Consider the following 230,686-nt stretch of genomic DNA (forward strand, 5'->3'; position numbering starts at 1 on the left):
ATGCCACGCGGGACGGGCGTGAACTGCTTGGTGAGCGCGAGCGGGTCGCGCTTGCCCTGGGGCTTGGTCCACTCGGCGGTGTCGGGGGTGCGGACCTGCTCCACGTACGCGTACGCCACCGCCTCCAGGCCGCGGTCCTGCGCGTGGGGGCCGCCTGCCTGGAAGGCCATCATGAAGGCCTGGCCGCTGGTGTGCATGACCGCGTGCGCGAACTCGTGGGTGCGGTCGCTGATCCGCTTGAGGATCTCCAGACAGACGACGGCGCGCGTCTCCGCGCCCGCGTCGCGCCAGGCCCGCTGCCCGGCCTTCATGGCGGGCAGCAGCACGTCGAGGTCCGCGTGCGGGTACGTGACGCCCACATCGATCCCATACGGCGACACCTCGCCGCCGACCCAGTCGTCCGTGCCGGGCTGGCCGAGGTCGAGGCGGGTGCCGAGGAGGGCGTCGAAGGCGGCCTTGCCCTCGGCCATGCCCAGGCTGCCGTTCTCTCCGTAGGCCTTGGGGTGCTCGGGGTGCGGGGACCAGTACGCGCGCGTGCGGATCGCTTCCAGCGCCTGGTCGAGGGTGGGCCGGTGCTGGGCGATCAGCTGGTGGGCGGTGAGTTCGGCGGCCATCGGGGACCAACTCCTCGTCTCAAGAGCTCTTCTTTGAGCTCGCGAGCTGGGCAGGAACGGGCAGTCAGAGTTAGAGTAACCGAACGATCGGTCGGGACAAGGGGGTCCGCCGCATCTGTGGAAAACCCCGTGCGGGAGGATCGCGCACATGAGAGCACTCGACCTCAGCAGCCCCGTGGCCGTCGTCGGCACCGGCACCATGGGCCAGGGCATCGCCCAGGTCGCGCTGGTAGCGGGCCACCCGGTGCGGCTCTACGACGCGGTCGCCGGGCGTGCCGACGCGGCGGCCGAAGCGATCGGTGCCCGTCTCGACCGGCTCGTCGAGAAGGGCCGGCTCACCGGCGCCGACCGGGACGCCGCGCGCGCCCGGCTCCTGCCCGCCGGGAGCCTCACCGACCTCGCGGATTGCGGGCTCGTCATCGAGGCGGTGCTCGAACAGCTCGACGCGAAACAGCGTCTGTTCCGCGATCTCGAGGACATCGTCGAGGACGACTGCCTGCTCGCCACCAACACCTCCTCGCTGTCCGTCACGGCCATCGGCGGCGCCCTGCGCAACCCCGGCCGGCTGGTCGGACTGCACTTCTTCAACCCCGCGCCGCTGCTGCCCCTGGTGGAGGTCGTCTCCGGGCACGCGAGCGACTTCTCGTCGGCCACGCGCGCGTACGAGACGGCACGCGCCTGGGGGAAGACCCCGGTCGCCTGTGCCGACACCCCCGGCTTCATCGTCAACCGCATCGCCCGGCCCTTCTACGCCGAGGCCTTCGCGGTGTACGAGTCGCAGGCCGCCGACCCGGCCACCATCGACGCGATCCTGCGTGAGTCCGGCGGCTTCAGGATGGGCGCGTTCGAGCTGACCGACCTGATCGGCCAGGACGTCAACGAATCCGTCACGCACTCCGTGTGGCGGTCCTTCTTCCAGGACGTGCGCTTCACGCCCTCGCTCGCCCAGCGACGTCTCGTCGAGTCCGGCCGGCTCGGCCGCAAGGCGGGACACGGCTGGTACGACTACGCGGACGACGCCGAGCGTTCCGAGCCGCACACCGCGGAGAAGTCGCAGCCGCCGGCGTACGTCGTCGTCGAGGGCGATCTGGGCCCGGCCTCCGAACTGCTCGCCCTGATCCGCGAGGCCGGCATCCAGGTCCGTGAGGACGAGGAGGACCACGGCACCCGCCTGGTGCTGCCCAGCGGCGGGCAGCTGGCCCTCGCGGACGGCCAGACCTCGGTCGAGTTCCGCGACGTCGTCTACTTCGACCTGGCGCTCGACTACCGCAGGGCGACCCGTATCGCGCTGTCCGCCTCGCAGGACACCGCGCCCCAGACCGTCGCCGAGGCCATCGGGCTCTTCCAGGCGCTCGGCAAGGACGTCAGCGTCATCGGGGACGCCCCCGGCATGATCGTCGCCCGGACGGTGGCCCGGATCGTCGACCTGGCGCACGACGCCGTGGCGAAGGGAGTGGCCACCGAGGAGGACATCGACACGGCGATGCGGCTCGGCGTCAACTACCCCCTGGGCCCCTTCGAATGGTGTCGCAGGCTCGGCAAGATCTGGGCGCACGACCTTCTGGAGGAGCTGCATCTGCGCGAGCCCTCCGGCCGGTACGCGCCCTCCCTGGCGCTGTACCGCCACGGGCACGCCGCCGACAAGCGGGAGGGCACCTCATGACCACGGCCAAGCGCGACACCTACACCCCGGAGACCCTGCTCTCCGTCGCCGTCCAGGTCTTCAACGAGCGCGGCTACGACGGCACCTCCATGGAGCACCTCTCCAAGGCGGCCGGCATCTCCAAGTCGTCGATATACCACCACGTCGCGGGCAAGGAGGAGCTCCTGCACCGCGCGGTCAGCCGGGCCCTCGACGGTCTCTTCGAGATCCTCGACGAGGAGCACGCGCGCGTGGGGCGTGCCGAGGAGCGCCTGGAGTACGTCGTACGACGCATGGTCGAGGTGCTCACCGCCGAGCTGCCGTACGTGACGCTGCTGCTGCGCGTGCGGGGCAACACCGACACCGAGCGCTGGGCCCTGGAGCGCCGCCGCGACTTCGACCACCAGGTCGCCGAGCTCCTGAAGGCCGCGGCCGCCGACGGGGACGTACGCGGCGATGTGGAGGTCCGGCTCGCGACCCGGCTGGTCTTCGGGATGATCAACTCGATCGTGGAGTGGTACCGGCCGGACGGGCGGGGCATGGGCGCGCGCGAAGTGGCCGACGCGGTGGTGCAGCTGGTGTTCTCGGGGCTGCGCAGCGAGCACTGAGGCTAGGGGGCTCGGCGGGCTCAGGGGGTTGAGGGGGCTGAGGGCCTCTAGCCCTCCGGCTCCAGGTCCTCCTCCTCGAACACCAGCAGCGTCCGGGTGCTGAGCACCTCAGGGATGGCCTGGAGGCGGGTGAGCACCAGCTCGCGCAGCGCCTTGTTGTCCGGCGTGTGCACCAGGAGCAGTACGTCGAAGTCGCCGCCCACCAGGGCGATGTGGGAGGCGCCGGGGAGCACCCTCAGCTGCTCACGCACCGTGCGCCAGGAGTTCTGCACGATCTTGAGGGTGATGTACGCCGAGGTGCCCTGTCCGGCGCGCTCGTGGTCGACGCGCGCCCCGAAGCCGCGGATCACGCCGTCCTCGATGAGGCGGTTGATCCGCGCGTAGGCGTTGGCCCGTGACACATGGACCCGTTCGGCGACGGACCGTATCGAGGCGCGGCCGTCCGCCTGGAGCATCTGCAGGATGTCCTGATCGATGGCGTCGAGCGGGCGGGCGGGCGGCTGCACCCGGCCGGCCTCCGGCGGCTCGGCCATTTGTTCAGGTGCCATGTCCCCCCGCCTCCCTACCATGGACGTACTGCGTCCATCTCAGGCTGTGCAGAACCGTTTGTCCACAGCTTGGAGGGGTCTGTAGCCAAAATGTGCCGACGACCGAACAATCGGTAGGTGAGGCGCCTCACACCCGTGACGCGTCCAAAGCCGTCTCCCACGAGGAGGTGCCGTCATGACGGTCATGGAGCAGCGAGGCGCTTACCGGCCCACGCCGCCGCCCGCCTGGCAGCCACGTACCGACCCCGCGCCGCTGCTGCCGGACGCGCTGCCGTACCGCGTCCTCGGCACCGAGGCGGCCGCGCAGGTCGACCCGGGTCTGCTGCGCCGTCTGTACGCGGAACTGGTGAGAGGCCGCCGCTACAACACGCAGGCCACCGCCCTCACCAAGCAGGGCCGCCTCGCCGTGTACCCCTCCAGCACCGGCCAGGAGGCCTGCGAGGTCGCCGCCGCGCTGGTCCTGGAAGACCGTGACTGGCTCTTCCCCAGCTACCGAGACACCCTCGCGGCCGTCGCCCGGGGCCTCGACCCCGTCCAGGCGCTCACGCTCCTGCGCGGTGACTGGCACACCGGGTACGACCCCCGCGAGCACCGCATCGCGCCCCTGTGCACTCCCCTCGCCACCCAGCTCCCGCACGCCGTGGGCCTCGCGCACGCCGCCCGCCTCAAGGGCGACGACGTGGTCGCGCTCGCCCTGGTCGGCGACGGCGGCACCAGCGAGGGCGACTTCCACGAGGCGCTGAACTTCGCCGCCGTCTGGCAGGCGCCCGTCGTCTTCCTCGTCCAGAACAACGGCTTCGCCATCTCCGTCCCGCTCGACAAGCAGACCGCCGCCCCGTCGCTGGCCCACAAGGCCGTCGGCTACGGGATGCCGGGCCGTCTGGTGGACGGCAACGACGCGGCCGCCGTGCACCAGGTCCTGAGCGAAGCCATCGCCCACGCGCGCGCGGGAGGCGGTCCGACGCTCGTCGAAGCCGTCACGTACCGCATCGAGGCCCACACCAACGCCGACGACGCCACCCGCTACCGCGGCGACGCCGAGGTCGAGACCTGGCGCGGGCACGACCCGATCGCGCTCCTGGAGCACGAGTTGACCGAACGCGGCCTGCTCGACGACGAGACCATACGGACCGCGCGCGAGGACGCCGAGACGATGGCCGCCGATCTGCGCGAGCGCATGAACCAGGACCCGGTGCTCGACCCCATGGATCTGTTCGCCCATGTGTATGCCCAGCCCACTACTCAACTGCTGGAGCAAGAAACTCAGTTGAGAGCGGAACTGGACGCCGAATCCGACGGGCACGCGGGTCACCACGGGCCGGAAGGAGCCGGGCGATGACCACCGTTGCCCTCAAGCCGGCCACCATGGCGCAGGCTCTCGGGTGCGCGATGCGCGACGCCATGGCAGCCGACCCGGGCGTCCACGTCATGGGCGAGGACGTCGGCACCCTCGGCGGCGTCTTCCGCGTCACCGACGGACTCGCCAAGGAGTTCGGCGAGGACCGCTGCACGGACACGCCGCTCGCCGAGGCGGGCATCCTCGGGACGGCCGTCGGCATGGCCATGTACGGCCTCAGGCCGGTCGTGGAGATGCAGTTCGACGCGTTCGCGTACCCCGCGTTCGAGCAGCTGATCAGCCATGTCGCCAAGATGCGCAACCGCACGCGCGGCGCCATGCCGCTCCCCATCACCATCCGTGTCCCCTACGGCGGCGGAATCGGCGGCGTCGAGCACCACAGCGACTCCTCCGAGGCGTACTACATGGCGACTCCGGGGCTCCATGTCGTCACGCCCGCGACGGTCGCCGACGCCTACGGGCTGCTGCGCGCCTCCATCGCCTCCGACGACCCGGTCGTCTTCCTGGAGCCCAAGCGGCTGTACTGGTCGAAGGATTCCTGGAACCCGGACGAGCCGCCGGCCGTTGAACCGATAGGCCGCGCGGTGGTGCGGCGCTCGGGCAGGAGCGCCACACTCATCACGTACGGGCCGTCCGTGCCCGTCTGCCTCGAAGCCGCCGAGGCGGCGCGGGCCGAGGGCTGGGACCTCGAAGTCGTCGATCTGCGCTCACTGGTGCCGTTCGACGACGAGACGGTGTCGGCGTCGGTGCGGCGGACCGGGCGGGCGGTCGTCGTGCACGAGTCGGGCTCCTTCGGCGGCCCGGGCGGGGAGATCGCGGCCCGCGTCACCGAGCGCTGCTTCCACCACCTGGAGGCGCCGGTGCTGCGCGTCGCCGGGTTCGACATCCCGTATCCGCCGCCGATGCTGGAGCGGCACCATCTGCCCGGTGTCGACCGGATTCTGGACGCCGTGGGGCGTCTGCAGTGGGAGGCGGACAGCTGATGGCCCAGGTGTTGGAGTTCAAGCTCCCCGACCTCGGGGAGGGCCTCACCGAGGCGGAGATCGTCCGCTGGCTGGTGGAGGTCGGTGACGTCGTCGCCGTCGACCAGCTCGTCGTCGAGGTAGAGACCGCCAAGGCGATGGTCGAGGTCCCCTGCCCCTACGGGGGCGTGGTCACCGCCCGCTTCGGCGAGGAGGGCACGGAACTGCCCGTGGGGGCACCGCTGCTGACCGTCGCCGTGGGCGCACCGGCGTCCTCCATCGAGGGTGCCGCGGACGACGAGGGATCCGGCAATGTGCTGGTGGGGTACGGCACGGGGGCGCCTCCGGCGCGGCGCAGAAGGGTGCGGCCGCCCACCGGTACGGCTCCGGTACGGCGGCCGGCGGGTCCGCCCGCGGGCGAGGACCGCAACGTGGCCAACGTGCCCGCCGGGACCGGGACCGGGCGCGGCGGTGTCGAGAGCGGCGGCCGGAGCTTCGGCGCACGGTCGTATGCCGACGGTCCCGTGCCCGTCATCTCCCCGCTCGTGCGCAGGCTCGCCCGGGAGAACGGAGTGGATCTGCGGGAGTTGGAGGGCTCCGGGCCCGAGGGTCTGATCCTGCGGGCGGATGTCGAGTACGCGTTGCGTGCGGCGGCCGGGCAGTCGCGCCCGCCCGTGCCCGCGCCCGCTCCCGTGCCGACGGCGGCGCTGTCGCCCGCGCACGGCCTCCGTGTCCCCCTGCGCGGCGTCCGTGGTGCGGTCGCCGACAAGCTCTCCCGCAGCCGTCGCGAGATACCCGACGCGACCTGCTGGGTGGACGCCGACGCGACGGAGCTCATGCGGGCGCGCGCGGCGATGAACGCGGCGGGCGGCCCGAAGATCTCCCTGCTCGCGCTGCTCGCCCGGATCTGCACCGCGGCGCTCGCGCGCTTCCCCGAGCTCAACTCGACCGTCGACATGGACGCCCGCGAGGTCGTACAGCTCGACCAGGTGCACCTGGGCTTCGCGGCGCAGACCGAGCGGGGACTCGTCGTACCGGTCGTACGGGACGCGCACGCGCGGGACGCGGAGGGACTGAGCGCGGAGTTCGCCCGGCTGACCGAGGCGGCGCGGACCGGAAGGCTGACGCCCGCGGAACTCACCGGCGGCACCTTCACGTTGAACAACTACGGGGTGTTCGGCGTCGACGGCTCCACGCCGATCATCAACCACCCCGAGGCGGCCATGCTCGGCGTCGGCCGGATCATCCCCAAGCCCTGGGTGCACGAGGGCGAGCTCGCGGTGCGCCAGGTCGTGCAGCTCTCGCTCACCTTCGACCACCGGGTGTGCGACGGCGGCACGGCGGGCGGCTTCCTGCGCTATGTGGCGGACTGCGTGGAACATCCGGCGGTACTGCTGCGGACGCTGTAGTGCGGGCAGGGGCACCTCCGCGAGCCCCGGCAGCGTCATCCCCGTCCACATGCTGTGCACGGGGGTGGCAATGATCCTTCGGGCGCCCATACTCGGGGGATGACCGCGTACGAGCCACCGGGTGCGCCGGAGTCATCGGGTGCGCCCGAGTCGCCGGGCAGCCCCGGCGCCGATGTCCCGTACGACGCCGTCGTGCTCGCGGGCGGGGCCGCACGGCGGCTGGGCGGCGCGGACAAGCCCGGCGTACGCGTGGGCGGCAAGGCCCTGCTCGACCGGGTGCTGACCGCGTGCGCCGACGCGGGCACCACGGTGGTCGTGGCCGAGCCCAGGGCGACCGCACGCCCCGTGCGGTGGGCCCGCGAGGACCCGCCCGGCGGAGGACCGCTCGCCGCGCTCGACGCCGGGCTGCGGCACACCTCCGCGGAGTACGTCGTCGTGCTCTCGGCCGACCTGCCGTTCCTGGACGAGGGGACGGTGCGGCGCCTGCTGACCCCCCTCCGGCCCCGGCGGAGCGGGCCCCCGGGGGAGCCGGCGACACCCGACGGCGTGCTGCTCACCGATCCCGACGGCCGCGATCAGCCCCTTGTGGCCGCGTACCGTGCAAAAGCCCTGCGCCGGGAGCTGGCCGTGCTCACCGCCGCGCACGGCGCACTCACCGGGCTGCCGCTGCGACGGCTCACCGCCGCGCTCGGCCTCACCCGCATCTCCGACCCCGTCGCGTCCTTCGACTGCGACACCTGGGACGACATCGCCGCCGCCAGAGCACGTATCAGGGAGCATGGGCACGTGTTGGATGAATGGATTTCCGCAGTCAAGGACGAGCTGGGCATCGACCTGGACGTCGACACCGGCATCCTGCTCGACCTGGCCCGCGACGCCGCGCACGGGGTGGCTCGGCCCGCCGCGCCGCTGACCACGTTCCTCGTGGGGTACGCGGCCGCGCGGGCGGGCGGCGGCCCGGAAGCCGTGGCCGAGGCCTCCCGCAAGGCCACGGAGCTGGCGCTCCGCTGGGCCGACGAGGACGCCCCCGACGCCAAGCCGGACGCCTGATGACCGCCGCCCGCGGTACCCGGGACAGCCAGGACGCCGAGGACTTCGACGTCGAGGAGGCCCTCGCCTTGGTGAAGGAAGACGGCGCGCCCGCCCCCGAGGGCCGTTCCGTGCCCGCGCCGGCTCCCGGAGCCGAGCAGCAGGGCCGCCGGGCCGCCCACGCCCATCACCGGGCCACTCCCTGGCCCGAGGCCCGGGTTGTCGCCGGGCGGGCCGCCCGTTCCGTGTCACGCCGGGCCCCTGTCTCCGTACCCCTCGACGCCTCCCTTGGCCTCGTCCTCGCCGCCCCCCTCGCCGCGCTCACGGACCTCCCCTCCTTCGACACGTCCGCGATGGACGGCTGGGCGGTCGCGGGACCCGGACCCTGGGAGGTACGGGAGGAAGGGGTGCTCGCCGGGCACGCGGAGCCGCCGGCGCTCACCGACGGCGAGGCGGTGCGGATCGCCACCGGGGCGCGTATCCCGCAGGACGTCACCGCCGTACTGCGCAGCGAGCACGGACTGATCGACGACAAGGGGCGGCTGCACGCCATCCGGGAGGTCGTGCACGGGCAGGACATCCGCCCGCGCGGCCAGGAATGCCGCAGCGGCGACCAGTTGCTGCCGGCCGGCGCGCTGATCACCCCCGCCGTGCTGGGCCTCGCCGCGGCCGCCGGATACGACACGCTCGCCGTCGTCCCCCGCCCGCGCGCCGAAGTCCTCGTCCTCGGCGACGAGTTGCTCACCGAGGGCCTTCCCCAGGACGGGCTCATCCGGGACGCGCTCGGCCCGATGCTGCCGCCGTGGCTGCGCGCGCTCGGCGCCGAGGTCGTCGCGGTGCGCAGGCTCGGCGACGACGCCAAGGCGCTGCACAAGGCGATCACCGGCTCCGACGCCGACCTGATCGTCACCACCGGCGGCACCGCGGCGGGCCCCGTCGACCATGTGCACCCCACCCTGCGCCGCATCGGCGCCGAACTCCTCGTGGACGGCGTCAAGGTGCGCCCGGGGCACCCGATGCTGCTGGCCCGCACCAAGGAGAACCAGCACCTCGTCGGCCTGCCCGGCAACCCCCTGGCCGCCGTCTCCGGCCTGCTCACGCTCGCCGAGCCGCTGCTGCGCGTCCTCGCCGGACGCCCGGCCCCGGAGCCGTACACGCTGCCCCTCAACGAGGCCGTGCACGGGCACCCGTACGACACCCGGCTCATCCCCGTCACGCTGCGCGCCGACCGGGCGGTGCCGCTGCACTACAACGGCCCGGCGATGCTGCGCGGCATCGCGGCGTCCGACGCGCTCGCGGTCGTACCGCCGGGCGGTGCGCGGGCGGGGCAGGAGCTGGAACTCCTCGACCTGCCCTGGGCCACCGCCGGGATCGACGTCTGCTTCACATGATCTTGAACGGGGTGCGCGTCGGATGAAGGTGCGGGTCGGATGAATCCGAACGGGGTGTGTTTCACGTGAAACTTCCGGGCCATGACGCGATCGCCCGCCAAGCGGACGAACATCTCGTGACCCATCGGGTGAACCTCCCGAAGAGAGTCGTGGAACGCCCGATCCTTCAGGTCGGCAAGCGGCTGGCGATCGCGCTGCTGGTACTCGTCGTCACCGCGCTCATCGTCTGGGTCGACCACGACGGCTACAACGACAACTCGGACGGCTCCGTCGACCTGCTCGACGCCCTGTACTACGCGACCGTCACCCTCTCCACCACCGGATACGGCGACATCACCCCGGTCAGCGACGCCGCCCGGATCACCAACATCTTCGTCATCACGCCACTGCGCGTGCTGTTCCTGATCATCCTGGTCGGCACCACGCTCGAAGTCCTCACGGAACGCACCCGGGAGGAATGGCGGCTGAACCGCTGGAGGGCGGCCTTGAGGGATCACACCGTCGTTGTCGGCTTCGGGACCAAGGGGCGGTCGGCCATCCAGACCGTCTGCGCGACCGGGCTGAAGAAGGAACAGGTCGTGATCGTCGACCCCAGCTCCAAGGTGGTCGAGGCGGCAGCGGCCGAAGGGTATGCGGGCGTCGTCGGGGACGCGACGCGCAGCGATGTGCTGATGCGGGCCGAGGTGCGCAAGGCGCGGCAGATCATCATCGCCACCCAGCGCGACGACACCGCTGTGCTGGTCACGCTGACCGCCCGGCAGCTCAACCGTGCGGCGAAGATCGTCGCCGCCGTGCGGGAGGAGGAGAACGCGCCGCTGCTCAAGCAGTCCGGCGCCGACGCCGTCATCACCAGCGCCAGCGCCGCCGGGCGGCTGCTCGGGCTCTCCGTGCTCAGCCCCGCCGCGGGCATGGTCATGGAAGACCTCATCCAGCAGGGCAGCGGGCTCGACATCGTCGAACGGCCGGTCATAAAGGCCGAGGTCGGCAAGGGCGTACGCGAGACGGACGACCTGGTGGTGAGTGTCGTACGAGGGCATCGGGTGCTCGGCTACGACGATCCGGCCGTCGGGACGATCCAGCTGACGGACCGGCTCATCACGATCGTGCGCGTCACCCCCGGCACACAGGTGGCCCCGGACATCCGGCCACTGCCCCAGGACTAGTGAGGGAAAGCCGCAGAAGCAGCCCCTCCCACAGGACGGGGCCGCACCCCTCAGGAGTAGCGTCCCCCTCATGTACGCGATCACGATTCCTGAACCTGGTGGGCCCGAGGCGCTGGTGTGGGACGAGGTCCCGGACCCCGTGCCCGGCGAGGGCGAAGTGCTCGTCGAGGTGGTGGCCAGCGCCGTCAACCGCGCCGATCTGCTGCAACGGCAGGGCCTCTACAACCCGCCGCCCGGCGCGTCGCCGTACCCCGGTCTCGAATGCTCGGGGCGGATCGTCGAGACCGGGCCCGGTGTGTCGGGGTGGGCGGTCGGTGACGAGGTGTGCGCGCTGCTCGCGGGCGGTGGGTACGCCGAGAAGGTCGCCGTTCCGGCCGGGCAGCTGCTGCCCGTGCCCGCGGGCCTGGACGTCAGGCAGGCGGCCGCGCTGCCCGAGGTGACCTGCACCGTCTGGTCGAACGTCTTCATGGTGTCGCATCTGCGTCCCGCCGAGACCCTGCTCGTGCACGGCGGCTCCAGCGGCATCGGCACCATGGCGATCCAGCTGGCGAAGGCCGTCGGTGCGAAGGTCGCGGTCACCGCGGGCACCAAGGAGAAGCTCGACTTCTGCGCCGAGCTGGGCGCCGACATCCTGATCAACTACCGCGAGCAGGACTTCGTCGAGGAGATCAAGCAGGCCACGGACGGCGCCGGCGCCGACGTCATCCTGGACAACATGGGCGCCAAGTACCTGGACCGGAACGTCCAGGCCCTCGCCGTCAACGGACGGCTCGCGATCATCGGCATGCAGGGCGGCATCAAGGGCGAACTGAACATCGCCACCCTCCTCAACAAGCGTGCGGCCATCAGCGCGACCTCGTTGCGCGCCCGCCCGCTCGACGAGAAGGCGACGATCGTCGCGGCCGTACGCGAGCATGTGTGGCCGCTGATCGACTCCGGCCACGTACGCCCGGTCGTCGACCGCGAGCTGCCGATGAGCGACGCGGCGGCGGGCCACCGGGTGCTGGAGGAGAGCGGCCACATCGGAAAGGTGCTGCTCGTCGTTCCATAGCTCCCCTCCGTGGGCGGCGCCGTGTCTCTCAGCGGCGCCGTACCCGCAGGGCGACGAAGGCCAGCCCCAGGCCCAGGCCGATCAGGATCAGCCCGCTTCCGAGGGGCAGGATCTGGAGGACCGGTTCAGGGGTGGGCGCCGGCCCGATCACGTTCTGCTGGACGGGGACCACGTCCCCCGACGGCTCGGCGGCGGCGCTCGCCTCAGAGCGGTCCGGGGCGGCAGGGTCGGGGGCGGTTTCTGTCGCGTCCGCATCCCCCTCGCCCCCCTCGTCAACGGCGTCCGGGGTGTCCGGCGCCGTGGGCTCGGCGCGTCCGGGCCGCGCGCGTCCCTCCCCAGGGAGGCTTCCCGCGCGGGAGGCATCGGTGGACGGGGCGGTGGACGGGGCGGACGGGGCGGCGTACGGGGCGCGCGCGGCGGCGTACGCCGGAGGGCCGGCTCCGGTCATCAGGACCAGCAGCAGTCCCGCCGTACGCAACGTGCTGAGTGATGGAGTCACGCCGGTGACCCCCTCCCGGTGAGGAGTCCCGTGATCAATGGGGCAAGCCTCACATATGCCGTTTGTCCCGGCATCCCGGCCGCCGCCGGAAGGGACGTACAGGGTGGATCACCCTGTACGGGGGGCACCACCGTGGTGTGGTGTACGGGTGCGAGAGAATGGCGGCATGGAGATGCCGAGGAACGAAAGGTCGCCGGAGAACCCTCAGATCCTGGTCGTTGGCCAGGACGGTATGGCTCTCGGCGGCACCGGAGACGAGGACTCCCGCGAGGTCCCGGTGACTGAGATGGTGGAACAGCCCGCCAAGGTGATGCGCATCGGCAGCATGATCAAGCAGCTGCTGGAGGAGGTGCGCGCCGCACCTCTGGACGAGGCCAGCCGCGTCCGGCTCAAGGAGATCCACGCGAGCTCCGTGAAGGAGCTGGAGGACGGCCTGGCACCCGAACTCGTCGAGGAACTGGAGCGGCTCTCCCTGCCCTTCACGGACGAAGTGATCCCCAGCGACGCCGAACTGCGGATCGCGCAGGCCCAGTTGGTGGGCTGGCTGGAGGGACTCTTCCACGGGATCCAGACGACCCTGTTCGCCCAGCAGATGGCGGCCAGGGCCCAGCTGGAGTCGATGCGCCGCGCCCTCCCGCCGGGCGTCGGCGCCGACGGCGACGAGGACCCCCGTGCGGGCGGCCGTGCGGGCGGACCGTACCTGTAGCCCGCGGACACCTCACAGACGAGACGGGCCCGGCACTCAGGTGCCGGGCCCGTCTCATGTGTCAGCCGCTCAGGACGGGTTGCCCGACGAGACCTTCAGCTCGATCTCGGGCATGTCCTTCGGGTCGACGTCCGTGCCTTCGGAGGGGAACTGCTCCATGACCGTGTCCTCGCCGTAGACGTTCTCGTCGACGCGGGTGACCTTCATCTGCCAGCCGGCGGCCTGGAAGCAGGACTTCACCGACTTGAGGTTCTTGTAGCTGAAGTCCGGCATCTGGATCTTGTCCGGGTCGTCGTACGACTCCACCGGGTCCGTGCACTTCTCCGTCTCGATCACCTTCGACGTGTCCGGCCCCCGGTGACCCGCCACCGCGGTCGCGGTCGGTGACTTGCTGGTGTCGGTGCCGCCCTTGTTGTCGTCGCTGCCGCCGTTCAGGGTGAGAGCGGTGATCAGGCCGCCGATCGCGACGAGCGCGACGACGATCGACCCGATGACGACTCCCTTGTTGCTCTTGCGGCCACCGGTGCCGCCCGAGGCGGGCGTCGTGGGCTGGGGCGTCAGGTTGTACGGCGGCGGGGTCGACGTGCCCTGCTGCGGGGAGTACGCGGCGGTCTGCTGCGGCGTCTGGTAGCCGCCCTGCTGCGGGTAGCCGTAGGCCGGGGCCGGAGTCTGGGAGGGCACCGGGGTCGGCGCGCCGTACGGACCCGGCTGGTACGGCGTCTGTACGGGGCCCGGGGCCGGAGTGCCCTGCTCGACGGGCGGGAAGACGGCGGAGCCGACGCCCGCGCCGCTCGACGTCTGGGCGCCGGCCACGATGCTCGGCGCGGCGGCCTGGAACGACTGGGCCACGCGCAGGCACTCGTCGCGCATGATCTCGGCGCTCGGGAAACGCTCGTTCGGGTTCTTCTTCAGCGCGCGGGCGACCAGCGCGTCCACCGCCGGCGGCAGCGAACGGTTGATCGAGGAGGGCGCGACCGGCTCCTCCTGGACATGCGCGTACGCGATGGCCAGCGGCGAGTCCGCCTCGAACGGCAGGCGCCCGGTGACCAGCTGGAACAGCATGATGCCGACGGAGTACAGGTCGGACCTGGCGTCCACGCCGCGGCCGAGCGCCTGCTCCGGGGAGAGGTACTGCGGGGTGCCGACGACCATGCCGGTCTGCGTCATCGAGGTGACACCGGACTGCATGGCGCGGGCGATGCCGAAGTCCATCACCTTGACGACGCCCCGCTTCGTCATCATCACGTTGCCCGGCTTGATGTCCCGGTGGACCAGGCCCATCTCGTGGCTGATCTCCAGGGCCGCCAGCACATCCGCGGTGATCTTCAGCGCCTTGTCGGCGGGCATGGCGCCGTACTGCGCGATGTCCTGGTCGAGCACGGAGCCGAGCGGGCGGCCCTCGACGTACTCCATGACGATGTAGGGCGTCGTCATGCCGTCGAGGTCGTCCTCGCCGGTGTCGAAGACCGAGACGATGTTCGTGTGGGTGAGCTTCGCCACCGACTGGGCCTCGCGGCGGAAGCGCTCGCGGAAGGCCTGCTCGCGGCCGAGCTCGGTGTGCAGCGTTTTGATCGCGACCTGGCGGTCGAGCACCGAGTCGTACGCGAGATGCACCGAGGCCATGCCGCCCTCGCCGAGCAGATCACGCAGCTGGTAGCGGCCGCCGGCCACCGCACGCCCCGCGTACCGGCCCTGTGCGCCGTCCTGGCTCATCTTCTGCGTCCCCCGCGGCCTGTGTGATCGATGTGGCTATTCCCGGCCAAGTCTGCCCGAGGGCACTGACACGTCAAGCTCGGTGCCCGTTCCGTGACCGTCTGCGAAAGAAGCGTCGCGGAAGCGTTACAGGTGCCGTACGGGCGGTCCACAGAATTTGCACGTGGGCCCCCGTGGCGGGTTTGATGGCCGGTCCATCTCACGTCCATCTCGGACCGGCGCCTCGCGCCGAGCCTGTAGCGTGGCCCGACGGAGACCGTAACAACCACCGCGCAGACCGCGGGCAGAAACGACGGCGAGGACTGATGGCACAGCAGCAGCGCGCTCAGGGCCCGTCCGACCCCGAGGCGACTGGCGGCGGTATGTCAGATGCGCCGGAGATGTGGGGTAACGGCGGACTTGTGGGGGACGGCCGGTACCGGCTGACCCACCGACTCGGCCGGGGCGGCATGGCCGAGGTGTTCGCGGCCGAGGACGTACGCCTCGGGCGCACCGTCGCGGTCAAGCTGCTCCGTTCCGACCTGGCCGAGGACCCGGTCTCCAAGGCCCGCTTCACGCGCGAGGCCCAGTCGGTCGCCGGGCTCAACCACCACGCCGTCGTCGCCGTGTACGACTCGGGCGAGGACGTGGTCGGCCACGGCGTCGTCCCGTACATCGTGATGGAGCTCGTCGAGGGCCGCACGATCCGCGATCTGCTGCTCAACGCCGAGGCCCCGGGCCCCGAGCAGGCGCTGATCATCGTCTCCGGAGTGCTCGAAGCGCTCGCCTACTCGCACCAGCACGGCATCGTGCACCGTGACATCAAGCCGGCGAACGTGATCATCACGCACACCGGTGCCGTGAAGGTGATGGACTTCGGCATCGCGCGCGCCCTGCACGGCGCGCAGTCGACGATGACCCAGACCGGCATGGTCATGGGAACGCCGCAGTACCTCTCCCCGGAGCAGGCCCTCGGCAAGGCCGTCGACCACCGCTCCGACCTGTACGCGACCGGCTGCCTGCTCTACGAACTCCTCGCGCTGCGGCCCCCGTTCACCGGCGAGACGCCGCTGTCGGTGGTCTACCAGCACGTCCAGGACATCCCGATGCCCCCGTCCCAGGTCTCCGGCTCGGTGCCGCCGGAGCTCGACGGGCTCGTCATGCGCTCGCTCGCGAAGGAGCCGGACGACCGGTTCCAGACCGCCGAGGAGATGCGCGGGCTCGTCCAGTACGGGCTGCAGATGCTGTACGACCAGGGCGGGCACACCGGCACCTGGAACACCGGCCCGGTCACCGTGCACGAGGGTCTGCACACCCCGGCGGGCGGCTTCGCGGGCACCACCGCGCTGCCGCACCCCCATGACTCCGGCACGTCGCAGATCCCGGCGCCGATACTCCCTCCGTACGGCGGCGGGGACGACGGCGGCTTCGAGGGGCACGGCAACAAGGGCAGCGGCAGCGGCAAGCTGTGGATACTGGCGGTCCTCGCGGTGATCGCGATCGCGGCGGGTGTCGCGCTCGCGCTCCACAACACCGGCAACAGCGGCGGTGGTGGAACCAGTACGACGCAGTCGCCGACCACCTCGCAGACCACCGACGACAACCAGGGCAGCGAGACGCCCAGCGACGAGGCGACCGACCAGTCCACGGACACCTCCACGGACGACTCGACCAGCACCAGTGGCACCGGGGAGTACACGCCGTCGTACACGCCGTCGCCGACCACTCAGGAGCCGACGGACGACCCGACGGACGAGCCGACCGACACGACGCCGACCACCCCGGAGCCGACGGACGACCCGACGACACCGACGGCGGACCCGACGACGGCGGACCCGACCGATCCCGGCACGGGTGGCACCGTCGCCGGCGGGGGCGAGGGTCCCTGACCGCGGCCACCAGCGTCTGATCAGACGTGATCAGACAGCTGATCGCGTCTGATCACGTCTGATCCAAAACACCCTCCACGCACGCGTGGAGGGTGTTTTCGTTTCGGCCGGGCATGCCGCGCATGCCTCTCAGCCGGCGAACGCCTCGCACACCGACTCGTACTCCCGCGTCCACCACACCGCCAGCGCCGAGGCCGCCGGGAACTGCCGATCGGCGCGGGTGTCCCCGCGCTCGTAGTGCCAGCGCAGTATCCAGAAGTCGTTCAGCCGCTCCCACCACACGCGGTGCACGGCGGCCGCGAGTTCGGAGGGGGTGGCGCCCGCGGTACGCCGGTACGCGCGCGCGTAGGCCCGTACTTTCGTCAGGTCGAGCGTGCCGAGGGGTCGTACGAAGAAGATCACCGCGGCGCGTACGGCCTCCTCCGCGCGCGGGTGGATGCCCAGCCGGTCCCAGTCGACGATCGCGGCCGGCTCGCCGTCGCGGTAGAGCAGGTTGAACGGGTGGAAGTCGCCGTGCACCCAGCCCACCGAGCCGCCCTGCGGGGGCCGGCGGTCGGCATGCCGCTCCAGGAGGGCGCGCCGTTCCAGGAGCCGGTGTCTGGCCAGCTCGTCGAAGGCGTCGGAGGGGCGGTGGCGGCGCACCTGGGCGAGCAGGCGGTCGATGAGCGCGAAGGTGTCGGCGGGGTCGGCGCCCCGGGCGGGATCGGCACCTTCCGTCGGCGCGGTGCCCTGCCCGCGCTCGGCGCCGTCGGCCGGTTTCGCCGCCGTTCGTCCCTCCGCCGGCATCACCCGCTCCAGGCTCGCGTGGACGACGCCCAGGAGCGCCCCCAGGCGCGCGCACTGCTCCGTGCTGAGCTGGCCGCCGTGCCGGTGCCGTCCGTCGATCCACGGGTGCAGCGCGTACGCGTGGCCCCCGACGACGGCGACGGTGCGGCCGTCGGTGCCGGTCAGCGGCGGGGCGACCGGGACGCCGAGGTCGGCCAGGCGCTGGGTCGCCCGGTGCTGGCGGGTGATCGCGGCGGGGTCGGCGGTCTCCGGGTCGAAGTGGTGCTTGAGGAAGTACCGGCCGCGCGTGGTGCGCAGGCGATAGCCGCGGTTGAGCAGCCCCTGCTCGACGGGTTCGCAGGTCAGCGCGGACCCGGCGGCGTACTGGCGGAGGAGGGCACCCAGAGGGGGCGCGTGAGGCATAGGGGGTGGTACAGATGAGCGCGGCACGCGCCAGATGCTAGGGCACGAGCCGGGCCTCTGACCTCGTGTTTGTCACAGAAAGTCGTCTTCGATCACTGGATGGTCACAGGACGTGCTGGAACTGCCCTTCCAGGCCACCGTCCGTGGAGTGCACGGTGGAGAACTGCGGATCGATGCCCAGATAGACCGGCTCGAAGGGCTCGCCGTCCACGACGCGCGGCGCGGGACCGAAGAGTTCCAGTTCGGCCGCGGTCGGCTCGACGCTCTCGCACTGGCCCACGATCTGCACGGACCACAGGCTCTCGCCAGGCCGCGCGGAGCTCAGGTTGTCGGTGCCGTACGCGACGACGCTGCCGGCGCAGGCGCGGTGGTATCCGCAGCTGCGGGGCATCCGCAGCAGCACGCGGCCGTCGACCACGATGTGGCGGGCGAACGCGAGGAAGGGCAACGCGCGCATGCTGGTGGCCACCCGGCCGTAATCGGTGCGGCCGATCAGTTCCACGGCGAGCTGTTCGTCGGCGGACCGCTTGTCCGCGGTTCGTTCGTCCGCGGTCCGTTCGTCGGTGGGCATGCCACCCAATCTCCGGTACCCGGGGGCCGCGGAAAAAGAGGCACCCGCCCCTCGAAGAGGGGCCATAAGTCCCGAATAGGGCACCGCGCGGAATGTTGCCGCTTCTTGCTGCCGTTCAGCGGTTCTGCTGTTGGGCCTGCATCCGCGCCACATATGCCGCCGCCTGGGAACGCCGTTCCATTCCCAGCTTGGACAGCAGGCTCGACACGTAATTCTTGATCGTTTTCTCGGCGAGGTGCAGCCGCTCCCCGATCACGCGATTGGTGAGCCCCTCACCGATCAGGTCCAGGATCTTGCGCTCCTGCTCGGTGAGGTGCGCCAGCTTGTCGTCGCTCTTGGCGCCGCCGCCGTCGCGCAGCCGCTCCAGGACGCGGGCGGTGGCCACCGGGTCGAGCAGGGACTTTCCGGCGGCGACGTCCCGTACGGCCGAGAGCAGTTCATTGCCGCGGATGGCCTTGAGGACATAGCCCGAGGCGCCCGCCATGATCGCGTCGAAGAGGGCCTCGTCGTCGGCGTACGAGGTCAGCATCAGGCACTTGATGGACTCGTCCTGGGAGCGGATCTCGCGGCAGACCTCCACGCCGCTGCCGTCCGGGAGCCGTACGTCGAGGACGGCGACGTCCGGGCGGGTGGCCGGAATCCGCACCAGGGCGTCGGCCGCCGTGCCGGCCTCGCCGACCACCTCGATGTCGTCCTCCACCGAGAGCAGCTCATGGACTCCGCGACGGACCACCTCGTGATCGTCCAGGAGAAATACGGTGATTTTCCCGTTTTGATGCACGGTGTCAGTGTCACACACGATCATGGGCACTGCTCCAGGTGAACTCTTCCCGAGTCCGGGGTGGCCGGGATAACGTGCCGGTGTTCCGGCCCCCTGCAAGGCTGTTACCAGTGCTGTGACCAGCGGTAGTTCCCGACCGACTTGATTTAGTAGGAAATCCAAGTTTGAAAGTACTTGGACTTCCCATCAAAATCGCAGGTCAGGAGGGGTTTCACAGAATTGTGAAGCACTGGGTAACGTGGCTGTTGCAGGGCGCTCGCCGGGGCACCTGTCACGCCTGTTCCCGGCCGAGTGGCACCCACCCCGTGCACGGGTACCGGGAATAGGCGAGCCGCACTGGTTACCCGGCAACCCCGGGGGCCGGACCGACGGAGGAGCACACGTGACCGTGGAGAGCACTGCCGCGCGCAAGCCGCGACGCAGCGCCGGTACGAAGAGCGCCGCGAGCGCTGGTGCCAAGCGCACCAGCCCGGCCGCCAAGAAGTCGCCGGGTACGACGGGCGCCGAGCCCGAGCTCGTTCAGCTGCTGACCCCGGAAGGCGAGCGGGTCAAGGACGCCACGTACGACCCGTACGTCGCCGACATCACCCCCGACGAGCTGCGCGGTCTGTACCGGGACATGGTGCTGAGCCGTCGCTTCGACGCCGAGGCCACCTCCCTGCAGCGCCAGGGCGAGCTGGGCCTGTGGGCCTCGATGCTGGGCCAGGAGGCCGCTCAGATCGGTTCGGGCCGGGCCACCCGCGACGACGACTACGTCTTCCCGACCTACCGCGAGCACGGCGTCGCGTGGTGCCGCGGGGTCGACCCGACCAACCTGCTCGGCATGTTCCGCGGTGTGAACAACGGCGGCTGGGACCCGAACACCAACAACTTCCACCTGTACACGATCGTCATCGGCTCGCAGACGCTGCACGCCACCGGCTATGCCATGGGCATCACCAAGGACGGCGCCGACTCGGCCGTGATCGCGTACTTCGGAGACGGCGCCTCCAGCCAGGGTGACGTCGCCGAATCGTTCACCTTCTCCGCGGTCTACAACGCCCCCGTCGTGTTCTTCTGCCAGAACAACCAGTGGGCCATCTCCGAGCCGACCGAGAAGCAGACCCGCGTCCCGCTCTACCAGCGCGCGCAGGGCTTCGGCTTCCCGGGCGTCCGCGTCGACGGCAACGACGTCCTCGCCTGCCTCGCCGTCACCAAGTGGGCCCTTGAGCGGGCCCGCCGCGGCGAGGGCCCCACCCTCGTGGAGGCGTACACCTACCGCATGGGCGCGCACACCACCTCCGACGACCCGACCAAGTACCGGGCCGACGAGGAGCGCGAATCCTGGGAGGCGAAGGACCCGATCCTGCGCCTGCGCACCTATCTCGAAGCCTCAAACCACGCGGACGAGGGATTCTTCGCGGAACTCGAGGCCGAGAGCGAGGCGTTGGGCAAACGAGTACGCGAAGTCGTCCGTGCCATGCCGGACCCGGACCACTTCGCCATCTTCGAGAACGTGTACGCGGACGGGCACGCGCTCGTCGACGAGGAGCGGGCCCAGTTCGCCGCCTACCAGGCGTCGTTCGCGGATGAAGGGGAGGGCAAGTAGCGATGGCGGCAGAAAAGATGGCGCTGGCCAAGGCGATCAACGAGTCGCTGCGCACGGCCCTCGACACCGACCCCAAGGTCCTCATCATGGGCGAGGACGTCGGCAAGCTCGGCGGTGTCTTCCGGGTCACCGACGGACTCCAGAAGGACTTCGGCGAGGACCGGGTCATCGACACCCCGCTCGCCGAGTCGGGCATCGTCGGCACCGCGATCGGCCTCGCCCTGCGCGGCTACCGCCCGGTGGTGGAGATCCAGTTCGACGGTTTCGTCTTCCCGGCGTACGACCAGATCGTCACGCAGCTCGCGAAGATGCACGCGCGGGCGCTCGGCAAGATCAAGCTCCCCGTCGTCATCCGCATTCCGTACGGCGGCGGCATCGGCGCGGTCGAGCACCACTCCGAGTCCCCCGAGGCGCTGTTCGCGCACGTGGCGGGCCTCAAGGTGGTCTCCCCCTCGAACGCCTCCGACGCCTACTGGATGATGCAGCAGGCCATCCAGAGCGACGACCCGATCATCTTCTTCGAGCCGAAGCGGCGCTACTGGGACAAGTCCGAGGTCAACAAGGACGCGATCCCCTCCCCCCTGCACAAGGCGCGCGTGGCGCGCGAGGGCGCCGACCTGACCCTCGTCGCGTACGGGCCGATGGTGAAGGTCTGCCTGGAGGCCGCCGCGGCTGCCCAGGAGGAGGGCAAGTCGATCGAGGTCCTCGACCTGCGCTCGATGTCCCCCCTCGACTTCGACTCCATCCAGGCCTCGGTCGAGAAGACCCGCCGCCTGGTCGTGGTGCACGAGGCCCCGGTGTTCCTCGGTACGGGCGCGGAGATCGCCGCCCGCATCACCGAGCGGTGCTTCTACCACCTGGAGGCACCCGTCCTGCGGGTCGGCGGCTATCACGCCCCGTATCCGCCGGCGCGCCTGGAGGACGAGTACCTTCCGGGCCTGGACCGGGTGCTCGACGCCGTCGACCGCTCGCTGGCGTACTGAGGAGAGGGTCGTGACGACGATGACTGAGAACGCGTCGGGGCTCCGCGAGTTCAAGATGCCCGACGTGGGCGAGGGACTCACCGAGGCGGAGATCCTCAAGTGGTACGTCCAGGTCGGTGACACCGTCACCGACGGCCAGGTCGTCTGCGAGGTCGAGACGGCCAAGGCCGCGGTCGAGCTGCCCATCCCCTACGACGGTGTGGTGAGCGAACTCCGCTTCCCCGAGGGGACGACGGTGGACGTCGGCGAGGTGATCATCGCGGTGGACGTGGCCGGTGGTGCCGGTGCCCCGGCTCCGCAGGCATCCGCAGCACCTGAGCAGATCCCGGCGGCGCCCGCGCCGGCCCCCGCCGAGGAGCCCAAGCCCGAGGGCCGCAAGCCGGTCCTCGTCGGGTACGGCGTCGCCGAGTCCTCCACGAAGCGCCGCCCCCGCAAGGGTGCCGAGGTGGTCCCCGCGCAGCAGCCCGAGCCGTTCCTCGCGGCCACCGCGATCCAGGGCGAGCTCAACGGACACGGCCACGCCAAGCAGCGCCCCCTCGCCAAGCCCCCCGTCCGCAAGCTCGCCAAGGACCTCGGGGTCGACCTGACGACGATCACCCCTTCGGGCCCGGACGGCATCATCACGCGCGAGGACGTGCACGCGGCGGTGGTACCCGCCCCCGCCCCGGCCCCGGTCGTGGAGGTGACCCCGGCCGCCCCGGTGCAGGCTCCCGCCCGAGTCCCGGCCCCGGCACCGGTCGTCGCGTACGACACGGCACGTGAGACCCGTATCCCGGTCAAGGGTGTCCGCAAGGCCACGGCCGCCGCGATGGTCGGCTCGGCGTTCACCGCGCCGCATGTCACCGAGTTCGTGACGCTCGACGTGACGCGCACGATGAAGCTCGTGGAGGAGCTCAAGCAGGACAAGGAACTGCAGGGCCTGCGCGTGAATCCGCTCCTCCTCATCGCCAAGGCCCTGCTGGTGGCGATCAAGCGCAACCCCGAGGTCAACGCGTCCTGGGACGAGGCCAACCAGGAGATCGTCCAGAAGCACTATGTGAACCTGGGCATCGCGGCGGCGACCCCGCGTGGTCTGATCGTGCCGAACATCAAGGACGCCCACGCGAAGACGCTGCCGCAACTGGCCCAGTCGCTGGGCGAGTTGGTCGCGACGGCCCGCGAGGGGAAGACGAGCCCGGGCGCGATGCAGGGCGGCACGGTGACGATCACCAACGTCGGCGTCTTCGGCGTCGACACGGGCACGCCGATCCTCAACCCCGGCGAGTCCGCGATCCTCGCGGTCGGTGCGATCAAGCTCCAGCCGTGGGTCCACAAGGGCAAGGTCAAGCCCCGCCAGGTCACCACGCTGGCGCTGTCCTTCGACCACCGCCTGGTCGACGGCGAGTTGGGCTCCAAGGTCCTCGCCGATGTGGCGGCGATCCTGGAGCAGCCGAAGCGGTTGATCACCTGGGCGTAAGCCCACGCTTTTCCCCGGGGCGCCTCTTCTCATTCGAGAAGGGGCGCCTTTGGCGTAATGCAGCCAAGCTGCGAACCGGCCTGTTTTTCGGGATCTTTGCCTGCCTATGATCACGACTGCCGAGCGATTCGACCAGCCGTTCGGTATCTGGCGGCGCCCACCTTTTCGGACGTGAGCGTTTCTCGAAAGGACGACCCTTGACGGTTGGAAAGTCTCTCGCCACATTCGCTCTTGTGGGCGGCGCGCTCGCCGGGGGGATCGCATTCGCTTCTCCGGCGGCTGCGGTGAGCTCGTGTTCGGACGACTTCGCGCACCAGTTCAACATCATTTTCCCGGGCCAGAAGCCCGAGACGACGTACTACATTCCGAACTGCGCCGACGTCACCTCGGGCAAGGTGACCGCGTCGAGCACGGTCAGATGGCAGATCGTCGACGACCAGGTGATCGACAACAGCAAGCGATTCACCTCGTTCAAGATCACGACGCGTGTCGAGTCGCATGCGGACTCGGGCGGCAGCGACACGATCGTCACCACGAAGACGTGTGACCTGACGGCCCTGCTCAACGCCGACTACTCGGGCCCGGCCGAGGACGGCCCGGCGAACCGCTGCGTCGCGCCGACGGCGACGTACGACAAGAACCTGTGGTGGTCCTCGGACGCGACGCTCGTGTACGACATCGAGGGTGACGGGAAGGGCGCGATCACCAAGGAGCTGTACGGCTCGCCGCTTCTCCACGGCTGATTTCCTGTACAGGAAAAGGGGTCCTGCCGCGCGCCATGCGCGGCAGGACCCCTTTTCTTGTACGTGCTATCCGTCTGTGCTTTTCCTACTGTGCGCCTTACTTGGCGAAGGCGTAGTTCATCAGCTTCTTGGCGTCAGCCGTGCGGGCGTCGATGGACGTCGAGGCGAGCACCGTGCCGATGACCGTCTTGCCGTTGCGGGTCGCGGCGAAGACGAGGCAGTACTTGGCCTCGGGGCCGGAGCCGGTCTTGATGCCGATCGTGCCGGTGTAGCCGCTGAGCAGGGGCTTGTTGGTGTTGTCCCACGTGTAGTAGCGGTAGCCGCCGCTCTTGGTGGTGACCTTCTGCTTCGTGCTCTGCGTCTTCACGACCGTCTTGAACGTGGAGTTCTTCATCGCGCTGCTGGCGATCTTCGTCAGGTCGCGCGGCGTCGAGTAGTTGGAGCCGTTGCCGATGCCGTCGAACGAGTCGAAGTGCGTGTTCGTCAGGCCGAGGTTCTTCGCGGCGGTGTTCATCTTGCCGATGAACGACTTCACGCGGGCCGCACGGGTCGAGCCCGAGCCGTACTTGTCGGCGAGCGCGTACGCGGCGTCGCAGCCGGACGGCAGCATCAGCCCGTACAGCAGCTGGCGGACGGTGACCTTGTCACCGACGATCAGGTGGGCCTGGGAGGCGTTGTTGGCGACCACGTAGTCGCTGTACGCCTTCTGGATGGTGACCTTGGCGTCCAGGTTGAGGTTCGACTGGGCCAGCACCACCTTGGCCGTCATGATCTTCGTGGTGGAGCCGGTGGAAAGCCGGGTGTCCGCGGCCTTCTTGTAGAGGGTCGTGGCCGTGCCGTTGTTCATCACGTAGCCGCCCTTGGCGGCGATCGTGGGCGTGGCCACGGCGCCCGCGGGCGCGGCGCCGAAGGCGCCGGCGGCCAGCACGGCGCCGGTCGTGATGGTCACAGCGGCGGCCCTGCGGAAACGCGTGCCCTTAATGCCGGTAATCAAAATGAACGCTCCGAATGCGCGAAATGCCCCTGGGAGAACGGCACATGGCAGTGCCGTCTCACGTACGGACTCGTGAGGAGCTTAAAGGGATGTACGGAGGACGGATGCGGTTCATGTGATGTGAGTTACATGAGAAACCCCCTGGGATCCGCTGTGGGTCCGCATCCTGGACCGGCCGCGAGCATGCGTACGTGTTGTATCTATGATGTGCGCATGCCCTCAGCCCCAGCCGCCCCCACCTCGGCGCCCGACGAACCGGGCGTGAAGCAACCGACGGTGAAGCAATTGACCCTGAAGCAACCGCCCGCCGCCGACCGCGTCTACGCGCACGTCAAGCAGGGTGTCCTGGAACGCCGTTACGAGGGCGGGACGCTGCTCACCGAGGGCGAGCTCGCCGAGGCGGTCGGAGTCTCGCGGACCCCCGTGCGCGAGGCACTGCTCCGGCTGGAGGTCGAAGGGCTGATCAAGCTCTACCCGAAGAAGGGCGCACTCGTCCTGCCCGTCTCCGCACAGGAGATCGCGGACGTCGTCGAGACCCGCCAGCTCGTCGAGGAGCACGCGGCCCGCAAGGCCCTCCCCGCCTCACCGCGACTCATCGCGCGCCTGGAGGAGTTGCTGGCCCAGCAGAAGGAGCAGGCCGCCGCCGGAGATCTGGCGGCCGCCGCCGTCACCGACCGCTGCTTCCACGCCGAGATCGTCCGCAGCGGCGGCAACGAGATCCTCTCCCGGCTCTACGACCAGCTCCGCGACCGGCAGTTGAGGATGGGAGTCGCCGTGATGCACGCCCACCCCGACCGGATCACCAAGACGCTCACCGAGCACGAGGAGATCCTCGAAGCGCTGCGCTCCGGTGACGCGGAGGCGGTCGTCGGCATCATCCATCGGCACGTCAGCTGGTTCTCCAACCTGGCGAGGGGCGAGGTCCGATGAGCTCGGGTTCGGCCGTGTCGCTTCCCGGAGATCCGCCCGGCGGACGGCGCGCGATCGCCGTCTGGGGCATCGGTGTCTCCGTCTACTTCGTCGCGGTCATCTTCCGTACGTCGCTGGGGGTGGCCGGACTGGACGCGGCGGACCGCTTCCACGTGGGAGCCTCCGCCCTCTCCACCTTCTCGATCCTTCAACTCCTCGTCTACGCGGGCATGCAGATACCTGTCGGCCTGCTGGTGGACCGGCTCGGCACGAAGCGTGTCCTGACGATCGGCGTCCTGCTCTTCACGGCGGGGCAGCTGGGCTTCGCGTTCTCCTCCTCGTACGCCATGGCGCTCGCCTCGCGCGGACTGCTGGGCTGCGGCGACGCGATGACGTTCATCAGCGTGCTGCGGCTGGGCACGCGGTGGTTCCCGGCGCGGCGCGGGCCGCTGGTGGCGCAGCTCGCGGGTCTCGCGGGCATGGCGGGCAACCTGGTCTCGACCCTGGTCATCGCGCGGTTGCTGCACGGGGTGGGCTGGACGGCGGCGTTCGCCGGCAGTGCGGCCGCCGGTGTCGTGGTCCTCGTACTCCTCCTCCTGTTCCTGAAGGACCACCCCGAGGGGCATGAGCCGGAGCCGTTCCCGCACCAGGGGGTCGCTTACGTGCGCCGGCAGATCGCCGCGTCGTGGCGGGAGCCCGGCACGCGGCTCGGGATGTGGGTGCACTTCACGACGCAGTTCCCGGCGATGGTGTTTCTGCTGCTGTGGGGGCTGCCGTTTCTGGTCGAGGCGCAGGGGTTGTCGCGGGCGACGGCCGGTGAGCTGCTGACGCTCGTCGTTCTCTCCAACATGGTGGTCGGACTGGTGTACGGGCAGATCGTTGCCCGGCATCACGCTGCGCGGCTTCCGCTGGCGCTCGGCACGGTGTTCGCTACGGCGGGCGTCTGGGCGTTCGCGTTGGTGTATCCCGGGGAGCATGCGCCGATGTGGGTGCTGGTGGTGCTGTGCACCGTGCTGGGGGCCTGTGGCCCGGCTTCGATGATCGGGTTCGACTTCGCGCGGCCCGCGAATCCGCCGGAGCGGCAGGGCACCGCCTCCGGTATCACCAACATGGGTGGTTTTGTCGCCTCCATGACGACGCTGCTGGCTGTTGGTGTGCTGCTTGATGCGACCGGGGACAACTATCGGGTTGCCTTCGCGGCGGTGTTCGTTCTTCAGGCGGTTGGGCTGAGTCAGATCTTTCGGCTGCGGGGGGAGGCGGCTCGGAGGGAGCGGGAGCGGTTGGTGGCTTCGAGGGTGGAGACGGTGCACGTTCCTGCGTAGCCCCCACCACGGTTTTCGCCCCCGCCGCCCCTACCCGTCCCATCCCCAGGGGCTCCGCCCCTTCGACCCCGCCCGGGGGCTCCGCCCCCAGGACCCCCGGCGGGGGCTCCGCCCCCTGCACCCGGGTGGGTTTCTTCGCTGCGGGCCGGTGGGGGCTGGTCGCGCAGTTCCCCGCGCCCCTGACGGGGCGGGGTTCGGTCCGCTTCCGCGATCCGTCCGCCGCTGACGGGGCGGGGTTTCGGACCGCTCCTGCGATTCGTTCGCTCCTGGCGGGGCGGGGTTTCGGACCGCCCCTGCGATTCGTCCCCTAGCCCGCTGCTTCCCGCCCATCTCGGCTCAGGCCCGCCCAGCCTGCTGCTTCCCGTCCACCCCAACTGGACCACATGTCCCCACCTGCACCCGTCACCCAGGCCCGCATCCTCAGCCCGTCCGGCGTTTGAGGACGAGGCCGTTCAGGCCGATGTGGGGGGCTGGGGGCGGAGCCCCCGGGTGGGGATGGGACGGGTAGGGGCGGCGGGGGCGAGGAAAAGTTGGTGCGTGAGGAGCCGCGTGCCTACGGCGTGACCGCGAAATTGCGGAGGATCGCTGCCGTCAGTTCCGGGTCGCCCTCTGCCTTGATGCGGTCGGACACAGCGTCAGCGTGCACGCGGCCGCAGGCGAGGCGGACGAACGTCTCCCAGTCGAGAGCGAGGGTGGCGGCCGGGCCCAGGGAAGGGGCGCCGTCTATCGAGCCATGGCCGTCGGCGTCGACGCGGACCGTGCGGAGGAACTCGACGGGGCCGTGGATGTCGAAGACCACCGCCGAGTTGGGCGGAGCGCCGGCATCCTTGGCCACGACCTTCGGGAGGGCGGAGAGAAGGACGTCGCGGGTGATGAGCGCGCCCGGCGAGTCGAGGTTGCCCGGCCGGCCGAGGGCGGCGCGCAGGTCCTGCTCATGCACCCACACATCGAACGCACGGTTCCGCATGGCGTGTTCGAGAGTGACCTCGGTGCCGAGGGGGGCACGCACCTTGGCGTCGGGCTGCCGGTTCTCGTTCCGCAGCTGACGGTTGCGGCGGATGATCGTGTACTCCAGCTCGGAGGTCATCTCCGGCGCCGTGTGGTGGCGGCGTACATCGACCTGCATCTCCATGTACCGCTGGTGCTCGTTCGTCACGTGGTACAGGTCGCGGGGGAGGGTGTGGATCGGCCGCGGGTCGCCCAGCATCTCGCAGTCGAGCCCGATCACATGCGAGACGAGGTCGCGGACCGACCAGCCGGGGCACGGCGTCCGCCGGTTCCACTCGCCCTCCACAAGCGGCTGCACCAGCTCGGTTATCGCGTCGATCGAGTGGGTCCAGGCGTCGGCGTAGGACTGAAGGCTGGGATGCAGACTCACGGAACGGGACCCCTCGGGCGGTTGGACGCGGGCAGTGCACAGGCAGCGGGTGTCTTGGGACGCTAAGTTACGCTGCTGTGAGGCACCCCGGCAGTGCTTTCGTGTGACGATCGTAGGCCCGTATGGACGGCTCGAATGCCAGGACGGTGGTAGTGTGCGCGCCTCTCTCCTCCAGATCGACGTAAACGACAGCGAATCGGTCGTATCGCGTCGGCAGCGTGTGGCGGCCCTCGTACGAGAACAAGCCGGTGTCGATCTCGTGGTCCTGCCCGAGCTCTGGACGACCGGCGCGTTCGCCTACGAGGGCTTCGAGGTGGAGGCCGAGCCGCTGGAGGGGCCCACGTACGAGCTGATGGCCAAGGCGGCGAGCGACGCGGGTGTGTGGCTGCACGCGGGCTCGATCCCCGAGCGGGACCCAGAGGGCGCCCTGTACAACACCTCGCTCGTCTTCTCCCCCTCCGGTGAACTCGCCGCCTCCTACCGCAAGATCCACCGCTTCGGCTTCGACAAGGGCGAGGCCGTGCTGATGGGCGCCGGGGCCGAGCTGGTGACGGTCCGTCTGCCGGAGACGGTCATCGGCGTCGCCACCTGCTACGACCTGCGCTTCCCCGAGCTCTTCCGAGGGCTCGTCGACGCGGGCGCCGAGACCTTCGTCCTCCCGGCCGGCTGGCCCGAGCGGCGCCGCTCCCACTGGACGCTGCTCGCGCAGGCCCGGGCCGTCGAGAACCAGGCGTACGTACTTGCCTGCGGAACGGCCGGTACGCACGCGGGAGTTCCCCAGGCCGGTCACTCGATCGTGGTCGACCCGTGGGGAGAGGTCCTCGCGGAGGCGGGGGCCGGCGAGGAGATCCTCACGGTCGAGTTCGACCCGGCGAAGGTCGCGACCACGCGGGAACAGTTCCCGGCGCTCAAGGACCGCCTGCTGGGCCTCGACACGCCCCGGCGTTAGGCCGTTAGGCCCTTAGGCCTTTAGGCCTTTAGGCCCTTGGTCCCTGGATCCGCCCATCCGAGGGCTAGTCCCTGGGCCCGCCCACCCGAGCGTGAGTCCCTGATCCCCGGCGTCAGTCCTCCCCCCGTTCCCTCTCCGCCAGATGGATCACGCACACCGCCACCGCGATCAGCAGCGCCGGATCCGCGTCCTCCCGTACGACATCGACGCCGTACGTCTCCCGGACGTGCAGCCAGCGGCGGGAGATCTGGGCGAGGAGTTCGTTGTCGTAGTCGACGGCGAACTCGCGGTCGAGGATCTTGCCGCTGACGTCGAGTTCGGTGCCGTCGACCAGGGAGACGCGGTAGTGGTTGCGGAGCAGGGAGAGGCGTTTGCGCTTGATGGTCGCCAGCGGGTCGCCGTCCCGCTCGATGATCATCGTGTCGCGCAGGGCGAACATCTTCTTGTGGATGTCGATCAGGACCCGCCCGTGCGTGTCCTTCAGCTCGAAGGTGTCGCGCAGCCGCATGGCCTTGCCGTCGACGAGGAAGACCTTGTTGCCGCGGTCGTCCTCGATCCAGTAGTCGTCGCCGAAGCCGAGGAGCCGGTCGCGTACGAGGTATCTCATGCCATCACCGCTTCCCCGGAGGGCGGTCCGAAACGCCGCCGGTAGGCCGACGGGCTGAGTCCGGTCGCGTGGCGCAACCGCGCCCGGAGGTTCGCGGCGGTGCCGAGGCCGCTGCGGTCCGCGACCACGTCGAGTCGTTCCTCGCCGCGTTCGATGAGCCGGCAGGCCAGCGCCACCCGCTCGCCGGTCAGCCACGCCAGCGGGGTCGTGCCGAGCTGGGCCCGGAAGCGCCGGTGAAGTGTCGCCGGGCTGACCGCCGCGCGCGCCGCCAGATCGGGGACCGTCAGCGGTTCGCCGAGCCGCTCCTGCGCCCAGGCGAGCAGGGGGGCGAGGGATTCATCGGGTACGTCGGGCAGCGGCCGTTCCACGAACTGGCGCTGGCCGCCGTCGCGGTGCGCCGCGAAGACCAGTCGGCGGGACACCGCGTTGGCGATCTCCGCGCCGTGGTCGCGGCGCACGATGTGCAGCCCGAGGTCGAGCGCGGAGGCGCTGCCGGACGCGGTGAGGATGTCCCCGTCGTCCACGAAGAGGACGTCCGGTTCGAGGAGGACCCGCGGAAACCGCGCCCGGAAGGACTCCGCCCACATCCAGTGGCAGGCCGCCCGCCGCCCGTCCAGCAGCCCGGCCTCCGCGATCGTGAACGCGCCCGAGCAGAAGCCGATGAGCCGGGCGCCGCGCGCGTGGGCCCGCCGTACGGCGTCCAGGACCTCCCGGGAGCGCGGGGCATCGGTGTCGGGCCGGTTCGGCACGATCAGCGTGTCCGCGTCCTCGGCCGCCTCCAGCCCCGCGACATCGGTGAGCGTGAAGAAACCGTCCCGCATCCGGGTCCGCGGCCCGGCGGCGCACAGCCGGAAGTCGTACAGCTCGCGGCCGAGTTCGGGCCGCCGCAGCCCGAAGACCTCGATGGCGCAGCTCATCTCGAAGGGGTTCGAGTTCTCGTCGACGACGAGAACTACGCGGTGTGACCGGTCCGGCTGCGAGGATCCTTGCGGCATGTGCGATTTCTAGCACTGGTACGGGTTCGGAGCCACGGCCGAGGATGAGCCCATGACCAGTGAACCCACCCCGCGCGGCGAGCCCGTCTCCCTCTCCACCGCCCTCGCCTCCTTCACCGACCTGTGGAGCCCCCGCATCGTCACCGCCGTCAACGACTACGACGTACGCATCGCGAAGGTCGAAGGCGAGCACCTCTGGCACGTGCACGACCACACCGACGAGTTCTTCCTGGTGGTCGAGGGGGAACTGCACATCGGCCTGCGCGAGAGGGACGGGGAGCGCACGGTGACCCTCCCCAAGGGCTCGGTCTTCACCGTCCCGCGCGGCACCGAGCACAAGCCGTACGCCCCGGCCGGCGCCGCCATCCTGATGTTCGAACCCACGGGCACCCTCACCGTCGGCGACCGCCACGACGAGGTACCGGACCACGTGGACGCCACCACGGGCCATGCGCTGGCCTGACTGTCAGTGACGGGTGGCACCCTTGATCCATGAACGACTCCGCCCCCACGACCCGTCGCGCCCGTGTCCGCGCCCCCGAGCTGATCGGCAAGGGCGGCTGGCTGAACACGGGAGATGAGCAGTACACCCTCGCTGACCTGCGAGGACGTATCGTCATCCTCGATTTCTGGACGTTCTGCTGCATCAACTGTCTGCACGTCCTGGACGAGCTGCGCGAGCTGGAGGAGAAGCACCGGGACACGGTGGTGATCATCGGCGTGCACTCGCCGAAGTTCGCGCACGAGGCCGAGCACCAGGCGGTCGTGGACGCCGTCGAGAGATATGGCGTCGAGCACCCGGTCCTCGACGACCCCGAGCTCGCGACCTGGAAGCAGTACGCCGTGCGTGCCTGGCCGACGCTCGTCGTGATCGATCCCGAGGGCTACGTCGTCGCGCAGCACGCCGGTGAGGGGCATGCGCACGCCATCGCCCGGCTGGTGGCGGAGCTGGAGACCGAGCACGCGGCGAAGGGAACCCTGCGGCGCGGCGACGGGCCGTACGTGGCGCCGGAGCCCGAGCCCACGGTACTCCGCTTCCCCGGCAAGGCCCTCGCCCTGCCGAACGGGAACCTGCTGGTCAGCGACACGACCCGGCATCAGCTGGTGGAGCTGGAGGGCGACGGGGAGACCGTCGTGCGGCGGATCGGCTCCGGCGTGCGGGGGTTCGCCGACGGGGCAGCCGAGATGGCAGGGTTCAGTGAGCCGCAGGGGCTGGCGCTCCTGGAGGACGGGTCCGTGGTCGTCGCCGACGCCGTGAATCACGCGCTGCGGCGGCTCGATCTCGCGACCGGTGAGGTCACGACCCTGGCGGGGACGGGCCGCCAGTGGTGGCAGGGCTCGCCGACGTCCGGCCCGGCACGCGAGGTCGACCTCTCCTCGCCGTGGGATGTGGCTCTGTTCGGCGGCAAGGTGTGGATCGCCATGGCCGGCGTGCACCAGCTGTGGGCGTACGACCCGCAGGACGGGACCGTCGGGGTCGCCGCCGGTACGACGAACGAGGGGCTCGTCGACGGGCCGGCCGCCGAGGCCTGGTTCGCGCAGCCGTCGGGGCTCGCCGCCACCGAGGACCGGCTGTGGCTCGCCGACTCCGAGACGAGCGCGCTGCGCTGGGTCGACCTCGACGGAGCCGTGCACACCGCCGTCGGCACCGGGCTCTTCGACTTCGGGCACCGCGACGGGGCGGCCGAACAGGCCCTGCTCCAGCACCCGTTGGGAGTTACGGCCCTCCCCGACGGCTCGGTCGCGGTGAGCGACACATACAACCACGCGCTGCGCCGCTACGACCCGGCGACGGGTGAAGTGACCACGCTGGCCACGGACTTGAGGGAGCCGAGCGACGCCGTGCTCGTCGGCGACGACATCGTGGTCGTCGAGTCCGCCCGTCACCGGCTGACCCGGCTGCGGCTCCCCGAGGAAGCCGTACGGGTCGAGTCGGTCGCCCACCGCACCCAGCGCGCCGCCACCGAAGTCGCCCCGGGCAAGCTCCAGTTGGACGTCATCTTCCAGGCCCCGGCCGGGCAGAAGCTGGACACGCGGTACGGCCCCTCCACCCGGCTCCTCGTCTCCTCGACCCCGCCCGGGCTGCTGCTCGCCGGCGAGGGCGCGGGAACCGATCTCTCCCGCGCCCTGAAGCTGAACCCGGCCGTCACGGAAGGCGTGCTGCACGTCTCCGCAATGGCCGCGTCCTGCGACGACGATCCGTCCAACGAATACCCGGCCTGCCATGTCCACCAGCAGGACTGGGGCGTTCCGGTGCGGCTCGGCGAGGGCGGCGCGGACCGGCTGCCGCTGGTCCTCGCGGGCATGGACGACTGAGCAGCCTCCTCACAGACCCAGGTCGGACAGCTCGTCGTTCCAGTAGGACTCCTCGGCGGCGCTCAGGTCGACGTCCAGGCTGCCGTCCCTCCCTCGTCACCGCGCGACGGCCGCGTGCGCCGGTGGAGGGCTATCCCTCCAGAAACGCGACCAGCGCGTTGGCCAGCAGGAACGGGTCGTCGGCGCCGCAGAGTTCGCGCGCGCTGTGCATGGAGAGGATGGCCACGCCGATGTCGACGGTCTTGATGCCGTGGCGGGCCGCCGTGATGGGTCCGATGGTGGTGCCGCAGGGCATCGAGTTGTTGGAGACGAAGGACTGGAAGGGCACGCCGGCCTTCTCGCAGGCGGCGGCGAAGAGGGCGCGGCCCGAACCGTCCGTGGCGTAGCGGTTGTTGACGTTCACCTTGAGGATGGGGCCGCCGTTGGCGCGCGGGTGGTGCGTCGGGTCGTGCCGCTCGGCGTAGTTGGGGTGGACGGCGTGGCCGGTGTCGGAGGACAGACAGACGGTGCCCGCGAAGGCGCGCGCCCGGTCCTCGTACGAGCCGCCGCGCGCGAACACCGAACGCTCCAGCACGCTGCCGAGCAGCGGCCCGTCGGCGCCGGTGTCGCTCTGCGAGCCGTTCTCCTCGTGGTCGAAGGCGGCGAGCACGGGGATGTACGGGAGGCCGGAGTCGCCGGCGGCGACCGCGACCAGCGCCGCCGTACCCGCGTGCAGGGAGAGCAGGTTGTCCATGCGCGGGCCCGCCATCAGCTCCTTGTCGCGGCCCAGGTACGAGGGCCGCTCGATGGAGTGGGTCATCAGGTCCCACCCGGTGACCTCGCCCGCGGCCAGCCCCAGCTCCTCCTCCAGGAAGGCGATCAGATCGCCCTCGCGGGCGTCGCCGAGCCCCCAGATGGGCTGCAGATGCCGCTGCTTGTCGAGCTTGAGCCCCTCGGCGCTGACGGAACGGTCCAGGTGGATGGCGAGCTGGGGCACGCGCAGCAGGGCGCGGTCGATGTTCACCAGGCGTGTGGAGCCGTCCCGCAGCGAGAGGCGTCCCGCGAGGCCCAGGTCCCGGTCCAGCCAGGAGTTCAGCAGCGGCCCGCCGTAGATCTCCACGGCCACCTGCCGCCAGCCGTGCGCGCCGGTGTCCGGCAGCGGCTTCACCCGCAGGTTGGGGGAGTCGGTGTGCGCGCCCACGATCCGGAACGGGGTGTGCGCCCCGGCGCCCTCCGGCACGTACCAGGCGACGATCGCACCTCCGCGCAGCACATACTTTCCGCCACTCGTCCCCTCCCACGCGTCGGTCTCGGCGACCTGACGGAATCCGGCCTTTTCCAGCCGCTCGGCGGCATTGGCCACCGCGTGGTACGGCGTCGGGCTCGCCGCCAGGAAGGACATGAGGTCGTCGGTGTGGCCGCGGTCGAAGCGTGAGGGTGTGCTCATGGTGTTCACCTTAACGACGCGTGAGGGCCCGCTCCCGGGGATGGGAGCGGGCCCTCGTAACGGGGTTGTGAAGGGCGGACACGTGACCGGAAGGACAGGTTCCGGTTCGGTGTCCGCCCCGCTCGGGGGGACCCGGAAGGTGCCTGGAAGGTGTCTGGAAGGTGCCTAGAACGCCGCTTCGTCCAGCTCCATCACGTCCAGGTCCACGCTCTCGGCGAGCTTGCGGGCGCCGGTGACGCCGGGCAGGACGTTGGCGGCGAAGAACTTCGCGGCCGCGATCTTGCCGGTGTAGAAGGGCTTGTCCTTCGCCGAGGCCGTCTCCAGCTTCTCGGCGGCCACGGCGGCACCGCGCAGCAGCAGGTAGCCGACGACGACGTCGCCGGAGGCCAGCAGCAGGCGGGTGGTGTTCAGGCCCACCTTGTAGATGTTCTTGACGTCCTGCTCGGTCGCCGCGAGGTCGGTGAGCATCAGGCCGACGATGGCCTCCAGCTCGACGGCCGCCTTGGCGAGCTGCTCACGGGCGGTGGACAGCTCCTCGCCGCCGGTGCCGAGCGCCAGGAACTTCTTGATGTCCTCGGCGAGGGAGTTCAGCGCCGCGCCCTGGTTGCGGACGATCTTCCGGAAGAAGAAGTCCTGGCCCTGGATCGCGGTCGTGCCCTCGTACAGGGTGTCGATCTTGGCGTCGCGGATGTACTGCTCGATCGGGTACTCCTGGAGGAACCCGGAGCCGCCGAAGGTCTGGAGCGACTGCGCGAGCTGCTCGTAGCCCTTCTCGGAGCCGTAGCCCTTCACGATCGGCAGGAGCAGGTCGTTCATGGCCTCAAGGGCGGCGGTGTCCTCGCCCGCGGCCTCCTTGACCTGGATGTCGTCCTGGACGGCCGCGGTGTGCAGCACCAGGGCGCGCATGCCCTCCGCGTACGCCTTCTGCGTCATCAGCGAGCGGCGGACGTCCGGGTGGTGCGTGATGGTGACCTTGGGCGCGGCCTTGTCCATGAAGTTCGCGAGGTCGGTGCCCTGGACGCGCTCCTTGGCGTACTCAAGAGCGTTCAGGTAGCCCGTCGACAGCGTCGAGATCGCCTTCGTGCCGACCATCATGCGGGCGAACTCGATGATGCGGAACATCTGGCGGATGCCGTCGTGCTTGTCGCCGATCAGCCAGCCCTTGGCGGGGTGACGGTCGCCGAAGGTCATCTCGCAGGTGTTGGAGGCCTTGAGGCCCATCTTGTGCTCGACGTTGGTGGCGTAGGCGCCGTTGCGCTCGCCCAGCTCGCCGGTCTCGAAGTCGAAGAGGTACTTCGGGACGAGGAAGAGGGAGAGACCCTTGGTGCCGGGGCCGTGGCCCTCGGGGCGGGCGAGCACGTAGTGAAGGATGTTCTCCTCCATGTCGTGCTCACCGGAGGTGATGAAGCGCTTCACGCCCTCGATGTGCCAGGAGCCGTCCTCCTGCTGGACCGCCTTGGTGCGCCCGGCGCCGACGTCCGAGCCCGCGTCGGGCTCGGTGAGGACCATGGTCGAACCCCAGGTCTTCTCGACCGCGATCTGGGCGATCTTCTTCTGGACGTCGTTGCCCTCGTCGTAGAGGATGCCGGCGAAGGCGGGGCCCGAGGCGTACATCCACACCGCCGGGTTCGCACCGAGCAGCAGCTCCGCGTACGCCCAGATCAGGGAGCGCGGCGAGGTCGTGCCGCCGATCTCCTCGGGCAGGCCGAGCCGCCAGTACTCGGAGTCCATGAAGGCCTTGTAGCTCTTCTTGAAGGACGCCGGTACGGGCGCGGTGTTGGTCTCCGGGTCGAAGACCGGCGGGTTGCGGTCGGCGTCCGCGAACGACTCGGCCAGCTCGTTCTCCGAAAGCCGCGTCAGCTCCTCGAGGATGCTCTTGGCGGTGTCCGTGTCCATCTCCGCGAACGGGCCGGTGCCGTACAGCTTGTCGCGCCCGAGCACCTCGAAGAGGTTGAACTCGATGTCGCGGAGATTCGACTTGTAGTGCCCCATGGCGACGGCTCCGTTAAGGGATCGGCGAGGCACTGACTCCTCGCACCTAGTTCACGTACCAACAAGTAGCTACGATGATGCTACCCGTCAGTAATAAGAAGCAACCCCGCATAGTCCATATGTGGCCCATTACTCTTTGGGCCATGTACGGCTACGACCAGAACGCGGGCGCACAGCAGGGGTACGCCCAGCCCCAGCAGCAGATGCCCGGGCAGATGCCTGGTGGGCAGATGCCTGGTGGGCAGATGCCCGGCGGTTACGGCCAGCAGCCGCCGCTGTACCCGGAGCCGTCCCCGCCGTCCCTGGCGGACGCGGTCCGCGCGTTCACCACGGGATCGATGTCCGCCGAGGACTTCCAGCAGGTCTTCGCGACGTCGAAGGTGTACTGCCCGCGGGGCGACAACCCCGGGTTCCTCGCGCTCCACAACACCCAGCAGCCGGTGATCCCCATGTTCACCTCGCTCAAGGAGCTGCGCCGGTACGCCGGCAAGGAGTCCAAGTACTTCGTGATCACCGGCGCCGAGGTGATCGACCTGCTGCCGACCGGCTACGGCTTCGTCCTCGACATGGAGGGCGAGCACCGGATGGTCTTCGATGCGAAGGCCGTGGAGCAGATGGTGGACTTCGCGATGCGCCGTATGTACGGCTAGCGAGCGATGTGCGGCTAGCAGGCGCTCTCGTGCTGCGCCATCTACTGCGACATCCCGGACGCCCGGAGGGAATGCCCTCCGGGCGTTCGTCGTTACGGGTAGCAGAAAGTTCAATGCTCAACTAAACTCGAACCACAAGGAGGTCCCGACATGCCTGCAGTGACCGTTGAGAACCCGCTGGCCCTGCCCCGTGTGGCCGCGCCGACCGACGCCGTGGCCCGTCCCGTTCTGGCCGTGACGACCGCGCCGAGTGGCTTCGAGGGTGAGGGTTTCCCGGTTCGCCGTGCGTTCGCCGGGATCAATTACAAGTACCTCGACCCGTTCATCATGATGGATCAGATGGGCGAGGTGGAGTACGCGCCGGGCGAGCCGAAGGGCACCCCCTGGCACCCTCACCGCGGCTTCGAGACCGTGACCTACATCATCGACGGCATCTTCGACCACCAGGACTCCAACGGTGGCGGCGGCACCATCACCAACGGTGACACCCAGTGGATGACCGCGGGCTCGGGCCTCCTGCACATCGAGGCTCCGCCGGAGTCGCTCGTCATGTCCGGCGGCCTCTTCCACGGCCTCCAGCTGTGGGTGAACCTCCCGGCCAAGGACAAGATGATGGCCCCGAGGTACCAGGACATCCGTGGCGGCACGGTGCAGCTGCTCAGCACCCCCGACGGCGGCGCGCTGCTCCGCGTCATCGCCGGTGAGCTGGACGGCCACCAGGGCCCCGGCATCACGCACACGCCGATCACCATGGTCCACGCGACCCTGGCGCCCGGCGCCGAGCTGACCCTCCCGTGGCGCGAGGACTTCAACGGCCTCGCGTACGTCCTCGCCGGCCGCGGCAGCGTCGGCACGGACCGCCGCCCGGTCCACACCGGCCAGACCGCCGTCTTCGGCGCGGGCGGCTCGCTGACCGTCCGCGCGGACGAGCAGCAGGACTCCAACAGCCCGGACCTCGAGGTCGTCCTGCTCGGCGGCCAGCCGATCCGTGAGCCGATGGCCCACTACGGCCCCTTCGTGATGAACACCCGCGAGGAGCTCCAGCAGGCCTTCGAGGACTTCCAGAAGGGTCGCCTGGGAACCATCCCGGCGGTGCACGGGATGTCGGAGGGCGGGCTGTAAGCCTCCGTCGGGTGAGTCACGGGAAAGCCCCGTCCGGTGGGCGAATTCCAGGGGTCGTTGCAACACGTGGTGAGTTGATCAAGCCGCGAGGAGCTTAGCGAGGCGCTCGGCTGGGGTTTCCCAGCCGAGCGTTTTGCGTGGGCGGCTGTTGAGTTCGGCGGCGACGGCGTCGAGGTGCTCGCGACTGTGGCGGGACAGGTCGGTGCCCTTGGGGAGGTACTGCCGAAGCAGGCCGTTGGTGTTCTCGTTCGAGCCGCGCTGCCAGGGACTGCCGGGGTCGCAGAAGTAGACCGGGATGTCCGTGGCAACGGTGAACGCCTTGTGCGAGGCCATCTCCGAGCCCTGGTCCCAGGTCAGAGACCGCTTGAGTTGCGGCGGCAGCGACTTGACCGCCTCGACCAGGGCGTCCCGTGTGCTGCCCGCGCTGTGGTCGCCGGGCAGCGGCGCGAGCAGCACGTAGCGGGTGCTGCGTTCGACGAGGGTGGCGATCGCGGACTTGCCTTCCTTGCCGATGATGAGGTCGCCTTCCCAGTGGCCGGGGACGGCCCGGTCGGCGGCTTCGGCCGGGCGCTCGCTGATCATCACCATGTCCTTGATCGCGCGGGGCTGGCGCTTGTTGGACTGCCGGTGCGGCCGGCGCATGGCCCGTCCGGTCCGCAGGGCCCGGGTCAGCTCACGGCGTAGCTCACCGCGGCCCTGGACGTAGAGCGCCTGGTAGATGGTCTCGTGGACCACGTGCGTCTCCGGCCGCCCGGGAAAGGCAGTCCGCAGAGCCTGGCAGATCTGCTCCGGGCTCCAGCGCAGGGCGAGGTGGTGCTGGATGAAGTTCCGCAACTCGGGGTTCTGGCCGATCTTGCCGGGCTTGGGGCGCGGGCGGCGCTGCTCGGCTCGGCGCTGGGCGGCGTGCGGCCGGTAGGCCCAGCAGGAGGCGCCCCCGCGCGACGGCATGCCGTTGCGGCGTATCTCCCGGCTGATTGTGGACGGGCTGCGGCCCAGCTCGGCGGCTATCTGCCGGACCGAGGCGTTTTCCCGCAGCCGGTCGGCGATATGGATGCGGTCGGTCTCGCGGAGGTACCGCGAGGGGCCGGAAGCCGGAGCCTCCACAGTGATGGGAGGCTTCGGCTTCCCCGTCGGCGGCGAGTGCCAGCCGTTGCGCCACCGCTTGCCGGTCCGCACGTTGATGCCGACGATCCGGCATGCCTCTGTGCTGCTGTAACCCTGCTGCATGAGCTGGAGATATACCTCCCGCTCACGCAGCAGACGGCCACCGCCCCCCGGACCCCGGTTCTCCCGGATCTCAAAGTCCATCGCACCCCTTGAGCTGGGGTGTTGCGACGACCACTAGAACTCAAGGTGCAACGGACGGGGCTTTCCCGTGCGCGCGGTCTTCGGCATGCCCGCGCGAGGCTCGGCGGGTAGCTTGTCCGGCAGACGTGTCGGCGGGGGCACCGAGTCCCGGCTCTGCTTCCGGGCCACCGCAACTCACCTGCTAGGAGCGCCTCATGCTCACCTCGACGAACGTTCCGGGCGGGCCGAACTGGCTCGACCTGGGGACACCGGACATCGACGCGGCCGTCGCCTTCTACGAGGGAACGTTCGGATGGCAGTTCCAGTCCGCGGGACCGGAGGCCGGGGGCTACGGCTTCCTGAAGAAGGACGGCAAGACCCTGGCCGCCGTCGGCCCGCTGACCGAGGAGGGGGCGTCGTCCGCCTGGACGGTCTACTTCCGCACCCTGGACGCCGACGCCACCGCGAAAGCGGTCGAACAGGCCGGCGGCTCGGTCCGCTTCCCGCCCACGGACGTCTTCACCGAGGGGCGGATGGCCGGCTTCACCGACCCGGCGGGCGCCGAGTTCGCCGTGTGGGAAGCCCGGGACATGGATGGCCTGGAGGTCGTCAACGAGCCGCGCACCCTCAGCTGGATCGAGCTCTACACCACGGACGCCGCGGTGGCGAAGGACTTCTACCGCACGGTCCTGTCGTGGGACCTGCGCGACATGCCCATGGGCCCGGACGTCGTCTACACCATCGCCGGGCCCGCGGGCGGCGGCGAGACGACCATGCACGGCGGCATCATGCAGCTCCCGGCGGAGCACATGCAGCGCGGCTCGTCCTCCGAATGGCACCCGTACTTCGAGGTCGAGGACTGCGACGCCGTGGTGGCCAGGGCCCAGGAACTGGGCGCGACGGTCATCATCCCCGCCGTCGACGCCGAGGGTGTCGGACGCCTTGCCATGTTCCTCGACCCGTTCGGGGCGCCCTTCGCCGTCATCACGAGCGCCACGTCCTGAACCGAGCCGCGTATCGCCGGTCGCTGACGCTACGTCACCCGGGCGGGCCCTCCCCACAGGACGGCTCGCCCGGCGCGTGATCGGGTGGCAGCGTGCAGCTACTCCCCGATGCCGCCCGCCGTCTCGCCGCCTGGTGCGCCGTGATCCTGCTCGCCGCCGGTGTCGGGTGGGTGGGGGTCGTGCTGTGCGGGGAGTTCCGTACGGCGGTGGTGCCGGTGCTGCTCGCGCTGCTGGGGACCGCGCTGCTCGGGCCGCTGTACCGGCGGCTGGTGAGGGTGAAGGTCAACCGGTCGCTGGCCGCCGGGCTCACGTGTGTCGCGGTGGTCGTGGTGGTGGGTGGCGCCGTCTACATCGTCGTCGCCGCGCTCATCGACACCGGCGACCAGATCGTCGCCTCGCTCAAGCAGGCCGCGACGTCCCTCGCCGAGCACTTCGGCGCGGCGGGCACGTCCCTCGACGACCTCGCGACCAACTCGAAGGACCTGCTGACCAAGTTCGGCGGCACGGCCGCGTCCAATGTCATCAGTGGTGTGAGCATCGTGGGCGAGAGCATCGCCATGGCCGTACTGGCGCTGTTGCTCGTCTTCTTCTTCCTGCGGGACTCGCACCGGGTGTCCGGGATGGTGCGGTCGCTGGCGCCCCGGGGGACCGCCGATGTCGTCGAGGCCATGGCCCGCCGGGCCTTCGAGGGCGTCGAGGGGTTCATGCGCGGGACGACGTTCATCGCGTTCATCGACGCCCTCTGCATCACCGTCGGGCTGCTGATCCTGAGTGTCCCGGGCGCGGTGGGCCTCGGCGCGCTGGTCTTCGTGGGGGCGTACATCCCGTATCTCGGCGCGTTCATCTCCGGCGCGGTGGCGGTGCTGGTCGCGCTCGCGGACCGGGGGTTCGTGATCGCGCTGTGGGTGCTGGGGGTCGTCGTCGCCGTGCAGGTCCTGGAGGGGCATGTGCTCCAGCCGATGATCCAGAGCCGGACCGTGCAGATGCATCCGGCGGTGGTGATGCTGACGATCACGGCGGGTGCGTCCGTCGCGGGGATCCTGGGCATGCTGCTCGCCGTCCCGCTGACGGCCGCCGCGTTCGGGGTGCTGCACGAACTCCGTACGCGTTACGCCTCGGAAGCGCCAGGAGAACCAGGAGCGTCTTTGGCGTCGGACTCGGACTCGGACTCGTAGAACTCGAACCAGATGCTCTTCCCCTCCCCCCGCGGGTCCACGCCCCACGCGTCCGCGAGCAGTTCCATGAACACCAGCCCCCGTCCGGAGGACGCCAGCTCGCCGGGGTGACGCCGGTGTGGCAGGTCGTCGCTGGCGTCGGTGACCTCCACCTTCATCCGCCGCTCGCCCGGCTCGCCGGTCACCTCGGCGACGAGCAGCGCGTCGGCGTCGGTGTGCACGAGGACGTTGGTGACCATCTCGGAGACGAGGAGGACGGCGGAGTCGAGCTGGTCCTCGGAAGCCCAGTCGTGCAGCAGCTCGCGCAGTTGCTGACGGGCGTCCGCGATCCGCTCGGGCTCGGCCTGCGCCACGCTCAGCAGGGTGCGGCGCACGGTCGGCGCGACGGTCGTGACGGTGTCGCCGCAGCCGCACCCCGGGCCCACCCGGCACAGCAGCAGTACGGCTATGTCGTCCTCGCGCCGGTCGGCCAGCGGCCCGGTGGTGTGGTGCGAGGAGGGCCCGTGCACGGCCTGGACCAGGGCGTCGGCGAGGGACTCCATGTCGCCGTCGTGGGATTCGAGGGTCCGGCGGATGCGGCGCCAGCCGGTGTCGAGGTCGTGGCCCCCGGTCTCGATGAGCCCGTCGGTGCAGATCAGCATGGTTTCGCCGGGCTCCAGGACGAGCCGGGTCGTCGGGTAGTCGGCGTCCGGGTCGATGCCGAGCGGCAGCCCGCCCGCGGTCGGCCGCATCAGTACGGTTCCGTCCGCCATGCGTATCGCGGGGTCGGGGTGCCCGGCGCGGGCGATGTCGAGCGTCCCGGTCGCCGGGTCGACCTCGACGTACAGGCAGGTCGCGAAGCGGAGATCGCCGCCGTCTCCGTTGCCCGTGCCGCTGCTCGACCCGTACGTCACCGAGTCCGTGACCCCGTACAGGAAGCGCGAGGCCCGCGACAGCACCGCGTCCGGGCGGTGGCCCTCGGCGGCGTAGGCGCGCAGGGCGATGCGGAGCTGGCCCATCAGGCCGGCGGCGCGCACGTCGTGGCCCTGGACGTCGCCGATGACCAGGGCGAAGCGGCCGGTGGGGAGCGGGATCATGTCGTACCAGTCGCCGCCGACCTGGAGGCCGCCGCCGGTGGGCACGTAGCGTGCGGCGACGCTCATGCCCGGCATCTGGGGGCCCAGCGTGGGCATCATCGAGCGCTGGAGGCCGTCGGTCAGCTCACGCTCGGTCTCGGCGGCGACGGCGCGCGAGAGGGCCTGCGCGAGCATGCGGGCGACGGTCGTCAGGACCGAGCGCTCGTCGGGTGTGAAGGTGACGGGGTACGTGAACGCCGCCATCCAGGCGCCCATGGTGCGGCCCGCGACGGTGAGCGGCAGGAACGCCCAGGACTGCCGGCCGAAGTGCTGCGCGAGCGGCCAGGAGGTCGGGTAGCGCTCCTTGTACTCCTCCGGGGAGGACAGGTAGACGGCGCGGCCCGTGCGGACGACGTCCGCGGCTGGATAGTCCGTGGCCAGGGACATGTGCGAGAAGGGGCTCTCGTCGCCCGGCTGGTGCCCGTGGTGGCCGATGACCGTCAGCCGGTCGGCCTCCGCGCCGAAGACGGCGAGTCCGTCCGGTGAGAACCCGGGCATCGACAGGCCCGCCGCGACCCGCAGCACCTCCGCCGTGGACCGCGCCTCGGCGAGTGCCCGCCCCGCGTCCAGCAGGAACGCCTCGCGGGAGCGGCGCCAGTCGCCGGTGACGGGGGTGCGGGCGGCGGCGCCCGGCGGCTGCTCGCTGATCTCCTGGAGGGTGCCGATCAGCTCGTACTCGCCGCTCTTCGGGTCGACGATCGGCTTGGAGCGGCTGCGGACCGTACGGATCACCCGGCCGTGCCCGTCCATGATCCGCATCCGGGCCTCGGCGAGGGTGCCCTCGGCGACGGCGAGCTGTACGACTCCGTAGATCTCGTTCCAGTCGACGGGGTGGAAATGGGAGCGTGCCCCCGCCTCGGTGAGCGTCGTCGCCTCCGCGGGCAGACCGATCAGCCGGGCGGCCTCGGCGTCGAACGTGACGAGGCCCGCGGCGTTGTCCCAGCGCCACAGGCCGGTCGCGAGGGCGGCCAGGACGTCCCCCACGCCGGGCAGGGGCTCACCAGTGCGCATTGACCCACTGTAAGAAGAGGTGATCGGTACCTGCCACCGAGAGTATTGGGGTGGGCGATCTTGGGGCGGCCGGTACCCTTGGGGGATCCGGGCCCCGGCCCGGACGTTTCACGTGAAACAGACTTCGATCTTCATGTGAAAAAAGACCCTGCCAAAGACCCCGATCCGCGAAGACTGGATGAACGACGATGCATCGGTACAGGTCCCACACCTGCGGCGAGCTCCGCGCCTCTGACGTCGAAAGCGACGTCCGGCTGAGCGGCTGGCTGCACAATCGCCGAGACCTGGGCGGCATCCTCTTCATCGATCTGCGCGATCACTACGGCATCACGCAGCTCGTCGCCCGCCCCGGCACGCCCGCCTACGAGGCCCTCGACAAGGTCTCCAAGGAGTCGACCGTCCGCGTCGACGGCAAGGTCGTCTCGCGCGGCACGGAGAACGTGAACCCGGACCTGCCCACCGGCGAGATCGAGGTCGAGGTGAGCGAGGTCGAGCTGCTCGGCGCGGCCGCCCCGCTCCCGTTCACGATCAACGCGGAGGACGGGGTCAACGAGGAGCGGCGCCTGGAGTACCGCTTCCTCGACCTGCGCCGCGAGCGCATGCACCGCAACATCCTGCTGCGTACGGCCGTGATCTCCGCGATCCGTCACAAGATGACGGCGCTGGGCTTCAACGAGATGGCGACCCCGATCCTCAGCGCCACCTCCCCGGAGGGCGCCCGCGACTTCGTGGTCCCCTCCCGTCTGAACCCGGGCAAGTTCTACGCGCTTCCGCAGGCCCCGCAGCAGTTCAAGCAGCTGCTGATGATCTCCGGCTTCGACCGCTACTTCCAGATCGCGCCCTGCTTCCGCGACGAGGACGCGCGCGCGGACCGCTCGCCGGGCGAGTTCTACCAGCTCGACGTCGAGATGAGCTTCGTAGAGCAGGAAGACGTCTTCCAGCCCATCGAGAAGCTCATGACGGAACTCTTCGAGGAGTTCGGGAAGGGACGTCACGTGACGTCCCCCTTCCCGCGCATCCCGTTCCGCGAGGCGATGCTGAAGTACGGCTCCGACAAGCCGGACCTGCGGGCCCAGCTGGAGCTCACCGACATCACCGACATCTTCGAGGGCTCGGAGTTCAAGGCCTTCGCGGGCAAGCACGTACGTGCCCTGCCGGTGCCGGACGTCTCCGCGCAGCCCCGGAAGTTCTTCGACCAGCTCGGTGACTTCGCGGTCACGCTCGGCGCGAAGGGCCTGGCCTGGGTCCGTGTCGCCGAGGACGGCTCGCTGACGGGCCCGATCGCGAAGTTCCTGACAGAGGAGAACGTCGCCGAGCTGACGAAGAGGCTGTCTCTCGCCGCCGGCCACGCGGTGTTCTTCGGCGCGGGCGAGTTCGACGAGGTCTCGAAGATCATGGGCGCGGTGCGGGTCGAGGCCGCCAAGCGCGCGGGTCACTTCGAGGAGAACGTCTTCCGTTTCTGCTGGATCGTCGACTTCCCGATGTACGAGAAGGACGAGGACACCGGCAAGATCGACTTCTCGCACAACCCCTTCTCGATGCCGCAGGGCGGTCTGGAGGCCCTGGAGACCCAGGACCCGCTGGACATCCTCGGCTGGCAGTACGACATCGTCTGCAACGGCGTCGAGCTGTCCTCCGGCGCGATCCGGAACCACGAGCCCGACATCATGCTCAAGGCCTTCGAGATCGCGGGCTACGACCGTGAGACCGTCGAGGAACAGTTCGCCGGCATGCTCCGCGCCTTCCGCTTCGGCGCCCCGCCGCACGGCGGGATCGCCCCGGGCGTCGACCGCATCGTCATGCTGCTCGCGGACGAGCCGAACATCCGCGAGACGATCGCGTTCCCGCTCAACGGCAACGCGCAGGACCTGATGATGGGCGCGCCGACGGAGCTGGATGAGACGCGTCTGCGGGAGCTGCACCTCTCGGTGCGGAAGCCGCAGCCGAAGTAGGGCTTCAGGGGGCCTCGCGGGTCCTCACGTGAGTGGCTCGGAATCGACATCGATTCCGAGCCATTCTCATGTGCCCCTCAGGAATCACCGTGAATCACAGTTCTTTGACAGGTTCACTTCATAATCTCCTCAGCCATGACTGACACCCCCCAGCAGGCAACGACAGAACGGGAATTGACGCGCCGTAAGGTCGTCGTGGCCGGCGGCGCGACGGTCGCGGCCGCGGGTCTGGCCGTCGGCCTGGGCGCGAACGCCTTCGCGGGCGACAAGGGCCCGGGCGCACCCAAGGGCGCGCCCACCGGCACGCCCACCGAAGCGTGCTACGTCCTGACCACGGAGACCACCGAGGGCCCGTACTACATCGACGCGGACAAGATCCGCCAGGACATCACCGAGGACGAGGAGGGCATCCCTCTCACCCTCAAGCTCAAGGTGATCGACGCGGCGACCTGTAGACCGGTACGGAACGCCGCCGTCGACATCTGGCACTGCTCGGCGCTGGGCGTCTACTCGGGCTACGAAGGCATGGGCAACGGCGGTGGCGGCGCCCCGCCCTCCGGCGACCCCTCGGCCACACCCACGGACGTGCCCACCGGCCCGCCCCCGTCGGGCGGTCCCGGCGGCGGAGGCGGCGGCCACCAGGAGCCGACCGACGACGAGCGCTATCTGCGCGGCACGTGGCGGACGGACAGGCACGGTCATGTCACCTTCAGGACGGTCTTCCCGGGCTGGTACCGGGGCCGCTGCGTGCACATCCACGTGAAGGTCCATGTGGACGGCACCTGGACGGACGCGGGGTACGAGGGCGGCCACGCCTGCCACACGGGCCAGCTGTTCTTCGACGAGGAGTCGGTGCTGGCCTCCGCCGAGGTGGAGCCGTACTCGACGAACACCGCCACCCGGACGACCCTCGACGAGGACACGATCTACCCGGACAACGGCGCCGTGGGCGGCCTGCTCCACCTCAGGTACGACAAGAGGCACATCGCCCGGGGTGTCCACGCCCACCTGACGATGGGCGTCGCACCGGACGAGACCCACGACACCACGGACACTCAGCCGAGCGCGTCGGCGTCGGCTTCCGCTTCGGCGTCGTAGCCCTCTCTTCCGTCTTCCGTGCTGTCGCGGTCGAGGGCGGCTTGCGACAGCACGGAATGAGATAAGGAAAGCCTTACCTAATCCCCTTATCGCAACTGGCTCGAAAGCGCCGTACATTTCGGTCCTCTTTTGCTGATTCGCAGAAATGCACAGCCCTTTCTCACGCTCCTGACAGCCCATTTCCCTAGCGTCCGGCACATGACTGAGACCCAAGGACCGGCGCACAAACGGAACATGACGCGACGCAAGGTCGTCATCGCAGGTGGAGCGGCCGTAGCGGTCGCGGGCGTGGGCGGCGGCATAGCCGTGAACGCGTTCGCGGGCGAAACGACCACGGACTCCACTTCGTCGAGCGCCGAGACGTGTTACAAGCTCACCACGGAGACCACCGAGGGCCCGTACTACATCGACGCGGACAAGCTCCGTCAGGACATCACCGAGGACCAGGAGGGCATTCCGATGACCCTCAAGCTCAAGGTGATCGACGCGGAGACCTGCAAGCCCGTCAAGAACGCGGCCGTCGACATCTGGCACTGCACGGCGCTCGGCGTGTACTCCGGCTACGAGGCGATGGGCAGCGGCGGAGCCGGCGGCGGCAGCGCCCCGACCGACGCGCCGTCCGGCACCCCCACGGACGCCCCCACCGGCGAGCCCCCGTCGGGTGCGCCCTCCGGTGGCACCGGCGGCGGTGGCGGCCACTCCGAGCCCACCGATGACGAGCGTTACCTGCGCGGCACCTGGAAGACCGACAAGCACGGCTACGTCACCTTCAAGACGATCTTCCCGGGCTGGTACCAGGGCCGCTGCGTCCACATCCACGTGAAGGTCCACGTGGACGGCACCTGGACCGACGCGGGCTACGAGGGCGGCCACACCTGCCACACCGGCCAGCTCTTCTTCTCCGAGAAGTCGGTCCTGGCGTCGGCGGAGGTGTCCCCGTACTCCACGAACACCACCACCCGCACCACCCTCACCGAGGACACGATCTACCCCCAGAACGGCCACGAGGGCGGGCTGCTCTACATCAAGTACGACAAGAAGCACATGGCCAAGGGCGTCCACGCCCACCTGACGATGGGCGTCGCACCGGACGAGACGCACGACAGCACGGATACGCAGGCGAGCGCTTCGGCGTCGGCGAGCTGATCCTCGTACGGACATGACACAAGGGGCCCGGAACCAGCACGGTTCCGGGCCCTTCCTCATGCCCTCCTGGTTGTCCTGCGGCTCAGATCACATTGAGCAGGCCGTTGCCGCCCAGCAGGACCAGGGTGCTCTGGGTAAGGCCGACCGAGGAGGGCAGGATCATCCTGCTGCCCGTGGTCGTGGGGCGTGTGGAGGCGCCGGGCAGGACCCAGACCGCGCCGAGTGAGAGGTTCTCCCCGGATGCGCTGATGAAGAGCTCCGGCTCGCCGTCCCGGTTGATGTCGGCGGCCGAAACCGTGGTCCCGAAGAAGTCGTCGGTCTCGGAACTGCCCGGCATGCCGGAGGTGTCCTGCGTGTAGGAGTGCGACCCGGTGCCGAGCGCGCCCGACGCCCGGCCGGGGATCACGGTCACCATTCCGGCACGCTTCGCACCGCCGAGGCTTTCGTACGGGGTCCCGACGACGATGTCGGCAAGATCGTCGTGGTTGAGGTCGACCACCGCCACGGACCCGCCGAAGGCGTCGTACTTTTCGCTCGTCCCGGGTACGCCTGCGGTGTCCTGCGAGATGCGCACGGGCTGCGCGTCGGTCGCGATGCCATCCGCCGACCCGTACCAGACCGAGACATTCCCGCCCGACGCGCCGTCCACGCCCGCGACTTCGGGCTCATCCGGGTCGCCGACCACCAGGTCGTCGTACCCGTCGCCGTTCAGGTCGCCGTAGGCTGCGACCAGACCGTTGCCCCTCTTCAGGGAGGTCGGCTGGCCGGCCCCGGACTCGGGGTTCAGATAGATCTCGCCGCCGGTCAGCCCGCTCATGCGTGAGGTGATCACTGCCTCGTCCGGCGACAGGTCCTCGTTGACGTCGCCGAGCGCGACGGTCTCGACGGATGCGGTGTTCTGGTTCAGGGAGACGGATCCGAAGGTGCCGGTACGGCGGAATGGTCCTCGGAATCGGACGGATCCGCCGTACCCGCTGACCAGGACCTCGGTGTCCGAGCCCGGCCCGCTGCTGAGTGCGGCGACGTCGAGACCGAAGTACCCAGGGTCGTTGGAGGGGGTTGGCAGGTTGGTGCCGTTGGTCAGCCCGCCGCTGCCGCCCCACAGAACGGTGACCAACCCGGAGTCGGCGCCTTGGGAGGTGTCCTCGTAGGGCGTCGAGACCACAAGGTCGGCATAGCCGTCCCGGTTCAGGTCGGCCGTGGCGGTGGCGGTTCCGAAGCCGTCGTACGCCTCGCTGGTGCCCGGCACTCCGGAGGTGTCCTGCGTGATGGTCTTCCGCCGGGTCGTCGAGAGCCCGGACGCGGATCCGTACAGCACGACGACCGCACCGGCGCCTTCCTTGCCGGACACGTTCGCGCCGGGAGCGGGCAGGACGGCGTCGCGATACCCGTCACCGTTGAAGTCGCGGGGCACAGGCCCGTGCACGGCGGCGGCGGGAGCGGCGGGCAGCAGCGCGCCCCCGACCACCCCGGCCAGCACGATCGCCGCGGCTCTCCACCGGCCTCTGGTTCTGGTCATGCGAGTGCTTGTCATGTGAGCCCCTCCGCCCCAGGCGCATCATCCGTGCGCCGACATCACGCGGGGATTGTAAAGCGCCCAGGGCCGTGTGCTCCGGGCGCTCCACTCATTGCTCAACCTGGCGGTCAGACAAGGGACTTGTAGCCATAGCACTGACGGTCAAGGCAAGGGTTCTTGAAGGTGTCCGGGCTCCGCCGCGAACAGGTCCTCGGCACGGGTGACGGTGAAGGCCAGGTTCAGCCACCGGGTGAGCGTGGCCAAGTCTGAGCAGTCTGTGACGCGTTCCCAGGTGTTGCCGGTGATGTGGACGTTCCTGGCCTGCAGGACCCTGAGCACCGCCGTGGCACGCCCCTCGGCGAATCCGTCGGCCCATCCCTCTGCGTATTCCTCGGCCCAGCCTCCTGCCTTGGAACGCAGATAACTGACCTCGTGCAGCGCGAGGGACTCGCGTCGGCTGATTTCGTTCAGGTGGGCGTTGTGGTCGGCGATCGCCTGGTCTCTGGGCAGGCCGATGGCCATGCAGAACGTCGTGACCATCATGCGACCCGTCAGCTTCTCCTGAAGTTCCGGGCTCAGCCGGTCGAACTGGAGGTCTGGTTTCATGGGGTGGCGTCCTCCGAGATGTCGCCGTCCCCGGTGAACAGGTCCTCCGCGTGAGCGACTGTTCCGGCCCGGTCGAGCCAGTCGTTCAGACGATCGAGGTCGGTGCATGCGGTGATGCGTTCGCGGACGACGTCGGAGATGGGGAGGCTGCGCACCTCCAGGACGCGCAGGATGCCCTTGGCCTCTCCCCTCGCCTCACCTTCGAGGAAGGTCTTCTCAAGCAGTGTGCCCCGGCCGGGGAAGTAGTTGACGAACGTCACGATGTTCCTCCATTTGTCTCCGGCGGGGGATGCCCCCAGGGCACTGTCCAGGAACTGGTAGAAGTAGCTGGCGGCGTCCGGGTCCATGCCCGCAAGGGCGCGGCCCAGTGAGTCCAGTATGCCGTCGACGTCGGGGCTGTTGGCGTGTGCCAGGGCGGAGAACGCGGCCATCGCGGGCTTCTCGGCCGCGGTTCTCTCGTCGGCGATCACCGGGAGGTTGTCCGGCCCGACGACCAGCGGGTACGTCCGCTGCGCGGTCCAACCGCGGGCTCCGCAGTCGAATGGACCGGCTGCCCATTTGGTGGTGGCTCGGTCCCGGCAGACGACGAGAAGCAGTACGGGCAGGCCGTATTTCGCTTGGAGATAGGCGACGTAATAAGGCCAGCTCGACTCCTTCTTGCGGTCTCGTCGTTCCTGCGCCTCGACGGCGAGCAGGAAGTCGTCCCCGTCGGAGGGCCCGACACGCAGCACGGTGTCGATGTGCCGGGCCATGGGCTTGGCCTCCGTGGCGTCGGTGGCTACCGCGTAGACGGCCGCCTTCTCGGGTAACTCGATGCCCAGCACCCCGAACACGGGAGTCAGGATCTCGGGCCGCTCCTGGAAGATCCGGTGCATGCCCTCGTGAGCTGATGTGACCATGTGCGCAACCTAGGTGGATCAAGGACCGGGGTGATCGGCCGATGGGCATGCGTTCACTCTTTCGGGGGCGGCAAAAACGTTCACGCCGCCGCCGTCAGCTCACACCAGATGAACTTGCCTGTGCCGCCCGGTACTTGGGCTCTTCCCAGGGGGTACCAGCCCCAGCCGTCGGCGCATCCCTGTACGAGGGCCAGGCCTCGGCCGGATTCGTTGAGGGCGGATGTCGGGGCGAGGGTTGGCGGAGTGGGGTCCGCGTCCCAGACGCCGATGCGGAGCACTCCGTGGGTCCAGCGGAGGCGTATGGCCGCCGGCCCCTTGGTGTGCTGTACGGCGTTGGTGACCAGCTCGGTTGCGACCAGTTCGGCCACCTCTGCGAGGTGGGGCAGGCCGTGGAGGGTGAGGATCAGGCGGAGGGTGCGGCGGCAGATCGTGACGGCTCGGGGGTCGTTGGGGATGGAGAGGGTGTAGTCCCAGGGGTGGTCGTCGGTCGATTCTCCGTTTTCGGGCATGCGGGACTCCTGGTCAGGGAGGGGAGCGGGGAGGGGGCTGAGGTTGTCGGGAGGTGGCATGTCGCGGCCGTCGTGGCGTGACGGGGCGGTGCACTTCCGGGGGTCCCGGCATTTCCGCAGCGTGTGCGTCGCGTCACTGACGGTAGAGGAGAAATTTCTCCTAACGCAAGCCGTTCGCGTAACCTGGCACCTGAACGAGGTCCCAACTGGGCCCCTGAGCAGGGGTGCTGAGGAGATGAGCCGCATGGCGCCGAGAAGTCAGCCCACCGCGCGCCAGGTGCGGCTGGGAACCGAGTTGCGCAAACTGCGGGACGCGGCGGGGATGTCGGCCCGTGAGGCGGTGGGGCTCCTGTCGTCTACCTCGGCGCAGATGAGCCAGGTCGAGTCCGGACTGTCCGGGGTCAGCGAGGAACGCGTACGAAGGCTCGCGGCCCTCTACGCCTGCGCGGACGCGGAGTTGATCGAGGCCCTGGTGGCGATGGCGACGGATCGTACGCGTGGCTGGTGGGAGGAGTTCCGTGGTGTGCTGCCGCCCGGTTTCCTGGACCTGTCCGAGCTTGAGCATCACGCGCGCCATCTGAAAGTGATCTCCACCGCGCACGTGCCGGGCGTGCTCCAGACCGAGGAGTACGCGCGAGCCGTATTCGCCTACATGGTCCCGGAGTTGCCCGCGAGCGAGCTGGAGCCGCGGGTGGCACACCGCATGCGCAGGCGGGTCGTCGTCGAGCGGGATGATGCGGTCTCGTACGAGGCTGTCGTGCACGAGTCCGTGCTCCGCACCCGCGTTGCCGACCGGCTCACGGCTCGCGCCCAACTGGAGGAGATCCTGCGGCAGTCGGAGCGACCGAACGTCACGGTCCGTGTCATCCCGTTCGACATCGACGGCTTCGCCGGTGCCAACAGCTCGATGCTGTACGCGGATGGTCCCGTGCCCCAGTTGGACACCGCGAAACGTGACGCGCCGCAGGGCGGCCCGTTTCTGGACGCACAGTCTCAGCTCGCCCGCTTCCGAACGCTCTTTCGTAAGGTGGGGTCGGCATCGCTCGATCCGGCGAAGTCGCGGGACTTTGTGCACCGTATGGCGAAGGAGCTGTAGGACGTGATCCAGTGGCAGAAGTCCTCCTTTTCCGGAGGCGGCGACGGTGACGAGTGCGTCGAGGTCGGCCTCGCCGAGGGCGTCATACATGTGCGCGAGAGCGACGAGCCCGACCGAATACTCCCCGTCACCCGGGACAGCCTGACTGCCCTCCTCGGCCGCCTCCGGACGGCGAACCGCCCGTGACCGACGACGAGTTCGCCCGCGCTCTCGAAACCGTTCTGCGTGACCTCCGCGCCCAGTGCTCCGTACAGCCGGATGTGCGTGAGCCCGAGGACGACTATCAAGGGGTCATCCTCTGGGCCCCCGACGGCAGTGGGCAGGGCGTCGGTCTCGGCCCCGGGGACAGCCCCGCGGAGCGGCTCGCCGGGCTTGCCGATCAGGTGCAGGACTGGGCTGTTGAGGCGTTGTGGACAGAGGGAGAGTCCGCGGTGTGGCCGTACTGTCCGTGGCATCCGGACAGCCACCCGCTGACGGCGACGGTTGTGGAGGGAGCGGCGGTGTGGGTCTGCCCGAAGGGCGGCCAACAGGTGGCGCCCATCGGTGAGTTGCCGCCGCGCTGAGTCGAGGGAGAACGCGCGGCAACCTTTCCCCGCTCCGCGACCACTGATGAGTCAGAAGCCCCGTTCGACGGGGCTTCACACGCAACGCACGTGTTCCACAACCACGTAAGGACTCATCCGTGGCATCCCCCTCCCACCGCCGGTCCCTCCGCACCCGCCGCACCGTCCTGGTCTGCGCCGCCGCCGTCGCGGCCACCGGGCTCGGCGCTGTCGCCTTTGTGATGAACGCGAACGCCGGTTCCGTCGATCTGGCCCACCAGGCGCTACCCGCCAAGGACGGCTGGGCGGCCTCCGGCTCCGGGACGACCGGCGGCTCGCAGGCCGACTCGGCGCATGTGTTCACCGTCAGCACCCGGGCGCAGCTGGTGAAGGCGTTGGGCTCCAGCAGCAACACGGCCGCGAAGATCATTCAGATCAAGGGCACGATCGACGCCAACACGGACGACTCGGGGAAGAAGCTGAGCTGCGCCGACTACTCCTCGGGGACCGGGTACTCGCTCGCCGCCTACCTGAAGGCGTACGACCCGTCGAGGTACGGCACCTCGAAGCTGCCCTCGGGTACGCAGGAGACTGCCCGTGCCGCCGCGCAGGCCAAGCAGGCGAAGAGCGTGGTCTTCAAGGTGCCGGCCAACACCACGATCGTGGGCGTGCCGGGCACCAAGGCCGGGATCACCGGCGGCAGCCTCCAGGTGAAGGACGTGGACAACGTCATCATCCGCAACCTCACCTTCGCCGCCACCGAGGACTGCTTCCCGCAGTGGGACCCGACCGACGGTGACACCGGCAACTGGAACTCCGCGTACGACGCCGTCACGCTGCGCACGGCCACCCATGTGTGGGCCGACCACAACACGTTCACCGACGCGCCGCACCTCGACAGCGCCAACCCGAAGTACTACGGCCGCGAGTACCAGATCCACGACGGTGACCTCGACATCACCAAGGGCTCGGACCTGGTGACCGTCGAGCGGAACCAGTTCACCAACCACGACAAGACCATGCTGATCGGCAGCAGCGACACCGACAGCACCGGCAAGCTGCATGTGTCCATCCACCACAACGTGTGGAAGGGGATCGTGCAGCGCGCTCCGCTGGCCCGTATCGGCCAGGTCCACATCTACAACAACTACTTCGACACCACGACCGTCAACGGCTACGCGCCTCTCTACACGATCAACTCGCGCGCCAAGGCCCAGGTCGTCGCCGAGGACAACTACTGGAACGTGCCCGCCGGCGGGAAGATCGCCAAGCTGCTGAGTGGTGACGGCACCGGCTCGGTCGCCGGCAGCGGCAACCTCGTCAACGGGACCGCGACCGATCTCGTCGCCGCGTACAACGCCGCGAGCTCGAAGAAGCTGAAGACCACGGTCAACTGGACACCGAGCCTCACGGCCGGGCTCCAGACCTCCGCGAAGAACCTTCCGACGGAGCTGGCGAGCACGACTGGCGCCGGGGTCCTGAAGTAAGCAAGCCGGGCCATGGCTGTCAGCCGCGCTGGGCCTCGGCCAGGCGGCCGACCTCCTTCCTGATGAGGGCCATCGGGAAGTGGTCGCTGTGGTTCATGTCCAGCATCGAGTAGTACGCGGTGACGTGGCCGACTCTCACGAAGATGTGCTGCTCGTTCCGCACGGCGACGCGTCGGCCGTTGCGCATACTGGCTGGTTCCTTGATCGGGACCGTGATCCGGAGGGCGATCGACTCGTCCCCGACGCGGGCGATCTTCTCCGTCGCGACGTGGGCGCTGTACTTCCCCGCGTAGCCGACTCCGGTGAAGTCGGTGCACGTCTTGAGCGCGGTACGGAGGCGGGCGAAGGTGTCCTCCGCCTCCGTACCGGCGTACGAGGCGAGGACGGAGCCGCCCGGGTAGATGCCGCCCTTCCAGTTGAAGATCTGGTCGACGGCAGCCGACGCGGTCCCGGCGTCGAGGGCATCGAGCATCGTCTGGCAGGAGGTGTCCGAGACCGGAGGAAAGGTGTTGCCCTCGGCGGCGGACGGATCACGCTCGTCCGCCGAGATGCCCCGATTCCCGGGCACCTCCTCACTCGTGATCGCGAGGGACTTCAACTCCTCGGCGGACAGGGGTGTTTGAGCCGACGCGGAGGGAGACGGAGAGGCAGAGGCAGAAGGCCCGGCCGCGGTGCCGCTCCGCTGTGTGTCCCCGCAGGCCGTGGTGGCGTACCCCAGTAGCACCGTGCCCACCAGCAGCCACCCATGTCTTCGTGCGCGCATCCGTGCCCCCCAGCCCCTCGCGTCTCAGTGGGCCAAGGCTAGCTCCATATGTTCAACTGGACGGTCAGGAAAGGGACTTGTAGCTCCCCCAGCCCGACGCGATCTGCGTACGGCTGCTGAAGGAACCGGTGCCGGTGCCGTTGTTGCGCCACACGTTGCCCGAGCTGTCGCGCGAGACCAGGTCCGCCTTGCCGTCGCCGGTCAGGTCGCCCACGCCGACGACCGTGTTGTACGAGCCGCCCCAGTTGCTGAAGAGCTTCACGCGGGACTTGAAGGTGCCGGAGCCCGTGCCGGTGTAGCGGTACAGGTTGTTGGACTTGTCCTGGGCGAGCAGGTCGCCGATGCCGTCGCCGTTCAGGTCGCCGACGCCGACGATCTTCTTGTAGCCGGACCAGTCGGAGTACAGCTTCACGCGCGCCGAGAGCGTGCCGGAGCTGGTGCCCTTGTAGAGGTAGACGGCACCCGTGGAGGAGTTCCGCGCGATCAGGTCCGGGCGGCCGTCGCCCGTCACGTCGCCGGGCGAGGTGAGGACGTTGTACGCCGACCAGCCCGTACCCAGGTTCGTGTACGACGTCGAGGGGGTCAGCGGCTTCCCGCATGCCGGCTTGTAGCCGCGCAGCGAACCGTCCGTCATCCGTACGAGCACGTCGTTGCAGCGGTCGCCGTTCAGGTCGCCGAAGGGCACCGCCTTCACGGTCGGTTCCCAGCCGGCGCCGCTGGTCTTCCCCAGGTAGGTGCCCGTCGCGGGCTTGCCGAGCTGGTAGGTCAACGTGCCGGTGGAGTTCATCGTCAGCAGGTCGCCGTTGCCGTCGGGGGTCCCGTCGCTGCCGGCGAAGTCGCGGGCGACGGCCGCACCGCCGGTGACGGTGAGCGTGCCGGAGTCGAGCTGGACGGCGGTGCCGCCCTCCTCGGCGGTGGCGGAGAGCTTCCACTTCAGCGAGCCGTTCGGGGCGTAACTCCCCGTTGCCGTACGGCCGTTCCAGATGGGCGCGACCGTGCGGCCGTCCGGGGTCCCGGTCAGCGTACGGACGGTCCTGCCTGCCGCGTCCTTGAGCGTCAGGCTCCAGGAGACGGACGGGCGGTTGAGCTTCCAGGTGGGGGCCCAGGCGGTGCTGGAGGAGGTGGTGCCCTTCAGGGCGGCCGTGGTGGGGATGGTCGCGCTGGTGAGGCCCAGGGCGGGCCAGGCGGTGAGGCCGCCGTATGTCTTCCAGCGGTCGGCCGTGCCGTCGTTGTCCGTGTCGGTGAATGCGGACCACACGGCGGTGGCCGTGTCGTCGGCTCCGGCGGCGACCTGGGCGTACACGTCGCCCTTGGTGGTGGTGTCGAGCGGCTCGGCCGTGCTCCAGGTGTCGTCGACGCGGGTGGCGGTGTACGGCTTGCCGCTCTCGCTCCACACGGCGCGCACGGTGCCGTCCGGGGCGATCGAGGCGTCGGCGGGCAGGTCGGACACCGACCCCGTCGTGCCCGACAGGGTCTGTCTGGCCGACCAGGTGCCGTCGGTGCGGGTGGCGGTGAACGTGCCGGGCGAGTACATCGACCGCCAGGCGGTCCATACGAGGGTGACGTCGCCGTCCGGTTCGACGAGCGGCTCCGGGGTGGCCTCGCCGCCCTCGGCGACGCCGGCCAGCTCGGGGGTGCTCCACTCGGAGGTGCCGCCGGGGTGCTCGGCGTAGTACAGCTTGGTGCCGCCCTTGTTGTACGCGAGCTTGAGCGAACCGTCGTCGGCCGCGGCGAGCTGGGCCGCGTCGCCGTCGGCGAAGTCGGTGGACGCGGTCCACTCCGTGCCGCCGGGAGCCCTGGTGTACGTACGGACCGAGGCGCCGGCCTTGTACTGGGAGAAGGCGACGGTGGTGACGCCGGCCGTGTCGACCGCGACGGACGGCGCGTAGACGGCCTCGGCCGCGTCCGCCGAGCGGGTGCTGACCTGGGACGGGGCGGACCAGGTGCCGTCGGCCGCGCGGACGGCCGCGCTGATCTCCACGTCGTCCGCGCTGCCCCCCGAACGCCCGGTCCACACCGCGGTGACCGAACCGTCCGGGCCCTCGGCCAGGTCGATCTCGTGCAGGTAGGCGGCCTGGTCGGCGGCCGAGACGACCTCGACCGGCTCCCGCCACGAGCCCTGGTCGGCGTCGTAGACGGCGCTGACGAGCCGGTTCGCCGCCGTCGAGGTGTCGTCCACGGCCTCGGTCCACAGCGCGGTGACGTTGCCGTCCGCGGTGGCCAGCAGGTTGGCCTCGGCGACCTTGGTGGGCGTGGCCGCAAGTTCGTGCGGCTCGCCGAAGGTGACGCCACTGCCGGGCTTGCGTACGGCGGCGTACAGCTTCCGCGTCGTCGTGTTCTGGAGGTCCCCCTGGTTCCAGATCGTGACCGCGGTGCCGTCACCGGCGATGGCGACGTCCTGCGTCTTCGTGTCGTCGGTGGTGCTGGTGACTTCGTTCCCGCCCTGCCAGGGCTTGAGATCGGATACGGATGCGGCTGCCGTCCCCGCCGCGATCAGCGGCAGGGCACCTCCCCCGGTGACGGCGAGCGCTACGACGGCGACGGCCGTGGTCAGCCGGCCACGGCCCAGGGCGTTACGGCCCACGTGAGTTCCCCTCCCCATGGGGGGAGTTGCTCCCCCCCGAACAAGCGAGCGGATGTTATCAGTGGGTTTTGGCCGCGATGTTTCGGCCGCTCAGGTGTCGTACGTGCCGTCCCACGGCTCGCCGAAGCCGAGCCGGTCCGGGTACAGCTCCGCCCAGGCCTCGCCCTCGTCCTCCCCGGTCAGCAGCCCGAACAGCACGCCGTCGACCGTGAGTTGGAAGGGGCGGATCGCGATGTCCGTGTAGGAGCGGCGGGGCAGGCTGCGCAGCAGCTTCGCCAGGTGGACGCGGGCCCGGGAGAGCACCGAGTCGTCGCCGTGCGGGTCGCGCTGCTGTTCCGCCCAGGTGCCCGCACACCAGACCTCCGAGTCGCGGTAGCGGCCCTCGGCGTCGAAGGTGTGGAGCACGGTGTAGAGGCGTTTGTGCTCTTCCCAGCCGTCGTCGGGACGGAAGCCTTCGGGGAAGGCGTACGTGATCGACGCCAGGAACTGACCGTCCGCGTACCGGCCGATGGTCTCGGTGCGGTGCCTCGGCTCGTAGGCGATCGGAATGACGTGAGGGACTGCCATGGCGGAAACCATACGGGTGAGTGGGGACATGCCAGAAGTGGGGGCCACCCCCGAACCGGCTGCCGGGTGGGCCCGGGATCTGTTCGTGCCGGCGTCGGCTTCGGCGTCGTGGTTGCCGCTCGACGACGAGGGCGCCCGGGACGTGAAGACCCGGGCGCCCTACGGCATGTGAGGTCCCTCAGGAGAGAGACTTGTATCCGCCCCACCCGGTCGCGATCGTCGTACGCGAACCGAACGATCCCTTGCCGTCCCCGCTGTTGCGGTACAGGTGTCCGCTGGTGTCGCGGGAGACCAGGTCGGCCTTGCCGTCCGTCGTTGCAGCGGTCGCCGCTCAGGTCGCCGAAGGGGATCGCCGTGGTGGTGGTGGTGGGCCAGCCGGTGCCGGTGTACTTCGAGTTGAACTTGCCCGTGCCGGTGCCGCTCTGGAAGGTGAGGCCGCCGGAGGAGTTCAGGGTCAGCATGTCGCCGCGGCCGTCCGGGCCGTCGGGGCTGGTGAAGTCGTGGCGTACGGCGGCCCCCCGGGTGAGGAAGCCGTCGCCGGTGGCCACCGTGGTCGCGGTGCACGACCGGGACCACAATGCCGCGAAGAACGTGAAAACGGCCGCCGGACTGGCGGTTACAGCCTGTGGAGCGCGGTGAAGACCAGGACTCGTCCTGGCACAGCGCGACGAAACAGGAAGCCACGGATTCTCCACCGAACCCCGTGCCGCGTAGCGGCACAGGGTTCGGCAGGGAAGGCCGGAATCCCCGGGCTCAGCCCGAGGAGCAAGTCACTTCGCCACGAACTGCGTGAGGATCGCCTGGACTTCGTAGATGTCGACGCCCTTGGTGAAGGTCTTCTCGACGGGGGCCGCGGTGCCGGAGATCCAGATTTTGAGCTCGGCGTCGAGGTCGAAGGTGCCGGCGGTCTCCACCGCGAAGTGGGTGATGCTGCGGTACGGGATGGAGTGGTACTCCACCTTCTTGCCCGTGATGCCCTGCTTGTCGACGAGGATGAGGCGGCGGTCGGTGAGCAGGATGGAGTCGCGTATCAGCAGGTACGCGGCGTGGACCTGCTCGTTCTGACCCAGCAGGCGCGCGTAGTCCTTCTGCGCCGCGGCCGGGTCGATGGTGCTCGCGTTTCCGAAAAGTGCCATGGATGAACCCCCCACTCAGTGGACTCATGTGTCCACTTATGTCCCAGTAAGCCAATGGCTTCACATGATCTTCGCAATTTATACAGCCTGGTAGGGGGCGTGCACAGAGGAGAAGGGGATTCCACAGGTTCCGCTGTTGCCGCCATCGTGCGTCCGGACAGGGGTGTTCCGGGGTTCTGACGCCGAGGGCCCGGGAACTGTTCGTTCCCGGGCCCTCGGTTGCGTGACTGCCGCTACTCCGGAGCGCCGCCGAAGCGCTCCTTGTACGCCTCCAGGTCCTCGTCCGTGATCTTGGCGAAGAGGACCGGGGGGACCGTGAACGGGGTGCCCGCGGGGACGGAGGACAGGGCCTTCGCCTCGTCCGCCGAGACCCACGCCGCCGTGTCGTCGCTCAGGGCGAACGCCTCGCGCATGGCACGGGAGGAGGCCGGGATGAAGGGCTCCGAGACCACCGAGTAGAGGTGGATCAGGTTCATCGCCGTACGCAGGGTCAGCGCCGCGCCCTCGGGGTTGGTCTTGATCTCCAGCCAGGGGGCCTTCTCCTCCAGGTAGGAGTTGCCCGCCGACCACAGGGCGCGCAGCGCGGCCGCGGCCTTGCGGAACTGGAGGGCCTCCATCTGGGTCTCGTACTCGGCGAGCAGGCCCGCGATCTCCTCGCCCAGCTTCGCCTCGGCCTCGCCGGCCTCGGCGCCCGCCGGGACCTCCTCGCCGAAGCGCTTCTTGGAGAAGGACAGGACACGGTTGACGAAGTTGCCGAGGGTGTCGGCGAGGTCCTTGTTCACCGTGGCCGTGAAGTGCTCCCAGGTGAAGGACGAGTCGTCCGACTCGGGAGCGTTGGCGATCAGGAAGTAGCGCCAGTAGTCGGCGGGCAGGATGTCCAGCGCGTGGTCGGTGAAGACACCGCGCTTCTGGGACGTGGAGAACTTTCCGCCGTAGTACGTCAGCCAGTTGAAGGCCTTGACGTAGTCGACCTTCTTCCAGGGCTCCCGTACGCCGATCTCGGTGGCCGGGAACATCACCGTGTGGAACGGGACGTTGTCCTTCGCCATGAACTCCGTGTAGCGGACCGGGTTCTCGCCGGAGTCCGCGTCGTACCACCAGGACTTCCAGTCGCGGTTCTCCGGGTCGAGGTCCGACCACTCCTTCGTCGCGCCGATGTACTCGATCGGGGCGTCGAACCAGACGTAGAAGACCTTGCCCTCGGCGGCCAGCTCCGGCCAGGTGTCGGCCGGGACCGGGACGCCCCAGTCGAGGTCACGGGTGATGGCGCGGTCGTGCAGGCCCTCGGTCAGCCACTTGCGGGCGATGGACGAGGCCAGCTGCGGCCACTCGTGCTCGTGGCGCGCCACCCACTCCGAGACCTCGCTCTGGAGCTTCGACTGGAGCAGGAAGAGGTGCTTCGTCTCGCGGACCTCCAGGTCCGTCGAGCCGGAGATCGCCGAACGCGGGTTGATCAGGTCGGTCGGGTCCAGGACGCGCGTGCAGTTCTCGCACTGGTCGCCGCGCGCCTTGTCGTAGCCGCAGTGCGGGCAGGTGCCCTCGACATAGCGGTCCGGGAGGAAGCGGCCGTCCGTCGGCGAGTACACCTGGCGGATCGCGCGCTCCTCGATGAAGCCGTTCTCGTTCAGGCGGCGCGCGAAGTGCTGGGTGATCTCGCGGTTCTGCGGGCTGGAGCTGCGGCCGAAGTAGTCGAAGGACAGCTCGAAGCCGTCGTAGACCGCCTTCTGCGCGTCGTGCGCCTGCGCGCAGAACTCGTCGACGGGGAGACCCTGCTCCTTCGCCGCCAGCTCGGCCGGGGTGCCGTGCTCGTCCGTCGCGCAGATGTACAGGACGTCGTGGCCGCGCTGGCGGAGGTACCGGGAGTACACGTCCGCCGGGAGCATGGACCCCACCATGTTGCCCAGGTGCTTGATCCCGTTGATGTACGGAAGGGCGCTGGTGATGAGGTGTCGAGCCATCGCGGGCTGCTCCCAAGTCGCTACGTGGGGTGACGATCGTCGGAATTCGGGTCGGCGGGTCGTCGTCTGTGAACCTTGAAATCGTAGCCGACATGGGCAGGCCGCCCGCTTCCCGTTCTAAGGGGTGGGAAGGGGGCGGCCTGCGGTGGTTCCTACGGGGTTTACGGGCGCCAGTTCTCCAGTACGCCCTCGTAGACCTCGGCGTCCGTCAGCTCGCGCGGGGTCGGGCCCGCGTGGAAGAAGGCCGTGTTCCCGGTCTTCAGCTTGCGGAGGTAGTCGAAGGCCTTGTTGTCCTGCTCGCCGAAGGCGACGAAGGAGAAGAAGACGGTGGGGTGGTCCTTCGCCGCGTCCGTGAGGGACTGGGTGGCGGGGGTCTTGGCGTCGGGGGCGCCGTCCGTCTGGAAGATCACCAGCGCCGGGTCCGTGGTGCCGGACTTCTGGTGGTGGGTGAGGACTTCTTCGACCGCCACGTGGTAGCTCGTACGGCCCATGCGGCCGAGGGAGGCGTGCAGCTCGTCGATCTTGTTCTCGTGCTCGGGGAGGGTGAGCTCGCCGGTGCCGTCCAGTTCGGTGGAGAAGAAGACGACCTGGACCGTGGCCTCGGGGTCGAGGTGGGCGGCGAGGGCGAGGGCCTGCTCGCCGAGGGCCTGGGCGGAGCCGTCCTTGTAGTACGGGCGCATCGAGGCGGAGCGGTCCAGGACGAGGTAGACCTTGGCACGGGTGCCGGTGAGGTCCCTGTTCTTGAGGGCCGTTCCCGCTTCCTTGTACGCGGTGACCAGGCTCGGGGCGCGGGTCTTGAGGCGCGTGAGGGGGACGGCGGGCTTGCCGGGCGCCTCGGCCTCGGCTTCGCCTTCGGCCCCTTCTTCTTCCCCGCCCGCACCGCCCGTGCTGCTTTCGTCGTCGACTGCGGGTGGCCCCTGTGGGGCCTGATCGCCGTCGGCGGCCACCGGCTCGTCCGCCTGTGCCGCGACCGGGGTGGGCTCCTCGGCTACGACGGGCTCGGGCTCGGGCTCGGGCTCGGCGACCGGGTCAACCTCGACCACGGGCTCGGGCTCCACCACGGGCTCGACCTCGGCGACCGGCTCGGGCTCCGGCTCGACCTCGGCGACCGGCTCGACCTCGACCACGGGCTCGGGTTCCGGCTCGGGCTCCACCACGGGTTCGGCCACGGCGACCGGCTCGGGCTCGACCACAGGCTCGGGCTCCACCTCAGCCACAGGTTCCGGCTCCGGCTCCGGCTCCACCTCAGCCACAGCTACAGGCTCCGGTTCCGGCGTCACGGTCTCCGCCGGAGGCGTCGGCGTCGGCTTCGGTACCGTCACGTTGTCGAACGCCGCCGACACCAGCTCGTCCACGACGGACGGCTTGGGCTCGGGCTCGGTCGACGGGGCCGGAATCTTCGGCTCGGCCACGGCCGCGGCCTCCGGTGCGGGGGCCGGCTCCGGCTCCGTCGAAGGGGACGGAACGGTCGGAACCGTCGGAGTCGAAGCCTCCCGCGAGGTCTCCCCGTCGGTGTCACGACCCTTGCGTGAGCGGCCGAACGCATTCCGCAAGACGGTGAGAATGCCCATGTGCGCAACCCTTCGCGTGAGTTGATCCCGTCAATCCCTGGCCAGGACGGACACGTAAGGTTAACGGCCGCAGCCGGCGATCTTGGGCAGGGGCGGATACCGAAAAGGCGACGGTGTCAACACCCCGACAGCTCCAGCAGGTTCACCCTTCGGTGGCGCCGTCTCGCACGTAGACGGCATGACCGCCGACGAGGTCTTCCTCGTAACAACCCTCCTCAGTGCGGTGAGGCGATCGCCCGTGCCGTCGCGACCTCCTGCCGCAGAGGTTCGAGCACGGAGCCCGAGGGCCCGGTGAGATCCGTACGGACGGTGAAGAGCACGTCGGTCTCGCGCAGGCCCTCGGACAGTTCCCGGAGCTGGCGGACGACATGGGCGACCTCGGCGGTGGACGGCTTGGGCGAGCCCTGTTTGACGCGGACGCCGGCCGCGGTCGTGGCGTCGACGATCCGCTCGACGGCGACGACGAGCGGCCACCAGGCGGCGGCGCGGCGGCCGATGGGCGGCGGTTCGGTCAGGGCCCGCTGGAACTCCGTACGGATCTGGGAGAGGTCGCGGTAGAGACGGCGCCGTCTGCGGGCACGGGCGGCGGGATCGGCGCCGCTGCGGAACGCGTACTCGACATAGCCGGCCGTGTCGGCGACGGCGTCCGCGAGCCGGTCGCCGACACGGGTGTGCCAGCTCTCCCGCCACAGCAGGTACCCGGCGACGAGCGCGATCGCGCACCCCATGAGGGAGTCGACGAGGCGGGGCACGAGGAGCCCGGTGCCCTGGTGGTTGAGGAGGTCGGAGAGGAGGAGGATCACCGGGGTGATGGCGGCGGTCTGGTAGCCGTAGCCGCGCGGGGTCAGCACCGGGATGAGCGGGGCCAGGACGAACAGGGCGAGCACGTCCCACCAGCCGTTCGGTACGAAGGTGAGCACCGCGGCCGCGACGACGAGCCCGGCGACCGTGCCCAGCGCGCGCATCAGCGCCCGGGAGAAGACGGACCCGAAGTCGGGCTTCATCACGAAGGTGATGGTGAGGGCGACCCAGTAGGAGCGCGGCACCGAGACGATCGAGACCAGCGCCTGGGCGAGGCCGATGCACAGGGCGAGGCGTAGGCCGTAGCGCCAGGAGCCGGCGGACAGCAGGACGTTGCGGGCGGCGCGCGAGGCGCGGATCCGGAGGGCGGCCGGGCGGCCGAGGCGGTCTTCGAGGGCGTGCGGGTCCGGAGCCCGGTCCGTCACGACGGCGGCGGCGTGCCGCAGCGCGTGGTCGACGGCGCGCGCGGTCTCGTTGACGGGGGTGGGCAGCTGGAGCCCTATGGGTCCGGTGTAGCCGGTCTCCACGGCGTCGGCGAGATGGCGTACGGCGGCGGGCACCTCGGCGGGCAGCGGCTTGCCGTACTGGTGGGCGGCGGGGGCGGCCTCGACGACGGGTGTGACGGCGTTCAGCTGGGCGAGCAGCCGGACGAGGTCGGGGCTGCGGCCGTGGTGGAAGGCGCGCCGGGCGAGGACGACGTCGTACGACTGGTTGAGGGACTGGGTGACGGCGACGCGCAGGTCGACGTACGCGTCGGTCCCGGCGGCGGCGAGCAGGTCCGCGGCCGTCCGGTAGGTGCTCGCGACGGTGGCGCGCTCCGGCACCCCCGACCGCAGCGGCCAGGCGAGCAGTGCGAGGGCCAGGACGAGGAGCCCGCCGCCGGACATCAGCAGGGGCGCCAGCCACCACTGCCCCGGCAGCGGAATTCCGGCGCCGATCACACAGTTGAGGAGCAGCAGCAGTCCGGATACGGAGGCCACGGCGCCGATCGTCGAGATCATCCCGGAGACCAGCGCGACCCCGGTGACGGCGGCGACGGCGACCCAGCCGTGCCCGAACACGAGCGAGCCGATGGTGACGCCGATCGCGCCGAAGAGCTGGGGCACCGCGATGTTGAGGATCCGCAGGCGATAGGCGTCCGCGGTGTCGCCGATGACCCCGGACAGGGCGCCCATGGAGGCGAGGGCGCCGTAGGCCGGCTGTCCGGCGGCGAGGCCGATGGCGAGCGGAAGGGCCATGGCGACGGCGGCGCGGGCGGCGGCGGCCCAGTTGACGGACGCCTGTTCCGGCCGGAGGTTCCTGACCAGCCAGTCGGGAGGGGTGAGGCCGATGGGGAACTCGCGGGACATGCCCCAAGTATGGCCGTTCCGCGCGGCCACCCCAGGATCATCCCCCGGCTCATCCCCGGCTGATCCCCCGGCTCATTCGTGCTGGTGAAGCGTGAGATCGACGCTCACTCGTGCTGGTGGAGCGTGAGATCGACGACGAGGGCGCGGTGGTCGGTGCCGGTGATGCGGAGGAACGTGGCCTTGTTCGCCGAGAAGTCCTCGGAGACCAGGACGTGGTCGATCTGCGCGCCGAGCGTCGGCGTGGTCCGTGCGGGCCAGCTCGGGGTGCGCGCGTCCCCGGCGAGACGGGCGCTGTCGCGCAGTCCGGTGTCGAGGATGTGGCGGAACGCGGCGTGGTCCTGGGAGGCGTTGAAGTCTCCGGCGAGGATGGTGGGGCTCGCGCTCGCCGCCGCGTAGTCGCGCAGTTCCCCGAGCTCGCGCCGCCAGACGCCGAGCTGGCCGGGGAGCGGGGGCATGGGGTGCGCGAGCTGGAGCCGTACGTCGTGCCCGTCCACGTCGGCGACGGCTCCGGGCATGCCCATGGTGCCGCGCACACCGTCGGCTCCCGTCAGCGGGAACCGGCTCATGATGACGGACCCGTCGGACCCGGCCCCTTCGACGGCCTCGCGGTACGGATAGACACCACGGCTTCCGCCGAAGGCGTCCTCCAGCGCCCGCGAACACCCGTACTCGCACTCCTCCACGAACAGGATGTCGGGCTTCTGCCGCCGGACGGCCGGGATCAGCGCGTCGGTACCGCGCCCGAACTCCACGTTGGAGGTCATGACCCGCAGTTCGGCGAGCGGAGTGCCGCCGGGCTCGCTGGTCCTGCCGTAGGGCTCGATGAACCAGGCGACGCACCCCAGCAGCAGCACCCCCCACACCATCCCGACCCGCCATCGCGCGAGCAGCGCCAGCAGCAGCCCGAGCCCGGTGGGCGCGAGCAGCCACGGCAGGAACGCCAACAACTGCGGCACGGGCGTGATCCCGTCGCTGTCGGCCGCCCGGCATCCGACGACCACACTCACCCCGGCGAACAGCAGCCCCGCCGCCCAGGCCCCGACCGTCCGTCCGGCCCCCCGCCGTGCACCGGTCGGTTCCCCGGCACTCGTCCACTCAGCCGCCGCAGTGTCCAAGTCCCGGCCTTCCGCTCGTCCGCGTGGGGGTGCCCGAATCCTCCCTCAAAGACGGGGTGCGGCGGTGGAGGGTTGCCCTTTGCGGTGTGCTGCGGGGGCCTACCGTGTCGCGTGCGAGTGGTCCGCGGTCGCCAGCGCCCACATCACGAAGACCGCGAGGGCGATGGAGACGACGGACCAGACGGGGGCGTAGGGCAGGAACATGAAGTTCTCGATCAGGTAGAGGGCCGCCAGACCGATGCCGAAGCCGCGGGCCACGTCGAAGCCCTTCAGGATGCCCCAGCCGGTGACCGCGACGAGCACGCCGATGATGAGGTGGATCCAGCCCCAGGTGGTGAGGTCGAACTCGTACACGTAGGTGCCGATGCGCTGGTAGACGTCGTCGGTCGCGATGTTCGAGATGCCGTTGAGCACGCCCACGACACCGCTGACCATCATCAGGACACCGGCGAAGACGGTGCCGCCCGAGGCCCAGGACGAGGAGGCGGAGGGCTCGGGGTCGGGCGGTGCGGTGTTCTGGGCCATGGGGTCTCCTCGGGGCCGGAGTGTCACCCGCAGGTTCGCTCCGGGGGACGCGCGGTCGCATTCCCGGTGGGCCGAACGGGGGACGCTTTCCGATCCCCCTCCCGCGGTCGCGGCCGGGCTCAGTCGCCGAGCCGCGCCAGGAACCCCGCGAGCACCCCGTTGAACTCCTCCGCCCGCTCCAGGTTCGGCATGTGGGCCGCCGACCCGATCACGTGCAGCGTGGAGTCGGGGAGCGCCGCGTGCATCGCCTGCGCGTCGGAGACCGGGGTGTACTCGTCGTCGGCGCCCACGACGACCAGGGCCGGGACGGTGACCCGGGTCAGCAGCTCGCGGTAGTCGGGGCGTTCGGCCCGGCCCCGCAGGGCGGCCGCCGCGCCCTCGGGCGGGGTCGAGGTCATCATGCGGTGCACATGTGCCGTGACCTCCGCGTCCGCGTACGGCGCGACCATCTTGTGCAGCACCTCGTCGGCGTACCCGCGCATCCCCTCACGCAGCAGCCGGTCCGCCATGTCGTTGCGGGCCTTCTTGCCCTCCGGTGTCTCGGCGGCCGGGAAGGTGTCCGCGAGCACCAGGCCCCGGATCCGCTCCGGGAACTGCCAGTAGCACTCCATGACGATCTGGCCGCCCATGGAGAGCCCGGCCAGGACGAACTCCGCCACTCCCAGCTCGTCCAGCAGCGCCGCGATGTCCTCGGCGAACGTCGAGAGGGGAGTGACCCCGGGGACCACCGGGGAGGCGCCGTAGCCGCGCAGGTCCGGGGCGATCACGCGGCGCTCCGGCGCGAACGTGGCGGTCTGGGGAGCCCACATGGTGTGGTCGAAAGGGTGGCCGTGGATCAGGACAAGGGGCAGCGCCGACGAACCGGCGCCCCCTTCGTCCTCGTATGCGAGGAAGGGTGCCATGGCCATGACCCTAGGCTCGCCCAACTCCTCGGTGCAATAAGATCTTTGCTCTCGGTGCAATCCTGTTCCGGGTGCCGGACAGGGGGATCGACATGGTGGAGGACTACCGGCGGATAGCCGACCGGATCGCCGAGGACATCGCCGCCGGGCGGCTTCGGCCCGGTGAACGGCTGCCCCCGCAGCGGGTGTTCGCGCGGCGGCGCGGCATCGCGGGGTCGACGGCCGGGCGGGTGTACGGCGAACTGGTGCGGCGCGGACTGGTCGTCGGCGAGGTCGGGCGTGGCACCTTCGTGCGGGCCGCGCCGCTTCCCTCGGGCCGAGCGCTCGCCGAACCGGCGACCACCGCACCGGTCAACCTGGAGCTCAACTACCCGTCCGCGCCCGGCCAGTCGGAGCTCCTCGCCCACGCCCTGGCCCCGCTGCTGCGCCCCGACGTCCTCGCGGAGTCCCTGCGCACCGCGCCCGCCACCGGCACGGCCGCCGCCCGCGAGGCCGCCGCCGGGCTTCTCGCCACCCCGGGCTGGCGCCCCGCCCCGTCCCGGCTGACCTTCGCGGGCAACGCCCGTCAGGCCATCGCCGCCGCGCTCGCCTCCCTCGTACGGCCCGGGGGCCGCGTCGGCATCGAGTCCCTGACGTATCCCCTGGTCAAGGAGATCGCGAACCGTCTTGGCGTCACGCTGGTCCCGCTGCCCATGGACGCGGAGGGGCTCCGCCCGGAGACGGTCACGGCCGCACACCGTTCGACACCGCTGTCCGCCGTGTACGTCCAGCCGACCCTGCACAACCCGACGTCGGTGACGATGGGGGATGCGCGGCGGCGTCAACTGGCGGCCACCGCAAGGGAGTTGGATCTCCCTCTCGTCGAGGACCGCATCTGGTCCTTCCTCCATGAGGGCCCCCTCGATCCCCTCGCCGCGTACGCGCCCGAGCGCACGTATGTCGTCGACGGTCTCTCCAAGCGTGTCGCCCCGGGCCTCACGGTCGGTTTCCTCGTCGCGCCGGAGGGACGGGTCGAGCAGGTGGCGGCGGCTCTCCGCTCGGGCGCGTGGACCGCGAGCCGGTTCGCCCTGGAGGCGGCGGTGCGCTGGATCGCCGACGGCACGGTGGAGCACCTGGTCCGCGCCAAGCGTGCGGACGCGGCGCACCGCCAGCGCCTGGTCGCCGAGCATCTGCGCGGGTACACCGTGCACTCCGATCCGCACGGGTATTACGCCTGGTGGGAGCTGCCGTACCCGTGGCGCGCCGACACCTTCGCGGCGGCCGCGGCAAAGCGGGGGATGGCGATCACCCCGGGGTCCGCCTTCACCGTCCCGGTCCTCGGCACGCGCGCCGAGGACTGCGTCAGGCTCGGACTTGCGTCGACTGCTCCGCCGGAGCTTGCGCAAGCTTTGCGGACGCTCGCCGGTATCGCGCGTACGCGCCCGTGAGCACGGCGGTCAGGGCCACCCCGAGGCCCAGGGCCAGCAGCAGCCAGGAGACGAACCGGAGGGTTTCGGTGAGGGCGTCGTACACCGCGCCCGCGGCCGTCCGGGACACGTCGGGCGGCAGATCGGCGAGGGTGAGCCGGCGCCCCACGGCGACCGCGACGCCGAGGAACGCGGCGCCCAGCGCGGTGCCGAGCCCGGTCGCCAGGACCGCCCGGCGGCGGCACACCGCGACCAGGATGCCCGCGAGGGCGAAGACGACCGCGCCGACCGGCAGCCAGAAACCGGCGACTTCGAGCACGTGGAACCCCTTCCGGAGCTGGGCCAGATCCTCGGCCGCGAGCACCGTGATCTCGGTGTGCTCGACGGGGATCCGGTTCGCCAACGGCATGTGATCGTCGGCGAGTTGACGCTTGACCCGTTCGGTGACGCGCGCGAGGTCGACGGTCACCGCACCCTCGCGGTCCTCGCGCAGCGCCCGCATCACGGCGTCGTGCGCGGCCATGTTCGCGGCCTGCCACGCCGTGCGGTACGCCTCGGTCTCGGTGAAGGAGCGCACCGCGTCCCGCACGAAGTGGTTCACCGGCCCCTGCAACCGCGGCCGTACGTGGACCTCGCGCAGGATGCCGTCCGTGACGCCCGCCGCGATCGCGTCCCGTACGTCGGTGTCGGAGGCGAGCGGCGCCATCGTGGCCTCGTACCGCCCGGAGTCACCGAGCCCGTACATCGCCCAGGTCGACAGCGCGCCGAGCGGCGCCAGCAGGCAGGCGAACACGATCAGCACGGCCGACACAGCGCTCCGGACACCTTGGGACACCCCACCAGGCAAAGCCCCCCGGCCCTCCCGTGCGAGCGGTTTGACTGCATATGGGCGCATACGACAAGCCGAACGGGGACCGCCCAAACCCCAGTAACCACAGGGGCCCCACGCTCTCCGGTGGAGCGCTCACCCGAACGGGTGTTACCTGGATCTGGGGAGAAGGAGGCCGATATGCGCAAAACCCCGGCCCTGCGGACCCTGGCCGCGGCCCTGTTCACCGGCGGCGTTCTCACCGCGGCGGCGGTGGGCACCCCGGCGGCTGCGGCTCCGTCGGCGCACACCTCCGGTGGCGACGGCTCGAACAGTCCGGTATGGGGCACTGTCGTCTCCCGCGGCGACCTGAACCTGCGGTTGCAGCCCACCTCGAACTCGCCGGTCGTCGGCAGGCTCTCACCGGGCACCGAGGACCGCGTCGAGTGCGCGGTGACGGGACAGAGCGTCTTCGGCAACTCGGACTGGTACTGGCTCGTGGGCGCGCACGCCTGGGCGAGCGCCGCCTTCGTGGACACCGGCCGGCAGTGGGTGCCGAGCTGCTCGGACCCGTGCCCGGACTCGAACGACGGGTACTGGAACAACTCGAACGGGAACGACGCCAACGGGTACGGCGGCTCCGGCGGGAGCAACAACTCCAATGGGAACGACAACAACTCCAGCTGGAACAACGACAACTCGTCCTGGAACTCCGACCCCTGCAACGACCCCGGCTGGAGTTCCTCCGGCTCGGGCACCTGGAGCTTCAGCGTCTCCGGCTCGTGGAGCTGGAGCCTGACCGGCTCCTCTTCCAGCTCCTGGGACTGGGTCCCAGGTGGCAGGTGAGTAGGTGAGTGAGGGAGACGCACGAGGCCCCGGCATCATGCCGGGACCTCGTGCGCCGTTTGTCTCCACCGGGCGGGTCTGTCTCCACCGGGCGTCAGCGCGGATCGGGGTGCCCCGCCGCGTCCTCGTGCGTGTAGTAGCGGTAGAAGGCCACCGCGAACACGCCCGCCGCGACCCCCAGCGCCATGAGCGTGGACCGCAGGACGGAGGCGCCGGTCTGGGCGTACAGGAATCCGAACGTGATGCCCGCGAACGCCATCCACAGCACCGCGTGCAGCTCGCGGTGCATCAGCGGCGCCAGCATGCGTACGCCGACGTAGAGCAGCGCGACCGCGATGGCGCACACGAAGCCGAACAGGACGTTCCAGCCCGTGATCGGGCCGCCGTCGCGGTTGATCGCCGCGGCCCAGTAGCCGTAGATGAGCCCGCCGACGATGGGTATCGCCCACTTCGCGAAGGTGTGGACCTCTGGCCCGAAGACGTCCGGCGTGACATAGGCGGGTGATGTCGTACGTGATGTGGGTGCCGCGTGAGCCATGGGAGGCTCCTCTCTCCTCGCCCCGCCTTCCAGAGCACACCTCGCCGGGGCGCCTGGCAAGTCGGGATGCGGCGGCCTTGACCCCGTGTTTCGCTGAGCCTCATGAAGCTCGTACTCTTCGGCGCCACCGGCATGGTCGGCAGCCGTATCGCCACGGAGGCGTCGGCGCGCGGACACCAGGTCGTGGCCGTGAGCCGGTCCGGGCAGTCCCCGATCCCCGGGGTCACCGCGACGGCGGCGGACGCCTCGGACCCGGCGAAGGTGGCGGAGCTGGCGGCGGGCGCGGACGCGGTGGCCTCGGCCTGCGTGCCGCCCAGGGACGGCTCCGACCCGCGCGAACCCTTCCTCGCGATCAACAGGGCGCTGGTGGAGGGCGTACGGCAGGCCGGCGTGCGGCGGCTCCTGGTCGTCGGCGGCGCGGGCAGCCTGGAGATCGCACCCGGACAGGCGGTGGCCGACCAGCCCGGGTTCCCCGAGGCCTACCTCCCGGAGGCCCTCGCCCACCGCGACGCCCTCGCCTACTACCGCACCGTCGAGGACGGTCTCGACTGGACCTACGTCTCGCCCGCCGCCGAGATCGCCCCCGGCGAACGTACGGGCACCTTCCGTATCGGCGGCGACCGGATGCTCACCGACGACCACGGCAACAGCCGGATCAGCGCCGAGGACTACGCGATCGCCTTCGTCGACGAACTGGAGAAGGACGCCCACCCGCGCGCCCGGATGTCGGTCGCGTACTGACGAGCCGATGACGAGGCCGAGGCCGGGGCGGTACGGCGCGACGGGCCTCGCGGGCGGCCGGAGATCCCTGCTCGGCTTCCGGCCGCCCACCGCACGGCCGGACGCCGCCCAGCGGCAGAAGCTGCTGCGGGTGCGCGGCCACAGCGTCGCGTGGCTGCCGCCGCTGCTGCTGCTCGTCGCCATCGCGGTGCTCGACTGGAACACCGCCGGCGAGTTCCGGATCGTCTCCTGGATCGTGCTGGTGCCCGGTATCGCGGCGGCGATCTGCGGGGTCTCGGGCACGGCCGTGCTCGCGGTGCTCTCGCTGATCGCCTATGTCCTCGTGGACACGTCCTGGCCGAACCAGTATCAGACGGGCCTGCCCGACTTCATCCTCGTCGCCGTCGGCGGCATCCTCGCGATCCTCGCCTGCGCGGTCCGGGTCCGCAGCGAGCAGCGCATGCTGCACATGCGGGACGTCGCCGAGACCACCCGGCGCACCCTGCTGCGCCCGCTGGCCCCGGGCTGGGGCGACCTGGACCACGCGGCCGTGTACCTCGCCGCCGACAGCGAGGCCCGCGTCGGCGGCGACTTCTACGACATCCAGCCGGGCCTGCACGGCACCCGCGTCCTGCTCGGCGACGTCCAGGGCAAGGGGCTCGGGGCGGTGGAGGCGGCGGCCGCGCTGCTCGGCACGTTCCGTGAGTCGGCGTACCACGAACCCCGGCTCCACACGGTCGCCGACCGCCTGGAGGTCCGGATGCTGCGGCACGTCCGCTACCGCGCCGCCCTCGGCCGCGACGACGGAGACCGCTTCGCCACGGGCATCCTGGTCGGTTTCCCCGAAACCGCCGCCACGGACACCGTCGAGGTCATCAACTTCGGTCACGAACCCCCGCTCGTGGTCACCCCCGACGGCGTTCGGTCGCTGCCGTCCGGCGACGGACTCCCGCTCGGGCTCAGCGAGTTGGCGTTCGACCCGCCGCCCCTGCTCCGCGTCCCGCTGGCCCCCGGCGAGACCCTGCTCCTGGTCACCGACGGCGTGACCGAGGCCCGCGACACGGCGGGCGTCTTCTTCCCCCTCCGCGACCGGGTAGCCCAGGCCCTGGCCGAGGACCCGCGCACCGCCGAACCGCACCACCTGGTCCAGTTCGTCCGCGACGGCACTCTGCTGCACGCCGGCGGTCATCTGGTCGACGACACGACGATCTTCGCCGTACGACGCCCGCAGCGCACCGAGCCATAGGGGGCGTTTGCGATCCTCCCGTCCCCCCTTTGCAGCCGCAGCGGCTACGGTGCTGACGTACGTGATCGATGGGGGAGGGAACCTATGCCCGGAACCGTGCTGCTCCTCGCGGCCTCACCGGTGGGCAAGGGGTGTCTGGTGGACGCGGCGTCCGTGCTCCCCGTACTGGCGGCGGTGTCGCCCGCGGTGCTGTCGGGCACCGACACCGCGAACGTCGTGGAACTGGCCGACCCGCTGGAGCCGCAGGCGGTCCTCACCCGGCTGCGCGCGGCGGCGACCGCTCCCGGCCCGCTCACGGTGTTCATGACAGGCCAGCTCCAACTGGACCGCCGCCAGCGCCTGCCCCACCTCGCCCTCGCCCGCACCACCCCGGCGACGGTCCGCTACACCGCCTTCCCCTGGCACTGGATCACCGAGGAACTCCGGCTGCGCCCACCGGGCACGACCACCCTCTTCGTCGACCTGCACGCCGACGCGGAGACATGGGACCACCTCATCGCCCACCCCCTGACGGCGGGCCCGTCCGCCGCCCTGTACGGCAGGATCGCCCCGCCCCCGCCCCGCCGCACGGTGGCGGCACCGGCCTACATGAGAGCCGTCGCCACCATCCTCCGCAGCGGCTGGCGCCCCCCGCTCCCGCAGCTCCATCAGCAGGCGCTGACACGGGTGATGGGCGACGACGGCCGTACGGACCTGGTGCTGACGCCGGGCACACCCGCGGTGCCCCCGCAGCCGCGTACGCCCACGCCGACGGCACCCCCGCCGCTCCCGGCCCGGCCACCCGTGGCTCCGGCCGACGCCCACGAGTCCATCTCCGCCGCCGTCCAGGCCGGCCGGCACGGGGAGGCCGCCGGCCTGGCAGGACAACAGGAGCAGGCGGCGCTACGGGCGCACGGCCCCGCCTCCGAACAGGTGCTGCACTGGATGGAGGTCCGGGCGGACCTGGCGATGTTCGCGGGGGACGCGGTGCTCAGCTGCCGCACCTGGCTGACGATCGCGACCACACGGATCAACGCCGGCCAGGCCCCCGACTCCCCGGCCGTGGAGTCGGCCGTGGACCGGGCCCACCACCAGTGGGGCCGCATCGACGACGCGGCGCGGGCCCGTGAACTGGGGCCCGCGCTGGCCGACTTGAGACTGAGCGTGCCGGGGCGCCGGGAGGGCGCGCTGGATCACGTTCAGCAGCAGCTGCGTCAGCTCCAGACGCAGGCCTGAGAAGCCGGTTCACCCGGCATCAGACTTGCCCGGTGACGACCCCAGGCGAGGGACGGTCGCAAGGAACCCCACACGAAACCGGCCCTGCCTCATACCCTGGCAGTGACGAAGCTGCTGGGAGGGGCAAGGCCGTGACGTTTCAAGACGCTACCCCGGATCCGTACGCCGACCCGTTGGTGTTCGGCCAACGCCTACAGATCTTGCGCACCCGCAAGGGCATGACCCGAGATCAGCTCGCCGGACTGATCGGCAAGTCCGGTTCGTGGGTCAAGGGCGTCGAGACCGGCCGCCTGCGAACGCCCAAGCTCGAAGTGATCCTGCGCATCGCTGAGGTGCTGCGCGTGCGGGACCTGTCGGATCTCACCGGTAGCCAGTCCATGCACGTCGACCTCTTCACCGGCCCGGGGCATCCACGGCTCGCAGCGGTCAAAGCCGCGGTTGATGTCTATCCGCTGACGACTCAGCGCGAGGCGTCTCCAGCCGCTCATCTCCAAGCGCGGCTCTTCAGGGCCTGGAAGGCGAGGCACTCGGCACCGAACCACCGCGAGGTGCTCGGTGCGTTGCTGCCGGAACTGATCCAAGATGCGCAGCTCGCCGTTCGGCAATCCGACACCGTCCTTGACCGCAGAGCAGCGCAAGCCATACTCGCCGAGGTCTACTCGTTGACCCAGTTCTTCGTGGCCTACCAGCCGGACGCCCCTTTGCTGTGGCGCGTGGCTGAGCGAGGGCTGATCGCCGCGCAGGAGTCCGAGGACCCACACGCCATCGGCGTCGCCGCCTGGCTCGCAGCCCAGGCACACCGCGACTCGGGTCCGGCGCACTTCGACGCCGCCGACGCGGTGAACCTCGAAACTCTCAACTACCTCGAACCGCTCCTGCCGAGCGCCTCGGACGATGTCCTCGCCATCGCCGGCGCGCTTACCTTCGAGGCCGGATATACCGCGGCGCGGCGGGGCGAGACGGGTACGGCGTGGCGGTACTGGGACAAGGCGCGCGAGATGGCGGCACGGCTCCCGGAGGACTACTACCACCCGGTGACGTCGTTCTCGCGGGCCATCATGGGTGCTCACGCCGTTACCGTGGCCGTGGAGCTGCACCAGGGAGGCGAGTCCGTACGCCAGGCTGCTGCGGCGGATGCGGTCGCGATCCCGTCGAGGCCGCGCCGTGCTCGGCACCGGATCGAGGAAGCCCGCGGCTACCAGCTCGATGGACAGCCTGACGCAGCGCTCGCCACGTTGAACCAGGCGCACGAGGCTGCTCCCGAGACGATCAAGTACAACGGCTTCGCCAAGTGCATCGTCCTCGAAGAAGCCGAGTCGAAGAGTCCGGCCCGGCGCCGCCGCGCATCCGAACTGGCGGTCAAGCTCGGGCTCTTGGCTGCGTGACGGTAGGGGCACAATCTGTGCCCCTGCTCTCCTCTCGTCGCTCCTACGGTCGAAGACCACAGGACCCCGGCGGCCGCGCGAACGGCCCCGGGGCGTGGCCGATCTAACGAGGAGATCGACGTGCACCTTGTATCACAAACACTCGAATGGGTGAGGAAACGCCTGTTCATCCCGGGTACAACCCGTTCCGCTGTCGGCATCGAGATGCCGGTGACGGTGGGACCGGAACCCGTCGTATGTCGCCCGTTACCTGTGCTGCTTGACGCCGCGCTCGCCAGCGCTCGTCGCCGCCGAGCCCCTCACCTGTGGTCCAACGCCCACCAGCTGGCTTCCGTGAATGATCCCGGTCCCGGCGACTTGGTGCGCGCCTATGTCCTGGCGCCGGAAGAGCGTGCCCGGGTGCTGGCTTCGCCTGCTGGGGAGGCACGGTGACCATGACGCTGCACGAACCGAAGCTCGGCGACACCGTCGAGGACACCGTAACCAGGAAGATCGGCGAGGTCATGGGCTTCGAAGGCCCGTACGTGCAGCTGCGTCCGCTCGGGGGTGGCAGGGAGTGGGACGCCAAGCAGGAGAGCCTCCGGCCCGTCAGCGCTGTCGAGGCGCTCAGCGCGCGGGTGGCCGTGGCCAACGCCAGGTCCCGGGGTGAGTGCCCGTGACCGCAAAGACTGCTCTGCCGATTACGCCCCAGGCGATGCGCGCCCTCACAGCCCAGGTACTCGACGAGGACGCCGAACTGCCCACGGCCGAGGTGCTGGACGACCTGACCCTCCTCTACCGGGGGCACCTCATGCTGCTGATCCCCAAGGTGGAGAAGGCTGCCGGCGGGCGACCTGAGAGCGATGTGGCGAAGACCGGCGCACTCGCCGGGGTCAGAGAGGCCCGCACTCGACTGAACCTCGTGCCTGACAGGCCGTTGCCTCGCCAGGTGGCCCACGCGCAACGACTGGCCCGCTCCGTCGACTGCCTGCTCGATCACCTGGTCAACCTGAGTGGCGAGCGGCCATGAAGGTGATACTCGGCCTCGTCGCGTACGTGACTGCCGTAGCTGCTCCCGTTCTCGCCCTGGTGCTGGCGCGGACGCCGAACTGAAGCACTCCTATGGCGGCCGTTTCAGGTCAGGGCCGCATCCAGAACCCGCTGCACCGCGACCGTCGGAAGCCGTGGTGCAGCGGTTCGGAGTTCGCCCGGCTGTCGGCGTACGGCAGCACCAGCCCACGTGGGAAACCGGGAGAGTCCGCCCCAGGCAACGTCTGTCTCCTGTCCTGCGACGGCTCAACGATCACCGTACGCTTCCCACGGTCGCGGAGATTCTAGGGAACGCCAGGGCCTGATTTCCTACTCGCCGACGAGCGGGCCAGCAGTCGTGGCCACCCACCGAAGATACGCATCCGACCCGGCGACGATGGGCACCGCGGAAACCTCGGGGTTCTTCCACGGGTGGTGCGCCAGCAGGTGAGCTTCCAGTTCCGCATACCGGTCGGCGCGCGTCTTCATCAGTAGCTGCCACTCCTCCCCAGTCCCGAACTCCCCCTCATGCCAGAACACGGAGACCAGAGGACCGACGACCTGAGCCCCGGCAGCCAGCCGCCCGACGACTACAGAACGAGCCAGCTCCACCGCCTGTTCGCGGGTCTCTGTCGCTGTGGACACCTGCAAGAAGTCAGTCACGCGGGCGAGCCTAGCCACGCATGGTCGGGCCGACATCAGTGGACCCGTGGCGAGGACGGGTCATCTCAAGTCCTTCTACGACCTGTTGGGCCGCGCGCCCTATGCGAACGTCTAAGGGAACTGCTCACAGTGTGAGGCAGGCTGCCCCTCAGCGGATCGCTTCATCCATGAGCAGGTACAGCAGACCGACGAGGGATCCACTGCTCACGATTTCCCGACGGTCGATCATCCCGCGCACCTCGCTGAGGGGGATCCACTCGATGCGATCGGACTCGTTCTTCTCCGTGGGCGGCCCGGCGTAGGTCGCGCTGTCTGCGCGGAAGACGTGGTGTTGCGAGTCGGTGATCCCGTTGGCCGGCTCGGCGTAGATCAGGGGCTTGATGGGGCCCGGACGCCAGCCGGTCTCTTCCAGGACCTCGCGGGCTGCCGCTTCCTCTGGGGACTCGCCCTCCTCCACCAGTCCCATGGGCAACTCCCAAGCCCACGAGTCCGTGATGAAGCGGTGCCGCCACATCATCAAGACCTCTTGACGCTCGTTGACTACGGCAGCCACGGCCAGGTTCCGAAGCCGAACGACGTGGTACTCCCACCTGCGCCCATCCGGCTGCTGGACGTCGACCAGACACAGATTCACCCACTTATTGGTGTAGATCTGTCGCTCACCGTGGGTCGTCCACTCCATACCTGCGGCCCTCTCGATCGGGCTCCAGGATCTCAGACCGATGCAGCGACGGGGTCATGCCCGTCGGGTGGTGTAGCGATTCGCTCCAGGCTCGTCCGAAGTCCCTCCGGGTGGTGCGGGGTGATTGGCAGATCTGTTCCGCTGGGGAAGCGGAAGTGGCAGGTGGACGGGGCTGGGCGTGGAACAAGTCTGCCAATCACTGGGCTTGTGTTGCTTGTTGGAGCCCGGGGCCTCTGGCGTCTCAAGGGCATAGCGCAGCGGAGTGCGGTCGTTGGTGTGGGCTCTCGAGGGAACGCCGTGCCGCCCTGCTGCTACGCGCAAAGCAACAGGGCGGCATGGGCATACGGCCAGCAGGACAAAGAGTCGTCCGATCCCCCGGCAGCCGGTGAGACCGAGCTCGTGAAGCTGGCCTCAGCTGGTGAAGATGAAGTACTTCCAGGCGCCGTGCGTCGTGGAGTTGACGGTGTCGCCCGACGAGCTGTTGATGTACGAGTCGCGGACCCGGAAGCGGTAGCCGGTCGGCGGGGTGCCGGTCACGGTGACCGCCGACTTGCCGGAGGAGCTGAGCTCGAAGTACTCGGTGCCCGTGGTCTGCCAGGAGCCCTGGGTGTACACCTGCATCTGGAGGCGCTGCTTGCGGCCCGGGTACGCCGTCATGGTGGTGGTGAAGACGGGGTCCTTGGACTGGTGGAAGTAGTAGTACGTGTGGCTCCAGGCCGACTTGGTCTTGTAGTGACCGCTGACCGCCGTGGAGACCTTCACGTGGGCGCCGACCGTGCTGGTGGCCGTCTTCGGCTTGTAGCGCGCGTCGCCCGCGAACTTCGCCGTGATCTTCGCGTCACGGGTCAGGTCGAGGGTCACCGACAGATTGCCGGACGAGTTGACCGTGCCCGACTTCACCAGCTTGTTGGGCTTGTCGGAACCGTACGGGTCGGACCAGATCTCGACCTTGCGGTTCTTGTACGTCGTCCCCAGGTGCGCCGTGAACTTCACGTCGGCGCCGTACGCGTACACCTTGCCGTTGTTGTTGAGCGACAGGGTGGCCGAGGCGCGCGAGACCTCCACCGAGTCGGAGCCGGAGCCCGCCGAGTGGTCCGCGTCGCCCGCGTACTTCAGCGTGTACTTGACCTTGCCGCCGGCGGGCGGGGTGTCGGTGAAGGAGTACGTGCCGTCGGCCTTGACCGTCACCGAGGCGAGCGCCTTGCCGGCGGTCGACTCCAGGTCGGTGCGGGTGACCGTGAGCTTGGCGCCCGCCGGGAGCGCGAGCTTGGAGGTGACCTTGCCCTTGACGGTGAGCTGCTTGGCGCGGGTGGCGGTGGCCGGGGCGTCCACGGTGATGGCGGTGGCGGCCTTGGTCGGGTCGGTCAGGACGCGCAGCGAGTAGACGCCCTCGCTGTTGGACGTCACCGCGAACAGCCGGCTGTCGTCCGGCGCCCAGGCCAGGCCCGAGGTGGCCAGCAGGTCGGAGCCCGAGGTCTGGCCCGTGTTCGGGAAGTCGTAGGTGCGGACCGAGGTGGTGGTGCCCGGCCGGTACACGTACACGTCCGGCTCGTACGAGCCGTCGATGCCCGCCGCGACCGCGCCGTCCGGGGCGATGGCCACGGAGTTGGGGTACGCGTCGCTGGCGTACTGGCCGTCCGCGGTGAGGTCGGAGGTCTTGAACACCTGGTGGTAGTACGGCGATCCGCTGGCCACGACGACGTGCTGGGCGTCCGGGGTGACCTGGAGCTCCCCGAAGCTGCCGCTGCCGTTGCCCGTCGCGGTGCGGGTGGCGGTGCCCGACGAGACGTCGTACACGCCGAGACGGTCGCTCTCGCCGCCGACCAGGAGGTTCGAGCCGGGCGCGGCGTCGAGCATCGGCGCGTTGTACCAGAAGACGTTCGGGTCCTGGTCGAGCGTGACCACGGGCTGCTCGCCGGAGAGGTCGAGCGAGCCGATGTTGCCGGCCCCGGAGGCGCCGTAGCCGAACCAGAGCTTGCCGCCGGCCAGGGCGACGCTCTGCGGGTAGTGGCCGTCGCCGGTCGCGTAGCGGGCGGACTCCGTCTGCGTGGTGGTGTCGATGGCGACCACCGCGTCGGCGTCGCGCACCGCCGCGTACAGCGTGTTCGAGTCGGCCGACAGCTCCATGCCGATGACACCCGGCAGGGAGGTGATCTGCTTGACGACGGTCCCGGCGTAGTCGGTGACCACGATCTTGCCGTTGGACGGGTCGCTGACGAAGACGTGCTGGTGGACGCCGTCCACCACGATGTCGGCGGACGACTTGACCGGCAGGCTCTTGCTGGAGTCGGCGGCGGCGGTGCCGGCCGTGCCGATGGCCAGGGCGGCGGAGCTGAAGACGACCGCGAACGCCGTGGCGATGGGAAGAGTGCGCATACGCACGCTGATTCGAACCCCCCGGAACGAAAAAGACGAAGGAGATGTGGACGCCGGGCAGGAGGCGGCCGTGCGGGACCATGCCGGACCGTGCGGGACCATGCGTGGCCGTGCGGGGCCTGTGTGCCTCGTGTGGCGAGTGAGCGAAGACTAGGTCACGCCACCGACAACGACGCCAGCGCCCCCGACACCAGCGTCCGCACACCCGGCGCGACCGTGCTCAGGTCGGGGGCGAAGAGCGGGCTGTGGTTGCTGGGCACGGCCGCGATCTTCCGCAGGACGTCGTCGCCGCCGGGGGCCGCGTTCCAGACGTCGGCCGGGGTGCTCGTCACGAACCAGTAGGAGTACGGCAGGCCGCCCTCCGCCAGCCGGGAGAAGTCCTCGCTGCCCATCGCCGGACCCGGGTCGAGGATCGTCCCGGCGCCGAAGACCTCACCGTGCACGGCGGCGATACGACGGTCGGTGTCGGGGTCGTTGACGGTCACCGGGAAGCTGCTGCCGACGGTCACCTCGGGCTCGCGCGGGCAGCCGGCCGCCAGGCACTCGCCCGCCGCGATACGCCGGATCGCGGCGATCATCCGCTCCCGCACCTCCTCCGACTGCGTACGGAGGTTGAGGGCGATGCGGGCCTCGGACGGGATGATGTTGTGCCGGGTGCCCGCCTCGATCCGCCCCACGGTCAGGACGGCGGAGTCGCGCGCGGCGACCTCCCGGCTGACGACGGTCTGCAGCCGGGTGACGATGTACGCCGCCGTCACCACGGGGTCGACTGTCGCCTCCGGCCGCGAACCGTGCCCGCCGCGCCCGTGCACGACGATGTCGATGTCGGTGGCGGCGGACATGATCAGCCCCGGGGAGTGCGCGTACAGCCCGGCGGGGCCGGGCGCCGCGTGCTGGGCGAGCAGTACATCGGGCCGCGGAAACCGCTCGTACAGCCCGTCGGCGACCATCCGCGCCGCGCCCTCGCCCGTCTCCTCGGCGGGCTGCCCGAGCACGACCAGCGTGCCGGACCAGGTGTCGCGTCCCGCCGCGAGCGCGTCGGCGGCGCCCGTCAGCCAGGTGACGTGCAGGTCGTGACCGCAGGCGTGCATGACTCCGGCGGTCTCGGAGGCGTACGGCAGCCCGGTCTCCTCGGTGACGGGCAGCGCGTCCATGTCGGCGCGCAGGAGCACGGTGGGCCCGTCGCCGTTCCGCAGCACGCCCACGACTCCCGTGCCGCCCACGCCCTCGGCGGTCTCGTACCCGGCCTTCCGCAGCCGCTCCGCGAGGAGGGCCGCCGTCCGGTGTTCTTCCAGCGACAGCTCGGGATGGCGGTGCAGGTCCCGGTAGAAGTCCTCCAGGGCGGGGACCGGGAGGTCGGCGGTGATGTCCAGCGCGGTGCGGGCGGCGGAAGAGGTCACGGAGTCAGGGTAGGAGAAGTGCCGCCGAAAGACGCGGGGACCTGCGTGGCGGAGTGCGGCTCCGCCGCCCGGGCCGGGCCCGCGTTCGCCGCGGTGACCAGTGCCGCGACCGCGATGACGGCCGCACCGAACCCTCTGGAGTAGCGCGCGAAAATACGTCGGAGCACGGCGACCTCGCAACAACAGCGCAGTATTAAGCGGGCTTAATCCGTCGCTTAACGTAGGGGCTCCCGGCGCCAAAGGGCAAGAGGGCCCAGGGGAGTTGGACAATAGTCAGGAGTTGACCGAACGTAAGTCGACTTAATGGCATGCTTAATACATGGCGGAGCGTGACGGCCCGGAGATCATCGGGCGCAGGGTGCAACAGCTGCGTACGGAACGCGGGTTGACGCAGAAGCAGCTGGCGGAACCCGCGTACACGCCCGCGTACATCTCCACCCTGGAGGCCGGCCGGGTGCGGGCCTCCGAGCTCGCGCTGCGGCACATCGCCGACCGGCTCGGGATCGCCTACGAGGAGCTCGCCACCGGCCGCCCCGCCCACCTCGCCACCGACCTCCGGCTGCGCCTGACCGACGCGCAGCGCACGCTCGCCACCGGTGAGGCCGAGGTCGCCGCCGAGCAGTACACCGGGCTCCTCGCGGAGGCCGACGCGCACGGGCTGGTCGCCGAGCAGGCCGCCGCGCTGCTGGGGCTCGGTGAATGCGCCCTGGAGACGGGCGACCTGGCCACGGCACGTGAGCGGTTCGAGGAATCGGAGCGCAGGACCGGCGACGCACCGCTCCCGCAGCGCGTGCCCGCCGTGCGCGGACGGGCGGTCTCCCACTATCTCGCCGGTGAACTCCGTTACGCCTGCTACCTGTTCGAGTCCACGCTCGATGAGCTCAACCGGACAGGGCTGCACGATCCGGACGCCCTCCTGCTCCTCTACACGGGTGTCATAGCGCCCTACATGGACATGGGCGCGCACGCCCGGGCGGCCCAGGCGGCCGAGTTCGCGCTGGCCCTGGCCCCCCAGGTCGGGGACCCGGCGCTGGTCGCCCGCATGCACCGCTCGGTGGCGCGGACGATGATCGCCGAGGGGCGGATGGCCGAGGCCGATGCGTCCCTCGCCAAGGCCGCCGAGCTCTACCGCCAGCTCCAGATCCGTACCGAGCTCGCCAACTGTCACTGGATGCGCGGGTATCTGTACGCCCAGAACGGCGAACTGGAGCGGGCGGAGAGCGAGTTGCGCGAGGCCCAGGCCATGCTCTCCGCCAAGCGGGCCGCCCTCTACACCAGCCAGGTCGCCGTGGAACTGGCCGACGTGCTCCACCGGCGGGGGAAGTCCGACGAGGCCGCGGGGCTGCTGCACGAGGTGCTGGGCGACCTCAGCCCCGAGCGGGGGGCCATCCACTCGGCCGGGGCGCACCGGCTCCTCGGCATCATCGCGGAGGACGCGCGGGACACGGAGACGGCGGAGGAGCACTACGTACGGGCGATGAGTCTGCTGGAGCGGGCCGGGGCCGCGGGGGACCTCGCGGATCTGTGCCGCCTCCTCGGCGACCTGCTCCGTCGCACCGGCCGCATCGAGGCGGCCCTCGACGCCTACCGCACCGGCCTCGGCCACCGCACGGCCCCCGGCACCACCACCCTGGGCCCGGCCCCGGCCCAGCCTCCGCTCTGATTTCGCCCCCGCCGCCCCTACCCGTCCCATCCCCAGGGGCTCTGCCCCTTCGACCCCGGGATGCGTTGTGTGTCGTCTGCGGGTGGGTGGGGGCTGGTCCAAAAGATTGCGCAGTTCCCCGCGCCCCTAAAAAGGGGCGCGGGGAACTGCGCAATCTTTTAGGGGGGTCTGGGGGCGCAGCCCCCAGGGATGGGACGGGTAGGGGCGGCGGGGGCGAAAACCTAGCCGGTCGAGGCGCCCGCGCCCGCACCCGAACCGGCGGTAGCCGTAGGGACGGGTGAGGGTGCCGTTCCCTCGATGTCGATCAGGGAGCCGAGTTGCAGCTGCGCGTACAGCCACTTCGCGTCGGCCGTACGCAGGCCGATCCAACCGGTGGTGCGGTCGTAGTTGCCGGGAGCCTTCTCGTCGTAGGTGAGGCCGGCGATGTAGTTCGCCGTCCCGTCGGAGGTGCTGAACTCGATGACCCAGGGCACCTTGAGGTCGTACGCGACCTTGAAGCCGGCTTCGGTAGCGGGGAGCACCTTGGCGGGCTCCTTGGCGATGACCATCATCCGGCCCGTCCCCGTGGGCGCCCACTCGGAGCCGGAGGAGAGCGGCAGCTCGCGCCCCGCGACCGAGATGACACGCCGGGAGAGATCGACCGTGGCATCGGGCGTCGCCGGAAGACTCGGCGTACCGGTCGGGCTGGCGGCCGGCGACGGCCGCCGCTCCGTGTGACCGCCGCCGAGGTTCACCGCGACGACCAGGGCGAGCGCCACGGCGGCGGAGGCACCCGCCACGGCCACGCTCGTACGACGGCGCCGCCGACGACGTACCGCCCGGCCGCGGATCTCCGCACCGGACAGCACCGGGAGCGTTTCACCTTCGGCGGCCAACTCCCTGAGGCCCGAGGTGAGTTCATCGGACACGGCCGCCCTCCCTCTCCCCCTCGTCCGCGGAGTCCGTCGAGTCCACCGAGAGCACCCGCGCCAGCGCCGCCCGGCCACGGGACAGCCGGGCCTTGACCGTGCCGACGGGGGCACCGGTTTCGGAGGCTACCTGCTCGACACTCAGGTCGCACAGATGGTGCAGAACCAGGGCCATCCGCTGCGCCTCGGGCAGCGTGCGCAGCGCGGCCACCAGGGCGGTGCGCTCGGGGTCGGGGCCAGGCGTGTGCTCGGGCGGCGGAGTGCGCCGGACCAGCTCCAGCCAGCGGCGCGCACGACGCCAGCGGCTCACCGCGAGCCGCATCGCCACGGTCCGTATCCACGCCTCGGGCGCCCCGTCGGCGAGGAACTCCCGCCGCCGGTCCCAGGCGCGTACGAACGCCTCCTGGACGACGTCCTGCGCCTCGCCGTGGTCCCCGGTGAACGCGAAGAGCTGGCCGGTCAGCCGGGGGAACGCGGTCGCGTAGAACGCGTCGAACTCTTCCTCGGTCATGCCCCCCGCCGGAGTTTCCGGAATTTCCGCGGCCCGATGCAACCCGGCCGTCCGTGCCGTGCGTACAGGTCCCGTACGTCGCACATCGAAACACACCACAGGGGGATCGCGATGACCACGGGGACCGCGGGGAGCACAGGGAGTACGAGGAGTACGAGGCCAACAGAAGCCAGGCGGCGGCGGATCGGTCGCGCCTGGGGCGCGGCGGCCCTGTGCGCGCTCGCGCTGGCGGGCTGCTCGGCGCGGGCCGTGGCCGACGGGAGCGGGGGCACGAGCGCGGGGACCGGGGCGGACGCGGACGCGAAGCCGGCCGGCACCGTCACCCTCAACCCCTCACCGAAGCCCACGCCCAGCGCCACCCCCACCCCAACCCCCCTCAAGTCCCTGCGGGGCGCGCGCGTCAACATCGCCGAAGGGCAGACCGTGGGCGTCGGGATGCCCATATCCGTGACCTTCGACCACGTGATACCGGCCGCCGAACGGGTCGATGTGGAGCGGCAGTTGAAGGTCACCGCAGCTGATGTCGAGGGCTCATGGAGCTGGGTCGAGGACCGCAATCTCGGCGACGGGCAGCGCGTCGACTTCCGCCCGCGCGCGTACTGGAAGCCCGGCACGGCGGTCACCGTCCGGGCCGGTGCCGGAATCACTCGCCACTTCACGGTGGGCCGCTCCCTCGTCGCCACGGTCGATGTCCGTACACACACCATGACGGTTGAGAAGGCCGGTTCGACGCGCCGCGTGCCGATCACCGCGGGCGCCCCGGGCATGGACACCTGGAACGGCACGATGGTCGTCTCCGACAAGTCGGCCAAGGTCTTCATGGACTCGCGGACCGTCGGCTACGGCGACTCCTACGCGGGCTATTACTACTACGCCGTCCACCTCACCACCTCCGGCACCTACCTCCACCAGAACCCGAAGGCCAACACGTACGCCGGGCACCAGAACGTCACCCACGGCTGCGTCGGGCTCGCCACCGACGGCACGGCGAAGAGGTTCTACGACGAGGTCATCCCCGGCGACGTCGTCACGGTCGTCGGCTCCAAGGACACGGTGGCGGCCGGCAACGGGTACGGCGACTGGAACGTGAGCTGGGAGCAGTGGCAGGCGGGGAGCGCGCTGACATGACACCCGCGAGGAATTCCCGGCGAAGAATTTTCGGCCTCCGTGTCATCCGGGGTGCGAGCGCCGGGAGTTTGAAGGGGTGGAGAGGCGCCCTCCAGCCAGTTTCGGATGTCGTACAACGCGAGGAGTTGTCCGTTCAATGATCCGTTCCACGATCCGTTCCATGTCACGGAAGCGGAAGTACCTGGCCGCCACCGCGGTCGCCGTAGCACTGGTGGGGGCGCCCACGGTGTCGTACGCCGCCTCACCGGGGAAGGCGGCGCACGGCACCGACCGACAGGTCGTCCAGACCACGAAGTCAGCCGCCAAGTCAGTCGCCAAGTCGGCTGCCAAGAAGTCACCTTCGGCCCGAGTCGTCGCGCCCGGCGAGCATGTGAAGGTCCCGGGCGGCGCGGAGATCTGGCTCACGGAGGAGGGCAAGTACTGGACGACGCCCGAGTCTCCCGAGCCGCAGTTCCGCAGCGTGGTCGACGGGAACATCGACCTCACCCAGCCCGGTGTGTCGATGCAGACGGAAGGCGTGGACGGCCACTACTTCCTCTCCGGCCTCTACTACGGCGGCAAGGGCACCGCGTCCCGCGTCGAGGTGGAGACCAAGGCCGGGACCGTGCACGGCAAGCTCCTGGAGCTGGCGGGCAAGCCCGGCTGGGGCGTCTGGTACGCCACCGCCGAGGTGCCGGCCGGCGATGACAAGGGAGGCCTCGACTACTTCGACGCCGTCACCGTCTACACCACCCACGGCAAGGTCTACGCCCAGCTGAAGCTGAACTGACCGTGCGGGCGGGGGAGTCGGGTTGTTCAGGTCTCGACTCCCCCGCACCGCCCACCCCCACCCCCCACGTACCCGACCCCGAGGGACCGCCGGCCGTGCCGCACTACCCCACCGACGCCTCCCAAGTTCCCGCCGATCTCTCCGAAATCTCCGAAGTTCCTGTCGGCGCCTCCCAAGTCCCGGCCGACAACGGCGACTTCGCCGCGTACGCCACCGCGGCCTGGCCCCGCCTCGTGCGCACCGCGCACATGCTCACCGGTGACTTCCACGAGGCCGAGGATCTCGTCCAGACCACGCTGGCCAAGGTCTACGCACGCTGGCGGCGCATCCCGCGCGACGACGTCGACTTCTACGTACGCCGCTCGCTGGTCAACAACAACCTCAGCCGGGTGCGCAAGAGACGGGTCGCGCAGCTGCTGACGCCGTTCCTGCCCGAGCGGGTGCACCAGCGCGAGCCCGGGCACGCGGAGGCCGTCGAGCAGCGGGCGGCCCTGGACCAGGCGCTGGCCGCGCTGTCGGCGCGGCAGCGTGCCGTGATGGTGCTGCGCTACTGGGAGGACCTGAGCGAGGCCGAGATAGCGCAGTTGCTCGGCTGCTCGGTCGGCACGGTCAAGACGCATGCCCGGCGCGGCCTCGCGGCCCTGCGCGCCCACCCCTTGTTCGCCGGCCGACCCCCCGTTTCCGGAGCCCGCCCATGAACCACCTGTTCCGTTCCCCGCGCCCGCCGGCCGCTGAGGCCGAGCGGCTGCGCGAGGTGTTCACCGAGGCCGCGTACGACGTCACGCCCTCCGCGGTACCGCTGGCCGCCATCGAGCGCGACGGCCGCCGGCGGGGGCGGCGCCGCAGGACCGCCGTGCTGGGCGCCGCCTGCGGGGCGCTGCTGGTGCCGCTGGCGGTGGTGGTGGTGCTCCGCGACGGTACGGCCTCCGGGCCCGGCGAGCACGTGCGGCCGCCCGCCGCGAGCGCCGGCAGCACGAGCCCCTCGCCCTCGGCTTCCGCGCCCGCGGGGAAGGTGCGGGTCGTGACACCCGGCGAGCGGGTGCGGGTCGCGCCCGGCACCAAGATCTGGCTGACCGAGGACGGCAAGCACTGGCTGGAGCCGGGGGCGCCCGGCGCCCAGTTCCGCAGCGTCACGGACGGGAACCTCGACATGAGCAGCTCCGGCGTCAGCCTCCAGCAGTCGGGGGACGGGAAGAGCTACTTCCTCTCCGGCATCTTCCACGGCAAGGGCGAACCGGCGCGCGTCGAGGTCAAGACCGCCGCCGGCGACCGCGACGGCACCGCGCTCACGCTCGCGGGCAAGCCCGGCTGGGGTGTCTGGTACCTGGTGATGAAGGTGCCGGACTCCGTGACGTCCGCGGACAGCGTGCTCGGCATCACGAGGAGAGTCACGGTGTACGACTCGGCGGGCGGGGTGATCGCGAGCGAGGAGTTCGGGCAGTGAGGGCCGGGAGGAAGGACGGGAAGAAGGCGGCCGCGCAAGCCCCCGTGGGCACCCGACGTGCCCTCCACCGACGCGCCCTCGCCCGCCTGGCCCGCCACCTCCGCGCCCGCCGTGTCCGGGCCCGCCGCACCCGTGGCCGCCGGCTGCGGCGCGTGCTGGTCGCGCTGCTCGTCGTCCTGCTGACGCTCGTCGGCGCGGCCGTGGTGGCGTACAAGATGACGATCATCCCCGAGCCGCATCCGGAGACGGCGATGCAGAGCACCGTGTTCGTCGACGCGCACGGCGATTATCTGGGGCGGCGCGGGCCGGTCGACCGTCAGGAGGTGCCGCTCTCGCAGGTGCCGCGGCATGTGCAGGAGGCGGTGATTGCCGCGGAGAACCGTTCCTTCCGTACGGACAGCGGGATCTCGCCGAGCGCGATCGCCCGGGCGGCGTGGTCGACGGTGAGCGGGGGCGGCCGGCAGGGCGGTTCCACGATCACGCAGCAGTACGTGAAGAACGCGCTGCTCAGCCCGCAGCAGTCGTTGTCCCGCAAGGCGCGGGAGGCCCTGATCGCGATCAAGCTGGACCGGACGAGGTCGAAGGACGAGATCCTGGAGGGCTACCTCAACACGGTGTACTTCGGCCGGGGCGCGGCGGGCATCCAGGCGGCGGCACGCAACTACTTCGGCGTGGACGCGAAGGACCTGACCGTCAGCCAGGGAGCCGCTCTGGCCGCCATCGTCAACATCCCCTCGTACTACGAGAAGGCGGGCTCGGACGCGAAGGTGACGGCGAAGCTGACGGACCGGTGGGAGTGGGTGCTGGACGCGATGGCCGACAGCGGAGCCATCACAACGGCCCAGCGCACCGCGGCCCGCTTCCCGGCGTTCCGCTTCTATCCGCCCGGTGACACCGACGGCCAGCGCCAGTACCTGATCGACGTGGCCGCCGCGGAGGCCGCCGACCGGCTGGGCATCACCCAGGACGAGCTGGCCCGCGGCGGCTACACCGTGCGCACCACCTTCGACCTGACGGCCCAGGACGCGACGGCGGAGCTGGTGGCCGACCAGCCGGCCGAGAAGGACACCCAGCTCCACACGGCGGTGGTCGCGCTGGTCCCCGGAGACGGTGCGGTCCGGGTCCTGTACGGCGGCGCGGACTACGCCCGCCAGCCCTTCAACGACGCGCTGCACGGAGCGGTGGAGGCGGGCACGGCGCTCCTGCCGTTCACGGTGACGAAGCTCGGCGAGCCACTGACCACCCTGGGGAAGTCCGCCGCGCCCACCCCGCTCCGGCTGGCCTCGGCGTACGCCACGGCGGCGGCGAACGGCACCTACGCCCAGCCCTACACCGTCCGGAAGATCACCCGCGGGGGCCGCACCGTCTACACGGCCCACCCGGACACCCGCACCGCGATGGACCGGCGCGCCGTGGACGTGGCCGACAAGCTCGTGTACTCCGAGGGCGGCCCGCTGCCCACGTTCACCGGCAGTGCCGGCACGCGCACGCTCTGGCACACCACGTATGACGAACGACTCGCCGTCACGGTCGCCCTCTTTGCCCAGCACCCCGCCCACGGCAAGCACCCGGCCCGAACGGCCCAGCTCCCCGCCACCGTCTCCGATCTCGCCTCCCGCGTCACGGCGGACGTACGCGACAGACTGGCGCCGTCGTCCTGGGGGAAGTCCGGGGAGAACGTCCCGGTACCCGCGCCGACAGCCACAAAGCTGTCCGGCGGCTGAGAGCCATGAACCCCGAGTCGGAGCGGGATCGAGACCATCAGGCCCTACCGCCCGCCGGAATAGGGCCCATACTGGCTACACGATGTCGAAATCCTCCGCGCCCCGGCGCCACCTGCCCACCAGCCCCTTCGCTGCCCCGGTCATCCCCGTGGCCAAGGAGTTCAGCCTCGGAGACCGTGTCTCCCACGACCAGTACGGCCTGGGCACGATCGTCGGCGTCGAAGAGGGCATCGCGATGCTCGTCGACTTCGGCGCCCGCCAGGTCCGCGTCCTCAGCCCCTACACCCGGATGGACCGGCTCTGACCCACCCCTCGAACGGCTCACACCGCTAGCCGTCCCCCAGCCCGCCGCACAGGCTGGCCGTATGACTGCCCCGGCGCGTGATGACCTTCCCTTCGACGATCTCGCGGACTTCGAGAACGCCGATCGGGGGTTCATCGCGGCGTTGGTGCCGGGTGTCGTCAGGGACGAGGAGGGGCGGGTCGTCTACGACGGGGACGGGTACGCGTTTTTGGACGGTGAGTGTCCACAGACCGCGCATCCGAGTCTGTGGCGGCAGGCGCGGTTGTGTGCGCGGCAGGGGTTGTACGAGGTCACCGAGGGCGTCTATCAGGTTCGGGGGCTCGATCTCTCGAACATGACCGTCGTCGAGGGCAAGCACGGCGTGGTCGTCGTCGACCCGCTGATCTCCGCCGAGTGCGCGGCGGCCGCCCTCGCGCTGTACCGGGAGCACCGGGGACCGCGGCCCGTGACCGGGCTGATCTACACCCACTCGCACGTCGACCACTTCGGCGGGGCCCGCGGGGTGCTGCCGCACGGCAGTGAGGGCGGGCTGCCCGTGCTCGCCCCGGAGGGGTTCCTGGAGCACGCGGTCAGCGAGAACGTCCACGCGGGCAACGCCATGCTGCGGCGGGCCGCGTTCATGTACGGGCAGCACCTGCCGAAGGCGCCGGACGGGCAGATCGGCACCGGGCTCGGCACCATCACCTCCACCGGGAGCGTCGGCCTGATCGCGCCGACCGTGGACATCACCCGTACCGGGCAGGAGGAGACCGTCGACGGGGTGCGGTTCGTCTTCCAGCTGACGCCCGGCACCGAGGCACCCGCCGAGATGAACTTCCTGCTGCGCGACCAGCGCGCCCTGTGCGTCGCCGAGAACGCCAGCCACACCCTGCACAACCTGCTCACCCTGCGCGGCGCCCTGGTCCGCGACGCCCGCGTCTGGGCCCGCTACCTCGACGAGACGATCGACATCTTCGGCGATGCGTACGACGTCGCGTTCGCCTCCCACCACTGGCCCACCTGGGGGCGCGAGAACGTCGTCCGGTTCCTCGGCGAACAGCGGGACCTGTACGCCTACCTGCACGACCAGACCCTCCGCCTCCTCAACAACGGTCTCACCGGCCCCGAGATCGCCGAGGAGCTGCGCCTGCCGCCCGACCTGGAGAACTCCTGGCACGCGCGCGGCTACTACGGATCCGTGAGCCACAACGTCAAGGCCGTCTATCAGCGGTACATGGGGTGGTACGACGGCAATCCCGCCCACCTCTGGGAGCATCCGCCCGTCGAGCTCGCCCGGCGCTACGTCGAGCTGGCGGGCGGCACGGAGCAGGCGCTGGCGAAGGCCCGTACGTACGTCGACGGCGGCGATCTCCGTTTCGCCGCCACGCTCCTCAATCACGTCGTCTTCGCCGACCCGTCGAGCACCGCCGCCAAGGAAGCCCTCGCCGGCGTCTACGACCGGCTCGGGCACGGCGCCGAGAACGGCACCTGGCGCAACTTCTATCTGACGGCCGCCCTGGAACTGCGCGAGGGCCCGGCCGCCAGCGACATCGACACCGCCGGCTCCGAGATGGCGTCCGCGCTGACCGTGAGCATGCTCCTCGACTCGCTCGCCGTCCGCATCGACGGCCCGCGCGCCTGGAACGAGCACCTCACCCTCGACTTCATCGTCATCGACGAACAGCGCCGCCACCGCGTCAACCTCCACCACGGGGCACTCACCCATCGCAGCATGCCGGTCCACCACACACCGAAGCCGCACGCGGGACTGACGCTGATCCTCACCCGGCCCGAACTGCGCGGTCTGCTCGCCGGCCAGGGCCTCGCCGGCATCGAGACCGACGGCGACACGGAACTCCTGGCCCGCCTGCTGTCGTACGCCTCCGAGCCGGACAAGGCCTTCCCGGTCGTCACGCCGTAGCCACGGGGCGGGGCTAAGCGGGCGTGGGGGCGTGCCTGAATTTCCCCGGGGTCGCTCAGCGGCGCTCGTACGGGTTGTCGGGCTGCTTCACCGTCTTCACCGACGCGGCGTCCAGCACCGGCGGCCACGCCTCCTCCGAGCCCAGCTTCCCCTTGGGGTGCCAGGTGCCGGTGACGGTGACCCAGGTGTCGTTCACGGGGGCGTCGGCGCCCTTGATCCGGATCTTGTACGTGCTCGCGTCGGCCGCGCAGCACGTGATGAGCAGCCGGGCCAGGTACCAGGTGCCGTTGTCGCCCCGGGTGACGAAGCCGGTCATCCGGACGGTACGGCCCGAGAGTGACCTGCCGCTGTCGTAGATCGCGCGGGAGGTGAACTGGCCGAGGGTCAGCTCCACGGGGTTCCCGGAGGGAAGCGCCGGGAAGGTGCCCACGCCCTGGGCCGCGCGCTGGGCGGCTTCACGTTCGGCGCTGTACGAGCCGAGGGCCGGGGGCGGGAAGAGGAGCAGGGCGGCGGCGGGGACGGCGAGCAGCCAGGCGATGCGGGGGGTTCGGGTGTGGTCGTGGCCCTGGTCGCCCTGGTCGTCCTCGGGGGTGTGTTCATGGGCGTACGTCCTAGTCGTCGCGCGTACGGCGGCCAGGACGCCGAGCACGACCAGTACCACCCCGGACACGACCAGGTACATCCGTAGCCCCGCCTGCACATACCGCAGATACAGGTCGCTGAAGAGGGAGATCCGCAGCACCGCCGCCCCGCTCAGCAGGAGCAGCAGCGCGGCTCCGTACCGCCTCACAGGAGCCACCACCCGACCAGCGAACTGCTCACCAGAGCCACCACCCAGGTCACGGAGGAGAAGCGAGCCGCGAAGGCCTTGCCGAAGGTGCCGGCCTGGAGCGCGATCAGTTTGAGGTCGACCATCGGGCCGACGACCATGAACGCCAGCCGTGCTGTCGGTGAGAAGCCCGTCAGGGACGCGGCCACGAAGGCGTCGGCCTCGCTGCACACGCACAGCACGACGGCGAGGACGGCGAGCAGCAGCACCGACAGCCAGGCCGAGCCGGTGAAGACGTCGAGGACCGACCTGGGCACGACGATGTTGAACGTCGCCGCCGCCGCGGCCCCGAGCACCAGGAAACCGCCCGCGTGCAGGAAGTCGTGCTGGAGTCCGGCGCGGAAGCCGTCCCAGCGGGAGCCGGTGGACGGTGCGGAGCGGGCCGACGGGGGCCGGAGCCATTCGTCGCGCCCGAAGCGGACCCACAGCCAGCCCATCACGACGGCCGTCGCGAGGGAGGCGACGAGCCGGGCCAGCACCATCATCGGCTGCCCCGGGAAGGCGATCGACGTGGCGACCAGCACGACCGGGTTGATCGCGGGCGCGGAGAGAAGGAAGGCGAGGGCGGCGGCCGGGGCGACCCCGCGGCGCATCAGGCTCCCCGCGACGGGGACGGAGGCGCACTCGCAGCCGGGGAGTACGACTCCGGCCGCGCCCGCCACGGGGACCGCGAGTGCCGGGTTGCGGGGGAGGAGTCTGGTGAAGACGTGTTCGGGGACGAAGGCGCCGATCGCTGCGGAGACGAGGGTGCCGAGGAGGAGGAAGGGGATGCCCTGGACGGCGACGGCCGTGAAGACCGTCCACCAGGCCGCCATCGCGGGGGTGGCGATGTCGAGGGCGAAGGTGGGGCCGAGGACGGAGAGGGTGGTGGCGATCGCGATCAGTGCGAGGCCGCCGAGCAGGATGTGGACGAGGGCGCGGGCGGCGACGCGGATGCCGTCCGCCAGGCCGCGCCGGGGTGCCGGGTACTCCTGGTTCTCCACGCGCGCTCGTTCCCGCCCTTGTGCCATGGCTGTACGCGTCTGGAGGCTAGCCAGTGGGGCTGTGCGGGGGCCTGGAAACGTCGAAGAGGGGGCTGTGGGGGGTGCGTTTCCTCGCCCCGCCGCCCCTACCCGTCCCATCCCCAGGGGCTCTGCCCCTTCGACCCCGGGGGTTGTGTGTCGGCTGCGGGTGGGTGGGGGCGCGCCTAAAAGATTGCGCAGTTCCCCGCGCCCCTAAAAGAACCGGTGGCGGGCCGGGGGCGACGGGGCGCAGCCCCGAGCCGTCAGGGGCGCGGGGAACTGCGCGAGCAACCCCCACCGCCCCGCAGACGACGAACCACCCCCGTCTTTCAGGGGCGCGGGGAACTGCGCAATCTTTTGGGGGTCTGGGGGCGGAGCCCCCAGGGATGGGACGGGTAGGGGCGGCGGGGGCGAGGAAACGCCCGGTCTCAGCTCGGGGTCGGGGCCTGGGGCGGGGTCTTGCCTGACATGACGTCCTGGAGGCGTTGGGTGCCGGCCTCGACGGCCTGGACGGTGGAGTTGCCGTCGGAGCCGTTGAGGCCGCCGTTGGTGACGTAGATGGCGTTGTCGCCGACTCGTACGGCACCGATGTCCAGGGTCAGCGTCGAGGGGTTGCCGTCGAGTTCCCCGGTCATGGTCATCTGCAGCCCCACCCGGGCGTCACCCACGTCGGGCGGCGACGCCGAGACGACCTGGACGGTCTGCTTCCCGCCCTTGTTGTCGATGGCCGTGAACTGGTCGCACTTCGTCGGCAGCGTCTGCATCCACGCCAGCTTCGAGTCCAGCCCGGCCCGGTCGTACGCGGCGACCTGGTAACGCATCTGCCCTTCGTTGTCGCTGTCGTCGAAGCCGGTGACGGCCTGGGCCCCCTTCGGCGTACCCAGCAGATCCTCCGCGTACAGACCGTCGAGAAGCTGCTGGCAGTCGGCGGCGTCCCCCTTGTTCTCGACGAAGGCCGACGCGTCGACCTTGCTCTTGAGCAGCGCGTCCCGCCAGGTCGCCGCGCCCTCCGTCTCGGTCCACTGCGACCCCAGGTCGGCGTTGGTGATCAGCGCGCTCCGGGCCTGTGCCTCGGTGAGCGAGGGCGTGGCGGACGCGCTGGGTGACTTGGTGGGGGCCTCCTTGGCCAGGGCGGAGGCGGAGACCTCCGTATGGCCGGAACCGCTGTCCCCGCCCCCGCTCGAGCACGCGGCCGTCGACAGCAGCATGCCCGCGGTCAGGGCGGACGCGAGGAGACAGGACGACGAACGGTTCATGACGGAGGCCTCCCGAGGACGCGGTGTGTCCTCCCACGCCACCACCGGGCACGGTCGCCCACCAGCGCACGGAGCCGTCCGGGTGAGCGGGCCCGGCGCGCCGGGCCGTGTCCCGCGGCGGACGCCCGCCGCGGATCTGTTCGTGGATCTGTCAGAGTGGAGGTGATGCACCTGCCCCAGGGATCTTCAGCGAGTCCCAGCGACCGTTTCGAAGACGACGACTACCCCGCGTACACGATGGGCCGCGCCGCCGAGATGATCGGCGCCACCCCCGCGTTCCTGCGCGCCGTCGGCGAGGCGGGTCTGATCACCCCGCTGCGGTCCGAGGGCGGCCACCGCCGTTACTCCCGCCGCCAGCTGCGTGTCGCGGCCCGCGCCCGCGAACTGGTCGACCAGGGCACGCCGGTCGAGGCGGCCTGCCGCATCGTCACCCTGGAGGACCGCCTCGACGAGGCCCTGCGGCTCAACGCGGAACTGCGCGGGTCGGCGACGCAGGACGCCTGACTGCCCGCTCTGCGGGGGTGTCTGGCGGGCGTGGATATCTGTTGTGGCCAGTGCAGAATTTGGCTCGTGGCGCCGTCAGGTTTTTCTATTCCCCGGCGCGGGGTGAGATAGTGCGCCTCCTCCCGGGCTCGCATCGTGCTAGTGTCGTTATCAGTTGCAGTTGTGGTTCCCAAAGTTTTTCCGGTGCATTTTCCGGACGGGGCAATCATTGCGGCGACGTGAGTCCACACAGTGTGGGCTCTCGAGCTTTGCCCCGAAGGAGATTTGATTATGGCTACTGGCACCGTGAAGTGGTTCAACGCGGAAAAGGGCTTCGGCTTCATCGAGCAGGACGGCGGCGGCGCCGACGTCTTCGCTCACTACTCGAACATCGCCACCCAGGGCTTCCGTGAGCTCCAGGAAGGCCAGAAGGTGACGTTCGACGTCACGCAGGGCCAGAAGGGCCCGCAGGCGGAGAACATCGTCCCCGCCTAGTCCGGGACCGCTGACGCCTGACTTCTGAGTCGGTTGATGCATACAGGTGGCCGGGGCCAGCACCGCGAGGTGCGGCCCCGGCCATCTGCTTTTCCCAACGGTTCCGGCTTCTCCGACGGCTGCTCCGTCTGTTCCGAATGAATTCCCGGGAAATTTCTCGGACGCGCGCCGAGCGCGCGGTTCTACCCGCGTTCCAGTCCCGCGAAACTCAAGACCTCACCCGGTGAACGGGCGGTCACACCGCCAGCACCGCACGGACCGTCTTGCCGCCGAAGCCCGTGCTGACGACCTCCAGGCTGTGGGCGAGTTCCTGGACCATCGCGAGCCCGCGCCCGCTCTCCGAGTCCGTGTCCAGCGGGCCGACACGCGGGCGCCCCGGGCTGTCGTCGTGGACCTCGACGGTCACCTGCCCGTGCCCCAGCTGCAGCCGCAGCCGACAACCGGTGCGGCCGTGCCGTACGGCGTTGGCGACCAGTTCTGAGGCGATCAGCGTGGCGTCGTCGACCTGGTCGGCGGTCGGTGCTGCCATCCGTGGCCGCGGCCGGGTGAGAAACGCCGACGTCAACCTGCGGGCCCTGCCCGCCGAGACGGCCGCGCGCGGCAGTGTGTACTCCACGCGGGCGGTCGGCCGGACGGCGCGCTGGTGCGCACGCATGACGGACACCTCTCTTCCCCTCCCAGGACAACCAGCACCCGACGGCTCCATCCCCGCCGGCCGGGACCCGCACGACACGCTGCGCGGCCGGTCCTGCCTTCGGGTGATGCCCGCCTCTGCTGATCCGCAACCAGGGCCGTACGTCACAAAGCCGCTAAGGGGTACGGGGGTGGGGGTGGTGATGCGGGTGAGTGCTTTGGCCGCGGGCTGGTGGGGGCTGGTCGCGCAGTTCCCCGCGCCCCTGAAGGCGCGGGGCTTCGCCCCGCGATACCCCGCCCGCCCTGGTTCGTCGGCTGCGGGCCGGTGGGGGTTGCTCGCGCCCACGCGGCGGAGCCGCATATCGACACAGCCCCGCGCCCCTTTAGGGGCGCGGGGAACTGCGCAATCTTTTAGGGGGGTCTGGGGGCGCAGCCCCCAGGAACGGGATGGGACGGGTAGGGGCGGCGGGGGCGAGGAAACCTCTACGGACGACCCTCCAGGCGGAAGTCCTCGTAGTCGAAGCCGGGTGCCACGACGCAGCTGACCAGTACCTCCTGGTCCGTTGCAGGGCGGGCGGCCTGCCAGACTCCGCCGGGTACGAGGGCCTGGGGGCGCTCGCCGTCCTCGACGGCGGGGCCGAGGCGGACGACCGTCGGTTCGGGGTCGGGCCTGTCGCCGTCGCCGCCGAGGACGAGTTCCAGGGGGCCGCCGCGGTGCCAGAGCCAGAGTTCTTCGGAGCGCACCGTGTGCCACGCGGACGTGTCTCCGGGGGCGAGCAGGAAGTAGATGCCGGTCGCGGCGGCACGGGGGCCGGGGTAGCCGTCGGGCCGGAAGGTCTGCTCCGCGCGCCATGTCTCGACGAACCAGCCGCCTTCGGGGTGCGGCCGCATGCCGAGAGCGGTGGCTGTCGCCGGTATGCCGGACGTCTCGGAGGAGGGAGAGGTCATCACATGCCCTTGCTGGGAGTGGGGTGGGAGTGGGAGCCGTCGGAGTCGGAGTCGGTGTTCGGCTCACTCCTCTTAGGGCAATCTCTGGCCCCGGGTCAACGCCCCGTAGCCGTACGGGACGATCCCTCGGCGGCTCCCGCCCCTCCCCGCAAGGCTTTCTCCAACTCCTGGTGGACTCCGCGGAATGTCTGAAAGGGTGCGCAGATGCCGACCCTTCACAGAAAACTGCTAGGTCTGCTTCCCCGGATCGGGGTGCGGGTGCTGGAACTCGGTTCGGGCGCGGCGGTGGTCTACCGGCGGGGTGAGCGCACCCGCGTTCCGGTGGGGCCGCGGGCCGATCTGGTGCTGCGCGGCACGGCGGGGGCCTGGAAGGACGTGGCGCTCGGGGCCTCGGGTGCGCGGCTGATTCTCGACGAGAAGGCGGCGGCGGCCGACGAACGCCGGTTCCAGGTGGCGGCCGCCGCGTATCTGTGCGGTCAGCACGTCGCCGCGCTGCTGGAGCGCTGCGAGGTGAACTGCGTCTTCGACGTGGGCGCCAACTCCGGCCAGTACGGACGGCAGTTGCGCCGCCTCGGCTACCGGGGCCGGATCGTCTCCTTCGAACCCACGGCGGAGGCGTTCGGCAAGCTCCAGAAGGCCGCCGAGGGCGATGCGGAGTGGTGGGTGCACCGGATCGGGCTGGGGCGCGAGGACGCCACCCAGTCCATCAACGTGGGCTGGAACACCATGAACTCCCTTCTCCAGCCCAGCGATTACGGCAAGGACCGCTACAAGCGGTTCGCGAAGTCCCGTACCGAGGACATCGAGATCCGCCGACTGGACGGCATGATGGACAAGGCGCTCGCCGGGATCACCGACCCCCGGCCCTATCTGAAGATGGACACCCAGGGGTACGACCTGGAGGTCTTCGCGGGTGCCGGGGAACGCGTCGCCGCGTTCGTCGGAATGCAGTCCGAGGTCGCCACGCTGCGGCTGTACGAGGGCAGTCCGCGGATGGCCGAGTCGATCGCCGTGTACGAGGGCAGCGGATTCGAGATCACCGGCATGTACCCCGTGTCGCGGGAACCGGCCACCGGGCGGGTGGTCGAGTTCGACTGCGTGATGGTGCGCGCGGACGCGGTGCCGCCGAGCGGCTGATTACGCCGGGTACGCGTGCGTCTGTGTCGCCTTCACCGTCGCCCACACCGGGGCGCCCGGATGCAGGTCGAGTTCCGCCACGGCGACCGTCGTCAGGTCGGCGGCCAGGGGGAGTTCGCCGGTCAGGTCCACGCGGATCTGGTCGCCGTGTGTTTCCAGGCCGCCGACCCGGCACTGCCACAGGTTGCGGGCGCTGGAGCCGGTGGGGCGGTCGCGGTAGAGGGTGACGGCGCCGGGCGGGAAGGCCACGAACACCGGGCCGGTCAGGTCCTCGGTGGTGGTGATCGTGGTCGTCGCCGTGCCCGTGCCGGTGTCTGTGCCTGCGTCCAGCCGGACCTCGTGGCCCTCGGCCTGCCCCTGGTAGAGGTTGAGCCCGACCAGCTGGGCGATGTAGTCGGTGCGCGGATGGCGGGCGATGTCGGAGGGGGTGCCCTCCTGGACGACCCGGCCGTGTTCGACGACCACCAGCCGGTCGGCCAGCACCATGGCGTCCAGCGGGTCGTGCGTCACGAGTACGGCGACGGCCTCGAAGCCGGCCAGATGGCGCCGGAGTTGGGCCCGGACGTCGAGGCGGGTGCGGGCGTCCAGCGCGGCCAGCGGTTCGTCGAGCAGGAGCAGCCGGGGGTGCGTGGCCAGTGCGCGGGCGAGGGCGACGCGTTGTGCCTGGCCGCCGGAGAGACGGCGTGGCTTGGCTCCGCCGTGGTCGGCCAGGCCCATGCGCTCCAGCCATGCCGCCGCCTGCGCCCGGGCCTCCGCCTTGGGCACGCCCTGGCAGCGCGGCCCGAAGGCGACGTTGTCGAGCGCGGTCAGGTGCGGGAACAGCAGATAGTCCTGGAAGACGACGCCCACCGTGCGGGACTCGGGCGGCGTACGGTCCAGGGCCGCGCCGTCCAGCCGCAGGTGGCCGCCGTCCGACAGCGGGGCGAGTCCGGCCAGGGCGCGGAGCGCGGTGGACTTTCCGGCGCCGTTGGGGCCGAGCAGTGCGACGACGTCACCGGGCGCGGCCGACAGCGACACATCGAGGTGGAAGGAGCCGCGGTGGACGACCAGGCGGGCGTCCAGGCCCTTGTCCGAGACTGCTCCTGCGTCTACGTCACTCAAGTGCTTCATGACGCCGCCGTCATCCAACGGTCCCGCAACCCCGCAAGGACGGCGATCGACACCATCAGCAGCACCAGGCTCAGCGCGATCGCGGCGGCCGGGTCGCTCTGCAGGGCCAAGTAGACCGCCAGCGGCATCGTCTGCGTACGGCCGGGGAAGTTGCCCGCGAAGGTGATCGTCGCGCCGAACTCACCGAGTGCGCGGGCCCACGCCAGTACGGAACCGGCCGCGATGCCGGGCGCGATCAGCGGCAGGGTGACCCGGCGGAACGCGGTGAAGCGGGAGGCGCCGAGGGTCGCGGCGGCCTCCTCGTAACGTGGGTCGGCGGACCGCAGGGTGCCCTCCACGCTGATGACGAGGAACGGCATCGCGACGAACGCCTCGGCCACGACCACCCCGGCCGTGGTGAACGGCAGGGTGATCCCGAACCACGAGTCCAGCCACTGCCCGACGACGCCGTTGCGGCCGAGGGCGAGGAGCAATGCGACACCGCCCACCACCGGGGGCAGGACGAGCGGCAGGGTGACCAGGGCCCGTACGAAGCCGCGCCCCGGGAAGTCGGTCCGGGCGAGGAGCCAGGCGAGCGGCACGCCGAGGACCAGGCTCACCGCGGTGGCCGCCGTCGCGGTGACCAGGGACAGCTGGAGGGCCTGCCAGACCTCCGGACTGGTCAGCTGCTCCGGCAGGCTGCGCCAGGGGGCCCGGACGAGCAGGGCGATCAGGGGGAGGAGCAGGAAGGCCAGGCCGGCGAGGGCGGGCAGCAGCAGGGGAAGCGGAGCCCCACGGCGCGTGCCCGCCCTGACGCGCCGACGCCGCGGCCCACCCGTGAGGGTGTCGGCCGCGGCGTCCGGCTTGCCCAGCTGCGTGGTCACGGCTTGAGGAACCCTGCCGCCGTCAGCACCTTCTGGCCCTCGGCGGACGTCACGAGCTCGATGAACGCCTTGGCCGCGGCCGCGTTGGGCGCGTCCTTGAGCAGGGTGATCGGGTAGTCGTTGATGGCCTTGGCCGACTCGGGGAACTCCACGCCCTCCACCTTGTCACCCGCCGCCTTCACATCGGTCTTGTAGACGACGGCGGCGTCGGCCTCCTTCAGCTCCACCTTCGTCAGGGCGCTCTTGACGTCCTGCTCGTACGAGACCGGGGTGAGCTTGAGGCTGCTGGCGTCCAGCGCCTTCTGCGCGGCGGCGCCGCACGGCACCGTCTTGTCGCAGAGTACGACCTTGAGGCCGGACTTGGTGAGGTCCTTCAGTGAGGCGACCTTGTCGGGGTTGCCGGGCAGGGTCGCGATCTCCAGCTGGTTGCGGACGAAGGTGGCCGGGGTGCCGACCCCGTCCTTCGCGTCCGTCACGATCGCCATCGTCTTGGGGCTCGCGGCGGCGAAGACATCGGCCGGAGCTCCCCCGGTGATGCTCGCGGCGAGCGTGTCGCTGCCGCCGAAGCTGAAGGTCACCTTCGTACCGGGGTGGGCCTTCTCGAACTCCTTGCCCAGCGTCGTGAAGCTCTCCTTGAGGGAGGCGGCGGCGAAGACGGTCACCGTGCCCGACAGCTTCGGCGACGAGGACGACGAGGCCGACGGGTCCGACTTGGCCGACGAGTCGTCGGAGGAGGAGCAGGCGCTCAGGGCCAGCAGCGCGGCGGCACCGGCACCGGCCACCTGCAAGGTCCGGCGGGTCCGGCGGGCGTAACGGGTCATCACGGGTCTACTCCCTCTGAAGCTCTGATGCTCTGAGCTGTGCGGCTCTCACAAGCTTTAGCCGTGCATACGCAGATCATACTTCCGCAGATGCAAGCCGTAAGTCTCCTGTCGCATCGCATGAGCTGCGTGATTGACCTTGGGATGTATGCATGTGCGTTTGTACGGGACGGTCTGCTGGGTACGGTCTTTCGGGAGGTGCTGCCCAGTGAGCCAGTCCCTGACCCCGTCCGTGCACCAGCCGCCCGCTCCCACCCTCGCGGAGCTGGACCTGACCGGAGACCTCGCCCGGCCCGCCCGGCTGACCGTGCCCGACCTGCTGGCCTGGCCCCAGCGCCGGGTCGAGGTCAGCTTCGAGTGCGCCACCAGCGGCGTACAGCACCACCGGTTCGAGGGGCCGCTGCTGCATGACGTCCTGCGGGACGCCGGGCCCGGTTTCGACCCGGCCCGCCGCAAGGACCGGCTGCGCTTCCTCATCGCGGTGACCGGGGCGGACGGCCACCACGCCCTGCTGACCTGGGCCGAGATCGACCCGGACTTCGCCGACGCCCCGGTCCTGCTCGCGGTCGGCATCGACGACACCCCGCTCGACCGGGCCGGCCCCCAGCTGGTCCTGCCGCAGGACCGCTGCGGGGCCCGGCACATCAGCGGGATCAACGCGATACGGGTGGACGGACGCTACCCGTCCTGGTCCCCCGAGCCGGCCGACGACCCCGGCTGATCCCCGGCGTTCGCGTCGCCCTTCTCCTCGTTCTTCGCCCGGCCCGCCGCGTCGAGGGCCAGCCACACCCGGTCGCGGGTCAGCGGCAGTTCCGTGAAGCGCAGGCCGGTGGCGTCGCGCACGGCGTTGGCGAAGGCCGGGGCGACCGGGTTGAAGGGGCTCTCGCTCATCGACTTGGCGCCGAGCGGGCCGATGGTGTCGGCGGTCTCCATGAAGTGGACCTCTGTGCGCGGGATGTCGGTGTCGGCGTACTGGGGGAGCCGTTGACTTGCTCCTCGGGCTGAAGCCCGAGGATTCTGGCCTTCTCGTCCGTTGCTGTGCCGCTATGCGGCACGGGGTTCGGTGGAGAGTCCGTGGCTTCCTGTTTCGTCGCGCTGTGCCAGGACGAGTCCTGGTCTTACCTGCGCTCCACAGGCTGCAACCGCCAGTCCGGCGGTCGTTTTCACGTTCTTCGCGGCGTTGTGGTCCCGGTCATGGACCGCGCCGCAGACGGCACAGGTCCAGGTCCGTACGTGTAGGGGCTTGGGGCCGTCCTTGGCCCCGCACTCCGAGCAGGTCTGGCTGGTCGGCTCGAACCGGCCGATCTTCACCAGAGTCCGCCCATACCTAACCGCTTTGTACTCCAGCATGTGCACGAACTGCGCCCAACCCGCATCGTGAACACTCTTCGCCAGCCTGGTGCGCGCCAGCCCTTTGACCGCCAGGTCTTCCACACCGATCGCTTGGTTGTCGCGGATCAGCTGAGTGGAAAGCTGGTGGTGGAACTCCCGGCGGGCGTCAGTCACTTGTGCGTGGGCGCGGGCGACCTTGAGGCGGGCCTTCTCCCGGTTCTTGGATCCCTTCTGTTTCCGGGACAGCTCCCGCTGGGCCTTCTTGAGCTTCTTCTCCGCGCGGCGCAGAAACCTGGGGGAGTCGATTTTCGTGCCGTCGGAGAGGACGGCGAAGTGGGTCAGGCCCAGGTCGATGCCGATGCTCTGATCGGTCTCGGGCATGCGGGCGGCGTCGGCGTGCGGGTCGGTGTCGATGACGAAGGAGGCGAAGTACCGTCCGGCCGCGTCCTGGATGACGGTGACCGAGGAGGGCTGTGAGGGCAGCGGGCGTGACCACTTCACTGTGACCGCGCCGACCTTGGGAAGGTTCAGCCGCCCGGAATCAGTGATCGACCAGCGGGCATTGGCGGTAAAGCGGATCGACTGCCGCTTGTCCTTACGGGACTTGAACCGGGGCGCACCGGTCTTCGTGCCTTTGCGTTCACCCTTGAGGGAGGCGAAGAAGTTCTTGTAGGCGGCCTCTACATCGCGCAGGGACTGCTGGAGCACCACCGAGGAGACCTCGCCCAGCCAGGTCCGTGAAGCGGTCCGCTTCGCCACGGTGATCAGCTTCCTGGACAGCTCGCCGGCCGTGGGGAAGGCCCTGCCCGCTGTGCGGGCGTCCTCGCGGGCGCGCACCGCGTCGTTGAACACGACGCGGGCGCACCCGAACGCCTTGGCCAGCGCGATGCGCTGCGCGGTGTCCGGGTACAACCTGAAGGCGTACCGGAGCTGCATGGCAGCGACGCTACATACTTGGGTTATGGGTGAGATACAGAAGATCAGAACTGGTCGTCACTGTGTTTTCGTGATGCACGTGCACTTGGTCTTCGTGACCAAGTTTCGGCACAAGGTGTTCACTGATGCCCATCTGACGCGGATGGAGGAGATCATGCGGTCGGTGTGCGCGGACTTCGAGTGCGAGCTGATGGAGTTCAACGGCGAGGACAACCACGTCCACCTCCTGGTGAACTTCCCGCCCAAGGTCGCCGTGACCAAACTCGTCAACTCCCTCAAGGGTGTTTCCTCCCGCCGCCTGCGCCAGGAGTTTCCCGACCTGGTACGGCACTACTGGCGGGCCAACAAGCTCTGGTCGGGGTCCTACTTCGCCGGCACCGTCGGCGGCGCCCCGCTCTCCGTGGTCAAGCAGTACATCGAACAGCAGAACCGGCCCGTTTGAAGCACCGCCCGGCTCCGCCGCGACCAGCTATCGCGACGCTCCGCGCCACGGGTGGCGAACACACACGTTCCGGCTCAGCCAGACAAGAACCCGCGACGCTCCGCGTCGCAACCAGCCGAGGCCTCCGCCGTACGGGGCGCGTTGCGGGCGTGCGGGCTCGACGGTGCGGGGGCGTTCCGGGTGATCGTCGCGGATGCGTACGGGGGTGGGGGCGCGGGCGCGCACGCGGACGCGGTCGGCGCCGGGCTCGCGGAGGGGGCGCTGGCGGAGGCGGTGGCGCATGTGCGGCCGGAGGGTGTGGCGGTCGGGCGGCTGCCGGACGGGGCCGCCTTCGCGGTCGTAACCGAGGAGGAGGACGGCTCGGCCGATGCCGCCCCCGGTGCCGGTACCGCCCTCGCCGATGTCTGGCCCCTCCTCACCGGCTGCGAACCGGCCGTCCGGCTGCACGGCGGGATCGGGGCGGCCGGGGTCGGGCCCGAGGGGCTGAACGGGGCGCTGGAGCAGGCCCGCTACGCGCTGGCGTCGGCCCGTACCACCGGCCCGGACGCCTCGGTACTCACCGACGCGGCGCCGCTCACCGGCCTGGACACGTTGCTCACCGGCATACCGGCGGAGGTGCGCGGCGCGTTCAGCCGGACCGTGCTGGGCGGGCTGCTCGACCCCCGGAGCGCGTCCGCCGCCGTTCTCCTTGAGACCCTGGAGACCTTCCTGCGCTGCGACGGCTCCTGGGCGCGCACGGCCGAGGCGCTGCACCTGCACGTCAACACCGTCCACTACCGCATCGGGCGCATCGAGCACTTCACCGGCCGCGACCTTTCCCGCCTCCACGACCGCCTCGACCTGCGGGCTGCCCTGCTGTGCCGGGAGCGGCCCGGGCGGTGACCCGGGCAGTGGCAGAAAGGCTTGCGGTCTGCGAACGTGAGCCGCCGAGGTGACGTGATCGGCCTACGGGAACGGGAGGTGTGACCCATGCTGCTGCGTCAGCTGGAGTACCTGGTCGCGCTCGCCCGGGAGCGGCACTTCGCCCGCGCGGCTGCCGCCTGTTTCGTGTCCCAGCCGTCGCTGTCCGCCGCGATTCGCCGCCTGGAGCACGAGCTGGATGTGCCGATCGTGCGCCGGGCGAGGCGGTACGAGGGGCTCACCCCGGAGGGCGAGGTCGTCCTCGCCTGGGCGCACCGCATCCTCGCCGAGCGCGACGCCCTGCACCAGGAGCTGTCGGCGTTGCGTGGCGGCCTGGCCGGCACCCTGCGCCTTGGGATCGTGCCGACCGCGCTGCCCGCGGCCTCCCTGCTCACCACCCCGTTCTGCGAGCGGCATCCGGGGGCCCGGGTCAGCCTGGAGTCGCTGTCGTCCGCCGAGATCACCCACGGTCTCGCCGAGTTCGAGCTGGACGCGGCGATGACGTATCTCGACGATGACGAGCTCCGTCACGTACGCCGCTTCCCGCTGTACGAGGAGCGGTACGTGCTCCTCACCCCGGTGGACGGCCCGCTCGCCACCGCGTCCACCGCGCGCTGGGCCGACGTGGCCGCCGTGCCGCTGTGCCTGCTCAGCCCCCGCATGCGCAACCGGCGGATCATCGACGAGTGCTTCGCCGCCGACGGCGCGACGGCCGCCCCGGCGATCGAGTCGGACAGTGTCGCCGGGCTGTACGCGCATCTGCCCGGCGGCCGCTGGTCCAGCGTGATCTCGCACGCCTGGCTGCACATGTTCGGGGTGCCGGAGGGGATGCGGGTGGTGCCGCTGGTGGGGCCGGCGCACGGGCCGCGGGTGGGGCTCGTCGTGGCCCGGAGCGAGCCTCAGTCCGTGCTGGCCGAGGCGCTGTTGAAGGTGGCGCGGGAGGTCGGGGTACGGGACGCGCTGGACGCGCTGCTGAAGACGTATCTGGGCGCGGGGAGTTGAGCGGGTCCCGCGAGCACGGGCCGCGGGAGTTCATAGGAGCGCGCTATCCCGGCATAGCAACGTTCGCTTTGACCAGGGCATTCGCCTCCGAGGATCGTGAAAGCACCTTCCGATCAACGGAGTTGAGGAGAGTCGCGACATGGCCAAGGTGCTCTGTGTGCTGTACGACGACCCGACCGACGGATACCCCACGACGTACGCCCGTGACGACCTCCCCGTCATCGACCACTACCCGGGCGGCCAGACCGCGCCCACCCCGAAGGCCACCGACTTCACCCCCGGCCATCTGCTCGGCAGCGTGACCGGCGAACTCGGTCTGCGCCGCTTCCTGGAGGAGCGCGGGCACACGCTGGTCGTCACCTCCGACAAGGACGCCAGGGACGGCGCAGGGTCGGTCTTCGACCGTGAGCTGCCCGACGCGGACGTCGTCATCTCGCAGCCGTTCTGGCCGGCGTATCTCACCCCCGAGCGCATCGCCGCCGCCAAGAACCTGAAGCTGGCGGTCACGGCCGGTATCGGCTCCGACCATGTCGACCTCGACGCGGCCATCGCGCACGGCGTGACGGTCGCCGAAGTGACGTACTGCAACAGCATCAGCGTCGCCGAACACGTGGTGATGATGACGCTGTCGCTGGTTCGCAACTACCTCCCCTCCCACCAGGTGGTCCTCGACGGCGGCTGGAACATCGCCGACTGCGTGGCCCGCTCGTACGACCTGGAGGGTATGCACGTCGGTACGGTCGCCGCCTGGGGGTCCCCCCAGGCCCTTCAGGCACTGGGGGGGTATCGGCCTCGCGGTGCTGCGCCGCCTCGCCCCCTTCGACGTCAAGCTGCACTACACGGACCGGCACCGGCTGCCCGAGGAGGTCGAGCGGGAGCTGGGCCTGACGTTCCACGCGACCGCCGCCGACATGGCCCCGCACTGCGATGTCGTCACCATCAACGCGCCGCTGCACCCGGAGACGGAGGGCCTGTTCGGCGACGAGCTGCTGTCGAAGATGCGCCAGGGGGCGTATCTGATCAACACGGCGCGGGCGCGGATCGTCGACCGGGATGCGATCGAACGGGCCCTGCGCAGTGGGCAGTTGGCGGGCTACGCGGGTGACGTCTGGTATCCGCAGCCGGCCCCGCCCGACCACCCCTGGCGGTCGATGCCGCACCACGGCATGACCCCGCACATCTCCGGCTCCTCGCTCTCCGCGCAGGCCCGTTACGCGGCGGGGACGAGGGAGATCCTGGAGTCCTGGCTGGACGGCACCCCGATCCGCGACGAGTACCTGATCGTCGATGGTGGAGCGCTGGCGGGTACGGGGGCGCACTCGTACTCGACGACGACACCCGCCCGCTGAACCCAGGGGTCCCCGCTTGAACCCGGGGGCCCGGCTCAGGCGCGGTCGATGTGCACGTTGGTGGACTTCACCCGCGCCGTGGCCTCCATGCCGACCTCCAGGCCCAGCTCCTCCACGGCCTCCCGGGTCAGCAGGGAGACCAGCCGGTGCGGGCCCGCCTGGATTTCGACCTGGGCCGCGACATCGCCGAGCTTGACGGCGGTGACGATGCCGGGGAACGCGTTGCGCACGGAGGTGTAGGAGGCGTCTTCCTCACCACCGGTCTTCGCGAGCTCCACCGAGAACGCGGCGAGATCCCGCCCGTCGATGAGCCGCCGCCCGCCCTCGTCCCGATGCGTGGCCACCCGCCCGGCGTCCGCCCACCGCCGGGCGGTGTCGGGGCTCACGCCGAGGAGCCGGGCGGCCTGGCCGATGGTGTAGGACTGCATGCGCGTGACGATAGGTCGGAAATCCACGCACCTGCAAGCCAGGCCCGGCGGAACGGTCAGGACAGGAAGAGGGCCGCCCCGTCGCGGCGGCTGCGGCGGGCTCGCCAGGTCAGTACCGTGAGGGCCGCCGCGAGCCAGCAGGCCCCGATCAGTGTTTCCCAGGCCGCCAGCCCGGCGGTGTGGGTGCCCGCTCTCCCGGCCAGTACCTCGCGGACCGCGAGGAGGCCGTGGGTCAGCGGCAGGACGTCGCCGATCCGGCCGAGCACCGGGCCGACGGCGCTCGCCGGGACCTCCGGGCCGCAGACGATCATCATCACGGTGAACGCGGCGTTGGAGACCACATTGCGCAGGTCCGCGGCGGTCAGCACCAGGGAGCCCAGGAACAGGCCGAGGCAGTAGCTCGTCATCGCGACGAGGACGAGCAGCGCGGCGAGCAGGGCCACCCTGGCCACGGTCAGCCGCAGGTCCGCCACGGGGGCCAGGATGAGCACCGCCCCCAGGCCGCACGCCACGCCGTCCGGGAGCCAGAACAGGCTCCGCCCCAGCAGCACCAGCGAGGGACTGCTGGGCGAGGCGACCAGCAGGGGCAGCGTGCCGTTCTGCAGTTCCCAGGTGGTCGACGCGGTCGCGAAGATGCCGTGCAGCGCCACCAGCGCCACCGCGTTGCCGATCAGCAGATAGCGGGCCTGGCCGGGGCCGAGCAGATCGCCGATGGTGGTGAAGAACAGCACCTGGGCGAGCATCCGCACGAACCAGCCGAGCAGCCAGGTCTTCCAGGTGAAGACCGTGCCGTAGTCGGCGGCTCCGGCGCGTGCCGCCCAGCCCAGCACCTGGAGACGGCGGCCGAGGCCACTGGACGCGTCCGGCGTGTCATCGGCTTGCGCAGCGGCCGTCGCGTCCGGAGCGGTGGCCATTTCATCCGTGCCGCCGCTCATGTCAGCCCCACCGTCCCGGTCTCCCGCACCAGCCGTACGACCCTGCCGAGCAGCAGCCGGCCGCCGAGCCCGGTGAGGAGCCCGAGGCCGAGGACGGCGCCGGTCCGCCAGGCCACCGAGGTGACGGGGGCCGGGCCCAGCGCGTCGCGCAGCAGGTCGGAACTCCAGGAGAGGTAGATGAGCCGGCCGATCGGATGGGTCCACTCCGGCAGCCGGTCGAGAGGGGTGAACACCCCGCCGAGCAGCAGCACCGGATAGCTCAGCGAGTTCTGGAAGGTGCGGGCGGTGCGCGTTGCCACGAACAGGGCGGCCATCAGGGTGGCGGACCCGGCGGTGGCGACCGCGGTGGCGAGCAGGCCCACGAGGAAGACGAACGGGTGCGGTACGTCGGGGACGATGCCGAAGCCGAGGATCGCGACGGCGGCGACCTCCACCACCGTCAGCAGACTGATCGCCGTGGTCACCCAGACCCGGCTGAGCACCACCCGGGCGAAGCCGGCCGGCGCCGCGATCTGGAGTTCCAGGGTGCCGAGCCAGCGGTCGTTGTCGACGACCTCCCCGGAGATCAGCATCGCCATGCTCCACACACCCATCAGCACCGGTGCGAGCAGCCCGTACGCGAGGAGGTCCGGCCGGTCGTTGTGCCGGATCAGCAGCAGGAACACGGCGGCGAGCAGCGGCGTGCGCACCAGGTCGATGAGGTAGTCGCGGTGGGTCAGCACCAGCCGGCCCTGGAAGCGCCCGGCCGCGGCGAGCAGACTCACCGGTTCACCACGCTGCGCTTCTCGTTGCGGTGGACGAGCCGGAGGTAGACCTCTTCGAGGCTGGGCAGCTCCGTGCGTACATCGGTGACGCCCTCGGCGACCACGAAGGCCAGCACGGTGCCGACGGCCTCCTGGCTGTCGACGGAGACGACCGCCGTGCCGTCGTCGGCCGGGTCCACGCCGAGGACACCGGCGAGCGCGCGCACCCGGTCGAGCAGCCCGGCATCGGCGCGGATGCGGACGCGTTCCTGCCGCGACACCAGCCGTGCCAGGGTCTTCGGCGCCTCCGCCGCGATCACCCGGCCGTGGTTGATCATCGTGACGCGGTCGCAGAGCACTTCCGCCTCGGCCAGGTCGTGCGTGGCGATGAGGATGGTGCGGCCCTCCCCGGCGAGCCGCTGGATCAGCTCGCGCAACTGGCGGGCGGCCAGCGGGTCCAGGCCGTTGGTGGGCTCGTCGAGCAGCAGGACGCGCGGGTCCCCGATGATCCCCCGGGCCAGGTGCAGCCGCTGGCGCATGCCGACCGAGAAGGTCTCCACGCGGTCGTCGGCCCGTTCGGCCAGGCCGAGTTCGTCGAGCAGCGCGTCGGTCCTGGCGAGGCCCTTCTTGGTGGACATGCCGTACAACGCGGCCCAGTAGCGCAGATTCTGGCGGGCCGTCAGCCGGGGATAGAGCCCGCGTTCGCCGCCGAAGACGATGCCGAGCAGCGGCCGGATCCGCCGGTGCTCGGTCACCAGGTCGTGGCCGAGCACATACGCGCTTCCGGAGGTCGGCAGCAGCACCGTCGAGAGGATCTTCATCAGAGTGCTCTTGCCGGCCCCGTTCGGGCCGAGCAGTCCGTGCACCTCGCCCTGCTCCACCTCGATCGAGACGTCGTCCAGGGCGGTGACCGCCGGGCCGCGCCGCACGCGGTACTCCCGCCTCAGCCGGCGGGTGTCGACGGCCAGATGCGCACCGCCCGGCCGATTGCCGCTGTCGCGCATCACGCTCCCGTTCGCACGGACGAAGAGTGTTTGGTGTCGGGTGGTTCGGATGTGTCGGATGTGCTGGAGGGGGCGGATGCCGGGCCGCCCGCCTCGTCGAGCCATTCCTGCCGGGCGGCACCCGACACCAGCAGGAAGGAACCCAGCGGGGTCCGCGCGACCAGATGGCGGCCGACGTCGTCGAGCCGCAGCCGCTCGACCGGCTCGGCGTCCCGGGATTCGTCCAGCGGCACCCCGAACAGCGGCACCCCCGCCGCGAGCAGCCGCCGCGCGCCCGGCCGCCGGTGTACGAGGTCGGAGGCGAGGGCGGCGAGGCGTCCGCCCCGGCCCTCGATGCCGGACTGCGCGGCGAAGGCCGCCGCGCGCACCGGGCTGCTCCAGCGCAGCGCGGTGCGCGCCGACCGCAGCAGCCGTGCGCGTACGGCCGCCGCCCGGGTGTGCGGCAGCACCACCGCGGGCCGCCATCCGAGGCGGGCGATCCCGCGCATGGCCTCCCGCCATTCCGGCCACAGGCCGGCCTTGCCGAGGTCGTCGCGCACCTGCCGTAGGCCCTGCTCGTCCAGGGCCCGCAGCAGCAGGACCAGGTCGAGCAGGTCACGGGAGCGGAAGGGCCGTTCCCACCGTTCCGCGACCAGGGCGACCGTGCTCGCGGCCAGCGGGGAACGCGGCGGGCGGGCGAGCTGCCGGGCCGGTCCGTGGACGTCCGTCACGATCTCGGCGGTGAACAGGCCGACGGCGTAGGGGTCCTGGGACGGGTAGGGCGCCGGTTTGCGGAACTCCGCGCCCAGGTGCGGGGAGACGGTGTCGCCGGGCCGGGCGGGCCCCACGGTGAAGGCCTCCAACTCCCAGCCGGTGGCGGCCAGATGGCGGGCGCAGGCCCACAGATCGGCATGGCGGGGGCAGATGACGTCGAGGTCGCCGGCCGAGCGGAGTATTCCCGGCGGATAGAGGGCGGCGATCGTCATCCCCTTGAGGAGGAAGGCGTCGGGCGCGTGTTCCTGGAGCCGTTCCCAGACCTGTTGGTAACGCTCGACGCGTTCCTGGGCCAGCCGCAGCTCGGCCGTCTGGTCGTCCGTGAGCTTCTCGCCGCCCGCGGCCCACAGGCTCAGCAGGGTGGCGGCGAGCTTGTGCCGGCCGTCGCGGGCCGTACGCAGCGCGGTGTCGCGGGCGGACCGGGGCCCGGCCTCCAGCAGGGCGAGAACCGTGTCGGTCGTGACCGCGGTTCCGGTCGTTACTTCAGTCAACGCCGACTCCGCCCCCGTGAGCGAGCTTTTGTTGTGGTCGAAGGGGTGACGCGAAGGAAAAAGGAGACCGCAAAGGGGTCGCGAAGGCTAGCGACGGAAGACGCGATCAGGATCTCCGGAAAACCGGACACACCGATCCCGATCGCATCGACACCGGTCGCTTACTTGCCCGGCTTCGGGCGGACCGTAACCTTCTTGAAGGCGACGCTCATGGGACCCTCCTTGATGTGTTCGGTCTTGGAAGTTAGCCTCAGCGTATTGCCTCGATTGGTGCATGACAACGGTGCAACTCGCTTTGCATACAGCCCAGTTGGCGTGAATCGCCGTGAAAGTCCAAGGGCCGCGACCGAGCGGAGAGTCGGAGGATCATGGCCGTCCAGGAGTGGTTGCGGGCTCCCTTCACACACGATCCCGTACGGCGCCGAACCTATCCGGATGACGTCTACTTCCGCGAGATGGCGGCTTTGCTGGACGGGCGGGACGCGGACGAGACCGAGCGGACACTCGGCCGTACCACCTTCGTCATGTTCAAGCCCGACGCCGTCGTCGGACGCCGTATCGAGCCCGCCCTCGACCTGCTGGCCGGCCACGGCTTCGTGCCGCTCGGCGCGCTGGAGGTCCGGGTCGACGCGCGGGTCTGCCGTGAGCTGTGGCGCTACCAGATCAACGCCGCGCCGCTGGCCGTCATCCGGGCCGTGGACATGATCCTGGAGTCGGGGCCGCCCTGCCTCTTCGTCGCGCTGCGGGACACCCGCGGTCCGGAGCGGACGGGGATGACGGCGGCCGAACGGCTCAGCGAGCTGAAGGGATCGTCCAAGAACCGGGACACGGGCGGCGCTTCACTGCGGGGCGCGCTCGGCTGCGAGCTGATGTGCCTCAACTTCCTGCACGCGCCCGACGATCCCGCCGATCTGATCCGTGAGGTGGGCGTCCTGCTGTCAGGGCGGCGGCGGGACGAGGCGCTGGCGATGCTGGCGGGCGAGCCGTCCTCCGGGCGGACCGCCGGGGTGGTGGCCGCCGCACGCCGGCTCTGCGCCGCCCACCCGGCCCACTCCCTGGCCCCGGCGCCCGGCTCGGAACTGCCGCCGCTGCCGCCGGTGGCCGACCCCGCCGGGCTCCTCGCCAGGGTGGACGAGCTGGCCGGCGACGACGGCGGGCTCCCGCTGTGGGACCGCATAGTGATCGCCGCGCATCTGGTCGAGGGCCTCCCGGCCGAGGGAAAAGCGCTGATCGGACCGCCTCCGGGTACGCGCCTCAACCACCCCCGGACCCCCGGGCCCGCGAAGGCCGTGACGGCCGCGACAGCGTGACGGCCGCAACGGCGTGACCCGCCTTCCAGCCCATCCCTCGCCCATCTTTCGCCCAGGACTCCGCCCGAAAGGCCCGACCCCCGAGAGGCCCGATCCCCGATGGACGACTCCCCTATGGACGATTCCCTCACGGACGACGTCACGCTGCACGGCCCGGCGAGCTGGGAAGGGCCGGTGCGCCGGTACGGGCCGGTGGCCCGGGTCGCCGTGCTCTCCGACATCCACGCGAACATCCCCGCCTTCGACGCCGTGCTCGCCGAACCGGACGTCGCCGCGGCCGACCTCGTCGTCCTCAACGGCGACCTGACGTGGGGCCCGCAGCCGCAGGAGACGTACGAGCGGATCGTCGCGCTGGGCGAGCGCGCCCTGTGTGTGCGGGGCAACGCCGACCGGTACGCCGCCGAGATCGGCACCGCCGCGCGGGTGGCCGACACACCCCGCCAGTCGTGGATCGCGGACCGGCACTCGCCCGAGGCCATCGAGTTCCTCACCCGGGTGCCCTTCTCAGTCGTGGTCGAGATCGAAGGGCTCGGCCCGGCGCACTTCTGCCACGGCTCCCCGCGCAGCGACCACGAACTGGTCACGCCGGGAACGCCGGAGGAGCGGTTCGCTCGGCTGTCGGCGGCCCTCGACGCACGGGTCCTGGTCACCGGGCACTCGCACCTCCAGTTCGACCGCGTGGTGGCGGGCATGCGCAGCGTCAACCCGGGAAGCGTCGGGCTGCCGTACCACTCGGGTGAGCCGGGCACCGCGTACTGGGCTCTGCTGGGCCCCGACGTCCGTCTGAGGACCACGCGGTACGACGTCTCGGACGCCGTTGCCCGCGCCCACCGGGCGGCGGACCCGGACGCCGAGCGCTATGCCGGCACCCTGATGAGCCCGCCCGTCCCGGAGAAGATCGTCGAGGAAGCGGAATCCCTCGTTTTCGTCAATTGACAGCCGTTGCCGCTTCCGCCGCGCGCGGCATTCATTGTTTCCATTCCATCAACTCACCGAAACACAAGGAGAGTTGGGGTGGAAATGCCGGACCGTCCGGTGTTGACAGGCCAACTCGCCGTGTGTTGACCTGTTCACGCAAAACTGAAGGTTGTTTGGCACTTTTCTCTCGCACCTTTCCGGCAAGCAGGAGGAATCCATGCAGACAGCTCCACTCGCCACCCCGAAGACGACCACCACGACGACACCCGCGCCGGTGATGCTGCTGCCGCGCCTGGTCGAGCGGATGATCACGGACCGTCAGGCCGTGCACATCGCCAAGTTCCGCACCACCTGCACCGACTGCGTGCCGAACTTCTGAGCACGGCGTCACGTGTCGGCGGACGTACGACAGCGTCCGCCGACCTGCGCGTGGTGCCCGAAGTCGTCGAACGGTGTCTGAGCACCGCGCCCCGCGGACTGTGCGTCCTGGCGGTCGACGGCCTGTCGTACGGCGTCGCGGAAGCGGCCCTCGCCCACGCCCGGACGCGCCCGCTGCGCTCCACGTTCCCCAGCACCTCGACCACCGCCTGGCTGACCGCCGTCACCGGCACCGATCCCTCCCTGCACGGTGCCCTCGGCATGGTCTACCGGGCGCCGGACGCCGACTGCGTCACCCACCTCATCACCGGGGAGACGTACGCCTTCGGCCCCTGCCCGCCGCCCAAGAACCCCTTGCTGCACGGTGGTCCGACCCTCTTCGACCGCGCCGTCGCGGCGGGCGGGGCCGCCTTCGTGGTCGGCGCCGAACTGGAGCGGCTGACCGGGGAGTGGGCCGCGGCGCTGCTGCACGGCGCCCGGGTCGTCCCGTCGTCGGCGGCCGAGCTCGACCCCGATCCCGTCGCGGTCGTCGAGCGGACGGTGCGCGAGGTCGAGGCCGTCCTCGCGGATCCCCACGACGTGCCACCCCTGGTGTGGGCCTACGTGAACCTCGACGACCACATCCACCTGGCCGGTTACGACGACCGCCTGCACGCGTCCCTGCGGCTCCTGGACACGGCGGCGAGCCGCTGGGCCGACGCCGGATGGAGCGTCCTCGCACACGCCGACCACGGCCAGGTCCCGGTCGCGCCGAAGGCCGAACTCCTCGACGCCTGGGCCCGGTTGGACTCCCCCGCGCACTGCCGGATGCCCGGCGGCGGCGCGGGCCGCGTCCGGTGGATGTATCCGCTGCCGGGTCACGAACAGGAGCTCGCGGCCGCCCTGAGCGACGCACTCGGTGACCACGCGCTCGTGCTGACCCCGGACGACCTGGCCGAGCGGGGACTGCTCGCCGCGACACCCGTCGTCCGCGAACGCATCGGCGCGGTGGTCGCCCTCGCCACCTCCGCGGCCTTCCCCGTGCCCGACCCCACCGTCGCCTGGGAGCACGGATCCCTCAGCGACGACGAGATGCTCGTACCCCTCGCCGCCTGGAACGCACCGCTGGCCCAGGACTCGTAGTACCAGCACCCCCAGACGAAGACGCGTAGTACCCAGCACCCCCGGACGAATAGGAGAAACGGTGAGCACGGTCGTGTTCCGCAACAAGACCGGTGGTTCGGAGACCCTGTACGCGGCACCGGGCCAGAACCTCCTCGATGTGCTGCGCCTGCACGGCATCCCGGCCAACGCGGTGCTCGCGTACCGGAACGGGGCGGTGATCCCCGAATCGGCGGTCGTCGTCGAACCCGACGACGTCATCGAGGTCCGTCAGGTACGGCACTACGACCTCGACGTGCTGCGCAAGCCCAAGGAGCACGTCTACGCCGCGCCGGACCCCGTGTACTCCAAGTCCGTCCTGTTCGACCACGGCGGCACCCTGGAGCGCCGCACCGAGCAGCTCACCGCCGAGACCTTCGTGCAGTACGTCGAGGAGACCTTCGTCCAGAGCATCACCTCCGGCGGCACGATGCGCGCCGGGGACCGCGCCGTCATCGGACTGTCGGGCGGCCGGGACAGCGTCGCCTACCTCAAGCTGCTCGAACGCACCCGGGGCCGCTGGCCCGAGATCGACATGACCGCCGTCACCATCACCGGGCTGCCCGACTGGGACGAGCCGGCGACCTTCCAGATCGCGCTGGACTCCTGCGCGGGTCTCGGCCTGGAGCACACGATCGTGACCGCCGACGACGTGGCCGACGTGTTCAAGCTGCGCGAGCCGTTCGTCGACGTGATGAACAAGGTCGTCGCCGGCGAGCACCGCAACATGAACATGGTCATCGGCCACCAGGTGCTGCGCCGCATGCTGGAGCGGGAGGCCGGGCGCGCCGACGCCTCGGTCGTGGCGTTCGGCTTCAACGCCGACGACCTGGTGGCCAGCATGGTCACCTGGTTCACCACCGGATACCGGATGGGCGGCATCCCCGTCCGGGAACTGGGCGATCTGCGGTACGTGTTCCCGCTCTACCGCATCACCAAGAAGGAACTGACCCTCTACCTCGAACTCGTCGCGCCGGAGCTCAGCCGGCAGGGCGCCCCGGGCCGGTTCACCACCGGCTCCGACGAACGCTCCATGGCCTACGCGATGGCCGACCACCTGTACGACCTCTGGCCGGGCATCGACTACTACCTGTTCAACGCCTTCGAGAACGTGCAGCGCAGTCTGCTGCCGGTGGTCGACGACCTGTGCCGGGTCTGCGAGGGCCGGTATCTCCTGATGGAGGGCGTGCCCAACCCGGCCGGACTGTGTGACGTGTGCGGCTTCCTCCACCGGCAGGAGGCGCTGCGGGCGGACGCCGTATGACCGATGACGACGATGTGAGGGGCGGCGGTGCGGGCCGCCCCTGGTACCAGGACTTCTTCGGCGAGGAGTTCTGGGCCGTGGCGGCCCACGAGTACACCGCCGAGCGCACCGCGTCCGAAGCCGACTACCTGGCCGCCGTCCTCGACGCCTCGGCCCCGGGCCGCCGCGTCCTCGACCTGGGCTGCGGCACGGGGCGGCACGCGGTAGCGCTCGCCGGGCGCGGGTTCCGCATCACCGGCGCCGACGCCGGCGCGTGGGCCCTGCGGCAGGCCGCGGCGACGGCCGCCGCGGCCGGCGTGGAGGTGGAGTGGCTGCACCTCGACCTCTTGCGCGAACTCCCCTGGCCGGTGGGCGAGTGCGACGCGATCGTCTGCGTGCAGTCCTTCGGCTGGGGCAGTGACGCCCAGCAGCTGCGGCTGCTCAGGGAGGCCCGCCGGGCACTCGTCCCCGGCGGGCTGCTGATCCTCGACCACTCCAACGTCCTGACGATCGCGGGCCATTACGTGCCCGAGGCCACCTTCGAGACCGAGGGGCTGCGGGCCGTCTTCCGCCGCAACTACCAGGTGGCGTCGGGCCGCAGCGCCGGTTCGATCGAGGTTCGGCGCGGCGGCGCGGAGCCGGTGGTCATCCATGACGACGTACGGCTCTACCAGCCCGCCGAGGTACGGGACCTTCTGATCCGCGCCGGGTTCCAGGTCGAGCGCGCCGACGCCGACTTCACGGCCGGCCGGGAGGCCGCGCTCACGACCAGATACGTGCAGTTCGTGGCCCGCAACCCGGAGGGCGCGGACACCACCGCGATCACGGCGTGGGAACGGCCCGCCGGGGGGCTTGTCGGATCTGCCGGATCTGCCGGACCGGGGGATGCGGTCGGCCCCGGGGATGCCGTGGACCTGCGCTGGTCGCCCGACGAGATCGACTTCGTACGGTCCTCGGTCGACCGTGCCTTCCAGGGGGTCACCGCCGACGCGGCGCGCGCCTACCACGTGACCGACCCCTACGCCGCCGCACAGGCCGCGCCGGTGCTGTCCGAGCACTTCGGCCTCGACCTCCCCCCGGACACGGTGACGGCCGGCACCGGAGCCACCGGTCTGCTGCACGCCTGCGCGGCACTGGCGCAGCCTGGCCCGGTGCTGCACCTGCGCGGCGGTCACCCCGACCTGCCGCGCTGGGCCGCTCGCCTGGGCACCGAGGCCGTCGCGACCCGGATCGAGGACCTGGCCGCCGACCTCGACCGGCACACCCCCTCGGTCCTCGTGCTCGACCGCCCGACGATCACCGGGGACCTGTACGGCAGGGCGGCGCTGGACGAGATCGCCCGGGCCGCCCGCGCACACGGCACGACCGTGGTCCTCGACGAGGCGTACGCCGTGTACGCGGGGCCGGACGCCAGCTGCGTACCGGCGGTCGCCGAGCACGACAACCTGATCGTCGTGCGCAGCATGTCCAAGGGCTACTGCTGCGGCGGACTCCGGGTCGGCTTCGCGGTCGCCGCCCCCGCGCTGACCAGGCGGCTGCGGGAGGCCGCGCCACCGCTGGGCGCGAACGGCTACGGCCTGGCCGTCTCCCTCAACCTGCTGGCGCAGGGCGACGTCTTCGCCGCGCTGCGGGCCAGGATCGCCGAGGTGAAGCCGGAGATGTCGGCGCTGCTGCGGGGGGCGGGGCTCGCGGTGACGCAGGGGGCCGCCTGTCTGCCCTGGGTGACCGCGCCGGCGGACGACACGGGCGGGGCCTTGGTCGAGAAGCTCGGGCTGAGGGTCAAAGAGGTGGAGGGGCAGGGGTTTTGGGGCACGGGTGCGGAGTCGGGGACCAATGGGGATGGGCTGTCGGGTACGGGGGCTGCCGGTCGCGGGCCGTCCGGACCGGAGAGCGGCGGCAGGCTCTTCAAGATCGCTGTCCCGCTGTCGGACGCCCGGCTCACGGCGTTCCGCGCGGCCTTCGCCCAGGGCGGGTAGTAGCTTGAGCGGCCTCAGTGGTCCAAGTGGCCTCAGTGGTCTGGTCGGTGACATCCACCAGGCCATCGACGCCGACGAAGCGATGCGCTGGGTCGCCCGGCTGGCCGAATGGGACCGGTACCAGGGTTCGGCGGGGATCGCCGAGGCGGCCGACTTCGTCGCGGGTGAGGCCGAACGCGTGGGGCTGGCCGGCGTCGAGGTGCTGAGCTTCCCCGCGGACGGCACGACCGCGTGGTGGACGTACACGGCACCCTCCTCCTGGACACCGCGCGCCGCGCACCTGTCGCTCAACGGCCGCCCCCCGCCGGTCGGTTACCCCGCACAGCCCTACGCCCTCGCGGCGAACTCGGCGGCCACGGACGGCGAGGTGCCGCTCGCGCTGCCCCAGGAACCTGTCTGGCCGCCGGGCGCGCTGGTCCTCGTCGGGTCGGCGGCCGGCCTCGGCCCCGGCCTGTTCGCCCGGATGCGGGCCGAGAAGGCGAGCGGGTTCTGTGTGACGACCCATCCCGACCGGCCCGAGCAGGCGGGGCGGGTCGAACTGCCCGGCGACAGCGCCCTGTTCGGCTTCAGCGTGTACCCGGCCCAGCTGGACGAGCTGCTCCGTGCGCACCGGCGGGGCGAGCGGGTCCGGGTGGTCGTCGACGTCGACACCGGCCCCCGGCGGATGCCGGTCGTGGTCGCCCGTACCCCGTCGGGCTCGGCGGCGGAGGGCGACGCGTGTCTGCTCGGCGCCCACCTGTGCCATCCGGCTCCCGGGGCCAACGACAACGCCTCGGGTGTCGCGGCGGCACTGGCGGCCGGACGCGTGCTCGCGGGGCGGTCGCTGCGCCGTCCCGTCCGGTTCGTCTGGGCACCCGAGTTCGTGGGCCTGGCCGCCTACGTCCACCGGGCGGTCGAGGAGGGCACCCGGCCGCTCCCCGCGATGGCGGTCAACCTCGACATGGTGGGCGAGGACCAGCACCGCTGCGGGGGCCCGCTGATCGTCGAGTACGGCCCGGAGTACCTCCCGCACTACGCCAACGCCCTGGTCGAAGCCTGCGTACGGGCCCTGCCACCCGCCGCGCGCTCCTACAGCGGTGCCGTCGGCTGCGACACCTGGGCCTGGCGTACGACACCGTTCGTCGGCGCCTCCGACCACGCGATCCTCGCCGACCGGGCGATCGGCGTCCCCGCCGTACAACTGGGGCACTGGCCCGACCGGTTCAACCACTCCGGTGCCGACACGCTCGACAAGGTCGATCCGCGGGAGCTGCGCAGGTCCGCCGCGATCGCGGCGTCCGCGGCAGCCGTCGCGGCGACGGCCGGCGGACGGGACGCCGACCGCCTCGCCCAGCTCCTGACCCGCTGGACGGCCCGCCGGATGACCGCCTGCCTGCCGTCCGCCGACGGGCCGTCCTCTGACGGGCTGGGCGGAGACGGGTTGGGCGGGGACGGGTTGGGTGGGGATGCGTCGGGCGCGGACCAGTCGGCCGTCGCCCGGCTGACGCGGCGCTGGCACTACGGCCGGGACGCCCTGCGCACCTTGCGTCCGCTCGGGGCGAGCCCGCGCGTGCTCGACCGGCAGGCGGAGCTCCTCGCCGGGCTGCACCGCACGCTGTCGGCCGCCTGGGACGACGGTCTCGCGGAGCACCGGCCGCCGGCGCCGCGCGGTCCGGGCCTGCGCAGGGCCTGGCCCGGACCCTTCAACCTCCGGGCGCTGATGGGAGCCATGGCGGAGAAGGACCGCCAGTGGTTCCTGGAGGAGCTGACCGTGGACCGGGGCCGCTGCTACGCCGCCGCGATGGCCCTCGCGCAGAGCATCGACGGCACCGCCGACGCGGCGGCCGTCATCCGCACCGCCGAGCTGGACTCCGGCATCCGGCCGGCCGCACCGGACTTCGGCGAGCGTTTCCTGGCGGCGATGACCAGGGCGGGCTGGGCCGACGAGGTCGCGCCGGACGAGGCCGCGCCGGACGGGCCGCCGGTCACCGGACCGCACGAAGAAAGACCGGTCATCGGGCCGCACGAAGAAAGAGGGGTCACGGCATGAGCACGAGCGGGCCGCGGGTCACCGTCGCCGAATCCATCGACGACCTCGACACCGCCCAGTGGCAGCGGGTGGCCGCCTCGGCCGCCGCCCCCGTCCACTACACCCCGGAGTATCTGCGGGCCTACCAGGACAACCCGCTCCGCCCGTACGCCGCCGTCCGCTATCTGACGGCCGTCGACGCCGGGCGGACCGTCGCCGTGCTGCCGTGCTATCTCGACAAGCAGGGCGACCCGTACGGCTTCCTGAGCGCCGTCGGCATCCCGGAGGCGGACGGCCCGGCGCTCCTCGGGCACAACTGGTACTGCTACGACACCCGTGTCCCCGTGCTCGCGACGGACGAGGAGCACCGCGACCGGGTGCTCGCGGCGATGCTGGACGCCCTGGTGGAGCTGGGGGCCCGCGACGGCGCGCGGGCCACGGGTCTCGTCAGCGTCGCGGAGGGCGATCCGCTGCTCGCCGTGGCCCGCGGCAAGGGGTGGCGGGTGGCCCCGATCGTCACCCGCTTCCAACTCCCGCTCCAGGGCGTGACGACGTACGACGACTATCTCGCGAGCCTGGGCGCGAGGACGCGTCGCAACATCCGCCAGTACCTGCGCCGCGCGGCCGACGCCGGTGTCACGACGTCCGTCGAGGCCCCCCGGCCGGACTTCCTGCGCACGGTCTGCGACCTCACCCGCCGCACGGCCGCCAAGTACGGCAGCGCGGACATGTATCCCGAGAGCGCCTTCATCGACTTCGTCATGGCCCTCGGCGACCGCGCCCGGGTCGTGCGCGTCGACCTGGGCGAGCGGACGCCGGCGGCCGCGGTGGTCCTGCTGGACGACCAGCGCCTGCACATGTGGGTGGGCGGCACCACTGACGCCACCGTCCAGGGCTTCAGCCCCAACTACCTCATGTGGGCCACGGAGATCCGCGCCGCCATCGAGGCGGGCAAGCAGTGGGTGGAGGGCGGCCGGAGCAACCGCCCGATGAAGGAACGCCACGGCATGAGACCGCTGCCGCTGTACGCGTGTGTCGCCCCCGGCTGACGAACGAGCCCTTTGACCAGGGGCACAGTCCGCACAGGATCCGCGCATGGCCCGCGCCACAGTGTCCGTAACCCGCGCCGACTATGGTGTCGATGCGCGCGATGCGAATCGAACGCGCAGGGGAGCACCGAGCAGGGGCACCAAGAACGTCGGCAAGGGGCGCGCAGTGTCGGACGAGGGGCGGCTGATCGCCGGCCGCTACCGGTTGATCGACCGGATCGGCCGCGGTGGCATGGGCACCGTGTGGCGCGCCGAGGACGAGGTCCTGAGCCGTCAGATCGCCCTGAAGCGGCTGCACGTCCAGCCGCACCTCACCGATGACGAGCTCGCCACCCTCTACGAACGCACCCGCCGCGAGGCGCGCAGCGCCGCCCGTATCGCCCACCCGAACGTGGTCGTCGTGCACGACGTCGTGGACGACGGGGGGCTGCCCTGCATCGTCATGGAGTACGTCCCCTCGACCACCCTCGGCGCGCTGCTCAAGGGCGGTGAGGTGCTGGCGCCCAGCGAGGCCGCGCGCGTCGGCCTCGGCATGATCGCCGCGCTGCGCGCCGCGCACGCCGCCGGGGTGCTGCACCGCGACGTCAAGCCCGGCAACGTACTGCTGGGCGCCGACGGCCGTGTCGTGCTCACCGACTTCGGCATCGCGATGACGAGCGGCACCTCCACGCTGACGAAGACCGGCGAGATCGTCGGGTCGATCGACTACATCTCGCCCGAGCGGATGAAGGGCCGCAACTCCGGCCCCGCCGCGGACCTCTGGGCGCTCGGCGCGACCCTGTACCAGTCGGTCGAGGGACGGCCCCCGTTCCGCAAGGACACGGCGGTGGAGACGGCGTACGCCATCGTCGTCGACCCGCTCGCCCCCATGAAGGAGGCCGGTTCCCTCGAACCCCTCATCGAGATGCTGCTGGCCAAGGACCCGGCGGAGCGGCCGTCGATGGAGGAGGCGGAGCGGGCGCTGCGGGTCGTGGCGTCGGAGGCTCCGACGCAGTCCCACGCCCAGTCCCCGTCGCAGCCGGACCGACAGCCGGACCGACAGCCGAAGCGGCAGCCGAAGCCTCAGCCCGCGCCGACACGGTCCCTGCCCGCGCAGCCGTCCCCTCCCGCCCCCTCCGACAACGTTGGCGGCGGCCGTCGCAAGCGGCGAGCCCTCGTGCCGAGCCTGATCGCCGTGACGGTGGCGGGCGCGGCCGTGGCGGGCGGTCTGTACGTGGTGTCGCACCGGGACAGCGGCCAGGGCACGCACGCCGCCTCGGCGTCGTCGACACCCACGTCCGCGCCCGTCCCCGAGGGCTTCCACCTGGTCACGGAGAAGACGCTCGGCGTCTCCTATCCCGTCCCGGACGGCTGGAAGCGCGGCAAGGCGACCTCCGAAGCGGTCACCTACACCGACAAGACCGGCCTGGCGGAACTCACGATCGGCACGGTGGACCCCGCGGGCCCGAACCCCGAGTCGCACTTCAAGAACATGGAGGCGAACACCAAGATCAACTACCCCGGCGGGCGGTACCGGAAGATCCGTATGGAGCGGACGACGTTCCAGGACAAGGCCGCGGCGGTGTGGGAGTTCACCTTCCAGGGGCGGGCGCGCGTGTTCCGCGCCATCGACCTGGGCTTCGGGCAGGAGGGCGCCAAGGAGTACGACATCTACGTGTCGGCGCCGGACGCCCAATGGGACACGTACCGCCCCGTCTTCGACAAGGTCAAGGCGGGCTTCACCATCGGCTGACGTCCGCGTACGTACGTCTTGTGCACGTGCGCCTTGTGTACGTACGTCCTGTGTCCGTACGTCTTCCCGCCGAGGCCGTCAGCCGCCCGACGCCGCCGACGCCGGCCCCACGTGCCGCACCCTGATGTGCTTCGTGCCGAAGGCCTTGGCGATGACGGGCCTGGCCTTCGCGGGGTTGTCGACGCCCACGAACACGAAGCCCCGGACGTCCGGGCCGACTTCGCGCAGCTCGAAGGTGCCGTCCCAGCGGTTCATGTCCGCGCTGATCCGGTCGGACAGGGCGGTGAGGTCCTTCTCGCTGATGTCGGTGTCGTGCAGGCGCACGGTCACCCCCTTCTCGGCGGCGCCGCAGACGTCCGCGTCGAACGCCTCGGAGGGGATGCGGTACACGTCCGTCGCCTGGTGGGCCTGGTCGACCGACAGGCCGGTGTAGACGGTCCGGTAGTGCTTCTCGGCCCGCTTCTCCACGTACGCCATCACCCGGTACAGCGGGGTGCCGTCCGGGTCCCCGTGCTTCGGCCCGGGCAGGCTGCCCACCGGCTGCTTCCCGACGCACACGGTCGGGTCCTTGGGCTTGGCCGGGTGTGCGGGCTTGCTCGATCGCGTGTGGACGTCCGCGACGTTCTGGCCGCCGGTCTCGGTGCCGCACCCCTGAAGTGCGACGAGCGCGACGGCGCCCGCGATGGTGACGCCCGTGGCTGCCTTGCTTCGTCCGCGCATGGTGTCCCTCCCCGTTGGACCGATCGGTACATCGGTACTGGGACGCGGATAGGGGCACATGCGTTCATGCCGACGGGTAGGCAACCCCGAAGAGGCCGCGCCCCTCTTACCCACCAGCCGAATACACACCGGTTACACACCGGCCGACTACGCACCAGCCGAACGAACCCGGGTACGACGCACCGAAAGGACTGTCTGTTGGCCCGTCCGCTGTCCCGCCGCAGGTTCATGGTCTACACGCTGGCGGCGTCCACCCTGACCGTCGCGGCGCCGCTCGGCTGCGACGGATCGTCGGCGGAGGGCGTCGAGCCCACCGCGGCGGGCGTCCCCACCCCGTCCGACGTCCTGGTGACCGGCGCCGACGAGGAGATGCTGGTCCTGGAGGTCACCGCGGCCAACAAGGTGGTCGTACGGCTGCCCCGCGTCGAGGTCGGCCAGGGCATCACGACCGCCGTCGCCATGATGATCGCCGAGGAGCTGGACGCCCGGCTCGCCGACGTCGACATCCCGCTCGCCGAGGCCCGGACCAAGGGCAACCAGTACACCGGCGGCTCGAACTCGGTCAGTTCGCTGTACGGGCCCGCCCGCGAGCTGGCCGCCACCGCGCGCGCCAAGCTGGTGACGGCGGCCTCCCGGCGGTGGCACCTCCCGCCCCGCCTGCTGCGCACCCGGGACACGATGGTGGTGGCCCCCGACGGGCGTACGGCCACCTTCGGGTCGCTGACCGAGGCCGCCGCGCGGATCCGCCACCCGGCCATTTCCGCCAAGCCCAAGCCGGCCTCCAAGCACCGGGTGATCGGGCAGCCGACGACCCGGATCGACGCGCGGGACATCGTCACGGGCCGGGCGAAGTACGCCGGGGACGTGTCGGCGGCCGGGGCGAAGCCGACCGTGGTGGCGCGGCCACCGACACTCGGCGGGAAGATCGTCACGGTCGACGACCGGGCGGCCCGTGCGCTGCCGGGCGTCCACGCGGTCGTCAGGATCGCCGGCGGTGTCGCCGTGGTGGCGGAAACCTTCCACCACGCCTTCAAGGCCAGGGACGCCTTGCACATCACCTGGGCCCCGGGCCCGCTCGCCGCCCTGTCGGACACCGCCATCCGGTCCCGGCTGCGGGCCGCCGTCCCGCCCCTCGGGACCCCGCTGCTCGGTACGACACAGGTGACGGGCGAGTTCGAGTTCGCCTTCGTCAGCCACGCCCCGATGGAGGTGCTGACCGCGGTGGCCGACGTACGCGCCGACCGCGCCGAGATCTGGTTCTCCTCCCAGACGCCGATGGACGCGCGCGACAGCATCGCCTCGGAGGTCGGCCTCGACGCGTCGAAGGTCCGGGTCCATGTCATGCGCGGCGGCGGCTCGTTCGGACGGCGGCTCAATTACGAGGCCGCGATCGAGGCGGCCCAGATCTCCAAGGCCGCCCACCGGCCGGTGAAGCTGATGTGGAGCCGCAACGACGACATCCGGCACGGCAGGATGCGCCCGGCCAGCCACCACCGGATCCGGGCCAGCCACGCCGGCGGCAGGGTGGTGGCCTTCACCCACATGACGGCTTCGGTGAACGAGGCCTACGACGACTCCGGTGCCACCGTTCAGGGAGCGGTGGCGGGCGGACCGCTCCCCAGCGACAGCGGCCTGTACAACTTCGGGCGCGTCACCGGGGACTCGGGCGGGGTGGAGCTGGCGATGCCGCTGGGCGCCTGGCGTTCGGTGGACTCCGGGACGACGCGGACGGCGGAGGAGATCGTCGTCGACGACATCGCGCGGAGCCTGGGCAAGGACCCGGTCGCGTTCCGCCGTACGACCCTGATGAGCAAGACCGTCAAGGCCGTACTCGACAAGGTCGCGACCGCCGGGAACTGGGGCCGGACCATGCCGGACGGCCATGCCCAGGGCGTGGCCGTCCACGAGGAGTACGGCTCCTGCGTGGCCGCTCTGGCCGAGATCGACGCCTCCGACCCGAAGAACCCCCGGGTGACCAAGGTGGTGATGGCGGCCGACGTCGGAACGGCCGTCAACCCGCGCGGCCTGGAGGCCCAGTTGATGGGCACCGCCGTCGACGGCATCTCCACCGTGCTCCGGGCCGGCCTCCACATCGACCGGGGCGCCGTCCGCGAGGGCAGCTTCGCCGACTTCCACTGGGCCCGCCAGCGGCACGCCCCGCTGCACTTCGAGGCGCACATCCTGCCGTCGCGGCGGGACCCCGGCGGGGCGGGCGAACTCGGCGTCCCGGCCGCGGCCGGCGCCGTGGCCAACGCCTACGCCCGCGCGACGGGCACCCGCCCCCGCCGCTTCCCCCTCAACTTCTGAGACGGATCTGGACTGCCGATGCCCTCCTACTCCTTCGTCGTCAACGGGAAGCCGGTCACCGTCGAAGCACCGGCCGACATGCCGCTGCTGTGGGTCCTGCGCGACCTGCTCGACGTCACGGGACCCAAGTACGGCTGCGGTGTCGGCGTCTGCCGTGCCTGCACCAGCCATCTCGACGGCGCGGAGATCCAGCCCTGCGTCGTGCCGGTCGCGGACTGCGCGGGCCGCAAGGTGACCACCATCGAAGGCCTGGCCGACGGCGACACGCTCCACCCGGTCCAGCAGGCCTGGCTGGACTGCGACGTCTCCCAGTGCGGCTTCTGCCAGCCCGGGCAGATCATGGCCGCGGCGGCCCTCCTCAAGAAGACGTCCAGCCCGACGGACGCCGACATCGACCGCATCGAGAACGTCTGCCGCTGCGGGACCTACTCCCGGATCCGCGAGGCGATCAAGAAGGCCGCCGCCCAGGACTGACGGGTTGCTGTCCGGCACCGCTCGGCGAGGCGTGCGGGTCCTCGGCCTTGTCGAGGAGGACCAGCGCGGCGTACTCGGGGGTGCCGGGTTCGGCGTAGTACGCGACCAGGCGGTGGCCGGACGTGCCGTCGAGCTGCATGCTCTGGTAGCCGAGGGTGAGGTCGCCCACCGCGGGGTGGTGGAAGGTCTTGTGGCCGTGGGAGTGCCCTTGGACGTCGTAGCGCTCCCACGGGCGGGCGAAGTCCGGGCTCTTGAGGAGGAGCTCGTCGACGAGGTGGGCGAGGTCGGGGGCGTCCGGATCGGTGCCGGCCAGGGCGCGCAGCCGGGCGACGCAGCCGCGGATCTGGTTCTCCCAGTCGTCGAACAGCTCGCGGGCCGCGGGGTGCAGGAAGACGTACCGCACGATGTTGCGTTGCCGCACCGGCCAGTCCGCCAGGCCGGCCATCAGATGCAGCCCGCCGGGGTTGGTGGCGACCAGCTCCAGGGTGCGGCTGACCACGTGTGCGGGGTAGGGCCGCATGCCCTCCAGCAGCAGCCCGACGCCGGAATGCACGGAGCTGCTCGGGGCGGACGGCGCCCCGGACGTGCCGCGCGCGGCGCACGCAACCAGGTCCCGCAGATGATCGCGCTCGCCGTCCTCCAGCAGCAGGGCGGCGGCGAGGGCGTCGACGACGGACGGGCTGGGGTGGGTCTCCTTGCCGCGTTCCAGGCGTGTGTAGTAGTCGATGCTGACCCCGGCGAGCGTGGCCAGCTCCTCCCGGCGCAGCCCCGGCGTGCGGCGCAGCCCGACGCCCTCCGGAAGACCGACGTCGGCGGGCGTCACCCGGGACCGGCGGGCGCGCAGAAACCGCCCCAGCTCGGTGCCACCGCCGCCACCGCCGCGCTGCTCACGTGCCATGCGATCCAGTGTGGCAGCCCTGTGACCTGCGGGACAGCAACGTGGGGGGCCCTGTCACACCCCCGGACACGACTCCTTGGGTACGGGGCGGAGCGTGCGGGGAACCCCGGCGCTTGGTGAGCGCCAAGTCGCCGGTACGAGCTGCGAGTTCGCAGGACTCCGCCTGCCCGCCGTGCAGAGTACGGTGGGGAGCAACCGGGGCCGTGGTCCCAGACAGGAGCGCCTTCATGGCCGCCGTCCGTCAGATCCCGCCCTTCCCGCCCGTGGCCCGTGTGCGGCTGGCGCCGCACAGCGTCTCGCCGCGGCGCATCGACGGGGCATGGTGGCCCCGCACACGCGATCTGCTCTCCGAACTCCCGTCGCTCATCGGCGCGTTGCCCAGCGGCTGGGGGCAGATCACCGGTGTCACCGTGCACACGGCGATGTGGGCGGCGTCGCCGGGGCGGATGCTGGTCGCCAACCACGTCGTACGACTGCGCAGGGAATCGGGATCCCGCGACCGCCACACCATCTGTCTGGTCAGCCCGGGCCACGGCCGGTGGGACCTGCTGGTCGTGCCCCCGGAGGTGGCCGCGGCCGACGCCGAGCCCTTGATGGAGGCCGCGGCGGCCACCGCCACCCACTGACGGGGGCGGTGGTGGCCGCCGCCGGCGACCGCCACACCCGTAGGCAGGCGACCGCTCGGGTTCATCGTGCGGGCGGCACCGAGATGGTCGGCGATCCCGCTGTGGTGGCCAACGGGTCAGCTGGAGAAGTACAGGTACTTCCAGGGCCCGTACGTCGTCGTGTTCACGGTGTCGCCGGACGAGCTGTTGACGTACGTCGACCGGATGCGCGCCTTGATGCCGGACTGCCCCGGCGCGTCCAGGGACACGGCCGACTTCCCGTCGGTGCCGAGCGCGAAGTACTGCGGGTCGTCGGAGTGCCAGCTGCCGCCCGAGTAGACCTGGAGGTCGAAGCGCTGCTTGCGGCCCTTGTAGTAGGTCATCGTGGTGGTGAGCAGCGGGGCGGTGCTCTTTTGACATCCTCCCCCTCTTAAAAGAGGGGGATTCCAACCCAGTTGGGTTGAGGTTCACGGGCGCTCGAACGGCTGTTGGCCGTTGTCACCCCTCCGGCACCGGCTGAGCGCCGGGGGCGGGGAATCCCGCCCTGTCCTGCCGCGACGTTGACTGCTGCGTTGCTGTCCGCGTTGCAGGTGAAACCACAGAAGGAACAGACGAACTCGGCTTGGCTCTTGCGCGAGTTCTTGTCGATCCATCCGCAGGTACTGCATCGCAGGCTGGTGTAGGCGGCGGGCACGTCCTCGACCCGCCCGGGAGCCTTGTGCTCGGTGCGCTGCCGGAGCAGGCCCCAGCCCTGGGCGAGGATCGCCCGGTTCAGACCGGCCTTCTGCCGCACCCGCTTGCCCGGCTCCTCCCCGGTGCCCTTCGCCGAGCGGGTCATGTTCTTGATGTTCAGCTTCTCGAACCGCACCAGGTCACAGGTACGGGCGAGCATGGTCGAGGTCTTCTCGCACCAGTCCCTACGCCGGCCTGCCTCGCGGGCCCTGAGCCTGGCGACCTTGGTGTACTCGGCGGTCTTCCGCTCGCTGCCCTTAGGGGCGCGGGCGGCGCGCCGCTGGTGCTTGCGGATCTGTGCCCGCTCCTTGACTGTGAGCTGCGGGCAGTTCAGCTTTCGCCCGTCCGACAGGGCGGCGGTGATCGTCACACCACGGTCGATACCGATGACCTCACCGGTGCCCGGGGCGTCGATGGGGTCGGGGATGACCGCGAAGGCGATGTGCCACTGGCCGTGGTGGTAGGTGACCCGGAACGTCTTCGCATCGGGCAGGTGGGGGCGGGTGAGGCGGAAGCGGACCCAGCCGCAACCGGGCACCTTGACCTGCGCCCAGCGGCGGTTGAGTTTCCGCACGACGACGGACCGGCCCATGACCTGCTTGCCGGTCTTCGGGTTGACCTTGGCCGTGGCGTCGTCGTTGAACTCCGCAACCCGGTCGGTGCCGATGACACGGAAGCCCTCATGCCGGAACTTCTTCCGCCAGGTCGCCTCACCGAAGCCCGAGTTGAACCGGGCGTTCTTGGCCTTGGCGAAGTCCTTGAGCGCCTGCTGCTGTACGTCGGCGTTTCCTTCGCGCAGCCACTCGTTCTCGCGGCGGGCTTCGGTGAGCTGACGGCACTGCTCAGCGAACCCCGGCGCCGACTTTCGTCCGGGCTGCCAGTGCGAATGCTGCTCGACAGCCAGGTTCCACACGTACCGGGCGTGCGCACAGTGCAGGAGCATCGTCCCCTCCTGCTGCGGCGTCGGGTACATGCGGAACCTTGCCATGGGACCATTCTAGCTCAAGAATGGTCCCATGAAGCATGTGAACCTAAGACTCCCCGACGATCTGCACGAACAGGCCCGAGCCGCCGCCGACGCCGACGACCGCTCCCTGAACTCCTGGTTGGTCACCGTCGTGCGACGCGCCGTCACCCTGGACGAGACGCCGAATCGCCCTGAAGGCGATTCGGCCACCCCTGCCCCGCTACGCGGTAGCGGGCATTCACCCCGGCCCTGAAGGACCGGGCACCCCGCCCGAAAACGAGGTGAAAGGTGTTTCCCATGGGTCTCCCATGAGCTCCCCAAGGCGTGCGTGCGGGCTCACCAGCCGGTGAACAGCAGGTGATTGAGGGTCAACGCGAGGATGGCCTGCGCCGCGAGCCACGCGCGCGGCCGGGGCAGGAACGCGCACGCCGCAAGCAGCCACATCGCGAACGGCAGCCAGATCCGTTCCGTCTCCGCCTTGCTCATGCCGGAGAGGTCGGCGGCGAGGAGGGCGAGCAGGGCGGCGAACACCAGGAGCGACAGGCGGGGTTCGGCCGCGAGGGTACCGGGGGTACGGAGGCCACCGCGGACGCCCGTGCGTACGGGGGCCGCGCCCGCCCGGCGCAGGCCCGCCACCGTCGCCGGGCCCACGATCAGGACCGTACAGGCGAGGTTGGCCCACACCCAGTAGCCGTACGGCCGGACACCGCCCGCCCCTTCGTAGTAGCGGGTGACCAGCAGCCGGTACGCCTCCCACCAGTCGAAGCCGAGCAGTGTGAACACCAGCGGTACGACGGCGAGTCCGGCGAGGACGTACGGAAGCGGGCGCAGCCGCCGGGAGCCGAGCAGCACAGCGGCCGCGGCGACCACCGCGAACAGGGTCAGCCCGTACGAGAGATACGCGGTGAGGCCGAAGAGCAGCCCTGAGGCGAGGCCGGCCGCCCGGGGCCGGTGTCCCGTGACCGCGAGGGCGAGGAACGCGACGGCCCAGGCGGCGACCGCGGCGAAGTAGCCGTCCGCGGAGGTGCCCATCCACACGGCGGCCGGGGCGATGACGAGGAAGGGGGCGGCGCGGCGGGCGAGAGCGTCACCGGACAGCGTCCGTACGGTGACGAGGACCGCGACCGCCGCCGTCGCCCCGACGGTGATGCACCAGACGCCCGCCCATGCTCCGCCGCCCAGCCCGATCCGGTCGAGGAGGACGAAGGTGAGGGTGGCTGCGGGCGGATGCCCGGCGACGTGCGCGGGCCAGTGGCCGGGGGAGTGGATCAGGATGTGGTGGGTGAAGTCCCGCAGGGCGGCGGGGATGTCGTGGAAGCGGTTCACGGGCTCGATGACCTGGAGATACTCGTACTCGGTCGTCAGCCGCCGGGCGATCCCGCGCTGCCAGCCGTCCACCAGCGCGAGCGAGAACGTCCACGCCATGGCGGTGCCCCAGACGGCGCACAGCAGCGCGCGCCACGGCAGCCTGGCGGCGAGGAGCGGCCCGTACGCGACGACGGCGACGGCCACCACGAGCGCGGCCGGGGTGCCGGGACCGACATGCGGATCCCAGTGGGCGTACAGCGGCGGCCAGCCGACGTGCAGCGTGCCGTCACGGTGCTCGATCGCGGTGCCTGTCAGGACGGCGGCCGTGACGAGCAGGGCGGCGGCCAGCACGGCGGCCAGATCGCGGAGAAGATCGCGGTTCACACCGGCACGCTAGGCCGCGGGCAGCCCGTCGCAGCCGCCGACGGTGTGGACGTCAGGGTTTCGTCATGGTTCACGGACCCGTTCGGGGGGTGTCCCCGTCCTACGGTCGGGTCATGCCACGGTCTCCTTCCTCCCCCGCGTTCTGGCGCAGCCCGTTGCGCGGCCCCTGGTTCACCTCCGTGCTCGGCATCGTGCTGCTCGGCGGGATCACGGTGCTGTTCCTGACGGGTCTCGTGTCGTACGCCGCCTACAACCCGAACCTGTCGCCGGTGAACGACATGACCCCGGACAAGGGCCTGCTCGGCTTCTACCTCTTCTCCTGGCCGACCGACCCGCCCTGGCTGTACCGCCTCACGCAGGGCATCCACGTCACGCTCGGCATCACACTGATCCCCGTCCTGCTGGCCAAGCTGTGGTCGGTCGTGCCGAAGCTGTTCACGCTGCCGCCCGCCCGGTCGCTCGCGCACGCGCTGGAGCGGATCTCGCTGCTCCTGCTGGTCGGCGGCGCGCTGTTCGAGTTCGTCACGGGCGTACTGAACGTCCAGCTCGACTACATCTTCCCCGGCTCCTTCTACCCGCTGCACTTCTACGGCGCGTGGGTGTTCATCGCCGCGTTCGTGGCGCACGCGGTGCTGCGCGTGCCGATGGCCGTACGCAATCTTCGCCATCTGAGGGACGAGGATCTGACGGACGGGGAACGGGAGTTGGTGTCACCGGACCCCGCCCCGCCCACCGTCTCGCGGCGCGGTGCCCTCGGCTTCGTCGGCGGCGGCTCGCTGCTCCTGTTCGCCACGACGGCGGGCCACAGCTTCGACGCGCCGATCCGGGAGACGGCCGTGCTCGCGCCGCACGGCGGCCCCGAACCGGGCAGCGGACCGGGCGGCTTCCAGATCAACAAGACGGCCGCGTCACGCGGGATCAACGCCACGGAGACGAGCGCCGAGGCATGGCGGCTGGTGGTGGAGGGAGGCGGTCGGACGGTCCGCCTGAGCCGCGCGGATCTTCTGCAACTCACCCTGTACAGCGCCGCGTTGCCCATCGCCTGCGTGGAGGGCTGGTCGACCTCCGACCAGTGGTGGCGGGGCGTACGGCTGCGGGACCTGGCGGCACTCGTCGGGTACGAGGGGGACGAAGAGGACACAGCGCCCGACGTGCTGGTGGAGTCGCTCCAGCGGCACGGCGCGTTCCGCCGGGCCGCCCTGCGCTACAACCAGGTGCGCGACCCACGCTCCCTGCTCGCCCTGTTCGTCAACGGCGAGGACCTGACCCCCGACCACGGCTACCCGGCGCGGATCATCGTTCCTGCGGCACCCGGCGTGCTCAACACCAAGTGGGTGGCCCGGATGACGTTCGGAGACCTGTGATGCGACGGATGCGACTGACACGACCGATGGGACGACCATTCGGAAAGCCCGCCCTGGGCAGTCCGTTCCAGATCCTTCTTCTCGCCTGCTCGTTCGCACTCGCCGGCTACGCGGGGGTGCGGCTGCTCGCGGACGACTGGTTCGGGGTGGCGCTGTGGTTCGTGGGCCTGGCGGTGCTGCACGACCTGGTGCTGGTGCCGTTGTACGCGGGAGCGGACCGGGCCGTCACGCGGGGGCTGGGCGCGGCCGGCCACCGGGAGTGGACGGTCTACGTCCGGGTCCCGGCGGCGCTCGCCGCTCTCCTGCTGCTGATCTGGTTCCCGCTGATCAGCGGGCAGATGGCGGACCACTACCGGTCCGCCACCGGCCTCTCCGGCGACGGCTTCCTGGCCCGCTGGCTGCTGATCACGGCAGTCCTGTTCGGCGGTTCGGCGGCGCTGCTCCTGCTGCGGTTGCGCCGGTTGCGCAGGGCGACGAAGGAGCGGCCGCCGGCCGTCCACTGACCGTCCGGGCGCCAGCCCGCGCGCTCCGCGTACCGCAGCAGGGCCGGGCTGCCGAGGCGGGCCCACGGGAAGGCCGGCCCGACGGCGCTCCGGGGATCGGCGGCCCGGACGATCCGCACGCTGACGCGTTCGTCGACGTCCATGTCCGGGAGAGTCTCGGCGATCAACAGCCCGCTGGTCGCGAGGAGTTGGGATATCCGCCGCAGGAGGGCGGCCGGGTCGCCCCCGATACCGACGTTGCCGTCGAGGAGGAGGGCGGTACCCCATCGCCCTTCCCCGGGAAGCGGCTCGAAGACGGAGCGCCGCAGCGCCTGCCCGCCGAACCGCACGGTGTGCGCGACAGCGGCTTCACTGACATCGATCCCGAGCGCGGTCCGCCCCCGTCCCGCCAACTCGGCGACAAGCCGCCCCGGCCCGCACCCCACATCGAGCACGGCACCCTCACAGCGCCCCAGCACCGCCAGATCCACCGCGTCGGCCCGCGCACACCAGCGCTCCACCTCCAGGGGCAGCAGCCAGCCGTCGTTCCGCCGGAGGAAGAGCGGGCCCTGGCCGGTGACCAGGGCGTCGGAGTACGGGTCTGCGGACCATGGGGTGCCGACCAGCCTGTCCGGTGCGCCGACCAGCTTTTCGGGCGTGCCCACCAGCCCGTCCGGCGCGCCCACCGGCCTGCCCGGCGCGCCTACCAGCCTGTCTGGCGCACCAACCAGCCCGTCCGGCGTTTGAGGACGAGGCCGTTCAGGCCGACCGGGGGTCCAGGGGGCGGAGCCCCCTGGCGGGGTCGAAGGGGCGGAGCCCCTGGGGATGGGACGGGTAGGGGCGGCGGGGGCGCTGAATCCATCAGCGGCTCCGCCGAGGGCCCGCTCGGCAGCGCTACGGGGAGCGCCAGGTGCCGTACTCACGGATGGCTCACCGCCCGCACACGGGCGAGCTCGGCGGCGAACCGGCTGCCGGCCGGCGCGATCGCGGCGACGGCCTCCGCGTCGGCGGCAGTGTCGACGTCCCGGAGGCAGGGAAGATCGCGCACGCGCAACCCCGCGGCGACGAGCCGCTCCCGCTGAACGGCCCCCGTCGTAGGCGTCGACATCGGCACGCCCCGCAACAGCGCGGGATCGGGATCGGCGAGCCCCAGCGCCCAGAAGCCGCCGTCCTCGGCCGGCCCGAAGTACGCCTCGCAGTCGGCGAAGTCCACGGTGAGGAGCCGAGGCGTCACCTGCGGTGTGTCCATGCCGATCAGCAGCGCGGGCCCGTCGCAGCCCGCGAAGGCGTCGGCCAGCCGCTCGTCGAGCCCTCCCGCACACTGCGGTACGACGTCGAAGCCGGGCGGCAGCCAGGGTCCCACCGCTCCGTCGAGCACGAGGACGCGGCGCCGCGCGGGCGTCGCCGCCACCGTGCGCAGGGTGTCCACGAGGGCCGCCTCGGCGAGCAGTGCCGCTTCCCGGGGCGTGAACGGCGGGGTGAGCCGGGTCTTCACCCGCCCCGGCAGCGGTTCCTTGGCGATGACGAGGAGAGTCGTCACTGGGCGGTTCCTCCCTGGGAAGGGGTGTGGGACGGCGGATGGGGAGGGCCGAGGGTGCCGGGGTCGGGGGAGCGGGCGGGCGGTTCGGCGAGCACGCGGCGCATGTCCCGTACCGCCTGCCAGGTGCCGCGCCACGTGCCGGTGACCTTGGAGGCGCCGGTGCGCGGCAGATACGGCACGTCGTGCTCGGTCACGCGCCAGCCGGCGTCGGCGGCGCGGACGACCATCTGGAGCGGGTAGCCGCTGCGGCGGTCGGTGAGCCCGAGGCCGAGCAGCGGCTCGCGGCGGGCGGCCCGCAGCGGGCCGAGGTCGTGCAGGCGCAGGCCGGTGCGGCGCCGCAGCATCCGGGCCAGCGCGAGGTTGCCGGCCCGGGCGTGCGCGGGCCAGGCGCCCCGGCCCTGCGGGCGCCGCCGCCCGAGCACGAGGTCGGCCGCACCACCCCGCACCTCACGCACGAAGGGCACGAGCCGGGACGGGTCCAGTGAGGCGTCGCAGTCGCAGAAGCACACGATGTCCGCGGTGGCGGCCAGCAGCCCGGCGTGGCAGGCGGCGCCGAACCCGCGCCGCGGCTCACTGACGACGGTCGCGCCGAGCCCGCGGGCCACGTCCGCCGAGCCGTCCGTGGAGCCGTTGTCCACGACCAGCGCGCGCCAGCCGGGCGGGATACGGGCGAGCACCCAGGGCAGGGCCTCGGCCTCGTTCAGACAGGGAAGGACCACGTCGACTTCCGGAACTTCCAGGACTTCCGGGACTTCCGGGGGTGGTGCGGGGAAGGTCGTCACGGCTTTCACCCTACGAACGCGAAAGGGAGATATCGGACTTCAGGTCCTTACGAAACACGGACGTCGAGCCGGGAGTACGCCACGCAGCGGAGGCCGGTGGGAGGCTGGATTCATGCAGCAGCCGTACGAATCCGCAGGTGCCGGACCCCACGCAGCCCCACGTGCCGGGCCCGCCCCGGCCCCGAGCGGGAACGGGCAGGCGACGCGCGGGCACGGGGAGACGGCGCGCGTCCTCGTCGTGGACGACGACCCCACCGTCGCCGAGGTCGTCTCCGGCTACCTCGACCGCGCCGGGTACGTCGTGGACCGCGCCGCGGACGGCCCCGCCGCGCTCGCCCGGGCCGCCGCGCACTGGCCGGACCTGGTGGTGCTGGACCTGATGCTGCCCGGGATGGACGGCCTTGAGGTGTGCCGCAGGCTGCGCGGCCGGGGGCCCGTGCCGGTCATCATGCTCACCGCGCGCGGCGACGAGGACGACCGGATCCTGGGCCTGGAGGTGGGCGCCGACGACTACGTCACGAAGCCGTTCAGCCCCCGCGAACTGGTGCTGCGCGTGGAGTCCGTACTGCGCCGGACCCGCCCCGTCACCGTCGCGCACCCCCTGCACACGGCTGGCCTCACCCTCGACCCGGCGGCCCGCCGCGCGACCAAGAACGGTACGGAACTCGCCCTCACCGTCCGCGAGTTCGACCTCCTCGCCTTCTTCCTCCGCCATCCCGGACGGGCGTACGGCCGCGAGGACCTGATGCGCGAGGTGTGGGGCTGGGACTTCGGCGACCTGTCGACGGTCACCGTCCATGTACGCCGACTGCGGGGCAAGATCGAGGACGACCCCGCGCGCCCCCGCCTGATCCAGACGGTGTGGGGGGTGGGCTACCGCTTCGACGCCACGGCGGGATCCCGGGACGAATCCCGGGACGAATCCCGGGACGAATCGCTGGAGGGACCGCTGGACGGATCCCTGGACGCAGCCTCCGACGGATCCCTGGACGTCGCCCCCGACGGATCCCCGGACGCCACCCCCGACGGAGAGACCCGGTCACGGCCATGAACGACGTACTCCTCATGGCCCTGTTCGCCTTCCTCGGCGCCGCCGCGGCGGGGCTGCTCGGCGCGGGCGTGCTGCGGCTGATCCGGCGGCGCTCGCTGACCGCCTCGCTCGCCGTGGTCGCCGCCGTGGCCGTCACCGCGATGCTCGCGGGGACGCTGGCCGTGGCGTGGGCGATGTTCCTGTCCTCGCACGACCTGACCGTCGTCACGACCGTCGTCGCCATGGCGGCCGTCGTCTCCCTGGCCACGGCGCTGCTCCTCGGCCGTTGGGTGGTGGCCCGCAGCCGGGCGCTCACCCTCGCCGCCCGCTCCTTCGGCGACGGCGGCGACTTCGCGGCCCCCGACGGTCCGGCCACCGCCGAACTCGCCGCGCTGAGCCGGGAGTTGCAGGCCACCAGCGCGAAGCTCGCCGAGTCCCGCGACCGCGAACGCGCCCTGGAGACCTCGCGCCGTGAACTCGTCGCCTGGATCTCGCACGACCTGCGGACCCCGCTCGCCGGGCTGCGCGCGATGTCGGAAGCGCTGGAGGACGGTGTGGCCGCCGACCCGGACCGCTACCTCCGCCAGATCCGCACCGAGGTCGAGCGGCTCAACGACATGGTCGGCGACCTCTTCGAACTCTCCCGCATTCACGCCGGAACACTCGCCCTGTCCCCCTCCCGCATCTCCGTCTACGACCTCGTCGGCGACGCCCTCGCGGGCGCGGACCCGCTCGCCCGCGAACACGGCGTACGGCTGGTCGGCGACCGCGTCGAACAGGTGCCGGTCGAGGTGGACGGCAAGGAGATGAGCCGCGTCCTGGGCAACCTCCTCGTCAACGCCATCCGCCGGACACCGGCCGACGGTACGGTCGCGGTCGCCGCCGAGCGGTCGGACGCGGGCGTCGTCCTGTCCGTCACCGACGGCTGCGGCGGCATCCCGGAAGAGGACCTCCCGCGCGTCTTCGACACCGGCTGGCGTGGCACCCACGCCCGCACCCCACCCGCCGGAGCGGGCCTCGGCCTCGCCATCGTCCGCGGCATCGTCGAGGCCCACCAGGGCCACGCCGCCGTCCACAACGTCCCTGGCGGCTGCCGCTTCGAGGTCACCCTGCCCATGGCGGAGGCGTAGCGCCCCTGGCGACCTGGGGTGTCTTTCGCCCCCGCCGCCCCTACCCGTCCCATCCCCAGGGGCTCTGCCCCTTCGACCCCGGGGCAGTTCTTCGTCTGCGGGTGGGTGGGGGCTGGTCGCGCAGTTCCCCGCGCCCCTAACGGCGCGGGGCTGCGCCCCGCGATCCCCCGCCCGCCCCAGGGTCTTTTAGGGGCGGGGGGAACTTCGCAATCTTTTGGACCAGCCCCCACCCACCCGCAGCCAAAACACAACCCACGGGGTCTGGGGCGGAGCCCCAGAAGGATGGGACGGGTAGGGGCGGCGGGGGCGAAAAACTCACCCGTCGCGCAGCCGCGCCGCCGCGAACTCCCGCATCCCCTCCCCGAACCCGACCTCGGCCTTCCACCCCAACTCGGCCCGCAACCGAGACGAGTCGGCAGTGATGTGCCGTACGTCCCCCAGCCGGTACTCCCCGGTCACGACGGGCTCGGGCCCGCCACACGCGGCGGCCAGCGCCCGCGCCATCTCGCCGACGGTGTGCGGCTCCCCGCTCCCGGTGTTGTAGGCGGTGAGAGCCCCGCCACGCGAACCCGCCTCCAGGGCGGTGACATTGGCCGCCGCCACATCCCGTACGTGCACGAAGTCCCGTCGCTGCCCGCCGTCCTCGAAGACACGCGGGGCCTCGCCCCGGGCGAGCGCGGACCGGAAGAAGGACGCGACCCCCGCGTACGGGGTATCGCGCGGCATCCCCGGCCCGTACACGTTGTGGTAGCGCAGCGACACCGCCGAGCCGCCCGTCGACCGGGCCCACGCCGCCGCCAGATGCTCCTGGGCCAGTTTGGTCGTCGCGTACACGTTCCGGGGATCGACCGGAGCGTCCTCGCCCACCAGGCCAGGGGTCAACTCCGCACCGCACAGCGGACACCGGGGCTCGAACCGCCCCGCGTCCAGATCGGCGACGGTCCGGGGCCCGGGCCGTACCGCACCGTGCCGCTCGCACGCGTAGGCGCCCTCGCCGTACACGACCATCGACCCGGCGAGCACCAGCCGCCGCACCCCCGCGTCCGCCATCGTGGAGAGCAGCACCGCCGTACCGAGGTCGTTGCGCGAGACGTACTCGACCGCGTCGCCGAACCCCGTCCCCAGCCCCACCATCGCCGCCTGATGACACACGGCGTCCACGCCCGGGAGCGCGCCCGCGACCGCCTCGGCATCCCGTACGTCCAGACCGTCGCGCAGGTCGAACACGACCGCCTCGTGCCCCCGCGCGGTCAGCGCCCGGACGATCTGGGACCCGATGAACCCGGCACCGCCGGTGACCAGTACTCGCATGAGCCGAACGCTAGGACCGCGCCCCCACAGCCCGACAGCACCGCGCCCGTCACGTCATGAGTCCGTAAGACGTAAGACCGGGCGCCCCCTGTCACGCCGCAGCCGGTTCCGCGTACGCCCGTCCCCAAGCCGCCGACGCCCTCCCGGCGGCGGCCCACGTCTCCTGAACCCGCGCCGGGCTCAGCGCCGGGCTCAGCGCCGGGCTCGGCGCGGGGCTCAGCTCCGGCACCGAGGTCCGGCTCCGGCCGCCGGCGAAGACGATCAGGCGCAGCAGCAGGAACCGTCCGATTCCGGCGAGCCCGGAGGCGCTGAGGTAGACGATCTGCTCCGCGAGCATCCCGGGCGACGACTGCACCATGTGCAGGATGAGCACCGCGGCGGACGTCACGGCGTACGCGGCCACGGCCGATCCCGCGGACTGCCAGTGCTGGCGCCATCCCGCGCGCCGCCCGGTCCCGAAGGTGAAGCGGGCGTGCAGCTCCGTGCACAGGATGGTGGACGCGGCGGTGATCAGGGCGTTCGCCAGCACCCAGGGCATCACCCCGCCGAGCAGCGCCACGGCACCGCTGGAGAGGACACCCACACCGCCACCGCACACCACGAACCGGGCGAAGGAGGCGAGCGGCTTCATGGGGGTTCCTCTCGGACGGGGGCGGCGAAATCTGGGATCAGCCGGGGGCAACGGCAACGCGCATTTGCTTAACTCACTCAACTATAAACAGGTTGCTTGACTTAGGCAAGCTTAATGTTGTGGCGGCCGGTCCCCGGAGATCACGCAGAGCTGGGGCAGCCCGCTGACCTGGAGCTTCGCCCAGCAGGTCTACGGCACTTCAGCCCCCGGAGGCGTCAGCGGGAAGCGGGCGACGATGCGGGCGCCCCGCGGGTGGGGCTCGGCGGTGAGGGTGCCGTGGTGGTGGGTCGCGATGTCGCGGGCGATGGCCAGGCCGAGGCCGGCTCCGCCGAGGTCGCGGCTGCGGGCGTCGTCGAGGCGGGTGAAGCGTTCGAAGACGCGGTCGCGGTCGGCGTCGGGGATGCCGGGGCCGTCGTCGGTCACCTCCAGTACGGCTGTGCCGGTGGCCGCGTCGGCGTGCAGCGCCAGCTCTATGTGCTCGTCCGCGTGCCGTTGAGCGTTGTCGAGCAGGTTGGTGAGGAGTCGGGTGAGACGGCCCCGGTTGCCCTCGACCGTGATGCCGGGCTCCAGCCTCAAGCCGACCGGGATCCCGTCGCCGTGGCGTGCGGCGACGGTCGTACGGCACAGGTCGGCCAGCTCCAGCGGACCGCTCTCGACAGGCTCGGCCGCGTCGAGGCGGGCCAGGAGCAGCAGGTCGGCGGCGAGGTCCTGGAGCCGCACGGTGTCCTCCAGTACCTCGCTGACCAGGTCCGGCCACAGTGCCGGGTCCGGGTGGGCGAGGGCGACCTCCAGCTGCGTACGCAGGACGGTGATCGGGCTGCGCAGTTCGTGCGAGGCGTCGGCGATGAACCGGCGCTGGCGGACGACCGCGTCCTCCAGGCGGTCCAGGGTGGCGTTCATGGTGCGGGCGAGGCGGGCGACCTCGTCCTGGGCGTCCGGGACCGGGACCCGGCGGTGCAGCGCGTGCCCGGTGATCTCGGCGACCTCGGACCGGATGGCCTCCACCGGACGCAGCGCCCGGCCCGTCACCCACCAGGTGACCAGCGCGACCGTGGCCAGCAGCAGCGGTGCGCCGATGCCCAGCGCGACCGCGGTGATCTCGTCCGCCTGGTCCGCGTCCCGCAGCGAGGTACCCGCGTACACGGTGACCTTGCCGGTGGGGGTCTGCGCGGTGACGGCGACGATCCGCTGGCGGTGCTCGTCGTGGAACGGTTCGCCGGACCAGGTGGCGCGCAACTCGCCGCGGTGCGGGCGGACGTGGCCGACGGGCGGGCGCCCGCTGAGGTTCTGGCTGGCGGCCACCACCCGCCCTTCGGCGTCGACGACCTGGATGAAGTCGGCGCCGTGGGCGAGGGGCAGCAGGTCCGGGAGCTTGCCCTGAGCGGCCAGCCGGCCCACGGTGTCCGCCTGCTGGGTGGCGGCGTCGTTGGCGCTGCGCTGGAGGTTGGAGTGCAGAATGCCGAGCAGCGCGAAGGAGGCCGCGGCCAGCGCGACGGCGACGACCGCGGTCGCGCCGAGCGTCGCCCGGGCCCGGACCGACCCCGGCCACAGGCGTCGCGCGAGTCGTACGGCGGTGGCGCGGGGGCTCCGGATCGCGGCCAGGATCTCGCCGGGGCGCGGGAGGAAACCGGGGCGCGGAAGGAATCGGTATCGGCCTCGGTCTCCGTCTGGTCCTCGGTCTCGGTCTCCGTCTCCGTCTGAGCCTCGATCTCGGTCCCGGTCTCCGTTTACGCCTCGGTATCGCCTAGCCACCGTCGGCCGCCAGTCGGTATCCGGCGCCTCGGACGGTCTCCAGGGCCGAGCGGCCGAACAGGGTGTCGATCTTGCGGCGTACGGCGCTGACGTGGACCTCGACGAGATTGAGGTCCGCCTCGAAGGCGGAGTCCCAGACGTGCTGGAGGATCTCGCGCTTCGGCACCACCTCGCCGGCGCGCCGGGCGAGATACTCCAGGATGGCGAACTCCCGTGTGGTGAGGCGTATTTCGCTGCCACCGCGGGTGCACGTACGGCGGGCCGGGTCGATCACGAGATCGCCCAGTTCGAGTGTCGGAGGAAGCCGGTGGCCGGTACGGCGGTGGAGCGCGCGGAGCCGGGCGACCAGGACGACGTACGAGAACGGCTTGGACAGGAAGTCGTCGGCACCGGTGTCCAGCGCCTCGGCCTCGTCGTACTCGCCGTCCTTGGCGGTGAGCATCAGGATCGGCGTCTCGCTGCCGGCCGCGCGCAGCCTGGCGCAGACCCGGTAGCCGTTGAGGCCGGGCAGCATGATGTCGAGCACGATCACGTCGTAGCTGTGCTCCAGCGCGAGCCACAGCCCCTGGTTCCCGTCGTGGGCGACATCGACGGAGAAGCCCTCGGCCGTCAGGCCCCGCTGGAGGGCAGCGGCCAGCCGCTTCTCGTCCTCGACCACCAGTACTCGCACGCCGTACAGCCTCGCACGCCGCCCGGCGGCTCCCTGAAGACAGCTTCAGCCGCCTTCAGCCTGGCTTCAGCAACGGCACTCCAAGCTGACCGCAGCCGCCGGCACCGGGCCGGCCTCGCGATCAGGAGCCCGCGCATGTCCCAGCCCGTCCCGCCGGATCAGCCCGAGCCCAAGCCGGCCGCCAAGCCGTTCCGCCAGCGCCTTCCGCGCCTGCCGCAACTGAGGCGAAGCCGCAAGGTGGCGCTCGGCGTCGCGGTCGTCCTGCTGGGCGGAGCCGCGGTCGGCGCCGTCGCGATCGCCGACCACGACCACGGCGACAAGAACGACCGCGGCCGCATCGCGGCGGACCGCGACCAGAGGGGCGGCGGCAACGGCGGGCACCGCGGTCGCGGCGAGGGCCGAGGCGAGGACGCGGGCAAGAACGACGGGTCCAAGGCGAACCGGAACAACAAGAACAGCGACAACGGCCAGAGCAGCGACAACAGTCAGAGCAACGGCGAGAACAGCGACAACAGCCAGAACAGCCAGAACGGTCAGAGCACTCTCGCGCCCGCGCCCTTGCCGGCGGTGTCGGCGGCCAAGGCGATCGAGGCGGCCGGCAAGGCGGTCCCCGGCGGCAAGCCGGACGCGCTGCGTGTGGTGACGCAGCAGGGCGGCGGAAGCGCCTGGGAGGTCGAGGTGCTGGGCACCGACGGCGTTCGACACCTGGTGACCCTCGACGGTGCGACCGGCGCGGTGACCGGCAACACCGTCGCGTCCACCACCCCGGCCGCCTGACGCCGAAGGCCGTACGCAGGGTGGGCCGGTCAGGGCTGCAGGGGCATGCTCCAGCAGTTGGAGCCGGCCTTCTTGCCGGACAGCCGGTCGGTCAGCCAGTTGATGGCGTCGCCCTGGTCGGTCAGCAGCGGGGCGAAGTGGTTGAGGAGGGCGCTGCCGACACTGGGCAGCACAACGGCCTTGTACGTGATGTCGGCGCCCTTCGCGCACCAGTCGACGGCGAGCTTGCGGGCCTGGGCGTGCGGGACGAGGTTGTCGCTGACGCCCGTCGCCAGGCGGACGGGGCCGGACGGTTTCAGTGTGCCGATGCGCTGGCTGTCCAGGAACGCCTGGAGCGCGGGCGTGTCGGCGATGATGTCGCTGACGGACCGTCCGTCGGTCGTCCACTGGGTGCTCTTCGCGTAGCCGTAGCCGAAGAGGGCGTCGCCGACGCACATCGTCGACAGGTCGGCGAGGGCCGTTTTGCCGGCGGCGTTCAGATGGGCCTCGGCGAGAGGCTTCAGGGACGGGTCGGACTGGAGGAAGCCGTTGAGCGACCAGCCCAGTGCTCCGGCCAGTTCGCTGCCGTCGATGGCCTTGGTGACCGCGGTCAGGTCGGCGGGCGGTGCCCCCGCGTAGGTCCCGGCGAGTGTGACCTCGGGGGCGTAGGAGGACTGGAGTTCGGCGGCCGCGGCGGTCGCTCCGCCGCCCTGGCTGTAGCCGAAGAGGCCCACCGGGGACTTGGCGGTCACCGACGTGCCGCCGACCGAGCGGGCGGCGCGGACGGCGTCCAGTACGGCGTGGCCCTCGTCGACGCGGTTGACGTAGGTGTGCAGCCGGTCGGTCGCGCCGAGGCCGGCGTAGTCGGTGACGACCACCGCGGCACCCTTCGCGAGGAGGCGGTAGATCGCCAGGTCCTCGTAACCGACGGACACCGTGCCGCTGTTGAGCGTCAGCGGGTGTTCGAGGCCCATGGACGCGGCGCACTGGTCGCCCTGCCCCATGGTGCCGGGCGCCACCGCGACCAGAGGCCGCGGTCCGTCGCCGCTCCAGTCGGCCGTCGGCTCGATGTACGCGCCGGTGACCGCGACCGGCGCGCCGTTCGAGTCGGTGGACTTGTACATCAGGCGGGTGGCTTTGCCCGGGAGCGGCCCGTCCAGGCCGGGCAGGCTGAGGGCCAGGGGGAGGGGCTCGGTGCGGATGAGGGCACCGTTGGCGGCGGGCAGGGTGGTGGGTGGGTTGTAGAACGCGGGGATGGTGACACCCCGGGACACGACCTCGTCCGCCGCCGTGGCGGCGGTGTCCGAGAGCGCCTGGGCGCCGAGGCAGGCAGCAACGGTGACTGCTGCGGCCAGGAGCCGTCTGCGTGCGGGCATGGCGAACCTCCTGCGAAGCGGCTGGCAGGAAGTGGTTCGCCCGGACCTTACCTGCGAGTAAGTTACTCGTGGTAGCAGTCGGTAGGTTACGTTTCGGTAATGTGACGGCCTGTCTAATAGGGGCCCCGCGCCCCTTGAGGGGCGCGGGGAACTGCGCAGTCTTTTAGGGGGGTCTGGGGGCGCAGCCCCCAGGGATGGGACGGGTAGGGGCGGCGGGGGCGAACCCTCTCGGCCTCAACCCCGCCGCCCCACACCCGCATCCGCGCTCACTCTTCGTTCGCCATGGCGTCGTGCCTCTGGTGTGTCTGACCTGTCGCGGGGGCAACAGGGGCGACGGCCGGCAGCCAGCCCTGCTGCACGGCGCGGACGCCGGCCTCGAAACGGCTACGCGCGTTGAGCCTTTCCATGAGCCCGGTGGCTATGCGCCGGGCGGTGCGGTGGGAGACACCGAGGCGCTTGGCGATCGCTTCGTCGGTGTGCCCCTCGGCGAGCAGCCGCAGGGTGGTGGCCTCGGAGCCGGTGAGCCCCTGGGGATCGCGCGGAACCGCGTTCCCGAACGGCTCGGCGGTGGCCCAAGTGGTCTCGAAGAGCGCGCAGAGCGCGGTGAGGGTGCCGTCGCCGGTGAGCAGGACCGCGCCGGCCGCCGTGTCGTCGCTGCGGGTGGGGATGACGGCTGTGGCCCGGTCGACGATGATCATCCGGATGGGCAGGGTCGGCACCGTACGCACCTGTCCGCCCTGCGCGGCGAGCCAGTCGACGTACTCCGCGGTGTGCGGACTGTTGCGGACACTGTCGAGGTAGATGGTGCGCAACCGCACGCCACGGCCCAGCAGTTGCTCGTTCAGGGGCCGCGCGGCCTCGATGCTCACCCGGGTGTGCTCGCCGTCCGGGGCGAAGGTCATCACCTCGGTGCGCACCTCGCGGGTGAGGGTGGTCAGCCGGTCCCTGATCTGGTCGAGGCCGGTGAGCTGCTCGACTCCGGGGCTGGGGGCGGATCGTGAGTCGGCGTATTCGGCGATGAGTTGCGCGGCGGCGGCGCGGGATTCCTCGATGCGCTGCTGATGGGCGGCGAGTTCCGCCTGCTGACGGGCGAGCAGGAGTTCCATGCCGACGTCCGGGCTGACCGCCTGGAGTCCGCGGCCCGGCTCGTACGAGGGCCGCAGCAGGGCGAGTTCGCTGAGCTGGTCCAGAGCGCGGCGGCCGGTCACTTCGGCGATGCCCAGCCGTCCGCAAAGAGCCGTCAGCCCGTCATCGGGATGCGCCAGCATCGCCCGGTAAACGGCTTCGGCATCCGCGTCCAGGCCGAGCAAAGTCAGCATATGAGGCCCCCCTCGTGGACATACGCCGTGATCATCACTCACAAGTAATTGCCCAGGCAATGGCTTTCGGCAGCGAGGACGTTTCCGGCCAAGGCCCACAGTGACCAGGGCCGTTGGCTGCTCACCGGTGTTAGGGCTTGGGACGGTGGTCGTATGTATCTCGTCCACGTCCAGTTGAAGGGCCCACCCGGCCAGGCACTGCCCGAGCAGACGGCACAGCTGGTGCTGACACACGCCGAGCCGCAGGACCGCCTGGAGCACGTCAGCGCGCACCCCGGCGCGAGCCCACACCCCATACTCGGTCTCTTTCTCCTCGCCGCAGACCTGGACGAGGCGGAACGGCACGCCGATCTGGCATGCCGACGTGCGCTCGCGCGATGTCCGTCGCTGCGCCAGTGGCGGCTGGTCTCGGCTCAGGTTCCCCTGATCGCCCCGTTCCTGTGACCACCGCAACCATGTTGAACCCAGGTTGAACCCAGTGGGACTTGTGACCCCCTGAGGCCCTCGCTGGACCGAATGGGCCAAGGCCCTTTGGGGCCAACGGAAAGCCCTTCCACCCCAGTTGAGCTGCGACGAAGCTAGGCATCGCCAGCAGGGAACACCCCCGGCGGGCAGCACCACCGGCACCGCGTCACCGCGGGACACGGGCCGGTTCAGTCCCTCGTCTCCACGCTTCGTCTTCACGCCTCAGGAAGGGCTTTCGCCATGATCAGCACCCACCTCGCCCAGGCCGCCGCGGTCCCCTTCATCTACATCCTGGACGACATGATCTGGCAGTAGCCCGGAGGCGCGCGCCACGGCTGCACCTGCAGGGCAGCCGTCTGTGCCGGCCTCTTCGCTTGGCTCCACCTCTCTTCAGTGCCTCCTCAGCGTCACCCCTGTGTCTCTCCCCCCCCCGCACTCACTTCCAGGGCTGAGCCCTGCCCACATACAGGAGTACGACCATGTCCGCACTCGCCAAGAGCACCCGTCGCGCCCTCGTTCTCTTCCCCGCGCTCTCCGCCGTCGCCCTCACCGGCCTCGTGCTGCCGCAGCAGGCCACGGCCGCCTCGACCCAGGGCGGGGACATCTCCCGCACGGAGGTCATCTCCCGTGCCAAGAACTGGTACGACCGCAACGTGCAGTACAGCCAGACCTCGTACGCCTACGACGTGGACGGCGATCACACGTACCGACAGGACTGCTCCGGCTTCGTCTCGATGGCGTGGCACCTCACCAGCAGCCGCACCACGGCGACGCTCGACGACTCGGCCGTATCCACCACGCTCTCGGACAAGAGAGACCTGCTGCCAGGAGACGCGCTCAACGACGCGTCGGACGGCCACGTCGTCCTCTTCGTGAAGTGGATAGACAAGACGGCGGGAACCTTCAAGTTCTACCAGGAGGCCAACCCCGACATGGACATGGCGTACGGCCAGGCGGACATCGACAGCGGCAACATCGCGGGCCTCCCGTACTACAACTACAAGGCCCTCCGGTACAAGAACATCACCGCCGACGCCCCCGCCACCCCGGCCGCCTCCTGGAAGCTGCAGACTCTGGTCAACACCAGCAGCAGCGTCTACCACGCCGTCCGCAAGGACGACGGAACCTGGACCACCTTCGGCAACGTCGAGGGCCAGACCGGCAGCATCGGCAACATCCGGGCCGTCGCGGACGCCGCGGTCAGCGACGACACCCATGTCCTTGCGGTCGGCACCGACGACACCCTCTACCACGCCATCCGCTACGACAACGGCGACTGGTCGCCGTTCCGCAGCGTCGAGCACGTCGCCGGTCAGCTGACCAACATCACGGACATCTCCGCCGTGTCCATCGGCACGGAACTGCACGTCGTGGCCGTATCGAACGGCAAGCTCTACCACACCATCCGGCACGAGGACGGCAGCTGGCAGGACTGGGGCAGCGTCTACACCCAGACCGGCGACGCGGGTGTCGCGAGCCAGGTGTCCATCGCCTCCGTGGGCGGCGCACTCCAGGTCGCGGTCGTCGTCCCCGGCACCGTGCGGCACGCCATCCGCAGCAGCGACGGCACGTGGAGCTCCTGGGGCAACGTGGAGAGCAAGGCTGGCGACTCCGGCACCCCGACGGACGTCAGCGTCGCCGGTGTCGACGGCGAGCTCCAGATGATCGTGATCAGCAACTCCGGCGCCAAGCAGGTGCACACCATCCGCCACTCCGACGGCACCTGGGACACCTTCAACAGCCTCTCCGGCGTCCTCGGTTCGGGCCTGACCATCAACTCGGTGGGCGCCGCGAGGGTCGACGGCGAACTCCAGGCCACCTTCGTCACCGACGACGGCAAGCTCCTCCACACCATCCGCCACAGCAGCGGCTCGTGGGACGACGCCAACTCCAAGGCCCTGACCGGCGTCTCCGGCACCATCCTCGGCACCTCGGTGACCGGCAGCCTCTGACACACACCCCTCACCTGAGCGCGCACGCCCCGGCCGGAACCCCGGCCGGGGCGTGCGCGTCGGCGTGAACCGGCGGTTTCCTACGGGGTGTTGATCAGGTCGTACGGCGGCACGGTCACCGTGCGGGCGTCCGGCGTACCGCCCAGGACGACCTTGCGCAGCGAGACGTTGTTGCTGAGGCTGGTCTCCTGGAGCCGCTTCTCGGGGTTGGCGATCACCTGGATGTAGTACGTGCCGTTCGGCAGGCCGGTGATGTCGAAGGACTGGCCGGGACGGTACTGGGTGTACGTGTCGCCGGAGCCGACGTCCAGGACCTCACGGACGGAGATCGAGTTCTGCTCACCGCAGGCGGTCGACAGATCGGTGTTGTACGGGTGCCAGTTGGCGTTCTTCACCGTGTAGTCGATCGCGTCGGTGTTGGCCAGGCAGAACGCCTCCTTGCCGCTGCGCACCTGCGTGGCCTGGTCGGCGCTCAGCAGCCGGTAGCTCGCGAAGTCGGTGAAGTGCCAGTGCTCGTGGCCCTCCCGCGGGTCCCACTCCATGGTGCCGCTGGGCGTGTACCCGACCTGCTTGCCGTTCGCGTCGTAGAAGTACTGGTAGGAGTCCATCAGTTCCTTGCCGGGGCTGCGGAAGCCGTCCACGACGAGGGGGGCGGGACCGGCGTTCCAGACGTTGGCGCTGAAGGCGAGATAGTCCTTGCCCGGTACGTCCCCGTCCTCGCCGTCGGTGATGGCGATGTCCCAGGCGGGCAGCGAACGCAGGTCCGGCTTGGGCACGTTCGCCGGGACGCCGGCCCGGCCGGTGGGCCGCTGGGTGTGCGGCTTCAGCGCGGGCGCGATGCGCGAGCCGTCGGTGTGCCCGGGGCCGTCACCCAGGTGGTGCGCCATGCCCCGGTCTTCGAGGGCGTGCGACAGGGCGGGCGGGGTGGGCGCGTCGGCGCCACGGGGACCGTAGTGGTGGGCGGCGGAGTGCGCGCCATGCCCACCGCTGTGATGTGCGGAGGAGTGCGACGAGGAGGAAGCCATTCCCTCGCCGCCCCCGCCCCCGTTGCTGACCTGCCGAACCGTCACCTTGACGGTCGGCTGGTCATTGGGGATGCCGAACAGGTCACGGTACTTCTTCGCGACCGAGACCTTGGCGGTGTACTCGCCCGCCGGCAGGTCCAGCGGCTTGTCGTAGTCGACCGTGCTGGAGTTGGACGCCCAGCCCTTCTCGACACCCCACACCGAGCCCAGCGTGAACGGATTGGTGGAGCAGCTCTCCGGGTACTTCGACGTCGCCGGTGCGTCCGGACGTATCCGCCCGGAGGCGTTGTTCGGGCAGAAGGACCCCTTGCTCTTCGCCACCTCCGTACCGGCCGCGTTCTTGATCGACACCCGAAGGAAGCCGGGCAGCCCGGAGAAGTCCTTCACCGTCCCGGCGGGCAGTGTCCTGGTCCGCGTACTCGTACCGCTTCCGTTGCGGAAGATCTGCTTGGCGACGACAGGGTCCTTGTACGACTTCCGGGTCACCTTCATCTCGAAGGGCGCACCGTCGACCGTGACATACGTACCCAGGTCGAGGTAGACCCCGGGCTCCCCCTCCCAGCGGTCGAGCGTCACGGAGTTCGACGCGGCGATGAGCCTGAGCTTCGGCTCCCCGGCCGTGCCGGACGGGGCCGCCCCAGCTCCTGGAGCGGCCCCGGTTCCGGCGAAGAAGACGGTGAGCGCGGCCCCTGCGGCGAACGCCGAACGCTGTAAGCGACTGCGGTGTTGCTGACTGGTCATCGGTTCCTCGTCTGCAAGTGCCGTGGTCAAGCGGCAGCTGACTGGACAGCCCACGACCGGCCGACGGTACGGGCACACCCCACGAGGCCTGAGGCCGAATCTGTGAGCAACCTGTGAGACGAGTGAAAGCTGTGCAGGGGTTGCTTGTTGGGGAGGAAAAGGAGGAGGAAAGGAGGAGTAAAAGGGGAGGGAAAGGAGCGCGCGGCGCCCCGGCGTTGGCGGCCTGGGCGGCGCGGCCGGCGACCTCAACCGCTGAAGCGGACCCCGCGTGTGAACGGCTCGAAGGTGTGGCTGAAGTACCACGTGTCCTGGGCGATGCCGGAGCAGGAGTTGGCGCCGGCGGTGCCCACGCAGCCGCCGTTGTCGCGCTGGAGGGCCCAGAAGGAAAGCGTGCTGATCCCCTTGGCGACGGCCCACTTCTCCACCGTCACCGCGTCCTGCGGGGTGAAGGTCTCCTCCGGGCCGAAGTCGTCGATGCCGGGCATCTCGGTGACGCCGATCATGTGCCAGAGCTTCGCCGGGCTCTTCTTCGGGTAGAGGGCGGCCAGTTGGTCGTGCAGACCGGCGGCGGCGGTCTCGGTGTCGGCCGCCATGTCGTGGGTGGCGCCGTCCCAGTAGTCGAACGTCATGATGTTGACGACGTCCACGCGCGCGCCGTTGTCGACGGCGTTCCGCAGCAGGGCCACGCCGCTCGGCGCGAGGCCGGTGTTCGTGGTCGGCAGGGTGTAGGAGAACTGCACGCTGCGGCCGGTGTGTTCGGCCCAGCGCTGGACCTTGGCGATGGCCTTGTTGCGGCGGTCGATCCCGGCGGAGTTGTTGATGGAGTCGGCCTCGATGTCGAGGTCGATGCGGGAGACGCCGTACGTCGTGACAAGACTCTCGTACACCTTGGCGATGGCGTCGACGCTGGTGCAGCTGTCGGCCAGTTCGGTGCCGGTGGTGTCGGCGCTGTAGCCGCCGAAGGACGGGATGACGTTGCCGCCACGCGCCTGGATCTTGGCGATGTCGTCGCCGAAGGTGGCCTTGCCGATCGGCTGGGTGGTCTGGCCGTTCCAGTACGCGGTGCAGGAGTTCGCCGCATCCGTCTGGAGAAACGCCATGGTGAGGTACTTGTTGCCCGACGCGGCGGCGAGCGCGGCCGGGCTCTCCCCGGTCCACGCCTCGAAGTAGGGCGCCGCCACATGCGCGGGCATGGGCTTCGCGCGATACGAGGACTCAGGCTGCGCGGCGAACGCGCCACCTCCTCCGAGGGCGACCAGCCCGGCCGACAGGGCGGTCACGGTCATGCAAGACAGCAACGTACGAATACGAGGAGAACCAGGTCGTCTCATTGACGCTCCCATAGGGAAAAAGTGCAGGCGGGAACAGCGGGCACACGTGCGGGATGTCCACCCGGTCGCTATGCGCGGGAGAACTCCCCTCGACCAGGGGCGAACAGCGTCCATAGTTGGACTAGACCAATTATCTGTCAAGGTTCTTTACAATTAACTGACCTGAGGGGGCATGGAAGATGGGCGGTGGCGCTTCGCGGGTGTGGAAGCTGAGTGCCGTCGACGACGCGAGCTGGACGCTGGAGGTGGTGGCGGGCGCGGCGGCAGCCAGGGCGCGGATCAGGGCCCGATCTTCGAACTTGCTGACGGGGCAACGCTGGAGAGCGTGATCCTCGGCTTCCCGGCCGTTCCACGAGATGTCACGCGACAAACCGGACGATACGATAAAAACGTCATCACGCCTCACGGAAAACGCTCCGGTGAACAAAAGGGATGCATTGCCCATGTGGGTTGGTGTACGCACGGCGTGACGGAGCGAGGCTTTCCTCATAGGCGCCCTGTGCGACCGATGCCGCGGGTGACGGAGCCGTCACGTCCCACCGGCCGCACTGGCAGCGCCCAAGGGAGGTAGAACGATGAACCGGACACGTCTCGCAGCACTCACGTTCCTGGCCGTCCCCGCGCTCGCGCTGGGCCCCGCGGTTGCCGCACACGCGTCGACCACCACGGCGCCCGGCGCCGCTCCCAGTGCGACGTGCAATGTCGAAAGAGAGTCGAACGGCAAGTACCACCTCTGGGGTGTGGGGTTCCCCAACGGCCAGAAGGTGACCTACTCGGGGTCCAGTTCGGGCACTGTCTCAACGGACGGTTCGGGAAGGTTTGACGTCGACGGTCTGAGCGGGGCCAAGTTCGTCGTCAAGACGGGCGACGGAATGACGACGGTCACCTGCGCCATGGTCAACCACTGATCCGGGTCGCAGGCCAGGCCTGGGAGTTTCCATTGGACCGGGTGACGAGCATCGAACTCGCTCTCTCGGCTTGGGAAACGACGGCGCTCGCGCGGATGGTGGTGGTGTAGGCCCACGTCCGCGGTCACGGTGGCACGGCCCGTGCCGTTTCCACACCCATGGCGGCTCGATCGCCCTGGGCGAGCCCTGCGGAGCCGTCGGCGCGCGCCTCGCGACCCACGCCACGAACACCCCGCGCCGGACCGGCGCACCGACACCCCGACCGCGCTCGCCTCCGTCGTCGCGGTCGGGGTGTCGTCAGCGCTGCCCTCGACCCGGGCGGGAGTGAGCCGGTGATGCGCTCCCCGTTGCGCTACGCGGGTCGAGCGGTCATTATCAGGAAACCTGATACTTTAAAGTTGTAGCGATAGGCGGGTCGGACCATGCCCTTCAGTCCCGGAATCCAGGCCAGAGGCGTCCAGTTGCTGCTCAGCGGCATGATGACCCGCGTACACAAGGACCTGCGCTTCACCGACATCCCGAAGCGCACCGAGTCCCTCCGGGTGGAGACCGGCGCCGGACCGGTGACCTGCACCGTCTACCGCCCGCCGGTCACCACCGACACCCCCGACCCCGACCCCGCCCCCGTGTACGTCAACTTCCATGGCGGCGGCTTCATCGTCGGCCGCCCCGAGCAGGACGACCACATCTGCCGCTACATCGCCGCCACGGCCGGTTGCGTCGTGATCAACGTGGACTACGCCGTCGCCCCGCAGCGGCCGTTCCCCGCCCCCGTCACCCAGGCGTACGACGTCACCGCGTGGGTCGCCGAGAACGGCCCCGCCAACAACTGGGACGGCTCGCGACTCGCCGTGGGCGGGCACAGTGCCGGGGCCAACCTCACCGCCGCGGTCTGCCGCACGGCCCGAGACCGTGGCACCTTCTCGCCCCGGCTCCAGATCATCGACTCCGCACCGCTCGACCAGCTCGCCGCCCCCGCCACCAAGCTTTCCCCCATCGCCAAGCCGCTCCTCAACCCCCACCTCCTACGGATCTTCACCGCCGCCTACGTCCCGGATCCGGCCGACCGCGCCCACCCCCTCGTCTCACCCGGCCTGGCCGACGACCTCGCCGGCCTGCCGCCCGCCCTGGTCATCACCGCGGAACACGACCGCCTCCGCGACGAGGGCGACGCCTACGCCAAGGCCCTGGACGCCGCGGGAGTCCCGGTCACCCACCGTGTCTTCGAGGGCGTCGACCACTACTTCACCCACACCGGCCCGGTGTTGGCAGGCAAGGAGGCCATCGAGCTGATGGCCTCCACTCTGCGGACGGCGCTCGGCGCCTGACGCCGCGGGGCCGTGTACGCGGCCGACCAGCTGCGTTCGTGGGCCATCTGTTGACGGTGACGCCCCGCGTGGTGCCCAATTTTTGAGGTCTGACCTCATCCTTATCAGGTCGATCACAAGGGTCTGCCAACGTCGGCCAACGGCCCCTGCGCCCCGGTCGATCGTCCACCGAGGTCCGGCGCTGACCGCTGCTGTTCGTGCCTGTTGGTGTCAGCCGGTGGTGTCAGCCGCCGCATGCGGTCTTGACAAGGGTCACTTCGCCGCTCTGCAACACCCGTCCTACTCCTCCGGTTCCCACGCGCGGAGCAGATCGAACAAACCTGCGTCTCCCTCGATCTGCAGGGAGTCCGCCGGGATACGGTCGTACACGAAGAGGACCAGCTCGCTGGCCGTGCCGCGGACGGAGACGCCAGCCGGGTTCGGGCCTTCGTCGGCGGCAGCTACAGGCGTCGTGCCGGGCGCGGGGATACGGGTGGAGCGTGCGCCGTCGCCGTCGACCGTGAGGCGCCAGGAACGGCCCTCGGTGGCGTGGAAGTCGAAGGCAGTGGGCTTGTGCGGCCAGGCACCCGTCGTTGCGACGCAGGTGAACAGGAACTCCTCGACACCGTCGAGTGCCACCTCATCCGGCAGCGGCTGCGGGGCACCCACAGCGACCTGGGCGTCGTAGGTGTGCACCGCGATCTGCTGGAGCTGGTGCCGGGCGACGGCGCCACAGGTCTGCGGCGACTGCGACGCACCCCACCACGTCCAGCAACCGCGATCCGGGCCGGCCTCCCGCAGTGCGTCCACCAACTCCTGCGTCGACGCGGCCAACCAGGCCGGCACGGCCTCGCGCTCCCGAGGCGCAGCCGGGGCGCCCTCTGGTGCGGACTTGGCCGGAGCAGGCCCTGCGGCGACGGTGGCGGCCCAGGCGCGGCGCCCCTCGCCGATGTGCTGCGCCAGATCGAACAGCGTCCACTCGGGGCAGGTTGGCACCTGTACGTCGAGGCTGGGCGCGGAGGCGACCGCGGCGCGGAAGGCGGTCGACCGTTCGTCGATCAGTCGCAACAGAACGGGGAACGCAAGTGTCGTTGTCACATGGACTCCCTATCACCGCGTTCCGACAATCGGACAGCGATTTTCACAGCCGACGCGGCGAGCGCGCGGCACGGGCCGGGCGCCCACAGGTGACGCCGTGTCCTCATTCTGAAACGATCAATGAGTCACGTAACGCCGCAGCGGCAACCCAGCCACGTCGGGGGCCAGCTTCTCCTTCGGCCAAATCTCGGTGCCGTTCGGAACGCGGTGAACGATCCACACTTCATGGGGCGAGGCGGCTCAGACGACGGCCTTGTATCCCTGCCAGCCCGTCGCGATCTTCGAGCGACCGCCGAACGACCCCTTGCCGTCACCGCTGTTGCGCCACACGTTTCCGCTCGTGTCGCGCGAGACCAGGTCGGCCTTCCCGTCACCGGTGATGTCGCCGGCCCCGATGAACGTGTTGTACGAGGCGCCCCAGCCGGAGAGCACCTTCGCGCGGGCGCCGCGAGCTGGTGCGGCCGTCGGCTCCGGTGTCAACCGATGGGACCAGCTTGATCGACAAGCTCAACCGACGTCCTGGCCTGCAAGTTTCAGCACTCCAAAGCTCCCCCCGAAGCCCTGAAACCGCATTGAAGCCATCCTGAACCGCCCCACCCCCAAGCTCTGCCGCATGACATCAACGACCCACGAACTCGCCATCGCAGCCACCGGGCTGCGGAAGTCCTACGGGGACAAGACCGTCCTCGACGGCATCGACATCCAGGTGCCCGCCGGCACGATCTTCTCCCTCCTCGGGCCGAACGGCGCCGGTAAGACCACGGTGGTCAACATCCTGTCGACGCTGATCTCCGCCGACGGCGGACAGGCGCGGATCGCCGGGCACGACCTCAGTGCCGAGGCGCAGGCGGTGCGGGCCGCCATCGGTGTGACCGGCCAGTTCTCCGCCGTGGACGGACTGATCACCGGCGAGGAGAACATGCTTCTGATGGCCGACCTGCACCACCTCTCCAAGACTGAAGGCCGACGGGTCACCGCCGAGCTGCTGGAGCGGTTCGATCTCACCGAGGCCGCGAAGAAGCCCGCCTCCACCTACTCCGGCGGCATGAAGCGCCGCCTCGACATCGCCATGACCCTGGTCGGCAGCCCGCGGATCATCTTCCTCGACGAGCCGACCACCGGCCTCGACCCGCGCTCCCGGCACACCATGTGGCAGATCATCCGCGAGCTGGTCTCCGGCGGTACGACCGTCTTTCTCACCACCCAGTACCTGGAGGAGGCCGACCAACTCGCCGACCGCATCGCGGTGCTCAACGGCGGCAAGCTCGTCGCCGAGGGCAGTGCCGAGGAGCTCAAGCGGCTCGTCCCCGGCGGCCATGTGCGACTGCGCTTCGCCGACCCGGTGGCATATGAACAGGCGGCGACCGCACTGCGCGAGACCACCCGCGACGACGAGGCGCTCACCCTGCAGATCCCCAGTGGGGGAAGCCAGCGCGAACTGCGCGCCATCCTCGACTGGCTGGACGCCGCCGGCATCGAGGCCGACGAGCTGTCCGTGCACACCCCGGACCTGGACGACGTGTTCTTCGCCCTGACCGCAAGCCCCGTCCCCGCCCCCTCCACCAGCAAGGAGACCGTCCGATGAGCACCGCCGGCTACGCGTTCCGCGACAACCTCACCATGCTGCGGCGCAACCTCCTGCACGCCCGCCGCTACCCCTCCCTCACCCTGAACCTCCTGCTCACCCCGGTCATCCTGCTGCTGCTGTTCGTGTACCTCTTCGGCAACGTGATGAGCGCCGGCATCACCGGCGGCCACGCGAACCGCGCCGACTACGTCGCCTACCTCGTCCCCGGCATCCTTCTCCTGACCGTGGCCATGACCTCGCTCGGCACCGCGGTGGCCGTGTGCACCGACATGACCGAGGGCATCATGGCCAGGTTCCGCACCATGGCGATCTCCCGCGCCTCCGTGCTGATCGGACACGTGATCGGCAGCGTGATCCAGACGCTGATGGCTCTGGTGCTGGTCCTGGGTATCGGACTGGCCATCGGCTTCCGGCCCGACGCGAATCCGGTGGAGTGGGTGGCGGCGGCCGGGCTGATGGCTCTGGTCAGCCTCGCGCTGACCTGGCTCGCGGTCGGTATCGGTCTGGTGAGCCCCAACCCTGAGGGGGCCAGCAACATCGGGACGCCGCTGGTGATGCTGCCGTTCCTGTCCAGCGCGTTCGTGCCGGTGGACGCCATGCCGGGCTGGTTCCGCTGGTTCGCCGAGTACCAGCCGTTCACGCCCGTCATCGAGACCCTGCGCGGGCTGCTGCTGGGCAGCGGGATCGGCGCCAAGAACGCGGTACTGGCCGTCGTCTGGTGCCTGGGGCTGACCGTGCTGGGCTACCTGTGGTCCAAGGCGAAGTTCAACCGTGAGTCGCGGAGTTGAGTTCGCGCAGGGCCGCGGCCCGCAGTTCCTCCCGCCCCAGGGCGGCGTACGTCGACCTCGCGTCGTCGTAGGCCGCCCTGTCGGCGTTCTCGGCAGCCTGCCGGGACCGGGCCGAGGACAGGGTGGACCACTCCCGCACCGCCGGCATCCGCTCCGCCAGCGCCACCAGCCGTACGGCCGCCGGGTCGCCCCCGGCCAGCCCGGCGAAGCCGAGCGCCAGCAACGCCGTGCCGTACACCGGCAGTTCCATCGGAGACCCGTCCCCCGCAGAGCCGTCCCCCGAAGAGCCGTCTCCTGAAGAGCCGGACAGCATCCCCAGCAGCCGCTCCCGCAGATGCCCGGCCAGCGCGGGCACCGGCTCAAGGCGGCCGTGCTGTGCGTGCGCCGCCAGCGCGGCCGACTGGATCTCCAGTGCCCACGGCTCCACGAACGGATCGCCGGTGTGCAGCGCGCCGGCCTCCCGGACCCGCTCCACCGCCCGGCGCCACAGCCCGAGCCCGACCTCGGTCAGCCCCCGGGCCAGCGCGATCTCCGCCCGCGCCACCAGATCGGGCGTGAAGATCCGGGCGGCCTCCGACTGCTGGTCCAGGGCCGCGAGTCCCAGCCAGTACTCCGCCTCGTCGATCTCCCCGCGCTGCAGACAGGCGATCACCAGGCCCCAGCGGACGCCGATCGAGTCCGGCCAGCCGTCGAACTCGTCGAGCGTGCTCAACGCGGCGCGCAGATGGTCGTACGCCTCCTGGCCACGCTCGGACTGGAGGCACAGTTCGCTGATCCGCCCATGGCTGAGGAGCCGCATGGCCGGATTCCGCAGCGATCGCCACGCGTCGGGCACCCGGCGGGCGTACTCCAGCGCGCGCTCCGGCTCGTGCTCGGATTCCCACACGTAGCTGGCGATGCACGAGGCGACGCCCGCCAGCATGGGCTCGTCGGCGTCGCACAGCTCCCGCAGCCGTGCGTACCGGGGCGGGTGCATGTCCGGGACGGCGCACAGCACGACGGCCACCGCCCGCATCAGGGTGTCCGGCGGGGCGGGCGGCAGTCGGCGCAGTGTGACGAGCTGGCGTACGGCGCGCGGGCCCATGCCCATGAGGAGGCTGCTCGCGCACACCGCCGCCGCGCTGCGGGCCGCCTCCACGTCCTCGGGGTTCTCGGGGCCGGGGCGGAACCGGGACAGCGGCCCGCCGGTCTCGGCGCACAGGGCGACGACCCGGGCGTAGTTGGAGTCGGTGACCCACAGGGAGGCCAGCACGGCGGTGACCGCCGCGGTGGTGGGCCCGTCGGCGCGTGCCAGCGCGTACCGCAGGGCCAGGACGAGGTTGTCCTGCTCGGTACGCATACGGAACCACGAGGGCAGCGGATCGCCGCGGAACAGCGCGTCGTGGTGCGCACGCCCGAAGTCCCGGGCCCAGACAAGGAACCGGCCGGTCACCGCCTCCTCCTCACCGGCCTCGGCGCGCCGGGCGGCACTGAACTCCCGCAGCGTCTCCAGCATGTGGAAGCGCACCCCGGAGTGACCCTCGGAAGGGCTCGGGGAACGACCCCCGGAAGGGCCCTCGGAACGACCCCCGGAAGGGCCCTCGGAAGGACCCTCGGATGAGCTCTCGCCCACCTTGAGCAGCGACTGACCTGCCAGCTGCTCCAGCAGCGTCAGCGCGTCCCCGCTCTCGCCGAGCACGCACTGGGCCGCGTCCTCGGTGAACCCCCCGGGGAAGACGGACAACGCGCGCAGCGCCGCCCGGCCATCTGGCTCCAGGAGATTCCAGCTCCACTCGACCACGGCCTGAAGTGTGCGGTGCCGCTCGGGCGCGTCGCGGGCGCCGCCGCGCAGCAGCGCGAAACGGTCCCGGAGCCGGCGCGAGATGTCGGCCACCGAGAGCACCCGGACCCGGGCCGCGGCGAGTTCGACGGCCAGGGGCAGCCCGTCCAGGTGACGGCAGATCTCGGCCACCTTGTCGGCGGGCAGTTCCACGCCGGGCCTGGCGGCCCGCGCCCGCTGCCCGAAGAGCTCGACCGACGTCGCCAGCGACAGCTCCGGCAGGGCGTACACCGACTCCGAGGTCAGTCCCAGCGGAGCCCGGCTGGTGGCCAGAACGCGCAGCTCCTTCGACCGCGACACCAGCGCCTGTACGAGTCCGGCGGCGCCGGCGATCACCTGCTCGCAGTTGTCCAGCACCAGCAGCGCGGGCCCGGCGCCCAGCGCGGCGACGATGCCGCTGATCACATCCCCGCCCCCGCTGAACCGCCCGCCCTCCCCGGCACCGACGGCCGAGGCCACTTCGGCGGTGACGTCGTCATCGGCGAGGACACCGGCCACGGTGACGAAATGCACCACGGGCTGCTCAGCCGCCCGGCTCACCGCGTGGGAGAGACGGGTCTTGCCCAGCCCGCCGGGACCGACGAGCGTGACCACCCGGACCTCGCGCAGCAGCCCGGCCACGGCGGCGATGTCGGTGTCCCGCCCCAGCAGCGGGTTCGGCTCGTGCGGCACACCGTGGCGGACACGCGGTACGTCCGCCCGCACCAACTCCTGGTACACGGACCGGAGTCCGGGCCCCGGATCGGTCCCCAGCTCGTCCCGCAGCCCGCGGCGATAGGCGTCGTACCGGGTCAGCGCCGCGGCCCGCCCGGCGGTCGCGGCCTCACACCGCAGCAGCTCCGCCAACACCTCCTCGTCGCGCGGCAGTTCGCGGGCCAGCCCGGTCAGCGGCGCCGCCGCCTCCTCCCGCCGCCCCGTCCGGGCGAGCGCGAGCGCCCGGAAGCGGACCAGCGCACGATGCGTCCGGCCCCGGTCGGCGCGCAGCGCCACCACCGGATCGTGCAGGCCCTCTCCCGCCCCGGCCCCCGTGCTCCCGTCCCACAGAGCCAGGCCCGCCTCGGCTTGTGCCAAGGAGCCCGCGTGATCCCCGGCCCTCGCGCGCTCGGCGCTCGCCGCCTCGTGCAGCAGCAGCGCGGAACTGTCGACCTGTGCCTCGTCCAGCGCCAGCCGGTACCCCGTCGGCGTGCTCACGACCAGGTCGGCCCCTATCTGCGCCCTGAGCCGCGACACCAGGACCTGCGCCGCCTTCCCCGGCCGCTCCGGCAGCTCGTCCGGCCACAGACCCTCCACCAGCCGCCCGGTGCTGCAGCCGGTGCGCAGATCCTCGGCAAGCAAGGCCAACAGCCCGCGCAGCCGGGGGGCGGTGATCTCCCGCCCGCGACAGGCGACTTCGGACAGCAGGATCAACTCGGTGGTCACGCCTGCAGATTAGCCAGTACCGCGCCGGACGCGACGCTTCACTGCCCGCCCTTCACCGGAAACAATGCCATTGCGCGATTATCAACTGCTCAGTAAAAATCAGCGTATCTACTGAAAAGTGAGATTTATGAAATCGCAGATATGGGCACGAATAAGATACGGAATTACGTTCTCCGGATGGCGCCAACCACGGGCGAGACTCTGGGCCGTGGCGGGTGTGGCGGCACTCGGATTCCTCATCATGCTGGAGATCGCCGCGCGCCGCTACGGCCTGCCCGGGCCGATTACCAACCAGGTGCAAGAGGTGATATTGGCCCCCAAATCGGGGCCGCTGTTGTACGCCAGTATGGCGTTGATGATGGTGGTGCTCACCTGGCGGCAGCGGTTCATCGCGGCTGGTGCCGCGATCGGTATCGACGTCGTCCTCTCGCTGGTGCGGTGGGCGGTCGACGCCAGGACGACCGACGGCCAGCCCTTCGGCAACGGCGCGTTGTGGGTGATTCTGGGCTACGCGGTCATCGCCGTCACGCGCCGCACAGGCCGGGAACGTGTCCTGCTGCTGAAGGGCGTCGGGCTGGCCCTGCTGCTGGTGGCCGGCCGCAAGACCGGCGACACCTGGCTACTCGTCACCTCGAAGACCCGCCCGGCGGTGCTCGACCAGTACGTGGCGACCGCCGATCACGCGCTGGGCAACCCGTCGTGGTTTGCAGGCCGGATCGTCACGGCCACCGGCCCGATCGGCTTCAATTTTCTCGACATCGTCTACGGTCAGCTCGCGGTGGCCGCGGTCGTCGTCGCCCTGTACCAACTGCGCAACGTGGCGGTCGAGCGCCGCTTCCCGCGCCACCATCTGGTGCGCACCTTTCTGGCGATCGGCCTCATCGGGCCGGCCATCTACATGATCTTCCCGGTGGTCGGACCGGTCTTCGCCTACGGCACCGGCGCCGAGCACTGGGCGGCAGTCAGCCTGTGGGCACAGACGCCGCCCAGCGGGCACTGGGCGACGGCCGACCTGTGGCCGGACACGCTGCCGCCGATCACTACCCCGCACCACATGCCGTTCGACGAGATCACCCCACGCAACTGCATGCCCAGCCTGCACACGGCGTGGGCCACCGCGATCTTCATTCATTCCCGCAAAGGCCCACGGATTCTGCAATGGGCGGGCGCGTTCTGGCTGATCGCCACGCTCAGCGCAACGCTGGGATTCGGCTACCACTACGGCGCCGATCTCATCGCCGGCGCGGTGTTCGCGCTCACGATCGAGGCGGCTCTGCGCGCGCACGACCACGGCTGGGACCGATCAGGAATCCAGCTGGTCACCTACGGCGCAACGGTCTTCGCCGCGCTCCTGGTGTCCTATCGCTATCTGCCGATGGAGATGGCCCGACATCCGTGGGTGGCTGGACCACTTCTCATTCTGGCGATGACCTCGGTGATCTACGGCTACGTACGGACCACCAAACTGTGGGAGTCGAAGCCCGCACCGGCGCGGCAACCGGAATCACAACTCGAACCGGCGTGAATGACCTGGGAAGCGGAAGCCCCGCCAACCGGGCCAGGCTTTCGGGCCCGTCCGGCATGGCAGCGGGTCGACGGCGTGTTCCGCCTGGATGCTGAGAGCCGAACCAGGCAGGAGAGAGCGTGAACGATTCCAGCCCGCAAGGACCCCGGAGTTCGGCATCCACCAGCGCGGGTCATGACGTTGCCGGTGCGCCGGGAGTCATCGGCATCGCCCTCGCCGCCGTGCTGGCGGCCGCACTCGCGGAAGGTTCGTGGCAGTGGTTCGCCACCTACATCGGGGTGACGCTTCTCGCGGTGATCTTCTCCTTCTACCGGCTGCCGAGGTGGACGCCCGGCCTCCGATCCGAGTACGCGCGGAATCTGACGGCGTATTCGCTGGTCGTCGGCCTGTGTGCATCGATCGCACTGGCCCCCATGCTGCAGCGCTGGGCGTGGCTGTTTCCGATGCCGGGCACCCGTGACCGGTGTCCCGCGCTGGGCGCCTACGAGAGCATCCGGACGGAGGCGGCGCTGGCGAACCTGGCCGGCCGTGACGGTGCCGCCTTGGCTCACGCGCAGGACGTCCAGAGCCACACCGCCGTTGCCGACTGCCTGTCCGCCACCACGACCCTGTGGTTGCCGGTGTACGCGGCCGGAGTGGCTGTGCTGGTGGCTCTGGTCGCGTGGTCCGTCGACCGAGCCCGGGTGAGGAACGAGGCGGTCAGCTCTCCCGCTTGATCCACTCGCCGCCGCCCAGCGGGTAGTCGTAGCCCGGGCGGTCCGCGTCGGCGCTGGTGCGGAACGGGGTGCCGTTGTCGTCAATGTGGACGGTGCCACGGCGGCTGCCACTGGACCAGTCCAGGGTGAGGTCCCAGCGGACGTCGTGCGCCTCGGTGTGGGCGTTGACGTAGAAGACCTCCGGGTCGGACTCGCTGACCTTGTACGGGAATTCGCGCTGGCCGTTCTTGACGGTGACCGTGGGACTGCCGATGTCGAGGCCGATGTCGAACGACTTGGTGCCGACGCCACCGCCGCAGCCGACGCCCATTGAGTAGTCGTTCCAGGCGAGCGGCGCGCCCTTGGTGAGGACGCGTACGTGCAACGCCTCCAGGACGACGGTCTCCTTGCCGGTGCCCTGGACGGTGAGGGCGATCCGCTGTTCGCGCGAGGACACCGCCCCGTACGCGGCGGCCCAGCGCGGGGCGTCCTGCTCGCTCGCCGGCGGCCCGACCTGTTCGGGCTCGCTGTCGACCAGGAAGTGCTGGCTGCACGGGTCGTCGTAGACGTAGGGACGGGTGCCGACAGTGAGCGGCACGGCGCCGGTGGCGCTGTCGCCGGTGGACTGGGCCGCGCCCTGCTTGCCGCTGCCCTTCGAAGTGCCGGATCCGGCTCCCTCGGACTCGGTGGGGGAGGCGGAGGCGGATGCGGACGGCTTGTGTCCCTTCGCGCTCGGGGACGGAGCGGCGGACGGCTTCCCGGCGTCCGCCGTGCCGGTGATCACGGCGGTGTCGCCGGCCCGTCGGTCACCCGCGCCGCCGGACGGCAGATTCAGGGAGAGCACGACAGCCCCCAGTACGGCGGTCACCGCGACGGAGGCGATCAGCACGGTGCGGCGACTATGGGGACGACGGGGACGGCGGGGCGGTGCGAGGTCCCGCGGCGCGTCGACGACAACCGGCTCACCGCTTTCGCCCTCGCCCCGTTCGTACGATGCCGTTGAGCCGGTATCGACCCTCTCAACCGTTCCGGCCGCATCAGCCGAACTGGCCGCATCAGCCGAACTGGCCGCATGAGCCGAACTGGCGGCTCCCTGAATCGAACCCGTCGGTGCGACCTGATCCGCCCTGCGCCCCCGTGCCGCGTCCGCCAGGATCCAGCGCCGGTGCAGCTCGACCAGGTCCTGCGGCGTTGCCCGGCAGACCCTTGCGAGGCGCTCCACCGGTGCGTAATCGATCGGTACGGCGGTGCCGTTGCAGTAGCGGTGGAGTGTCGACGTACTCATGTGGAGCCGCTTGGCAAGCGCCCCGTAGCTCAGTCCCGAGCGGTCCTTGAGCTCTCGCAGCAGCCGCGCGAAGGCCTCCGTCTCCTCGGCCCCTGTTGCCGCTGACACCCGTTCCCCTATCCCCGTGTTCCATTCGCGCGTTCCAGGGCCACTGCTTTCTCCCTGGTCAGAGCGCGTTTCGGCGTTCCAGCGTCCCCAACTGCCCGCCGTGCGTGGCGGTTGGGACGGATCACCTCACAAGCTTCGGTCATCCAATCACCACCCCCACCCGAACATCGAAGGGGCACAGCCACATGTCCAACCTCCGCGCCTCCCGCACTCGTCTCGTCGGCGCCGCCGCGACCGTCGTTCTCGCCGCGCTCTCCCTGACCGCGTGCAACGACGGAACAGGGGCCCGCGACGAGGGCGCCTCGGCCAACAGCACGACCGCGAACTCCCCTTCCGGCGCGTCCACTTCCGGCTCCGGCTCCGGCTCCGGCTCCAACTCCTCCTCTCCCTCCACTTCCTCCTCCTCGGACGGCAAGCCCGCCACCGCCACTACCGGGCCCGCCACGGGCACCTCCGCGTCGAAGACGCCCGTCTCCTCCGGCAAGCCGGTCACCTGCGAGGGGTCCAACACCAAGACGGTCGCGGCCCCGCTGAACCGCCCCGTGAACCACATGCTGCTCACGGTGACCAACACCGGTGGCAAGACCTGCTACCTCTACGGCTACCCGGCCATCCGCTTCGGCGAGGCCCAGGCCGTGCCTCCGGTCATCGAGGAGTCGCAGCCGCAGGCAGTCGTCACGCTTGAGCCGGGCGAGTCCGGCTACGCCTCCGTGAGCCTGTCCGCCACCGACGGCAGCGGCTCGAACGGCCACACCGAGAAGTCCCTGGCCGTCTACTTCCGCGGCCGCTCCGGCAACGAGAGCGTCGGCTCGGGCGCTCACCCCTCACTGCCCGCGAAGGGCGTCTACGTCGACGACTCGCTCAAGGTCACGTACTGGCAGCAGTCGATGGACGACGCCGTCAACTGGTGACGCCTGGAGGGAGACGGGACGGCACAGTGGCTGTGACGAGCGTCACATTCCCAGGTTCGAACTTCGACGCTCGCCCTGCATCTAGTCGGAGTCGGTCACCGAACGGCTTCGGATCAACACCTATCCACAGCCGTCCCTTTCCTGTCACCAAGGAACACTCAATGGGTTATCTGCGCGGATTCATCCCCTGGATCATCGCCGGCGTCATCTCGTCCTTCGACTGGCGCTGGGGCGCGATCGCAGGTCTCGTCTCGGGGCTGCTGCTTCTTCTCCAGGACCGCCGTCGGGGGGTCGGTTCCGACGCCCTGGTCCTGGAGATCAGCACGGTCGTGTACTTCGTCGTGGTGGGCGCCGTCTCCGTCGCCGATCCGGGTTCGGCCCTGGCGGACCACACCGACGTCGTCTCCTTCGCGTGGCTGGCCGCCACCGCCTGGGGGACCCTGGCGATCCGCCGCCCCTTCACGCTGGGCATCGCCAAGCGCCAGACACCGCGCGAGTACTGGGACATGCCGGAGTTCATCCGGGTCAACAACCACATCACCAGCGCGTGGGGCGCCGGCTTCACCTTCATCGGCGTCAGCCTGGCCGTCTGCGGGACGGTGGACGCCCCGGCCTGGATGGGAATCGCCGCCCATGTCATCGGTCTCGTCGGCCCCGCCGTCTTCACGAAGGTCTGGCCGGCCCGGGCCCAGGCGCGGCTGCGGGACCAGGCACCGGTGACGGCCCTTCCCCAATAGGCCCCAATAGGCCGTCCCGGCCGCCCCTTTCGCCTCGCATGACTTCCGCGACCTCGCGACCAACAACTCACCGCACCGAAGGAGCCGGCCCATCATGAGTACCGTCCCAGAAGCCAGGAGTACCGCCCCGGAAGCAAGGAACGTCGTTCTCGTCCACGGCGGATTCGTCGACGGGTCGGGCTGGAAGGGGGTCTACGACCTGCTCCGGGCGGACGGCTACAACGTCGGCGTCGTCCAGAACCCCACCCTCTCCCTCGAAGGCGATGTCGCCGCCACCAGGCGGATCCTCGACGCTCAGGACGGTCCGACCGTACTGGTCGGGCACTCCTACGGCGGTGCGGTGATCTCCGAAGCGGGCAACCACGAGAAGGTGACCGCGCTCGTGTATGTCGCGGCGTTCGTGCCCGACAAGGACGAGTCGGTGAGCACCCTCATCGCCGACCCGCCGCCCGGAGCGCCGGTTCCGCCGATCCTGGCGCCCGTCGGAGGGTTCCTCTTCCTCGACCGGGAGAAGTTCGCCGCGTCCTTCGCCGGGGACCTGCCCTCCGACGAGGCCCGGTTCCTCGCCGACTCCCAAGTGCCCTGGGGCGTGGACGCGTTGGGCGGCACCGTCACCCAACCTGCCTGGCGCGCCAAGCCGAGCTTCTATCTGGTGGCGGCGGACGACCGCATGATTCCGCCGCCGGCCCAGCGCGCCATGGCCGAGCGGGCCGGAGCGACGGTTGCCGAGACCGGCGGCAGCCACGCCGTGTACGTGTCCAAGCCCGGTGAGGTCGTCGCGATCGTCAAGAAGGCCGCGTCAGCCGTCTTCTCGGGGGACACCGAATGAGGAACCTCCGCGAGGGGCCGCGTGGCTACGCCGTCGCGGCACACGGCGTTGTCCGGTCACCCGGGCCGGCGGCATGACCGACGAGACGACTCTTCCCCTCTACGTCCGGGGCCGCTTCGCCCCGGTCCCCGACGAGTACAGCGCGGCCGGTCTCACCGTGCGGGGCTCGCTGCCGCCCGACCTGGACGGCCGCTATCTGCGCAACGGCCCCAACCCGCTGCCCGGCGAGGACCCGGGCCACTGGTTCACCGGCCCCGGCATGCTCCACGGCATCCGGCTGCGCGGCGGTCGCGCCGAGTGGTACCGCAACCGGTGGGTCCGCACCCGGGAACTGGAGGGCCACCCCTTCATCCGCGAGGACTTCACCGTCGACCTGGCCGCGACGCCCGCCAACACTCACGTGATCCGGCACGCGGACACCGTGCTGGCCCTGTGCGAGGTGGGCCTTCCCTACTGGGTCACCGACACGCTGGAGACCGTCGGGCCGTACGACTTCAGCGGGCGGCTGACCACCGCGATGACCGCGCATCCCAAGGAGGACCCGGTCACGGGCGAACTGCACCTGTTCGGGACCGGGTTCGCCCCGCCGTACCTCACCTACCACCGGGTCACCGCGGAGGGAGAACTGCTCGACAGCCGGCCGGTCGACGTGCCGGGCCCGACGATGATGCACGACTTCGCCAACACCGAGCACCACATCGTCTGGATGGACCTCCCCGTCGTCTTCGACCCCACCCTGGCCGGACGCGGCGGCATGCCCTACCGATGGGACGAGGGCTACGGCGCCCGGCTCGGGATCATGTCCCGCACACCCGGCAGCACCGAGGTGAGGTGGTACGACATCGATCCCTGCTACGTCTTCCACGTGGGCAACGCCCACGAGGACGCGCAGGGGCGGATCGTGCTGGACGCGGTGCGCCACGACCCCGCCGGCTTCCAGCACGCCTGGTCGGACATCGGCGGCCCCACCGGGCCGAACGGCCTGGCGGGGGTGAGGGAACCGGGCCACCCCCAGGGCCCCTCCGTCCTGTACCGCTGGACGCTGGACCCGGTGGCCGGCCGCGTCACCGAGTCCCGGCTGGACGACCGCGAGGCCGAGTTCCCCACCCACAACGAGAGCCTCACCGGGCGCCCCAACCGCTTCTTGTACACCGTCTCCGGCGACGGCGTCGTCAAGCATGACCTCGCGCGCGGCACCAGCCACATCCACAGGACGCCCGGCAGCCGCTACCCGGGAGAGGCGGTCTTCGTTCCGGCGGCGTACGGCACCGGCGAGGACGAGGGCTGGCTGCTGTCGCTCGTCTCGGACGACCACGGTGCGGCGGGCGAACTGCTCGTCCTCGACGCCAAGGAGCTCTCCGTCCAGGCGGTGGTGGAATTGCCGTACCCCGTCCCGGCCGGTTTCCACGGCAGCTGGCTGCCGGAGCTCTCATGACCGGGGCATGATGCACGCATCGGCATGTCCGGGGGCTTCGGCCGGCGGTGTGCGCCGAAGCCCCGCCGGGCCGAACCCCGCACCACACGGTCCATGACGCGTCACCCGTCGCCACGGAGGTGTTCGCACGACATGACAGCGCTCAGCCCTCCCACGGACGCGGAACTCACCCGCAGGGCCCAGGCCGGTGAGACCGCGGCGCTCGGTCTGCTGCTGGCCCGCCACCAGGCGCCGATGCGCGCCGTGGCGATGAGCCTGCTCGGCTACGGCCACGACGCGGAGGACGCGGTGCAGGACGCCGCGTTGACCGCGCTGCGGCGCATCGGCGACGTACGGGATCCCGCGGCCGTGGGCGCGTGGCTGCGGGCGATCGTGCGCAACAACTCCCGCATGCGCCTGCGCGCCACACGGGAGACAACGGGCCTCGACGGCCTGGACCACCTGCACCCTCGCGACCACGAGGCCTCGCACCCCGAGCGGGTCGTCGAACAGCACGCGATGCGTGACTGGATCTGGGACGCGATGGAGGAACTGCCGGAGCAGCTCCGGCTGGTGCTCATGCTGCGGCACTTCAGCGGCATCACCTCCTACCAGGAGATCGCCAACGCCTGCGAGGTACCGGTCGGCACGGTGCGCAGCCGGCTCAGCCAGGCCCGCGGAAAGCTGGCCCAGGTGCTGCTGACGACCGCCACGGAGGCCCACGACGATGCCTCCCGTCTCACCGAGGACAGCCGGCACGAGGCCGAGGTCACGCTGGAGGGCGCCAGGCGCGGCCGACAGCCCAGCGAGATCCTGGAGTTGTGGCCGACGGACACCGAACTGGTCGGCATCCTCAGCGCGCCGGGCGAGCGCAGCCATCCCTTCCCGGCCATGCGGCGGACCCGGGAAAAGGGCGTGACCCAGCACCTGCGCCATGTAGTGGCCAGCCGCGACATCACCATCTGGGAGATGGACGTCACCAACCCCGCCGGTATCCCCGACCCCTGCCCGCCGACCCTCGCCTGGCTCATGTTCCGCCAGAACCGAAGGGTGCAAAGGCTCCGGGTGGTCTTCCCCAACTGTGCGGGGTCGCCCGCAGACGGGTGAGAAGCCACTGCCCGGCGCCGGTTCTCCCGCACCTCGCGCACGGGCGGCAGCCGGCATGAGCGGCAGGCGCCCGGCGCCTGTTTTTCCCGCAGGGACACAGGTCCGCGAAAGTATTTCGTAACCGGGGTATTTCCCGTCCTTGTCGCGGCCGTGAATTCCGTGTCAGTGTCCCGGCCAGCAGGCAGTCCGTCGGCAGCGTGGCCCCCGAAAGGCTTTCGTACCGGTCTCCGATCCGCCTGGCTCACCGACGGCATGTGAGAAGAAGAGAGGCACACCATGCGGGGAATACCGGTCAACGGAAATCTCGGAAGCCCGAGAATTCGACGCGTCGTCGCGTCCGCGGTCACCCTCACGGCGGCCATGGGCCTTGCCGCGTGCGGGACTTCGGGACCGTCCGGATCGTCCGAGGGCTCGTCCGCGAAGGGCCTCACGATGTGGGCGCTCAACGACCAGACGATCCTCAAGGAGTCCGTCGACGCCTACAACAAGGACCACCCCGACGAGAAGATCACCCTGCGGCTGTTCGCGAACGACGACTACAAGCAGAAGCTGCGCGTCGCCTTCGGCGCGAACCAGGCCCCGGACATCTTCTTCAGCTGGGGCGGCGGGGCCCTGGACGACTACGTCAAGGCCGGCAAGGTCGACGCGCTGACGGCGGCCGAGGCGAACACGGACCGGTTCACCCCGAGCGTGATGCAGAGCGCCACCTTCGACGGCAAGGTCTACGGCGTGCCCGCCAACGGCCTCGCTCCGGTCGTCCTCTACTACAACAAGAAGGTGCTGGCCGACGCGGGCGTCGAGCCGCCGAAGACGTACGCCGACCTGCTGGCGGCCGTGAAGAAGCTGAAGGGCAAGGGCGTCACGCCGCTCTCCCTCGCCGCGAACTCCAAGTGGCCGACGCTGATGTACCTGGAGTACCTGCTCGACCGCCAAGGCGGCTCCCAGGCGTTCTCGAAGATCGCCTCCGGTGACACGTCGGCGTGGAAGGACGCGTCGGTCACCAAGGCCAACCAGTACCTCCAGGACCTGGCGAAGGCCGGGGCCTTCGGGGACAACGCCTCTTCCGTCAGCTACGACCAGGGCGCCTCCACGGCCCTGCTCTACACGGGCAAGGCGGCCATGGAGGTCATGGGCACCTGGGAGTACGCCAACATCGCCAAGGCCGCGCCCGACTTCCTGAAGAAGGGCGACCTCGGCTACACCGCCTTCCCGTCGCTGTCCGGTGGTGCCGGCGACCCGAACAGCATCGTCGGCAACCCCTCGAACTTCCTGTCGCTGAACTCGTCGACCAAGCACAGGTCCGCGGCCCTCACGTACCTCAAGGACTACGTCCTGGACGGTTCCCAGGTCGACGCCTACCTCGCCGCCGGCAGCGTGCCGCCGGTCAAGGGCCTGGAGTCGAAGCTGGCCGCGGTGAAGTCGTCGTCCGACAAGGCGTGGCTGACCTTCGTCTACAACCTGGTGGAGAAGGCTCCGGGCTTCCAGCTCTCCTGGGACCAGGCGCTGCCGTCCGATCAGGCGGACCCGCTGCTGACCAACACCGACAAGTCGTTCCTGCGCCAGATCTCGCCCGGCGACTTCGGTGTGAACATGAGCAAGGCGGGGTCGTGACGGTCACCATCCCCGCGCGCCGCAGAGGAGGCCGCGCCCCCAGCAGCGGTCTCCTCATGGCCGCCCCCGCACTGCTTCTCTTCGGCCTGTTCGGCCTGGTTCCCCTCGTCGGGGTGGTGGCGCTCAGCCTCGCCCGCTGGGACGGCCTCGGCTCCATCGGCTGGGCCGGCCTCGCCAACTGGGGCGATGTCCTGACCGACAGCGCCACCTGGCAGGCGCTGGGGCTCACGGTCAAGGTGATGGTGGTGAGCTGGCTGGTGCAGACGCCGATCGCCCTCGCCCTCGGTGTCTTCCAGGCACCGAGGGGCAGGGTGCGGGCACTGTTCGCCGTCCTCTTCTTCCTCCCGTTGCTGCTGTCCGCCGTGGCGGTCGGCCTGACCTGGCAGGCGCTGCTCGATCCGTCCTTCGGCATCGGTGCCACGCCCGGCCTGCACTGGCTGGCGAAGCCGCTGCTCGGTTCGCCGGACCTGGCCCTGTACACGGTGATCTTCGTGATCGCCTGGCAGTTCGTGCCGTTCCACGCCCTGCTCTACCAGGCGGGCATACGCCAGATCCCGACGGCCCTGTACGAGGCCGCCGCCCTCGACGGCGCGGGGCCCATGGCCCGCTTCCTGCACATCACCATCCCGCAGCTGAAGTACACGATGGTCACCTCCAGCACGCTCATGCTCGTCGGCTCGCTGACCTACTTCGACCTGGTCTTCGTCCTGTCCGGCGGCACCGGCGGCCCCGGCACCGCCACCCGCGTCCTCCCCCTCGCCATGTACATCACCGGATTCCAGGCCCATGACATGGGCCGGGCCAGCGCCGTCGCCACCCTCCTGGTGGTCTTCGGCCTCGGCCTGTCGCTGCTGACCACCCGCCTGTCCGGCTTCACCCGGATGGACAGCCGACAGGAGGGCATGTGAGCACCACCGTGACCAAGGTCCACGACACCGACCCCCGTACGGGCACCGGCCGCAACCGCGCCGCCGGACGACCGGCAGCGCCGTCGCGCCCCGGTCCCGCCCGCCGCCGCACGGCCATTGGCTGGGCACGGCGCGCGCTCACCGGCGGCGCCACGCTCCTCTGGGCGGCGATCGTCGTCGTACCCGTGTACTGGCTGGTGGTGACCAGTCTGCGCAGCCGCGCCGACTTCACCGCCGACAGCCCGCTGGCCCTGCCCGGCCACCCGACGCTCGACAGCTACCGTGCGGTCCTGGACGGCGGCTTCACGACCTACCTGCTCAACAGCGTCGTCGTGACCGCGGGGACGGTCGTCGTCACCGTCACCGTCGCCCTCATGGCCGCCTTCGCGATCGTCCGGGGCGCAGGAAGCCGCCTGTCCCGCGTGTCCTTCCGGCTGTATCTGCTGGGCCTGGCGATCCCTCTCCAAGCGGTGATCATCCCGGTCTACCTGCTGATCATCAGGATGCAGCTGTACGACAGCCTGCTCGCGATCGTCCTGCCCTCGGCGGCGTTCGCGCTGCCGATCACCGTGATGATCCTGGTGAGCTTCCTGCGCGACGTGCCCCGCTCCCTGTTCGAGGCGATGATCGTCGACGGTGCCGGCGACTGGCGCATGCTCTTCTCGCTCGCGGCACCCCTGGCCCGCCCGGCACTCATGACCGTCGCCGTCTACGACGGCCTCCAGGTCTGGAACGGTTTCCTCTTCCCGCTCATCCTCACCCAGAGCGGCGACAAGGCCGTGCTGCCGCTGGCGCTGACCCTCTACCGGGGCCAGTTCGGCATCGACGTACCGGCCACGATGGCCGCGGTGGTGCTCTCCACCCTTCCGATGCTCGCGCTGTTCATCCTCGCCAGGCGCCAGCTCGTCGCCGGTCTCACCGCCGGTTTCTCCAAGTAGCCCATACCGCCGGGTAGTTCACCCCGCACGACGGCCGGGCAGCGCGCCCGGCCCCGTCGGCGTGCCCGCGCACTTCCCCCAGGAGTCGTGAATGACGACCACCACCATCCCGGACCACGGCGGCACCCCCCAGCGGGAGGGCGACCGGCCCTGGGCCGACCCCACCCTCCCGACCCCCGACCGGGTCGAGGCGCTGCTCGCCCGGCTCACCCTCCCGGAGAAGGTCGCGCAGCTCAGCAGCACCTGGGAGGACATCGAGGCCGACGGCCCGGAAGTGGCCCCGGGCAGCAACCACTTCGGCCGGGTCGGCGATCTCGACGAGACCGCCCGGCACGGCCTCGGCCAGCTCACCCGCCCCTACGGCACATTGCCCCGGCCCGCGCTCGAACACGCCCGTCTCCTCGCCGAACACCAGCGGCAGGTCATGGAGCAGAGCAGATTCGGCATCCCGGCCATGGCGCACGACGAGTGCCTGACCGGTTTCACCGCCTACGGCGCGACGATCTACCCCACCTCGCTCGGCATGGCGGCCACCTTCGACCCGGAGCTGATCCGGCGGGTCGGCGAGGCCATCGGCGCCGACATGGCCGAGGCGGGCGTCCACCAGGGTCTCGCCCCGGTCGTCGACGTGATCCGCGACTACCGCTGGGGCCGCTGCGAGGAGACCTACGGCGAGGACCCGTACCTGGTGGGAGAGATGGGGGAGGCGTACGTCACCGGTCTGCAGAGCGCCGGGGTGTACGCCACCCTCAAGCACTTCGCCGGCTACTCCGCCTCCATGGGTGGCCGCAACCACGCCCCGGTGCACGCGGGCCGACGCGAGCTCTTCGACGTCATCCTGCCGCCCTTCGAACGGCTCGTCGCCGCGGGCGTCGGCTCGGTCATGAACTCGTACGCCGAGATCGACGGCGAGGCACCCGCCGCCAGCCGGTGGCTGCTGACCGACGTCCTGCGCGACGCCTGGGGTTTCGAGGGCACCGTCGTCTCCGACTACTGGTCCCTGCCCTTCCTGGTCAGCGCCCACCGGGTGGCCGCCGACCTCTCTGACGCCGGGGCGCTCGCCCTGCGCGCCGGCATGGACGTCGAACTGCCCGACCAGCGAGGCTTCGGCGACGCACTGGTGGATGCCGTACGGCGCGGGACGGTGGACGAGGGCCTGGTCGACCGCGCCGTACGCCGGGTGCTGCGGCAGAAGGCCGAGCTGGGGCTCCTGGACGCCGACTGGGACCCGCGCCCGGTCGCCCTGCGCGCGGGCGAGTTGGACCTGGACAAGCCGGAGAGCCGCCGACTCGCCCACGCCGTCGCCCAGTCGAGCGCCGTCCTGCTGTCCAACGACGGGACCCTGCCCCTCCCGGCCGGCGGCCGGATCGCGCTGATCGGCCCGTGCGCCGACGACGTACGCACCATGTTCGGCTGCTACAGCTTCCCCAACCACGTCCTCGCCGAGCGCGACGACCTCGGCAACGGGGTCGAGGCGGTCTCCCTGCGTACCGCGCTGGCCGAGGAACTTCCGTCTGTGGAGTGGGAGTTCGTCCAGGGCTGCCCGATCCGGGACATGGACGGCTCCGGCATTCCGGCCGCCGTGACGGCCGCGACCGCCGCAGACGTCACCGTCCTCGTCGTCGGCGACAAGGCGGGGATGTTCGGCATCGGCACCTCGGGGGAGGGCTGCGATGTCGAGGACCTGCGGCTGCCGGGTGTCCAGGAGGAGCTGGTCGAGGCGGTGTTGGCGACCGGGAAGCCCGTGGTGCTGATCGTCAGCAGCGGCCGGCCCTACGCCGTGGGCCGGTTCGCGTCCGCCGCCGCGGCCATGGTGCAGGTGTTCCTGCCGGGCGAGGAGGGCGGCCGGGCGGTGGCCCAACTTCTCGCCGGAAAGGCGAACTTCAGCGGCAAGCTGCCTGTGCAGATCCCCGCTTCGCCGGGCGGCCAGCCCTACACCTACCTGCATCCGCCGCTCGCCGACCGGCAGAGCTTCCTGTCCAACCTCGACCCCACCCCCGCGTTCCCCTTCGGCCACGGCCTGTCCTACACCTCCTTCGAGGTCGACCTGCTCGCCGTCGACCGTGAACAGGTGCCGACGGACGGGGAGTTCACGGTCCGCGCGCGGGTGCGGAACACGGGGACGGTCGCGGGCGCCGAGACCGTCCAGCTGTACGCCGTCGACCCGGTCGCCCAGGTCACGCGCCCCGTGCGCGCCCTGCTCGGCTTCGCCAAGGTGGCTCTCGCCCCCGGCGAGCGGGCCACGGTCGGCTTCCACGTCCACACCGACCGCCTGGCCTTCACCGGCCTGGCCGGCCGCCGCATCGTCGAGCCCGGCGAGATCGTGCTCCACGCGGGCTCCTCCAGCCTGGACACTCCGGTGCGGGAGGTCGTGCGGCTCGTCGGCGAGGAGCGGGACGCGACGGTCCTCCGGCAGCACGCCGTGCCGGTGACCGTCGAACGGGAGTGAGCCGCGGGGACGCGTGAGCGAGGGCGGCGCCACCGGTCGATCGGATCCGGTGGCGCCGCCCCCTTTTGAAGCCTTTCCTGAACCGGTGCGACTAACTTCGTGTCCACTGCTGGGTGGCGTTGCCCAGCCCGGTCCACAGCTCGACCTTCGAGCCGTTGGCCGTGCCCCAGCCGGTCACGTCGATGACCAGACCGTTGGAACGGTTGACGATGGTGCCGTCCACGCGGAACGACCACTTCTGGCTGGACTTTCCGTTGCAGGCCCAGAGGATGAGCGTGGTGCCCGCGGTGGTGCCGTCACCGTTCGCGGCCAGGCACTTGCCGGAGACGCGCAGTTCGCCGGCCGTGGTCTGGGTGATGGTCTGGTTGGCGTTGCCCGAGCAGTCGTAGATCTGGACCTGGACGCCCGTCGAACCGTTCGGGACGTCGAGGCAGCGGCCGGAGTACGTGCCCTTCAGGGTGAAGGTCGAGGCCGTGGGGAGCGGGTCCTGGACGAGCTGCCAGTCCTGTGAGCCGTCGGTGGTGGCCGCCGCCACGGTGACGGAGCCGCCCGCCGTCGAACCGGTCATGTACAGGCTGGTGTTGAGGACCGAGCGGAGCTTGTAGTACCCGCTGGTCGACGACGAGACCTGAGTCCACTGTTTGTCGGTGGCTCCGTCGTCGACCCACTGGGCCAGCTTCTGCCCGGCCGTCGCGGTGCCGGTCCAGATGGCGACCGAGCGGCCCCCGGCCTTGTTGAGCAGCGTCACGTTGCTGCCCTTGGCGGTCAGGTGCCAACGCTGGGTGTCGGCCGTGGAGTCGGCGGCACTCAGGACGAGGTCCGGGGTGTTCCCGGTGAGGTTCGCGTCCTGGGTCTTCCCGGACGCGGTGCTGAGCACCTGCCCGGTCAGCCGGTTGACGAGGCTGTAGTACGCGCCGTCGGAGCGGCCCAGGTCGACCTCGGCGTACTTCACGGGGCCGACGCTGGTGCCGCTCCAGGACGCCTGGAGGATCAGGACGCGTCCTGTGCCGTCGACGTACTGGAGATTCCGGCTGTATCCGGCGGCGATCGGCGTCTTGTACTCCTTCCAGGTGCCGGTGCTCAGCCCGGACTCGTTGACCCAGACGTCGCCGCTCCCGGCGGCGTTGTAGACGATCCGCCCGTCCGGCATCGGGAGGAGGACCGGGCTGCCGCCGGTGGACAGCGCGCTCCCGCCCGAGGGCACGGGCAGCGAGGTGATCGCGGTGTCCGTGGCCGAGAAGAACTTCGTCGGGTCGTCGGAGATCCGGTAGCGGACGTTCGTCCCGCCGCCCCAGTACTCGTACGTCAGGAGCCACTTGCCGTCGGTCGTCGGGGCGATGGTCGTCATGCCCGGGCGGCCGCCGCCGATCTCCGTCTTTCCGCTGCCCATGCTCACCGTGGAGCCCGGGACGTCGACGACAGGGCTGCTCCAGGACGTGCTGCCGCTGCCGTTCCAGGTGCGGTGGAGGAGGACCTGGCCGCCGGAGTCCGTCGCCGTGTCGTTGTCCGGGTCGAGGGTCGGAGCGCCGGTGCTGGTGTCGTAGCCGGTGTAGTCGTCCTCGTCGGAGTAGTAGGCGATGAGCGTGCCGTTGTGGGCGAGCAGGTGCGGCTCCCAGACGGGGTCGACCTGGGCGTGGGTGTTGGCCGTGGAGACGCGTCCGACGCTGCCCGCGCTGCCGCCCTGCCAGCCGCCGGCGGCGATGATGTTCTCGAAGCTCCAAGTCGCGCCGTCGTCCGTACTGGCGTACAGGGCGAGTGCCACGTCCTTGCGGTCGCCGTCACTGGTCGGCGTCCAGCTGGAGCTGGCGGCCTTCTGCTCCTCGTAGTAGTAGTCGTCGCCGGAGACGATGCTCGCGAGCAGCAGCGTGCCGGCGCTCAGGTTTCCGACGTCCTGCGGGAGGACGTAGAGATACGGGTTGGTCCAGTTGCTCGTGTACTTCGCGTACGCGCTGTCGCTGGACAGGTATGCCGGGGCTTTGACGTCGGCCAGCTTCGCCCACGTCGTGCCGCTGTCGTCGCTCTTGTAGACGGGCAGCGTCTGGCCCACCGGAGCGGTCTGGTCGTTCTCGAACGTGGCCACGAGCCGGCCGTCCGGCAACTGGGCCGACTTCGGGTAGAGCACGCACGGGCTCTTGTTGCACGCGGCGGTGTTGTCCGCCGTATACAAATTCGCGGGACTCGGCTGATACGCCGACGCATTCGTCGCGGAGGCGACGGCGATTGCCACGCCTATGCCGAAGGCCGTCGCCGAAGCGAAAACCTTTCGCGCCCAGGATCTTTTCAACGGCGTTCCTTTCACCGGGGGAACAGCGCACCCCGGTCCATGGGGCTCCATGCGGTGCACGGGTTTCCATGCATGGCAGGGGTTTCCATGGGGTTCCACGGTTTTCCGTGGGGAGGGAGAAAGGGGTGCGGGGCAGGACGCCAGTATTCGCAGGCGACATCGCGCTGTCACCGGCACGTTGCGAAAGGGTTTCGCGGAATTGCGGGTTACGGAGTATTGACGCGGCTGCGCGGGGACGTCGAGGTCCGCAAAACGAGTTCCGTGGCCAGTTCGATGCGCGGCGCCGCGGGCGGGCGGCCCTCGGCGAGATCCATCAGCACCCGGGTGGCCTCGCGCCCCAGCTCCTCGAACGGCTGGCGCACCGCGCTCAACGGCGGGCAGGCCATGGCCGCCACGAGCGTGTCGTCGAAGGACATGACCGACAGGTCGTCCGGTACGGAGAGCCCCTGCTGCCGGGCGGCCTCCAGCACGCCGAGCGCCTGCGCGTCGCTGGCGGCGAAGACGGCCGTGGGCGGGTCGCCGGCCCGCAGGATCTGCAGGCTCGCGGCGAGCGCCTCGGTGTAGTCGAAGTCGGTCGAGCGGACGATCGCCGGGTCGTAGGCGACCCCGGCCTCCTCCAGCGCGGCCCGGTAACCGTGCACGCGCGCCGCCCCTGCCAGGGAGTGCGAGCGGCCCGCGACCATGCCGATCCGGGTGTGCCCCAGCGCCAGCAGATGCTGGACGGCGTCCCGGGCCCCGCTCCAGTTCGTCACCCCGATGCTGGGAATGTCCTCCGACGGCGCGCTCAGGGGGTCGATCAGCACCACCGGCAGCCGCTGCTCGACGATCCGCCGCTGGTCCTCCTCGGCCAGCATGGAGATCACGATCACGATCCCCGCCGCGCCGAGTGACACGCACTCCTCCAGCCACCCGGAGATCGACCGTCGGCTCGTCGTCCCGGTGACCACGTCGATGCCGAACTCACCGGCCGCGTCCACGATGCCCCGGGCGACCTCCAGGGTGTACGGGCCGGACAGGTCACGGAAGACGACGACGATCTGCCGTGGCGTCGCAGGACCCCGCTCCCATGGGCGGACGTATCCGTACCGCACCAGCAGTTCCTCGACCCGGCCCCGGGTCGCCGTACCGACGTCCCGGCGCCGGTGCACCACCTTGGACACGGTGCTGAGCGAGACCCCCGCCTCGGCGGCGATGTTCGTGAGCAGGCCGTGCTGCGCTTCCTGCCGGTCCTTGCCTCGACCTGTCACCCGATGTCCGTTCCGTACCCCGAGCCTCGACGCGCCGGACGCACCGCGCACCTGGCCAGAACTCCGCCGCAACGTAACGGGCCCGGGGACGGGGAGGCAAGACCGTTGCGCACTGTTCTGTGGCGCGGATGGATCAGGCGGAACCGCCTCTGGCGTCATGTCCGTGCGGGTACGACGGTCCCTCCGCCGACAGCCTGGCGGGCGCGGCGGTGCAGCACCTGGAGAAGCAGTACGACGGCGACGTCGTCGGATTCTTCCTGGTCGGCTCCTGCGGCACACACTCGTACCCTCCCGTGGGTCCGGTGTCACGGCCCGCCGTACACGCCCCGTTCGTCTGCCGGGCGGCCGGTCTCGACCAGGCTGGGGCCCAGCCTCTGGTGCAGGGTGGTCAGGGCGGGAGCGTCGTTCAGTCGGGATTCGGTCACGGTCCCGTCGTCCTCCACCGTGAGGGTCGCGTAGTACCCCATGGAGAGGGCGTTGGTGACCTCTTCGTAGAGGAACTCGACCGAGTCGTCGGGGTGTTCGGTCAGGATCTGGTGGACGAGCGGGGCGAGGTTGTGGCCGGCCGGTTCGTAGCCCGCGAACATGACCACGAGCCGGTCCGGAGCCGTGCGCCAGACACGAAGCTGCAGATCGAGGTGCACTTCGGTGCTCGGCGTCCACGGCTCCTCCACCCGGATCAGCTCCGGAAAGGAAGGTCCCGCATCCGAGGGGTGCGGCGCGGCCTGGGCGCCGGGCGTACCAAGAGCGCACTCCAGTCCGAACGAGTTCTCGAACAAGGCGATGGTGATGTCGAGGTCCGAGACGAAGGCGGCGACCCGCCGCTGTGCCTCTGCGATCCGCTCCGCCCGCGTGGCCTCCAGTTCGGCCGACCGGGCCTCCATCCGGGCCGACCGGCCTTCCAGCCGCCGTCTGCCCCATGAGGTGCGGCTGCGCCGCGTCCGCTCTCCCAGACCCGCGATCCGCCCGGGCAGTTCGGCCTGTTCGTACGCGTCGGTCAGGACTCCGTAGACGGCGGTGAGGGGTCCCTCCTGTGCCTTGGCCAGCAGTCGGCGCAGCGGCGCCAGCGCCAGGGTGAGGTCGTCGTCGGCCGTGGCGTGGCCCGAAGCCCGCGCGTCCACGGCGAGGCGCACGTGCTCCTCGAAAACCGTGATGTACACGTTCCCGCCGGTGTCCTCGAACGTGAGCTTCGTCCCCAGCAGGTCTCCCGCCCCCCCGGAAGTCCGGCGGGTCGCAGGCCACGGCCTGAGCAGCCTCTCCCCAGGTCCGCCTGCCGGCAGCCAGGATCCTCCCGAACCGTGCGACGTTTCCGCTGTGGTCCACCTCGGCCGGGTCGTACCCCTGCAACTGAGCCTGGGCTATGGCGGTTTTGAGCGCCGTGGCGACGGACATGTGCGCCCTCTCCTTTCCGGGGCCATGCCCCCGTACTCCGGACTGTCGCTGGTCGAAGCCTGGTCTCGAAGCCCTGTACAGGGTGCCCGCAGCCGCGCCGCCCCGAAGCCGCGTCACGCCGACCTGACCTCACCGTCCACGACCGGCGTCTCCCGTCTTCCCGGACCGGGCCTCGGCGCTGCCTGGCGCACGCTGCGAGGACCCCGCCGTCCCTTCGCCCATGGGGTTTCCCCCGCACCCGGTTCTCGTCAGTCGCTTGTGAACAACAGGACGGCGTTCTGGCCGCCGAAGCCGAACGAGCAGCTGAGGCCCGCTTTGTCGGCTACTGGCCGCGGTCGGCCGGCGACGATGTCCAGCTTGTGATCGCCGTCCTGGCCCTCGAAGTTCGCCACGGGCGGCACTGTCCGACGGCGCAGGGCGAGGACCGTGTACGCCGCCTGGATCGCCCCCGCCGCTCCGAGAGCATGGCCGATCACGCCCTTGGCGGCTGTCACGGGTGGCGGGTCCGTTCCGAAGACCCGGGTGAGAGCCGCGGCCTCGGCCGCGTCGTTGTGCGGCGTGGAGGTGCCGTGCGCGTTGACGAGGCCCACGTCTCCCGGATCGCACGCCGCGTCCTCCAGTGCGACGCGGATGGCCCGGACCGCTCCGTGCCCGTGCGGGTGCGGGGCGACCGGATGGTGTGCGTCCGCGCCGGCGCCGTAGCCGCGCAGCACGGCCTGGACCGGTGCCCTGCGGGCGCGGGCGTGGGAGAGGCGTTCCAGTACGAGGACGGCGGCGCCCTCTCCGAGCACGAAGCCGTCCCGTGCCGCGTCGAACGGCCGACTGGCCAGCTGCGGGTGTTCGCGCCGCCGGGACAGCGCCCGCATCCGGGTGAAGCAGGTGGCCGTCATACGGGAGCGCGCGGACTCGCTTCCTCCGGCCAGCACGATGTCGCACGTGCCGGACCGCAGCAGGTCCCGCGCGACACCGATCGCGGTCGCGCCCGAGGCACAGGCGCTGGATGTGGTGAAGTTCGGCCCCTGGGCGCCCAGGTCGATCGCGACCTCGCCCGCTGCCATGCTCGGCACACTGCGCGGCAGCGCGAGCGGCGAGACCCGCTCGGGCCGGTCCGCGCCGAGATGGCAGAACTCGGTGACGTACGTGGCAAGGCTGTTGGACCCGACGCCCAGCACGACCCCGACCCGTTCCGCCGGCCAGGTGCCGGTGTCCAGCGCGGCGTCGGCGACGGCCCGTCGGGCGGCGGCCAGGGCGAACTGGATGTACCGGTCCACGCGCCGGGCGAGCGACCGGCCGAGTTCGGCCGCGGCGTCGAATCCGGTCACCTGGCAGGAGAAGTCGACGGGCAGCCCGGCGAGTTCGGGATCAGGGGCGGCCAGTGAGCGGCCCCGGCACAGCGCCGCCCAGTTCGCGTCCGCCGTATGCCCCGCCGGAGTCACCAGGCCCAGCCCGGTGACCGCGATCTCAGGCCGCATGCTCGAACGCCCGCGCCGCCTCGCCTAGCGTGGAGGCCGGGAACAGGTCCAACTCGCCCTCGGCCAGGACGATCCCGAACTCCTGCTCCGCCGCCACGACCAGTTCCATCAACGACATCGAGTCCATCCCGAGGCTTTCGAACGTCGTCGTGGCGGTCAACTGCTCGGGCGCCACATCGACTTCGAGGTGACCGGTGAGCAGAGCGACGAGCCGCTCGGGCAGTGCCCGCTCCGTATCCGAATTCGTATCCGTATCGGTTTGCGCTGCCTGTGTCATGCCGTGATCTCCCGTTCTGTCGCACCACGCGATCTTCGCGATAGCAATGACTGTGATATCGCACGCCCGGTTGCGGGGCCGCTCGCGACGTCCCGCCCCCACGCCACGCCGGAAGTCCCGCCGGGCCGCGAACTGCCGATTCGGTCAGGAAACTTCGGTGTATTCGGACACAAGATCAGCGTGGGGCGCGCGGCCGCCCTCCGCGCACGCTCGTCCATTGGGGTGGACCCTCCGGGATGGAATTGCAGTCCGCAATCCTGCTAACGCACCATCCTGGGGAGTCGACCGAAGGAGCAGTTGAGCGTGACGCGAACCGGAGCGGTCTTCACCGTCCCGTGGCCCTTGCGGGTCAACCCCCATCTGGATCAGGCGCGCGACAGCGCGCTCGACTGGATGCGGAGATCCGGCCTGCTGGACGGCGAGCAGGCCGCGCAGGACTTCGTCGACTGGCGACTGGCCGAAGTGGCCGCCTTCTTCTATCCCCACGCCAGTGCCGAGGACTGCTGTACGGCGGCACAGATGATGGGCTGGTACTTCCTTCCGTTCGACGACCAGTTGGACGGCGAGGCCGGCCGTGATCCCCGCAGGGTGGCGGCCGTCTGCAACGCCCTGATCGGCATCCTGCACGGCGCGACCGGACCGCAGCCGCACGCTGCGCCGACGGTGCGGGCCTTCGCCGATCTGTGGAGCCGGATGGTGCGGGGGATGTCCCTGCCGCTGCGCACGCGCGTGGCGTTCAACTGGACGTCGTACTTCTCCTCCCAGGTCACGGAGGCGATGGACCGTACGACGGGATTCGCCCACCGCGACCTGGCGGACTACTTCTCGCTGCGGGCGGCCACGACGTGCGCCTTCGGTCAGAACGACCTGGGCGAGAAATGGGGCGGCACCGAGGTGCCGCCGGAGCTGTGGCACCACCCGGTGCTGCGGCGCATGCGTCAACTGGGCGCCGACGTAGTCGCGTTGAGGAACGACTCGATGTCGCTCAGGCACGAGGACGTCACCGGCGGGCACAACGCGATCCACCTCATCCAGCGCAGCCGCGGCTGCACCCGGCAGGAGGCGCTGGCCGAGGCGTCCCGCCACGCTCAGCAAAAGGTCGACGAACTGGCGGAGTTGGAGGAGAGAGCACTGTCACGACTGCTGCGGTCCGTCGACGAGAGCCGGCGCGTGGCGCTGCGGGGTTACGCGGACATCATTCATAACTGGATCTGCGGTGACTACGAGTGGGAGCGCATCACCACACGGCACGACGAGCACCGCGTCATGCCCGACTGGGCGTCCGGTCTGCTCGTGAGCGCGGGGAGTTGAACGATGGCGACCACAAGCCTCCCTGCATCCCTCGTTCCCGCCCCGCGCGCACCCGGTGCGCTGCCCGGCGTGGGCCACCTGCGGCAGTTGCTCGTCGACCCCACCCGGTTCCTGGCCCGGCTGCCGTCCTACGGCGACCTGGTGGAGATCCGGCTCGGTCCGCGCCCCACCTTTGTGGTCTGCAGTCCCGAACTGGTCTCCGAGATCCTGGTGCGCCGCCACCGCGACTTCGACAAGGGCGGCCCCTTCTTCGACAACATCTCCGAGTTCTTCGGAGACGGCCTGGCGACCTGCCCCAACGCCAAGCACACCCGGCTGCGCCGCTTCACCCAGCCGGCCTTCCACCCGAGCAAACTGCCCGGGTACGCGGAGCTGGCCGGGCGCGAGATCACGGCGGTCACTCAGGAGTGGCGCGAGGGACAGGTTCTGGACGTGCGCCGGCTGATGCAGGAACTGGCGATGCGGATCACCGTCTCGACGATGCTGGGGTCATGGTTCGCCGACACAGGTGCGGACGCCGACACGATCGGCCGCACGCTGGGTGACGTGGACGTCCTGGTCAGCGGCGCGTTCCTGCGTATGGTCGCGCCCGGCATCGCCCGCCTCCCGCTGCCGAGCAACCGGCGCTACGTACAGGCCCGGGAGTCGTTGTACGCGCACATCGACGCGACGGTCGCCTCCTACCGCCGGGCCGGTACCGACCAGGGCGACCTGCTGTCCATGTTCCTCGCCGAGGACGGCGACGGAAACGCGCTGTCGGACACGGAAGTACGCGAGCAGGTGATGACCATGTTCATCGCCGGTATCAGTACGACGGCCGCGATGCTCGCCTGGACCTTGTACTACCTCTCGGTGGACGACGATCTCGACGCGGCCGTCGCGGCAGAGGCACAGCAGGTGTGCGGCGACGGCCTCGCACGGCACGAGCACCTTCCGCAGCTGCCGACCCTGATGGCCGTGGTGACCGAGGCCTTCCGGATCAGGCCCTCCGCGTGGCTGTTCAGCAGGACCGCCGTCACGGACACGTCCTTGGGTACCTACCGTGTGCCCGACGGTGCCGACATCCTGATCAGTCCGTACGTCATTCACCACCGGCCCGATCTCTTCCCCGAGCCCGACCGGTTCGACCCGGGGCGCTGGACCGGCGACGGGCGCACGTGGGCCAAGGCCGAGCGGGCGATGGAGCTGGTGCCCTTCGGGACCGGGATCCGCAAGTGCATCGGACACGACTTCACCGTCATGAACGTCATCCTGTCCCTGGCGTCGATCCTGGCCGGCTGGAAGCTGACCCCCGCCACGTCCCGCCCGGTCACCCTCATCGGGCGCAGCATCATCGAACCCCGCAACCTCGATCTGCGCCTGCACCGCCGTCAGGTGTCCTAGGTCCTGGCGGGAACTGCGCCGCTGTCCGCCGCGCCTATTCAGTCAGCGCGTGGTGGACAGCCCGCTCGATGGCGTCGGCCAGGTCGTCGGTCTGCCGTGCGGTGAACCAGTCCGCGGCCATGACCACGGTGATGTCGAGGCCCGCCGAGTCGTCCTGGCTGCCGGTGAGGAAGACGGAGGGCAGGGGGCCGGGGGGAAGGGCGCACCCGTCGATGGGGTCGGACCTCAGGTCCGGGGGAAGCTCCAGCGGCGGAGTCTTGGTCATCAGGTTGCTGACCAGGACGCTGATCGGAGCGTGCGCCACGTCGTCCATCAGCTCGGCGGTCGCGGCGATGGCCTTCTGCACCGTGTTGTTCAGGACGGCTTCGCGCAGTTGCTCCAGTACGCGGCGTCCGAGGTCGACCGGATGGACGTCGGGCCCCACCTCGACCACGGCCTCCGCTGCGGTGGCGGCCAGCACCATCTCGTGCGGGGGCATGGGCGGCCTGAGCCGCCGCCGGAGATCCAGTGTGGACAGGCACGTCATGGGGACGGTTTCGTCCGGGTGAGGCGACTGCGAGTGGACCGCGCGCAGGGCGATGCCGCAGGCCAGCGCGTGCAGACTCATGCGTGCCGCCTTGGCCCGGCGCGTCAGTTGGCCGACCGACCCGGCGGACAGCCGTACCTGCCGCCGGTGGACGCCGGCCTGCGCCGGCGTGCCGTGGCCGGCCGCGAGGGCGGGGATGCACGCGGGGACGATGTCCCGCATCCGCGCCGAGCGGTCCCGGAGGAATGCGGCCAGCTCCTCGGCGGAGAACCGGGCGCGGAAGTGCTCCTCGACGGGGCGGGGCAACCCGGCGGTACGCGGCGGCAGCACAGGCGCCCGGCCAGTGACGCGTTCGCTGTAGCTGCGCCACAGGGTGTGCAGCAGCGTCAGCGCACTGACGCCGTCGCTGATGGCGTGGTGCACCGACAGGGCCAACCGGTGGCGGTCCTCCGCCTCCTCGGTCACGACGGCCCTGAGCAGCGGTGTGTCCGGCGCGTAGGGCGCCCCGACCTGTTCGATGCCGTCGGCCACACCGAGACGCGGGCCGGGCACCGACGGGTCCAGCCGCAGGACGTGCCCCTGGTCCACGGCCACGATCCGCGCGGACAGCACAGGGTGCAGGACGAGCAGGTCCCCGACGGCGGCCGCCAGCGCGTCGAGGTCGAGACGGCCCCGCAGCCGCTGGGTGAAACAGATCGGCGTACCGAACGAGGCGAAGGCCAACTCGCTGGCCGCGAGCGGGCGTTCCTCCACCACGGTGGCGTCGGGCACGATGATCTCCCTGCAGAGGCGGTGGGCCGGCGCCATGATGCTCGTGCACGGCCGGCGGTCACCGCAACGCGGTCCGCCCCGGTTCACTCCGTCGAGGTCTTCGCACGTCAACGGCGTCGGGCACGCTTCAGCCGAACGACTCAAACGGCCACCCCGACGGTGCCGTATCCCGCCGAACAGAGCCGGTCCGGCCCCGAACTGATCTAGACACGTTCCCGGACATCGGCGGCTGTTGACCCCACAGCCTGTGCGGAAGGAACCCATTCCCCATGAGCAGGACACGATCCGACTTCCGATTCGCGGACGCACCGGGCGCGTTGCCGGGCCTGGGGCACGCACTGCGGGTCTGGAGAGCGCCGTTGTCCTTCCTCTCCTCGCTGCCGAGCCAGGGGGATCTCGTACGCGTCCGACTCGGGCCGCAGCCCCTCTATGTGGTCTGCCATCCGGAACTGGCCGACCAGGTACTGCGGGACCCCCACACGTACCCCAAAGGGGGCCTGGGATACGCCCAGACACGCACGCTCCTCGGCGACGGCCTCTTCACGTGCTCGAACGCCAAGCACAAGCGGACACGACGGCTGCTCCAGCCACCGTTCCAGCGCACCCACGTCGCCGATTACATCCCCGCCATGGTCGAGACGGCCGACGCGGTGACCGGGGCCTGGCGATCCGGCGTTCCGTGCGACGTGATGCGCGAGATGACGGCCGTGGCCGCGACGATCGGCCTACGCACGATGTTCGCCGCGAAGATCACGGAGCACTACCGCGACGAGACTCAGGCCTGCATCGATGAGATCATCGGCGGGATCCACCACGAGGTGCTCACCTCCGCGCTCGGAGTGCGGTGGCTGTTCCCCCACCGCACCCGCCGCTTCCATCGGACGCTGACCAGGTACGAGCAGATCATCGACGAAGTGATCCTCGCCTACCGCCGCTCCGGCGAGGATCACGCGGACATCCTCTCCATGCTCATGGCGGCACGTGACGACGCAGGGGAGCCGATGAGCGACCGCGACGTGCGCGACAACGTCATCACCATGTTCACCGCGGCGACAGCGGCGGGTCGTGCCAGCGCCATGGCGTGGGCCCTGCACCTGCTCGACCGCCACCCGGACATCGCCCGTCGTGTCCAGCACGAGATCGACTCCGTCCTGGGAGGCGATCCACCGGACGATGCGGCGCTCCGACGCCTGGAACTCACCCGGCACGTCGTCCTGGAGACCTTGCGGCTGTATCCGCACGGCTGGCTCATCCCCCGCAGCGTCGCCACACCCGTCGAACTGGCCGGGCAGATCCTGCCACCCGGTACCAACCTGTTCGTCAGCCCGTACCAGCTGCACCGCCAACCGCGTCTCTTCCCCGACCCCGAGCGGTTCGACCCCGACCGGTGGGCAACCGAAGCCCCCGGCCCCCGCGAGGCGTACATCCCGTTCGGCAACGGCTCCCGCAAGTGCCTAGGAGAAGCCTTCGCGCTCACCGAGATCGTCGTCGTCCTCGCCCGGGTTCTCCAGAGCTGGACCCTGGACGGGCAAGCCGCCTCCTCGCGCCCCCCGGTCCCGCGCGTCAACACGCTGCTGGAGGCCCCGCCCCTGGTCATGACGCCTCAGCTGCGGGACTCCCGGTCATGACCGCTCCACCCACTTCCGCCGCAACCGCCCTCAGCGCACAGGACGTTCACAAGGCATACGGCAAACACGTCGTACTGGCAGGCGTCGACCTCACCATCCGTTCCGGGGAGACGGTCGGGGTCGTCGGGGAGAACGGCGCCGGCAAAAGCACCCTCCTGCGCATCCTGTGCGGAGACCTGCGGCCGGACAAGGGCAGCGTCGTGATCGACGGCACCCTCAGCCACTGCCCCCAACACCCCGTTCTCAACAACGCCCTTACGCCGTTCCAGCACCTGAACCTGTTCCAGGAGGCCTTCCGCCTCCGGAACCTGGACCACGCCCACGAGCTGATCGACCGGCTCGCCTTCGCCGACCACCTGCACCGTCCCGTCAAAGTCCTCAGCGGCGGAACACGGCAGAAGCTCAACCTCGTCCTCGCCCTCATGCACGATCCCGACGTGGCACTGCTCGACGAGCCCTACCAGGGCTTCGACTGGCAGACCTACCTGGCCTTCTGGGACCTCGCCGCCGCCCGCCGCGCGGCCGGGCGCACCACCGTCGTCATCTCCCACCTCGCCTACGACATCGACCGCCTGGACTCCGTCATCCAACTCACCGGCAAAGTCGCCGTCCTGACCAAGGGAGCCGACCGGTGAGGGCCTATCGCATCGCGGCCCGCTACAACCTGGCCGAACTCGCCAAGAGCACGCTCGCCGCCCTCCTGCTGGCCGTCCTCATCCCCGTGTGGATCCTCGCCGCGCCACAGGTCTTCGCAGCCGCCTCGCTGACCTTCCGGCTACGCGCGACCGGCCGGACGCTCACCGCCGCGACGGACCACGTGGGCCAGATCCACGGTTGCCTCGGCGTGGTCATGCTCCTGATGGCCTTCCTCACCTTCAGCGCCGCCCGCCAGGCCGGCCCCTTCGACCGCCGGCTCACCGCGGCCGGCTACCCGCGCACTCCGCTCCTGCTGGCCAAGGCCACCTCGCTGCTCTCGGCCGCCGCGGTCGTCGCCCTGTACACCACCGTATGGACGCTGGCCGTATGGTCGCCCCGCCACCCGGAGTTCCTCTGGCTCGGCCTCTTCACCGCATGCCTGGTCTACGGAGCCTTCGGCCTCGTCCTCGCCCTCTTCCTGCCCGGTGAACTCGAAGGCATGGTCGTCATCTTCGCCACCAGCAACCTCGACCTGCTCCCACAAAGCCCCCTGGTCAACCCCGATCCGCACGGTTTCCTGGGCCCCTTGCTCCCGATGTACGGCCCCATGCAGACCTGCCTCGCCGCCGGCCTTGCCCCCTCGACCCCGCTCCGCCCCGTCATCGCAAGCCTCTTGTGGACCGGTGCCCTCACCCTCATCGCTCTCCTCGCCTTCTGGATCCGAACCCGCACGCGGCAGCCCCGTGACACATCAAGCAGCTGGGCTCCATACGGCGGCTGACCCACGAAACGGCGGGGCGTAAGCGAGGCTGAGATCATCCGTCAGGGCATCCATCCCGCGATCATGGCCGCCGGTCTCCTGGTCATGTCACCACTTCTGCCGGCCGAACCCGATCACGTAGCCACGCGCGAACTCGGGCGGGAGACAGCCCTCGGCGCGGTCGACGACATCCGGCGCTGGAGGGGTCGGGGCCGCGTCGTCATGCCGGAGATCACGGAGGGCCACCTGGGCGCCGCCCAGTCCGTCCGCGTCCGCCATGGCGCGCCAGGTGGCCTCGTTCAGCCCGTCCGAACCGCATGTGACGTTTGAGCATGCAGGTGCGCTAGGTACTGAGGGCAGCCTGTGTGACGGCTGTGCCGAAGTCACGGGAATGAACTGGGGGATCAGGTATGGCTCCGCGTGCAGCACGTCATCGGCGTTCGGTGAAGCGTCGTGTTCTTGCCGGGGTTTCCGTCGCCGCGGCGGCTGGGATCGCGGCCACCGCGACGATGGCCATGAACGCCGAGGCGGCGTGGACGTCGGCGTGGAACGTGTCGGCCTCCGGCTGGACCCCTGACGATTCCCCCACGGTGTCGGTCGACCGGCAGGGCGACGCTCTGCTGGCCTGGAATGCCTGCGACCTGTCGACGCCGGGCTGCTACTACCGGATCCAGACCAGAGTGAAGACCGCCGGCGGTACGGTGACAGCGATCCGCACCCTGTCGCCCGATGGTGCCGCGCCGTCCTGGCCGGAGGCCGCCTCCGACGACACCGGCGACTCGGCGGTGGTCTGGCAGCAGGACAGCCAGGTCGTGGGCCGCCGGGTCTCGGCCTCCGGCAGCCTCGTCGGACCGCTCCAGAAGCTGTCCACGTCGGCGCCCGCGACCACCCCGGTGGTCGCCGTGACCCCGGGCGGCACCGCGATGGCGGCCTGGACGGAGAGCCGCGACGGAAGCTGGTACGCGGTCGCTCGCCGCCTCAAGCTCGACGGCACGATCGGCGCGGCCATCACCCTCGGCTCGGGCTCGGCGGAGAAGCCGGCCATCGGAGTGGACCGGGGCGGCCAGTTCGTCGTCGCCTGGGCGCGCGGCTCGGACGTCGTGGCCAAGCGGATCACGTCGACGTCCGTCTCCTCGACGAAGGTGCTCACCTCGCCGATCGCGTCGTACGGCGGTTTCGGCATGGTGCGTGTCGGCGTGGACCGGGACGGCGACGCGGTCATCAGCTACCACTCCGGCGGCGGCGCCCGCTCGCAGGTCTGGGCCTCACGCTGGAGCCGCACCGGCACCCTGGCGTCCCCCCTGCGCATCTCGGCGTCCACCGACAACGTGGGCTTCCACCACGCCCTCGCGACCGACCTCGACGGCGACTCGATGATCGTGTGGACCCGCTACACCAACGGCAAGCTCGAGTTGGTCGGCCGTCGCCTGTCCGCGGGCGGCACCCGCGGCAGCGTCACCACCCTGGGTCTCGGCGACCGCCCCGACCTGGCCCTCGACGACGACGGCGACGGCATGCTGGTCTTCCACACGGTCGTCCCCAAGTCGACGCCCCCGTACAGCTACACCAAGACCAGCGCCCGCCTGATCAGCCGTTCCGGCGCCTTCGGCACCACGAAGACACTCACGTCGGACGGCCATGTACCCCAGGTCGACACCCGCCCGACCTCCCGGTTCACGGTGATCTGGCAGCAGGAGAGCTTCCCGTACACGATCAAGTCGGTCACCGGTCCCTGACCGGCATCAACTGCCCGCCGCTCCCGCTCGGCGGGTTCCCACTTTTCCCTCTGTGAAGGAGATACATGCGCAAGAGCGCTGCCTCTGCTCTGCTCGGTGCCCTCGCCGTGCTGGCCGGCTTCGCCGTCCCCGGTGCCTATGCGGGCGAGACCCAGACCGACGTCCAGATCAGCAACGTCTCCTTCGACGGTGGCAAGAACATCGTGGTGGGTCTCGACGCCAAGACGATCACGGTTTCAGGAACCTTCACCCACCCGTCGGGCATCCAGGACGCGGACTTCGTCCTGTGGCGCGGACCGGATGGTGCGAACCCCTACGAGATCTACGACGACCGCATCGTGTCGAACGAGTACTACTCCCATGCGGACTGCGTCGCCTCGAGTGCCACCACCTCCACCTGCTCGCAGACGATCTCCCTCGAACCGGACTGGAAGTACGGCGGTACCGCGCTCACCAACGCCCACGCCGGCACCTGGAAGGTCAGTGTGCAGGGGGTGGCCAATGACGACAGCTGGACCCAATCGGCGAGCTACTCCACGACCCGTCTGCAGCGGCAGTCCAAACTCACCGTGAACGCGGGCCCGGAGCCGATCGCCCAGGGCAAGACCCTCACCGTCACCGGCAAGCTCACCCGGGCCGACTGGGACAACCTCGATTACCGGGGTTACACCAACCAGCCGGTCAAGCTCCAGTTCCGCAAGGCCGGTACCACGACCTACACGACCGTCAAGACCGTGTACACCTCCAGCACCGGCAACCTGACGACCACGGTCCCCGCGTCCGAAGACGGCTACTGGCGCTGGAACTTCGCAGGCACCTCCACCACCCCGGCCGTCAAGGCGACCGGCGACTTCGTGGACGTGCAATAACCCGAACGTCGCTCTCCCGCCCCCCGGTCTGGACAGCAACGAACCCCCAGGTCTGTGACCTGGGGGTTCGCGTGGAGCGGGTGACGAGAATCGAACTCGCACTCTCAGCTTGGGAAGCGACGGCGCTTGGGTCGAACTCCTGCGAGGCCGAAAGGAGAGCGGGAGGAAAGGAGAGCCGGGGGCTCCTGGAATCCCGCCCGGCAAGGACCGTACGGACCGAGACCACGGCCTCGCAGGATAGAGCGCAATACGACTCAGCCGACGGTGCTGCGATGGTATGCGCGACACCTGCCGCTCCGGTCCGCGTTGTCGCCGACAGCCGGCACCAGGGCGGTGAGGACAACTCCGCTGCCCGGCCCTTCTGCCTCGCCGGCTTCCGGCCCGGCCCGCCGGTGTGCGGTCATCCGGCGGTTGCCGGGGCGATGTTCTTGTTGAAGCGGAGCAGGTTGTCCGGGTCCCAGGTGGCCTTGACCGTGCGCAGTCGCCGGTGCTTGGCCTCGTTGCCGTGGACGCCGCTGCGCCACGCGTCGCCGAGGTCGTCGGTGAGGTTGGTGTAGCCGCTGTTCAGTGAGTGGGGGCGCATCGCCTCGCCGATGGTCGTCGCCCACTGTTCGTACGGTGCGTCGTGCTCGGGGTCGTCCCACATGTTGACGGCCTCCCACAGCCAGGCGGCGCCCTCGCGGGAGAAGGCGGTGGCGTTCTCGGCGACGTCCTCGGAGATCGCGCCGCCCATGCTCCAGAGGTTGAAGGAGGTGGTGGCGCCGGGGTTCGCGGGCGCGGTGGCGGCCTGGTCCAGCAGGGTGCCGATCGCATCGGTGGACAGGGCCGGCAGGTAGCCGCCGCGCAGGTTCATGCGCTTGCCGTACGGGGCTACGGCGTCCAGCATGCTGTTGGCCCGCAGCCACGGCATCTGCGCGACCAGGTCGGCCACCGGCCGGCCGAGCGCGGCGAGCGGCTCGATGGCCTCGTCCGCTGTGGCGAGGTCGCCGGTGTAGACGGGGACGAGGATCAGGACCGGCTTTCCGTGCGCCTCCGGCGGCAGCATCGGCAGCGCGGGCGCCGGGGCGAGCACGGCCAGCAGGCCCAGTTCGCGCGGGGCGGTGGCCATGTGCGCCGGGAGCTTGCCGAGGATGTCGGCGGCCTGGTCGAACGGGAAGATCAGTTGTCCGGCGACGACGTCGGGGCCGACCGGGTGCGCCCGGTACTCGAAGGCCGTGACGACGCCGAAGTTGCCGCCCCCGCCGCGCAGCGCCCAGAACAGCTCCGGGTTCTCGGCTTCGTCGGCGCGGACCCTGCGGCCGTCGACGGTGATCATCTCGCAGGCGAGCAGGTTGTCGACGGTCGCCCCGAAGCGGCGCATCAGGTGGCCGATGCCGCCGCCCAGGGTCAGTCCGGCGACGCCGGTGCTGCTGACCGTCCCGGCGGGCACGGCGAGACCGTGCTCCTGCGCGGCGGCATCCAACTCGCCGAGCAGAACGCCTGGTTGGGCCCGCACCACTCGGGTCTCCGGGTCGACGGTGACCGCCTTCATCAGCGAGAGGTCGACGACCAGTGCGCCGCCGGGCATCGCGTACCCGTCCGAGCCGTGCCCTCCGCCCCGCACGGCCACCGGGATGCCGTGGGCGGAGGCGTGGCGCAGCACGGTCGCGACGTCATCCTCGTCGGCGCATTGCGCGATCAGCGCGGGGCCTGCGTCGGCGGCGCGGCCTTGGTACAGCGCGCGGGCAGCGTCGTACCGGTCGCCGTCGCCGGGCCGCAGCACCGTGCCACGGAAGTCGGCGGGGAAGTCGGTCATGGGGGCCTCCTCATGCAGGGCAAGGCAGGGACAGGGCTAACCGGAAAATGAATTTCCGGTTAGGTCGGAGGCTAACATCGAAGCCAAATGAGCCCGTCCACACCCCCCGCCGGCCGTCCGCTGCGCGCTGACGCCCGCGAGAACATCCGACTGATCCTGGAAGCCGCCCAGGAGGTCTTCGCCGACCGCGGGTACGAGGTCTCGATCGAGGAGGTCGCCCGCCGGTCGGGAGTGGGCATGGGCACCATCTACCGGCACTTTCCGAACAAGAGCGCCCTGGTCGAACGCGTCGCGATCGACGTCATGACCGAGACGTCCGCGGAGATCGAACGCGCCGTGGCTCAGGAGCCGGATCCCTGGGCGGCCTTCACGCGGGTGATGCGGCACATGGCGCGCTTCCGCAGCAGTCAGATGTTCCCCGTTTCCCGGAGACGTACGACGGATCCGGGACCCGAACTCATGGCGGCCCGAGCGGCTCTGCTGGCCGATCTCGACGGCCTGGTGACCCGGGCTCAGGACGAGGGGTGCCTACGTACGGACGCGAACGTGTTCGACGTCGTTCTGATGCTGAACTCGATCCCGGCCCGGATCCCCGACGACGAGACCACCGGCCCGTCGGCGGATCTCGCGGGCCGCCACCTCGCCGTACTCCTCGACGGCCTGCGCTCGCGCCCGGCCGACGGGGAGCCGCTGCCGCCACCGGCCGCCGGCCGCCGCGACCTCGACCGGTTCTTCCGGACACGCTTCGGGCTCTGAGCCGGTACGGACGGCGAAGGGCCATCCGGCCGTCGCCGTCGGAGATTCAGGGCAGGTCGTCGTGGGTCGGTCGCGTTCCTGCCGTCATGGAGGCGTCACCCTCGTCGGCTCGGGTCACTCGCCGCACCAGGTCCACCCAGGTGGCCTGGAGACGTGCGACGGGAACCTCGCACTCGTGACGCAGGTAGTCCGCCGTCTCGAAGTCCGCGAAGGCCAGCAGGGCGTGGGCGAGCATGTCGTGGTCCGCGTCGACTCCCGTCTCTCTCAGGAGGGTTGACGCGTGGCGGTGGATGGCGCGGCCGGTGTCGGAGGCGTGACGGCGTTCATGGAGGACCTCGCGTCCCAACGCGGCGCCCAGGTCCGCGTCGGCGGCGATGCGCTCGATCAGGGCACAGCCGAACGCCGTCAGCCGTTCCTTCGCGGGCGCGCCCGGACCCAGTGGTGGGGGACCGCAGGTGTACGCCTCCTGGAACCCGGCCTCCGCCTCACCGAGGAGGGCGAGCAGAAGCCCGTCGCGGTCGCCGAACCGGCGAAAGAGAGTGCCCTTGCCCACCCCGGCCGCCTCCGCGACCTCCTGCATCGTCACGTGCTCGGCCCCACGTTCGGCGACCAGCCGGGCGGCAGCCTCCAGCAGCCGCGCACGGTTGCGGGCGGCATCGGCCCGCTCGGCGGCGACGTCGTTCCTCAGAGGAAGCGGCCGAAGAACTGACAGAAGGCGGAGCGTCAGTACCTGATGAGTCATGTGAGGTGTATGGCCCGCCGGGAAATGCGCCAGCCGTCCTCGGTACGCCGCACTTCGTCCGCGTAGACGACGCTGATGACGGTGCCGCCGTCCACGATGCCCAGGCCCTTCGACCGGACACGGACCTCGTCATCCGGGCCTTCCGACACGACGATGTTCGTCGTGTGGTGAGCACGCGCGTGCCCGTCGGCGCTCAGGACAGAGGTGATCGCGTCCAGTCCGACGACCGGGTCGAAGCCGAAGGCGCTTCCGTCCCACACCGCGTCCTCGGTGAGGACTTCACCGAGGCGGCCCAGCTCGTGGTCGTCCATGATGTGGCCCCACAGGGCCAGGACTCTTGCTATGTCGATCGTGTCGTCATTCGTGGGTTTCACGTCGGTCCTCAGAAGTCAGGAGTGTCCGGGGCGGGCGCCGCTCAGACGCCGCTGAGCATGGCGAGGACGTTGTCGTACGTGCCGTTGGCCTCCGCGTCGCGTACGAACCGGGCGCGCTCGACGACGAGTTCCTTGGCGTCGGGCTTCTCGCGCAGCAGGTCGAGGGTCTCGGTGAGGAAGTCGTCCAGCGGCATGGCGTTCTCGTCGTCCTGCTGTCCGAGCAGAGTCGTGCGCACGCCCGGCGGGGCCACCTCGATCACCTGGACGCCGGTGTCGGCGCCGGCGAGCTGCACGCGCAGGCTCTCGGAGAAGGAGTGCAGCGCGGCCTTGGTCGCGTTGTAGGTGGGAGTGATCGGCAGCGGCACGAACGCCAGCGCGGAAGTGACGTTCATGACGGCCGAGTCATTCTTGCCGACCAGCAGCGGCAGGAAGGCGTACGTCATCCGGATCGTGCCGAGCAGGTTGACCGTGACGTGATCCTCGGCGACCTGGAGGTCTGCCGGGTCGAGGAGGTTCTCCCGCAGCATGATGCCGGCGTTGTTGACCAGGACGTTCAGCTCCGGATGGGCGGACGCCATCGTTTCCCGGGCCTGGGCGATCGACGCGGGGTCCGTGACGTCGAGGACGAGCGCCTCGACGCCCGGATGCGCGGCCGTGATCTCGTCGAGCAGTTCCTTGCGCCGGCCGGCGACGATCACCTTGTTGCCGGCCTCGTGCAGGCGCAGGGCCAGGCCGAGCCCGATGCCCGAGGTGCCGCCGGTGATCAGGATCGTGTTGCCGGTCATCTTCATGGGGTCTCTTTCGTTCGCTGGCCGCGGGCCGGTGGGCTGCCCGCAGCCTCGACCGTAGGAGCGCCTGCGCGGAGGCGGGAGAGGAAGGTTTATCCATGGATCGGCGGTCCCTGGCTGGGACAACGGAAAGCGGCGACGATGGAGGGCATGGACAAGAAGGAGCTGGCGGAGTTTCTGCGTCGGCGGCGCGAGGCGCTGCGCCCCCGCGACGTCGGACTGGTCGAGGGCCCGCGCCGGCGCACCCAGGGGCTGCGCCGCGAGGAGGTCGCCCAGCTCGCCGGCATGTCCACCGACTACTACGCCCGCCTGGAACAGCAGCGCGCCCCGCAACCGTCCCTCCAGATCACCACCGCTCTCGCCCGGGCCCTACGGCTGACACCGGACGAACGCGACCACCTCTTCGCGCTCATCGGCCACAACGCCCCCGTCCGCTTCCAGCGTTCCGAGCATGTCAGCCCGGCCCTCATGCGGGTCCTGGAGCGCCTGAACGACGACACCCCGGCCCTGGTGCTGTCCGACATGGCCGACACCCTCGCGATGAACCCGATCGCCATGGCGCTGCTCGGCGACCAGACCCGCCACACCGGCCTGGCCCGTAGCGCCTACTACCGCTGGTTCACCGACCCCACCGAGCGGCTGGTGTACCCCGAGGAGGACCACCCCCGCCACAGCCGCGCCCAGGCAGCCCGCCTGCGGGCCGCGCTCACCGCCGGCAGCGGCGACCCCCGGGCCGCCCGGATCGTCGCCGAACTCCAGGAACGCAGCCCCGAGTTCGCCGGCCTGTGGGAACTCCAGGAAGTCGCCCAGCGCTACGGCGAGACCAAGACGATCGTCCACCCCGACCTCGGCCGCATCGACGTCGACGCACAGGTCCTGTTCACCGAGAACCGCGCCCAGACCCTGGTGGTCATGACCGCCCGCCCCGGCACGGAGAGCCAGGGAAAGCTCGAACTGCTCTCCGTCATAGGACACCAGCAGTTCACCCTCTGAGCCCTCCGCGATAACGCGGGCAGGGGGTCGACGGAGACGAGTTCGGGATGGTCCCCACGTGGAAACAACAAAACCCCCGGGTCTCTGACCTGGGGGTTTCACGTGGAGCGGGTGACGAGAATCGAACTCGCACTCTCAGCTTGGGAAGCTGATGTTCTACCACTAAACTACACCCGCGTAAGACGCCGACCGAGCCGGTGTCGAATGCTCGCTCACTCTACCGCATGCCTGGCCCCCGGCGTCGAAGCCTTGGGGCCCGGTTGCGTTTCGGGGGGTGGATGCGGCTGCGGGGGGCCGGAGTTGGGGCGTACGGTGGGGGCCTGGAAGAGGGTCTGGGCGGGACCGGAGTGCCGCCTGGAGGGCCATCCCTTTGATCCCGTAATGTGGCTTTCGTCGTCAGTTAGACGCGGCTCTTGGGGAAGGGACTCTGAGGACTTGATGGAGCGCACCGTCGTCCGTTGTGCCGAGGGGCACGTGTTCAGCACCGCTTCGTTCCCGATGCAGCAGGCCGAGCGGCTCGGTCCTGGTCGGCTGCTCCGATGTCCGCGGTGTGCGCGGCTCCGGAACGTCGTTCCGGTGGAGTTGGAAAAGCGGTAAAGAGCGGTAAAGAGCGGTAACCAGCGGTAGACAGCAGTAACTGAACGAGCGGTAACCAGCGGTATCGAGAAGTACCAGCGACAAGCGGTACCGCGAAGGGTGCAGGCGCGCGGGACGTCACGATTGTGGTCGGTCCGCGCGCCTTGCGTATCCTCAGGGCGTGCTTCTCTCAGACAAGGACATCCGGGCCGAGATCGACGCCGGGCGGGTCCGGATCGATCCCTACGACGAATCCATGGTGCAGCCGTCGAGCATCGACGTGCGGCTCGACCGCTACTTCCGGGTGTTCGAGAACCACCGTTACCCCCACATCGACCCGGCGATCGAGCAGGCGGATCTGACGCGGCTCGTCGAGCCGGAGGGCGATGAGCCGTTCATCCTCCACCCCGGGGAGTTCGTGCTCGCCTCGACGTACGAGGTCATCTCGCTTCCCGACGATCTTGCATCGCGGCTCGAAGGGAAGAGCTCGCTCGGGCGGCTCGGTCTGGTCACGCACTCCACCGCCGGGTTCATCGACCCCGGGTTCTCCGGGCACGTCACCCTTGAGCTGTCCAACCTCGCGACCCTCCCCATCAAGCTCTGGCCGGGCATGAAGATCGGGCAGCTGTGCATGTTCCGGCTCAGCTCGCCGGCCGAGTTCCCGTACGGCAGCGACCGGTACGGGTCCCGCTACCAGGGCCAGCGCGGACCGACCGCCTCGCGGTCCTTCCTCAACTTCCATCGGACCCAGGTGTGAGGGCGTGAGCATGTCCGAAGTGCGCGAGAACCTCACGTACGAAGGGTTCGGCGGTGCCATCCGCGAGCTCGCCCAGACCATCGCCGACGACGGGTACGAGCCCGACATCGTGCTCTCCATCGCCCGTGGCGGGGTGTTCGTCGCGGGCGGGCTGGCGTACGCCCTCGACTGCAAGAACATCCACCTCGTGAACGTGGAGTTCTATACGGGGGTGGGGACGACCTTGGAGATGCCGGTCATGCTCGCTCCCGTCCCCAACGCCATCGACTTCTCCGACAAGAAGGTGCTCATCACCGATGATGTCGCCGACACCGGGAAGACTCTGAAGCTCGTGCACGACTTCTGCGTCGGTGCCGTCGCCGAGGTCCGCAGCGCCGTGATCTATGAGAAGTCCCACTCCCTCGTGAAGTGCGAGTACGTGTGGAAGCGGACCGATGAGTGGATCAACTTCCCGTGGAGTGTGGAACCGCCTGTCGTGAAGAGGGCGGGGCAGGTTCTCGACGCCTGAGGCATCAAGGACATCGACGAGAGAGGGGCTTCCGGCAGCGCGCCGGAAGCCCCTCTCTCGTACGTACGAGAAGTGCGGGAACTACTAGAACGTGCCCAGCTTCACGATCGACAGGATCGCGATCAGCTGGATCGCCGACGCGCCCAGCGCCTTCGGCCACGGGAGGTCGTGGGACTTGCTGACCATGAGGGTCAGCAGGGCGCCCGCCGCGACCCAGGTCGCCCAGCCCAGGAGCTGGACGAAGGACGCGTTGCCGCCGAAGAACATGGCGACGACCAGGCGCGGGGCGTCCGTGAGGGACATGATCAGCATGGAGAGGCCGACCGTGGGCTGCCAGGCGCCGTCGCCGCCGAGCTGGCGGGCCAGGGTGTGGGTGACCACGCCCAGGATGAAGGTGCTGATGACGATCGCGACGGCGGTGGTGAGGACGATCGGTACGGCGTTGGAGAGGGTGGCGTTGATGGCGTCCGAGCGGGCGCCGTCGAAGCCGAAGACCGCCAGCAGGCCGTAGATGAACGTCACGATGAGCGCCGGGGCCCACATCGTGTAGTCGCGCATCTGGAGGAAGGTCTGGTTGGGGGACATCACGATGCCCCTCAGCAGGTCCTTCCAGTGCAGGCGCGGGCCGACGGGCGGGGCCGCGGCCTGGCCGGCGCGGTAGGTCTCGCCCTGGCTGTAGGGGTCCTCGCCGATCGAGAAGGCCTGGGTGTGGCCGGGGCTGTTCGCCGCGTACGGGTCCGGGCCCTGCTGCGGGTGCCCGTCACCGAAGTACTCCGGCTCGCCCTGGCCACCGCCGGACTGCGGCCAGCCGCCGCCCTGCTGTCCGCCGCCGTAGGGCTGGGAGCCGTACGGCTGCTGCCCTCCGTACTGCTGCTGCGGAGGCGCGGGCGGGTAGCCGTACGGCGGCTGCTGGCCTCCCTGGGGGGCCTGCTGTCCGTACGACGGTCGGTGTTGTTGCGGTCGCGCTTGCGGGGGGCGATTGTCCCGGCCGCCGCGTCCGATCCTGAATCCAGCCACGTCATCGAACGTACCTGGTCCCGCAGAGTGACGTGCCGGGCCCGGGGTTCCGGGCCCGGCATTGGGGCCGACCTGTGACATCCCCTAAGGGGAGGTCTGGGGCGGCCCTTACGGGAGTGTGCGCATGAGATGTGGGCCCGTGCGCCACCCGCGGCTCAGCCGGTGATCCAGGAGCCCAACTGCGGGTACCCCGCGGTGGGGACACCGAGTGCCGTCGTGCCGTAGCTGACCGCGCCGGTGGTGGTCAGACGGGTCGCGGTGCCCTTCAGGGACCACAGGCCACCGTCCTGGTTGTTCTCGCCGGCGGAGCCGATGGCGAGGTCGGCCTTGTTGTCGCCGTTCGTGTCGGCGAGCCGTACCGCGCTGCCGAACCAGTCGCCGCCCTCGACGGAGCCCGGCACACCGGTCGTGCCCTGGTTGTACGCGTACGACGTCCCGGTGGACAGGCCCTTGGTGGTGCCGGGGATCACCGTGACGGCGCCCGCTCCCTCGTACGTCGCCGAGCCGACGGTCTCGTACGGGGCGCCGACGGCGAGATCCGCGTAACCGTCCGCGTTGATGTCGCCGAGGGCGAGGGAGGAGCCGAAGTTGTCGTTCTTCTCCGAGGCGCCGGGGACTCCGGCGGTGTTCTGGGTGATGGTCTGCGCGGCTCGGGTCGTGTCGATGCCTCCGGCACCCCCGTGGACGAGGGTGACGGCTCCGCCGAGTGCGTCCTCGTCGTCGTAGGGGAGGGCGTCGGCGTCCCACGGGTTGCCGGTGACGATGTCGGCGTACCCGTCGCCGTCGACGTCCGCGATGGCCGCCGACGTGCCGTGGCCGACCGAGCCCGCGTACACCGGCTGGTGCGCGCCGGAGGCGAAGGTGTCGAGGAGGTAGAGGGTGTATTTGTGCAGGTCATAGCTGTCGCCGGTGCCTGAGTTGCCACCGACGAGGAGGTCGTCCAGGCCGTCGCCGTTGACGTCGCCCGCGGTCAGGCCGGTGGTGCCCGCCTCCGGCCCGCTGCTGTTGACCGCTGAGGCGACGAAGGTCTCGGAGTACGAGGCGACGGCGCCTGCGGTGTCGACGGTGAAGCCGAAGCGGAGGCGCACCACATTGCTGCCGAACACGACGTACGCCAGGTCGGCCTTGCCGTCCCCGTTGAAGTCGCCGGAGGCGAGCTGGCCGCCGAAGCCCTTCTCCGAGGCCGGGGACGAAACCGATTCCGCGAGGTTGTTCCCGCCGGACAGGCCCTTCGCGCTGCCCCACAGGAAGGTGATGAGTCCCTTGTCGGCGGTGCTGCCGACGTCCTCGCCCGGGGTGCCGACCGCGAGGTCCGTGTATCCGTCGTCGTTGAAGTCGCCCTCGGCCAGGGTCTGGCCGAAAAGGTCGTCGGCCTCCGCGGTGCCGGGGACGCCGGCGGAGTTCTGGGTGATGAACTGCCTGTTGGCCGAGGTGAGTCCGCTCTTCGAGCCGTAGGTGATGACGACGGCGCCCGCCTGGTCGGCCGAGCCGATCCTGGCGTACGGGGCGGTGACGGCAAGATCGCCGTAGCCGTCCCCGTTGAAGTCGGTGAGTGCCCCGGCGGGTGCGGCGCCCGCCGGGGCCGCCGCCAGCGTGAGCAGGCCGCCGGTGAGGGCCACCGCCGTCGCGGTGGCCAGGGTGGTGCGGAGGGGGATTCTCATGTGCATGGGGTTCCTGACTCGGGGTCGCGAAGACAGTTGCACAGGTAAGGCGCAGGCTTCGCGGGCCTGTTGGGGCGGGAGCGCGTCAGCCCGCGAGGTCCGAGCCGAAGGCGGCGCCCTGCTGGGTGGAGAGGCCGAGACTGGTCGGGCCGAAGCTCGTGGCGGTGGTGGTGGAGTAGAGGGTGGAGGCGGCGCCGGGGAGGTGCCAGGCGGCGCCCGCGGGGTCGTTCTCGTTGGCGGCGATCGCGGTGAGGTCGGCGCGGCCGTCACCGTTGACGTCCGAGGCGAGCAGCTGGGAGCCGAAGTTGTCGGTCCCCTCCAGCGCACCCGGGACGCCGGGACTGTCCTGTGTGAGGAAGACCGCGCCGGTGGTGCTCAGCCCCGCGGCGGAGCCTCGCAGCAGGGTGATGGCGCCCGCACTGGACAGGTAGTTCATCTCGTCGCCGAAGCTCTCGCCGCTCGCGCCGATCGCGAGGTCGCCGTGGCCGTCCTTGTCGAGGTCTCCGATCGCCACCGCTCCGCCGAACTGGTCGCCGTACTCGGAGGAGTCCGGAACCCCCGCACTGCTCTGCGTCAGCGTCGTACGGCGGGTGGCGCTCGGGCCCGTCGCCGTGCCGTACACGATGCTGACCTCACCGCCCGTGGAGCCGGAGGGCTCGTTGTCGGGATCGTCGGGGTTGCCGAGGGCGATGTCCCCGTATCCGTCGCCGTCGAGGTCTCCGATCGCGGCCGTCGTCCCGGCACGAAGGGTGGCGCCCTTGCTCAGGCCGCTCGACGTGCCCTTGTAGAAGACGGCGGCGGCGAGGTGCTCGCTGTTGGTCTTCTGGCCGGTGACGACGAGGTCGGCCTTGGCGTCCTTGTCGACGTTGCCCGCGGTCAGCCCTGGGCCGTCGACTCCGGGAGAGTACGACGAGATGCTGCCCGTCGAGCCGGACTTGGTGAACGGGCCGCGGATCAGACGGACTTTGTAGCGGCTGCCGGTGGAGCTCTGTGTGGAGACGGCGAGGTCGGGCTTGCCGTCGCCGGTGAAGTCGGCGGCAGCGACGCTCATCCCGAAGTAACTCCCGTACTGGGGCTCGGGGTTCTCGACCGTCGTGCCGCCCTTCAGCCCGCTCGACGAGCCCCAGACGATGACGACCGTGCCGGAGTCCTCCTTGCTGCCTGAGTCCTCGTGCTCCGCCGCGACGACGAGGTCGCAGTAGCCGTCGCGATTGAGGTCGGCCGCCGCGACCCGGTCGCCGAACTCGTCGTAGGACTCGGCCGATCCGGGGATACCGGCGGTGTTCTGGCTGATGACGGTCCGCTTGGCCGGATTCAGGCCGGTCGCCGTGCCGTACACGACGGCGACCTTGCCGGCCCAGGACTTGCCGTCGACCGTGGCGGCTGGGGCGGCGATCGCGACATCGCGGTAGCCGTCGCCGTTGAAGTCGCCCGACTTGCCCGAGGGCGCGGCCGTGGCCGTGGTGGCCGAGAACGTGAGCAGGCCGCCCGCCAGCGCGGCGGCGGTGGCCGTCGCCAGGGCGAGTCGCAGGGGGTGCTGGTGCATCCGGGCTTCTCCTCTTGAGGCGCTGGGGGTGTGCGGGGGCCGACTGTCCAGGGCAGGGCCTAGCGCAGCATCGCGAAGCCGAGCCTCGGGTAGCCCGACGTCGAGACGCCCGCCGACGACGGACCGAAGCTGACCGCGTTCGTCGTGGTGATGCCGGAGGACGCGCCGCGCAGGGTCCACAGGGCGCCGTCCGCGTTGTTCTCGCCGTCGGCGCCGATGGAGAGGTCGGCGTGGCCGTCGCCGTTGAGGTCGGCGAGATGGACCGCCTTGCCGAACTGGTCGGTCTTCTCGGCGGTGCCGGGGACGCCGGCGGTGTCCTGGGTGAAGGCCTTGGCGTTGGACGTGGACAGGCCGGTGGCCGAGCCGCGCAGCACCGTGACGCTGCCGGCGAGCACCGCGGAGCCGATGTCCTCGTAGAGCGCCCCCACGGCCACGTCGTCGCGGCCGTCTCCGTCGATGTCGCCGATGGAGAGGGACGAGCCGAACCAGTCGGAGTCCTCGGCCGTTCCCGGAACTCCGGCAGTGTCCTGGTCGATCGTCTGGCGCGGGGTGGTGGCGATGCCGTTCGGGCCGCCCAGGTAGGTGTTGATGGAGCCGCCGTCGCCCTCCCGGTAGGCGTTCGGGGCCGCGCTCGACACCACGTCGGCGTAGCCGTCGCCGTTGAGGTCGCCCACGGCCGCCAGCTCCCAGGCGTGGTTGTTCAGGACCGTCTGGAAGGTGAGCCCGGTGGAGGAGCCCAGGTACACCAGGGTGCCGTCGGTGTACGTCGACGCGTCGGGGTTGTACGTGCCGCTGACCGCCAGGTCGTCGGTGCCGTCGCCGTTGATGTCGCCGGCGCTCAGGGACTGGGCGCCGTAGACGCCGTTGCCGGGCTCCAGGTCCGTGGCCAGCTCGTAGCGGGACGCGGCGCCGGAGGCCTTCGTGTAGCCGCCCCGGTGGATCCAGATGTCCTTGCCCGTGCTGCCGACCGCGAGATCCGCCTTGCCGTCCCCGGTGAAGTCGCCGACGGCGAGGGACATGCCGTACAGGTCGTGGGCTGCGGGGGCGGGATCGGGGACCGCCTGCCCGCCGGAGAGGCCGCCGGAGCCGCCCCAGATGATCACGGCCGTACCGCCGTCGGCGTCGCTGCCGACGTCCTCCTTCGCGGCACCGACCACGAGATCGGCGTACCCGTCGCGGTTGAGGTCGCCGGAGGCGAGCGCGGTGCCGAACTCGTCCTCCTTCTCGGCCGTGCCCGGGACGCCGGTGGAGTTCTGCGTGATGACCGTGCGGCGGGAGGCCTTGATGCCGGACGCCGAGCCGTAGTTGACGACCACGGCGCCCGCGTAGGCCTTGCCGCCGACGGTGGCGTAGGGCGCGGCGGTCACCAGGTCGCGGTAGCCGTCGCCGTTGAAGTCGTCGGCGTACTTGGCGGGGGCGGCGGAGGCGGGGGTGGCCAGGGTGAGCAGGCCGCCCGTAACAGCCGCTGCCGTCGCTGCGGCCAGCATTGTGCGCAGGGGGTGCTTCATGTCGTCGGATGTCTCCAGGAGATGGGGAAAACGGTCAGGATGACTGCACGGAGGACCAGTTGGTGTAGTGCTCCTCGGGGAGCCCCACCGCGTTGCCCATGACGTTGTACGAGTTCTTCAAGGACGGGCCGGTGGCGGTGCCTTTGAACACCCAGATGCCGCCGGTCTGGTTGTTCTCTCCGGCTGCGCCGATCACAAGGTCGGGCCGGCTGTCCTTGGTGAGGTCGGCGAGGCGGACGGTCGAGCCGAAGCGGTCGTCGCGCTCGGCGGTGCCGGGGACGGCGGCGGAGTCCTGGGTGATCGCGGTGGAACCGGCGCCCGTAGGCCCGCCCGCGCGGCCGGGGACGAGGATCACGGACCCGGCGTCGCGGAGGGAGCCGAGGTCCTCGCCGGGAACACCCACCACGATGTCGCCGTAACCGTCGCCGTTGACGTCTGCGACGCTCAGGTCGGCGCCGAAGGAGTCGTCGCTCTCGGCGGCACCCGGCACGCCCGCCGTGTCCTGGTGGATCAGGATCGGATCGGCGGCGGGATCGACGCCGTGTACTCCGCCCGGCCAGATCGCGATCTGGCCGCCCTTGTGGCCGGTGCCCTCTTGCGGTGTCCCGTCGATGACCATGTCGGTGGGGTCGCCGACGATCAGGTCGTTGTAGCCGTCGCCGTTGACGTCACCGATGGCCACGTTGTCGCCGTCGGTGGGGAGTGGGGAGGCGGGCGCGGACGGGTTGACGTACACACCCCCGGAGGGGTGGTCGGACAGGCCCACGCTGATGTCGACGTACGAGGGGTGTCCGCTGGCGTTGAGGTCGCCGAGGGTCACGTCGTCGAGCGACGGGGTGTCCATCCCCAGGCCGGCACCCACCGGCTTGCCGGTCCGGGTGAACGGGCCGGTCAGGTCGATGCTCGCGCACCAGCCGGTCACGGAGACCACGGGGGCGCCCGGGGCGGCTTTCGGATTGACCGCCGCGACTCCTGTGCCGTAGGAGCAGCCGCCGGTGTCTCCGTCTGCGTACGGGCTCGGAGCAGGCAGGACGGCGCTGCTTTTCAGGCCCTGCGCGCTGCCCCACAGTACGGTGACGCTGCCCCGGGTCTGCGCGCCGGGCACGTCCTCGTAGGGCGCGCCGACGAGCAGGTCCGCGTAGCCGTCGGTGTCGAGGTCGGCGGAGGCCACCGAGGAGCCGAAGGCGTCGTACGTCTCCGCCGCGCCCGCGACTCCCGTGGTGTTCTGGGAGATCAGCTGCCCCTTCGCCGTGCCGGGACCGGACGACGTGCCGTAGAGGACGACGACGGCGCCCGCCCCCTCCTTGCCCGAGACGGTGGCGTCCGGGGCGGCGACGACCAGGTCGCGATAGCCGTCCCCGTTGAAGTCGTCCGCGTACTTGGCCGGAGCGGCGGAGGCGGGCGCCGACAGGGTGAGGGGGGTGAGGCCCGCCGCCACGAGGGCGGCGAGCGTCACCGAAGTGCGCTTACGCATACAGGAGTTCTCCGTCCAGTATGTGAGGGAGGTCAGCCCGCGAAGACGTTGCCGAAGTACGCGTCGCCCGAAGGGCCGCCCAGCGTCACGCCGTTGAAGGACTTGGAGCCGGTCGCGGTGGTGCCGGACGTGGTGGACTTGAAGAGCCAGACCGCGCCATCGGAGCCGTTCTCGCCGAACGCGCCGACCGTCAGTTCGGCGCGGCCGTCGGCGTTGGCGTCCGTCAGGAAGACCGCGTCGCCGAAGTAGTCCTCGGACTCGGCGGTGCCGGGCACGTTCGCGGTGTCCTGCGAGTAGGACTTGGAGTTGGTGCCGGTCAGGCCGGAGGCGGAACCGCGCAGGACCGTGACCTGGCCCGCGTGCTTCTTCGTGCCGAGGGTCTCGCTGTTGGAGCCGATCACGACGTCGGCGTACCCGTCGCCGTTGGTGTCGCCGGACGACAGGCTCCAGCCGAAGCCGTCCCACTTCTCGCCGGTGCCGGGGACGCCGGTGGTGTCCTGGGTGATACGGACGGGCGTACGGGTGCTGAGGCCGCCGGAAGCGCCGTACGTCACCGTGATCGCGCCGCCCAGGCCGCCGTTCGGCTCGGTCGTGGACTTCTCCATGAAGTTGCCGGTGACGATGTCGCCGTAGCCGTCCTTGTCGACGTCGGCGATGGTGGCCGCGTAGCCGCCCGCGAGCTTCTTGCTGTACTTCGGGCCGGTGGCCGAGCCGAGGTAGAGGGCGCTGCGGGTGGCGTAGTCGCCGCTGCTGGTCTCCTGCTGGCCCATGACCAGGAGGTCCGTCTTGCCGTCGCCGTTGACCTCGCCGGCGACCAGGCCGTCCGGGTAGATGGTCGTCTGGTCGATGGTGTCGACGCCGACGAGCGAAGCCGCCTTGCCCGTACGGGAGATGGGGCCGCGGAAGATGTTCAGGGCGGGCGTGGAGTTGTTGGCGGCGGCCAGGTCGGTGTGGCCGTCGCCGTCGAAGTCGCCGGCCGCGATCTGCCAGCCGAGCTCGTTGCGGTACTCCGGCAGCGGCGAGGAGATGTCGGTGCCGGACTTCACGCCGTCCGCGCCGCCCCACAGGACGGTGAGCGTGCCGTAGTCGTCGGTGGAGCCGATCTTCTCGCTGTGCACGCCGACCACGATGTCCGTGTAGCCGTCGCCGTCCATGTCGCCCGTGGTCAGGCGGTCGCCGAAGTAGTCGGACGACTCCGGGGTGCCCGGGATGCCGGTCGTGGCCTGGCTGATGATCTGCCGCTTGGAGGTGTCCAGGCCGCTCGCCGTGCCGTAGACCACGGCGACGTAACCGGCACCGGTCTTGCCGCCGACCTTGGCTATGGGCGCGGCGATCGCGAGGTCGCGGTAGCCGTCGCCGTTGAAGTCGCCGGACAGGCCCGAGGGCGCGGCGGCGGCCGTGGTGGCGGGCAGGGCGGTGAGCAGGCCGGTCGTCAGGGTCGCGGCCAGGAGGAGGGTGCGCTTGCGCATGCCAAGTCCGTTCGGGGAAGCGGAAAGTGAGGGGATTTCAGGTCAGTCAGGTCAGTCGAGGAAGGCGCCGCCGTACTCGGGCAGCGTGACGGCGCCGGACGCCGTTGCGCCGGTGGCGGTGCCACGCAGCACCAACGCGCCGTTCGTCGCGCCCACCGCCAGGTCGGCCTTGCCGTCGTCGTTCAGGTCACCCAGCCGGAGCTGGAAGCCGAAGGACGCGTCCGAACCGTCCGCGCCCGTCACCGTCTGGGGGATCCAGGAGGAGCGGGCGCCGCTCAGGCCGCCGGAGCCGCCGCGGAACAGGTGCACGCCGCCCTGGTCCTCGTTGCCGCCGACGTCCTCGTACGGGACGCCGATCGCGAGGTCCGCGTAGCCGTCGCCGTTGACGTCGGCGGCCGAGACGGCATACCCGAAGTCGTCGTTGTCCTCGGGCGTGCCGGAGACGCCGGAAGTGGCCTGGGTGAACGTGGTCGAGCCGCTCGGGCCCGAGGCGGTGCCGCGCCAGACGATGACCGCGCCCCTGCTGGTGTTCCGGTCGGGCTGGCCGAGGGCGATGTCGCCGTAGCCGTCCTTGTCGAAGTCGCCGATGGCGGCGGTCGTGGCGTCGCTGCCGACTGTCTTGGGCGCGCCCGACATCAGGCCACTGGAGGCGCCCTTGAGGAACCAGACGCGGCTGAACACGTCGTCGCCGGAGAACTGCGCGCCGAGGACCACCAGGTCCGTCTTGCCGTCGCCGTTGACCTTGCCGGCTTCGAGGCCGTACGAGTACCAGCCCGCGTCCGCCTTGTCGATCTTGCTGACGGTGCCGGTGGCGCCGGACTTGGTGAAGGAGCCGCGGTGCAGCCAGGCCTCCTGGCCGCCGATCACCGCGAGGTCGGGGGAGCCGTCCCCGTTGAAGTCACCGGTGGCGAGGTCGTCGCCGAATTGGTCGGCCTCGCCGGACTTGGGGGCGACGCTGGTGCCGCCGGACAGGCCGGAGCGGGAGCCCCAGACGATGGTGACCGTGCCGCGGTAGTCGTAACTCCCCACCTTCTCGGTGGGGTTGCCGACGACGAGGTCCGCGTAGCCGTCCTTGTTGAGGTCGGCGCTCGCGAGCGACTCGCCGAACGAGTCGTCCTCCTCGCCCGTGCCCGGGATGCCCGCGCTGTCCTGGTGGACGACCTGAGGGTGCGCGGTGTCGAGGCCGCTCGCGGTGCCGTAGACGACGGTGACGGCGCCGCCCTTCCAGCCGCCGGTGCCGGAGATGCTCGTGTAGTAGTTGCCGTATGCGAGGTCGCGGTAGCCGTCGCCGTTGAAGTCGTCGTAGTGCTTCGCGACGGCGGCGGACGCCGGAGTGGTCAGGACGAGCGGGGTGAGGCCCGCCGCGAGCAAGGAGGCGGCGAGGGCCGCGGAGGTACGTCTGCGCATGGGGGTCTCCAGTGGTCAGCCGACGAGGGTCGTGCCCAGGGTCGGGTCGTCTGCGGTGGAGATCGAGAAGCTGCTGGGCCCGTAGGCGGCGGCGCCGGACGTGGTGATGCCGGAGGCGGAGCCCTTGAGGAAGGTGACGAGGCCGGCGCCGCTGTTCTCGCCGTCCGCACCGGCCAGCAGGTCGGCCTTGCCGTCGCCCGTGACGTCGGTCAGCAGGACGGACGTACCGAAGAAGTCGTTGTACTCGGCGGAGCCCGGGACGCCCGGGGTGTCCTGGGTCAGCGTCACGGGGGAGGCGAGGCCGTCGGCGCTGCCGTAGTGGACGAGGACCGCGCCGTTGACGGTGGTGATGCTGGACTCCTCCGGGTAGCCGAGGGCCAGTTCGAGATAGCCGTCGCCGTTGATGTCGCCGAGGGAGGGGCGGCCGGCGTTCGCGAGGCTCCCGGTGCTGCTGCTGACGCCGGTGGAGGTGCCGTACGACAGGGCCGCCGCGCCCGGAGCCCCGTCGCCGCCGGTCGTGGTCTCCGTCTCGCCGGTGACGATGTCGCCGTAGCCGTCCTTGTCCAGGTCGCCGATGGCGAGCTGCCGGCCGTAGGGGAGTTCGGTCTTCTTCGACGGGGCCGAACTCGTCCCGAAGTAGAGGTAGTTGTGGTCCAGGTAGGTCTCGGAGGCGATCTTGGTGTGGCCGCCGAGGATCAGATCGGCCTTCGCGTCGGTGTTCACCTTGCCCGCCGTCAGGCTCCGCACGCCCGCGCTGCCGGTCCACGTCGTGGTGTAGGTGATCTTCGAGCCGGTCGAACCGGCCTTCGTGAAGCCGCCCTTGACGATCCACTGGGTGGTGCCGGTCGCGCCGACGGCGAGGTCGGCCTTGCCGTCGCCGGTGAAGTCGCCGACGGCCAGGGCCTGGCCCCAGCGGTCGTGCTTCGTCGGTGCCGGGTCCGCCACGGTCGTGGCGCCCTTCAGACCGGTGGAGGAGCCCCAGACGATGACGACGGTGCCGCCGGCCACGTCGTCGCCGACCTGCTCGTACGGGGTGCCGACCACGAGGTCGCTGTAACCGTCGTTGTTGAGGTCGCCGACGGCCGCCGCGTCGCCGAAGTAGTCGTAGAGCTCGGCCGTGCCGGGGACACCGGAGGTGTTCTGGTTGACGGACGTCTTGCGTCCGACGCCGCTCGACGAGCCGTACGCGATGCCGACCGAGCCCGCCTCCTCCTCACCGCCGGCGGTGGCGTTGGGGGCCGGGGCGGCGGCGTCCTGGTAACCGTCGCCGTTGAAGTCGCCGACCAGGCCGGAGGGCGCGGCGGTGGCCGTGGTGGCGGGCAGGGCGGTGAGCAGGCCGGTCGTCAGGGTCGCGGCCAGCAGGAGGATGCGCTTGCGCAAGGCGGGGGCTCCAGGGAGGGGGAAGCCGGGCCCGTGGTGCACGGGCCCGGCGAATGCACAAGAAACGGAACGGAAGGGAGGGGAAGGGAACGGGACGGCTAGTCGGCGAAGATGGCGCCGAACTGCGGCGTACCCGTCGTCGAGACGCCCGAGGTGCTCGGCGAGATGGTGCGCGAGCCGGTCGTCGTGATCGTCGTGCCGTTGGAGGGCAGGTAGGTCACGGCCCCGTTGGCGCTGTTCTCGTACGAGCCCACGACCAGGTCGGCCTTGCCGTCGCCGGTGACGTCGTCGAGCTTCACGTCGGCGCCGAAGAGGTCGCTCTTCTCGTCGTTGCCGGGGACGCCCGCCGTGCTCTGGGCGAAGGACTGGACGCCGGAGGAGACCTTGACGCCGCTCGCGGAGCCGTACAGGACGGTGACCATGCCGGCGTTGGTGACGCCGTCGATGTCCTCGTCGGGGGCGCTGACGACGAGGTCCTGGTAGCCGTCGCCGTTGACGTCACCCAGGTCCAGGTCCCAGCCGAAGCCGTCGCCCTTCTCCGAGGTGCCGGGCACGCTGCCGGTGTTCTGGGTGATGCCGGAGGTCGAGGCCGGGCCGGAAGCGGAGCCGTAGGTGATGTTCACCTTGCCGCCGTTGGCCGCGTCCGGGACGGGCGTGCCCTCGGTGGTGGTGGCGTCCCAGCCGGCGCCGCTGACGATGTCGCCGAAGCCGTCGCCGTTGATGTCGCCGATACCGGTGACGATGCCGGGCTTCAGGGCCTGCGCGGAGGCGACGCTGAGGCCGTTCGCCGTGCCGGGCACGTAGTAGTTGGTGTTCCAGCCGGAGCTGGTCTGGGTCTCGTAGCCGTCGACGATCAGGTCGGTGCGGCCGTCGCCGTTCACGTCACCGGCGGTCAGGCTCATCGGCCCGAACGGGTAGTCGTTGGTGCCCGACTGGATCGGGGGCTTGAGGGTCGAACGGCCGCCGGGCGTACCGCTGGTGCTGAAGCCGCCCTTGTAGACGTAGAGGGTGGCGGCCGAGCTGCCGACGACCAGGTCGGCCTTGCCGTCGCCGTCGAAGTCGCCGGCGGCCAGGTCCTTGCCCCAGTAGTCGTGCGAGGAGCCGGCCGGGTCCGGGACGTCGATGCTCTTGCCGGTGAGGCCGCTCGCCGAGCCCCAGAGGATGGCGAGGGCGCCGCCGTTGCTGTCGGTGCCGACGTTCTCGTACGGGGAGCCCACGGCGAGGTCGTCGTACCCGTCGCCGTTGAAGTCGGCGTACGCCGTCTCGGCGCCGAAGTAGTCGCCGGTCTCGGCGGTACCCGGGACGCCGGTGGTGTTCTGGCTGATCGTGGAGCGCTTGGCGGACGATATGCCGGTGGTGGTGCCGTAGAGCACGACGACCTGGCCGGCGTTGGCGTGGCCGCTGACATAGGCGCCCGGCGCCGAGGCGACGACGTCACCGTAGCCGTCGCCGTTGAAGTCGGCCTTCGCCGTCTTGAAGGAGTCGGCGGCGGTCGCGGTGGCAGCCGTGAACGTGAGCAGACCGCCCGTCAGCGCGGCAGCGGTGGCCGTCGCGAGGGCGAGTCGCAGGTGCTTCTTGTGCATGCGGGGTTCTCCTGCGGCATGCGGGGATGTCTGGCGGACATCCGCAGTCAATGGGGTGCTGACTGCCCGCGTTCGCCTGGAGTTGTCCGAGGGTTCGCGGGGCGGTCGACTAACAGGAGACCCCTGGTGGGGACTGAGGGTTGTACGTGAGTTCGGTAAATTTTTGCGGCTGGTGGGGAGGGTGGGGCAAGTGGGATGAACGGGGTCAGTGAGGTCAGTGAGGTCTGTGGGGCCAGTGGGGCCTGGCGCCGGGTTCGCGCCAGGCCCTCCCGGTCGGGCTCCGGGTCAGCCGAGGAGGCCGGTGCCGAAGGCGCCGTACGTACGGGACAGGCCGAAGGTGCCGGGGCCGAACGAGCGGGAGTTGCTGGTGCCGACACCGTCCGCGGAACTGAGCAGTGCGGTGACCGCGCCGACGCCCTCGTTCTCGAAGCCCGCGGCGATGGTGAAGTCGGCGCGGCCGTCCTTGTTCACGTCCGACAGGAGGACGTCGGAGCCGAAGTAGTCCATGGACTCGGCGGTCCCGGGGACACCGGTCGTGGCCTGCGAGAAGGTACGGCCGCCGGTGCGGGAGACGCCCGAGGACGAGCCGTTCATGAGCACGGTCGCGCCGGTGTCCTCCGCCGAGCCGATGTCCTCGAAGACGACGCCGATGGCGAGTTCGCCGTAGCCGTCGCCGTTGGTGTCGGCGATGGAGACCGAGCCGCCGAAGCCGTCGTTCGCCTCGTCGGTGCCGGGAACTCCGGTGGAGTCCTGGGTGAGTTCGGCCATGGGCGCGTCACCGTTGATGGGGCCGCCCGCGCTGCCGCGGATGACGACGACCTGGCCGCCGAGGGTGCCGGTGTGGTCGTCCTCCTTGGTGAAGACGTTGCCGAGGGCGATCTCGTCGTAGCCGTCGCCGTCGATGTCGCCCAGCGCGATGGAGGTGCCGCCGTTGAGCGGGCGCGACATGGCGGTGTCCAGGCCGGAGGAGGCGCCCATGTAGGCGACGCCCTTGGACCAGCTGCCCGACGCGTCCGAGGTGTCGTCGATGCGGTAGGTGAGGACGAGGTCGGCCTTCTTGTCGCCGTTGGTGTCGCCCGCCTTCATGGCGTCGGCGCCGTACTCCGCATTCTCCGGCAGATTGATCTTCTGCGCGGTGCCGGTGACACCGGCGGTCGTGAAACGGCCGCGGATCATGTACACGTGCGAGGAGCCGGTACCGACGGCCAGGTCGGCCTTGCCGTCGCCGTTGAAGTCGCCGGCGGTCAGCAACTTGCCCCAGTTGTCGTGCGCGGTGGGCGCCGGGTCCTTGACCGAGGTGCCGTTCTTGATGCCGGCCGCCGAGCCCCACAGCACGGTGACCGAGCCGCCGTCGACGTCCGAGCCGACGTCCTCGCCGGGGGCGCCGACCGCGAGGTCCGTGTAGCCGTCGCCGTTGAGGTCGGCCACGGCGAGCGCCTCGCCGAAGCTGTCCTCGGCCTCGGCGGTGCCGGGCACGCCCGCGGTGTTCTGGCTGACGACCGTGCGCTTGGCGGGGTTCAGGCCGGTGGAGCTGCCGTAGACCACGGCCACGTAACCGGCCATGCCCTTGCCGCCGACCTTCGCGTACGGGGCGGCGAACGCGACGTCGCCGTAGCCGTCGCCGTTGAAGTCCGCCTTGTACTGGCGGACCGAGCCGGCGGCCGACGCGGTCGCGGCCGAGCAGACGAGCAGCCCGCCCGTCAGCGCGACGGCGGTGGCCGTCGCGAGGGCGAGGCGCAGGTGGTGCGAGGGGCGCTGGGGCATGCGGGGGTCTCCTGCGGTCGGATGACATCGGATGACATACGGCTGATCAGGAGACCGGTTGTGTTGCGCAAGGGTTGTACGTGAGTTCGATGAGTCTTTGTTTTTCCTGTGCCGGGCGAGCGGGCGCACGGACGGGCGGATGGGCGGGCGCTTACGGGGTCAGGAACTCCGAACTGGAGAAGGTGACCGTCGGCTTCTGTGCGACCAGCCCCTTCGCCGTCCCCGGATAGAGGGCGACCGTGTCCCGCGTCTCTCCCCGGTACGTCCGCACCACCAGGTCCGCCCGCCCGTCGCCGGTGAAGTCGCCGACGGCCAGTACCCGGGTGGTGCCCCGGGCGGGCGGCTTCACGGTCACCGTGCCCTTCGCGGACAGTCCGGTCGTACGACCCCGCAGCACGCGCAACTCCGCACCGCTGGAGACGAGTTCGCTGAGGCCGTCGCCGTCGAAGTCGCCCGCGTCGAGCACCGAGCCCGGGGTGGAGACGCTGCCGCGGGCGGTGCCGGGGAGGTCGTAGCGCAGAGACGTTCCGCCCATCGAACCGATCGCCGCGTCGAGGGCCTTGCCCTTGCCGAAGCGGCCGAAGGCGACGTCGATGCCGGTCGGCAGGGTGGTGCCGGTGCGGGTCGGGCCGGCCGGGCCGCCGAGGACGACGGCGGAGGGGGCGGTGCCGTCCGCCGTCGTACGGACGAGGAGGTCGTCGTAGCCGTCGCGGTTCACGTCGACGGCGGGCTCGGTCGGCACGTTGCCCGGGGAGACGAGCGGCTTGCCCGCCGCGCGCGGGGTGCCCTTGCGGCTGAACGGGCCGCGCAGATAGCTGAGTTCACCGTTGGAGGCGTGCACGACGAGGTCGTTCGCGCCGTTGCCGTCGAAGTCGCCGCAGGCCGGCTGGTCCGGCCAGTCGTTGCCGAAACGTGCCTGCGCGGGGATGGTGAGCTTCACCGCCTTGCCGGTCAGACCGGCGGGCGAGCCGAAGAGGATCTGGAGCGGGACGGGCGGCTGCCCCTGCCCGTCGTACGGCGGATCGGTCGACACGACGAGATCGGTGAAGCCGTCCTTGTCGAGGTCGCAGCTCGCCTCCGCGTCGAAGACCGCCGGGAGTTGGCCCTTGGTGGGCGCCGCCTGCTTCGCCGGGCTGAGCAACTGCCGTGCGCCGGGGGCGAGTCCGTGGGCCGTCCCCGTCCCGTAGACGATGCCGATGCCCGCGTCGTCGCTGTGACTCTGGTCCTTCACCAGGTCGTTGAGGACGAGGTCACGGTGGCCGTCGCCGTTGAAGTCGTCGGGGGTTTTGCTGCCCTTGCCGTGCGGGACGGGGAGGTGGGCGGGGGCCTTGGCGACCTGTGCGGGGGTGTGCCGGGTGGCTCCGGCGTCGGTGGTGGGGCCGCAGGCCGCGAGCAGCAGGAGGAGACAGCCGAACGCCGTTGCTGTCGCCGCCGTCGCCGGAGTCGCCGTACGTATTCCGCTTCCGCGCCTGCTTCTTCGCCCGCGCACCATTCACCCCGACCGCACCGTCGACAACAACCTGCACATGATGGCCCTGTTGGGGTGATGCGTTAAGGGTGCGGGCGTGCGGGATCGGTCACTTGCGTGGCGGAGTGCGTGGCGGCGTCCGTAGCGGTGAGGCCTTGACAGCGACTCGGTGATGGTGCGTTTGTTCGGCAGGGGATCACGGGGATCACGGGGATCACGGGGGAGTGGGGTTCATGCGGTCTGCGCTGGTCTGGATCGTGCGGGTGTGCGGGCTGGTGGGGTGGGTCGCGGCGGGGGTCGCGTGCTGGTGGCTGCTGGGTGTCTCCGCCGTGCCGCGGCCGTGGACCGGGCCGCTGGTGTGGGGAGGTGTGGCGGCGGGGTGCGCGGTCGTGCGGGTCGGGGCGTTGTGGGGCCTGCGGGCGCTGCGGCCGCGTGGGGACGAGGAGGCTGTTTCCCTCGCGAAGGCGGGTGCGCGGGAAGGGCGGGTCGGGCGGGCCGGGCGGAACGAGGAGCTTGGCCGGGCGCCGCTGGACGACGTTCTCGGGTTCTCGTTCGGCTCGCCGGGCTGGGCCAGGGTTCGTACCGGTGCCGTGTGGCTTCTCGTGCCCTTCGCCTCCGGGGCGCTGTTCGTCGGCATGATGGCGGACTCCTCGGGCAACGGCAGGATCGACGCCCTGCGCGAGGCGGGCGCCGAGGTGAGCGCCGCGACCGTCGTGGAACCGCCGCGCGCGGTGCGGGAGGACCTCAGTGACGACGTCGTACGCGGCTATATGTCCCGGCTGGTGGTCTCCGTGTCCGGCGGTCCCGAACGGCTCACCGTGAAGGGTGCGTACACGGACGCCAAGCCCCGCGTCGGCACCGAGGTCGAGGTCCTGTGGTCCCGGTCCGCGCCGCGCCTCGGCGGAGTCGTGCACGAGCGCGAGAGTCTGCGGACGCTCGCCGCGGGCCGCTGGGAGGCCTTTCCGGACGGGGCGAACGGCGGGGACGCGCTGGTCGCCTTCGTCCTCGTCATGGTCGTCGGATGCGTGGTCGGCGCCGTCTTCACCTTCGCGGCCGGGCCGGACGGACTGCGGCGGATGGCGTGGTCGCCCACGGTCCAGACGGTCCGCGGCGCACTGACCGTGGCGGTGTTCCTGGGCTGGCGGCCGCTGCTGCTGGGGCGCGACGCGAGTGCGCCCGAGGTGCCGTTCGTGCTGGTCGGCGCGGGCGGCTTCGTCCTCGTGCTCCTCGTGTACGTCTTCTCGTCGCTGACGAGTTTCGGTGAGGACTGAGGAGCCCCATGCCCGGGAGGGGGCCTGACAGAGGTATTCCAAACTGACCGCCAGGAACGGCGACGCCCCCTGCCCGGGTGGGGCAGGGGGCGTCGGTCGTACCGATCTGGCCGGTCGGGCCGGTCGAGGCCGGTTACTTCACCGGCTCCGGCTCCGGCGCGCTCTCCGACTCGGCCTCGCCGGCCGGGGGCTCGTCGTCGACCGGGGTCTTGACGGATTCGAGGAGCAGCTGGGCCACGTCGACGACCTGGATGGACTCCTTGGCCTGGCCATCGTTCTTCTTGCCGTTGACCGAGTCGGTCAGCATGACGAGGCAGAACGGGCAGGCGGTGGAGACGATGTCGGGGTTGAGCGACAGGGCTTCGTCAACACGCTCGTTGTTGATGCGCTTGCCGATCCGCTCCTCCATCCACATCCGCGCACCACCGGCGCCACAGCAGAAGCCGCGCTCCTTGTGGCGGTGCATCTCCTGCTGACGCAGGCCCGGGACGGCGGACATGATCTCGCGCGGCGGCGTGTAGATCTTGTTGTGGCGGCCCAGGTAGCAGGGGTCGTGGTAGGTGATCAGACCCTCGACCGGGGTGACCGGCAGCAGCTTGCCGTCGTCGATGAGGTGCTGGAGCAGCTGGGTGTGGTGGATGGTCTCGTAGTCGCCGCCGAGCTGCGGATACTCGTTGCCGATCGTGTTCAGGCAGTGCGGGCAGGTCGCGACGATCTTCTTCGCCGACCGCGGCTTCTTCGTCGACTCGTCTTCGTCGTCCTCGCCGAACGCCATGTTCAGCGCGGCGACGTTCTCCATGCCGAGCTCCTGGAACAGGGGCTCGTTGCCGAGGCGGCGGGCGGAGTCACCGGTGCACTTCTCGTCGCCGCCCATGATCGCGAACTTGACGCCCGCGATGTGGAGGAGCTCGGCGAACGCCTTCGTCGTCTTCTTGGCGCGGTCCTCGAGGGAACCGGCACACCCGACCCAGTACAGGTACTCGACCTCGCTGAGGTCCTCGATGTCCTTGCCGACGACCGGCACCTCGAAGTCGAGTTCCTTGAGCCATTCGAGGCGCTGCTTCTTGGCGAGACCCCAGGGGTTGCCCTTCTTCTCCAGGTTCTTGAGCATCGTGCCGGCCTCGCTCGGGAAGGCGGACTCGATCATCACCTGGTAGCGGCGCATGTCGACGATGTGGTCGATGTGCTCGATGTCGACCGGGCACTGCTCGACGCAGGCGCCACAGGTGGTGCAGGACCACAGGACGTCGGGGTCGATGACGCCGTTCTCTTCGACGGTGCCGATGAGCGGCCGCTCGGCTTCCGCCAGGGCGGCGGCGGGCACGTCCTTCAGCTGCTCCTCGGACGCCTTCTCATTGCCCTCCATGTCCTTGCCGCCACCGGCGAGCAGGTAGGGGGCCTTGGCGTGCGCGTGGTCGCGCAGCGACATGATCAGCAGCTTGGGGGAGAGCGGCTTGCCGGTGTTCCAGGCGGGGCACTGCGACTGGCAGCGGCCGCACTCGGTGCAGGTGGAGAAGTCGAGCAGGCCCTTCCAGGAGAACTGCTCGACCTGGCTGACACCGAAGACGTCGTCCTCACCGGGGTCGGTGAAGTCGATCGGCTTGCCGCCGGAGGTCATGGGCTGGAGCGCGCCGAGGGCGGTCTCACCGGTCGCGTTGCGCTTGAACCAGATGTTCGGGAACGCGAGGAAGCGGTGCCAGGCGACACCCATGTTGGTGTTCAGCGAGACCACGATCATCCAGATGAACGAGGTGCTGATCTTGATCATCGCGACCAGGTAGATCAGGTTCTGCAGCGCGGAGACGCTCAGGCCCTTGAAGGCGAGGACCAGCGGGTACGAGGCGAAGTACGCGGCCTCGTAGCTCTCCACGTGGTGGATGGCGCCTTCCAGGCCGCGCAGCACGTAGATGGCCAGGCCGATGGTGAGAATGACGTACTCGACGAAGTACGCCTGTCCGGCCTTGGAGCCCGTGAACCGGGACTTGCGGCCGGCCCGCGAGGGCAGGCTGAGCAGCCGGATCGCCATCAGGACGACGATGCCGAGGACGGTCATCACGCCGATGAACTCGGTGTACATCTCGACCGGCAGGAAGTCGCCGATGACCGGCAGCACCCAGTCGGCCTTGAACAGCTGGCCGAACGCCTGGGCGAGGGTCGGCGGCAGCGTCAGGAAGCCGACGGCCACGAACCAGTGGGCGAAGCCGACGATGCCCCAGCGGTTCATCCGCGTGTGGCCGAGGAACTCCCTGACCAGGGTCACGCTGCGCTGGTAGGGGTTGTCGGTCCGGGTGCCGGCGGGTACGCGCTGGCCGACATTGAAATACCGGACGAACTGGCCGATGGCGCGTGCGAGCAGCGCAACGCCGACCACGGTCAGGACCAGCGACACGATGATCGCGGCGAGTTGCATTTGGGGGCTCCTCGGGCCTGCGAGGTGTTGCTCCGAGGGTGACCTCGAAGGTGATTACTAAGCGGTAACTTATGGAGTCCGTCTGAGACTACCTACATCTTCCGCCGCACTGTAGCCAGGGGGGCGGTGATCTGCGTCGCTGAGGGTTGCCTGAGCGGGGTGTCGTGGTTACGGGGGCCCGGGGCGGAGGAGGGGTTTGAGGACGTATTCGCGCACCGGATGGGTCGCGGCGTTCCGGCGCCTCCCGCTCGCGGCCTGGCGTCGGCGGAACACCTGGGCGGCGCCGAGAACCAGGACGGCGGCGGCTGCCATCGTCAGCTGCGGATGGTCCGGGGTGGGGATGTTCTTGGCGGCCAGTGAACTCACCCAGCCGACCACGGACAGTGCGAAGCCCAGGAACGCGAGGGAGCAGCAGCCCGAGCCGACGCGGTGGGAGGGGCGCCTGCGCTCGGTCTCCGGCGGCAACGTGTCCCAGCTCTGCACCGCCGCGAACTCGGACTGCCGCAGAAGTGCCACGGCGGCCCTCAGCTGCAGCCGGTCGGGCAGCATGCGCGTCAGGTTCAACCGGTGCGTGGACAGCCCTGCCGACTCGAGCAGGGCTTGCGACTGCTGGAGTACGAACGAGTTGGAGGATTCGAGTTCGGTCTCCAGATCCTCCAGAAAGAGGGAGAGATGGCTGTTGGAGAAGCGTGGGCCGTCCGGCGCGGGCACGGAGGAGCCCGACGGCATCCAGCGTCGGTGGCCCACCCATTCCAACAGCTCGGCCGGGACGCGTTCGACGGGGCCGACGCGCTCGTCCGCGTCGGGAGAGCTGTGCTTGATGACCGCGAGCGCGGCGATGATGCGCGGATCGGGGGTGGGTAGATCCGTTCCCGTCCTGTTCTGGTCCAGCCTCTCCTGGTCGATGATCCACGCGATCCGCCCGGCGATCGGGACCAGCGAGTCGTCGGGCCCCTGAGCGAAAGGCCGCCACACCCAGTCCAGCCGGTCCAGGCCCTCCGAAGCGGCGGGAGCCATGGCCGGCGGGTCCTGGCTCCCCGGCGCGGGAGCCGTGCGCAGCTCGGCCTCGATCTCCGGCACGGTCAGCAGCTCGCCGAGGTGGAAGGCGCTCAGTGTCTCCGTCTCGGGATTCCGGTGCCACAGCAGCCCGGCCAGGGCGCGTGCGGCCTTCGGTGTACGGATGGCCCGCAGCATGCCGACCGCGCTGGGGTTCGTCTCCGCGGCGGTACGGATGACGGGGACCGCCAGGTCCCCCATCGACGCCAGAGCGTGCCAGGCCGGGGTGTCCGGATGCGCCAGCGGGGCCAGCACCTCGACGGCCTTCGGCAGGTTGGTGGCAGCCAGGGCGCGGGCCGCCCCGCGGGCCGACTGGGGGCCAGTGGGCATGCGGACGACGTCCGTCAGGTAATCGAAGAGCAGTACTCCCCGCCGCCGCCGGTCCCCCGCCACCAGCCCGAACGCGGCGAGCACCTGTTCGTCGGCATCCCTGTGCCGGAGCTCGCTCTTGAAACGCCACAAGACCTGCTCCGCCAAGTCGTCATCCACCACATGCGCGTCCGCCAGACACTGGAACGCCAGCACCGGATCCCGCCGGTACACCGCCCGCACCACCTCTGTGCAGTCCCGCGGCTCCACCCCGCACCACAGCCGTACGGTCTCCCGCCAGGCCTGGGGGTCCGCCTCGTACCGCCGCAGCAGCCCCGCCGGATCCGCGGCGAGCACCATGGCCGCCAGGTACTCCTGCAACGTCAGGTGCGCGAACTGATACCGCTCCCCGTTGTCCACGGCCAGCAGCAGCCCGCTGCGGTGGACGATCTCCTTCAGCACGTCCTCCGCGAGCGCCACGTCCCGGCCCTGTTGCTCCAGGACCGTCCGGACCGTCTTCAGGACCTCGTCCTCCGGCAGCGCCAGCCGGTCGTGCGTGCCGGACGGGATGTCCTGGGCCGCGAGGGCGAGGTGCTGGAGGACCGCCTTCTTCAGAGGGAGCGCGTACGACGTCTGGCGGCGGTCGGCCAGCAGGCTGCCGATGACCTGCTTGTAGAAGTCGGCCCGGGTGTGCGGGAGGACCTGGTCCGTGCCGGCGTACACGAAGTCGTAGAGGTACGCGATCATCGTCAGGAGCAGGGGGTTGCGGGCCAGCGACATGATCTGCGGGGTGTCCCGGAGGGCGCCCAGGACCTGGTCCACCGTGTCCGTCGCGGTGCCCGCCCGCCACGGCCAGCCGCCCAGGAACCGCCGGATCAGGTGCTCGTCGAAGTCCCGCACGCGCAGCGTCTGGTCGAACTCCGTGAACTGGCCCTCGTACACCGCGACCCGGCAGGTCACCACGATCCGGCAGTCCGCGTACGTGTCCGCGAACTCCTTGATCAGTTCGACCACCTTGGCGCGCAGGTCGGTGGCGACCTCGTCAAGCCCGTCGAAGTACAACGCCAGATCGCCTCTCCCCAGTGCCCCGGCCACCCACGTGTCCGCGCGCGGGAAGCCGTGCCGGGCGAAGTGCCGGACGACTTGCTGCTCCAGGGTCAGGTCCGGGTCCTTGTTGCAGCGGTGCAGTTCAAGGAGTACGGGGATCTCGCGCAGGTCGCCCAGATCGACCCGCGAGCTGTCCTCCCGTACCCGCTGCCGCGCCCACATCAGTGACTCGTGGCGAAGGAGGAGGGTCTTGCCCGCGCCCGGTACCCCGAGCACCACGCTGTGCCGGGCCCGTCGCAGCGTCTCCGACAGCGCGGGGCGGTTTTCGGTGGTGGACTCGCCGCCGTACAGGGGTACGTACACCGACTCCATCGGCAGCTTCAGGGCCTCGTCCGCCTGGAAGGAGACCGGGAACTCGCGGTGGCGGCGGTACAGCTCGCGTGTGTACTTGGCGAGTGCCGCGCGGCGCAGGAGCCGGCTGCCGGCGAAGCGGCCGTACAGGAAGTCGAGCAGCAGTTTGACCTTGGCGACCAGTAAGTCCTTCGAGGCGAGCGCGAGGATTCCGAGCAGGAATCCCCCGAGCCCGACCAGCCAGTTCCACACGGCGTCCCCCACCGAGCCCCTCCCGGTTTCCGAGCCTTGTCAGGCTCCCATGGGGACGTTCTCCCCGCTGCCGGTTCACCGGGACAGCTCACGGTTCGTCAGGCCGTTCGGCATGCGGTTCGTCAGGTCGTTCGACAGGACACGTAAACCAGATCGTGTTATTCGCGCAATACTGTGACAATTACGCCTAAATTGGCGTCGTGTTGTACGGAATCGCCGCCGCCACGGCCGCCCTGCTCCTCACCGCCGCGCTCGCCGCGCTCCTTCGGATGCTCGCCCTGCGCTTCGGCGTGGTCGAGCGGCGCCGGGTGCGGCCCGTTCCGTTGCTCGGCGGGGTGGCCGTCGTCGGCGGTACGGCGCTCGTCGCCGGGGTCGGGGACTGGACGGATGTCGCCCCGCTGGGCCCGGAGGCCGGGCGGCTGCTGGTCGTCGGGATCGGGGTCGCGCTGGTCGGTCTGGTCGCCGATCTGCGGGCCGTACCGCCGGTGGTGCGGATGGCCGCCGTGGGTGTCGGTGCCGTGCTGACCGTGCCGTACGACGAACTCGGGCTGCCGGGTGCGGTGGCGGGTGTCGTCTGGATCGTCTTCGTCACGCATGCCTTCGGGTCGCTCGATCATGCCGACGGGGTGCTGGGGACGGTCGGTGTCATCACCGCGTTCGCGCTGAGCGGGTGCGCGGCCGCCGAGGTCATGGACGGGCTCGCGACGTTGCTGAGTGTGCTGGCCGCCGCGCTCACCGGGTTTCTGATGCACGGGTGGCCTCCGGCGCGGATTGTGCCGGGGCGGTGCGGGGCGTTGTTCGCGGGGTTTGTGCTGGCTTCGGCGGCTGTGCTGGTGCATGCCGGGCGGGAGGGTGGGGCGGGGGTCGGGGCCGGGTTCGCGTTGACGGCGGTGGCTTGTGCCGATGTGGTGCTGGTGCTTGTGTCGCGGCGGAGGGTGGGGTGGCCGTTGCTGCGTTCCGCCCCGGACCACCTTGTGCATCGGTTGCGGAGGCTTGGGCTGACCCGGCAGGGGGTCATGGTCGTCATCGGCTTCGCCGCGTTTGCCGGGGCGCTGGTGGGGCTGGGCATCGATCTGGGGTGGGTGGGGGCGGGTGCCGCGTGGTGGGTGGTGGGGAGTGTCGGGCTTGTTGCGGTCGTGGGGGGCTTGCGTCCGGGTTCTCGCCCCCGCCGCCCCTACCCGATCCCATCCCCGGGGGCCCGCGGCGGAGCCGCTGATGGATGCAGCGCCCCCAGACCCCCGTATCGGCCTGAACGGCCTCGTCCTCAAACGCCGGACGGGCTGAAAATTGCGGGCCGGAGCTGAAGAGTCGCGGCTGGGACCGAAGGGTGCGGGCCGGAGCTGAAGAGTCGCCGGCCGGAGCTGAAGATCCCCGGCCGGGACTGAAGGCCAGGGGCCGGAGCCGCAGATCCCCGGCCGGGACCCAAAGATCGCGGGCCGGAGCCGAAGATCTCCAGCCGGGACCGAAGATCCCCAGCCGGCACCGAAGAACACGGCCGGCGAATTGAAGATCCCCCGCCCGGGGCCGAGGGGGCCGAGGGGGCGAGCGGGTCGAGGGGCCGAGGAGGCCGAAGGGGCCGAAGGAGTGACGAAAGTCCTCCCCGCCCACCCCACCCCCCACGACAAACCCCCAGCTCACCCCCCACCTGCGCGTAAGCAACAGATAAGAGTTGAGCCCCTCCGACTCAGCTCTGTTGACCGAGAGGCGAGGGTCATGCACACTTGAGTCCGTTCCACTCAAGTCATTGCTGGAGGAATCGAAATGGCACGTGCGGTCGGCATCGACCTGGGCACGACTAACTCCGTCGTCAGCGTTCTTGAAGGCGGCGAGCCCACCGTCATCACCAACGCAGAGGGCGCCAGGACCACGCCGTCCGTCGTCGCCTTCGCCAAGAACGGCGAAGTGCTCGTCGGCGAGGTCGCCAAGCGCCAGGCGGTCACCAATGTGGACCGGACCATCAGGTCCGTGAAGCGTCACATGGGTACGGACTGGAAGATCGAGCTCGACGGGAAGAACTTCAACCCGCAGCAGATGAGCGCGTTCATCCTGCAGAAGCTGAAGCGGGATGCGGAGGCGTACCTCGGTGAGAAGGTGACCGACGCGGTCATCACCGTCCCGGCGTACTTCAACGACTCCGAGCGTCAGGCGACGAAGGAAGCCGGTGAGATCGCCGGTCTCAACGTCCTTCGTATCGTCAACGAGCCCACCGCCGCCGCGCTGGCGTACGGCCTCGACAAGGACGACCAGACGATCCTCGTCTTCGACCTCGGTGGCGGCACGTTCGACGTGTCCCTGCTGGAGATCGGTGACGGCGTCGTCGAGGTGAAGGCCACCAACGGTGACAACCACCTCGGTGGTGACGACTGGGACCAGCGTGTCGTCGACTACCTGGTGCAGCAGTTCAAGGCCGGTCACGGCGTGGACCTCGCCAAGGACAAGATGGCGCTCCAGCGTCTGCGCGAGGCCGCCGAGAAGGCGAAGATCGAGCTGTCCTCGTCCACCGAGACCTCGATCAACCTGCCCTACATCACGGCGTCCGCCGAGGGCCCGCTGCACCTGGACGAGAAGCTCACGCGCGCCCAGTTCCAGCAGCTCACCGCCGACCTTCTGGAGCGCTGCAAGACGCCGTTCCACAACGTCATCAAGGACGCGGGCATCAACCTCTCCGAGATCGACCACGTCGTTCTCGTCGGTGGCTCCACCCGTATGCCCGCCGTCGCCGAGCTCGTCAAGGAGCTGACCGGTGGCAACGAGGCCAACAAGGGTGTGAACCCGGACGAGGTCGTCGCCATCGGCGCCGCCCTCCAGGCCGGTGTCCTCAAGGGCGAGGTCAAGGATGTTCTTCTCCTTGACGTCACGCCGCTGTCGCTTGGTATCGAGACCAAGGGCGGCATCATGACCAAGCTCATCGAGCGGAACACGACGATCCCGACCAAGCGGTCCGAGATCTTCACCACCGCCGAGGACAACCAGCCCTCCGTGCAGATCCAGGTCTACCAGGGCGAGCGCGAGATCGCGGCGTACAACAAGAAGCTCGGTATGTTCGAGCTGACCGGTCTGCCGCCGGCCCCGCGTGGCGTCCCGCAGATCGAGGTCGCCTTCGACATCGACGCCAACGGCATCATGCACGTCACGGCCAAGGACCTTGGCACGGGCAAGGAGCAGAAGATGACCGTCACCGGTGGCTCCTCGCTGCCGAAGGACGAGGTCGACCGGATGCGCCAGGAGGCCGAGAAGTACGCGGAGGAGGACCACGCCCGCCGCGAGGCCGCCGAGACCCGTAACCAGGGCGAGCAGCTCGTCTACCAGACGGAGAAGTTCCTCAAGGACAACGAGGACAAGGTCCCGGGTGACGTCAAGACCGAGGTCGAGGCGTCCATCGAGGAGCTGAAGGCCGCGCTCAAGGGCGAGGACACCGCCGAGATCCGTACGGCCACCGAGAAGGTTGCCGCCGTCTCGCAGAAGCTGGGCCAGGCCATGTACGCCGACGCCCAGGCCGCACAGGCCGCCGGTGGCGCCGAGGGTGCTCCGGGTGCCGAGCAGGCCAGGGCCGACGACGACGTCGTCGACGCCGAGATCGTCGACGAGGAGCGCAAGGACGGTGCCGCGTGACGGAGGAGACCCCGGGCTTCGAAGAGCAGCCCGACGTCCCCTCCGGCGCCACCCCTGAAGACGCCGAGCCGAAGGCCGCCCCCACGGAGGGGGCGGCCCCGGCCGGGGACGCGGCAGCAGCAGCCCAGACGGCCGGTCTGACGGCCCAGCTGGACCAGGTGCGTACGGCGCTCAGTGAGCGCACGGCGGACCTCCAGCGGCTCCAGGCCGAGTACCAGAACTACCGCCGCCGGGTCGAGCGCGACCGGATCGCGGTCAAGGAAATCGCCATCGCGAACCTCCTGACCGAGCTCCTGCCCGTGCTCGACAACATCGCCCGCGCGCGGGACCACGGCGAACTGGTCGGCGGCTTCAAGTCGGTGGCCGAGTCGCTGGAGACCGTCGCGGCGAAGATGGGGCTCCAGCAGTTCGGCAAGGAGGGCGAGCCCTTCGACCCGATGATCCACGAGGCCCTGATGCACTCGTACGCGCCGGATGTCACGGAGACGACGTGCGTGGCGATTCTGCAGCCGGGGTATCGCATCGGCGAGCGCACCATCCGCCCCGCGCGGGTGGCCGTCGCCGAGCCCCAGCCGGGGGCGCAGGGCGCCAAGGCCGACGAGGCGGAGGCGGCCTCCGCCGCCGACGACAAGGAGACCGGTGGCCCGGACGAGGGCTGACGTTGAACGCATGAGGAAGGAGGGACGTCGAGGATGAGCACCAAGGACTTCATCGAGAAGGACTTCTACAAGGTTCTCGGCGTCCCCAAGGACGCCACCGAGGCCGAGATCAAGAAGGCGTACCGGAAGCTCGCCCGCGAGTTCCACCCGGACGCCAACAAGGGCAACGCCAAGGCCGAGGAGCGCTTCAAGGAGATCTCCGAGGCGAACGACGTGCTCGGCGACCCCAAGAAGCGCAAGGAGTACGACGAGGCACGCGCCCTCTTCGGCAACGGCGGCTTCCGTCCGGGTCCCGGCGCCGGCGGCGGCAACTTCAACTTCGACCTGGGCGACCTCTTCGGAGGCGGCGCCCAGGGCGGAGCGGGCGGGGCCGGCGGCTTCGGCGGAGGCATCGGTGATGTGTTCGGGGGCCTGTTCAACCGCGGTGGCGCGACCACCGGCACCCGGACCCAGCCCCGGCGCGGCCAGGACATCGACACCGAGGTGACGCTCAGCTTCACCGAGGCGGTGGACGGCGCGACGGTCCCGCTGCGGATGACGTCCCAGGCACCCTGCAAGGCCTGCTCGGGCACCGGCGACAAGAACGGCACACCGCGCGTGTGCCCGACCTGCGTCGGCACCGGCCAGGTCGCGCGGGGTTCGGGCGGCGGTTTCTCGCTCACCGACCCCTGCCCGGACTGCAAGGGCCGCGGTCTGATCGCGGAGCACCCCTGCCTGGTCTGCCAGGGCTCGGGCCGCGCGAAGTCGTCCCGGACCATGCAGGTCCGCATACCGGCCGGGGTGAGCGACAGCCAGCGGATCCGGCTGCGCGGCAAGGGAGCACCCGGCGAACGGGGCGGCCCGGCGGGCGACCTGTACGTCACCGTCCATGTCGACGCCCACCCGGTCTTCGGCCGCAAGGAAGACAACCTCACCGTCACCGTTCCCGTCACCTTCGCGGAGGCGGCGCTGGGCGGGGAGGTGCGCGTGCCGACACTCGGCGGCCCGCCGGTCACCCTCAAGCTGCCGCCGGGCACGCCCAACGGCCGCACGATGCGCGCCCGCGGCAAGGGCGCGGTCCGCAAGGACGGCACCCGCGGCGACCTTCTGGTCACCGTCGAGGTCACGGTCCCCAAGGACCTGTCGGGCAAGGCTCGTGACGCCCTGGAGGCGTATCGCGAGGCGACCGCGGAAGAGGACCCGCGGGCGGAGCTGTTCCAGGCCGCGAAGGGAGCATAAGAGAGCCATGGACACCACCGGCCGTCGACGCAACCCGTACGAACTGACCGAGGAAACCCCGGTCTACGTCATCTCGGTGGCGGCCCAGCTCTCCGGCCTGCACCCGCAGACCCTCCGCCAGTACGACCGCCTCGGCCTGGTCTCACCCGACCGCACCGCCGGGCGAGGCCGTCGCTACTCGGCCCGCGACATCGAACTGCTGCGCACCGTCCAGCAGTTGTCGCAGGACGAGGGCATCAACCTGGCCGGCATCAAGCGCATCATCGAGCTGGAGAACCAGGTCGCCGCGCTCCAGTCCCGCGTAGCGGAAATGGAGGCGGCCCTGGACGGCGCGGCAGCCGCCATGCAGCAACGCGAGGCCGCCGTCCACGCCTCGTACCGCCGCGACCTGGTTCCGTACCAGGAGGTTCAGCAGGCGAGTGCGCTGGTGGTGTGGCGGCCGAAGAAGGCCAAGGACTAGGCAGCACGCATGAGAAGGGGCCCGGAGATTTCTCTCCGGGCCCCTTTCGTGTGCGGGCTCAGAGTCAGTAGTCCCAGATGCCGTACGCCGTCGACGTGGTCGCGGCCTGCGCGCCGACGGAGTCCAGGCGGACGACACGGTAGTAGTACAGACCCAGCGCGTCCTCGTGGACCGTGGTGTCCATGTAGAACGCGGCGTCGCCCATCGTGCCCTCGGTCAGGGTGACATAGGCGGCCGAGACCGGGTCCCAGCGCTCCACGCGGTAGCTCGCGAACCGGGTGCAGTCGCCGAGACCGGAGCTCTCCGAGCAGCCGACGTACAGCTCCGGGTAATCGTCCGCACGGATGTCGGTCCCCGTCCAGCCGGGCGGCCGGGTGTCGGGGATTTCGACGGACACCTCGGTGGTGTGGAAGAAGTCCGGGCCCTCGTCCTCGTACAGGTGGGAGCGGTCCGCGGCGGCCACCTTGTAGACGTGGGTGGCGCCGTCGGGGACGGTCGGGCAGAGGACCTCGGTCGCGGCCGAGCTATGGGTCCAGCAGTTCTTCTCCCAGACGGTCTCGCCGGTGTCCGGGTCGGTCATGCCCTGCCATACGTAGTACTCGGTGACGTCGTCGTCGGCCGGCGGCGTCCAGGTCAGCCGTACGCCGAGCGGAACCCGCTCCGCGGTCAGGTCCTGGACCGGGTCCGGGCGCTTGGTGTCCGGCATGGTCGCGGTGGCGGCAGGGCCGGGCTGCGACTCATGGCCGTACCGGTCGATCGTCACGACCGTGTAGTCGTACGTCGTCTCGGACGCGCCGGAGACGTCCCGGCAGACGCCGTTGATCTGCCGGGAGCCTGCGTAGGCGGGGGCGTCGCCGGTGTTCCAGGTCCAGTACGTCTTCGGGTCGGTCAGCGGCAGGTCCTGCGAGCTGTTCGGCTTGCACCCGGTCACCACGCTGCTCTCGCCGGTCGCCTTGTCGGTACGGACGATCCGGTACGTGAGCAGCGGCTGGTCCTCGCCGTAGGTCCACGGGTCGGCGCTGCTCCACTCGATGGACACGCCCTCGCCGTAGTTGACCGCGGTGGTCGCGAACGGCGCAATCGCCTCCGGCCGGTCGGCCATCGTCAGTGTGACCTCTACGGGGGCGGCGGCGTTGCCCTTCGCGTCCAGGGCGCGTACGGCGTACCGGTAGCTGTCGGAGACCGCGGCCGACTGGCGCGGCACGACGTCGGTCGCCGTGGTGGTGCCTCCCTGGGACAGGGCGTCGAGCCAGCCGCCGGTCGCCGGGTCGTACTGGAGAACCTGGTACGAGGCCGCCCCGTCGACGGCGGACCACTTCAGGTGGGGGACACCTGACGCGTACTCGAGGCGCGCGTCGGCGGCGGTCGCCGGCGGTGTCAGGTCGGAGGTGGTGAACGTGGTGGCGGCCGAGTACACGGACCAGTTCCCGGCGGCGTCGCGGGCCCGCCCGCGGTAGGTGACCTTGCTGCCGTCGGCCTGATAACCGGTGTCGCAGATCGCGCCCTTGGCGCCGGAGTACACGGTGGTCCAGGTGCTGCTCGCCGCGTTCAGGCGCTGCATCTCGTACCACGCGATGTCGGCCGCGTTCGCCGCGGTGGTGACCAGTTCCGGGGCCGCGTAGGGCTGGTCGGCCGGGCAGGAGTCCATCTCCACGAACGGTGCGGCGGGCGGGGTCTTGTCGACGGTCGTGACGCCCTGGTCCGCGGTGCCCGACGACTCGTTGCCGGCCTTGTCGTAGGCGCGGACCTCGTAGTAGTACGTCTGGCCGGTGGGCGGCGGGGTGTCGGTGTACGAGGTCGCCGTCGTGGTCGTCAGCTTCGTCCAGGTGGTGCTGCCCTTGAGCCGGCGGAAGACGCGGTAGCCGGCGAGGTCCATCTCCTTGTTCTTGGACCAGGTGACCTTGGCCTTGCCGGTGGAGCCGGTGTACGTGACCGCGGCGCTGCTCGGGGCCAGCGGCTTGACGGTGTCGACGCTCGCCGCTGTGCGTGGGGTGTAGGCGAAGCTGACATTTGCGGCGCCCGTCCAGTTGACGAAGTCGACGCGCAGGGTGTGCTTGCCGGAGGGGATGGTGATGTTGACGGTCTTCTTCACCGTCGAGGACACGTTCTTCCAGAGGTCGACCTTGTGGACGCCGTCGAGGTAGACCCGTAGGC

General features: G+C 70.6%; 205 protein-coding genes, 1 tRNA gene and 3 pseudogenes (2 of these 209 cut by a window edge). 110 read left to right on the top strand and 99 right to left on the bottom strand.

All coding sequences use genetic code 11. The features are described 5' to 3' along the window. Positions 1-614 carry the start of a phenylacetic acid degradation protein PaaN gene (gene paaN, locus OG975_RS24160; RefSeq protein ID WP_406331422.1) on the bottom strand. Its footprint begins 1,093 nt before the window's first position, so 614 of the gene's 1,707 nt are visible here — the first part of the coding sequence; it begins with the start codon at positions 612-614; its stop codon lies off the left edge, out of view. Positions 615-762: 148 nt separating this feature from the next. Between paaN and OG975_RS24165 the strand changes: the two genes are divergently transcribed. Together OG975_RS24165 and OG975_RS24170 are read left to right on the top strand one after the other, a co-directional pair. Further along, a complete protein-coding gene (locus OG975_RS24165; RefSeq protein ID WP_406331423.1) occupies positions 763-2,277 on the top strand; it encodes a 3-hydroxyacyl-CoA dehydrogenase in 1,515 nt (504 codons plus the stop codon). After that, on the top strand, positions 2,274-2,864 hold the full coding sequence (locus OG975_RS24170) for a TetR/AcrR family transcriptional regulator (protein ID WP_406331424.1): 591 nt from the start codon (positions 2,274-2,276) through the stop codon (positions 2,862-2,864). Before OG975_RS24165 ends, OG975_RS24170 begins: the two co-directional genes overlap by 4 nt. A gap of 47 nt (positions 2,865-2,911) precedes the next feature. Here OG975_RS24170 and OG975_RS24175 read toward each other — a convergent pair whose 3' ends face one another. Next, entirely contained in the window at positions 2,912-3,412 is a 501-nt protein-coding gene (locus tag OG975_RS24175; RefSeq protein ID WP_327430135.1) for an Lrp/AsnC family transcriptional regulator, read from the bottom strand. A gap of 175 nt (positions 3,413-3,587) precedes the next feature. Between OG975_RS24175 and pdhA (OG975_RS24180) the strand changes: the two genes are divergently transcribed. From pdhA (OG975_RS24180) to OG975_RS24210, 7 genes are all read left to right on the top strand, one after another. Further along, entirely contained in the window at positions 3,588-4,751 is a 1,164-nt protein-coding gene (gene pdhA, locus OG975_RS24180) for a pyruvate dehydrogenase (acetyl-transferring) E1 component subunit alpha (protein WP_406331425.1), read from the top strand. After that, positions 4,748-5,752, top strand: coding sequence for an alpha-ketoacid dehydrogenase subunit beta (locus tag OG975_RS24185; RefSeq protein WP_406331426.1), 1,005 nt, complete (start codon positions 4,748-4,750; stop codon positions 5,750-5,752). The genes pdhA (OG975_RS24180) and OG975_RS24185 overlap by 4 nt, the downstream gene beginning before the upstream one ends. Then, positions 5,752-7,140, top strand: coding sequence for a dihydrolipoamide acetyltransferase family protein (locus OG975_RS24190; RefSeq protein ID WP_406331427.1), 1,389 nt, complete (start codon positions 5,752-5,754; stop codon positions 7,138-7,140). The genes OG975_RS24185 and OG975_RS24190 overlap by 1 nt, the downstream gene beginning before the upstream one ends. A gap of 99 nt (positions 7,141-7,239) precedes the next feature. Continuing rightward, on the top strand, positions 7,240-8,190 hold the full coding sequence (locus OG975_RS24195; protein WP_406331428.1) for an NTP transferase domain-containing protein: 951 nt from the start codon (positions 7,240-7,242) through the stop codon (positions 8,188-8,190). Further along, positions 8,190-9,560: a molybdopterin molybdotransferase MoeA gene (locus OG975_RS24200; RefSeq protein WP_406331430.1), complete on the top strand. Its 1,371-nt coding sequence runs from the start codon at positions 8,190-8,192 to the stop codon at positions 9,558-9,560. The genes OG975_RS24195 and OG975_RS24200 overlap by 1 nt, the downstream gene beginning before the upstream one ends. Before the next feature lie 65 nt (positions 9,561-9,625). Then, positions 9,626-10,723 (top strand): potassium channel family protein, encoded by a 1,098-nt coding sequence (locus tag OG975_RS24205; RefSeq protein WP_406331431.1) that lies wholly within the window; start codon positions 9,626-9,628, stop codon positions 10,721-10,723. A 70-nt stretch (positions 10,724-10,793) separates the two neighbouring features. Then, positions 10,794-11,774: an NAD(P)H-quinone oxidoreductase gene (locus OG975_RS24210; protein WP_406331432.1), complete on the top strand. Its 981-nt coding sequence runs from the start codon at positions 10,794-10,796 to the stop codon at positions 11,772-11,774. A 28-nt stretch (positions 11,775-11,802) separates the two neighbouring features. Here the strand turns inward: OG975_RS24210 and OG975_RS24215 are convergent, their stop codons facing one another. Continuing rightward, positions 11,803-12,273 (bottom strand): hypothetical protein, encoded by a 471-nt coding sequence (locus OG975_RS24215; RefSeq protein WP_406331433.1) that lies wholly within the window; start codon positions 12,271-12,273, stop codon positions 11,803-11,805. Positions 12,274-12,439: 166 nt separating this feature from the next. Between OG975_RS24215 and OG975_RS24220 the strand changes: the two genes are divergently transcribed. Further along, positions 12,440-12,979 carry a bacterial proteasome activator family protein gene (locus OG975_RS24220; RefSeq protein ID WP_406331434.1) on the top strand — a complete coding sequence of 180 codons (540 nt, stop codon included), beginning with the start codon at positions 12,440-12,442 and terminating at the stop codon, positions 12,977-12,979. Positions 12,980-13,048: 69 nt separating this feature from the next. On the opposite strand, the gene OG975_RS24225 is transcribed toward OG975_RS24220, so the two are convergent. Next, complete coding sequence (locus OG975_RS24225) at positions 13,049-14,692, bottom strand: protein kinase domain-containing protein (RefSeq protein ID WP_406331435.1); 1,644 nt, start codon at positions 14,690-14,692, stop codon at positions 13,049-13,051. Positions 14,693-14,997: 305 nt separating this feature from the next. Here OG975_RS24225 and OG975_RS24230 point away from each other — a divergent pair, with 305 nt between their 5' ends. Then, positions 14,998-16,560 (top strand): protein kinase domain-containing protein, encoded by a 1,563-nt coding sequence (locus OG975_RS24230; RefSeq protein WP_406331436.1) that lies wholly within the window; start codon positions 14,998-15,000, stop codon positions 16,558-16,560. Between the two features lie 129 nt (positions 16,561-16,689). Here OG975_RS24230 and OG975_RS24235 read toward each other — a convergent pair whose 3' ends face one another. The 3 genes from OG975_RS24235 to OG975_RS24245 all read right to left on the bottom strand — a co-directional run bounded on the left by OG975_RS24235 (position 16,690) and on the right by OG975_RS24245 (position 19,100). Beyond that, on the bottom strand, positions 16,690-17,748 hold the full coding sequence (locus tag OG975_RS24235) for a phosphotransferase (protein ID WP_406331438.1): 1,059 nt from the start codon (positions 17,746-17,748) through the stop codon (positions 16,690-16,692). Between the two features lie 103 nt (positions 17,749-17,851). Next, positions 17,852-18,319 (bottom strand): pyridoxamine 5'-phosphate oxidase family protein, encoded by a 468-nt coding sequence (locus tag OG975_RS24240; protein ID WP_406331439.1) that lies wholly within the window; start codon positions 18,317-18,319, stop codon positions 17,852-17,854. Between the two features lie 115 nt (positions 18,320-18,434). Beyond that, a complete protein-coding gene (locus tag OG975_RS24245) occupies positions 18,435-19,100 on the bottom strand; it encodes a response regulator (protein ID WP_406331440.1) in 666 nt (221 codons plus the stop codon). 382 nt (positions 19,101-19,482) lie between these two features. On the opposite strand from OG975_RS24245, the gene pdhA (OG975_RS24250) reads away from it, so the two are divergent. The 4 genes from pdhA (OG975_RS24250) (at position 19,483) to OG975_RS24265 (ending at position 23,870) form a co-directional block, all read left to right on the top strand. After that, positions 19,483-20,688: a pyruvate dehydrogenase (acetyl-transferring) E1 component subunit alpha gene (gene pdhA / locus OG975_RS24250; protein WP_406331441.1), complete on the top strand. Its 1,206-nt coding sequence runs from the start codon at positions 19,483-19,485 to the stop codon at positions 20,686-20,688. A 2-nt stretch (positions 20,689-20,690) separates the two neighbouring features. Then, the gene (locus tag OG975_RS24255; protein WP_406331442.1) at positions 20,691-21,671 is read left to right on the top strand and encodes an alpha-ketoacid dehydrogenase subunit beta; all 981 of its coding nucleotides are present in this window, start codon (positions 20,691-20,693) and stop codon (positions 21,669-21,671) included. Between the two features lie 10 nt (positions 21,672-21,681). Then, positions 21,682-23,127: a dihydrolipoamide acetyltransferase family protein gene (locus OG975_RS24260; protein ID WP_406331443.1), complete on the top strand. Its 1,446-nt coding sequence runs from the start codon at positions 21,682-21,684 to the stop codon at positions 23,125-23,127. Positions 23,128-23,411: 284 nt separating this feature from the next. Next, positions 23,412-23,870, top strand: coding sequence for a hypothetical protein (locus tag OG975_RS24265; RefSeq protein WP_406331444.1), 459 nt, complete (start codon positions 23,412-23,414; stop codon positions 23,868-23,870). Positions 23,871-23,967: 97 nt separating this feature from the next. On the opposite strand, the gene OG975_RS24270 is transcribed toward OG975_RS24265, so the two are convergent. After that, positions 23,968-24,864, bottom strand: coding sequence for a D-alanyl-D-alanine carboxypeptidase family protein (locus tag OG975_RS24270; RefSeq protein WP_406331445.1), 897 nt, complete (start codon positions 24,862-24,864; stop codon positions 23,968-23,970). A 213-nt stretch (positions 24,865-25,077) separates the two neighbouring features. On the opposite strand from OG975_RS24270, the gene OG975_RS24275 reads away from it, so the two are divergent. Further along, complete coding sequence (locus OG975_RS24275; RefSeq protein ID WP_406331446.1) at positions 25,078-25,794, top strand: GntR family transcriptional regulator; 717 nt, start codon at positions 25,078-25,080, stop codon at positions 25,792-25,794. Continuing rightward, the gene (locus tag OG975_RS24280; RefSeq protein ID WP_406331447.1) at positions 25,791-27,095 is read left to right on the top strand and encodes a nitrate/nitrite transporter; all 1,305 of its coding nucleotides are present in this window, start codon (positions 25,791-25,793) and stop codon (positions 27,093-27,095) included. Before OG975_RS24275 ends, OG975_RS24280 begins: the two co-directional genes overlap by 4 nt. Positions 27,096-27,648: 553 nt before the next feature. Here OG975_RS24280 and OG975_RS24285 read toward each other — a convergent pair. Continuing rightward, positions 27,649-28,473 (bottom strand): maleylpyruvate isomerase family mycothiol-dependent enzyme, encoded by an 825-nt coding sequence (locus tag OG975_RS24285; protein WP_406331448.1) that lies wholly within the window; start codon positions 28,471-28,473, stop codon positions 27,649-27,651. A 154-nt stretch (positions 28,474-28,627) separates the two neighbouring features. On the opposite strand from OG975_RS24285, the gene OG975_RS24290 reads away from it, so the two are divergent. Then, complete coding sequence (locus OG975_RS24290; protein ID WP_406331449.1) at positions 28,628-29,422, top strand: carbon-nitrogen family hydrolase; 795 nt, start codon at positions 28,628-28,630, stop codon at positions 29,420-29,422. Positions 29,423-29,534: 112 nt separating this feature from the next. Here the strand turns inward: OG975_RS24290 and OG975_RS24295 are convergent, their stop codons facing one another. Beyond that, positions 29,535-30,029 (bottom strand): LURP-one-related/scramblase family protein, encoded by a 495-nt coding sequence (locus OG975_RS24295; RefSeq protein WP_406331450.1) that lies wholly within the window; start codon positions 30,027-30,029, stop codon positions 29,535-29,537. Next, positions 30,026-31,024, bottom strand: a complete 999-nt coding sequence (locus tag OG975_RS24300; RefSeq protein WP_406331451.1) for a GlxA family transcriptional regulator — start codon at positions 31,022-31,024, stop codon at positions 30,026-30,028. The genes OG975_RS24295 and OG975_RS24300 overlap by 4 nt, the downstream gene beginning before the upstream one ends. Positions 31,025-31,076: 52 nt before the next feature. On the opposite strand from OG975_RS24300, the gene OG975_RS24305 reads away from it, so the two are divergent. Next, a complete protein-coding gene (locus OG975_RS24305; protein WP_406331452.1) occupies positions 31,077-31,487 on the top strand; it encodes a cupin domain-containing protein in 411 nt (136 codons plus the stop codon). Positions 31,488-31,516: 29 nt separating this feature from the next. After that, a complete protein-coding gene (locus OG975_RS24310) occupies positions 31,517-33,340 on the top strand; it encodes a thioredoxin-like domain-containing protein (protein ID WP_406331453.1) in 1,824 nt (607 codons plus the stop codon). Positions 33,341-33,470: 130 nt separating this feature from the next. Here the strand turns inward: OG975_RS24310 and OG975_RS24315 are convergent, their stop codons facing one another. Both OG975_RS24315 and OG975_RS24320 read right to left on the bottom strand, forming a co-directional pair. Further along, positions 33,471-34,766: a M18 family aminopeptidase gene (locus OG975_RS24315; protein WP_406331454.1), complete on the bottom strand. Its 1,296-nt coding sequence runs from the start codon at positions 34,764-34,766 to the stop codon at positions 33,471-33,473. Positions 34,767-34,931: 165 nt separating this feature from the next. Continuing rightward, a complete protein-coding gene (locus OG975_RS24320) occupies positions 34,932-36,758 on the bottom strand; it encodes an acyl-CoA dehydrogenase (protein WP_406331456.1) in 1,827 nt (608 codons plus the stop codon). Positions 36,759-36,901: 143 nt separating this feature from the next. Between OG975_RS24320 and OG975_RS24325 the strand changes: the two genes are divergently transcribed. Then, positions 36,902-37,408, top strand: coding sequence for an SseB family protein (locus OG975_RS24325; protein ID WP_327430166.1), 507 nt, complete (start codon positions 36,902-36,904; stop codon positions 37,406-37,408). Positions 37,409-37,558: 150 nt separating this feature from the next. Beyond that, positions 37,559-38,530 (top strand): pirin family protein, encoded by a 972-nt coding sequence (locus OG975_RS24330; protein ID WP_406331457.1) that lies wholly within the window; start codon positions 37,559-37,561, stop codon positions 38,528-38,530. A gap of 78 nt (positions 38,531-38,608) precedes the next feature. On the opposite strand, the gene OG975_RS24335 is transcribed toward OG975_RS24330, so the two are convergent. Beyond that, positions 38,609-39,757, bottom strand: coding sequence for an IS30 family transposase (locus OG975_RS24335; protein WP_406336184.1), 1,149 nt, complete (start codon positions 39,755-39,757; stop codon positions 38,609-38,611). Positions 39,758-40,032: 275 nt separating this feature from the next. On the opposite strand from OG975_RS24335, the gene OG975_RS24340 reads away from it, so the two are divergent. Continuing rightward, positions 40,033-40,821: a VOC family protein gene (locus tag OG975_RS24340; RefSeq protein WP_406331458.1), complete on the top strand. Its 789-nt coding sequence runs from the start codon at positions 40,033-40,035 to the stop codon at positions 40,819-40,821. A 92-nt stretch (positions 40,822-40,913) separates the two neighbouring features. Continuing rightward, positions 40,914-41,996, top strand: coding sequence for an AI-2E family transporter (locus OG975_RS24345; RefSeq protein WP_406331459.1), 1,083 nt, complete (start codon positions 40,914-40,916; stop codon positions 41,994-41,996). On the opposite strand, the gene OG975_RS24350 is transcribed toward OG975_RS24345, so the two are convergent. After that, the gene (locus OG975_RS24350) at positions 41,930-44,122 is read right to left on the bottom strand and encodes a SpoIIE family protein phosphatase (protein ID WP_406331461.1); all 2,193 of its coding nucleotides are present in this window, start codon (positions 44,120-44,122) and stop codon (positions 41,930-41,932) included. The genes OG975_RS24345 and OG975_RS24350 overlap by 67 nt on opposite strands. A gap of 188 nt (positions 44,123-44,310) precedes the next feature. On the opposite strand from OG975_RS24350, the gene aspS reads away from it, so the two are divergent. The 3 genes from aspS (at position 44,311) to OG975_RS24365 (ending at position 48,318) form a co-directional block, all read left to right on the top strand. Further along, positions 44,311-46,074 carry an aspartate--tRNA ligase gene (gene aspS / locus OG975_RS24355; RefSeq protein WP_406331463.1) on the top strand — a complete coding sequence of 588 codons (1,764 nt, stop codon included), beginning with the start codon at positions 44,311-44,313 and terminating at the stop codon, positions 46,072-46,074. Between the two features lie 135 nt (positions 46,075-46,209). Then, positions 46,210-47,172: an intradiol ring-cleavage dioxygenase gene (locus tag OG975_RS24360; protein ID WP_406331465.1), complete on the top strand. Its 963-nt coding sequence runs from the start codon at positions 46,210-46,212 to the stop codon at positions 47,170-47,172. Positions 47,173-47,370: 198 nt separating this feature from the next. Next, positions 47,371-48,318: a dioxygenase gene (locus tag OG975_RS24365; RefSeq protein WP_406331466.1), complete on the top strand. Its 948-nt coding sequence runs from the start codon at positions 47,371-47,373 to the stop codon at positions 48,316-48,318. Positions 48,319-48,400: 82 nt separating this feature from the next. Here the strand turns inward: OG975_RS24365 and OG975_RS24370 are convergent, their stop codons facing one another. From OG975_RS24370 to OG975_RS24385, 4 genes are all read right to left on the bottom strand, one after another. Continuing rightward, the gene (locus OG975_RS24370; protein WP_406331468.1) at positions 48,401-49,837 is read right to left on the bottom strand and encodes a VCBS repeat-containing protein; all 1,437 of its coding nucleotides are present in this window, start codon (positions 49,835-49,837) and stop codon (positions 48,401-48,403) included. Positions 49,838-49,996: 159 nt separating this feature from the next. After that, positions 49,997-50,440, bottom strand: coding sequence for a hypothetical protein (locus OG975_RS24375; RefSeq protein WP_406331469.1), 444 nt, complete (start codon positions 50,438-50,440; stop codon positions 49,997-49,999). Next, positions 50,437-51,339 carry a hypothetical protein gene (locus tag OG975_RS24380; protein ID WP_406331470.1) on the bottom strand — a complete coding sequence of 301 codons (903 nt, stop codon included), beginning with the start codon at positions 51,337-51,339 and terminating at the stop codon, positions 50,437-50,439. Before OG975_RS24380 ends, OG975_RS24375 begins: the two co-directional genes overlap by 4 nt. An 80-nt stretch (positions 51,340-51,419) precedes the next feature. Continuing rightward, positions 51,420-51,848, bottom strand: coding sequence for an ATP-binding protein (locus OG975_RS24385; RefSeq protein ID WP_406331471.1), 429 nt, complete (start codon positions 51,846-51,848; stop codon positions 51,420-51,422). Between the two features lie 244 nt (positions 51,849-52,092). Here OG975_RS24385 and OG975_RS24390 point away from each other — a divergent pair, with 244 nt between their 5' ends. The 4 genes from OG975_RS24390 (at position 52,093) to OG975_RS24405 (ending at position 54,973) form a co-directional block, all read left to right on the top strand. Next, positions 52,093-52,944, top strand: coding sequence for a helix-turn-helix domain-containing protein (locus OG975_RS24390; RefSeq protein ID WP_406331472.1), 852 nt, complete (start codon positions 52,093-52,095; stop codon positions 52,942-52,944). 3 nt (positions 52,945-52,947) lie between these two features. Next, positions 52,948-53,130, top strand: coding sequence for a DUF397 domain-containing protein (locus tag OG975_RS24395; RefSeq protein ID WP_406331473.1), 183 nt, complete (start codon positions 52,948-52,950; stop codon positions 53,128-53,130). Then, positions 53,127-53,507, top strand: coding sequence for a hypothetical protein (locus tag OG975_RS24400; RefSeq protein ID WP_406331474.1), 381 nt, complete (start codon positions 53,127-53,129; stop codon positions 53,505-53,507). The genes OG975_RS24395 and OG975_RS24400 overlap by 4 nt, the downstream gene beginning before the upstream one ends. A gap of 119 nt (positions 53,508-53,626) precedes the next feature. Beyond that, positions 53,627-54,973, top strand: coding sequence for a polysaccharide lyase family 1 protein (locus OG975_RS24405; RefSeq protein ID WP_406331475.1), 1,347 nt, complete (start codon positions 53,627-53,629; stop codon positions 54,971-54,973). Positions 54,974-54,992: 19 nt separating this feature from the next. Here the strand turns inward: OG975_RS24405 and OG975_RS24410 are convergent, their stop codons facing one another. The 3 genes from OG975_RS24410 to OG975_RS24420 all read right to left on the bottom strand — a co-directional run bounded on the left by OG975_RS24410 (position 54,993) and on the right by OG975_RS24420 (position 58,887). Continuing rightward, a complete protein-coding gene (locus tag OG975_RS24410) occupies positions 54,993-55,736 on the bottom strand; it encodes a hypothetical protein (RefSeq protein ID WP_406331476.1) in 744 nt (247 codons plus the stop codon). Positions 55,737-55,800: 64 nt separating this feature from the next. Beyond that, on the bottom strand, positions 55,801-58,320 hold the full coding sequence (locus tag OG975_RS24415; RefSeq protein WP_406331477.1) for an FG-GAP-like repeat-containing protein: 2,520 nt from the start codon (positions 58,318-58,320) through the stop codon (positions 55,801-55,803). A 90-nt stretch (positions 58,321-58,410) separates the two neighbouring features. Next, positions 58,411-58,887, bottom strand: a complete 477-nt coding sequence (locus OG975_RS24420; RefSeq protein ID WP_330305893.1) for a hypothetical protein — start codon at positions 58,885-58,887, stop codon at positions 58,411-58,413. Positions 58,888-58,915: 28 nt separating this feature from the next. On the opposite strand from OG975_RS24420, the gene OG975_RS24425 reads away from it, so the two are divergent. Next, positions 58,916-59,059 (top strand): hypothetical protein, encoded by a 144-nt coding sequence (locus OG975_RS24425; RefSeq protein WP_406331478.1) that lies wholly within the window; start codon positions 58,916-58,918, stop codon positions 59,057-59,059. Between the two features lie 182 nt (positions 59,060-59,241). Continuing rightward, positions 59,242-59,526, top strand: a complete 285-nt coding sequence (locus OG975_RS24430; protein ID WP_406331479.1) for a hypothetical protein — start codon at positions 59,242-59,244, stop codon at positions 59,524-59,526. Between the two features lie 131 nt (positions 59,527-59,657). Here the strand turns inward: OG975_RS24430 and OG975_RS24435 are convergent, their stop codons facing one another. From OG975_RS24435 to OG975_RS24465, 7 genes are all read right to left on the bottom strand, one after another. Beyond that, positions 59,658-60,023: a PH domain-containing protein gene (locus tag OG975_RS24435; RefSeq protein WP_369260692.1), complete on the bottom strand. Its 366-nt coding sequence runs from the start codon at positions 60,021-60,023 to the stop codon at positions 59,658-59,660. A 233-nt stretch (positions 60,024-60,256) separates the two neighbouring features. Beyond that, positions 60,257-61,981, bottom strand: coding sequence for a methionine--tRNA ligase (metG, locus tag OG975_RS24440; RefSeq protein WP_406331480.1), 1,725 nt, complete (start codon positions 61,979-61,981; stop codon positions 60,257-60,259). 161 nt (positions 61,982-62,142) lie between these two features. Next, complete coding sequence (locus OG975_RS24445; RefSeq protein WP_406331481.1) at positions 62,143-63,552, bottom strand: VWA domain-containing protein; 1,410 nt, start codon at positions 63,550-63,552, stop codon at positions 62,143-62,145. Between the two features lie 215 nt (positions 63,553-63,767). After that, positions 63,768-65,702, bottom strand: coding sequence for an FUSC family protein (locus OG975_RS24450; RefSeq protein WP_406331482.1), 1,935 nt, complete (start codon positions 65,700-65,702; stop codon positions 63,768-63,770). A gap of 104 nt (positions 65,703-65,806) precedes the next feature. Further along, positions 65,807-66,817: an endonuclease/exonuclease/phosphatase family protein gene (locus OG975_RS24455; protein WP_406331483.1), complete on the bottom strand. Its 1,011-nt coding sequence runs from the start codon at positions 66,815-66,817 to the stop codon at positions 65,807-65,809. Between the two features lie 99 nt (positions 66,818-66,916). Then, positions 66,917-67,342 (bottom strand): hypothetical protein, encoded by a 426-nt coding sequence (locus OG975_RS24460; RefSeq protein WP_406331484.1) that lies wholly within the window; start codon positions 67,340-67,342, stop codon positions 66,917-66,919. 119 nt (positions 67,343-67,461) lie between these two features. Beyond that, entirely contained in the window at positions 67,462-68,244 is a 783-nt protein-coding gene (locus OG975_RS24465) for an alpha/beta fold hydrolase (protein WP_406336435.1), read from the bottom strand. Positions 68,245-68,339: 95 nt separating this feature from the next. Here OG975_RS24465 and OG975_RS24470 point away from each other — a divergent pair, with 95 nt between their 5' ends. Next, positions 68,340-69,671, top strand: coding sequence for a PLP-dependent aminotransferase family protein (locus OG975_RS24470; protein WP_406336437.1), 1,332 nt, complete (start codon positions 68,340-68,342; stop codon positions 69,669-69,671). Here the strand turns inward: OG975_RS24470 and OG975_RS24475 are convergent. Continuing rightward, positions 69,586-70,485, bottom strand: a complete 900-nt coding sequence (locus tag OG975_RS24475) for a hypothetical protein (RefSeq protein WP_406331485.1) — start codon at positions 70,483-70,485, stop codon at positions 69,586-69,588. The genes OG975_RS24470 and OG975_RS24475 overlap by 86 nt on opposite strands. A gap of 174 nt (positions 70,486-70,659) precedes the next feature. Here OG975_RS24475 and OG975_RS24480 point away from each other — a divergent pair, with 174 nt between their 5' ends. Beyond that, positions 70,660-71,304: an SH3 domain-containing protein gene (locus tag OG975_RS24480; RefSeq protein WP_406331486.1), complete on the top strand. Its 645-nt coding sequence runs from the start codon at positions 70,660-70,662 to the stop codon at positions 71,302-71,304. Positions 71,305-71,398: 94 nt separating this feature from the next. On the opposite strand, the gene OG975_RS24485 is transcribed toward OG975_RS24480, so the two are convergent. Continuing rightward, positions 71,399-71,842 (bottom strand): hypothetical protein, encoded by a 444-nt coding sequence (locus tag OG975_RS24485; protein ID WP_406331487.1) that lies wholly within the window; start codon positions 71,840-71,842, stop codon positions 71,399-71,401. Between the two features lie 102 nt (positions 71,843-71,944). On the opposite strand from OG975_RS24485, the gene OG975_RS24490 reads away from it, so the two are divergent. The 6 genes from OG975_RS24490 to OG975_RS24515 all read left to right on the top strand — a co-directional run bounded on the left by OG975_RS24490 (position 71,945) and on the right by OG975_RS24515 (position 77,417). Continuing rightward, positions 71,945-72,583: an NAD(P)-dependent oxidoreductase gene (locus tag OG975_RS24490; protein ID WP_406331488.1), complete on the top strand. Its 639-nt coding sequence runs from the start codon at positions 71,945-71,947 to the stop codon at positions 72,581-72,583. 7 nt (positions 72,584-72,590) lie between these two features. After that, positions 72,591-73,808, top strand: a complete 1,218-nt coding sequence (locus OG975_RS24495) for a PP2C family protein-serine/threonine phosphatase (RefSeq protein WP_406331489.1) — start codon at positions 72,591-72,593, stop codon at positions 73,806-73,808. An 84-nt stretch (positions 73,809-73,892) separates the two neighbouring features. Next, positions 73,893-75,023 carry a hypothetical protein gene (locus OG975_RS24500; protein ID WP_406331490.1) on the top strand — a complete coding sequence of 377 codons (1,131 nt, stop codon included), beginning with the start codon at positions 73,893-73,895 and terminating at the stop codon, positions 75,021-75,023. A 131-nt stretch (positions 75,024-75,154) separates the two neighbouring features. Continuing rightward, positions 75,155-76,408, top strand: coding sequence for a helix-turn-helix domain-containing protein (locus OG975_RS24505; protein WP_406331491.1), 1,254 nt, complete (start codon positions 75,155-75,157; stop codon positions 76,406-76,408). Between the two features lie 434 nt (positions 76,409-76,842). After that, on the top strand, positions 76,843-77,067 hold the full coding sequence (locus tag OG975_RS24510) for a hypothetical protein (protein WP_406331492.1): 225 nt from the start codon (positions 76,843-76,845) through the stop codon (positions 77,065-77,067). Then, entirely contained in the window at positions 77,064-77,417 is a 354-nt protein-coding gene (locus OG975_RS24515) for a DUF6415 family natural product biosynthesis protein (RefSeq protein WP_406331493.1), read from the top strand. Before OG975_RS24510 ends, OG975_RS24515 begins: the two co-directional genes overlap by 4 nt. Before the next feature lie 329 nt (positions 77,418-77,746). Here OG975_RS24515 and cutA read toward each other — a convergent pair whose 3' ends face one another. The 4 genes from cutA to OG975_RS24535 all read right to left on the bottom strand — a co-directional run bounded on the left by cutA (position 77,747) and on the right by OG975_RS24535 (position 82,537). Continuing rightward, complete coding sequence (gene cutA / locus OG975_RS24520; protein ID WP_406331494.1) at positions 77,747-78,079, bottom strand: divalent-cation tolerance protein CutA; 333 nt, start codon at positions 78,077-78,079, stop codon at positions 77,747-77,749. A 148-nt stretch (positions 78,080-78,227) separates the two neighbouring features. Further along, on the bottom strand, positions 78,228-78,761 hold the full coding sequence (locus tag OG975_RS24525) for an NUDIX hydrolase (protein ID WP_406331495.1): 534 nt from the start codon (positions 78,759-78,761) through the stop codon (positions 78,228-78,230). A 411-nt stretch (positions 78,762-79,172) separates the two neighbouring features. Further along, positions 79,173-81,137, bottom strand: coding sequence for an Ig-like domain repeat protein (locus tag OG975_RS24530; protein ID WP_406331496.1), 1,965 nt, complete (start codon positions 81,135-81,137; stop codon positions 79,173-79,175). A 155-nt stretch (positions 81,138-81,292) separates the two neighbouring features. Then, the gene (locus tag OG975_RS24535) at positions 81,293-82,537 is read right to left on the bottom strand and encodes an amidohydrolase (RefSeq protein WP_406331497.1); all 1,245 of its coding nucleotides are present in this window, start codon (positions 82,535-82,537) and stop codon (positions 81,293-81,295) included. Positions 82,538-82,555: 18 nt separating this feature from the next. Here OG975_RS24535 and OG975_RS24540 point away from each other — a divergent pair, with 18 nt between their 5' ends. Beyond that, complete coding sequence (locus OG975_RS24540; RefSeq protein ID WP_406336795.1) at positions 82,556-82,681, top strand: hypothetical protein; 126 nt, start codon at positions 82,556-82,558, stop codon at positions 82,679-82,681. A gap of 175 nt (positions 82,682-82,856) precedes the next feature. Next, complete coding sequence (locus tag OG975_RS24545) at positions 82,857-84,200, top strand: helix-turn-helix domain-containing protein (protein ID WP_406331499.1); 1,344 nt, start codon at positions 82,857-82,859, stop codon at positions 84,198-84,200. 221 nt (positions 84,201-84,421) lie between these two features. Here the strand turns inward: OG975_RS24545 and OG975_RS24550 are convergent, their stop codons facing one another. Further along, a complete protein-coding gene (locus OG975_RS24550; RefSeq protein ID WP_406331500.1) occupies positions 84,422-85,108 on the bottom strand; it encodes a L,D-transpeptidase in 687 nt (228 codons plus the stop codon). After that, the gene (locus OG975_RS24555) at positions 85,098-85,619 is read right to left on the bottom strand and encodes a SigE family RNA polymerase sigma factor (protein WP_327430199.1); all 522 of its coding nucleotides are present in this window, start codon (positions 85,617-85,619) and stop codon (positions 85,098-85,100) included. Before OG975_RS24555 ends, OG975_RS24550 begins: the two co-directional genes overlap by 11 nt. A gap of 111 nt (positions 85,620-85,730) precedes the next feature. Here OG975_RS24555 and OG975_RS24560 point away from each other — a divergent pair, with 111 nt between their 5' ends. The 7 genes from OG975_RS24560 (at position 85,731) to OG975_RS24590 (ending at position 92,888) form a co-directional block, all read left to right on the top strand. Next, on the top strand, positions 85,731-86,747 hold the full coding sequence (locus OG975_RS24560) for a L,D-transpeptidase (RefSeq protein WP_406331501.1): 1,017 nt from the start codon (positions 85,731-85,733) through the stop codon (positions 86,745-86,747). 160 nt (positions 86,748-86,907) lie between these two features. Beyond that, on the top strand, positions 86,908-87,516 hold the full coding sequence (locus OG975_RS24565) for a hypothetical protein (RefSeq protein WP_406331502.1): 609 nt from the start codon (positions 86,908-86,910) through the stop codon (positions 87,514-87,516). A gap of 146 nt (positions 87,517-87,662) precedes the next feature. Then, positions 87,663-88,214 carry a SigE family RNA polymerase sigma factor gene (locus OG975_RS24570; protein ID WP_406336439.1) on the top strand — a complete coding sequence of 184 codons (552 nt, stop codon included), beginning with the start codon at positions 87,663-87,665 and terminating at the stop codon, positions 88,212-88,214. Continuing rightward, positions 88,211-88,960, top strand: coding sequence for a hypothetical protein (locus OG975_RS24575; RefSeq protein WP_406331503.1), 750 nt, complete (start codon positions 88,211-88,213; stop codon positions 88,958-88,960). Before OG975_RS24570 ends, OG975_RS24575 begins: the two co-directional genes overlap by 4 nt. Continuing rightward, positions 88,957-90,684 (top strand): transglycosylase domain-containing protein, encoded by a 1,728-nt coding sequence (locus OG975_RS24580; protein WP_406331504.1) that lies wholly within the window; start codon positions 88,957-88,959, stop codon positions 90,682-90,684. Before OG975_RS24575 ends, OG975_RS24580 begins: the two co-directional genes overlap by 4 nt. A gap of 82 nt (positions 90,685-90,766) precedes the next feature. Next, entirely contained in the window at positions 90,767-90,988 is a 222-nt protein-coding gene (locus OG975_RS24585) for a hypothetical protein (protein ID WP_327430204.1), read from the top strand. Positions 90,989-91,049: 61 nt separating this feature from the next. Beyond that, positions 91,050-92,888, top strand: a complete 1,839-nt coding sequence (locus tag OG975_RS24590) for an alkyl/aryl-sulfatase (RefSeq protein ID WP_406331505.1) — start codon at positions 91,050-91,052, stop codon at positions 92,886-92,888. Between the two features lie 55 nt (positions 92,889-92,943). Here OG975_RS24590 and OG975_RS24595 read toward each other — a convergent pair whose 3' ends face one another. From OG975_RS24595 to OG975_RS24605, 3 genes are all read right to left on the bottom strand, one after another. Next, positions 92,944-93,678 (bottom strand): TIGR03943 family putative permease subunit, encoded by a 735-nt coding sequence (locus tag OG975_RS24595; protein ID WP_406331506.1) that lies wholly within the window; start codon positions 93,676-93,678, stop codon positions 92,944-92,946. Next, entirely contained in the window at positions 93,675-94,727 is a 1,053-nt protein-coding gene (locus tag OG975_RS24600; RefSeq protein WP_406331507.1) for a permease, read from the bottom strand. Before OG975_RS24600 ends, OG975_RS24595 begins: the two co-directional genes overlap by 4 nt. A gap of 419 nt (positions 94,728-95,146) precedes the next feature. Beyond that, positions 95,147-95,974 (bottom strand): hypothetical protein, encoded by an 828-nt coding sequence (locus OG975_RS24605; protein ID WP_406331508.1) that lies wholly within the window; start codon positions 95,972-95,974, stop codon positions 95,147-95,149. A gap of 165 nt (positions 95,975-96,139) precedes the next feature. Between OG975_RS24605 and OG975_RS24610 the strand changes: the two genes are divergently transcribed. Continuing rightward, complete coding sequence (locus tag OG975_RS24610) at positions 96,140-96,478, top strand: MerR family transcriptional regulator (RefSeq protein WP_406331509.1); 339 nt, start codon at positions 96,140-96,142, stop codon at positions 96,476-96,478. A gap of 270 nt (positions 96,479-96,748) precedes the next feature. Then, a complete protein-coding gene (locus OG975_RS24615) occupies positions 96,749-96,952 on the top strand; it encodes a cold-shock protein (protein ID WP_010986199.1) in 204 nt (67 codons plus the stop codon). A gap of 235 nt (positions 96,953-97,187) precedes the next feature. Here OG975_RS24615 and OG975_RS24620 read toward each other — a convergent pair whose 3' ends face one another. Then, on the bottom strand, positions 97,188-97,607 hold the full coding sequence (locus tag OG975_RS24620) for an ATP-binding protein (RefSeq protein WP_369260719.1): 420 nt from the start codon (positions 97,605-97,607) through the stop codon (positions 97,188-97,190). 461 nt (positions 97,608-98,068) lie between these two features. Next, complete coding sequence (locus OG975_RS24625) at positions 98,069-98,533, bottom strand: cupin domain-containing protein (RefSeq protein ID WP_406331510.1); 465 nt, start codon at positions 98,531-98,533, stop codon at positions 98,069-98,071. A 204-nt stretch (positions 98,534-98,737) separates the two neighbouring features. On the opposite strand from OG975_RS24625, the gene OG975_RS24630 reads away from it, so the two are divergent. Next, a complete protein-coding gene (locus OG975_RS24630; RefSeq protein ID WP_406331511.1) occupies positions 98,738-99,670 on the top strand; it encodes an FkbM family methyltransferase in 933 nt (310 codons plus the stop codon). Here the strand turns inward: OG975_RS24630 and OG975_RS24635 are convergent, their stop codons facing one another. The 3 genes from OG975_RS24635 to modA are packed head-to-tail and all read right to left on the bottom strand — an operon-like array spanning position 99,671 to position 102,464. Beyond that, positions 99,671-100,780, bottom strand: coding sequence for an ABC transporter ATP-binding protein (locus OG975_RS24635; protein WP_406331512.1), 1,110 nt, complete (start codon positions 100,778-100,780; stop codon positions 99,671-99,673). Next, positions 100,777-101,643, bottom strand: coding sequence for an ABC transporter permease (locus OG975_RS24640; protein WP_406331513.1), 867 nt, complete (start codon positions 101,641-101,643; stop codon positions 100,777-100,779). Before OG975_RS24640 ends, OG975_RS24635 begins: the two co-directional genes overlap by 4 nt. After that, a complete protein-coding gene (gene modA / locus OG975_RS24645; protein WP_406331514.1) occupies positions 101,640-102,464 on the bottom strand; it encodes a molybdate ABC transporter substrate-binding protein in 825 nt (274 codons plus the stop codon). Before modA ends, OG975_RS24640 begins: the two co-directional genes overlap by 4 nt. Before the next feature lie 208 nt (positions 102,465-102,672). On the opposite strand from modA, the gene OG975_RS24650 reads away from it, so the two are divergent. Then, complete coding sequence (locus OG975_RS24650; protein WP_406331516.1) at positions 102,673-103,185, top strand: molybdopterin-dependent oxidoreductase; 513 nt, start codon at positions 102,673-102,675, stop codon at positions 103,183-103,185. Here OG975_RS24650 and OG975_RS24655 read toward each other — a convergent pair. Further along, a pseudogene (locus tag OG975_RS24655) lies at positions 103,143-103,451 on the bottom strand (hypothetical protein); the annotation flags it as partial. The gene OG975_RS24650 and the pseudogene OG975_RS24655 sit on opposite strands and share 43 nt — an antisense overlap. A gap of 57 nt (positions 103,452-103,508) precedes the next feature. Further along, positions 103,509-104,732 carry an RNA-guided endonuclease InsQ/TnpB family protein gene (locus tag OG975_RS24660; RefSeq protein WP_406331517.1) on the bottom strand — a complete coding sequence of 408 codons (1,224 nt, stop codon included), beginning with the start codon at positions 104,730-104,732 and terminating at the stop codon, positions 103,509-103,511. A gap of 25 nt (positions 104,733-104,757) precedes the next feature. Between OG975_RS24660 and tnpA the strand changes: the two genes are divergently transcribed. The 4 genes and pseudogenes from tnpA to OG975_RS24680 all read left to right on the top strand — a co-directional run bounded on the left by tnpA (position 104,758) and on the right by OG975_RS24680 (position 108,425). After that, complete coding sequence (gene tnpA, locus OG975_RS24665; RefSeq protein WP_406331518.1) at positions 104,758-105,174, top strand: IS200/IS605 family transposase; 417 nt, start codon at positions 104,758-104,760, stop codon at positions 105,172-105,174. Positions 105,175-105,225: 51 nt separating this feature from the next. Next, positions 105,226-106,056, top strand: coding sequence for a PucR family transcriptional regulator (locus OG975_RS24670; RefSeq protein ID WP_406331519.1), 831 nt, complete (start codon positions 105,226-105,228; stop codon positions 106,054-106,056). An 87-nt stretch (positions 106,057-106,143) separates the two neighbouring features. Further along, positions 106,144-107,076, top strand: a complete 933-nt coding sequence (locus OG975_RS24675; protein WP_406331520.1) for a LysR substrate-binding domain-containing protein — start codon at positions 106,144-106,146, stop codon at positions 107,074-107,076. A 139-nt stretch (positions 107,077-107,215) separates the two neighbouring features. Further along, a pseudogene (locus tag OG975_RS24680) lies at positions 107,216-108,425 on the top strand (NAD-dependent formate dehydrogenase). Between the two features lie 35 nt (positions 108,426-108,460). On the opposite strand, the gene OG975_RS24685 reads toward OG975_RS24680, so the two are convergent. The 5 genes from OG975_RS24685 to OG975_RS24705 are packed head-to-tail and all read right to left on the bottom strand — an operon-like array spanning position 108,461 to position 112,779. Next, a complete protein-coding gene (locus OG975_RS24685) occupies positions 108,461-108,853 on the bottom strand; it encodes a helix-turn-helix transcriptional regulator (RefSeq protein ID WP_330305928.1) in 393 nt (130 codons plus the stop codon). 56 nt (positions 108,854-108,909) lie between these two features. Further along, positions 108,910-109,788: an ABC transporter permease gene (locus tag OG975_RS24690; protein WP_406331522.1), complete on the bottom strand. Its 879-nt coding sequence runs from the start codon at positions 109,786-109,788 to the stop codon at positions 108,910-108,912. Beyond that, complete coding sequence (locus OG975_RS24695) at positions 109,785-110,552, bottom strand: ABC transporter permease (protein ID WP_327430219.1); 768 nt, start codon at positions 110,550-110,552, stop codon at positions 109,785-109,787. Before OG975_RS24695 ends, OG975_RS24690 begins: the two co-directional genes overlap by 4 nt. After that, on the bottom strand, positions 110,549-111,535 hold the full coding sequence (locus tag OG975_RS24700) for an ABC transporter ATP-binding protein (protein WP_327430220.1): 987 nt from the start codon (positions 111,533-111,535) through the stop codon (positions 110,549-110,551). Before OG975_RS24700 ends, OG975_RS24695 begins: the two co-directional genes overlap by 4 nt. Continuing rightward, complete coding sequence (locus OG975_RS24705) at positions 111,535-112,779, bottom strand: nucleotidyltransferase family protein (RefSeq protein ID WP_406331524.1); 1,245 nt, start codon at positions 112,777-112,779, stop codon at positions 111,535-111,537. Before OG975_RS24705 ends, OG975_RS24700 begins: the two co-directional genes overlap by 1 nt. A 368-nt stretch (positions 112,780-113,147) precedes the next feature. Here OG975_RS24705 and OG975_RS24710 point away from each other — a divergent pair, with 368 nt between their 5' ends. From OG975_RS24710 to OG975_RS24750, 9 genes are all read left to right on the top strand, one after another. Continuing rightward, positions 113,148-114,089, top strand: a complete 942-nt coding sequence (locus OG975_RS24710; protein ID WP_406331525.1) for a hypothetical protein — start codon at positions 113,148-113,150, stop codon at positions 114,087-114,089. A gap of 114 nt (positions 114,090-114,203) precedes the next feature. Further along, positions 114,204-115,025 carry a metallophosphoesterase family protein gene (locus OG975_RS24715; protein WP_406331527.1) on the top strand — a complete coding sequence of 274 codons (822 nt, stop codon included), beginning with the start codon at positions 114,204-114,206 and terminating at the stop codon, positions 115,023-115,025. A 199-nt stretch (positions 115,026-115,224) separates the two neighbouring features. Further along, the gene (locus tag OG975_RS24720; RefSeq protein WP_327430224.1) at positions 115,225-115,386 is read left to right on the top strand and encodes a hypothetical protein; all 162 of its coding nucleotides are present in this window, start codon (positions 115,225-115,227) and stop codon (positions 115,384-115,386) included. Between the two features lie 53 nt (positions 115,387-115,439). Continuing rightward, positions 115,440-116,507: an alkaline phosphatase family protein gene (locus OG975_RS24725; RefSeq protein ID WP_406331528.1), complete on the top strand. Its 1,068-nt coding sequence runs from the start codon at positions 115,440-115,442 to the stop codon at positions 116,505-116,507. A 61-nt stretch (positions 116,508-116,568) separates the two neighbouring features. Then, positions 116,569-117,789 (top strand): hypothetical protein, encoded by a 1,221-nt coding sequence (locus OG975_RS24730; RefSeq protein WP_406331529.1) that lies wholly within the window; start codon positions 116,569-116,571, stop codon positions 117,787-117,789. Further along, positions 117,786-119,744: an aminotransferase class I/II-fold pyridoxal phosphate-dependent enzyme gene (locus OG975_RS24735; RefSeq protein ID WP_406331530.1), complete on the top strand. Its 1,959-nt coding sequence runs from the start codon at positions 117,786-117,788 to the stop codon at positions 119,742-119,744. The genes OG975_RS24730 and OG975_RS24735 overlap by 4 nt, the downstream gene beginning before the upstream one ends. Positions 119,745-119,748: 4 nt before the next feature. After that, the gene (locus OG975_RS24740; protein WP_406331531.1) at positions 119,749-121,773 is read left to right on the top strand and encodes a DUF4910 domain-containing protein; all 2,025 of its coding nucleotides are present in this window, start codon (positions 119,749-119,751) and stop codon (positions 121,771-121,773) included. Next, on the top strand, positions 121,770-122,801 hold the full coding sequence (locus OG975_RS24745) for a GNAT family N-acetyltransferase (RefSeq protein WP_406331532.1): 1,032 nt from the start codon (positions 121,770-121,772) through the stop codon (positions 122,799-122,801). Before OG975_RS24740 ends, OG975_RS24745 begins: the two co-directional genes overlap by 4 nt. A 166-nt stretch (positions 122,802-122,967) precedes the next feature. Then, positions 122,968-124,533, top strand: a complete 1,566-nt coding sequence (locus tag OG975_RS24750; RefSeq protein ID WP_406331533.1) for a protein kinase domain-containing protein — start codon at positions 122,968-122,970, stop codon at positions 124,531-124,533. 78 nt (positions 124,534-124,611) lie between these two features. Here the strand turns inward: OG975_RS24750 and OG975_RS24755 are convergent, their stop codons facing one another. Further along, positions 124,612-125,253 (bottom strand): hypothetical protein, encoded by a 642-nt coding sequence (locus tag OG975_RS24755; protein ID WP_406331534.1) that lies wholly within the window; start codon positions 125,251-125,253, stop codon positions 124,612-124,614. Positions 125,254-125,481: 228 nt separating this feature from the next. On the opposite strand from OG975_RS24755, the gene OG975_RS24760 reads away from it, so the two are divergent. Together OG975_RS24760 and OG975_RS24765 are read left to right on the top strand one after the other, a co-directional pair. Continuing rightward, positions 125,482-127,560, top strand: a complete 2,079-nt coding sequence (locus tag OG975_RS24760) for a molybdopterin cofactor-binding domain-containing protein (RefSeq protein WP_406336441.1) — start codon at positions 125,482-125,484, stop codon at positions 127,558-127,560. Positions 127,561-127,578: 18 nt separating this feature from the next. Further along, positions 127,579-128,034 carry a (2Fe-2S)-binding protein gene (locus tag OG975_RS24765; RefSeq protein ID WP_381249433.1) on the top strand — a complete coding sequence of 152 codons (456 nt, stop codon included), beginning with the start codon at positions 127,579-127,581 and terminating at the stop codon, positions 128,032-128,034. On the opposite strand, the gene OG975_RS24770 is transcribed toward OG975_RS24765, so the two are convergent. Then, positions 128,009-128,932: a helix-turn-helix transcriptional regulator gene (locus OG975_RS24770; RefSeq protein WP_406331535.1), complete on the bottom strand. Its 924-nt coding sequence runs from the start codon at positions 128,930-128,932 to the stop codon at positions 128,009-128,011. The genes OG975_RS24765 and OG975_RS24770 overlap by 26 nt on opposite strands. A 227-nt stretch (positions 128,933-129,159) precedes the next feature. Here OG975_RS24770 and OG975_RS24775 point away from each other — a divergent pair, with 227 nt between their 5' ends. After that, positions 129,160-129,558, top strand: coding sequence for a DUF5994 family protein (locus OG975_RS24775; protein WP_406331536.1), 399 nt, complete (start codon positions 129,160-129,162; stop codon positions 129,556-129,558). Positions 129,559-129,674: 116 nt separating this feature from the next. Here OG975_RS24775 and OG975_RS24780 read toward each other — a convergent pair whose 3' ends face one another. Both OG975_RS24780 and OG975_RS24785 read right to left on the bottom strand, forming a co-directional pair. Further along, positions 129,675-129,920, bottom strand: coding sequence for a hypothetical protein (locus OG975_RS24780; protein WP_406331537.1), 246 nt, complete (start codon positions 129,918-129,920; stop codon positions 129,675-129,677). 47 nt (positions 129,921-129,967) lie between these two features. Further along, a complete protein-coding gene (locus OG975_RS24785) occupies positions 129,968-131,257 on the bottom strand; it encodes an RNA-guided endonuclease InsQ/TnpB family protein (RefSeq protein ID WP_406331538.1) in 1,290 nt (429 codons plus the stop codon). A gap of 28 nt (positions 131,258-131,285) precedes the next feature. Between OG975_RS24785 and OG975_RS24790 the strand changes: the two genes are divergently transcribed. Beyond that, on the top strand, positions 131,286-131,489 hold the full coding sequence (locus OG975_RS24790) for an Arc family DNA-binding protein (protein ID WP_406331539.1): 204 nt from the start codon (positions 131,286-131,288) through the stop codon (positions 131,487-131,489). A gap of 83 nt (positions 131,490-131,572) precedes the next feature. Here the strand turns inward: OG975_RS24790 and OG975_RS24795 are convergent, their stop codons facing one another. Then, positions 131,573-132,928, bottom strand: coding sequence for a hypothetical protein (locus OG975_RS24795; protein WP_406331540.1), 1,356 nt, complete (start codon positions 132,926-132,928; stop codon positions 131,573-131,575). A 113-nt stretch (positions 132,929-133,041) separates the two neighbouring features. Here OG975_RS24795 and OG975_RS24800 point away from each other — a divergent pair, with 113 nt between their 5' ends. Next, complete coding sequence (locus OG975_RS24800) at positions 133,042-134,292, top strand: molybdopterin-dependent oxidoreductase (protein ID WP_406331541.1); 1,251 nt, start codon at positions 133,042-133,044, stop codon at positions 134,290-134,292. 349 nt (positions 134,293-134,641) lie between these two features. On the opposite strand, the gene OG975_RS24805 is transcribed toward OG975_RS24800, so the two are convergent. The 3 genes from OG975_RS24805 to OG975_RS24815 all read right to left on the bottom strand — a co-directional run bounded on the left by OG975_RS24805 (position 134,642) and on the right by OG975_RS24815 (position 137,105). Beyond that, positions 134,642-135,439, bottom strand: coding sequence for a class I SAM-dependent methyltransferase (locus tag OG975_RS24805; protein ID WP_406331543.1), 798 nt, complete (start codon positions 135,437-135,439; stop codon positions 134,642-134,644). 254 nt (positions 135,440-135,693) lie between these two features. Further along, positions 135,694-136,314, bottom strand: a complete 621-nt coding sequence (locus tag OG975_RS24810) for a DUF2064 domain-containing protein (RefSeq protein ID WP_406331545.1) — start codon at positions 136,312-136,314, stop codon at positions 135,694-135,696. After that, positions 136,311-137,105, bottom strand: coding sequence for a glycosyltransferase family 2 protein (locus tag OG975_RS24815; protein ID WP_406331547.1), 795 nt, complete (start codon positions 137,103-137,105; stop codon positions 136,311-136,313). The genes OG975_RS24810 and OG975_RS24815 overlap by 4 nt, the downstream gene beginning before the upstream one ends. Before the next feature lie 103 nt (positions 137,106-137,208). On the opposite strand from OG975_RS24815, the gene OG975_RS24820 reads away from it, so the two are divergent. Both OG975_RS24820 and OG975_RS24825 read left to right on the top strand, forming a co-directional pair. Next, positions 137,209-138,147: a response regulator transcription factor gene (locus OG975_RS24820; protein WP_406331549.1), complete on the top strand. Its 939-nt coding sequence runs from the start codon at positions 137,209-137,211 to the stop codon at positions 138,145-138,147. Continuing rightward, complete coding sequence (locus OG975_RS24825; protein WP_381249403.1) at positions 138,144-139,256, top strand: sensor histidine kinase; 1,113 nt, start codon at positions 138,144-138,146, stop codon at positions 139,254-139,256. The genes OG975_RS24820 and OG975_RS24825 overlap by 4 nt, the downstream gene beginning before the upstream one ends. 315 nt (positions 139,257-139,571) lie before the next feature. On the opposite strand, the gene OG975_RS24830 is transcribed toward OG975_RS24825, so the two are convergent. The 4 genes from OG975_RS24830 to OG975_RS24845 form a co-directional block, all read right to left on the bottom strand. Further along, on the bottom strand, positions 139,572-140,567 hold the full coding sequence (locus tag OG975_RS24830; RefSeq protein ID WP_406331551.1) for an NAD-dependent epimerase/dehydratase family protein: 996 nt from the start codon (positions 140,565-140,567) through the stop codon (positions 139,572-139,574). 91 nt (positions 140,568-140,658) lie between these two features. Then, positions 140,659-141,198: a GtrA family protein gene (locus OG975_RS24835; protein WP_406331552.1), complete on the bottom strand. Its 540-nt coding sequence runs from the start codon at positions 141,196-141,198 to the stop codon at positions 140,659-140,661. A 189-nt stretch (positions 141,199-141,387) separates the two neighbouring features. Then, on the bottom strand, positions 141,388-142,749 hold the full coding sequence (locus tag OG975_RS24840; RefSeq protein WP_406336443.1) for an ATP-binding protein: 1,362 nt from the start codon (positions 142,747-142,749) through the stop codon (positions 141,388-141,390). A gap of 193 nt (positions 142,750-142,942) precedes the next feature. Then, complete coding sequence (locus OG975_RS24845; RefSeq protein ID WP_406331553.1) at positions 142,943-143,620, bottom strand: response regulator transcription factor; 678 nt, start codon at positions 143,618-143,620, stop codon at positions 142,943-142,945. 135 nt (positions 143,621-143,755) lie between these two features. Here OG975_RS24845 and OG975_RS24850 point away from each other — a divergent pair, with 135 nt between their 5' ends. Further along, on the top strand, positions 143,756-144,397 hold the full coding sequence (locus OG975_RS24850; protein WP_406331554.1) for a PepSY domain-containing protein: 642 nt from the start codon (positions 143,756-143,758) through the stop codon (positions 144,395-144,397). A 29-nt stretch (positions 144,398-144,426) separates the two neighbouring features. On the opposite strand, the gene OG975_RS24855 is transcribed toward OG975_RS24850, so the two are convergent. Then, complete coding sequence (locus OG975_RS24855; RefSeq protein ID WP_406331555.1) at positions 144,427-145,752, bottom strand: lipase family protein; 1,326 nt, start codon at positions 145,750-145,752, stop codon at positions 144,427-144,429. Between the two features lie 266 nt (positions 145,753-146,018). Then, positions 146,019-147,071: a helix-turn-helix domain-containing protein gene (locus OG975_RS24860; protein ID WP_406331556.1), complete on the bottom strand. Its 1,053-nt coding sequence runs from the start codon at positions 147,069-147,071 to the stop codon at positions 146,019-146,021. 153 nt (positions 147,072-147,224) lie between these two features. On the opposite strand from OG975_RS24860, the gene OG975_RS24865 reads away from it, so the two are divergent. Together OG975_RS24865 and OG975_RS24870 are read left to right on the top strand one after the other, a co-directional pair. Next, positions 147,225-147,515: a hypothetical protein gene (locus OG975_RS24865; protein WP_406331557.1), complete on the top strand. Its 291-nt coding sequence runs from the start codon at positions 147,225-147,227 to the stop codon at positions 147,513-147,515. A 500-nt stretch (positions 147,516-148,015) separates the two neighbouring features. Further along, complete coding sequence (locus tag OG975_RS24870) at positions 148,016-149,488, top strand: hypothetical protein (protein ID WP_406331558.1); 1,473 nt, start codon at positions 148,016-148,018, stop codon at positions 149,486-149,488. Between the two features lie 80 nt (positions 149,489-149,568). Here the strand turns inward: OG975_RS24870 and OG975_RS24875 are convergent, their stop codons facing one another. The 3 genes from OG975_RS24875 to OG975_RS24885 form a co-directional block, all read right to left on the bottom strand. Beyond that, on the bottom strand, positions 149,569-151,254 hold the full coding sequence (locus OG975_RS24875) for a lysyl oxidase family protein (RefSeq protein WP_406331560.1): 1,686 nt from the start codon (positions 151,252-151,254) through the stop codon (positions 149,569-149,571). Between the two features lie 245 nt (positions 151,255-151,499). Continuing rightward, complete coding sequence (locus OG975_RS24880) at positions 151,500-152,540, bottom strand: chitinase (RefSeq protein WP_406331561.1); 1,041 nt, start codon at positions 152,538-152,540, stop codon at positions 151,500-151,502. Between the two features lie 175 nt (positions 152,541-152,715). Further along, on the bottom strand, positions 152,716-153,030 hold the full coding sequence (locus tag OG975_RS24885; RefSeq protein ID WP_406331562.1) for a hypothetical protein: 315 nt from the start codon (positions 153,028-153,030) through the stop codon (positions 152,716-152,718). Between the two features lie 130 nt (positions 153,031-153,160). Between OG975_RS24885 and OG975_RS24890 the strand changes: the two genes are divergently transcribed. Together OG975_RS24890 and OG975_RS24895 are read left to right on the top strand one after the other, a co-directional pair. Next, positions 153,161-153,493: a hypothetical protein gene (locus OG975_RS24890; RefSeq protein WP_406331563.1), complete on the top strand. Its 333-nt coding sequence runs from the start codon at positions 153,161-153,163 to the stop codon at positions 153,491-153,493. A gap of 422 nt (positions 153,494-153,915) precedes the next feature. Continuing rightward, complete coding sequence (locus OG975_RS24895; protein ID WP_406331564.1) at positions 153,916-154,821, top strand: alpha/beta hydrolase; 906 nt, start codon at positions 153,916-153,918, stop codon at positions 154,819-154,821. A 279-nt stretch (positions 154,822-155,100) separates the two neighbouring features. Here OG975_RS24895 and OG975_RS24900 read toward each other — a convergent pair whose 3' ends face one another. Further along, on the bottom strand, positions 155,101-155,898 hold the full coding sequence (locus OG975_RS24900) for a maleylpyruvate isomerase family mycothiol-dependent enzyme (RefSeq protein WP_406331566.1): 798 nt from the start codon (positions 155,896-155,898) through the stop codon (positions 155,101-155,103). A 240-nt stretch (positions 155,899-156,138) separates the two neighbouring features. Further along, the gene (locus OG975_RS24905; RefSeq protein ID WP_406331567.1) at positions 156,139-156,378 is read right to left on the bottom strand and encodes an FG-GAP repeat domain-containing protein; all 240 of its coding nucleotides are present in this window, start codon (positions 156,376-156,378) and stop codon (positions 156,139-156,141) included. Positions 156,379-156,511: 133 nt separating this feature from the next. Between OG975_RS24905 and OG975_RS24910 the strand changes: the two genes are divergently transcribed. Next, complete coding sequence (locus OG975_RS24910) at positions 156,512-157,483, top strand: ATP-binding cassette domain-containing protein (RefSeq protein ID WP_406331568.1); 972 nt, start codon at positions 156,512-156,514, stop codon at positions 157,481-157,483. Continuing rightward, entirely contained in the window at positions 157,480-158,274 is a 795-nt protein-coding gene (locus OG975_RS24915) for an ABC transporter permease (protein ID WP_406331569.1), read from the top strand. Before OG975_RS24910 ends, OG975_RS24915 begins: the two co-directional genes overlap by 4 nt. On the opposite strand, the gene OG975_RS24920 is transcribed toward OG975_RS24915, so the two are convergent. Continuing rightward, entirely contained in the window at positions 158,252-161,512 is a 3,261-nt protein-coding gene (locus OG975_RS24920; protein WP_406331570.1) for an ATP-binding protein, read from the bottom strand. The two genes, OG975_RS24915 and OG975_RS24920, sit on opposite strands and share 23 nt — an antisense overlap. Before the next feature lie 127 nt (positions 161,513-161,639). Here OG975_RS24920 and OG975_RS24925 point away from each other — a divergent pair, with 127 nt between their 5' ends. Next, positions 161,640-163,037, top strand: a complete 1,398-nt coding sequence (locus OG975_RS24925; protein WP_406331571.1) for a phosphatase PAP2 family protein — start codon at positions 161,640-161,642, stop codon at positions 163,035-163,037. Positions 163,038-163,156: 119 nt separating this feature from the next. After that, the gene (locus tag OG975_RS24930; protein ID WP_406331573.1) at positions 163,157-163,753 is read left to right on the top strand and encodes a hypothetical protein; all 597 of its coding nucleotides are present in this window, start codon (positions 163,157-163,159) and stop codon (positions 163,751-163,753) included. On the opposite strand, the gene OG975_RS24935 is transcribed toward OG975_RS24930, so the two are convergent. Next, entirely contained in the window at positions 163,737-165,125 is a 1,389-nt protein-coding gene (locus OG975_RS24935; RefSeq protein ID WP_406331574.1) for a helix-turn-helix domain-containing protein, read from the bottom strand. The genes OG975_RS24930 and OG975_RS24935 overlap by 17 nt on opposite strands. 185 nt (positions 165,126-165,310) lie before the next feature. Between OG975_RS24935 and OG975_RS24940 the strand changes: the two genes are divergently transcribed. The 9 genes from OG975_RS24940 to OG975_RS24980 all read left to right on the top strand — a co-directional run bounded on the left by OG975_RS24940 (position 165,311) and on the right by OG975_RS24980 (position 176,029). Next, positions 165,311-166,036: a DUF4232 domain-containing protein gene (locus tag OG975_RS24940; protein ID WP_406331576.1), complete on the top strand. Its 726-nt coding sequence runs from the start codon at positions 165,311-165,313 to the stop codon at positions 166,034-166,036. Between the two features lie 161 nt (positions 166,037-166,197). After that, a complete protein-coding gene (locus tag OG975_RS24945; protein WP_406331578.1) occupies positions 166,198-166,773 on the top strand; it encodes a hypothetical protein in 576 nt (191 codons plus the stop codon). Positions 166,774-166,867: 94 nt separating this feature from the next. Beyond that, positions 166,868-167,602, top strand: coding sequence for an alpha/beta fold hydrolase (locus OG975_RS24950; protein WP_406331579.1), 735 nt, complete (start codon positions 166,868-166,870; stop codon positions 167,600-167,602). Positions 167,603-167,675: 73 nt separating this feature from the next. After that, the gene (locus OG975_RS24955; protein WP_406331580.1) at positions 167,676-169,037 is read left to right on the top strand and encodes a carotenoid oxygenase family protein; all 1,362 of its coding nucleotides are present in this window, start codon (positions 167,676-167,678) and stop codon (positions 169,035-169,037) included. 132 nt (positions 169,038-169,169) lie between these two features. Next, positions 169,170-170,123 (top strand): RNA polymerase sigma factor, encoded by a 954-nt coding sequence (locus OG975_RS24960; RefSeq protein ID WP_406331581.1) that lies wholly within the window; start codon positions 169,170-169,172, stop codon positions 170,121-170,123. 276 nt (positions 170,124-170,399) lie between these two features. After that, positions 170,400-171,734 (top strand): extracellular solute-binding protein, encoded by a 1,335-nt coding sequence (locus tag OG975_RS24965; protein WP_406331582.1) that lies wholly within the window; start codon positions 170,400-170,402, stop codon positions 171,732-171,734. A gap of 56 nt (positions 171,735-171,790) precedes the next feature. Beyond that, on the top strand, positions 171,791-172,642 hold the full coding sequence (locus OG975_RS24970) for a carbohydrate ABC transporter permease (protein WP_406336445.1): 852 nt from the start codon (positions 171,791-171,793) through the stop codon (positions 172,640-172,642). Then, the gene (locus tag OG975_RS24975) at positions 172,639-173,580 is read left to right on the top strand and encodes a carbohydrate ABC transporter permease (RefSeq protein WP_406331583.1); all 942 of its coding nucleotides are present in this window, start codon (positions 172,639-172,641) and stop codon (positions 173,578-173,580) included. Before OG975_RS24970 ends, OG975_RS24975 begins: the two co-directional genes overlap by 4 nt. 91 nt (positions 173,581-173,671) lie before the next feature. After that, complete coding sequence (locus tag OG975_RS24980; RefSeq protein WP_406331584.1) at positions 173,672-176,029, top strand: glycoside hydrolase family 3 N-terminal domain-containing protein; 2,358 nt, start codon at positions 173,672-173,674, stop codon at positions 176,027-176,029. Positions 176,030-176,120: 91 nt separating this feature from the next. Here the strand turns inward: OG975_RS24980 and OG975_RS24985 are convergent, their stop codons facing one another. The 6 genes from OG975_RS24985 to OG975_RS25010 all read right to left on the bottom strand — a co-directional run bounded on the left by OG975_RS24985 (position 176,121) and on the right by OG975_RS25010 (position 182,701). Beyond that, complete coding sequence (locus tag OG975_RS24985) at positions 176,121-178,151, bottom strand: RICIN domain-containing protein (RefSeq protein WP_406331585.1); 2,031 nt, start codon at positions 178,149-178,151, stop codon at positions 176,121-176,123. A 368-nt stretch (positions 178,152-178,519) separates the two neighbouring features. Beyond that, positions 178,520-179,560: a LacI family DNA-binding transcriptional regulator gene (locus tag OG975_RS24990; RefSeq protein WP_406331586.1), complete on the bottom strand. Its 1,041-nt coding sequence runs from the start codon at positions 179,558-179,560 to the stop codon at positions 178,520-178,522. A 155-nt stretch (positions 179,561-179,715) separates the two neighbouring features. Further along, positions 179,716-179,841, bottom strand: coding sequence for a hypothetical protein (locus tag OG975_RS24995; protein WP_406331587.1), 126 nt, complete (start codon positions 179,839-179,841; stop codon positions 179,716-179,718). Between the two features lie 24 nt (positions 179,842-179,865). After that, positions 179,866-180,720 carry a hypothetical protein gene (locus OG975_RS25000; protein WP_406331588.1) on the bottom strand — a complete coding sequence of 285 codons (855 nt, stop codon included), beginning with the start codon at positions 180,718-180,720 and terminating at the stop codon, positions 179,866-179,868. Between the two features lie 480 nt (positions 180,721-181,200). Next, on the bottom strand, positions 181,201-182,424 hold the full coding sequence (locus tag OG975_RS25005; protein WP_406331589.1) for a beta-ketoacyl-[acyl-carrier-protein] synthase family protein: 1,224 nt from the start codon (positions 182,422-182,424) through the stop codon (positions 181,201-181,203). Further along, entirely contained in the window at positions 182,414-182,701 is a 288-nt protein-coding gene (locus tag OG975_RS25010; protein WP_406331590.1) for an acyl carrier protein, read from the bottom strand. Before OG975_RS25010 ends, OG975_RS25005 begins: the two co-directional genes overlap by 11 nt. A 303-nt stretch (positions 182,702-183,004) precedes the next feature. Between OG975_RS25010 and OG975_RS25015 the strand changes: the two genes are divergently transcribed. Beyond that, entirely contained in the window at positions 183,005-184,012 is a 1,008-nt protein-coding gene (locus tag OG975_RS25015; RefSeq protein WP_406331591.1) for a terpene synthase family protein, read from the top strand. Positions 184,013-184,015: 3 nt separating this feature from the next. Continuing rightward, positions 184,016-185,395, top strand: a complete 1,380-nt coding sequence (locus OG975_RS25020; protein ID WP_406331592.1) for a cytochrome P450 — start codon at positions 184,016-184,018, stop codon at positions 185,393-185,395. Positions 185,396-185,429: 34 nt separating this feature from the next. Here OG975_RS25020 and OG975_RS25025 read toward each other — a convergent pair whose 3' ends face one another. After that, positions 185,430-186,692, bottom strand: a complete 1,263-nt coding sequence (locus OG975_RS25025) for a phthiocerol/phthiodiolone dimycocerosyl transferase family protein (RefSeq protein ID WP_406331593.1) — start codon at positions 186,690-186,692, stop codon at positions 185,430-185,432. Between the two features lie 269 nt (positions 186,693-186,961). Here OG975_RS25025 and OG975_RS25030 point away from each other — a divergent pair, with 269 nt between their 5' ends. From OG975_RS25030 to OG975_RS25055, 6 genes and pseudogenes are all read left to right on the top strand, one after another. Continuing rightward, positions 186,962-188,320: a cytochrome P450 gene (locus OG975_RS25030; RefSeq protein WP_406331594.1), complete on the top strand. Its 1,359-nt coding sequence runs from the start codon at positions 186,962-186,964 to the stop codon at positions 188,318-188,320. Next, positions 188,317-188,955 carry an ATP-binding cassette domain-containing protein gene (locus OG975_RS25035; protein WP_406331595.1) on the top strand — a complete coding sequence of 213 codons (639 nt, stop codon included), beginning with the start codon at positions 188,317-188,319 and terminating at the stop codon, positions 188,953-188,955. Before OG975_RS25030 ends, OG975_RS25035 begins: the two co-directional genes overlap by 4 nt. Then, entirely contained in the window at positions 188,952-189,737 is a 786-nt protein-coding gene (locus tag OG975_RS25040; RefSeq protein WP_406331596.1) for a hypothetical protein, read from the top strand. The genes OG975_RS25035 and OG975_RS25040 overlap by 4 nt, the downstream gene beginning before the upstream one ends. 63 nt (positions 189,738-189,800) lie before the next feature. Continuing rightward, a pseudogene (locus OG975_RS25045) lies at positions 189,801-190,001 on the top strand (VapC toxin family PIN domain ribonuclease); the annotation flags it as partial. Positions 190,002-190,159: 158 nt separating this feature from the next. Then, positions 190,160-191,452 (top strand): hypothetical protein, encoded by a 1,293-nt coding sequence (locus tag OG975_RS25050; protein WP_406331597.1) that lies wholly within the window; start codon positions 190,160-190,162, stop codon positions 191,450-191,452. Between the two features lie 65 nt (positions 191,453-191,517). Then, positions 191,518-192,321: a calcium-binding protein gene (locus tag OG975_RS25055; protein ID WP_406331598.1), complete on the top strand. Its 804-nt coding sequence runs from the start codon at positions 191,518-191,520 to the stop codon at positions 192,319-192,321. 400 nt (positions 192,322-192,721) lie between these two features. On the opposite strand, the gene OG975_RS25060 is transcribed toward OG975_RS25055, so the two are convergent. Then, the gene (locus OG975_RS25060; RefSeq protein WP_406331599.1) at positions 192,722-194,116 is read right to left on the bottom strand and encodes an FAD-binding oxidoreductase; all 1,395 of its coding nucleotides are present in this window, start codon (positions 194,114-194,116) and stop codon (positions 192,722-192,724) included. A gap of 87 nt (positions 194,117-194,203) precedes the next feature. On the opposite strand from OG975_RS25060, the gene OG975_RS25065 reads away from it, so the two are divergent. Next, positions 194,204-194,872 carry a TetR/AcrR family transcriptional regulator gene (locus tag OG975_RS25065; RefSeq protein ID WP_406331600.1) on the top strand — a complete coding sequence of 223 codons (669 nt, stop codon included), beginning with the start codon at positions 194,204-194,206 and terminating at the stop codon, positions 194,870-194,872. A 46-nt stretch (positions 194,873-194,918) separates the two neighbouring features. Here the strand turns inward: OG975_RS25065 and OG975_RS25070 are convergent, their stop codons facing one another. Genes OG975_RS25070 through OG975_RS25080 form a run of 3 tightly spaced genes read right to left on the bottom strand, consistent with a single transcriptional unit; the run spans position 194,919 to position 196,779 of the window. Next, on the bottom strand, positions 194,919-195,614 hold the full coding sequence (locus OG975_RS25070) for a helix-turn-helix domain-containing protein (RefSeq protein ID WP_406331601.1): 696 nt from the start codon (positions 195,612-195,614) through the stop codon (positions 194,919-194,921). Further along, positions 195,611-195,988: a nuclear transport factor 2 family protein gene (locus OG975_RS25075; protein ID WP_406331602.1), complete on the bottom strand. Its 378-nt coding sequence runs from the start codon at positions 195,986-195,988 to the stop codon at positions 195,611-195,613. The genes OG975_RS25070 and OG975_RS25075 overlap by 4 nt, the downstream gene beginning before the upstream one ends. 41 nt (positions 195,989-196,029) lie before the next feature. Next, positions 196,030-196,779, bottom strand: a complete 750-nt coding sequence (locus OG975_RS25080) for an SDR family oxidoreductase (protein WP_406331603.1) — start codon at positions 196,777-196,779, stop codon at positions 196,030-196,032. A 147-nt stretch (positions 196,780-196,926) separates the two neighbouring features. On the opposite strand from OG975_RS25080, the gene OG975_RS25085 reads away from it, so the two are divergent. Next, positions 196,927-197,769, top strand: coding sequence for a helix-turn-helix transcriptional regulator (locus tag OG975_RS25085; RefSeq protein ID WP_406331604.1), 843 nt, complete (start codon positions 196,927-196,929; stop codon positions 197,767-197,769). 103 nt (positions 197,770-197,872) lie between these two features. On the opposite strand, the gene OG975_RS25090 is transcribed toward OG975_RS25085, so the two are convergent. Then, positions 197,873-197,946: transfer RNA gene (locus OG975_RS25090), tRNA-Gly, on the bottom strand. 580 nt (positions 197,947-198,526) lie between these two features. Here OG975_RS25090 and dcd point away from each other — a divergent pair. Together dcd and OG975_RS25100 are read left to right on the top strand one after the other, a co-directional pair. Continuing rightward, positions 198,527-199,102 (top strand): dCTP deaminase, encoded by a 576-nt coding sequence (dcd, locus tag OG975_RS25095; RefSeq protein WP_330306034.1) that lies wholly within the window; start codon positions 198,527-198,529, stop codon positions 199,100-199,102. Between the two features lie 10 nt (positions 199,103-199,112). Then, complete coding sequence (locus OG975_RS25100; RefSeq protein WP_330310210.1) at positions 199,113-199,610, top strand: phosphoribosyltransferase; 498 nt, start codon at positions 199,113-199,115, stop codon at positions 199,608-199,610. Positions 199,611-199,694: 84 nt separating this feature from the next. Here OG975_RS25100 and OG975_RS25105 read toward each other — a convergent pair whose 3' ends face one another. The 11 genes from OG975_RS25105 to OG975_RS25155 form a co-directional block, all read right to left on the bottom strand. Further along, positions 199,695-200,708, bottom strand: coding sequence for a Yip1 family protein (locus OG975_RS25105; RefSeq protein ID WP_406331605.1), 1,014 nt, complete (start codon positions 200,706-200,708; stop codon positions 199,695-199,697). Between the two features lie 74 nt (positions 200,709-200,782). Then, positions 200,783-202,288, bottom strand: a complete 1,506-nt coding sequence (locus tag OG975_RS25110) for an FG-GAP-like repeat-containing protein (protein ID WP_406331606.1) — start codon at positions 202,286-202,288, stop codon at positions 200,783-200,785. Between the two features lie 85 nt (positions 202,289-202,373). Then, positions 202,374-203,834 (bottom strand): FG-GAP-like repeat-containing protein, encoded by a 1,461-nt coding sequence (locus tag OG975_RS25115; RefSeq protein ID WP_406331608.1) that lies wholly within the window; start codon positions 203,832-203,834, stop codon positions 202,374-202,376. Positions 203,835-203,893: 59 nt separating this feature from the next. Next, positions 203,894-205,342 (bottom strand): FG-GAP-like repeat-containing protein, encoded by a 1,449-nt coding sequence (locus tag OG975_RS25120; RefSeq protein WP_406331609.1) that lies wholly within the window; start codon positions 205,340-205,342, stop codon positions 203,894-203,896. A 34-nt stretch (positions 205,343-205,376) separates the two neighbouring features. Then, positions 205,377-206,816 carry an FG-GAP-like repeat-containing protein gene (locus tag OG975_RS25125; RefSeq protein ID WP_406331610.1) on the bottom strand — a complete coding sequence of 480 codons (1,440 nt, stop codon included), beginning with the start codon at positions 206,814-206,816 and terminating at the stop codon, positions 205,377-205,379. A gap of 32 nt (positions 206,817-206,848) precedes the next feature. Beyond that, positions 206,849-208,285 (bottom strand): FG-GAP-like repeat-containing protein, encoded by a 1,437-nt coding sequence (locus tag OG975_RS25130; protein ID WP_406331611.1) that lies wholly within the window; start codon positions 208,283-208,285, stop codon positions 206,849-206,851. Positions 208,286-208,336: 51 nt separating this feature from the next. Next, complete coding sequence (locus tag OG975_RS25135; RefSeq protein ID WP_406331612.1) at positions 208,337-209,692, bottom strand: FG-GAP and VCBS repeat-containing protein; 1,356 nt, start codon at positions 209,690-209,692, stop codon at positions 208,337-208,339. A gap of 15 nt (positions 209,693-209,707) precedes the next feature. Next, positions 209,708-211,072 (bottom strand): FG-GAP and VCBS repeat-containing protein, encoded by a 1,365-nt coding sequence (locus OG975_RS25140; protein WP_406331613.1) that lies wholly within the window; start codon positions 211,070-211,072, stop codon positions 209,708-209,710. Between the two features lie 98 nt (positions 211,073-211,170). After that, on the bottom strand, positions 211,171-212,655 hold the full coding sequence (locus OG975_RS25145) for an FG-GAP-like repeat-containing protein (protein ID WP_406331614.1): 1,485 nt from the start codon (positions 212,653-212,655) through the stop codon (positions 211,171-211,173). Between the two features lie 285 nt (positions 212,656-212,940). Then, positions 212,941-214,419, bottom strand: coding sequence for an FG-GAP repeat protein (locus tag OG975_RS25150; RefSeq protein WP_406331616.1), 1,479 nt, complete (start codon positions 214,417-214,419; stop codon positions 212,941-212,943). Positions 214,420-214,570: 151 nt separating this feature from the next. After that, complete coding sequence (locus OG975_RS25155) at positions 214,571-215,875, bottom strand: FG-GAP repeat domain-containing protein (protein ID WP_406336447.1); 1,305 nt, start codon at positions 215,873-215,875, stop codon at positions 214,571-214,573. Between the two features lie 245 nt (positions 215,876-216,120). On the opposite strand from OG975_RS25155, the gene OG975_RS25160 reads away from it, so the two are divergent. After that, positions 216,121-217,158: a hypothetical protein gene (locus OG975_RS25160; protein WP_406331617.1), complete on the top strand. Its 1,038-nt coding sequence runs from the start codon at positions 216,121-216,123 to the stop codon at positions 217,156-217,158. A gap of 133 nt (positions 217,159-217,291) precedes the next feature. Here the strand turns inward: OG975_RS25160 and OG975_RS25165 are convergent, their stop codons facing one another. Both OG975_RS25165 and OG975_RS25170 read right to left on the bottom strand, forming a co-directional pair. After that, positions 217,292-219,568, bottom strand: a complete 2,277-nt coding sequence (locus OG975_RS25165) for a (Fe-S)-binding protein (RefSeq protein WP_406331618.1) — start codon at positions 219,566-219,568, stop codon at positions 217,292-217,294. 168 nt (positions 219,569-219,736) lie between these two features. Continuing rightward, a complete protein-coding gene (locus tag OG975_RS25170) occupies positions 219,737-222,595 on the bottom strand; it encodes an NACHT domain-containing protein (RefSeq protein ID WP_406331619.1) in 2,859 nt (952 codons plus the stop codon). 188 nt (positions 222,596-222,783) lie between these two features. Between OG975_RS25170 and OG975_RS25175 the strand changes: the two genes are divergently transcribed. The 5 genes from OG975_RS25175 to OG975_RS25195 all read left to right on the top strand — a co-directional run bounded on the left by OG975_RS25175 (position 222,784) and on the right by OG975_RS25195 (position 228,532). Continuing rightward, positions 222,784-223,887 (top strand): MraY family glycosyltransferase, encoded by a 1,104-nt coding sequence (locus tag OG975_RS25175; protein ID WP_406331620.1) that lies wholly within the window; start codon positions 222,784-222,786, stop codon positions 223,885-223,887. 457 nt (positions 223,888-224,344) lie between these two features. Further along, on the top strand, positions 224,345-226,195 hold the full coding sequence (gene dnaK / locus OG975_RS25180; protein ID WP_406331621.1) for a molecular chaperone DnaK: 1,851 nt from the start codon (positions 224,345-224,347) through the stop codon (positions 226,193-226,195). Beyond that, positions 226,192-226,854: a nucleotide exchange factor GrpE gene (gene grpE / locus OG975_RS25185; protein WP_406331622.1), complete on the top strand. Its 663-nt coding sequence runs from the start codon at positions 226,192-226,194 to the stop codon at positions 226,852-226,854. Before dnaK ends, grpE begins: the two co-directional genes overlap by 4 nt. Before the next feature lie 33 nt (positions 226,855-226,887). After that, positions 226,888-228,072 (top strand): molecular chaperone DnaJ, encoded by a 1,185-nt coding sequence (dnaJ, locus tag OG975_RS25190; protein WP_381262623.1) that lies wholly within the window; start codon positions 226,888-226,890, stop codon positions 228,070-228,072. A 7-nt stretch (positions 228,073-228,079) separates the two neighbouring features. Next, complete coding sequence (locus tag OG975_RS25195) at positions 228,080-228,532, top strand: heat shock protein transcriptional repressor HspR (RefSeq protein WP_406331623.1); 453 nt, start codon at positions 228,080-228,082, stop codon at positions 228,530-228,532. A gap of 64 nt (positions 228,533-228,596) precedes the next feature. Here the strand turns inward: OG975_RS25195 and OG975_RS25200 are convergent, their stop codons facing one another. After that, positions 228,597-230,686, bottom strand: partial view of a PA14 domain-containing protein gene (locus tag OG975_RS25200; protein ID WP_406331624.1) — the 3' portion only. 322 nt of this gene lie beyond the right edge of the window; only the last 2,090 of its 2,412 coding nucleotides appear in the window; its start codon lies off the right edge, out of view; the stop codon is at positions 228,597-228,599.

This window comes from Streptomyces sp. NBC_00203 (assembly GCF_045206325.1).
In the GTDB taxonomy this organism is placed as follows: Bacteria; Actinomycetota; Actinomycetes; order Streptomycetales; family Streptomycetaceae; genus Streptomyces; species Streptomyces lutosisoli.

Coding starts and splice junctions, on each gene's coding strand:
- OG975_RS24165 (WP_406331423.1), top strand. CDS start 763: ATGAGAGCACTCGACCTCAGCAGCCCCGTGGCCGTCGTCGGCACCGGC.
- OG975_RS24170 (WP_406331424.1), top strand. CDS start 2,274: ATGACCACGGCCAAGCGCGACACCTACACCCCGGAGACCCTGCTCTCC.
- OG975_RS24175 (WP_327430135.1), bottom strand. CDS start 3,412: ATGGCACCTGAACAAATGGCCGAGCCGCCGGAGGCCGGCCGGGTGCAG.
- pdhA (WP_406331425.1), top strand. CDS start 3,588: ATGACGGTCATGGAGCAGCGAGGCGCTTACCGGCCCACGCCGCCGCCC.
- OG975_RS24185 (WP_406331426.1), top strand. CDS start 4,748: ATGACCACCGTTGCCCTCAAGCCGGCCACCATGGCGCAGGCTCTCGGG.
- OG975_RS24190 (WP_406331427.1), top strand. CDS start 5,752: ATGGCCCAGGTGTTGGAGTTCAAGCTCCCCGACCTCGGGGAGGGCCTC.
- OG975_RS24195 (WP_406331428.1), top strand. CDS start 7,240: ATGACCGCGTACGAGCCACCGGGTGCGCCGGAGTCATCGGGTGCGCCC.
- OG975_RS24200 (WP_406331430.1), top strand. CDS start 8,190: ATGACCGCCGCCCGCGGTACCCGGGACAGCCAGGACGCCGAGGACTTC.
- OG975_RS24210 (WP_406331432.1), top strand. CDS start 10,794: ATGTACGCGATCACGATTCCTGAACCTGGTGGGCCCGAGGCGCTGGTG.
- OG975_RS24220 (WP_406331434.1), top strand. CDS start 12,440: ATGGAGATGCCGAGGAACGAAAGGTCGCCGGAGAACCCTCAGATCCTG.
- OG975_RS24225 (WP_406331435.1), bottom strand. CDS start 14,692: ATGAGCCAGGACGGCGCACAGGGCCGGTACGCGGGGCGTGCGGTGGCC.
- OG975_RS24230 (WP_406331436.1), top strand. CDS start 14,998: ATGGCACAGCAGCAGCGCGCTCAGGGCCCGTCCGACCCCGAGGCGACT.
- OG975_RS24235 (WP_406331438.1), bottom strand. CDS start 17,748: ATGCCTCACGCGCCCCCTCTGGGTGCCCTCCTCCGCCAGTACGCCGCC.
- OG975_RS24240 (WP_406331439.1), bottom strand. CDS start 18,319: ATGCCCACCGACGAACGGACCGCGGACGAACGAACCGCGGACAAGCGG.
- OG975_RS24255 (WP_406331442.1), top strand. CDS start 20,691: ATGGCGGCAGAAAAGATGGCGCTGGCCAAGGCGATCAACGAGTCGCTG.
- OG975_RS24275 (WP_406331446.1), top strand. CDS start 25,078: ATGCCCTCAGCCCCAGCCGCCCCCACCTCGGCGCCCGACGAACCGGGC.
- OG975_RS24280 (WP_406331447.1), top strand. CDS start 25,791: ATGAGCTCGGGTTCGGCCGTGTCGCTTCCCGGAGATCCGCCCGGCGGA.
- OG975_RS24295 (WP_406331450.1), bottom strand. CDS start 30,029: ATGAGATACCTCGTACGCGACCGGCTCCTCGGCTTCGGCGACGACTAC.
- OG975_RS24300 (WP_406331451.1), bottom strand. CDS start 31,024: ATGCCGCAAGGATCCTCGCAGCCGGACCGGTCACACCGCGTAGTTCTC.
- OG975_RS24305 (WP_406331452.1), top strand. CDS start 31,077: ATGACCAGTGAACCCACCCCGCGCGGCGAGCCCGTCTCCCTCTCCACC.
- OG975_RS24310 (WP_406331453.1), top strand. CDS start 31,517: ATGAACGACTCCGCCCCCACGACCCGTCGCGCCCGTGTCCGCGCCCCC.
- OG975_RS24315 (WP_406331454.1), bottom strand. CDS start 34,766: ATGAGCACACCCTCACGCTTCGACCGCGGCCACACCGACGACCTCATG.
- OG975_RS24320 (WP_406331456.1), bottom strand. CDS start 36,758: ATGGGGCACTACAAGTCGAATCTCCGCGACATCGAGTTCAACCTCTTC.
- OG975_RS24325 (WP_327430166.1), top strand. CDS start 36,902: ATGTACGGCTACGACCAGAACGCGGGCGCACAGCAGGGGTACGCCCAG.
- OG975_RS24330 (WP_406331457.1), top strand. CDS start 37,559: ATGCCTGCAGTGACCGTTGAGAACCCGCTGGCCCTGCCCCGTGTGGCC.
- OG975_RS24335 (WP_406336184.1), bottom strand. CDS start 39,757: ATGCAGCAGGGTTACAGCAGCACAGAGGCATGCCGGATCGTCGGCATC.
- OG975_RS24340 (WP_406331458.1), top strand. CDS start 40,033: ATGCTCACCTCGACGAACGTTCCGGGCGGGCCGAACTGGCTCGACCTG.
- OG975_RS24350 (WP_406331461.1), bottom strand. CDS start 44,122: ATGCGCACTGGTGAGCCCCTGCCCGGCGTGGGGGACGTCCTGGCCGCC.
- aspS (WP_406331463.1), top strand. CDS start 44,311: ATGCATCGGTACAGGTCCCACACCTGCGGCGAGCTCCGCGCCTCTGAC.
- OG975_RS24360 (WP_406331465.1), top strand. CDS start 46,210: ATGACTGACACCCCCCAGCAGGCAACGACAGAACGGGAATTGACGCGC.
- OG975_RS24365 (WP_406331466.1), top strand. CDS start 47,371: ATGACTGAGACCCAAGGACCGGCGCACAAACGGAACATGACGCGACGC.
- OG975_RS24370 (WP_406331468.1), bottom strand. CDS start 49,837: ATGACCAGAACCAGAGGCCGGTGGAGAGCCGCGGCGATCGTGCTGGCC.
- OG975_RS24375 (WP_406331469.1), bottom strand. CDS start 50,440: ATGAAACCAGACCTCCAGTTCGACCGGCTGAGCCCGGAACTTCAGGAG.
- OG975_RS24380 (WP_406331470.1), bottom strand. CDS start 51,339: ATGGTCACATCAGCTCACGAGGGCATGCACCGGATCTTCCAGGAGCGG.
- OG975_RS24385 (WP_406331471.1), bottom strand. CDS start 51,848: ATGCCCGAAAACGGAGAATCGACCGACGACCACCCCTGGGACTACACC.
- OG975_RS24390 (WP_406331472.1), top strand. CDS start 52,093: ATGGCGCCGAGAAGTCAGCCCACCGCGCGCCAGGTGCGGCTGGGAACC.
- OG975_RS24410 (WP_406331476.1), bottom strand. CDS start 55,736: ATGCGCGCACGAAGACATGGGTGGCTGCTGGTGGGCACGGTGCTACTG.
- OG975_RS24420 (WP_330305893.1), bottom strand. CDS start 58,887: ATGGCAGTCCCTCACGTCATTCCGATCGCCTACGAGCCGAGGCACCGC.
- OG975_RS24425 (WP_406331478.1), top strand. CDS start 58,916: ATGCCAGAAGTGGGGGCCACCCCCGAACCGGCTGCCGGGTGGGCCCGG.
- OG975_RS24435 (WP_369260692.1), bottom strand. CDS start 60,023: ATGGCACTTTTCGGAAACGCGAGCACCATCGACCCGGCCGCGGCGCAG.
- metG (WP_406331480.1), bottom strand. CDS start 61,981: ATGGCTCGACACCTCATCACCAGCGCCCTTCCGTACATCAACGGGATC.
- OG975_RS24445 (WP_406331481.1), bottom strand. CDS start 63,552: ATGGGCATTCTCACCGTCTTGCGGAATGCGTTCGGCCGCTCACGCAAG.
- OG975_RS24450 (WP_406331482.1), bottom strand. CDS start 65,702: ATGTCCCGCGAGTTCCCCATCGGCCTCACCCCTCCCGACTGGCTGGTC.
- OG975_RS24460 (WP_406331484.1), bottom strand. CDS start 67,342: ATGGCCCAGAACACCGCACCGCCCGACCCCGAGCCCTCCGCCTCCTCG.
- OG975_RS24465 (WP_406336435.1), bottom strand. CDS start 68,244: ATGGCACCCTTCCTCGCATACGAGGACGAAGGGGGCGCCGGTTCGTCG.
- OG975_RS24480 (WP_406331486.1), top strand. CDS start 70,660: ATGCGCAAAACCCCGGCCCTGCGGACCCTGGCCGCGGCCCTGTTCACC.
- OG975_RS24485 (WP_406331487.1), bottom strand. CDS start 71,842: ATGGCTCACGCGGCACCCACATCACGTACGACATCACCCGCCTATGTC.
- OG975_RS24490 (WP_406331488.1), top strand. CDS start 71,945: ATGAAGCTCGTACTCTTCGGCGCCACCGGCATGGTCGGCAGCCGTATC.
- OG975_RS24495 (WP_406331489.1), top strand. CDS start 72,591: ATGACGAGGCCGAGGCCGGGGCGGTACGGCGCGACGGGCCTCGCGGGC.
- OG975_RS24500 (WP_406331490.1), top strand. CDS start 73,893: ATGCCCGGAACCGTGCTGCTCCTCGCGGCCTCACCGGTGGGCAAGGGG.
- OG975_RS24510 (WP_406331492.1), top strand. CDS start 76,843: ATGACGCTGCACGAACCGAAGCTCGGCGACACCGTCGAGGACACCGTA.
- OG975_RS24525 (WP_406331495.1), bottom strand. CDS start 78,761: ATGGAGTGGACGACCCACGGTGAGCGACAGATCTACACCAATAAGTGG.
- OG975_RS24530 (WP_406331496.1), bottom strand. CDS start 81,137: ATGCGCACTCTTCCCATCGCCACGGCGTTCGCGGTCGTCTTCAGCTCC.
- OG975_RS24545 (WP_406331499.1), top strand. CDS start 82,857: ATGGCGGAGCGTGACGGCCCGGAGATCATCGGGCGCAGGGTGCAACAG.
- OG975_RS24555 (WP_327430199.1), bottom strand. CDS start 85,619: ATGACCGAGGAAGAGTTCGACGCGTTCTACGCGACCGCGTTCCCCCGG.
- OG975_RS24560 (WP_406331501.1), top strand. CDS start 85,731: ATGACCACGGGGACCGCGGGGAGCACAGGGAGTACGAGGAGTACGAGG.
- OG975_RS24565 (WP_406331502.1), top strand. CDS start 86,908: ATGTCACGGAAGCGGAAGTACCTGGCCGCCACCGCGGTCGCCGTAGCA.
- OG975_RS24575 (WP_406331503.1), top strand. CDS start 88,211: ATGAACCACCTGTTCCGTTCCCCGCGCCCGCCGGCCGCTGAGGCCGAG.
- OG975_RS24585 (WP_327430204.1), top strand. CDS start 90,767: ATGTCGAAATCCTCCGCGCCCCGGCGCCACCTGCCCACCAGCCCCTTC.
- OG975_RS24590 (WP_406331505.1), top strand. CDS start 91,050: ATGACTGCCCCGGCGCGTGATGACCTTCCCTTCGACGATCTCGCGGAC.
- OG975_RS24600 (WP_406331507.1), bottom strand. CDS start 94,727: ATGGCACAAGGGCGGGAACGAGCGCGCGTGGAGAACCAGGAGTACCCG.
- OG975_RS24605 (WP_406331508.1), bottom strand. CDS start 95,974: ATGAACCGTTCGTCGTCCTGTCTCCTCGCGTCCGCCCTGACCGCGGGC.
- OG975_RS24610 (WP_406331509.1), top strand. CDS start 96,140: ATGCACCTGCCCCAGGGATCTTCAGCGAGTCCCAGCGACCGTTTCGAA.
- OG975_RS24615 (WP_010986199.1), top strand. CDS start 96,749: ATGGCTACTGGCACCGTGAAGTGGTTCAACGCGGAAAAGGGCTTCGGC.
- OG975_RS24620 (WP_369260719.1), bottom strand. CDS start 97,607: ATGCGTGCGCACCAGCGCGCCGTCCGGCCGACCGCCCGCGTGGAGTAC.
- OG975_RS24625 (WP_406331510.1), bottom strand. CDS start 98,533: ATGACCTCTCCCTCCTCCGAGACGTCCGGCATACCGGCGACAGCCACC.
- OG975_RS24630 (WP_406331511.1), top strand. CDS start 98,738: ATGCCGACCCTTCACAGAAAACTGCTAGGTCTGCTTCCCCGGATCGGG.
- OG975_RS24635 (WP_406331512.1), bottom strand. CDS start 100,780: ATGAAGCACTTGAGTGACGTAGACGCAGGAGCAGTCTCGGACAAGGGC.
- modA (WP_406331514.1), bottom strand. CDS start 102,464: ATGACCCGTTACGCCCGCCGGACCCGCCGGACCTTGCAGGTGGCCGGT.
- OG975_RS24660 (WP_406331517.1), bottom strand. CDS start 104,732: ATGCAGCTCCGGTACGCCTTCAGGTTGTACCCGGACACCGCGCAGCGC.
- tnpA (WP_406331518.1), top strand. CDS start 104,758: ATGGGTGAGATACAGAAGATCAGAACTGGTCGTCACTGTGTTTTCGTG.
- OG975_RS24675 (WP_406331520.1), top strand. CDS start 106,144: ATGCTGCTGCGTCAGCTGGAGTACCTGGTCGCGCTCGCCCGGGAGCGG.
- OG975_RS24685 (WP_330305928.1), bottom strand. CDS start 108,853: ATGCAGTCCTACACCATCGGCCAGGCCGCCCGGCTCCTCGGCGTGAGC.
- OG975_RS24690 (WP_406331522.1), bottom strand. CDS start 109,788: ATGAGCGGCGGCACGGATGAAATGGCCACCGCTCCGGACGCGACGGCC.
- OG975_RS24700 (WP_327430220.1), bottom strand. CDS start 111,535: ATGCGCGACAGCGGCAATCGGCCGGGCGGTGCGCATCTGGCCGTCGAC.
- OG975_RS24710 (WP_406331525.1), top strand. CDS start 113,148: ATGGCCGTCCAGGAGTGGTTGCGGGCTCCCTTCACACACGATCCCGTA.
- OG975_RS24715 (WP_406331527.1), top strand. CDS start 114,204: ATGGACGATTCCCTCACGGACGACGTCACGCTGCACGGCCCGGCGAGC.
- OG975_RS24720 (WP_327430224.1), top strand. CDS start 115,225: ATGCAGACAGCTCCACTCGCCACCCCGAAGACGACCACCACGACGACA.
- OG975_RS24735 (WP_406331530.1), top strand. CDS start 117,786: ATGACCGATGACGACGATGTGAGGGGCGGCGGTGCGGGCCGCCCCTGG.
- OG975_RS24745 (WP_406331532.1), top strand. CDS start 121,770: ATGAGCACGAGCGGGCCGCGGGTCACCGTCGCCGAATCCATCGACGAC.
- OG975_RS24755 (WP_406331534.1), bottom strand. CDS start 125,253: ATGCGCGGACGAAGCAAGGCAGCCACGGGCGTCACCATCGCGGGCGCC.
- OG975_RS24760 (WP_406336441.1), top strand. CDS start 125,482: ATGGTCTACACGCTGGCGGCGTCCACCCTGACCGTCGCGGCGCCGCTC.
- OG975_RS24765 (WP_381249433.1), top strand. CDS start 127,579: ATGCCCTCCTACTCCTTCGTCGTCAACGGGAAGCCGGTCACCGTCGAA.
- OG975_RS24770 (WP_406331535.1), bottom strand. CDS start 128,932: ATGGCACGTGAGCAGCGCGGCGGTGGCGGCGGTGGCACCGAGCTGGGG.
- OG975_RS24775 (WP_406331536.1), top strand. CDS start 129,160: ATGGCCGCCGTCCGTCAGATCCCGCCCTTCCCGCCCGTGGCCCGTGTG.
- OG975_RS24780 (WP_406331537.1), bottom strand. CDS start 129,920: ATGACCTACTACAAGGGCCGCAAGCAGCGCTTCGACCTCCAGGTCTAC.
- OG975_RS24785 (WP_406331538.1), bottom strand. CDS start 131,257: ATGGCAAGGTTCCGCATGTACCCGACGCCGCAGCAGGAGGGGACGATG.
- OG975_RS24790 (WP_406331539.1), top strand. CDS start 131,286: ATGAAGCATGTGAACCTAAGACTCCCCGACGATCTGCACGAACAGGCC.
- OG975_RS24800 (WP_406331541.1), top strand. CDS start 133,042: ATGCCACGGTCTCCTTCCTCCCCCGCGTTCTGGCGCAGCCCGTTGCGC.
- OG975_RS24820 (WP_406331549.1), top strand. CDS start 137,209: ATGCAGCAGCCGTACGAATCCGCAGGTGCCGGACCCCACGCAGCCCCA.
- OG975_RS24825 (WP_381249403.1), top strand. CDS start 138,144: ATGAACGACGTACTCCTCATGGCCCTGTTCGCCTTCCTCGGCGCCGCC.
- OG975_RS24830 (WP_406331551.1), bottom strand. CDS start 140,567: ATGCGAGTACTGGTCACCGGCGGTGCCGGGTTCATCGGGTCCCAGATC.
- OG975_RS24835 (WP_406331552.1), bottom strand. CDS start 141,198: ATGAAGCCGCTCGCCTCCTTCGCCCGGTTCGTGGTGTGCGGTGGCGGT.
- OG975_RS24850 (WP_406331554.1), top strand. CDS start 143,756: ATGTCCCAGCCCGTCCCGCCGGATCAGCCCGAGCCCAAGCCGGCCGCC.
- OG975_RS24855 (WP_406331555.1), bottom strand. CDS start 145,752: ATGCCCGCACGCAGACGGCTCCTGGCCGCAGCAGTCACCGTTGCTGCC.
- OG975_RS24860 (WP_406331556.1), bottom strand. CDS start 147,071: ATGCTGACTTTGCTCGGCCTGGACGCGGATGCCGAAGCCGTTTACCGG.
- OG975_RS24865 (WP_406331557.1), top strand. CDS start 147,225: ATGTATCTCGTCCACGTCCAGTTGAAGGGCCCACCCGGCCAGGCACTG.
- OG975_RS24870 (WP_406331558.1), top strand. CDS start 148,016: ATGTCCGCACTCGCCAAGAGCACCCGTCGCGCCCTCGTTCTCTTCCCC.
- OG975_RS24875 (WP_406331560.1), bottom strand. CDS start 151,254: ATGACCAGTCAGCAACACCGCAGTCGCTTACAGCGTTCGGCGTTCGCC.
- OG975_RS24880 (WP_406331561.1), bottom strand. CDS start 152,540: ATGACCGTGACCGCCCTGTCGGCCGGGCTGGTCGCCCTCGGAGGAGGT.
- OG975_RS24885 (WP_406331562.1), bottom strand. CDS start 153,030: ATGGGCAATGCATCCCTTTTGTTCACCGGAGCGTTTTCCGTGAGGCGT.
- OG975_RS24890 (WP_406331563.1), top strand. CDS start 153,161: ATGAACCGGACACGTCTCGCAGCACTCACGTTCCTGGCCGTCCCCGCG.
- OG975_RS24895 (WP_406331564.1), top strand. CDS start 153,916: ATGCCCTTCAGTCCCGGAATCCAGGCCAGAGGCGTCCAGTTGCTGCTC.
- OG975_RS24910 (WP_406331568.1), top strand. CDS start 156,512: ATGACATCAACGACCCACGAACTCGCCATCGCAGCCACCGGGCTGCGG.
- OG975_RS24915 (WP_406331569.1), top strand. CDS start 157,480: ATGAGCACCGCCGGCTACGCGTTCCGCGACAACCTCACCATGCTGCGG.
- OG975_RS24925 (WP_406331571.1), top strand. CDS start 161,640: ATGAAATCGCAGATATGGGCACGAATAAGATACGGAATTACGTTCTCC.
- OG975_RS24940 (WP_406331576.1), top strand. CDS start 165,311: ATGTCCAACCTCCGCGCCTCCCGCACTCGTCTCGTCGGCGCCGCCGCG.
- OG975_RS24945 (WP_406331578.1), top strand. CDS start 166,198: ATGGGTTATCTGCGCGGATTCATCCCCTGGATCATCGCCGGCGTCATC.
- OG975_RS24950 (WP_406331579.1), top strand. CDS start 166,868: ATGAGTACCGTCCCAGAAGCCAGGAGTACCGCCCCGGAAGCAAGGAAC.
- OG975_RS24955 (WP_406331580.1), top strand. CDS start 167,676: ATGACCGACGAGACGACTCTTCCCCTCTACGTCCGGGGCCGCTTCGCC.
- OG975_RS24960 (WP_406331581.1), top strand. CDS start 169,170: ATGACAGCGCTCAGCCCTCCCACGGACGCGGAACTCACCCGCAGGGCC.
- OG975_RS24965 (WP_406331582.1), top strand. CDS start 170,400: ATGCGGGGAATACCGGTCAACGGAAATCTCGGAAGCCCGAGAATTCGA.
- OG975_RS24970 (WP_406336445.1), top strand. CDS start 171,791: ATGGCCGCCCCCGCACTGCTTCTCTTCGGCCTGTTCGGCCTGGTTCCC.
- OG975_RS24980 (WP_406331584.1), top strand. CDS start 173,672: ATGACGACCACCACCATCCCGGACCACGGCGGCACCCCCCAGCGGGAG.
- OG975_RS25005 (WP_406331589.1), bottom strand. CDS start 182,424: ATGCGGCCTGAGATCGCGGTCACCGGGCTGGGCCTGGTGACTCCGGCG.
- OG975_RS25010 (WP_406331590.1), bottom strand. CDS start 182,701: ATGACACAGGCAGCGCAAACCGATACGGATACGAATTCGGATACGGAG.
- OG975_RS25020 (WP_406331592.1), top strand. CDS start 184,016: ATGGCGACCACAAGCCTCCCTGCATCCCTCGTTCCCGCCCCGCGCGCA.
- OG975_RS25030 (WP_406331594.1), top strand. CDS start 186,962: ATGAGCAGGACACGATCCGACTTCCGATTCGCGGACGCACCGGGCGCG.
- OG975_RS25035 (WP_406331595.1), top strand. CDS start 188,317: ATGACCGCTCCACCCACTTCCGCCGCAACCGCCCTCAGCGCACAGGAC.
- OG975_RS25055 (WP_406331598.1), top strand. CDS start 191,518: ATGCGCAAGAGCGCTGCCTCTGCTCTGCTCGGTGCCCTCGCCGTGCTG.
- OG975_RS25060 (WP_406331599.1), bottom strand. CDS start 194,116: ATGACCGACTTCCCCGCCGACTTCCGTGGCACGGTGCTGCGGCCCGGC.
- OG975_RS25065 (WP_406331600.1), top strand. CDS start 194,204: ATGAGCCCGTCCACACCCCCCGCCGGCCGTCCGCTGCGCGCTGACGCC.
- OG975_RS25070 (WP_406331601.1), bottom strand. CDS start 195,614: ATGACTCATCAGGTACTGACGCTCCGCCTTCTGTCAGTTCTTCGGCCG.
- OG975_RS25080 (WP_406331603.1), bottom strand. CDS start 196,779: ATGAAGATGACCGGCAACACGATCCTGATCACCGGCGGCACCTCGGGC.
- OG975_RS25085 (WP_406331604.1), top strand. CDS start 196,927: ATGGACAAGAAGGAGCTGGCGGAGTTTCTGCGTCGGCGGCGCGAGGCG.
- OG975_RS25100 (WP_330310210.1), top strand. CDS start 199,113: ATGTCCGAAGTGCGCGAGAACCTCACGTACGAAGGGTTCGGCGGTGCC.
- OG975_RS25105 (WP_406331605.1), bottom strand. CDS start 200,708: ATGTCACAGGTCGGCCCCAATGCCGGGCCCGGAACCCCGGGCCCGGCA.
- OG975_RS25110 (WP_406331606.1), bottom strand. CDS start 202,288: ATGAGAATCCCCCTCCGCACCACCCTGGCCACCGCGACGGCGGTGGCC.
- OG975_RS25115 (WP_406331608.1), bottom strand. CDS start 203,834: ATGCACCAGCACCCCCTGCGACTCGCCCTGGCGACGGCCACCGCCGCC.
- OG975_RS25120 (WP_406331609.1), bottom strand. CDS start 205,342: ATGAAGCACCCCCTGCGCACAATGCTGGCCGCAGCGACGGCAGCGGCT.
- OG975_RS25125 (WP_406331610.1), bottom strand. CDS start 206,816: ATGCGTAAGCGCACTTCGGTGACGCTCGCCGCCCTCGTGGCGGCGGGC.
- OG975_RS25130 (WP_406331611.1), bottom strand. CDS start 208,285: ATGCGCAAGCGCACCCTCCTCCTGGCCGCGACCCTGACGACCGGCCTG.
- OG975_RS25135 (WP_406331612.1), bottom strand. CDS start 209,692: ATGCGCAGACGTACCTCCGCGGCCCTCGCCGCCTCCTTGCTCGCGGCG.
- OG975_RS25145 (WP_406331614.1), bottom strand. CDS start 212,655: ATGCACAAGAAGCACCTGCGACTCGCCCTCGCGACGGCCACCGCTGCC.
- OG975_RS25150 (WP_406331616.1), bottom strand. CDS start 214,419: ATGCCCCAGCGCCCCTCGCACCACCTGCGCCTCGCCCTCGCGACGGCC.
- OG975_RS25160 (WP_406331617.1), top strand. CDS start 216,121: ATGCGGTCTGCGCTGGTCTGGATCGTGCGGGTGTGCGGGCTGGTGGGG.
- OG975_RS25165 (WP_406331618.1), bottom strand. CDS start 219,568: ATGCAACTCGCCGCGATCATCGTGTCGCTGGTCCTGACCGTGGTCGGC.
- dnaK (WP_406331621.1), top strand. CDS start 224,345: ATGGCACGTGCGGTCGGCATCGACCTGGGCACGACTAACTCCGTCGTC.
- dnaJ (WP_381262623.1), top strand. CDS start 226,888: ATGAGCACCAAGGACTTCATCGAGAAGGACTTCTACAAGGTTCTCGGC.
- OG975_RS25195 (WP_406331623.1), top strand. CDS start 228,080: ATGGACACCACCGGCCGTCGACGCAACCCGTACGAACTGACCGAGGAA.